Here is a 230,686-nt window from a genome sequence, read left to right on the forward strand (position 1 = left end):
AACGCCGACGACGACTCCACACCACGATCCCGACGCCACCGCACCAACGCCAACCCCAACGCCGCCACCAGACCATCAGCGACACCACCACGGAACAACGACGGCACCGAAGTCAGCAACGCCTCGGTGTCCGAGGCGGGCACGCTGACGTCGAAACGCTCCACGGTGGACGCGGTGTCCACGGACGGATCGAACGGCCGCTCGCCGAGCAGCGGATCGGGTCCCTCGAGAATCTGTTCCCAGAGCCCCAGTTCGTCGCGGTGCAACGGTGCCGCCTCGACGAGACCGTGAGCCCAGCGCCGCAACGACGTCCCGACTGCGGCAAGCTCGACCCTCTCCTGTCCGGAGACGATCTGCCCCCACGCAAGACCGAGATCCGGCAACAGGATTCGCCATGACACACCGTCGACCACGAGGTGATGGGCAACGACGGCGAGCACACCGGCACGCCCGGCCGAACCGAAGTCGAACCACACGAACTGCAGCATCGCCCCGGCGAACGGGTCGAGTCGGCCGAGGGCAGCGTCGATCTCACGTCCGGCGAGGGCGGTCAGGTCCTCGTCGCTGATGTCGGCGGGAGCCTCTACGCGGGTGAGGAGGGATCCTGCCTCCACGTCACCGGCACCGCGCACGCGGAAGGTGATGCCGGCGTCGTCACGGTCGAGGATCGACCGAAGCGCATCGTGGTGATCCACCACGGCACCGATCGTCCGCTCGAGCACGTCCGCGGTGATGTCCTGTGGAAGGGTCACGGAGACGAACTGGGAGAACCGGTCGACGCCGCCGGGCCAGCCCAGCACCTCACGCATGATCGGCGTCAACGGAACATCACCGACACCACCACCGGGCAGTTCCTCGAGCCGCACGAGGTCCTGGGACTCGTCGCTGCGAACAGCAACCTCGGCCAGCCCCGCTACCGAACGCCGCTCGAACACATCCCGCGGCGTGAACACCACACCCCGAGCCTTCGCCCGCGACACCAACTGAATCGACACGATCGAATCACCACCGAGCGCGAAGAACGACTCGTCCACACTCACCTTCTCCAAGTGCAGAACCTCCGCGAACACCTCCGCAATGATCTCCTCGACCTCACTACCGGCACCGCGATACTCACGCTCTTCGAACACCGGCTCCGGCAACGCATCACGATCCAACTTGCCCACCGGCGTCAACGGCACCTCATCGAGTACCACCACCGCAGACGGCACCATATGCGGCGGCAACGACCGAGCCACGAACTCCGTCAACCCCGCCACATCCACAGTCCGACCCGCCGCAGGCAACACATACGACACCAACACTGTCGCACCCGACGCCGTCGAGCGACCGAGCGTTGCGGCAAAATCGACGGTCTCATGTGCCGCCAGGGCTGCGTCGATCTCGCCGAGCTCGATACGGAATCCGCGCACCTTCACCTGGAAGTCGCTGCGCCCCACGAACTCCAGCTCGAGACGATCCTCGGCCGCACGCCACCGCACCACATCACCGGTGCGGTACATGCGTGAGCCGTCCGGGCTGTAAGGATTGGCAACGAACATCTCGGCGGTGAGAGCGCTGCGGCCGTGATAACCGCGGGCAAGAGCAGCGCCGGCCATGTACAGCTCACCGGCGACGCCCTCCGGGACGGGACGCAGCCGCGTGTCGAGCACGAGTGCGGACACCCCGTGAGTGGGATGACCGATGGTGATCGGACGCCCCGGTTCGAGCCGCGCGAACGACGAGATGATCGTCGTCTCGGTGGGTCCGTACCCGTTGAAGTACTTACGTCCCGGTGCCCACTTGGCGAGCAACTCCGGTGTGGTGACGTCGCCACCGACCGACGCGACCTCGAGACTGTCGATACCCGTCGGATCCATCGTCCCGAGCACCGCCGGGGTGATGATCGTGTGCGTGACCCGTTCGGTGCGCAGCAACTCCGCGAGATCGGGGCCACCGATGATCGTCGACGGCACGATGACCAGCGTCGCGCCGCTCGTGAACGCCGCCATCCACTCGAGCACCGACGGATCGAAGCTCGGTGAGCAGATGTGCAGGAACCGATGACCGGCGCGCAGGTGGTACAGCTCGACAGCGGTGTCGACAACCCCGCCCAGACCCTGGTGTGTGACGACGACGCCCTTGGGGCGGCCCGTCGAACCCGAGGTGTAGATGACGTAGGCCGGGTGGAACAGCGACAGCGGACGCACCCGGTCGGAGGCGCCCACCGGCAGCGCCGACTGCCCTTCGAGCTCACTGGTGAACGTCGAATCGTCGAGCACGATCCAGTCGGAGTCCCCGGGTAGTCCGTCGAGGTAGTTCGAGGACGTGATACCGAGGACCGCGCCGGAATCGGCCAGCATGTACCGCACACGGTCGACGGGATACGTGGGGTCGACCGGCAGGTGCGCGGCACCGGCCTTCGCAATCGCCCACACGCTCAGGACCATCCCGTACGACCTCGGGTACGACACCGCGACGATGTCCTCCGGGCCGACGCCTCGTCCGATGAGGATGCGCGCGAGCCGCGACGAGGTCTCGTCGAGTTCGCGGTAACTGATCGAGCGACCCTCGTAACGGACCGCGGTGGCGTTCGGATCCAGCGTGACCGCCGCTGTGAGGATATCGGCGAGGGTCCCACCCGCTCCGACGTGATCCCCGTGGACGTGCGTGAGCCGGCCGAACTCGTCGCCGCCGAGCAGCGGGAGATCCCCGACCGGCGCCTGCGGATCAGCGAGGATACCGGAGAGCAGCAGCTCGAACCGATGCGCGAACTGTTCGACAGTACCGTGATCGAACAACGCACTCGCGTAGGAGAACTCGGCCGATATGCCGGCAGGTGCGCCGTCCTGCCCGATGCCCTCGCGCAGCGTGAGCGACAGGTCGAACTTCGCCGTGTCCACCTCGAAGGGCACCCCGGCCACACTCAGCTCCGGAAGTTCGAGTCCTGCGGACGGCAGGTTCTCGAACGACAGGGCCACCTGGAACAGGGGGTGCCGCGCCGTCGACCGCTCGGGCTCGACGATCTCGACGAGCCGCTCGAACGGGATGTCCGCGTGGGCGAACGCCTCGAGATCGATCTCACGGACCCGCGCCAGCAGGTCGGTGAACGGCTCGCCCGCCTCGACACGGCTCCGCAACACCAGGGTGTTGACGAACATGCCGATCAGGTCGTCGAGTTCGGACTCACCGCGACCCGCGATCGGAGTGCCGATCGCCACGTCGTCGGAGTCGGACATGCGCGCCAGGAAGATCGCCAGCGCAGTGTGGACGACCATGAACATCGTCGTGCCGGTCCGGCGGGCCAACGCAGCCAGTTCACGATGCGTGGACGCGTCGAGCGCGAACTCGACCCGGCCACCGGCGAACGACTGCACCGGTGGACGTGGACGGTCCATCGGCAGATTCAGCTCGTCCGGAATACCGGAGAGCGCACGCTTCCAGTACTGGGCCTGCGTCGACAGCAGGCTCTCCGGATCGTCCTCCGAGCCGAGAACCTCACGCTGCCACAACGCGAAGTCCGCGTACTGGACCGGAAGCGGAGCCCAGGCAGGTTCTTCGCCGTTCGTACGGGACACGTACGCGGCCATGACATCACGCGTGAGCGGCGCCATCGACCAGCCGTCGGCACTGATGTGATGGACGACGAACACCAGCACGTGATCCGAACCGGACCTCCCCAGCCTGTACAGCACCGCACGCAACGGAACCTGTGTCGTCACGTCGAACCCAGCGCCCACGATCTCCAGGATCCGTGCGGGCAGATCCGCTTCGTCGACCTGCACCGCGTCGAGGTTCGGCATCGCCTCATCCACCGACAGGATCTGTTGGTAGGGACGACCGTCGTCCTCCGGGTAGATCGTGCGGAGCACCTCGTGCCGATCTAGCAGATCACGCACGGCCGCCTGCAGCGCATCCACGTCGAGGGCACCGGTCAGACGCACTGCCACAGGCAGATTGTCGGCGCTCGACGTCGCGTCGAAGCGGTTGAGGAACCACATGCGCTGCTGTGCAAGCGACAGCGGCACCCGATCCGGGCGCTGCTGCGGCACCAACGGTGCCCGGCGCGTCGACCCCGCGTGCTGCTCTGCCTGCGCCGCGAGGGCATGCACCGTCGAGGACTCGAACAGCACCCGCACCGGGATCCGAACGTCGAGTGCCGACCCGAGTCGCGCGACGAGTTGCGTCGCGATCAGTGAGTTCCCGCCCAGCGCGAAGAAGTCGTCGTCGAGGCCGACACGTTCGATTCCGAGGACATCGGCGAAGGTCGTCGCAACGATCTCCTCGATCGGTGTCGTCGGAGCCCGGAACTCGCGCGCTTCGAACGTCGGAGCGGGAAGCGCCTTGCGGTCGAGCTTGCCCGACGTGTTGAGCGGGAACTCTCCGAGCACGACCAACGCGGACGGCACCATGTACGCAGGCAGTGTCTCCGACACGAACTCGACGAGTTCGCCGGTGTCGATGTTCCGTCCCGGTACCGGCACGACGTATCCGGCGAGCTGGTCGCCGGTGGGTGTCTGCACCACCAGTACCGCGGCCTGGTTCACCGAATCGTGGGCAAGCAACGCGGTTTCGATCTCGCCGAGCTCGATGCGCTGGCCACGGAACTTCACCTGGAAGTCGGTGCGGCCGATGTATTCGAGTTCACCGTGCTCGTTCCACGTCACGAGGTCGCCCGTGCGGTACATCCGATCACCGGAGTCACCGTACGGGTTCGCGACGAACCGGTCCGAGGTGAGATCCGGGCGACGCACATAACCGCGTGCGAGCTGGACCCCCGCGAGGTAGAGCTCGCCCGGGACACCGACGGGAACCGGTCGGAGCCGGCCGTCGAGGACGTACGCCTGCACGTTCCATTCCGGGACACCGATCGGCACCACGTCGACCGAATCCGCTGCCGGTGCCTGCCAGTAGGTGGCGGACACGGCGGCTTCCGTGGGTCCGTACAGGTTGTCGATGTCCGCAGAGATGATCCTGCGGACGCCGTCGATCGTCTCGGGCGGCAGGGCCTCACCGATCACGAAGATGTCGCGCAGAGTGCGGCATTCTTCGGCGTCGGCGTGGGCCGCGAATACCGTGAGCATCGACGGCACGAAGTCGGTGATCGTGACCTGCTCGCGTGCAATGACCTCGGACAGGTACGCGGGGTCGCGGTGCCCTTCCGGGGTCGCGATCACGAGTCGGGCACCCACGCTCAACGGCATGAAGAAGCCCCACAGCGACACGTCGAAGGTCGTGGCGGTCTTCTGGAAGTACACGTCGCTCGAGGTCATCTCGAACTCGTCCAGCATCCATTCCGTCTGGTTGACGATCGCGCGGTGCGTCACCGCGACGCCCTTCGGACGTCCCGTCGAACCGGACGTGAAGATCGCGTAGGCGGTGTTGTCGGGACGCAGCGGTGCGATCCGGTCCACATCGGTGACCGGTGCACTCGAGGTGTTCGACAGATCGAGCACGTCGATGGCGATCGACCGGATACCGAGATCCGACGGCACCTCGAACTCGTCGCGGGCCGTGGTCAGGATGCACACCGGCTCCGCCGTGTCGAGGATGTGCCGCACGCGGTCGATGGGATGGTCGGGATCGATCGGCACCCAGGCCCCGCCGGCGCGCACGATCGCGTACATGCCCACCATCAGATCGAGAGACCGTCGGATCGCCAAGCCCACCAGCGACTCCGGGCCGACTCCTTCCGCTATCAGGTGTCGTGCGAGGCGTGTGACGCGAGCGTCGAACTCGGCGTAGGTGAGGGAGTCACCTTCGTAGACAAGTGCGACAGCCTCGGGTGTGCGAGCGGCCTGCGCGTCGAAACGGTCGGTGAGCAGCGCCGACGCGTCGAGCTCGTGCGCGGAGTCATTCCAGTCGTGGAGGATCCGGTCGAGTTCCGCGGCATCGAGGAGCTCGATGTCGCCCACATGATTCTCAGGCCGCACGGCAAGCGACTCGAGTGCACGCACGAAGCGGGCAACGAGCGTGGACACCTGATCGCGATCGAAAAGCGCACGCTGATAGCGCAGTTCGACTTCCATGCCCGTCTTGACGTGAACGAACAGGCTCAACGGGTAGTGCGTGGCATCGTGCGTACCGACACCCGTGACGGACATCCCGTCTATCGACGAGGCCTGCTGGGCGAGGCCCTCCTCATCGAGTGGGTAGGACTCGAACACGGTGAGCGTGTCGAAGGCCACCGCGGGACCCGAGGCCCGCTGGATGTCGGTCAGTCCGAGATGGTGGTGTTCGAGCAGCGCGGCCTGTTCGCTCTGCAGACGACCGAGGAACTCGGCGACCGGCTCGTCGGGATCGAAGGACACCCGCACCGGCAGGGTGTTGATGAACAGACCCACCATCGACTCCACGCCGGGCAGGTCTGCGGGACGTCCCGAGACGGTAGCGCCGAACACCACGTCGTCGCGGCCGGTGAGTCGGCCGATCAACACGCCCCATGCGGCCTGCACGAGAGTGTTGACGGTGACGCCCAGGCGCGCCGCGGCGTCGCTGATCGCGGTCAGACGCTGCGCGTCCAGTTCGATCTTGACGCGGTCGTCGCCGTGCGCGCCCGGATGACGGGGCGACTGCGGGGCGAGCAGTGTCGGTTCGTCGAATCCGTCGAATACGTGCGACCAGGCGCCGCGCGAGGCCTCCAGGTCGCGTGTGCCGACCCATTCGAGGAACGAGCGGTACGAACGTGCGCGCGGCAGCATCGACGTATCACCGCGAGTGGCGTACAGGGCCATCAGGTCCTGCATGAGCAACGGCATCGACCAGCCGTCGACCAGCACGTGGTGCGTGGTCACGCCGAGCTGGTAGCGATCACCACCGAGCGAGACGAGCACGAACCGCATCAGCGGTCCGGTGTCCATGACGAACCCGCGGGTCTCCTCGTCGCGCCAGAACGGGACGGTGACGGTCACGCCCGAAGACGCCACCTCCGACGACATGTCGACTGTGCGCCATGGCACCTGCACGTTGTCGAGCACCAGCTGGACCGAGTCGCCGTCGTCGTCGGTGACGAAGACGGTGCGCAGATTCGCATGCCGATCGAGCAGTCCCTGAGCCGCCCGGTGCAGACGGTCCGCGTCGACCGCGCCTTCGAGGTCGAGCACCGCCTGCATCGTGTACACGTCGACGTCATCGTCGGCCGTCATCAGCGCGTGGAACAACAGACCGGACTGCAGCGGCGAGAGCGGCCACACATCGGCCACCGGCCGGTACCGCGATTCCCACCGTTCCAGGTCGGACTGGGTCACATTCACCAGCGGGACGTCGGACGGGGTCAGCCCGCCGGCGTCGGGTGCATCGACGTGGGCGACGAGCGCGTCGAGAGCCGCGCGCCAGTGCTGCGCGAACTCGTCGACATCCTCGCGATCCAACAGTCCGGTGGGGAATGCGATGTTCGCGCCGAGCTGCGGACCCTCCGGCCCGTCGTTCACGATCGCGTTGATGTCGATCGCGGCACTGGCAGGCATATCCGCGTCGAGCGCGGCATCGACCTGGCCGAGTGCGCCGGTGGGCGCCCACCCGATCGCCGCCAACTCCTCCGGCACATCCGCACCGGACACACGCCCCAGATAGTTGAAACTGATCTGCGGCGACTTCGCCACCGCACCCAACCGCACCGACGACTCCCCATCCAGATACCGCAACAGGCCATAACCCATACCCCGGTCCGGAATCGCCAGCAACTGCTCCTTCACAGCCTTGACCGCAGCACCGACCGACACACCACCGGCGAACGCATCATCGACATCGACACCCGACAGATCCACCCGCACCGGATACGCACTCGTGAACCACCCCACCGTCCGCGACAGATCCGCCCCCGGCACCACAGCCTCTTCACGACCATGACCCTCGAACTTCACCAACGCCGACGACGACTCCACACCACGATCCCGACGCCACCGCACCAACGCCAACCCCAACGCCGCCACCAGACCATCGGCGACGCCACCACGGAACAACGACGGCACCGAGGTCAGCAACGCCTCGGTCTGCCGTGAATCCAGTGTCAGCTCGATGCGTTCCACCGTGGAGGTGACATCGACCGCAGGGTCGAAGGGACGATGCGCGAGCAGCGGGTCGGGTTCACCGAGAATCCGCTCCCACAACTCCAGCTCGTCGCGATGCGACGGCGCCGCCTCGACGAGACCGTGCGCCCAGCGGCGCAACGACGTCCCGACCTCGGCGAGCCGTACATCCTGTCCTGCAACGATCTGCCCCCACGCAAGACCGAGATCCGGCAACAGGATTCGCCACGACACACCGTCCATCACCAGGTGATGCGCGACGATCAGCAACACACCCGGCCGGGTGTCGCCGGTGAAGTCGAACCACACGAACTGGAGTACCGAGCCCGATTCCGGGTCGAGGCGCCCGAGCGCGGAATCGAGTTCGCGCGAGGCGATCTCGGTGAGATCGGTATCGGAGATCTCGGCCGCGACCTCGACCCTGGCGATCAGGGACGACGCGTCGACAGTGCCCGTCGCGCGAATGCGCAGTGTTGCCGCGTCGTCGCTCCGGTCGAGGATCGACCGCAGCGCATCGTGGTGATCCACCACGGCACCGATCGTCCGCTCGAGCACGTCCGCGGTGATGTCCTGCGGAAGGTTGACTGCGATGGTCTGCGAGAATCTGTCGAAACCGCCGGGCCAGCCCAGCACCTCACGCATGATCGGCGTCAACGGAACATCACCGACACCACCACCGGGTAGTTCGGCCAACTTCCGCGGCGCATCCGCATCGACACGCGAGGCGACCTCGGCCAGCCCCGCCACCGAACGCCGCTCGAACACATCCCGCGGCGTGAACACCACACCCCGAGCCTTCGCCCGCGACACCAACTGAATCGACACGATCGAATCACCACCGAGCGCGAAGAACGACTCGTCCACACTCACCTTCTCCAAGTGCAGAACCTCCGCGAACACCTCCGCAATGATCTCCTCGACCTCACTACCGGCACCGCGATACTCACGCTCTTCGAACACCGGCTCCGGCAACGCATCACGATCCAACTTGCCCACCGGCGTCAACGGCACCTCATCGAGTACCACCACCGCAGACGGCACCATATGCGGCGGCAACGACCGAGCCACGAACTCCGTCAACCCCGCCACATCCACAGTCCGACCCGCCGCAGGCAACACATACGACACCAACACCGTCGCACCCGACGCGGTCGAACGACCGAGAGTGGTCGCCCAGTTCACGGTCTCGTGCGTGGAGAGCACGGCGTCGATCTCGCCGAGCTCGATACGGAAACCGCGCACCTTCACCTGGAAGTCGCTGCGCCCCACGAACTCGAGTTCGAGACGATCCTCGACAGCACGCCACCGCACCACATCACCGGTGCGGTACATGCGGTCGCCGGCTTCGCCGTACGGGTTCGGGACGAATCGTTCGGCGGTGAGAGCGTTGCGTCGGTGGTAACCACGCGCAAGGGCACGGCCCGCCACGTAGAGTTCACCCGCCATACCGGCCGCGACCGGCCGCAGACGTGAATCGAGCACCAGGGTGGTCATGCCCACGATGGGCTCACCGATCGTGATCGGGCGCTCCGGCACCATCTGCCCGAACGTCGACACGATCGTGGCCTCGGTGGGCCCGTACGCGTTGACGTAGGTCGTGCGCTTCGACCACTCCGACAGCAGTTCCGGCGTGGTGACATCGCCACCGACCGACAGCACCTCGAAGCTGTCGACGCCGTCGGACTCCATCGTCCCCAGCACCACCGGAGTGATGATCGTGTGCGTCACCCGTTCGGTGCGCAGCAACTCCGCGAGATCGGGGCCACCGATGATGGTGGACGGCACGATCACCAACGTGGCACCGAACGAGAAGGCAGCCATCCATTCGAGCACCGACGGATCGAAGCTCGGCGAGCAGATCTGCAGGAACCGCGACTCGGACGTCACGCCGTACAGGTCGGTGACCATGTCCTTCAAACCGGCCAGACCCGAGTGGGTGACGACGACGCCCTTCGGCTGCCCCGTCGAACCCGAGGTGTAGATCAGATAGGCGGGCTGGTGGACGTGAGTGGGGCGCACGCGATCCGTGTCGCTGATCGGTGTGGATGCACGAGCGTCGACCTCAGCGATGAAGTCGGGGTCGTCGACGAGTAGCCATTCCGCGTCGTCGGGCAGACCGGTGGCGTGCTGCGACGACGTGATACCCAGTGCTGCACCGGAATCGGACAGCATGTACCGCACGCGCTCGGCGGGGTACGTGGGATCCACCGGCACATGTGCGGCGCCGGTCTTCGCGACAGCCATGACGGTGACCGCCATGTCGTACGAACGCGGGAACGAGACGGCAACGAAGTCCTCGGCTCCGATTCCCCGATCGATGAGCGTCCGGGCGAGTCTCGACGACGCTTCGTCGATCTCCCGGTAGGTGATCGAACGTCCCTCGTAACGCACTGCGGTGGCGTCGGGATCCATCGTCACACCGAGAGTGAGGAAGTCCGCGAGGGTCTTCGGCTCGGTCAGGACGTCGTGCCCGCGCATGCTGGTGAGCTGCGCGAACTCCTCGTCGCCGAGTAGCGGCAGGTCGCCGACCGGTGTCGCTGTTCCGGCGAGGATGCCGTTCACGAGCCGGGTGAATCGCTCCGCGAACCGCTCGACCGTACCGTGGTCGAACAGTGCGCTCGCATACGAGAACTCAGCGGACAGTCCGCCCGGATCACCGCCGGCGTCGACGTGTTCACGCAGCGTCAGTCCGAGATCGAACTTCGCGATGTCGAGTTCGAACGGCACACCGGACACACTCAGCCCCGGCAGTTCGAGGGCGGTTTCCGGCATGTTCTCGAACGACAGCACCACCTGGAACAGTGGGTGTCGCGCGGTGGACCGCTCGGGTTCGAGTACGTCCACGAGCCGCTCGAACGGAATGTCGGCGTGCGCGAACGCGTCGAGGTCGGCGGTACGCACCCGCGACAGCAGGTCCTCGAAGGTCTCACCGGTATCGACATGGCTGCGCAACACCAGGGTGTTGACGAACATGCCGATCAGGTCGTCGAGCTCACGCTCGCCGCGACCCGCGATCGGCGTGCCGATCGTGATGTCGTCGGAATCGGACATGCGCGCGAGGAACACCGCCAACGCGGTGTGCAGGACCATGAACATGGTCGTTCCGGTCCGGCGGGCCAACGCAGCCAGTTCACGATGCGTGGACGCATCGAGCGCGAACTCGACCTTTCCTCCGGTGAACGACTGCACCGGAGGGCGCGGGCGATCCATCGGCAGGTTGAGCTCGTCCGGGACACCGGCGAGGGTGTCCTTCCAGAATTCTGCCTGAGCCGAGAGCACACTCTCCGGGTCGTCTTCGCTGCCGAGCACCTCGCGCTGCCAAATTGCGAAGTCCGCGTACTGCACGGGCAGCGGCGCCCAGGCCGGGGCCTCGCCCGCCGCGCGGGAAACGTAGGCGGTCATGACGTCGCGCGTGAGCGGTGCCATCGACCAGCCGTCGGAGCTGATGTGGTGCGCGACGAACGCGAGCACATGATCAGTAGCATTCTCCGCGTCGCTTCCGCTGTCGGTCAGTGCGAACAGCGCAACCCTCAACGGAATCTCGGACGTGACGTCGAAACCGGCCGACACGACCTCGCCGACACGCGCGAGGAGGTCGTCCTCGGTGACGACTTCGGCGACGACCTCGGGTGCGGCCTCGGCTGCGGGAACGATCAATTGGTAGGGACGCCCGTCGATCTCCGGGTAGATCGTGCGCAACACCTCGTGCCGCACCAGCACGTCCCGCACCGCATCCTGCAGCGCGGGCACATCGAGTTCACCGGTCAAACGCACAGCGACCGGAATGTTGTTGACCGACGAGTCGGTGTCGAAGCGGTTGAGGAACCACATGCGCTGCTGCGCGAGCGACAGCGGCACCATGTCCGGACGCGACTGCGGTACGAGTGGCGTCCTCGAGTCGGTGTCGGCATGCTGCTCCGCAGCGACAGCGAGCGCACCGACAGTCGGAGAGTCGAACACGATACGGACCGGTACGCGGGCACCCAACGCTGTGCCGATACGCGAGACCACCTGCGTTGCAAGCAACGAGTTGCCACCGAGTTCGAAGAAGTCGTCATCGACCCCCACCCTCGACACACCGAGCACGTCCGCGAACACACCCGCAACGATCTCCTCGACCGGTGTACGCGGCGCCCGGAACTCACGCACCTCGAATACCGGCTCCGGCAACGCCTTACGGTCGAGCTTGCCATTCACATTCAACGGCAACCCGTCGAGCACCATGAACGCAGCGGGCACCATGTACGACGGGAGGCGGGAGCCCAGCGCCGTCTTCAGCTCGGCCGTATCGAGTTCCACGCCCGCCACCGGCACCACATACGCCACCAACTGCGCACCGGTGCGCTCGTCCTCACGCGCGATCACCGCAACCTCGCGGATGTCGTCCTGCTCGCGCAACGCCGACTCGATCTCACCGAGCTCGATCCGGAAACCACGAACCTTCACCTGGAAATCGGTCCGCGACAAGTAATCCAGCTCACCCTGCGCCGTCCACCTCACCAGGTCGCCGGTGCGGTACAACCGCTCCCCCGCCCCGAACGGTGACGCCACGAAACGCTCCGCGGTCAGATCCACCCGACCGTGATAGCCCCGCGCCAACTGCGCACCCGCAAGATACAACTCACCCGGCACACCCACCGGCACCGGGTTCAGCCGCTCGTCGAGGACGAACGCCCGGGTGTTCCACTCGGGTACACCGATCGACACCGACGTACCGGACGGCGCGATCACCTCACCCGCGGTCACCGACACCGCAGCCTCGGTCGGGCCGTACAAGTTCACCAACCGCGCGGTGTTGTGCTCGACGAAACGCTCCGCCGTCGCCACCGGCAACGCCTCACCGATAGCGAGGATGCGGCGCAGCGACCCGGCCAACCGGCCGTCACCGTCGATCATCAGCGCCTCGAGCATCGACGGCACCACGTGCAACGTCGTCACCCCGTGCTCGGCGATCAATGCGTTCAGATACGCCGGATCCCGATGGCCTTCCGGCGAGGCGATCACCACGCGACCGCCCGACACGAGTGCCGACCAGAACTCCCACACCGACAGGTCGAACGTCGCGACCGTCTTGAGCAACACTGCATCGTCTGCACCGAGGCCGAAGTGTTCTCGCTTCCAGAGCATCTGGTTGACGATCGCCGCGTGCGGAACCGCCACCCCCTTCGGGCGACCGGTCGAACCGGACGTGAAGATCACATACGCGGTGTTCGACGAACGCAACGGCATAACGCGGTCCGCATCCGTCACCGGCTCCGTCGAGAACTCCGACAGATCGGCCGTATCTATCAGCACGGTGGAGACAGAGCTCTCCTCGGGCATGACGAATTCGTCGCGCTCGGTCGTCAGTACCACCGCGGGCGCAGCCGCTTCGACGATGAACGCGTTGCGCTCATCCGGTTGATCCGGATCCACCGGCACGTACACACCGCCCGCCTTGGCGACGGCATACATACCCACTAGTAGTTCGACCGAGCGGCGGATGGCCAGCACCACCGTCGACTCGGGCTCGACGCCCATCGAGATCAGTCGCCGGGCAAGCTGGTTGACACACGCGTCGAAGTCACCGTAGGTCAGCGAACCACCGTCGAACACGAGCGCTGTGGCGGCCGGATCCTCGCGTACCTGCCGGTCGAAAAGATCTACGAGGGTGGCGTCGCCGTCGACCCCGTACGCGGTGTCGTTCCACGACTCGAGGATCCGGGTCTTCTCGACCTGATCGAGCAGGGGCACATCACCGACCGGCATAGCCGCGTCGGCAACCACTGCTTCGAGCACCCGGGTGAGCCGATCGGTGAACTCTGCCACCGTCGACTCGTCGAACAGATCGGTCGCATAGGTGAAGAAACCGGTGATTCCTGCGGCTCGTCCGTCGACGTCGTATCGATCGGTGACGATCAGGTGCAGATCGAACTGCGAGATCGCCATATCTGCGTCGATCCCCGTGATCGTGAGCCCGGGCAGTTCGAGCGACGACTGGGCGAGATTCTGGAACGACAGACCCACCTGGAACAGCGGGTGCCTCGCGGTCGAACGCGCGGGGTTGAGCACCTCGACGAGACGCTCGAACGGAACGTCAGCGTTCGCGAACGCCCCGAGATCCGCCTCGCGGGTCTGCTCGAGGAGTTCAGCGAAGCCCGCTCGACCATCCACACGGGTGCGGAAGACCAGAGTATTCGCGAACATACCGATCAGGTCGTCGAGCTCACGTTCGGCCCGGCCCGCGATCGGAGTGCCGATCGCGATGTCGTCGCTCCCCGACATCCGCGCGAGGAACACTGCAAACGCTGTGTGCAGCACCATGAACAACGTCGTGTTGGTCTGACGGCCGAGATCGGTCAACCGCTGATGCAGATCGGCGTCGACAGTGAAATCGGCACGTGCACCGTGGAACGACTGCACTGCGGGACGCGGACGATCGGTCGGAAGATCCAACTGGTCGGGAAGACCGTCGAGAGCCTTTTTCCAGTAGTCCACCTGCTTGGACGCGAGCGAGCCGGGATCGTCCTCTGATCCGAGCACCGTTCGCTGCCACACTGCGTAATCCGCGTACTGCACCGGCAGCGGCTCCCACGTGGGGACATCTCCTTGGGAGCGCGCCACGTACGCCTGCATGAGGTCGCGGGTCAGCGGGCCCATCGACGATCCGTCCGCTGAGATGTGGTGGACGACGAACGCCAACACGTAGTCCGAATCTCCGACCTGGAAGAGCTTCGCAGCGAGCGGCACTTCGTCGGTGACGTCGAATGTGGTGGCTCCCACGGCGGTCACAGCGCCGATGATCTCGCGTTCGGCCACTCGTACCGGGCGCAGATCCGGAGTGACTTCGGTGGCGGGGACGATCTGCTGGACCGGGCCGTCGACGGACTCCGGATAGTAGGTGCGCAGCGATTCGTGACGTGTGACGACATCCGCTACCGCAGCCTGCAGCGCATCTACATCGAGATCGCCGCTCAGCCGAATGGCCATCGGCACGTTGTACGCAGCCGTGTCGGTGTCGAAACGGTTGAGGAACCACATGCGTTGCTGAGCGGGCGAGAGCGGGATCCGGTCGGGCCGGTGACCGGCTTCGAGCGGCACGCGGATCTCCGTGTCCTGCGACTCGACCACCGCGGCGAGCGCTTCGACCGTCGGCGTTTCGAACAGGGCGCGCACCGGAACCTTCGTGCCGAGCGCAAAGCTCAACCGCGACGCCACCTGCGTCGCGAGCAGCGAGTTACCGCCGAGCTCGAAGAAGTCGTCGTCGAGACCCACTCGGTCGATTCCGAGTACCTCGGCGAACACCGCCGCCACCGATTCCTCCACCGGTGACACCGGGGCACGGAACTCACGAGCCTCGAACACCGGCTCCGGCAACGCCTTCCGATCCAACTTGCCGTTCGCATTCAATGGCAACGCCGGGAGAAGCACGAACGCCGACGGCACCATGTAGGACGGCAGCCCCACTGCCAGGGCAGCTTTCACATCGGCCACCGCGAGCACGACACCCGGCTCCGGCACCACGTACGCAACCAATTGCGCGCCGACCCGTCCGTCTTCACGAGCGACCACCGCCACGTCGCGGACACCGGCCACGTTGTGCAACGCCGACTCGATTTCACCGAGCTCGATCCGGAAGCCACGCACCTTCACCTGGAAGTCCGTGCGCCCCAGATAATCCAACGCACCGTCTGCCGTGAATCGGACCAGGTCGCCTGTGCGGTAGAGCCGCTCCCCCGACCCGAACGGCGACGCAACGAAACGGTCCGCGGTCAGATCCACCCGACCGTGGTAACCCCGCGCCAACTGCACACCCGCCAGATACAGCTCACCCGAGACACCCACCGGCACCGGATGCAGTCGATCATCGAGAACATAGACCCGGGTGTTCCACTCCGGTACACCGATTGACACCGACGTACCCGACGGCTCCACCACCTCACCGGCAGTCACCGACACCGCAGCCTCGGTCGGACCGTACAGGTTCACCAACCGCGCGTCATTGGACGCCACGAACCGCTGCGCCGTCGAAGGCGGCAACGCCTCACCGATCGCCAACACCTGACGCAGGGACGACGACAACTTCCCACTCGACTCGATCATCAATGCTTCGAGCATCGATGGCACCACGTGCAGCGTCGTCACACCCTGATCCGCGATCAGGGCATTCAGGTATGCCGGATCACGGTGCCCTTCGGCGGAGGCGATCACCACGCGCCCACCGGAGACCAGTGCCGACCAGAACTCCCACACCGACAGGTCGAACGTCGCAACAGTCTTGAGCAGCACCGCATCGTCTGCTCCGAGACCGAAGTACTCGCGCTTCCACAGCATCTGGTTGACCACTGCGGCGTGCGGCACCGTCACACCCTTGGGCCGACCGGTCGAACCCGACGTGAAGATCACGTATGCGGCGTTCGACGAACGCAGCGGTGCGCGACGCTCCGCGTCGGCCACCGGCTCTGCGGAGAGCCCCGACAGGTCGACAGCATCGATCTCGACAACGGCGACAGGACGACCACCCGAGGCGCCGGTGAACCCGTCCCGGGTCGTCGTCAACAGCGCGACCGGTGCGGCGGTGTCGAGAATGTACGCGTTGCGCTCGGCCGGCTGAGCGGGATCGACGGGCACATAGGCACCGCCGGCCTTCGCTACGGCGTACATGCCCACGAGCAGTTCCACTGATCTGCGCATCGCCAGCACAGCCGTCGAATCAGGTCCGACTCCGAGTTCGATCAGGTGCCGCGCCAAGCGATTGACCCGGGCATCGAACTCGCCGTAGGTCAGCGATTCACCTTCGAACACCACCGCGGTCGCGTTCGGGTCGCGGCGGACCTGCACGTCGAACAGATCCGTCAACGTCGCGGACGAGGTGACCTCGTGCGCGGTATCGTTCCAGGTCTCGAGGGTCCGGATCTTCTCGGCCGGTTCGAGCAACTCGATATCGCCGACCGGGATCGTCGGGTCCTCGACGACCGCTTCCAGGATCCGAACGAATCGGTGCGCGAATCCGTCGACCGTGGGCTCGTCGAACAGATCGGTTGCGTAGGTGAAGGTGGCGTCGATCTGCTCCGGCGCGCCGTCGTCGTCGTAGTGATCGAAGACGGTGAGCTGAAGATCGGTCTTGGCGAGCTGGAGTTCGAAGTCGGTGGAGCTGACGGTCAACCCGGGCAGTTCGAGCTCCGTGCGCGCCAGGTTCTGGAACGACAGACCCACCTGGAACAGCGGGTTGCGTGCAGTGGAACGGACCGGATTGAGTACCTCGACGAGACGCTCGAAGGGTACATCCGCGTTCGCGAACGCACCGAGGTCCGACTCGCGGGTCTGCTCGAGAAGCTCGTCGAAGCTTGTGCTGCCGTCCACTCGGGTGCGGAACACCAGGGTGTTGACGAACATGCCGATCAGGTCGTCGAGCTCACGCTCACCGCGACCGGCAATGGGCGTACCGATCGCGATGTCGTCCGTTCCCGACAGCCGGGCCAGCAACGTCGCGAATGCGGCATTGATCACCATGAACAGGGTGGCGTTCTTCGAACGCGCGAGGCCTTGCAGCCTGCCGTGGAGTTCGGGCGGGAGGCTGAACTGCAGGGATTCACCGCGGAAGCTCTGACTCGGCGGCCGGGGTCGATCCGAGGGCAGATCCAGCTGGTCGGGCAACCCGTCCAGCGCGCGTTTCCAATGGTCGACCTGCCTCGCGGCGAGCGACTCGGGGTCGTCCTCCGAGCCGAGAATCTCACGCTGCCAAAGCGCGTAGTCGGCGTACTGCACAGGGAGCGGATCCCACCCGGGGGCATCGCCCTGCGAACGCGCCGCGTAGGCCCGCATGAGGTCGCGGGTCAGTGGTCCGACCGATGCTCCGTCGGCCGACACGTGATGGACCACGAGCGCGAGAATATGTTCGTCCTCGCGCACCCGGAAAATACGGACGGCAACCGGAACTTGTTGCGTCACATCGAATGTGGTGGACATGAAGGCAACGATCTCGCGTTCGAGCTCGTCGTCGGTCACGTTCTGGATCGCGAGATCCGGCTCCACCCGATCCATCGGGATCACGACCTGGTGCGGTCCGTCCGGTGAGTCCGGGTACACCGTGCGCAACGACTCGTGGCGTGCGATCACGTCGAGAGCTGCGGCGTGCAGGGCTTCGACATCCAGTTCACCTAGCAGACGCACCGCGATCGGGATGTTGTCGACAGCAGACGACGCAGTGTCGAACTGATTGAGGAACCAGTAGCGCTGCTGAGCCAGGGACAACGGAATCTGCGCGGGCCGTTCGCTCGCCACCAGCGGACGCCGCGGCCCGCCCGCGTCTCCGTGCTCGAGACGAGCCGCGAGACACTCGACGGTCGACGCCTCGAACAGCAGACGCAGCGGCACCGTCGAGTCGAGCGCTGCACCGATTCGCGACACTACCTGGGTCGCGATGAGGGAGTTGCCGCCGAGAGCGAAGAAGTCGTCGTCGAGACCGATGCGGTCGACACCCAAAACTTCCGCGAACACACCTGCGACGATCTCTTCGAGCATCGTCGTGGGCGCTCGGAACTTCTTGACCTCGAAAACCGGATTCGGGAGGGCCTTGCGGTCGAGCTTCCCGGACGCACCGAGCGGCAGAGCGTCGAGCACAACGTAGGTGGCGGGCACCATGTATGCCGGTAGCAGCGACGACAGGTCCCTGCTGACCGCGGCATCATCGAAGGTCGACCCCGAAGCAGGCACGACATATGCGACGAGCTGTTCCTGACGGACCAGCACGACTGCCTGAAACACGTCGTCCCGCTCGAGCAGCGCCGATTCGATCTCACCGAGTTCGATGCGCAGACCACGCAGTTTGACCTGGAAGTCGGTGCGGCCGATGTATTCGAGTTCGCCGTCGGCCTGCCACCTGACGAGGTCGCCGGTCCGGTACAGCCGCTCTCCCGATCCGAGCGGCGATGCGATGAAGCGCTCGGCCGTGAGATCCGGTCTGCGGACGTAGCCTCGGGCCAGTTGGACGCCCGACAGATACAGCTCACCTGCAACGCCCAGCGGAACCGGTCGCAATCGATCGTCGAGGACGAACACCTTCGTGTTCCAGACCGGAGCGCCGATCGGCACAGAGACGGTGTCCGCGTCAGTGACCTCGTGATAGGTCACGTCGACGGCCGCCTCGGTCGGGCCGTAGAGGTTGTGGATTCCGACGGTGGGCAGCGTCGATCGCACGCGGGCGGCAAGGGTTGCAGGAAGCGCCTCACCGGATGCAAAGATGTATCGCAGCGCCGACAACTCCGAGACTGCGGGTTCGGCCGCGAATACCGCGAGCATCGATGGCACGAAGTGCGCCACCGACACCGACTTCTCGCGCATCGTCGACACCAAGTACCGCGGGTCCCGGTGACCATCGGGCACAGCGATCAGGAGACGAGCGCCGGTCTGCAAGGGCCAGAAGAACTCCCACACCGATACGTCGAACGTGAACGGGGTCTTCTGGAACACGACGTCAGCGGGGCCGAGTTCGTACTCACCCTGCATCCAGTGCAGGCGGTTGACGATGGCCTCGTGGGTGACTGCCACACCCTTCGGGCGACCCGTCGACCCGGAGGTGAAGATCACGTAGGCCGTATCGGAGGCGCGCAGCCGGGCGGTACGTTCCGCGTCGGAAAGAGGCCCGGCTGCCTCACCGGACAGATCGAGCGAATCGATCAGTACGATCGGGGCAGAGCCTGGGGCCGGCGCTTCGAAGCCGTCATGCTCGGTGGTCAGCACCACCACGGGCGCCGCAGTCTCGAGAATGTAGGCGTTGCGGTCGCCAGGCTGATCGGGGTCGAGTGGCACGTACGCACCACCGGCCGTGGTGATCGCGTACATGCCGACCAGTAGATCGACCGAACGCCGGATTGCCAGACCTACATGGGCTTCCGGACCAACTCCGAGCGCAACCAGGTGACGTGCAAGACGATGGACACGGTCGGCGAATTGCGCATAGGTGAGCGTCTCGCCGTCGAATTCGAGAGCTATGGCATCCGGCGTGCGCAGTGCCTGAGCTTCGAACAGCTCGACCAGCGTCGACGAGGTGCCCGACGGGTGGTCCGTGTCGTTCCACTCCTCGACCATCCGGGTGCGCTCGTCGGCGTCGAGCAGGCAGACGTCACCGACCGCCACGGACGAATCGGTGACCACCGCGTCGAGGACCCGCACGAAGCGGTCGGCGAACCCGGAGATGGTGGACTCGTCGAACAGGTCGGTCGCGTAGGTCAGACCCACCGAGTACGTTGCCGAACCGTCAGAATCCCGAGCCTCGGTGACGACGAACTGAAGGTCGAATTTGGCTGTGGTGGTGTCGATATCGACGCCCGACACCACGAGTTCCGGGAGTTCGACGCGCTCCGCCGCGAGATTCTGGAACGAGAGCATCACCTGGAACAACGGATGCCGCGCCGTCGAACGCTCCGGATTCAGCACCTCCACGAGACGCTCGAACGGCACATCAGCGTGCCCGAACGCATCCAGATCGCTACCCCGAACCCGGGAAAGCACCTCGTCGAACGACTCACCACCGTCGACGCGTGCCCGCAACACCAACGTGTTGACGAACATCCCCACCACGTCGTCGAGTGCGGCCTCACCGCGCCCCGCGACCGGCGTCCCGATCGCGACATCGTCGGTACCGGCCAACCGTGCCAACAGCACCGACAACGCAGCGTGCACGACCATGAACGGCGTCGCAGCGCGTTCACGTGCGAGACGCAGAATTCCGTCATGGGTGTGTGAGGCGATGGTGAACTCGTATTGGGCACCACCGTTGCTGGCGACGACAGGGCGCGGCCGGTCTGCCGGAAGATCCAGCTGCTCGGGGACACCGGCCAGCGTGTCGCGCCAGAACGCCACCTGCGACGAGAGCACCGAGTCCGGATCGTCCTCCGAACCCAGCACCTCGCGCTGCCACAGTGCATAATCCGCGTACTGCACCGGCAACGGCTCCCACGCGGGTTCGCCGCCTGCGGCGCGCACCGAATAGGCCGTGACGACATCGCGCGTCAGCGGCCCCATCGAGAAACCGTCCGTGGCGATGTGGTGCACCACGAATACCAGTACATGCTCGGATGCCGATAGCTCGAACAGCCGGACGCGGATCGGCACGGTCGTCGACACGTCGAAGCCTGCCGAGATGAGCGACCGCAGATGCGACACCAGATCGGACTCCGAGACCGCCATCGGCGACAGGTCAGGAGCGACCTCCGACACCGGCAGCACCCGCTGATACCCGACACCGTCGACATCCGGATACACCGTCCGCAACGACTCGTGCCGACCCAGCACATCCGACACCGCAGCCCGCAATGCCGCCACATCCAACGACCCCGACAACCGGATCGCCACCGGAATGTTGTTCACCGCAGAATCCGGCTCGAACCGATTCAAGAACCACATCCGCTGCTGCGCCAACGACAACGGCACACGCTCCGGACGCACCTGCGCCACCAACGGCACACGTCCGTCACCACCGGCTCGTTCCACGCGGGCAGCGAGATCTTCGACACCGGACGCTTCGAACAAGGCGCGCACCGGAACGGTGGTCCCCAGTGCTGCGCCGAGGCGGGCCACCACCTGAGTGGCGATCAGCGAGTTGCCGCCGAGGGCGAAGAAATCGTCGTCGAGGCCCACCCGGTCGAGGTCCAACACGTCCGCGAAGACGCCTGAGACGATCTCTTCGATCGGTGTCGTGGGAGCACGGAAACGGCGGGTTTCGAAGATGGGCTCGGGAAGTGCCTTACGGTCGATCTTGCCTGAGGTGCCGAGCGGCATGGCATCGAGCACGACGAATGTCGTGGGGACCATATACGCGGGCAACACCGAGGACAGTGCTTCCTGGGCGCCCACGCTGTCGAACGTATCGCCTTGCGCAGGAACGACATACGCGACCAACTGCTCGTGACGTACGTCGGCTGCCGCCTGGGTTGCGGGGGTGCGTTCGAGGAGCGCCGACTCGACCTCGCCCAGTTCGACGCGCAGACCGCGCAGTTTGACCTGGAAGTCGCTGCGGCCCAGGTATTCGAGTTCACCGGCCGATGTCCACCGGACGAGGTCGCCGGTGCGGTAGACGCGTGCGCCCTTCTGGAACGGTGAGGCCACGAAGCGTTCGGCGGTCAGATCCGGCCTACCGAAGTATCCGCGTGCCACCTGGATACCCGACAGATACAGTTCACCCACCACGCCCGCCGGAACGGGCGCGAGGCGCTCGTCGAGGACGTAGGCACCGGTGTTCCACACCGGCGCCCCCATCGGCACGGAGCCCGCGGTGAGATCACCCACCGGCCGCGCAGTGGCGTGCACGGTGGCCTCGGTGGGTCCGTACAGGTTGTGTAGTTCGGCATCGCTGACGCGCGCGAACTGCTCGGCAACCGACACCGGGAAGGCTTCACCGGCGACCAGGACGACGCGGAGGGACTCGCATTCCTCGCGCGACACAGCACCGGCGAACACCGCGAGCATCGACGGCACGAACGATGTCGCCGTCACGTGCCGCTCGCGAATCACCCGTGCGAGATACGCGGGGTCGCGGTGACCGTCGGGAGTGGCGATCACGAGTCGGGCACCGACCGCCGGAGCGCCGAACAGCTCCCACACCGACACGTCGAAGGTGAACGGCGTCTTCTGCAACACAACGTCGTCGGGGCCGAGGTCGTATTCGGAGGTCAGCCACAGCACCTGGTTGACCGCGGCAGCGTGGGAGACAGCGACACCCTTCGGGCGGCCCGTCGAGCCGGACGTGAACAACACATACGCCGCATTCGGCGAGCGCAGCGGCGACAGGCGATCCGCATCCGTCAACGGCGCATCCGACAATCCCGACACATCGAGCGCGTCGAGTTCGACCGAAGCCACACCGTCGTCAGTGAACCCGTCGAGCGAGGTCGTCAGCACGACGATCGGAGCGGCGGCCTCGAGGATGTAGGCGTTGCGCTCGGCAGGCTGATCCGGATCCAACGGCACATACGCGCCACCGGCTGTGGCGATCGCATACATACCGACCAACAGATCCGAGGATCGACGCACCGCAAGGCCCACCGTCGACTCCGGTCGGACCCCCAACGAAACCAGATACCGCGCAAGACGATTCACACGGGAACCGAACTGCGCATACGTCAGCGTCTCGCCCTCGAACTCGAGCGCCACCGCGTCCGGAGACCGGCGCGCCTGCGCCTCGAACAGTTCCACCAACGTCGACGACTCGACTTCGTGTGCAGTGTCGTTCCACCGCTCCAGCACCAGAGACCGCTCATCAGCGTCGAGCAGATCGATGTCGCCCACCACGATCTGCCGATCTGCGACGACCGCCTCGAGTACCCGCACGAGACGATCGGCGAAAGCAGTCATCGTGGACGCGTCGAACAGGTCGGTGGCGTAGGTGAGGTCGACGAGGTAGCCGTCGGCAGCATCGTCCGACACGGTGACCTGCAGATCGAACTTGGCCACTGAGGTGTCGGCGTCGAGCGCAGACACGGTCAGAGCCGGGAGTTCGAGCGACTCGACGTCGAGGTTCTGGAACGCGAGCATCACCTGGAACAACGGATGCCGCGCCGTCGAACGCTCCGGATTCAGCACCTCCACGAGACGCTCGAACGGCACATCCGCGTGCCCGAACGCATCCAGATCACTACCGCGAACCCGGGAAAGCACCTCGTCGAACGACTCACCACCGTCGACGCGGGTCCGCAACACCAATGTGTTGACGAACATCCCCACCACGTCGTCGAGTGCGGCCTCACCGCGCCCCGCGACCGGCGTCCCGATCGTGACATCGTCGGTACCGGCCAACCGCGCCAGCAACACCGACAATGCAGCGTGCACGACCATGAAGTCGGTGGTACCGGTGCGACGCGCAAGGTCCGCAATATTCGCACGAAGGTCGGATCCGATCGTGAACTGCTGTGCCGCACCGCGATACGATTCCACCAGCGGGCGGGGCCGATCGGACGGCAGATCCAGCTGTTCCGGGGCGCCCGCGAGCGTGTCGCGCCAGAACGCCACCTGCGACGAGATCACCGAGTCCGGATCATCCTCCGAACCCAGCACCTCCCGCTGCCACAACGCATAATCCGCGTACTGCACCGGCAACGGCTCCCAGGCCGGCGCGTTGCCGGCCGAACGGGAGGCGTATGCCGTGACGACGTCGCGCGTCAGTGGACCCATCGAGAAGCCGTCGGCCGCAATGTGATGCAGAACGAGAACCAGCACGTGCTGGGTGTCCGACAGTTCGAACAGCCGGACGCGGACCGGCACCGAAGAGGTGACGTCGAAGCCCGCCGAGACGAGTTCGGTGATCTTCTCGACCACGTCCGACGGGTCGACCGCCACCGGCGACAGGTCAGGAGCGACCTCCGACACCGGCAGCACCCGCTGATACCCGACACCGTCGACATCCGGATACACCGTCCGCAACGACTCGTGCCGTCCCAGCACATCCGACACCGCAGCCTGCAATGCCGCCACATCCAACGACCCCGACAACCGGATCGCCACCGGAATGTTGTTCACCGCAGAATCCGGCTCGAACCGATTCAAGAACCACATCCGCTGCTGCGCCAACGACAACGGCACACGCTCCGGACGCACCTGCGCCACCAACGGCGCACGCCCGTCACCACCCGCGGCGATCGCGGTGTCGATGAGGGAGGACAGTTCGGCTGCGGTGGGCGCGTCGAAGAATTCGCGGACGTCGATGCGCACCTTGTGATCGGCGTTGATTCGCGCCACCACGCGGGTCGCGCTCAGGGAGTTACCACCGAGCTCGAAGAAATCGTCGTCCACACCGAATTTCTCGACACCGAGCGCCTGCTCGAAAGCCGCGACCACGGCGCGCTCGGTCGGCGTACTCGGTGCGCGGTATTCGCGTGCGAGAGAGCTGAAGTCGGGCTCGGGAAGAGCCTTGCGGTCGAGCTTTCCGCTTGCACCGAGCGGGAATTCGTCCATCTCGACGAACAGCGACGGCACCATGTAGTCGGGCAGCCGGTGACGTACTGCATCGGCGAGCTCGGTCCGCTCGATGTGGCTGCCGTCGGTGACCAGGTAGGCGACGAGGTGATCTCCGAGGCCGGGGTCGGAATGCACGACCACCACCGACTGCCGCACACCCGGATGATCGAGCAGAGCGGATTCGATCTCGCCGAGTTCGATACGGAGTCCGCGCAGTTTGACCTGGAAGTCTGTCCGGCCGATGTAGACGAGTCGGCCTGCGTCGTCGAGTACGACAAGGTCGCCGGTGCGGTACATCCGGTCGCCGGGTTCGCCGAAGGGATCAGCGACGAACCGGTCGGAGGTGAGGTCAGGGCGACGGAGGTAGCCGCGTGCAAGCTGTACACCCGCGAGATACAACTCTCCCTCGACACCCGCGGGTACAGGCCGCAGGCCTTCGTCGAGTACGTACAGACCGGTGTCGGCCACCGCGTCACCGATCGGCACGACGGTGTTGTCGGCAGCGGTCGCGAAGTAGGTGACGTCGACCGCGGCCTCGGTCGGGCCGTAGAGATTGTGCAGACCCGCGGAGCTGATCTCGTAGAAGCGGGCGACTGTCTGTGGCGGCAGAGCTTCACCGGATGCGAAAACGTAGCGCAGGGTGGTCACCGATGCCGCGGTGGGTTCGGCGAGGTAGACGGAGAGCATCGACGGCACGAAGTGTGCGATGGTCACGCCCCGGTCGATCATCGTCCGGGCGAGGTAGGCGGGGTCGCGATGCCCGTCCGGGATCGCGATGCAGAGCGTGGCGCCCACCTGGAGGGGCCAGAAGAACTCCCACACCGACACGTCGAACGTGAACGGCGTCTTCTGCAGTACGACGTCGTCGGCGCGCATCACGTATTCGGACTGGCGCCACGCGATGTTCGCGGTGATCGCACGATGTTCGACCGCCACGCCCTTCGGCCGGCCGGTCGAACCCGAGGTGAAGATGACGTAGGCGAGGTGGTCGGCGGTCAACGCGCCGGTCCGCTCGTCTTCCCCGATCGGACCGTCGGCGTAGCCGGACACGTCGAGGGTGTCGATCTCGACGACCGGCACGGTTCCGGGTAGGTCGACGGCATCGCGCGCGGTGGTGACCACCGCGACCGGTTCGGCGATCTCGAGCACATAGGCGCTGCGGTCGGCGGGGTGATCCGGGTCGAGGGGGACATACGCACCGCCGGCCTTGACGATGGCGTACATACCGATGAGCAGGTCGAAGGATCGGCGGATCGACAGACCGACCCGGGTGTCCGGACCGACACCGAGCTCGATGAGGTGACGTGCAAGGCGGTTGGCGCGCGCATCGAACTCTCGATAGGTGAGGGTCTCGCCCTCGAACTCGAGCGCTGTGGCATCAGGGGTTGCCGCGACCTGCGCATCGAACCGCGCAACGAGCGTGTGCGGATCGGCTGTCACGGGGGCAGATGCGTCGTCGCCGAGGACCTCGGATGCATCGGCGAGCAAGGTGTCGACGACTCCCGGCAGGCCGGCACCCCCCAGGAGTCCCGGCGCCACGTTGGACAGCACGACGGGAAGAAGCGCATCGAAGCCGAGCACACCGCCCATTGCACCGTCGAGAGTGGTGATCTCCTGCTGCAGCCCGGCATAGGTGAGCTGCGTGTCACCATCGGAGAGCGCGATGCGGTCGGGGTCGACGTCCACAACTGCGGCGAGCAACCGGGGAAGATCCTCGATCGTCAGCGCCGGCTTGCCCGCCATACCACCCGTCATCTACGTCATCCTCCTGAAAATAGCCTGCGACCGGCGTATCACCGCGCGCTCCGCTGTTCGACGCCGTCCGGGGACGGTACGCCCCCGGACGTCCGAACGACAGTCGATCCTCCATTATCCCGAACCGACCGACAGGCGGCTAATCCGTGCCCGTGACCGCCTCCGCAGAAGCAATCACGTCGCGGATCAACCGACCGAAACCGTCCGCGCCGAGTTGCGGCAGCATCCCCGGGACGAGCCCGTTGAGTACTACCGAGACCAGTGCTTCGGCGGTGAGTGCACCGCCCGTCGTCGACGCCATCGTCTCGAGCCGCTGCGCGAACTCTCCGAACGTGACGTCGCGGTCGCCGTGGCCGAACGCGACGGCATCCGGTGCGGCCGCAGCCGCACTGGCCACCAGATCCGGCAGGTCGGCGACCGTCCGGGCCTTCCGCGGGCGGACGGCGCGTGCGCGTTCGTCGTCGCTGCGTAGATCGATGGAGCGCAGCACGACCTGCGGGTCGTCGGTCACGACGTCGAGAACGCGGCGGAACCGTTCGATGAACACCTCGATCGTGCTGCGGTCGAACAGCGCAGTCGCGTAGGTGAACGTCACGTCCATGTCGCCCAGGAGGCCGCCGTCGGTGAACCGTTCGACGACGGTGCACTGCAGATCGAACTTCGCCTGATCTGCACCGGTCTCGAGCGGCTGCACAGCGAGCCCCGGAAGCTCGAGGACACCGGTGTCGATGTTCTGGAAGGTGAGCATCACCTGGAACAGCGGAGTGTGTGCGCTGGTGCGACGCACCCCCAAGGTGTCCACGAGCCGCTCGAATGGGACATCGGCGTTGCCGAATGCCGCCAAGTCCTTTTCCTTCGCCTGCCCGAGCAGGTCGGCGAACGTCGAGCCGCCCGCGACCCGGGTGCGCAACACGAGGGTGTTGACGAACATGCCCACGAGGTCGTCGAGTGCCTCTTCCCCGCGGCCCGCGGTCGGGGTACCGACCATGATGTCCTCGGATCCGGACAGTCGCGACATCAACACCGCGAAGGCCGCATGCATCACCATGAACACGGTGGCGCCCTGATCACGCGCCGTCTTCTCGACACGTTGCGCGAGCGCCTCCCCCACAGCGAACGTGATCGACTCGCCGTCGGTCGACTGACGCGCAGGCCGCGGCCGGTCGGTGGGCAGGGAGAGCACCTCGGGCGCACCGGAGAGTTCGCCGGTCCAGTACGCGAGCTGGCGCGCGAGTTCACTGTCCGGATCCGTTTCGTCGCCGAGTACCGACGACTGCCACAACGTGTAATCGGCGTACTGGACGTCCAGCGGAGCCCAGTCCGGCGTCGTTCCTTCCACCCGCGCGAGGTACGCGACCATGACGTCGCGGATCAGCGGGCGCATCGAATAGCCGTCCGCGCTGATGTGGTGGGCGACGACAGCGAGCACGTGCTCGCCCCCATCGGCGACCCTGAACAGCGCGACCCGCACGGGCGGGGTCTGCGCGGTGACGTCGAAACCGGTGCCGAGCACCTCGGTGAGTCGTCCGACGAGATCACCGGCCGACACCGCAATCGGTTCGAGGTCGGGCATCGCCTCCGCGACGGGGAGCACGACCTGGACCGGGCCGTCCTCGGTGTCGGGGTACACCGTGCGCAACACCTCGTGCCGGGCGACGACGTCTGCGACCGCGGCGCGGAGCACGTCCGTGTCGAGGGCGCCGGTGAGCCGCACCGCGACCGGGATGTTGTAGACACCCGACTCGGGGTCGACCCTGTTGAGGGTCCACATGCGTTGCTGTGCCAGCGACAGCGGGATCCGATCGGGCCTGGGCCCTGCAACGAGCGCGGCCCGTGCACCGCGTCCGACGGACGGCTGGATGTGCGCCGCGAGTGCCACGATCGTCGAGGCCTCGAACACGGTGCGCACCGCGACCCGAGTGTCGAGGGCCGCGCCGAGCCGAGCGCATAGCTGCGTCGCCAGCAGCGAGTTGCCGCCCAGTTCGAAGAAGTCGTCGTCCAGTCCCACTCGTTCGATACCGAGCAGTTCCGCCACGGTCGCTGCGACGATCTCCTCGACCGGTGTAGTCGGCGCCCGGAAGGTGCCTGCTTCGAGCTCCGGTTCGGGCAGTGCCGCACGGTCGAGTTTGCCGTTGGTGTTGAGCGGCAGGGCGTCGAGAACGACGAACGCGGACGGCACCATGTACGACGGCAGGCGCTCCCCGAGCCGCACCCTGAGGTCGTCGACGTCGACATCCTCGTTCGACGGCACGACGTACGCGACGAGACGATCGCCGACGTTGGTGCCGCTGCGCACGAGCACCGCGACGTCGCGCACTGTATCGAGGTCGCGGAGAACTGTTTCGATCTCGCCCAGTTCGATGCGGTAGCCCCGGACCTTGACCTGGAAGTCTGCACGCTCGAGGTATTCGAGGTGGCCTTCGCGGTTCCAGCGCACGATATCGCCGGTGCGGTACATGCGGGCACGGCCGAACGGATCGGCGACGAACCGATCTGCGGTGAGGTCGGCGCGGTCGTGATAGCCGCGTGCGAGCTGGATGCCCGCGAGGTACAGCTCACCGGCGACGCCCGGCGGGACCGGCCGTAGCCGGTCGTCGAGAACGTACACGGCGGTGTTCCACTCGGGCACACCGATGGGCACCGTTACGGTGTCGTCGTCGCACACTTCGTGGACGGTGACGGAGACCGCTGCCTCGGTCGGCCCGTACAGGTTGAACAGGGCCGCCTCGTTCGATGCGCGGAACTGCTGGGCGACGGGTGCCGGAAGCGCCTCACCGATGGCGAGCACCCGTCGCAACGACGGCGATACTTCGTCGTGTGCGACGGTCATGAGCATCGACAGCATCGACGGCACCGTGTGCAGGGTCGTCACGCGCTGCTCGCGCAGCAAGGTCAGCAGGTAGTCGGGGTCGCGGTGACCGTCCGCCGTCGCGACTACGAGACGCGCCCCCGAGGTGAGGGCCGACCAGAACTCCCACACCGACAGGTCGAACGTCGCGATGGTCTTGAGCAGCACCGCGTCGTCCGGCCCGAGATCGAACGCGGAACGCTTCCACTCGAGCTGGTTGACGATCGCAGCGTGCGACACCGCGACACCCTTCGGCCGTCCGGTCGAGCCGGACGTGAAGATCACGTAGGCGGTGTTGTGTGCCCGCAGTGGCGACGTGCGGTCGCGGTCGGTGATCGGCGCGTCGGAGTAGTCCGACAGATCGAGGTCGTCGAGCACCACCTCGGGCACGCCAAGATGCTCGACCCGGTCTGCCGCCGTGGTGACGACCGCTGCGGGAGCCGCGGTACCGAGGATGTACGAGTTGCGTTCGGACGGCTGGTCCGGGTCGACGGGCACGTAGGCGGCGCCGGTCTTGGCGATCGCGTACATGCCGATGAGCAGTTCGGGTGAGCGGCGGACGGCGAGCGCCACGCGGTCTTCCGGCCCGACTCCGAGACCGATCAGGTACCGAGCGAGACGATTGACGGCCGTGTCGAATTCGGTGTACGTCCACTGTGCGCTCTCGTACACGAGTGCCACTGCGCCGCCGTCACGCCGGACCTGCTCGTCGAACATCTCGACAAGCGTGCGCGAACCGTCGAGGTCGTGATCGGTGTCGTTCCATGTGGTGAGCACGTCGTCGCGCTCGCCGGGGAGCAGCACCGCATGATCACCGAGCGGGGCGTCGGGTGCCTGCAGGACGGCACCGAGGAGCTGTTCGAACCTGGCTGCCACACCGCGGGCGGTGACGTCGTCGAACAGATCGGTGGCGTAGGTGAGAATCGCGTCGATACCCGCGGCCGCACCGTCGTCGTCATAGCGGTCGGCGACGATCAGATGCAGGTCGAACTGGGCCGTTCCGCCTTCGAGATCGAGCGGAGCCACCGAGAGTCCGGGCAGCTGCAACTCCGTCCCGGCTTGGTTCTGGAATGAGAATCCCACCTGGAACAACGGGTGCCGGGCCGTCGACCGCGCCGGGTTGAGCACCTCGACGAGCCGCTCGAACGGCACGTCGGCGTGTGCGAACGCCTGCAGGTCCGTCTCGCGTGCCGCTGCGAGCAGATCGGCGAACGATGCTCCCGCGTCGACCTCGAGCCGGAGCACGAGGGTGTTGACGAACATGCCGATGATGTCCTCGACGGCCTGCTCGTTGCGACCCGCGATAGGGGTGCCCACCGCGATGTCCGAGGTTCCGGACAGTCGTGCGAGCAGCGCTGCGAACACCGCGTGCACCGCCATGAACACGGTCGCGTTCTGGCTGCGGGCGAGGTCTCGGAGCGCTGCGTGCGCCTCGGCGCCGACGACGAACTCGATGCGGTCACCTCGGAAGGTCTGCTGCGCAGGCCGAGGGCGGTCGAGCGGCAGATCCAGCTGGTCGGGCAGATCGACGAGGGCGTCGCGCCAATAGTCGAGCTGCTGTGCCGCAATCGATTCCGGGTCATCCTCCGAGCCGAGGACCTGTCGCTGCCACAGCGCGTAGTCGGCGTATTGCACCTGCAGCGGGGCCCACACCGGATCGGTGCCTGCGGTATGCGCCGCGTACGCAGTGACGAGGTCGCGCACGAGCGGGACCATCGACGAGCCGTCGGCACTGATGTGGTGCACCACGACCGCCAGCACGTACTGATCGTCGGCGATGCGCAGCAGCCGCATGAGCACCGGCACTTCGGTGGTCACGTCGAAGGTCGTCGCGGCGATCTCCCGCAAGCGCGTCTCGAGGTCGCCCGCGGTGACGTCCATCGGGGTGAGATCGACGGGCACCTGCGAGGCCGGGAGAATCTTCTGCGCGGGACCGTCGCCGGTCTCGGGATACTCGGTGCGCAGCGACTCGTGCCGCGCCACCAGGTCGGCGACCGCGGACTGCAGTGCTGCAACGTCGAGCTCACCGGTCAACCGCAAAGCAAACGGAATGTTGTACGCCGTCGACTCCGGATCGAACCGGTTCAAGAACCACATCCGCTGCTGCGCCAACGACAACGGCACCCGCACCGGACGCGGCCCCGCCACGAGCGGAACCCGCCCACCACGACCCGACTCCTGCTCCACCCGCGCAGCCAACGCCGACACCGTCGACGCCTCGAACAACGCACGCACCGGAACCTGCGCATCCAACGCCGCACCGAGCCGCGACACCACCTGCGTCGCAATCAGCGAATTACCACCGAGAGCAAAGAAATCATCATCCGCACCCACCCGCTCCACACCGAGCACATCAGCGAACACACCCGCCACGATCTCCTCGATCGGCGTGGACGGCGCACGGAACTCACGCGTCTCGAACACCGGCTCCGGCAACGCACGACGATCCAACTTGCCATTGACCGTCAACGGAATCGAATCGATCACCACGAACGCAGACGGCACCATGTACTCGGGCACCACCGCACCCACACCGTCACGCAACACATCCAGCTCGACCGAAACACCTTCGGCAGGAACCACATACGCAACGATCCGCGCAGCACCGGGCGCATCCTCACGCACGATCACCGCAGCCTGCGCCACCTGAACCTGCGCCAACACCGCCGCCTCGACCTCACCGAGTTCGATACGGAAACCACGGATCTTCACCTGGTCATCAGCACGCCCCAGATACTCGAGATCCCCCGAGACCACCCAACGCGCCACATCACCGGTGCGATACAACAACGCACCGTCCGACGAGAACGGATCGGCCACGAACCGCGTCGACGACAACTCGGACCGGCGCAGATAACCACGCGCGAGCTGACCCCCGCCGACGTACATCTCACCCGCGACACCCACCGGCACCGGCTGAAGCCGCCTGTCCAGCACATACACACGCAAGCCCGCGATCGGCACGCCGACCACACTGGCAGACCCCACCTCGGCGAGCTCAGCACCGATCTCCCGATACGACACATGCACCGTCGTCTCGGTGATCCCGTACATATTGACCAAACGCGGCGACGTGTCGCCGTACCGCTCGAACCACCCCGCCAACCGCCGCGGCTCGAGTGCCTCACCACCGAAAATCACATACCGCAGCGCGAAATCCGCACCATCGGACGCCACACGATCGGCCTCGGCAAGCTGATAGAACGCCGACGGCGTCTGGTTCAACACCGTCACCCGTTCACGAACCAGCAACTCCCGGAACGCTTCCGGCGACCTCGACGTGAAGTAGTCGACCACCACCAAGGTCCCGCCGTACAACAACGGACCCCAGAGTTCCCACACGGAGAAGTCGAACGCATAGCTGTGGAACATCGTCCACACATCCGACGAACCGAACCCGTACACCGACTCGGTGTTGACCATCAACCGCACCGCGTTGCGATGCGGAATCAACACACCCTTCGGCCGGCCCGTCGAACCCGACGTGTAGATCACATAGGCGAGGTTCGTCGAACCCAACGTCGCTCGACGCTCCGCGTCGAGGATCGGCGCATCGTCCACACCGGACAGATCGACCCGGTCGAGTTCGATGATCAGAACACCGCTCGGGAACGAGACATCCTCACCGGAATGCGTCACGACCGCGACAGGCTGCGCATCCGACACCAGGAACTCGATGCGCTCGGCAGGCGAGTTCGGGTCGACCGGCAGATAACCACCACCGGCTTCGAGCACCGCAAGCAGCGCCACCACCAGATCGACCGACCGCGGCAGCGTCACCGCCACCAACGACTCCGGCCCCACCCCGACATCGATCAGATGCCGCGCCAGACGATGCACCCGCGAACCGAGTTCGCGATAGGACACCGACTCGTCACCGAACCGCACCGCCACCGCATCACCACGTGCGGCAACCTGCGCCTCGAACATGTCCACCAGCGTCACATCCGCCGGCGCCACATCATCACCCAACGAATTCCACCGCGACACGACGAGTTCACGCTCGAAATCATCGAGAATCCCGATGTCACCGACTACAACCGCCGAATCCTCCACCACCGCCCGCAGAATCCGCAGCAACTGCTCCGCGAACGCGGCGACGCGCAGGTCGTCGAACAGATCGGTGGCGTAGGTGATCGCGAAATCCATTCCACCTGCGCCGTTGTCGGCAACTGTCGATCCTGCACCGATCGAGTCGGCGAAGGTGAACTGCAAGTCGAATTTCGCTATGGGGGCTTCGTATTCGAACGCGCTCGCAGTGATCCCATCGAGTTCGAAATCCACTGCGCCCGTGTTCTGGAACGTCAGGGCCACCTGGAACAGCGGATGCCTCGCCTGCGACCGTTCGGGGTCGATGATCTCCACGAGCCGTTCGAACGGAACGTCGGCGTGCGCGAAAGCGTCGAGGTCGGTCTCGCGGACCTGGGCGAGCAGTTGCTCGAACGGCACGTCGTTCTCGAACGTGGTGCGCAGCACCAGGGTGTTGACGAACATGCCGACCAGGTCGTCGAGCGCTGCCTCGCCGCGACCGGCGATCGGTGTGCCGATCGCGATGTCGTCGGTGTCCGACAGCCTCGACAACAGCACGCTCAGGGCCGCGTGGATCACCATGAACAACGAGGTGTTGTGCTCGCGCGCGAGCGTGTGGAGGCGTGCATGCAGAGTGGGGTCGATCCGGAAACTGCTGGTCCGGCCCTCACCGGTGGCAGTCTCGGGCCGCAACCGGTCCGAGGGAAGGTCCAACTGATCCGGAATACCGGCGAGCTGCGAGGTCCAGTACTCGATCTGCTTCGAGAGGACCGATTCGGGGTCGTCCTCGGCGCCGAGCACGTCACGCTGCCACAGGGAGTAGTCGGGGTACTGAACCGTGAGCGGCGACCAGGCAGGCGGCTCGCCGTGCGTCCGCGATGCGTAGGCCACCATGATGTCGCGCGCGAGCGGACGCAGCGAGAATCCGTCGGATGCGATGTGGTGCACCACGAGGAACAGCACGTGGTCGCGTGGGCCGAGTTCGAACAACACCACTCGCATCGGGACCTCGACCGTGACGTCGAATCCCGTTGCGGTGAGTTGCTCGGCTCGCACGAGCAGCGACGCGTCGTCGACGCTCTCGGTTGTCAACTCCACAGCATGCGCGGCGAGCACGGACTGATGCCCGACACCGTCGACGTCCGGATAGATCGTGCGGAGCGATTCGTGTCGCTCGACGACGTCGCCGAGCGCGGCGGACAGCGCCTCCGCGTCGAGGGTGCCGGTCAGTCGGACACCGACCGGAATGTTGTTCACCGCAGAAGCGGTGTCGAACCGGTTGAGGAACCACATGCGCTGCTGAGCAGGAGACAGCGGAATCAGCTCCGGGCGGGAACGGCGGACAAGCTCGGGCCGGGTCGCGGTTTCGTCGCCATGCTCGACGCGCAGCGCGAGCGCTTCGACGGTCGGTGCGTCGAAAAGCGCGCGCACGGGTATCCGTGTGCCCAGCGCTTCACCGAGGCGAGCGACCACCTGCGTCGCCACGAGCGAGTTACCGCCGAGCGCGAAGAAATCGTCGTCACGGCCCACTCGGGGAATCCCGAGTACCTGCGCGAAAATTCCCGCGACGATCTCCTCCACAGGAGTGCGCGGTGGCATGAACTCGCGGACCTCGAAAGTCGGGGCGGGCAGCGCATTTCGATCGATCTTGCCGCTGGCGTTGAGCGGGAACGCGTCGAGGACCACAATCGCCGACGGGACCATGTAGGACGGCAGCACCTGCGCGAGTTCGGTCTTCATGTCGAGTGGGTCGACGGTGGTCCCGGACGTAGGCACCACGTACGCCACGAGCTGCGGACCGGCGCCCGGGTCATCGCGGACGATCGTTACGGCCTGCCGCACCCCGCTCACTCCGACGAGGGCCGACTCGACCTCGCCGAGCTCGATCCGGAGGCCGCGCAGCTTGACCTGTCGATCGGTACGGCCGAGATATTCGAGTTCCAGCGTGTCGATCGACGGAGAGCCGGGCTCCCCGGACGTAGCCGGGACCCATTTGACGAGGTCGCCGGTCCGGTACATGCGCGCACCGACCGTCGAACGTGGATCTGCCACGAATCGCTCCGCGGTCAGATCCGCTCGGCCATGGTAGCCGCGGGCGAGCTGAGCACCGGTGAGATAGAGCTCTCCTGCCACGCCGACCGGAACCGGGCGCAGTCGCGAGTCGAGCACGAGCACATCGGTGTTCCACACTGGGCGACCGATCGGCACGACCCGATCCTCACTCGCCCCTGCGGTCCGGAATACGGTTTGCACTGTCGCTTCGGTCGGCCCGTAGACGTTGTGCACGGGCGCATCACCGAGTTCCGCGAACCTCGCGGTGCTGTTGGCCGAAAGCGCCTCGCCGCCGCAGAACACATGGTTCAGCGAGGCCGCCGCTGTCTGCTCGAGGTGTTCGAGGACCGCGTCGAAGACAGTGGGCACGAACTGCACCACGGTGGTGGCGGTATTGGCGATCTCCGCCGCCAGTCGAGCAGGATCACGGTGGAGATCCGGGGATCCCACGACGATGGAGGCACCGGTGTGCAGCGGAAGGAATACTTCCCAGACCGACGCGTCGAAGGTCACGGGAGTCTTGAGCAGGACTGCGTCGGACTCCGTGAACGCAAACCGGTCCTGCATCCACAGCATCTGGTTGACCACCGCAGCGTGGGTCACGCCGACCCCCTTGGGCCTGCCGGTGGATCCTGACGTGTACAGCACGTACGCGAGGTTCTCGGCACGCAGCGGTGCGATGCGGTCGGCGTCGGTCAGCGGCGTGTCGTCGAATCCGGAGAGGTCGAGTGCATCGACGTCGCACGTGGCAGCCGACGTCTCGGCGCCTGCAGATGCCGCAGCCCCAGCGGTGAGGAGCAGCGACGGTGCCGAGGACTCGAGAATGTATTCGATGCGTTCGGAAGGCTGGTCGGGATCGACCGGTACATACGCACCGCCTGCGGCGATCACCGCGTGTATGGCGATGACCAGGTCGACCGAACGGCTCAGCGCGACCCCCACACGGACATCGGGACCGACGCCGCAGTCGACGAGGTAGCGAGCGAGTCGGTTGACGTCGCGCCCGAACTCCCGATATGTCCGCGGTGCGCCGAGCGCGTCGGTGCCCGGGATCAGCGCCTGAGCATCCGGAGTTCGTGCCACCTGCCGGTCGACCAGGACGGGCAGCGTGACCGCGGAGTCGATGCGGTGTTCGGGTCCGTGGGATGCGGACTCGACCGCCGCGAGTTCGTTGCCGGTGAGCAGCGGAAGGTCGCCTACCGGCAATGCCGGTGTGCGCGTGACCGCCTCGAGCAACGCGAGGAAACGCTCGCCCATGCCAGCGACGGTCGGGGAATCGAACAAATCTGTGGCATAGGAGAATTCGACCGAGTATCCGCCGTTCGAGCTGTCGAGTGGGACGTCGAGAACGGTCACGACGAGATCGAACTTCGACATGCCGCTGTCGAGCGGAATGTTGGACACGGTCATGCCCGGTAGTTCGAGCGACACCTGGCCGACATTCTGGAATGCGAGCATCACCTGGAACAACGGATTGTGGGCCTGGCTGCGGACGGGCGCGAGCACATCGACGAGCCGCTCGAACGGGATCTCGGCGTGCGCGAAAGCGCCCAGATCCGACTCACGCACGTGCGCGAGGAGTTCGCCGAAGGTTTCCGCCGGGTCGACATGTGTGCGCAGTACGAGGGTGTTGACGAACATACCGATCAGGCCGTCGAGGGCCTGTTCACCGCGACCGGCCACCGGGGTACCGATCGTGATGTCGTCGGAAGCTCCGAGTCGTGCAAGAAGGACCGCGAGCACGGCGTGGACCACCATGAATTCTGTGGTGCGCTGCTCGTGTGCCAACCTGTCGATCGCGGCTCGCAGATCGGCACCGATCTCGAATCGGTGCACCGCCCCCGCGTTGGTGGCCACCGCCGGGCGAGGCCGGTCGGTGGGCAGTTCGAGGCTCGCGGGTACTCCGTCGAGCGCGTCGATCCAATACCGGATCTGCTGGGAGATCAGCGAGTCCGGATCGTCTTCGGACCCGAGGATTTCGCGTTGCCACAGCGTGTAGTCGGCGTACTGCACCTCCAGCGGTTCCCAAGCCGGATCGTCCCCGGTCGAGCGTGCCGCGTAGGCGATCATGATGTCTCGCGTGAGCGGAACCATCGAGAACCCGTCCGCTGCGATGTGGTGCAGGACCGCCACCAGCAGATGCTCATCCGGTCCGAGCTCGAGGAGGCAGACAGCGAAAGGAACTTCGTGCGCCACGTCGAACGCGATACCGGCAAGCCCACGCAGCGCGTCGGGGACGTCGGCTTCGGTCGTGGGAACGCTCTCCAGCGCGATGGCGACGTCGCCCGGTGCGAGGATCTTCTGGTAGCCGTAACCGTCGACATCCGGGTAGATGGTGCGCAGCGATTCGTGTCGCGCGACGACGTCCCGCAGTGCCTCCTCGAGCGCTGGCACATCGAGTTTGCCCGACAACCGCACCGCAACCGGGATGTTGTTCACCGAGGAGTCGGGGTCGAACCGGTTGAGGAACCACATTCGTTGCTGCGCCAGCGACAGGGGTACCCGGGCCGGGCGATCCTGTGCGATCAACGGGATCCGGTCCGCCTCGGCGGAGCCGGACTCGGCAGCAACGGCGAGTGACTCGACGGTCGACGCCTCGAAGATCGTGCGCAGCGGCAGGCGATGACCGACAGCTTCACCGATCCGCGAGACCACCTGCGTCGCAATCAACGAGTTACCTCCGAGAGCGAAGAAGTCGTCGTCGAGTCCGACTCGATCGAGCCCAAGCACCTCAGCGATGACCGTGGCCACGATCTGCTCGACGGGTGTGCTCGGGGCCCGGAACTCCTTGACCTCGAAAACGGGCTCCGGCAGGGCTTTACGATCGAGCTTGCCCGCCGGGCTCAGCGGGAGCCGGTCGAGTACGACATACGCGGTAGGCACCATGTACGCGGGCAACCGAGTCGTCAGAGACCGCGAGATCGCCGCAGTATCGAGCGCAGCCTCGGGCCGGCCGACGAGATATGCGACGAGTTGCTCACCCGAACGCGGATCCGATCGCACCAGGACCACAGCGTGGGTGACGTCCCCGGTTTCTACCAGGGCGGCTTCGATCTCACCCAGCTCGATCCGCAGTCCCCGCAGCTTCACCTGGAAATCGGTACGGCCGATGTATTCGAGTTCCCCGGAACGCCGGCCCCACTTGACGAGGTCACCGGTTCGGTACAGCCGCTCCCCCGCCGCATACGGAGAGGCGACGAACCGTTCGGCAGTCAGATCCGGGCGCGTCACGTATCCCCGCGCCAATTGCACGCCCGACAGGTACAGCTCGCCCGCGACACCCACAGGAACCGGCTGGAGCCGGCCGTCGAGAACGTAGACGCCGGTGTTCCACACCGGGACACCGATCGGAACGGACACCGCGTCGGCCCGAGTGACCTCGTGGTAGGTCACATCGACCGCAGCCTCGGTGGGTCCGTACAGATTATGCAGGCGCACCTGGGGCAATGCCGTGCGCAGGCGATCCGCAACCGCCGCCGAGAGCGCCTCGCCGGAGGCGAACACGGCCCGCAGTGCCGAGACCTCCTCGACTCCGGAGGCCGCCACGAACACGGCGAGCATCGACGGCACGAAATGCGCCACCGACACCGAAGTCTCGATCATCGTCCGCACCAGGTAATCCGGGTCGCGATGACCGTCGGGGGCGGCGATCACGAGGCGGGCGCCCACCTGGAGCGGCCAGAAGAATTCCCACACCGACACGTCGAATGTGAACGGCGTCTTCTGCAGAACGACGTCGTCGACGCCGAGCCCATACTGGTCCTGCATCCACAGAAGGCGGTTCACGATCGAGGCGTGCGAGATTGCGACGCCCTTCGGTCGGCCCGTCGACCCCGACGTGAACAACACGTACGCCGCATTCGACGAACGCAACGGCGCCGAACGGTCTGCGTCCGTCACCGCCGCATCGGAGAACTCCGACGCATCGAGTACGTCGAGTTCGACCGAAAGCACACGATCGTCGCCGAACGCGTCGCGAGAGGTCGTCAACACGACGATCGGAGCAGCGGTGTCGAGAATGTACCCGTTGCGATCGGCAGGCTGATCCGGATCCAATGGCACATACGCGCCACCGGCCTTGACGATCGCATACATCCCGACGAGCAGATCCAACGATCTGCGCATCGCCAGACCCACCGTCGACTCGGGCCCCACACCCACCGAAATCAAATAACGCGCAACACGATTCACGCGAGAATCGAACTCTGCGAACGTCAACGACCGACCCTCGAACTCGAGCGCCACCGCACCCGGAGTCCGGCGCACCTGCGCCTCGAACAGATCCACCAACGTAGACGACGACTCGACCTCGCGCGCGGTGTCGTTCCACCGTTCCAGCACCAGAGACCGCTCATCACCATCGAGCAGATCGATGTCACCGACCCGCACGGCCGGATCCGCGACGACCGCTTCGAGCACCCGCACGAAACGATCGGCGAAGCCCTGAGCGGTTGCGGCATCGAACAGATCGGTCGCGTACGTGAACGCGGCTCCGAGTCCGTTGGGCGTACCGTCGCCGTCGAACGCCTCGGTCAGGGTGAGTTGCAGATCGAACTTCGCGACGGCCGAGTCGATGTCGACAACGTCGAGGGTCAGTCCCCGCAGGTCGATACGCGACGCACGAAGGTTCTCGAACGAGAGCATCACCTGGAACAACGGGTGCCGCGCAGTCGAGCGCTCCGGATTCAGTACCTCGACGAGACGCTCGAAGGGCACATCCGCGTGCCCGAACGCACCGAGCGCACTGTCGCGGGCCCGAGCGAGATGGTGGATGAACTCGTCGGCCGGGTCGACCTCGGTGCGCAGCACGAGGGTGTTGACGAACATGCCGATCAGGTCGTCGAGTGCCTGCTCACCACGGCCGGCCACGGGGGTACCGATTGCAATGTCGTCCTGTCCGGACAGACGCGACAACATCACCGACAGGGCAGCGTGCACCACCATGAACAGCGACGCATTACGCGTGCGCGCGAGATCGACCAGGTCTCGGTGCAATTCGGGATCGATCCGGAACTCCACCGTCGCCCCGGCGTACGACTGCTGACTCGGCCGCGGCCGGTCCGCAGGAAGGTCGAGCTGGTCGGGGATTCCTGCCAGGGTACGACGCCAGTAGTCGAGCTGACGCGAGATCAGCGACTGCTCGTCATTCTCGGAGCCGAGGATCTCCCGCTGCCACAGCGTGTAGTCGGTGTACTGAACGGGCAACGGCGCCCACGAGGGCTCTTCCCACTCGGTCCGCGCCGTGTACGCAACCATGATGTCGCGCGCCATCGGACCGATCGACCAGCCGTCGGCAGAGATGTGGTGCACCACAACGACGAGGACATGCTCCAAGTCGCCGAGTTCGAAGAGCTCGGCCCGGATCGGGACATCGGAGGTCACATCGAGGCCCGTGGAGGCCAGGCGACGAACGGCCTCGGGCAGTTCGTCGGCCGCGATCACGGTCGGAGTCAGGTCGGGAACAACTTCAGCGGCGGCCCGAACGACCTGGTTCGGCCCCTCGGGCGAGTCCGGGAAGACGGTACGCAGCGACTCGTGACGGTCGATGACATCCATGATCGACACCTGCAGGGCAGCGACGTCGAGTTCGCCGCGCAACCGCAGCGCCATCGGCAGGTTGTAGGTCGCCGATTGCGTGTCGAAGCGATTGAGGAACCACATGCGCTGCTGCGCGAGCGAGAGCGGAACCCGTTCGGGCCGAGGCATCTTCGCCAGCGCGATACGCGCACCGCGGCCGGCTTCTTGCTCGACCCGCACGGCCAGTGCAGCGACGGTGGTGGACTCGAACAGAGCCCGCACCGGAACCTGAGCGTCGAGCGCGACTCCGAGTCGCGAGACCACCTGCGTCGCGAGCAAGGAGTTACCGCCGAGTTCGAAGAAGTCGTCGTCGAGCCCGACGACCTGCAGGCCGAGGACGTCGGCGAACACCGTTGCGACGGTCTCTTCGATCGGGGTGGTCGGCGCCCGGAACTCGCGGTAGGTGATGACGAGTTCCGGTTCCGGCAGTGCCCGCCGGTCGAGCTTCCCGATCGGAGTGAGGGGAACCTCGTCCAGAACGATGATCTGGGCCGGAACCATGTAGGAGGGCAGCGAGAGACCCACGTGGCGTGCGAGGTCCACAGTGTCGACACCGGTGGCGTCGACACCGGGAGCGGCATGCACGTACGACACCAGAGCCGTTTGACCCGAGGGCATTTCGTGGCCGACGGTGGCCGCGAAGTCCACCAGGTCGTGGGTCAGCAATGCCGCATCGATCTCACCGAGTTCGATGCGGTAGCCGCGGACCTTGACCTGGAAATCGGATCGGCCGGTGAAGACCAGCCGATCGTCATCGTTCCAGCGCACGACGTCGCCGGTGCGGTACATACGATCGCCGAGATCGCCGAACGGGTTCGCGACGAAACGATCTGCCGTGAGCGACCCGCGACGATGATAACCGCGAGCAAGCGCGTGCCCCGCCAGATACAGCTCGCCCGACACGCCGGCAGGCACCGGCCGCAGACGTCGATCGAGTACATAGGCGACCACTCCCGCGACAGGAGTGCCAACGGTGATCGGGCCGTCGACCGTCAGCTCAGCGCGGGTGGACACGATTGTCGTCTCGGTCGGTCCGTAGGCATTGAAGAAACGGCGACCCGGCGCCCAGCGGGCGACGAGATCCGCGGTGGAAGCGTCACCACCGACATTGAGGGTGCGGAGCGACTCCAGACCGGCCGGGTCGACCGATCCGAGTACCGCCGGGGTGATGACGGCGTGGGTGACCTTCGTGGCCTCGATGAGCGCGCGAAGCTCACTGCCGCCGTAGATCGTGGGCGGAGTGACGACGAGTTCGGCGCCCGTGGCTCCCGTGAGCGTCCAGTCGAGCACCGACGGGTCGAAGCTCGGCGAACAGATATGGAGGATCCGCGAATCCGCGGTGACCTCGTAGAGTTCGACGGACTCACGGACGAGTCCGGACAGCCCGGTGTGGGTGACCGCGACGCCCTTCGGTCTACCCGTTGAACCCGAGGTGTAGATGACGTACGCGGTGTGGTCCGGACGGAGCGTGCGGATCCGGTCAGCGTCCTCGACGGGAGCACTGGAGAGGGCAGCGCATTCTGCGACGAACGCATCGCTGCCGAGATCGATCCAGTCGACGACAGCGGGGAGCATGCTCATTCGCTCGGCCGTCGTCAGACCCGCCAGGGCTCCCGAGTCGTCGAGCATGTGGGCGATACGCTCGGCCGGATGTTCGGGATCGACGGGTAGATACGCTGCACCGGTCTTGGCCACCGACCAGACACCGAGAAGCATTTCCCAGGAGCGTGGAAATGCCAGCGCCACAATTTCTTCCGGTCCGGCACCTCTGGCGATCAGGTAGCGTGCGATCCGACTCGACATGTCGTCGAGCTCGCGGTAGGTGATCGCCGTACCGCCGTCGCGCACCGCGATGCGGTCCGGATGCAGGCGGCCCCCTTCGACCAGGAGGTCGACAAGGGTGACGTGATCGGTGACGGCGGCGCCGTGGGTCGCGACCAGTCGGTCGACCTCACCGGGAGACAAGATCTCGAGGTCACCCACGGGGGTTGTGGGGTCGGTGACGACACCGTCGAGAATGCGAACGAATCGCTCACCGAACGTGGCGACGGTGGCCTCGTCGAACAGGTCGGTGGCGAACTCGAAGACCGCTCCGAGCCCCGCCGGTCGCCCCGCATCGTCGAGCCGCTCGGTGACCCAGAGCTGGATGTCGAATTTCGAGATGGGCATGTCGAGTTCGGTGCCCACAGCATGGACGCCGGCAAACGACACGTCACGCGCGTGCGCCGGTTCGAGCGACAGCGCTGCTTGGAAGAGCGGGTGCCGCGCGGTGGATCGGGTGGGGTTGAGTACCTCGACGAGCCGCTCGAACGGAACATCGGCGTTCGAGAACGCGGTGAGGTCCGTGCCGCGGACGTCACCGAGGAACTCTTCGAACGAGGAGCCGGGATCGATCCGGCTGCGCAACACGAGGGTGTTGACGAACATGCCGATCAGGTCGTCGAGTTCCTTCTCGCCACGACCCGCGACAGCGGTTCCGATCGCGATATCACCGGATCCGCTCAGCCGGGAAAGCAACACCGCGTAGGCGGCGTGCACGACCATGAACAGTGATGCGTGGTGAGTACGTGCGAGATCAACGAGGCGCCTGTGGGTTTCGGCGTCGATGTCGAACCTGTGCTTGGATCCGCCGTAGCTTGCGACCGCGGGCCGCGGACGATCGGACGGAAGGTCGAGTTGATCGGGGAGCCCGTCGAGCTCCTCGACCCAGTAGGCGATCTGCTTTGCAGCAGCCGATTCCGAGTCGGATTCGACGCCGAGTGCGTCACGTTGCCATATCGCGTAGTCGGCGTACTGGATCGGCAGTGGCGCCCACTGCGGCGCGTGCCCCTCCGCGCGCGCCGAGTAGGCAGTGACGACATCACGAGCGAACGGACCGAACGACGATCCGTCGGACGCGATGTGGTGCAACACCATCGCGAGGACGTAGGTCCCCGACGGGACACTGCTGTCGGGCGCGATCCGGTACAGGGCCACCCGGAAAGGAACATCGGTCGTGACGTCGAAACCACGGCCTGCCATCTCCAGGACGGCAACCTCGAGCCCGGCTTCGTCGACCTCCAGCGGTTCGAGGACCGAGGTGATCTGATCGGCGGGCAGGATCACCTGCCGGGGTTCACCGTCGACCTCGGGGTAGACGGTCCGCAGCGTCTCGTGTCGATGCACTACGTCGGCGAAACCGTCGGACAGCGCGCGCGGGTCCACATCACCGGTGAGGCGGACAGTGAACGGCAGGTTGTATGCCGCGGTCGTGGTGTCGAACCGGTTGATGAACCAGATGCGCTGCTGCGCGGTCGACAGAGGCAGGACCTCGGGCCGTGGGCGCGCCACCAACGCGCTCCGCGCACCCGATCCGATCTGCTTCGCGACCCGGGTGGCGAGACCCACCACGGTGGAGGCTTCGAACAGCGCGCGCACCGGAATCCGGGTATCGAGGGCGGCACCGATTCGGGAGACGACCTGGGTGGCAACGAGAGAGTTTCCGCCCAGTTCGAAGAAGTCGTCGTCGAGACCCACCCGTTCGACACCGAGGACCTCGCCGAACGCAGCGGACACCGCCCGTTCCGCAGGGGTCCGGGGTTCACGGAAGGTGCGGCTACTACTGAAGACCGGCTGCGGCAACGCTTTACGATCGAGCTTGCCGCTGGTGTTGAGCGGCAGTTCCTCGAGCACCATCAGCGACGCCGGAACCATGTACGACGGCAATGCGCGCTCTGCGTGATCTGCGAGGTCGGCGACCTCGATCGTCGCTGCCGGGATGGGCACCACATACCCGACGAGTTGATCCCCGGTGGGCGTCTGCACCACGAGCACGACGGCTTGCGAGACGGCGTCGTGGGAGAGCAGAACCGCTTCGATCTCACCGAGTTCGATGCGCTGACCGCGGAACTTCACCTGGAAGTCGGTGCGCCCGATGTAGTCGAGGAGACCGTGGTCTCCCTCGGGCGACACCCAACGCACCAGGTCGCCGGTTCGGTACATCCGGTCGCCCGGCGCCCCGAAGGGATCGGCAAGGAACCGATCGGAGGTCAGGTCCGGCCGGTCGAGGTACCCGCGGGCGAGCTGCACGCCGGTGAGATAAAGCTCTCCCGGGCGCCCCACCGGGACGGGACGGAGACGGCGGTCGAGGACGTAGGCACGGCTGTTCCACTGCGGAATACCGATCGGCACACTGTGCACGTCGCCCGGTCCGGCGCGATGATAGGTGATCGAGACCGCGGCTTCCGTCGGCCCGTAGAGGTTGTGCAGGTCTGCAGAGCACAACCGGGCGAAGTCGGCAGCCGTCTCCGAGGGCAACGCCTCGCCGATGACGAAGACATGGCGCAGCGTGTCGCAACTGCCTTCGGGGGCATTGGCCACGAACACGGTGAGCATCGAGGGTACGAAGTCGGTGAGCGTCACCCGGTGCTCGGCGATCTTGTTCGCGACATAGACGGGGTCGCGGTGCCCCTCGGGGGTGGCGATCACGAGAGTCGCGCCCACACGCAACGGCATGAAGAAGCCCCACAATGACACGTCGAACGTGGTTGCGGTCTTCTGCAGGTAGACGTCGGTGGAGACCACGTCGTACTGGTCGTTCATCCACTGGATCTGGTTGTCGATCGCAGCCTGTCCGACTGCGACGCCCTTGGGGCGGCCCGTGGATCCGGACGTGAAGATCACGTACGCGGTGGTGTCGGGTCGCACGGGTCCGAGACGTTCCGAGTCGGTGAGCGGACCACCGTCGCGCGAACGATGGTCGAACGTGTCGATCTCGACTATCGGCGCTGCGTCGGGGAGCCCGGCGCGGTCGCGCGAGGTGGTGAGTACTGCCACCGGTTTCGCGGTGTCGAGAATGTACTCGGTGCGGTCGGCGGGGTGGTCGGGGTCGAGCGGTACCCACGCGCCGCCCGCTTCGAGGATGGCGTACATGCCGACCAGGAGCTCGAGGGACCGGCGAACGGACAGACCGACGAGCGATTCCGGGCCGACGCCACGGTCGATGAGCTCGCGCGCAAGCGAGTTGGCCCGCTGCGCGAACTCGCCGTAGGTCAGTGACTCGCCCTCGTAGACCAGCGCCGTCGCATCGGGAGTCGCGGCAACTCGGTCCCGGAACTCGGCGAGCAGTGTGCGCTGCTGGGTCGGGTGAGCGGTGCGGTTCCAATCGACCACGACACGGTCGAGTTCGGTGTTTCCGGCGAGCGGGATGTCCCAGACGAGCCGATCGGCGTCGGACGCGACGAATCGGTCGAAGAACTCGACGAATCGCGCATGGTTGGCACGTGCCTGTTCGGGCGCGTAGAGGTTGGGATTGGACTCGAAGTCGATGTGAACGCGGTTGCCGCCGCTCTTGTAGACGTTGACTCCGAGGTCTTCGATGAGACCGGTCGACAGGATGTTGATGTGTCCGACCATGTCGCCGAGGCGAATTTCGTTCTCGAACAGCATGATGTTGACCCACGGACCGAAGAACGTCGACTGCGCCCCGGCCGAATTGTCACGATCGCGGACGATGTCCTCGTGCCGGTATCGCTGGTGCCTCAAGGCTCCGGACACTGCGGCACCCGAGGCGGCGATCAGATCGTGGACGGTGGTGTCGTCGGTGACATCCAGCCGCAGCGGAACAACGTTCGAGACCATGCTGCCGGACCGGCGCAACACCGCGGTCGTCCTCGCGGCGACAGGCAGGCTCAGCACGACATCGGTACGACCCGTCATCTGCGCGACGTACGCCGCGAACGCGGCCACGACGGCCGTCGCGAGACTTGCCCCCTCACGCTCGGCGAGTACGTCGACGTGACGTTCGGTGTCGTCGGTCAGCGCGGCGCTGTCGATGCGGCTGACGGGGGCCGGCGCTGCCGTGCGGTCGGCCAGACTCGACGGTTCGTCGATACCCTCGATCTGCCCCGCCCAGTACTCGCGATCGTCGGCGAACCGTTTCGAGTCGCGGTAGTCCATCTCGACGTCGTAGACCTTGCGCAGGTCCGACGCCCGGTTCGGGCTGGCCTCGATCCCTTCCACGGCCGCGGTGTACAACTCCGCGATCCGGGTCATGAAGGTCGCGGCAGCGAACCCGTCGAGTGCGAGATGGTGGACGCGGTTGTACCAGAAGTAACGGGTCTCGTCGATGCGGAGCACCGTTGCGGATATGAGCCGATCACGGAGTACGTCGACAGGCCGACTGCGGTCCTCGCGCATCCACGTGAGCGCAGCCTGACGAGGATCTTCTTCGCCACGCAGATCCACGTATCCGAGCGGGGCGTCCAATGCGGGATCGACGAGCTGATAGGGATGCGCGTCCACCTCGATGAAGCGGAGGAACCCGGACCCGGTTTCGAGGGCAGCACGGGCACTGGAATCGCGAAGTACGTCGAGATCGAGATCCCCATCGAGTTCGACATACTGGGCAATATTGGCTGGCACCGTCGGGTCGACGTGCTGGGCGAACCACATACCCAGCTGTGCCGGCGAGAGGGGAAACGCACCGGGCGGCACCGCTGCCGCACTCGTCCTCTTCGTTTCCGAGCCGCCGATACCCAGCGAGTCCAAACCCCAACCTTCCTCTCACCGTCGGACGACGACCGACCTGCGCACCGACCTGCGGAGCACATCACCGTACCCCGCGTATATCTGCAGATCAGGTGAGGATCGTTACGGCGAGCCCGGCAGCGGGATGCCCCACTGGCCCGACGACACAGCCCACAAACCCTACCGACCGGCAACAACCGTTCGAGACAGGTTACTCGCCGGTCATCTCAGGCGCCCTTCGCATACACACCGGCCCAATCTACAGGGTTCGGACCAGCACACGAGCGGTCGCGCGCCGGACACGAGGTCGCCGCCGAAACGATGAGAGAAGGATCACCACACGACTGCGATGATCACGTTGAGGATGCCGAGTCCACCCGCGGTATGCGCGAGCACAGCGGTCGAGCCGGGGGTCTGCTTCTCCTTCTTCACACCGATGATCGCGACGGCGAGGATGACCAGTGCGATCACCAGCTTGATGCCGATCTTCATGTGGTTGACGTCTGCATCGTTCGCCTCGTTGAGACCCACGAGAGCGAGACCCGTCACCACCTGAAGGATCGCACCGTGCAGCATGCCCATCACGACACGCGGCTCCTTGATGACCGCGAGCCACGAGCCGATGATTCCGGCGAGGCCGATGAAGTGCAGGATCAGAAAAATATCGATGGCGACGTCCATGGCCGCAATCCGAACATTTCAGGCGCTACCTGTCCAGTAAGGCAGCACTCACGACGTGGTGTACTTCACCCCTGATCGCGGTACCACTCGAGGAGTTCCGGAACGTCGATCGCGGTTCGCTCGACGGTCGCCGCGGTGTCGGCTCCCTGCAGGATCCGTTTGATCGGAACCTCGAGTTTCTTACCGGTTCGGGTATGCGGCACGCCTGGTGCGGCGAGGATCTCGTCCGGTACATGTCGGGGCGAGACCCGAGCCCGGAGTTCACCCCGGATCCGCTCGCGAAGAGCCTCGTCGAGGGTCACCCCGTCGGCGAGGACAACGAACAGGGGCATCCAGTATTCGCCGTCGGGCCGCTCGACTCCCAGCGCGAGCGCCTCGACTATCTCCGGTAAGGCTTCGACCACCTGATAGATGTCGGCCGTACCGATCCGGACCCCGTGCCGATTCAGCGTCGCATCGGAACGCCCGTGCATCAGGGCAGAGCCGCGCTCGGTGATGGAGATCCAATCTCCGTGCCGCCACACACCCGGGTAGACGGAGAAGTACGCCTCGCGGAGCCTGGTGCCATCAGAATCGTTCCAGAACCGAACCGGCATCGACGGCATCGGCGCGGTGACCACGAGCTCGCCCACCTCGCCGCGCACGGGACGGCCCGCGGCGTCGAAGGCATCGACGGCGACGCCGAGGCACGGCACCGACAGCTCCCCCGGCCACACCGGCACGGTCCGGACCGATCCGATGAACGCCGACACCACGTCGGTGCCGCCGGTGATGGACATGACCTGGACCCGCTCACCCGCGTTCTCGCCCAGCCACAGCGAGGATGTCGGCGGCAATGTCGAGCCGGTGACACCGACCCCGCGGAGAGCGGAGAGGTCGTGTTCTCGACGCGGGACGATGCCCGCTTTCATGCACGCAAGGACGTAGCCGGGGCTCGTCCCGAAGACGGTGACGTGTTCGTCGGCCGCGATCCGCCACAGCCGGTCGACGTCCGGGTAGGACGGTGCTCCGTCGTAACAGACGATCGTGGCGCCGACCTGTAGTCCCGCCGCGAGGAAGTTCCACATCATCCAGCTCGGGCTCGTGTACCAGAAGAATGTGTCGCGGTGACCGATGTCGAGATGCAGCGACAGTGCCTTGAGATGCTCGAGCAGCACTCCCCCGTGCCCGTGCACGATGCCCTTGGGCAGGCCTGTGGTGCCGGACGAGAACACCGTCCACAGCGGGTGGTCGAACGGCACCGGGACGGGCTCGAGTTCATGTTCGCCTGCGGTTGCCTCTTCCCAGGTGAGAATGCCCGGGTCGAGCAAGGTGTCGCCGGAGGTCTCGCTGCGGGCGACGAGCACCGTCATCTCGAGGCCGGACATGTGTTCACGCAACCACGCGACCTCGGCGACCCGATCATGTCGACGGCCGTTGTACCGGTAGCCGTCCGCGGTGACGAGGACCTTCGGTTCGAGCTGGCCGAGCCGATCGAGCGCGCCGGGGGCGGCGTAGTCCTGCCCGCAGGCGGACCACACGGCACCGATTGCTGCGGTGGCAAGCAGTGCAACGATCGCCTCGGGAATGTTGGGTAGATAGCCGACGACCCGGTCGCCTGCTGTGACCCCGCACTCACGGAGTGTGGTTGCGAGGGCGGCGGTCTCCCGGTGCAATTGTGCCCAGCTCGTCTCTCGACGCTGTCCGTCCTCGTCGATGTGGACGATCGCCGGGCGATCCTCGCGAGCATTGCGGAAGACGTGCGCAGCGTAGTTCAGTCGGGCCCCGGGAAACCACACTGCTCCGGGCATCGTGGCATCGGCGAGTGCACGTCCGGGGTCGGTGCCCCCGCGGATGTCGAACCAGTCCCACACGGCCTGCCAGAACTCGCAGGAATGGTCGATCGACCACTGCCAGAGTGTGTCGTAGTCCGGCAGCTGCACGGCGTGTCGTCGTTCGACGAAGCGGCCGAATGCCGTCACCCTGGCTTCCGCGGAGTCCACCTCGGTGGGCACCCACTGTGGCCGGATCATCACCGTCACCTCCGTTCCGGCTCGACCTCGGTACGATCCGATCGGTAATCGTTGGCGCGGGCCTCCACCGATCGATGAAGGATCTGTTCGGCGTGACGTAGCACGGGCGCGTCCACCATCTGCCCCTCGAACCGGAATGCGCCTCGCGACTCGGGTACGGCCGCGAGGACTCTGCGAGCCCACTCGACAGACTCACTGCTCGGCGCATATGCGGCGCGGATGACGCCCACCTGATCGGGGTGGATCGCGACCTTCGCATCGAAACCGACGGCGGCCGCATCGAGAGTCTCGCTGCGGAGTCCGGAATGGTCCCCGATGTCGGGATGGGCAGCGTCCAGTGCCCAGCGGCCGTACGCCTTGGCCGCGAGCAACACCGAGGACCTGACATGCTTTGCGACGTCGCGGTAGGTGCCGTCCGCGTGCCGGATGCTCTGTCCGCCGAGCGCGACGGCAAGCCCCTCTGCACCCCACATGACACCGATGGTGCCCATCGCCAGAGCGATCTCGGCGACCGCGAGTACGCCGCGTGGCGAATCGACGAGCGCGACCACCTCGAGCGGGGCAAGCGCCGTTACCTGCTCTGGTGATTCGCATCGTGCGAGCATCACCCGGGTGTACGGGGTGTCGGCGAGGGCGCGAAGGTCGCGGTGATGCTCATCGGTGCCGGACGGACCGACTCGGATGACCGTGCGCGCCGGATCGAGCGACCGGTCGAGAAGGGACCGGCGAGCGTAGTCCTTGTCGGCGGGTGCAACCGAGTCGTCGAGATCCAGGACGACGACATCTGCGGTCGCGGCGGCCTTGCCGTAGCGCTCGGGCCGATCTGCCGGGCAGAACAACCACGCCGGTCCCGGAATCACGCTCATGTGGTCGACCTCCTCGTGCACGGTTCGTCCACTTCCGATCATCCCGCGCCCGGCCTGTCCGGTCACCGTTTCGTCGCGAGTGATGGAACGACCGATGGCCCCGCCCGAAAGGGCGAGGCCATCGGCTCGATGTTGTCAGGAGTAGTGGCTCAACTCTTCGCCCTGGTCATCGATGTGTAGAGCAGAGTCAGGACGACTGCGGCCGCGATACTGATGATCCACCGGATCCAGTCGATTCCGCCGGTGTCCGTGTTGCCTTCGGATGCGATCATGCCCCAGACCCAGTAACCGATCAAGGCACCGACGATGCCGATGATGATGGTGATGATCCAACCCATGGCCTGCTTGCCCGGGATCACGAGTCGGGCCAGCACACCGATGACCGCACCGAAGATGATGGTGCCGATGATTTCTCCCATCGGGAGCTCCTCTCGTAAACGATCTTGCCGCGACGAACTGTATGCCAGTTTGTTCTCCCCGGGTGGTTCTACGAGTGAAATTCCGGAAATCGTCCACCGAACGTTGCGCGGCCGGAGTCCGTTCACGATGCGTGGACGATCACTCCACGCAGGTTCTTGCCGTCGCGCAGGTCCTGGTAGCCCTGATTGACTTCTTCGAGGGTGTATCGGGTGGTGATCAACTCGTCGAGTTTCAGTTGTCCCGCGTCGTAGAGGCGCAGCAGCCGCACGATGTCGTACTGCGGGTTGGCGGATCCGAACAGCGAGCCCTTGATGGTTTTCTGGAACAGTGTCAGATCGGTGCCCGACACGTGGACGGTCAGCTTCTCGGGGTTCGCCAAGCCGGTGATCACGACGGTGCCGCCCTTGCCGATGACCGCCGTCGCCGCTGACACGACTTCCTCGTCGACCGTGCCCACCAGGATCAGCGCAGCGTCGGCACCCTGTCCCCAACTCAACTCGTTGACCTTTTCCGCAGCTTCCGCCGCGGTCGCGAACGCGTGGGTGGCTCCGAATTTCAGCGCCGCGTCGCGCTTCATCTCGACGGGGTCGACCACCACGACGTACTTCGCTCCTGCATGGACCGCGCCTTGGACGGCATTGATCCCCAGACCGCCGATGCCGTAGATGACGACGATGTCGCCGGCACGCACGTCACCCGAATACACCGCAGTGCCCCACCCGGACGGCACACCGCAACCGACGAGCACTGCCGTCTCGAGTGGGAGCCAATCGTCGACCTTGACCACCGAGTGCTGCGAGATCGTAGCCCGCTCGGCGAACGTACCCAGCATGCACATGGCACCGAAATCGGTTCCGCCCGAATGGAAGCGAAAGGATCCGTCCGGCATGCATCCCTCGAGGATGGTGGCACCCATATCGCACAGGTTCTGACGACCCGTGGAACAGTATCGGCACGTTCCGCAGTTGGGAATGAAGCTGCACACCACGTGGTCTCCGGGCTTGACCTTGGTGACGCCGGGTCCGACCTCCTCGATGATGCCGGATCCTTCGTGACCGCCGACGATCGGATAGCGCGGTGGGAGGTCTCCATCGGTCAGATGCAGATCGGAGTGGCACAGGCCCGCAGCGGTGTACTTGATCAGGACCTCGCCTGGGCCGGGCCCGTCGAGTTCGAGCTCCATCAGTTCGAACGGCTTGCCCGCTTCGAGCAGTACTGCGGCTTTGGTCTTCATCTCGTCCTCCGTTGTCTCGCTGTTGTCTCAACACGTGTGGGATTCGAGGCGCGTGCGGGGTTCAGAGCGCAATATTCACAGCGTTGGTCTGCGTGTAGAGGTCGATCGCGCTCGCGCCGAGTTCGCTACCCCAGCCCGACTGCTTGAACCCACCGAAGGGCATGGCGGTGTCGAAGCCGTTGCACTGAGCGAACACACGACCCGACGCAGCATCGACGAACTCGCCGCCGATATAGAGACGTCGGGTTGCGGAAAGAAACTCTCGGAGCCGCGGAGCGACGGTGTATCCGGCCACGGTAGTCATACGAACCTCCAGAAGTAGTGTGACACGAGTCACGCTCCTCTGGATCGGCGTCTCCGAACTGCCGAATGCATACTTACCCAGCCCATCGCGCGCGCAACGGGGTTCACGTCCGATCGACCTCCCCGAGAAGCGCGACCGACACCTCACGCATTTCGACCTTGCGGATCTTGCCGGTGACCGTCATGGGGAACTCGTCGACGATGTGGACATAACGCGGGATCTTGTAGTGCGCGAGTTTGCCGGTGCAGAATTCGCGCAGCGCGTCGGCGTCGAGTTCGTCAGCCCCCTCGCGTAGGCGTACCCACACCATCAGTTCCTCGCCGTACTTCGCGTCCGGAACGCCCACGACCTGGGCGTCGAGGATGTCGGGGTGTGTGTAGAGGAATTCTTCGATCTCGCGCGGATAGATGTTCTCGCCGCCGCGGATCACCATGTCCTTGATCCGCCCGGTCACCGAGACGTACCCGTCGGAGTCCATCACACCGATATCACCCGTGTGCATCCAGCGCGCCGCATCGATGGCTTCGGCAGTTTTCTCCGCCTGCTCCCAATACCCCAGCATCACCGAATACCCGCGTGTGCACAGCTCACCTGGCTCACCGCGCGGCACGGTGAGTCCGGTCGCGGGATCGACGATCTTGACCTCGATGTGCGGTCCGACCCTCCCGACAGTGGACACGCGCTGCTCGATGGTGTCGTCGCTGCGGGTCTGCAGCGACACCGGCGACGTCTCGGTCATCCCGTAACAGATGGACACCTCGCTCATGCCCATTCGCTCCATGACCTGCTTCATCACCTCGGTCGGACACGGCGAGCCTGCCATGATGCCGGTGCGCAGGGAGGACAGATCGACGGCGCCGAAGGACGGGTCGGCGAGTTCTGCGATGAACATCGTCGGCACGCCATACAGCGACGTGCAGCGTTCTTCGGCGACGGCCGCGAGGGTGGCGGCCGGATCGAACGCCGGTGCGGGAATCACCATCGTCGCACCGTGACTCGTGCACGCGAGATTGCCCATGACCATGCCGAAGCAATGGTAGAACGGCACGGGGATGCACACTTTGTCCTGCTCGGTGTAGTGGCACAGCTCCCCGACGAAGAACCCGTTGTTGAGAATGTTGTGGTGGCTGAGAGTTGCACCCTTGGGAAATCCGGTGGTTCCGGACGTGTACTGAATGTTGATCGCGTCGTCGGGTGACAGTTCCGTCCGGGCTGCATCGAGCGGCGACCGATCGCTTTCCAGCGCTGCCCGACCCGCGGCCACGAGCTCGTCCCACTCCGGACGGCCGATCAGTACGACCTGCTCGAGGTCGGGGCACTCACCGCGCACCTGATCGATCATCGCGGCGTAGTCGGAGGTCTTGAACTCCGGTGCGGAGATCAGCATCCGGATACCTGCCTGCGCGAGCACGTACTGCAGTTCGTGCGAGCGATACGCGGGATTGATGTTGACGAGCACGGCGCCGATCTTGGCGGTGGCATACTGCACGAACGTCCATTCGGCACAGTTGGGCGCCCAGATTCCCACACGGTCACCTTTGCCGATTCCCGCACGCAGCAGTCCGAGCGCCAGGGCGTCGATCTCGACAGCCAACTCGGAGTACGTCCAGCGCCGGCCTGTGGCTCGTTCTACGAGTGCGTCACGGTCGCCGTGCCGTGCAACCGTCCGGTCGAAATTGTCGCCGATGGTGTCGCCCAGCAGCGGGACATCCCATGCCCCGGAGTCGTAGCTGGGCAGTGCGGGGGTAGCGATACCGGTCATGATCAATCTCCTGCGGTGGGCGCGGCCGGACAGACGAGTTCTTTTCACCATCCTCGTCTTCTCGTGGCCGCAGATGTGCGGATTCTGGACAGCTGCCGACGACGGAAGGCGCCTTCCGTAGGTATTGGAAGGCGCCTTCTTCTAGAGCGCTCGGTCGCGGGTCTCGACGAGAGCCGCGGTGCAGACGAAGCTCACGAGACCGATCACCATGAGCATGACGCCGATCGCGATGCCGCCGTACGCAGCCGCGAGCGGGGCGGCGATCATCGGCGGGATGGCGCCGCCGAGCACACCGGCGAGGTTGTACCCGAGACCCGCGCCGGTGTAGCGGTACCGGGTGTGAAACATCTCGGGCAGCAGCGCACCGCATGGGCCGTAGGCGATACCGAAGATCGCGAGGGTGACCATCATGCCTACGACGAACGCGACCGGAGAGCCCGTGTCGAGCAGTGGGAACAACGCGAGTGCCCAGACAACGGAGAAGCCGCACGACACCATGATCACGCGCCTCCGGCCGAATCGGTCGGAGTAGAGCGCGGACAGTACGATCGCCGCACCGAAGACCAGCGATGATGCGATTCCCACCGTGAGAACGAACGGCCGGTCGAAGCCGAGCGTCGACGTCGCGTAACTGGTGAGGTAGGCGGTGCCCATGTAGAAGAACGCAAACATGATCGCGAGAGCACCGGCCGAGAGAAGGATTTCCTTCGTCTGGTGGCGCAGTGCGTCCAGGAAGGGCAGGGAGCGCTTCTGCTCGGGCGCGGCGGCGCGTGCTTCTGTCTCGGCGCGGAACACCGGTGTCTCCTCGATCGCGAGGCGCATGTACAGGCCGATCGCAACGAGAACGATGCTGAACAGGAACGGGATCCGCCACCCGTAGGTGAGGAACGCCTCGTTGGTGTCGCCCAACGCGAGACCTGTGAAAAGGAAGGTTCCGCTCGAGAGCGCGAACGCGATAGCCGGACCGAGCTGCGGGAACATCGCGTAGAGACCGCGTTTGCCGGGCGGGGCATATTCGGCGGTCAGCAGTGTGGCACCTGCCCATTCACCACCGACCGCGAAACCCTGAGCGAATCGGAGAAGCACCAGGATGATCGGAGCCGCGACACCGATGGTGTCGGCGCCGGGCAGAAGGCCGATGAGCAGCGTCGCGATGCCCATGAGGAGAAGGGTCGAGACGAGCGTCTTCTTGCGGCCGATGCGGTCGCCGAAGTGACCGAAGAGCATCGCTCCGACAGGGCGGGCGACGAACGCGACCGCGAAGGTCGCGAACGACGCGACCGTTCCCGCGGTGGCACCGAGCGCGGGGAAGAAAACCGTGGGGAATACGAGCGCTGCGGCGGTGCCGTAGATGAAGAAGTCGTAGAACTCGATCGTCGTGCCGATGCAGCTCGCAATCGCGACACGACGTATACCCGGCCCTCCCCCGTTACCGGTTGGTGCGGTGGCAGTGGGACCGGGATGACCGGCCTCCACCGCCTGTTCCGCTGAGGGCTCGCCCGCCCCGGGTGTCGACACAGTGGTCACGTGGATCCTCCGTTGTCCGTCCTGACCGCGGTCGGCTACGTCGCCGCGGATTGGGAGGAAAACTAGTGATCCGCCTCACCCCCACACCACCCCCGAAAAGGGGTGACTGTGAAAAGCGTCACATAGTGAGTCGAACGAACGATCTCCGGTCAGTTCCCGGATGCCCCTTCGAGCTCGGCGCGCATCTCCCGCCACACCGTCGCGTACGAGTCGATGCTGCCTGCGGTCGCCCACGCCAGTGAGCCGCCCTTGATCTTCTCGAGCGCCTCCGCGAAGAGATCCTGATACCGCGACAGACGAGGAACGAATGCCGACACATCGTCGAACAGGTTCTGTGCCTTCCGATCGACGTCGAGCAACGCGTCGACGAAGCCCTCGGAGTCCGGGTCCTCGAGCAGCTTCGACAGCGTTTCGTCGAGCGGACCGAACTGCTCGAACAGCTCCGCGATCGAATCCTCGTCGATCGACACCCGCTCCGCATCGAGCTGGTCGGACAGCTCCGCGAAGCCTTTGTCGGTCAGCGAGACACCACCGTCCGATGATGCAGCCTTACCTTGCTCGACGAGCGCCGCGAGCGCCGCCTGCCCCGACGAGACCGACACACCCAGATGCGCGGCCAGCACCTCCGCAGAAACCTGCTTCTTCAACCGCACCGTCTGCAGCAGTGCCAACTCGTCCACGTTGCCCGCGAAGGCCATCTCTCACTCCTCGTCACCCCCGCCGGGGGCACTGAAACCGGGCGGGCCGAGCCCGCATCACATTCGAACCGGGACCGGTTCGACCTCGATTCTCACCCACCGGGCCCGAGGCCGGGGCTGCCACCCTCCAGCTCGTCCCGAGCACTGGTGTCCTTGAGCTCGACGCCCGAGCGCCCCAACCGTCGCACGCCGTAGACGAGGTTCGCCACCACCCGCGCCGCCTGCACGTATCCGAGACCGTCCGGTGGGTGCACGTTCGACACACAATTCCGCTCGGAGTCGGAGCGGCCGGGTCGCGGATGATGCGTCAGGTAGACACCGAGACTGTCTGCGAATGACAGTCCGGGTCGCTCGCCGATGAGCACCACCACGGTCTGCACGTCGAGCGCCGCACCGATGTGGTCGCCGAGCGCGACCCGCGCTGACGTCGCGATGACCGGGGGTGCCACCGACAGGTGAGGCGGCAGCGCCTCCACGATCGCCCGGGCGGTCGGTACGCCGTGCTGTTCGAGCGCGTGGGACGAAAGGCCGTCGGCAAGAACGATTCCGATGTCGGCGCCGAGCACTGGCAGATGTGCGAGGTCGGTGGGGAGCCGTCCGAGATCGGGGCGACGCAGATACTCGCTGCGGTCGTTGGCCCGACTCGCCACGAACAACGGGGAACCGAGATTCGCGTCCTCCACCTGCTGCACCAACGCGTCGACCTCGAGTTCACGGTGCACCGCGTCGCGGGCCGCAGCGTGCGAGGCTCGGAATTCCAGGAGTCCGGCTGTGGGGAGCGCATCTCCGGCGCGGCCGAGTCCGATGCGTGCCCGGGTCGTGGTGCGCAGGGCCGTCCACGGGTCGTCAGGGCCCCTCACGTCATCCGGGCTCCTGCCCGGTTCGATCGCGCTCACAGCACATTTCCGGTGAGTGCACGCAGCGGCGAGGACGCGACATCGACCGGCAGGATACAACCGGTTTCGTCGGCCATGCCGAGACCCTGCAACCACGATTCGAACTCCGGCGCAGCTCGGAGTCCGAGGACGCGCCGCGCATACAACGCGTCGTGGAACGACAGGGATTGGTATCCGAGCATCACGTCGTCGGCGCCGGGCACCGTGATCACGAACGACACCCCGGCTACGCCGAGCAGGGTGAGCAACGTGTCCATGTCGTCCTGGTCGGCCTCGGCGTGGTTTGTGTAGCAGACGTCGACCCCCATGGGCAGACCCAGCAGCTTGCCGCAGAAGTGGTCTTCGAGGCCCGCCCGGATGATCTGCTTGCCGTCGTAGAGGTATTCGGGACCGATGAAGCCCACGACAGAGTTGACGAGCAGTGGGTCGAACTCGCGTGCCACCGCGTACGCCCGCGCCTCGAGGGTCTGCTGATCGACGGGGTGGCCGTCGGTGCCGAGGTGCGCACCCGCCGACAGCGCCGAGCCCTGCCCGGTTTCGAAATACATGACGTTGTCGCCGACTGTTCCGCGTGCCAGCGACCGGCCTGCCTCGTCTGCTTCTCCGAGCAGGCCGAGATTCACCCCGAAGCCCTCGTTTGCACCCTGGGTGCCGGCGATCGACTGGAACACCAGGTCGACGGGAGCACCCGTCTCGATCAAGCCGAGGGTGGTAGTGACATGCGAGAGCACACACGACTGCACCGGGATGTCGAACCGCGTGCGGATGTCGTCGAGCAGGTGGAGCAGCTCCGACGTCGCGTGGGGCGAGTCGGTGGCGGGGTTGATTCCGATGACCGCGTCCCCACACCCGAGCAGCAACCCGTCGAGAACTGCCGCGGCGATTCCCCGGGGGTCGTCGGTGGGGTGATTGGGTTGCAGGCGGGTGGCGAGCCGCCCGGGTAGTCCGACGGTGGTGCGGAACGCGGACGTCACTTCGACTGCACGGGCGACCGCAACGAGATTCTGGTTCGACATGAGTTTGCTGACAGCCGCGACCATTTCGGGCGTCAGCCCCCGCGAGATGGAAGCAAGGACAGCAGCGGCACCGGGCCTGGAGGCAGAATCGAGCAGCCAGTCGCGCAGGGCACCGACGGACAGGTGCGCGACGGGGCGGTACGAGTCGGTGTCGTGCCGGTCGAGGATCAGCCGGGTGACCTCGTCGCTCTCGTACGGCACGACGGTCTCGGTGAGGAACGTACCGAGCGAAACCTCGGCGAGGGCCCACTGCGCGGCGACGCGTTCGGCTTCCGTCCCGGCAGCGCACCCGGCAAGTTCGTCTCCGGATCTGCGCGGCGTCGCTTTCGCGAGGAGGTCGACCAGTCCGTCGAACTCGTAGGTAGTCCCCGCCAATTGCTGACGATAGGTCGTCATCAGCACCACCTCCGCGTTCGTCGACGGTTCGGACCTACATCGTCGCGCATTCCGACTCGTCAGGCGCGGCGATGCGGTGTCCCTTTCGTACGACGTTATGCCGGTGGCGTCGCTCCCGGTACGGGACAGACGTCGGCGGCCATAGCGACCACGAGCGGTTCGGTAGCAGGCACCGGCCGAACGCCCGCGTCCCAATTCTTGCCGAGCAGGGGTTGCTCGTCGTCGAACAACGCGTGTTCCTCGGCTGTGAAAGCGCGGCCCCGGCTGAGGAATCGGAGGCCTTCGGGAGTTTCGAGGCTGAACCCGGACCCTCGTCCGGGCACTACGTCGAGGACGAGTTGCGTGTGTTTCCACGCCTCGAATTGGGAACCCGAGATCCACACGGGAACCGCGTCCTTCCCGGACGGCAGATCGGGCGCGGTCTCCCCCACCGCGAGTCGCAGATCGAGAAGCCCGAGCAGCACGTCGCGGTCGCCGACGATGAAGTCGCCGTCGGGGTAACACATCGGCGCAGATCCGTCGCAGCAGCCACCGGACTGGTGCATCATGAGCGACCCGTACCGGCTCGACAATCGCCGGAGCAGATCGGCGGCGCTCGCGGTCGCGACCACACGAAGTGGAGCGGGCATAGGAACCTCCCTTTGTTTGAAGACGGGTCTGTCTGCGAATGGAACCGGCGCCTGCCACGTCGGTACGTGACAGGCGCCGGGGTCGTCGATCAGAAGAAGCCCTGGGCCTTCGGCGCGTAGGACACCAAGAGGTTCTTCGTCTGCTGGTAGTGGTCGAGCATCATGTGGTGGTTCTCGCGACCGATGCCCGACTGCTTGTAACCGCCGAACGCGGCGTGCGCCGGGTACTGGTGGTAGGTATTCGTCCACACCCGGCCCGCCTGGATCTCGCGACCGGCACGGTAGGCGACGCCGCCGTCGCGCGACCACACGCCGGCGCCGAGGCCGTAGAGCGTGTCGTTGGCGATCTTGATCGCGTCGTCGAAATCGTCGAACGACGTGACGGACACGACCGGACCGAAAATCTCCTCCTGGAAGATCCGCATCGAGTTGTCGCCCTGGAAGATCGTGGGCTGCACATAGTAGCCACCCGAGAGATCACCGCCGAGATCGGCGCGCTCACCACCGGTGATGACCTTGGCCCCCTCACTCTTGCCGATCTCGATGTACGACAGGATCTTCTCGAGCTGATCGTTGGACGCCTGCGCACCGATCATCGTGTCGGTGTCGAGCGGGTCGCCCTGCTTCACCGCCTTGGTGCGGACCGCCGCGAGCGACAGGAAATCGTCGAAGATGTCGCGCTGGATGAGCGCACGCGAAGGGCACGTGCACACCTCGCCCTGGTTGAGAGCGAACATCGTGAATCCCTCGAGTGCCTTGTCCTGGTAGTCGTCGTTCGCCGAGAGGACATCGGAGAAGAAGATGTTGGGGCTCTTCCCGCCGAGTTCGAGCGTCACGGGGATGAGGTTCTGCGACGCGTACTGCATGATCAGGCGTCCAGTCGTGGTTTCGCCGGTGAACGCGATCTTGCGGATGCGCGGACTCGACGCGAGCGGCTTGCCGGCCTCGACACCGAACCCGTTGACGATGTTCAGCACGCCCGGAGGCAGCAGATCGCCGATGATCGAAACCAGGTGAAGAATCGACGCGGGAGTCTGCTCAGCAGGCTTGAGGACGATCGCGTTGCCCGCGGCCAGAGCCGGCGCAAGCTTCCACACAGCCATGAGAATCGGGAAGTTCCACGGAATGATCTGGCCGACCACACCGAGCGGCTCGTGGAAGTGGTAGGCGACGGTGTCGGAGTTGATCTCCGAGATCGAACCTTCCTGCGCACGAATCGCACCCGCGAAATAGCGGAAGTGATCGATCGCGAGCGGAATGTCCGCGTTGAGGGTCTCACGAATCGGTTTGCCGTTGTCCCACGACTCGGCGAGCGCGATCGATTCGAGGTTCTGCTCGATGCGGTCCGCGATCTTGTTGAGGATCACGGCACGCTCGGCGGGCGAGGTCTTGCCCCACGCCGGTGCGGCAGCGTGGGCGGCATCGAGTGCGAGTTCGATGTCCTCCTCGGTGCCGCGGGCGACCTCGGTGAACACCTGCCCGGTCACGGGAGTGACGTTCTCGAAATACTCCCCCTTCACCGGTGCCACCCACTGACCGCCGATCCAGTTGTCGTACCGGGACTGGAAGGACATGAGGGCGTCAGGCGAACCGGGGCGGGCGTACACGGTCATGGTGCATCTCCTGTTGCGTCGAGGTTCGAAGCTTGTGTGATTCGGAACACTACGAACGCAAAGGTTGCAACTACGTTGCGAGCTCCTTGTCCAGGCGATCGATCTTCGCCTTCACCTGCGCATACAGCGGGGAAGTCGGGGCGAGGGTCGTCAGATAGGCCGACCACGCCGCCAGATCGTCGCGTCCGTGGATCGAGGCCGTCCACCGGGCGAGCAGATCCGCGTCACCGCCACGCAGCAGTGCCGCCTGCACCCGGGTGCGCAGGTCGTCCCTGATCTCCTCGACACCGGGCGCATCCGAGCCGGGCAGCACCGGACCGGAGTAATTGCGGATGGCCGACGCGGCGTCACCACGATCGAGCGCCCGGCGCACCTCCGCGACATCCGTGTCCAGCTCGGTGAGCAGCCGATACGGGCGCGACCCGAGGTGCTCCGATCCGAGCACTTTCCGCAGACGGGACATTTCGGCTCGAATCGTGACGGAGTCCAGCTCGTTCTCGTCGAGCAGTACTGCGAGCCGGTCCGAGCTCAGCCCTTCGGGATGGTCCGCGAGGATCAGCAGGATCTCGGCGTGCCGTTGTGACAGGTATGTCCGGTCACCGCCCGTGCGGAGCGTCGGCCTACCCGAGCCGAACGTGTCGAGTCGCGGCGCCGAGGAGGCGAACAGGTGCGGAGAGGTCATCATGTGCAGGCGAAGCTCGGCTTCGGCTGCGGCCACCGTCGCGCGGACCAGCTGCAGGACTTCCGGGACCGCCACCCGCGAGCCGCCGGTGATGTCGATTGCCCCGAGAATCCTGCCGCTGGCCGGGTCGTGCACGGGCGCAGCCGAACAACTCCACTCGTGGACCGCGCGGTTGAAATGCTCGGCCGCGAAGATCTGCACCGAATGATCCAGCGCCAAGGCGGTTCCCGGGGCGTTGGTGCCCACGCGGTCCTCACTCCAGTCCGCGCCCTCGACGAAACTCATGGACTGCGCGCGGTCGCGGGCACCGTGGTCGCCTTCCACCCACAGCAGCCGGCCCTGCTCGTCGCTGATAGCGACGAGCAGACCGCTGTCGGCGGCATCCTCGACGAGGAGCTTGCGCACGACCGGGCGGATCAGTGCCATAGGATGGCCGGCTCGATACTGATCGAGATCTCCTCCGGTGAGGAGCGCAGGCTGCGCGACCAGATCGGGGTCGATTCCCCGCTGCAGACTCCGGAGCCACGAGTCGTGCACGATCGATCGCACTCCGTCGGGCCGGCCTTCACCGGCCGCACCGACAATCGTGCCGTGCGCGCGGAGCACCGCTCGCGCATGCGCCGCTGCATCCTCCCCCGGGCGCAGCGCCACCCAGGGGTTCATCGTCGCGGGGCCGGTCGTCGCGGTCTCACGAACGGTCATCCGACATCGTCCTCCATGCGGCCACTGTAGTCCGTATCACAGCAGAAGTGTGCGGCCGGATCCTCGGTTCGTTTCGGCTGTGACTCGGTGGGCCAACATCACCGCGGTCGCGTGCGGGCCACGACTGGGCACTTCGGGGAACACCGAGGTGTCGACGACGCTCAGCCCGTCGATGCCGTGGACTCGGCATCTCTCGTCGACCACAGAGAGCTCGTCGTCTCCCATGCGGCACGTGCCGGACAGATGCAGCGACGTTCCGAGGTGAGAGGCGAGCCACGCGTCGCTGGGCCCTCGCTCCCCTGCTTCGACAGCGACACTGCCCGGTGCAACGACATCCCTCATGTCTGCCAGTAGGTCGACGGCAGTGCAGACACCGTCGCGCAGCGTGGCGCGGTCGTCGGGGTGCGCGAGATAGCGGTAGTCGAGTACGGGCGGCGCAGACGGATCCTGTGGATTCAGCATCACGCTTCCGCGACTACGGGGCCGTGTGAGCACCACACCGAGCACCGGGTCGGCGATACCGCTGCCGGGTATCGCCACACCGAACGGCACCGTGTATGCGCGGAACTCGACCGTCTCGGTGTGCAACACGGTTTCCAACAGCGGTGCCCGCGCAGGGATTCCGCCGCGATATCGGTACGGTACGGCGATTTCGGGGTGATCGCTGAATCCTTCACCCACTCCGGCAAGATCGTGGACGACGTCGATTCCCAGGCGCCGCAGGTGCCGCTCAGGCCCGATCCCTGACAGCATCAAAAGCTGCGGCGAGCACACTGCGCCCGCACACACGACGACGTGCCCGGCGTCGATCCGCCGGACACTCGCACCGTCCACGACCTCGACCCCGGTCGCGCACCCCGCCGACAGCACGATCCGGACGACCTTCGCTCCCGTTCGCACCGAAAGGTTGGGCCGGTCCATCACGGGCGCGAGATAGGCGAGCCCCGGGCCGTGGCGTACGCCGTCGCGCACATTCATCGGCACACGGCCGACGCCCACGGGCCCTGGCGCATTGAGATCGTCGACCGGCCGGTGCCCGGCAGCCACGGCTGCGTCGTGAAATGCCGCGGAAGTCGGGTGGAGCCGGGCCTGCCGCGTGCGCATGACCGGGATGGGGCCATCACTGCCGTGTATCCCACCGGGGAAGTCGATATCCGATTCGATCGCCCGAAAATGCGGGAGTACCTCGTCGTACGACCAGGATCGTGGCCATGACTCGAAATCCCCCGGACGTGCCCGGACGAAATACGCGCCGTTGACCGCACCGGAACCTCCGAGGCCTCGGCCACGCACGACGGTCGCAGCGACCCCCTGCGTGAGGCGAGCAGAATACGCTGCGGCCCACTGACTCTCGGGCCCGATCGGGAGTTCTGCAGCAGAACGCAGCTCCGGCGGAAGCGTGTGCCCCGCACCGTATCCCCGTCCGGCTTCGAGCAGCAACACCGAACGATCTGGATCGTCGCTCAGCCTTGCGGCGACCACGCAGCCGCAGCTGCCACCGCCGATCACCACGACGTCGGCTCGCTGCCGGGCCATGTCAGCTCCGGATGTCGGGGATCAGCGCGGATGGGTCGCGGGCGTCGATCGCGCCCTTCCACAACCCGGCGCCATAGGCCAGGTCGTCCAGTCGCTTGTAGAGAACGTACCGGATCGGGTCGATCCCGCCCTCTTCACGATGCCCCATCCAGTCCCAGATGCCCTCTGCCACAGCAAAAGCCAAGACAGCACGCCGAACCTTCGATGAAAAGAGCGACGCGACCACCGTCACCGGCCAATAGTGCCGGCATACCGCCGAGGCGACCTGCCACAGACCACCTGCGAACCCCTGAGCAGTCAGCACCGCGGCAATCCGTGTCGGCTGATCGAGCTCGGCGAACATGCGACGCAACCGCACGAGCGTCGCCACCTGGGTCAGTAGTGCACCGACCACTCCGACCCGGGTGAAGGTCGCCAGTGCGAGACACGCGAGCAGCGTCCAGATCGACATCACCATCGGCGGGACCGAGCCGGGGTGCCGGGCAGCCAGCGGAGCCGCACCTGTTCCGTAGAACGCCTTGCGAGTGATCCAACTCCGGAACTTGGTCCGATGGTCGTGCGCGACACGCGCGATGGGTTCGTATCGCAGCCGCCACCCGTCGGCCTGCAGCCGCCAGCACAGATCAACGTCTTCCGCAACCTGCATCGACTCGTCGAATCCACCACACGCCTCCAGGGCGTGGCGGCGCACGAGCAGAGCCGCACTCGGGACGTAGGAGACGGGACTTCCCGCCACGACCGCGGCCTCACGTCGACCCAGATCCAGGGACGAGCGTGCGTGCTCGTACCGTGCGAGCGCGCCGTTGTCCGGGTCGAGCGCGACGATGCGCGGGGCAACCAACGCGACCGCCGGGTCGCTGAAGTGCCCGAGTCCGGCTTCGAGCCATCCGAGCCGGGGTACGACATCGGAATCGAGGAACGCAACGAACTCCGTTGATGCGTCCCGTAATCCGGTGTTTCGTGCGGCGGCAGGCCCCCGCGACACATCGTGCCGGAGCACGCGAACCTTGCCACGCTCGGGCGTCTTGATCGGAGTATCGGACCCGTCGTCGACGACGATGACCTCGAGGCCGTGCAAGGCCTGCAGCAATCGACGAAGGCCCGCTTCGTTGTCCTTGGTGGGGATCACCACCGTCACGTCGGACATCGACGGAAGTACGACGGGCCGGGGGTTTCCCACACCGGAGTCCAGCAGGCGCCTGGCCACCACCGCCGTCTGCGAATCGACGACTTTCAGAAAGTCTCCGTCGATCATCGACGCGGCAGCGGGTGCGAGCTTGAGCATCCGAGTGGGCGAGCCGCCGATCAGAACACGGCCCGCGGCGAACCTGCGTACGCGGGGGTCAAGACGCACCCCGAAGCCGTCGGGAAGCCTGGCCAGTCGGGTCTGCGCAACCCGAGGTGATGTCGCCTGACTCACCGAAGTCTCCCCTCCGTCCCCGGTTGCCACCGGGCGACCTGCGCGGCCGCCCGCTCCACCAGATTCACGAACAACTCGGCCCCGAGTTCGGCGGTTGATCCGGCCGGATCGCCCAGCACACCGTTCGCAGACACCGAAACGATACCGGCTTCGCGCAGCCGCGGCATCAAAGTGCGGATCGATTCGGTCGCGCCCGCTGCGGCACGGTTCATGTCGACCGTTTCGGGCGCAAGATGCAGCATCAGGCTCGTTTCGGTGATGCCCGCGTGCGCGTCGGAGCCGGGAACAGCGCACGGCAGCCAGGCGACGTCCCTGCCCTCGTATCGCAGCAGCGCGACAGCCTCGGCCAGCGGATACGCATTGCCGCCGTGCCCGTTGACGAACAGCACCCGTTGCGCCCACCGGCATGCCGAGCGGCCGTATTCGACGAGCATCGCTTTGGTGACGTCGGCGCCGATAGACACGGTGCCCGCGAACCCTTCGTGCTCGCCACTCGCGCCGTAGGCAAGGGGCGGGGCGAGCGCAACATCGGGCAGAGCCTCCGCCACGGCCACGGCGATGCGGGTGTCGGTATCGAGGGGCAGGTGGGGACCGTGCTGCTCGAATGCACCCACTGGAACGGCGACCGTGACCGCGCCGGATCCGACGTCCGGCCAGTAGGCATTGGCAAGGTCCCGTGTCACCGCTCCGATGCTAGGCGGTAGCGCGATCGTCGCCACACCCGGCCGATGACCAGGCCCGATCGAATACGGTCACCGCGACATGCACACCGGGCCACTCGGTCGGTGAGTACGATTCCCCGAGTGCAGATCGAACCTCGACCACTCGACGACCCGGAAGTCCAGACACTGATCGCCGAGGTCCAGCTCGAATACACCCGCCGCTACGGCGGCCCGGACGACACTGTCCTCGAACCGGACGAGTTCACCGAGCCGAACGGACTCTTCCTACTGGCACGACTCGGCGACGAACCCGTGGGGATCGGCGGCTGGCGCGCCCACAGTTCCGCGTCACGAGGGCTGCGCGACGGCGACGCCGAGATCAAGCGCATGTACGTGCGGGCCGATGCGCGGCGTCGGGGCATCGCACGGCGGCTACTCGATGCGCTGGAACGCACGGCGGCCGACGCCGGCCGCAGACGCATGGTGCTCGAGACCGGCATCGAGCAGCCCGAAGCAATCGCGATGTACGCGACCGCCGGATACGATCCGATGCCCGAACGCTACGGCCACTATGCCGACACCGAGGTGGCGTTGTACTTCAGCAAGGACCTGCCGCCCATCCGCCGTGCAACCGAGCACGAGCTGCCCGCCCTGCAGGACATCGAACGTGCCGCCGGGCAACCGTTCGCCGACATCGGCATGTCGTCGGTGGCCGACGACGTACCACCCACGATCCCCGAGCTCCGCAGCTACCTCGACGCCGGAAGATGCTGGGTATGGGTCGACGAAAAGAACTGCCCCGTGGGTTATCTCGTCGCCATGGACGTCGCCGATGCACTCCACATCGAGCAGGTGTCAGTACACCCGCGCGTCGCGCGGCGCGGGGTGGGGCGAGCCCTCATCGAGCACGTCGCTTCAGGAGCACGTGATCGCGGGTGCTCCGCGTTGACGCTCACCACATTCCGCGACGTCCCGTGGAACGCACCGTACTACGAACGACTGGGCTTCGATGCCCTCGACGACTCGCGTCTCACACCCGAATTGGGGACGATTCTCGCCGACGAGCGGGCACGCGGCATCGGGCAATGGCCACGCATCGCGATGGTGCGCAAGCTCAACTGATCGGCGCTACCTGCCCGCCAGGAACCGAACTTCCTGGGTCTCCTGGGAGGTCGGTGCACAGAGTAATCCCTCCCACGCATCGACGAGGGCAGGAAGCTCGGCCGGGGCCAGTTCGGTTCCCGTGCGGGCATACTGCGCGAGTGTTCTGAGCACACTCGCATACACCATGATGATCCGTTGCCTCCGTGCGTGTTCCGGAAGGCCGGTCAATTCGCTGCGTAGGACGTGGTCGATCTCGAGTCCACTCGCGGTGCCACGGGGGTCCGCTGTCGTGAAGATCTCGCCGATGACGTCCGCCTCCAGAAGCCTGTCGAGCAGGGCCACGTAGTGTTCGCCCCGACGGATGCTGTCCACCAACGGCGCGACGAGGCACCACAGTGCATCCCGGGCAGTGAATTTCGCGCCGACCGCAACCCATTCACGGATCAACTCACCGCGATATGCACTGATCCGAGGGAGGCGATGGTCCAAGATCGCGGTGAGCAGACCCTCCTTCGACCCGAAGTAGTATCTGACGACCGACGCGTTGTTCTGCCCCGCGGCGGCCCTGACGTCTGCCAGTGTCACCGCGTGATATCCCCGCATCGCGAAAAGGCGTTCGGCGGCTTCCACCAGCAGCAGCCGCGTCTCTTCTCCCGAGCGGTACCGGCCTCTTCGGCTCGTCACGCACTCTCACCCCGAGTCTGAAGTCGTGCGGCGATACGGCCGCGGCACCTGTCGGATCCGAAGCTCTACCGGATGGCCCGGAGAATGTAAACCCTTCGACGCGCATTGATCGTATACGTATCCGACTTAACTTTTCGCAATTACTTTGACGCTCGTTGAACCACCCACCATGCGTCGAGAGGCCCGATCGATGACCACGCTCGAACAGCCCACAGTGACCGTTGTGCCCCTCGCCGGGGCCATCGGCGCCGAAATTCACGGACTGCGTCTGGACTCACTGACGGACGCAGATGTCCGCATGATCCAGGACGCTCTCACTCGGCACTGTGTGCTGTTCTTCCCCGGTCAGGGTGTCGACCCGGCAGTCCACCGGGCCTTCTCGCAGCATTTCGGCGAGATCGTGTATCCGCACCAGCATCTGGCGAGTCTCGAGTCCGAGGGCTTTCGCGAGATCAGCGTCATCGGCACCGACAACGGCAGTGCCTATCAGGCGAACCGCTGGCATTGCGATGTCGCGTGGCGAGCAGCTCCGTCGCGGTTCTCCATCCTGCACATGCAGGTTCTGCCCTCGGCCGGTGGTGACACACTGTGGTCGAACCAGTACGCCGCGCTCGACGCGCTGTCCGCCCCGATCCGCGAGGCCCTGTACGGCCTGACCGCGACACATCGAATCTCCCCTCGACCGGATGCCACCGAAGCAACGCATCCCCTCGTGATCCGTCACCCGGAGACCGGCCGCGAAGCACTGTTCGTCAACGATCTGTTCACCTCGCACATCAACGAGTTGTCCGCAGACGAGAGCGAGGCACTGCTTCGACTCCTCGTATCGGTCTCGATCCGACCGGAATTCACGGTGCGCCGCCGCTGGCAGGTAGGCGACATCGCGATCTGGGACAACCATTTCGTCCAACACAACGCGATCTACGACTACGGCGACGAGCCGCGCCGCATCCATCGCATCGAGGTGGCCCCGGAGGCACCCGTCCCCGCCCGCTGACCACCGATACCCACTACGTCGCACCCCCAGAGGAGAAGCACATGACCACCGTCGAAGCTCGTCCCGCCACCTCCACCGACACTTACACCGCCGGCGGAATCACCGTCACCAAGCTCGGCGAGAACATCGGCGCGCTCATCGAGGGCGTTCATGTCTCCGGCGACATCTCGCCCGACACCGCTTACGCCATCCGCTACGCGCTCGCCGCCAACAAGGTGGTCGTCTTCCGCGGCCAGCATCACCTCACGGACGAGGTCCAGTACGAGTTCGCCGGGACGCTCGGTACGCCGACCACCACTCACCCGACGCTGACCTCGGAGGACAACCGGACCCTGATCCTCGAAGGCGCTGCCAACAGCTGGCACACCGACGTCACCTTCATCGACCGGATTCCGAAGGCCTCGATCCTCCGCGCCGTCGAGATCCCGCCCTACGGCGGTGCCACCACCTGGGCGTCGACGACCGCCGCGTACGCGCAGCTTCCCGCTCCATTGAAGGCACTCGTGGACAACCTGTGGGCACTCCACAGCAACGAGTACGACTACGCCGGGGTCCACGCCGACAAGCAAGGCATCGCCGCAAGGACGAAGGACACGATGCAGAACTTCACCCGCACGGTGTTCGAGACAGAACATCCCGTGGTCCGTGTCCACCCCGAGACCGGTGAAAAGTCACTCGTGCTCGGCCATTTCGTGAAGAAGTTCGTCGGACTCAAGAGCTCCGAATCGACGGCGCTCTACCAGCTCCTGCAGGAGCGGATCATCAAGCTCGAGAACACTCTGCGTTGGGCATGGACCCCCGGCGACCTCGTCATCTGGGACAACCGCGCCACCCAGCACTACGGCATCGCCGACTACGGCGACCACAAGCGTTCCGTGCACAGGGTGACGCTGGCCGGCGACGTCCCGACCTCCGTCGACGGCGAATCCAGCCGGATCATCACAGGCGATGCATCTCACTTCTCCGTAGTCGACACCCCCGACCGTTTCCCCGGCTTCGAAGAAGCCTGACCCACCTCTCCCCCAACGGATCCGGTCACTTCGCACAGCGAGTGGCCGGATCTGCTCCCGAAAGGAACCATCCGTGTTCAGCCGCCCTGCACGCCTTCGACACCGCTCCACGTTCGGAGCGCTCGCCCTGTCCCTTGCCGGTCTTCTCGCCGTTGCAGGGTGTACCTCGGCGGTCGACCAGGCTGCGGCAGAGGCCGGAAGCGCGGAGGTCACCGAAGGTGGTGTGCTCCGGATCGGAGACGGCGGCGACCTTGTGCCTGCCTCGTTCTACTCCGGTGCCCTGGCGGGAGCCACCATCACCGGACTGGTCTACGACACCCTCGTCAGCTACCCACCGGACGGTTTGGAAGCGGAACCCGTCCTGGCCGAATCCTGGGAGGTCTCTCCCGACGGTAAGTCGGTGACCCTCACGTTGCGACCCGACGTGACCTTCCACAACGGTAAGCCGTTCACCTCCGAGGACGTCGAGTTCAGCTTGCGGACCTACGCGGACCCCATGCGGGCCGGTCAGCTCGCGAGCACCGCTGCGCTGATCACGGAGTACGACACCTCGAACCCGCACGCCATCACCCTGACACTCTCGCAGCCGGCGAGCAACATCCTCGACCTACTCGACATCGTGCCGATCATCGACAAGAACACCATCGCCAACTTCGATGCCGGTTCCGGTTACAACGGCACCGGAGCGTTCCGCTTCGTGGAGTGGAAGCCGAGCTCATCGATCACGTTCGAGGCCAACGAGAGTTACTGGGACGGAGCTCCTCACCTCGACGGTGTCGAATACCTCGTCATTCCCGACGCCCAGACGCGAGTCTCCCAGCTGCGCTCCGGGCAGCTCGACCTGCTGCTCTCGATCGCTCCACGCGACGCCGAACAGCTCGAGAGTGACAACCGCTACCAGCTGGTCGACCAGACAGGAGTGGAACGCAACTGGTACATCGGCGCGAATGTCCAGGCACCCGGGATCAGCGACGTCCGGGTTCGTCAGGCCATCGCCTACGCGGTCGACAACGATCGCATCCTCGCCGACGTCTACCAGGGATACGGAACCGTGGGCAGCCTGCCCTGGCCGGACTACTCTCCCGCGTACGACGCGGACCTCAACGACACCTACGCCCAGGACGTCGACAAAGCCAAGGCACTGGTCGCGGCAGTCGGCGCCATCCCGGTCATTCCGATCACCTACACGACGGGCTCGAGCGAGTCCGAGGCCGTTGCGCAGATCATCCACGCGGATCTCGCCGCAGCCGGCATCGAGACCAGGCTCGAACCGGTGGACCAGGCAACCAATCTCAAACACCTGATCGGCGGGACCTACGGCGGGCTCTGGATCACCGCCCACACCTACACGCAGTACACGCCGGCGACACTTCCGACCAGCGCCTACCCGTTCAACTCGAAGAAGAACACCTCGAACTTCATCGATCCGGACTATCAGGCAGCCGTCGCGAACGCGTGGAAGATCGTCGATCCGACCAGCGCCGAGGCTCGAGCCGCATACGAGGTCCTCAACACCGAGTTGCTCGACAACGCGTTCCTCATCGAGTTGTTCGCCTCCGAGAACTGGCTCGCCATGTCAGCAAACGTCCACGGCGTCGACTGGTCGAAGAAGGCCGAGCTCGACCTCAGCGACACCTATCTGAGTGAGTGACCGAATATGCTGAACTACGCTCTGCGACGGATTCCCTCCGCGCTCGTCGTCCTCGCCGTCGGATCCGTACTGATCTTCGCGCTGCTCCGCTTGGTTCCCGGCGATCCCGCCATGGTCCTCGCGGGACCGGATGCACCCCCGGAAGCGATCGACGCCCTGCGCGCCGAACTCGGACTCACCGGATCTCCCATTGCACAGTATTTCTCGTGGCTCTCCGGGATCATCACGTTCGATCCGGGCAGGTCGCTGATCCTCGGCGGTGAGATCAGTTCGCTCCTGCTCGACGCACTCGGGAACACCCTCGTGCTTGCGCTGTCGGCCCTGGTCCTCGCTGTTGCCGTAGCACTGATTCTGAGCACCGGGTCGGTAATCGTGGACCGGAAGTGGCTGGGCAGCATCGTGACCACTTTCGGTACTGTCGCCGTGGCCATTCCGAACTTCGTCACCGGTGCGGCCTTGGTGGTTTTCTTCGGTGTCGTGTGGGCCGTCCTACCGGCCGGCGGCACACCCCGCAGGGGATTTCTCGACGATATCGGCATCTCGACGCAGTACCTGATCCTGCCCGCGGTGTGCCTGGCGTTGCCGATCGCGGCCTCACTGACGCGGTTCCTCACCGAATCGCTGCGCACCCAACTCGAGGAGCCCTACGTCACGACCGCACGGGCTCTGGGTATCTCCCGGCGGCGGATCGTGCTCACGCAGGCCCTCCCGAATGCTCTTCCTGCATCGATCACCGTCCTCGGCATCCAGATCGGCCACCTGCTCGGAGGCGCCGTGTTGGTGGAAGCGATCTTCGCGTGGCCCGGGCTCGGCCATCTCATCGAGCGCGCCATCTCGAGCCGGGACTACCCGGTGGTGCAGGTGATGCTGCTGTTCTCGGTGGCACTGTTCGTGATCATCCAGTTGATCACCGACCTGGTCAATGCGTCGCTCGATCCTCGAATCCGGCTGGGAGACAGAGCATGAGTACTACGACTGTCACTGCTGACTCGATTTCCCCGGTGGGTGCGGATCGCGACAGCGCCTGGAGCGCACTTCGCCGCGGCCGCGGTCTGGCTGGTCTGATCCTGGTCGGGATCGTGGTCCTGGCCGGAGTGTTCGCGCCGTGGCTCGCCCCGTTTGCACCCGACCAGCAGATCCCCGGTGCCACTCTCCAACCGCCGGGCGGCGAACATCTCCTCGGTACGGACTCCGTCGGCCGCGACGTCCTCTCCCGCACCCTGTACGGCATCCGCATCGACCTGCTCGTCGTGTTCCTGGCGGTTCCGGTAGGCGCGGCGCTCGGTTCGCTGCTCGGTCTGGCCGCGACCCGGTATGACTGGCTCGACACACTCGTCCAGCGCGCATTCGATCTGATCATCGCGTTCCCGACCATCGTGCTGGCCATCGCTCTGGCGATGGTGATCGGCCCGGGTGTATGGACGATCGCCACGGTGATCGTGCTCGCCGAGATCCCGGTGTTCGGACGGCTGATGCGGACATCGGTCCTCACGGTGCGCCAGGCACCGTACATCGAGGCAGCACGATCCGTCGGCGCCGATGAGGGATGGATCATGCGCCGGCACATCCTCCCGAATTGCCTCGAACCACTCACGGTGCAACTCGCGCTCGCGATGTCTGTCGGAGTGTTCATCGAAGGTGCAATGAGCTTCCTCGGCCTCGGGATCACACCGCCCACACCGTCCCTGGGCTCGCTCATCAAGGAGGGCACCCAGAATGCCTATCACTCACCGTTGTTCGTCGTAGGTCCCCTGGTCGTGGTCGTCGTTCTCGTCCTCGGCCTCCTCCTGATCTCACAAGCACTGGCCGCCCGTTCGCGTCGCCGCTGACACCGGCCGCACTCACCAGCAAGGACCTTCCTGTGACCACACCACTGCTCGCCGTCTCCGGTCTCACCATCGACTTCGGGACCGGGCATCCCGCCGTCGACAACGTCTCGCTCCAGATCGAACGCGGCGAGGTCGTCGCGCTGGTCGGCGAATCCGGATCAGGCAAGTCCATGACCGCGCGGGCGATCCTCGGCCTCCTCCCTGCGACCGCGTCCGTAGCGGGCTCGATCCTCCTGGGCGGAGCCGAGATGATCGGTGCCGAGGAGAGCGACCTCGCGCGCTATCGCGGCTCCGACGTCGCATTGATCTTCCAGGAACCGCAAAGCGCGTTGAATCCGGTGCGCCGCATCGGTTGGCAACTGCGCGAGGCCATCCGCGCACACAGGAAGGTCTCGAAAGCCGAGGCGAGGGCACTCGCGATCTCTCTTCTCGAACAGGTCGAAATCCCCGAACCCGCGAAGCGGGTGGACCACTTTCCCCATCAACTCTCCGGCGGGCAGAAACAGCGTGTCGCGATTGCGCTCGCACTCGCGAACGATCCCGATCTGCTCGTCGCCGACGAACCCACGACCGCACTCGATGTCACTGTCCAGGCGGAGATCCTCGCACTGCTCGGTCGTATTCGTGAGCGCACCGGCATGGGCATCCTGCTCATCACCCACAACATGGGCGTCGTCGCCCAGCACGCCGACCGCGTGGTGGTCATGCGCAACGGAGTGGTCGTCGAGACCGACACGGCGCACTCGCTCTTCGATGCGCCCGAGCACCCGTACACTCGGGCGCTGCTCGCCGCTGTACCCCGTTTGCCCGAGCACGCGAGCACCACGGTTGCCGAGAAGCCCGCCGGGGACGTCGTCCTCGAACTCGACAAGGTGGGCGTCACCTATCCCGCGCGGCGCGGCACCGCGGCGTTCCGCGCTGTCGACTCCGTCGACCTGACCGTGCACGCCGGCGAAGTGGTCGGCCTCGTCGGTGAATCCGGTTCCGGCAAGTCCACTCTCGGTCGCGTCGCCCTCGGCCTCGTCCAGGCGACATCCGGGCGGGTGTCCGTCGAGGGCCAGGACCTATCCTCTATCTCCGCCACTCGGCTCCGCACCCTACGTCGCGATGTGGCGTTCGTGCAGCAGGATCCCGCTACCTCACTCGATCCGCGGCTTTCTGTCGGAGCCAGTGTCCGTGAGCCCCTGGACGTGCATTCCGTGGGTACCCCGGCAGAACGACGGAAGCGGGTTCTCGATCTGTTCGATGCCGTGCGCCTGCCTGCGGCCCTCACCGACCGTTTCCCGCATCAGCTCTCCGGCGGACAGCGGCAGCGTATCGCGCTGGCCCGAGCGCTGGCTCTGGCGCCCCGGCTGCTCATCGCGGACGAGCCCACCAGTGCGCTCGACGTGTCGGTGCAAGCCGAGGTGCTCGACCTGTTCGCCGAGATCCAGCGCGAACTCGGGTTCGCGTGCTTGTTCATCAGTCACGATCTGGCTGTGGTGCACCAGGTTGCCGACCGCGTCGTGGTGCTGCAGTCGGGGGCGGTCGTCGAGACCGGTCCGGTTGATGCTGTCTTCACTTCACCGCGCGAGCCGTACTCCCGGGCACTCATCGACGCGGTGCCGGTCCCCGATCCGGCGCGACGTCGGACCCACGCTGCACTGTCTGGTCTGACAGCGCTGTCTGTCTGAGACCTTCTCAGCACCGCACGACCTGGATAGGTAGGAGATGACAGTAGGTGTCGCATATTTCGATACACCAACCACCATTCGCGGCACCTACGTCAGACTCCCAACTCCAGTGCCGCGCGGTCGCCTTCGAGGAACGCGGCGTGGGCGCGGCGCGGCGTCACGGCATCGCCTATTCGCGACACGTGGATCCCGCTCTCCGACAGAGCTGTCCACAGTTCGCCGACCGGCGCTTGGTGCGTCGCGACGACCACTCCGTCGACCGTGAGTACCCGAGTTTTCCCGGTGGGGTGATGGACCAGCGACACATGGAGCCTGTTGTCGCGGACCACCAGCCCTGCGACCGCCACGTCGGGCACCATCCCGATGCCCTTCTCGTGTGCGCGACGCAGCCAGCCGTCCATGTCGAGGGTGAGGCCGAGGTCCTGGCCGACGATCATTCCGGGGGTACATACCGTCACATCGCAGCCGCGGTCGGCGAGTAGCTCGGCGACCGACGTCGCCTCGTGGAATCCGAGATCGTCGACGACGAGTATCCGGCCGGACAGCGTTGCGCGACCTTCCAATACGTCGCGCACATCGACGACCTGCTCGATCGCAGCGGCCCATGCAGGACGGAGTGGACGTGCACCCGTCGCCACGATTACCGCGTCGGGCCGCAGCTCGCGGATGACGTCGACATCGACGTCGACGCCTGTACGGATCTCGACACCGGCCCGCAGGCATTCCGCTTCGAGTCTCGTCACGATGCCGAGGAGCTCACCGCGGTGAGGTGCAGCCGCGGCACCGCGAATCTGACCTCCTGTCAGCGTCTTCCGCTCACACAGCGTGACGACGTGGCCACGATCAGCAGCGGTCGCCGCAGCCTGCAATCCGGCAGGCCCGCCGCCCACTACCAGTACTCTGCGGCCCGGTGCGCGCACCTCGGGTAGCAATACCGATTCCCGGCCCGCGCGCGGGTTCACGGTGCAGCCGATCCACCGGCCGAGACCGACGCGGCCGATGCATTCCTGATTGCAGCCGATACACGGGCGCACCTCGTCGTCGAGGCCCGAGAGAACCTTTCCGGCGAAGTCCGGATCGGCGATCTGTGCTCGCACCGCACCCACGAGATCGCACACACCGTCGGACAAGGCTGCCCGAACCTGGTCTGGCCTCGTGAACCGTCCGACACCGACGACCGGCAGGGACACCGCGGCGCGGATCGCACTGGGCACGAACAGGGAATAGCCGTGCGGGGTCGCCATGGGTGCTTCGATGAGATGCAGTGTCTCGGTGGCAACGCCGACGGACGTGTTCAGGTAGTCGACGTGACCGGTGGTCTCGAGCATCCGGGCAACGTGCACCGAGTCGTCGACGTCGATACCCCCGTCGGTGCCGTCGTACCCGCTCAGTCGCACCCCGACCACATGGCCCGACCCGATCGCGGCCCGAACACCCGCCAACACCTCGAGCAGCAGCCGTGCACGTCCGTGCAGATCGCCGCCGTATCGGTCGGTGCGAGGATTGGTGCCGGACGCCAGGAAGGCACGCAGGATCGAGGCCTGCGAGCATTGGATCTCGACGCCGTCGAAGCCGCCGTCGATGCATCGACGCGCCACGTCGGCGTATCCCTCGATGAGTTCGGCGATCTCGCGTTCGCCCACTTCCATCGGTACTTCCCGGAACAACGGGTCGGGATCGGTTCCCGGCGACCACAGCGGGCGCCCGGTGTACATCGAGCTGCCTTGCGCTCCGTTGTGGTTGAGCTGCGCGAGGAGCCGTGTGCCGTGTCGATGCACCGCGTCGGCAAGCCGCCGGTAGCCGGGCAGTACCGCCGGATCCCACCCACGAATCAGTTTTTCGTACGGCCGATCCGAGGGGTGCACGGTGTGTTCCTCGGTGATGATCATGGCTGCACCGCCGCGTGCACGCGCCTCGTAGTAGGCGATGTGCTGATCGGTGATCACGCCGTCGATCGCGAAGTTGGTGAGGTGGGCGGGGAAGATCATGCGGTTGCGCAGCGTGAACGGGCCGATCCGCAGGGTGTCCCGGGGATCGGCTCCGTCCGCGTTGCGCGACATCGGTTCAGACCTTCGAGTTGCCCTGGTCGAGCGCCATCTGACTTCCGGTGATGGTCTTCGCACGGTCGCTCGCGAGGAACAGCACCGCGTCGGAGATATCGTCGGGGTCGGCGATGGGCTTCTCGGTGAGAATCGGGACGAAGTTCGGACCCCACGACGGGTGCTTCTCGAACAGCTTCAGGACGGCGACGTCGGTACCCATCGGGGTGTTCACGCCGTACGGGTGGATGGAGTTGACGCGGATGTTGAACTCGCCGAGTTCCTTCGCGGCGGCCTGAGTGATGCCCACGAGTCCGAATTTCGCTGCCGCGTAATTGATCTGGCCCGGCATCGCTTTGAGGCCCGCGACCGAGCTGACGACGATGATGGATCCGCCGTTGCCCGCCTCGATCATCGCGGGTGCCGCAGCCTTGAGGGTCTTGAACACACCCGTGAGGTTGATATCGATGAGCTCTTCGAACTGGTCGTCGGGCATTTCCCAGAATCTGTTCCATGTGCAGATACCCGCATTGGCCACCACGACGTCGAGCCGGCCGAATTGCGCCACACCCTCGTCGACGACGGATTTCAAGGCGGCGCTGTCGCGGACGTCTCCGATGCGGGCCACGATCTTGCCGCCCACCTCCTCGACCAACCGGACGGTCTCGTGGAAGTCGTCCTCGGTTGCCTGCTCGTAGGTGGCGTAGTCCGTGACCGATTTCGCGACGTCGATCCCGATGATCGACGCGCCTTCGCGCGCGAACCGCAGAGCGTGGCTGCGGCCCTGTCCCCGCGCGATACCGGTGATGAAGACGACCTTGCCGTCGAATTCGCCCATTGCAGCCGTTCCCTTCGATCGTCGAGTAGAACCTGTTTCAGTTTGCTCAGATTACAGCGTCCGCCCCAGTTCGTATCCTTCCTCGACCGCTGAGCGGACGGTTCTCGGTGCGACGCAGTCGCCGATACGCAGCGCCTTCGGCCGCCCGGGCGAACCCGGACGCAGCGGTGCGCAGTCGACGAGGGTCGCCCCCTCCACCACCACCGATTCGTTCGAATGGCGGCACCCGAGGTGAACACCGTTGCCATCGACCGCACTCACCCTGACGTCGAGGTGCCGGGTGATATCGGCCCGCACCATCCTCGTGTTCGCCGCGACCAGGTCGCCGGTGGGCGCCAGCCGTGAACCGGCGATCGAGTCGGCTGTCGCATAGTGCACCTCCGCGCCGCGCTCGGCGAGATGTTCGGCCACCGAGACGGCGATCGGGCCGCCCGCCGGGTCCCAGACAACTACTGGGCCCGACGGCAGGTCGGGGTGCGCCAGCACCTCGGTCGCCGTGACATACCGGCTCTCGTCTACAACCGGAAACCCTGGAGACCGGGGCTCTCCACCGGTCGCCAGTACCACCGCGATACCGGCCGCAACTGCCGACTCGATGTCGGTAGCGCCGGCCTCGGTGCCGGTCCGGATGTCGACTCCGAGTGCACGACAACGACTCTCGATCCACGTAGTGAGTGCGGCAAAATCGGCGCGCCCTCGTCCGACCGAGATCAGCGACATCAGTCCTCCGACACGTTCGTCCCGCTCGGTCAATACGACGCGGTGCCCGCGTTCGGCGAGCACACGCGCAGCTTCGAGACCGGCCGGTCCCCCGCCGACGATCATCACGTCGCGGGGGTCGTCTGCGTGCCGAACCAGCGGCCGGGTCTCTCGCCCGGCCTCGGCGTTTCCGATGCATCCGACGATCGGGTTGCGGAAATCCCGGACGAGACACGCTTGATTGCATCGCACGCACGGTCTCGGCCGTCGACCGCCCCGGATCGATCGCACGAGATCGGGATCAGCGATCTGGGCGCGCGTCATCTCGACCATGTCGCAGATCCCGCCGAGAGCCTGTGCCGCGCGAACGGGGTCGACGACACTGCCCTGCAGGACCACCGGCACGGCGCCTTCGACGGCGTGGCGTATCCCGCGACACAACTCGTCGTTGAACGTTTCGGGGGTGTGTGCGTCGGGCCGGTAGGTCTCGGGTGTGTACAGACCACCGCGCACGACGGTGAGCAGGTCGAGGTGCGGGGCGAGCTCGCGGGCCCACACGGCCGCAGCATCCGGGGTGATACCCGCCCAGGGGGCGTTCTCGTCGCACGAGAGGCGCAGTGCCACGATTCGTTGTGTTCCGAGCTCGTCGCGAACGGCGGTCAGCACCTCGCGCAACAGGAGCAGCCGATCGGCACCGTAGGCATCCGCGCGGTGGTTGGTCAGCCCGGACAGGAACTGGCGCAGCAACGCGGTGGGTCCGGCGTCGAGTTCGACACCGTCGGTATCCGCCGCGACGGAGATCGCCGCGGCACGCCGGAATCCCTCGATGACGGCATCGATGTCGGCGGCGGTCATCTCGGCGGGCAGTTCACGGGTCGCCGGGTCAGGTACACGCGACGGAGCCCACAGAGCCGACTGAGACCAGGCGCTGGACCCCTGCAGGCCGCTGTGCCCGAGGCCGGCGAGGACGAGAGAACCGAGGGGACGGCACGCGTCGACGATCCCTGCCCACCCGGTCCCGCTGACTTCTGCGAGGGGCGCGCGCTCGTAGGGATGATCGAGACGGTGGACCGAGGCGACCTCGGTGACAACGATGCCGGCGCCGCCGCGCGCACGCCGCTCGTAGTAGGCGACGTGCTCAGCCGAGAACGCCCTTCTCTCTGCGAGATTCGTCTCATGTGGACCGAAGATCACCCTCGCCGGAGCGGTGCGTCCGGCGAGGGTGATCGGATCGGTGAGCCTGATCGGGCAGGCACGCCCTGAGCTCATCTGTGTCGGAACGAGGTTCGTCTCAGATACCGAGGTCGCGGCGGAACCCGGCCGGCACGAACACGTCGTCCGGGGTCAGCTCGTGGATCGAGTTCTTACCGAGACCCATGAGAGCGGAGCCGATCCCACCACTGAGGATGTCGAGGACGTTCTCGACACCGGCCTGACCATTCGCGGCGAGGCCCCACAGGTAAGCACGTCCGATGAGAACGCCCTTGGCCCCGAGCGCCAGTGCCTTGACGACATCGCTGCCGCGGCGGATACCGCCGTCGAGCAGCACTTCGACGTCCTTGCCGACCGCCTCGGCGATAGCAGGCAGCGCGCGAATCGGCGCGGGAGTGCCGTCGAGGTTGTTACCGCCGTGGTTCGACACCGAGATCGCGGTGACTCCGGCATCGACTGCACGCTTGGCGTCGTCGACGCGCATGACGCCCTTGAGTACGAACGGTCCGTCGCCCCACTGCTCACGCAACCACGCGACGTCCTCCCACGTGGGCAGCGGGGTGGTCATCCACTCGCCGTACGCACCGAAGAACGTGGGCGCTTCTCCGCCCGGGGGCGTGAGGTTCGGTGTGGTCAGATCGGGGACTCCGCCCGTCTTGGCCCACTCGAGCAGCCACTTGGGACGTGTGATGCCCTCGGGCCCGAACTTGATCATCGCGTCGAGATTCATCTTCTCGGGGATGGCCGGGCTGCCCCAGTCGCGACCGTTGGAGAACGACCAGTCGAGGGTCATGATCAGACCCTTCGCCCCGGCTGCGCGAGCACGTTCCATGCGCTGGACGAGCACCTCACGGCTGCCCACCCAGTACATCTGGAAGAACGTCTTGTCGTTGACCGCGGCGACATCTTCGATGGACTTGCTCGCGAACGAGCTCAATCCCATCGCCACACCTCGGGCAGCCGCGGCGCGCGCCACCGCGACCTCACCGTCGGGATGCACGGCCTGCACGCCGGTCGGGGAGATCATCACCGGCAGTGACACGTCCTGCCCCAGGATCCGGGTACCCATCTCACGTTTGTCGGACAGCCCGGCAACATGCGGAGCGAAACCGAGTTCGCGGAACGCGGCCGTGTTGTCGTCCACCGTGAGACCGGCTTCCGACCCGGCAACCAGTGCGCCGTAGACGGACTTGGGCAGTCGTTTGCGGGCGCGCTCCTGCGCGATCGCGACCGTTTCGAACCAGGGGTCCTGGGCCCACGGGTTCTTCAGCCAGGAAGGCTTGGCCATCTGAAGTGGTCTCCTCGGGATCTACAGACCTGCGAGCGGATTCTCGTCGCAGAACTTGGCGGGGGGTTTGGTGAGCAGCGTCAGGGGCACCGGCGCCGCAGGGGTGCGACGCTCAGCGCGCTTGCCGGTGCGTGAGTGGTCGACGCTGGACTGCGGCACGGTGCGTTCGCCTTCGAGTGCCGACTGCCCGTATCCCTGAACACATTCGGGATCCGGTCCGTCCATCGGAAGACCCGTGAAGAATTTCGCGGCCATACAGCCGCCGCGGCAGGAGTCGTAGAAGTTGCACGACGCACACGCACCGGCAGACTGCGGTTCACGCAGCGAACGGAACAGTTCCGAGGTCTTCCAGACCTGTGAGAATCCGCCGTCGGTGAGGATGTTGCCTGCAAGGAAGTTGTCGTGGATCGCGAACGGGCAGGCGTATACGTCCCCGATCGGGTCGATCAAGCACACGACACGGCCGGCGCCGCACAGGTTCAGGCCGGGCAGCCCACCCCCGCCGTCGGAGCCTCCGAAGGCGGACAGGTGAAAGAACGAATCGCCGGTCAGCACCCCTTCACCGTGCGCGACGAGCCAATCGTAGAGCTGTCGCTGCTGCTCGTGGGTGGGGTGCAGATCGTCCCAGACGTCCACGGCACGACCGGAGGGGCGTAAGCGCGTGATGCGCAGGGTCGCTCCGTACTGATCGGCGAGAGCCTTGAACTCGTCGAGCTGATCGACATTCTGGCGGGTGACGACGACAGAGATCTTCGCGTCGCGGAAGCCGGCCTCGGAGAGATTCTCGAGCGCACGCACGGCCATCGCGAAGGAACCCGGACCGCGCACCGCGTCGTTGACCTCGGCGGTCGCGCCGTCGAGGGAGATCTGCACGTCGACGTAGTCGGAGGCGGCGAGGCGCGCGGCGACCTTCTTGTCGATGCGCACGCCATTGGTGGAGAACTTCACGCCCACCTGATGTTCCGTGGCGTAGTCGACGAGCTCCCAGAAGTCGGAGCGCACGGTGGGTTCGCCGCCGCCGATGTTGACGTAGAACACCTGCATGCGCTGGAGCTCGTCGATGATCGACTTGCACTGCTGCGTGCTGAGTTCGCGGGGGTCGCGCTTACCGGAAGACGACAGGCAGTGCACGCACGACAGGTTGCAGGCGTAGGTCAGTTCCCAGGTCAGGCAGATCGGGGCGTCGAGGCCTTTTTCGAACTGGTCGACGAGGCGCCCCACCTTCGGTGGCGCAGCGGTTACGGGTGGTTCGAGCAGAGACGTCATGGCGAATCCTTGCTGGGTCGGAACGTCAGGCGGGAACGATCATGTTCGAAGCGGCCAGCGTGCCGAGGGCACGCACGTATGGCAGCTCGGCGCTCTCGTCGATCCCGTGGGCGCGCAACGCCTCTTGCACCGATGCATGATCATCGAGCGACTTGACGATCTCGACGATGACGGTGTTCTTCAGGAACGACAGCTTGCGGGTGCCGAAATGGTAGAGCAACGCCCCGAAAGGTTCGGGGCGAAGCGCTACCTGCGGATGGAGCCGCCAGGTGGCACCCGGGTCGAACGTTTCGGTATCCATAGCTTCGGGGGACACGTCGGTGGCTCCGGGCGCGGTCATGTCAGTACACGCCGCACATACCGTCGATGGACACCTCTTCGACGAGAGACTCCTCGATCAGATCGGACTCGATCACGGCGTTGTCACGATCGGACATGCTTCCTCCTCGGTTCTTTCGCACTTCATTTCTTCACACTCCAGAACTGGAGCCCGGTGTCACACCGCGCTTGCACTGTGACCCGGTTAACCACTCTAATGGCATCGAGTGCAGAATGTCACGTGAGGGAGGGCACAACGATGCGAAGCCGACGAAAACCGTCCGCTCGGGTAGGACGACGCCCGTCCACCACGAAGGAGAGCCTGTCCGCGATCGGCATCGAGTTGTTCCAGAAGGCCGGCTTCGACGAAACCAGCGTCGACGACATCGCCGAGGAAGCAGGCATTGCGCGGCGTACGTTCTTCCGATACTTCCCTTCCAAGAACGCTCTGGCCTGGGGCGATTTCGATGCACACCTCGATCACATGCGGGACCGCCTCGCCGCGATCCCCGACGACGTCCCGCTGACCGAAGCACTCACCACCGCGATACTCGACTTCAACACCTTCCCGGACTCGGAAGCCGATCGCCATCGCGCACGGATGAGCCTGATCCTTCGCACGCCGGCGCTCCAGGGGTACTCGTCGGTGATGTACGAAGGGTGGCGACGCGTCGTCGCCGAGTTCACCGCGCGTCGCACCGGCGCGTCCCCGGACGACCACATGCCGCGTACATGCGGGTACCTGCTCCTCGGCGTCGCACTCGCCGCGTACGAGGAATGGCTCGACAATCCCGCGGCGAATCTCCGAGAGCTGCTCGCCACCGGAATGCTGCCCCTCACAGCAGGACTCGACTACAGTGGTATCACCGTCGCTCCACACTCCACCGAGGTTGGCCTGCCATGACCGTGCTCGATTCCCTCGCCCCGTGTTTTCCCGGACGCTGGACACATGACCATGTGACGGTCGAGCACGTTCCGTCCGGCGATCTCACCCTGCGTCGCGGCGACGACCGTTTGCACGTGACGCACTCCCTCACCGCCGACCAGCTCAGCGAACGGCTCGTTGCCGCTGTCACCGCGTCGGTGCAGGATGCCGCATTCGGACAGGAGGAGTTCGAACTGACCATGGTCGGGCTCGTCCGCTCCACGGTCCCCGGCGCACTCGACGCGTGGGTCACCTACTACCGCAATTCTCTGGGCGAACTCCTCGACGGCACTGCAGATTTCGCGCCGATCCACGAAAGAGCCGAAGAGCTCGTCCGCGGCCACGTCCTCGACCTCGGGTCGTGCTTCGGTTTCCTCCCGCTCCGCCTTGCCCGCGCCGGTACTCGCGTCACGGCCACCGACATCCTGCCCGGCACCATGCGGCTGCTCGACGCCGTCGCGCCCGAGCTCGGCATCGAACTCGACACGATCGTGTGCGACGCCGCGCACGTGCCCGTCCCCGACAACAGCTCCGACACCGTCACCGCCATCCACCTGCTCGAACACGTCGACGACGAGATAGGCGACGCCGTACTGCGCGAGGCCGTGCGGGTCGCACGTGAGCGCGTCGTGGTTGCCGTGCCGTTCGAGGACGAGGCCACCGCGTGCCATGGGCACATCCGGACGTTCGATCTCACCGCGCTCGAGGCGCTGGGTCGCGGCACGGGACTGCCCTACGAGGCGTTCGAGCACCACGGCGGCTGGCTGGTGCTCGACGCCCGCTGACGCACATGGCTGTCCGGGCCGCCTGCACCGGCAGAGATGTGCGGCAACAACACGTGATCGGCGTCGTAGTCACCGGAGCGTAGCGACCGGAAATCGATTGCCGGTTCGGTCTCGAGCTTGCCGAGCCGGGCGTGCAACCGCTTCTCCTCCGCGTCGAAGCTCTGTGCGTCGATGCAGTTCGCGCTCGCGATCAGATGCGGTCGCAGCACCCGCATCCCGGTGTAGAAGCCGGTGCCGTGGAGCAGCGGCCACAGGACGTGATCGATCGATCCGCTGATTCCTCTCGGACCCAGCGCCGAGTCCCGGTCACCCGCGGTCACCACGACGAGCATCGTCTTGCCCGCGAGGCCGCCGTCCCCGTACTTGACGACATGTCCGTGTTCGTCGTGCACTCCGAACGCGAACCCGTTGGTGAACACGCGGTCGAACCAGCCTTTGAGTATCGCGGGCATGCCGTACCACCACAGCGGGAACTGCACGACGATGTACCGTGCCGCCCGCACGGCGTCCTGTTCACGACGAATGTCTGCAGCGAGCCCTCCCGTCGCGGTGGCATGCTTCTGCTGCGCCGACAAGGTGTCGCCTACCGGACCGACGAAATCTGCGCCGGAGAGCACCGGATTCCAGTTCTGCGCATAGAGATCCGAAATCGACACATCATGGCCGACGCACCGCAGTCGATCCGTACCGGACCGGAACAGCGCATGATTCAACGAGGTTCGATCGGGATGCGCGTGCACCCACAGCACGCTTTCGTTCGACGTCATACTCCCATACTCTGATGCTGCAACTCGATTGGGAAGTACGCACATTCATGTCCGATAGTGACAGAAATGTAAGCATTGGAGGTCCGATGCACAGGAAAGCGGTGGAAACGGCGCTGCGGGTGTGTCCGGTCGAAGTGGCGGTCGCGGTCCTCGGCGGGGCGTGGAAGCTGACGATCGTCAAGTACCTGCTCGACGGACCGCGTCGATTCGGGGAACTCGGACGACTCGTCGGACCTGTCAGTCCGCGAGTCCTCACCCGGCAACTCCGCGACCTCGAAACCGACGGCATCGTCTCGCGTACCGTCTTCGCCGAGGTACCGCCGCGGGTGGAGTACGAATTGACCGACCTCGGGCGGACACTCGACATCGCAGTCGCCTGGCTCGACGAGTGGGGCAAGAACTTCGAGCAGCAGCTGCCCTCATCCTGACAAGTCAGATCAGGCCCTGCTTGCTCGCCGCATACACCGCCTCCGCGCGACGGGTCACTCCGAGCTTGCGCATGATGTTGCTGACATGGAATTTCACGGTGGTCGCCGAGATATACAGCTGCTCACCGATCTTCGCGTTCGACAGGCCACCCGCGAGCAGTTTCAGCACCTCGAGTTCCCGCCCGGTCAGTTGTTCGGCCGAGACGCCCTGACCGTTGAGGGACCGCACCACCGCCGCCGCGCTGCGCGAATCGAATGCGCTCTCCCCACGCGACACCGCGCGAATAGCGCGAACGAGTTCGGTGGTGTCGACATCCTTGACGACGTAGCCGCGGGCACCTGCATGCACCGCACGGACGACGATCTGCTCGTCGAGGAAGGTAGTGAGGACGAGCAATCCGGTGCCGGGGTGGGATGCGGACAACTGCCCGCACAAAGCCAGGCCTTCGAAGTCGGACCCGGCCGACAGCTTCAGGTCGAGCAGGACGATGTCCGGGCGCATCCGGTCGACCAGCGCGACCGCCTCCACATCTGTGGACGCCTCCCCCACCACTTCGAGGTCGGGTTCCCGATCGAGGATCGAACGTAATCCCTGGCGGAGGATCGCGTGATCATCGACCAGCGCGATCCTGATGGTGCCGGAATGGGCACGCTGTGGGTGCTGTTGCGGCGTGTGTTGTTGCGGCAGGGTCATTGCAGTTCTCCCGTCGTGGCCGGTGCAGCCGGGCGGCGAACCGGGATCCGGACGGCGATGCGAACCCCGCCGATCCTGGCTCGGCGCACCTCGAGGGTGCCGCCGAGTTCGTGTGCGCGAGCCTTCATGTTGGCCAGCCCACGATGACGGCCGTCGAGGTCGTTGCCGTCGGCCAGCTTCAGCATCAGCCGCATGCGCGCAGGGTCTCCGTCACCGTCGTCTGCGACGGACAACAGCACCGAGTCGGGGCTGTAGGTCAGGCGCAGGATCGCCCGGGTCGCGTTCGCGTGCACGGCGGCATTGAACAGTGCCTCACCCGCGATCCGGAGGAGGGAGTGTTCCGCGTCGCCGGACAGTTCGAGGGGTGTTCCGCCCACCCTTACTGCGATGTCGAGTTCGGCGGGCGTGTGCGCGACCCGGAGTTGCTCGAGCATCTCGGGGAGCGACGAGCGATCGGCGTCGGAGGTGCGGTTGAGGGCGTAGATGGCGGACCGGAGTTGTTCGACGGCGCGGCGGGTCAACTCCTTGGCCAGATCGAGCCGCTCACTGCGCTCCTCGGTGGGAATCTCACTGCGACACACTTCTATCTGCATGCCGGCGGACAGCACGGCCTGGGTGACGCTGTCGTGGAGTTCACGTGCGATACGGTGCCGTTCCTCGTCGAGCGCCTGATGTCGATGCGCCGCGCCGAGCCTGCGTTGGGTCAGTGCCAACTCACGCAGCGTCGCCTCGAGTTCTTCGTTGCGCGCTTGCAGGTCCGCCGCCGAACGATTCGCTTCCTGGTACGCCTGCTCGGCGCGGTGGAGCAGCAACTGCCCCCGCTGGTACAGCGCCGAGTTCTGGAGCGCGACCGCGGTCTGGCTCGCCAGGATCGACAGCACCGCCCGATCCGTGCTGTCGAGGACGCGGTGCTCGGGTGTCCACGCCGCGATCGCCCCGGCCACGCCCCCGTCGAGGACGATCGGCACGAGTGCACGGTGCGGCGCGACCGCGGTGTCCTGTTCGATCGATCCGCGGCTTATGTCCTCGAGGACCGAGACCACCTCGTCGGGCAGCGGTGGCCCTTCGACGTTGTCGACCAGGAACGGGGTGGCGTCCGGCCCGAGCACGAGGCGGCGAGGGCCTGCATCCGGCAGGGTGCCGTCGGTGAGCGCAAACGCTACCCAGCGGGCGCTCAGATGTGCGCGAGCAGCCTCCGCAACGGCGCAGATCAGTGTCTCGGGGCCTTCGACGGTGCGGACGAGCGCTCGGGAGATCAATTCGAGCGCATACACGACCCGTTCGAGACGTTCTGCCGCACCGCGGTATTGAGGATAGAACGTCGGTTTTCCCGACCTGAGGCCAGTGAGCGCCGAGAGGTCCGGCGCGCTCACAGCGCCGTCCGGAACAGTTCGATCATCTGCGCGTGGGTTGCAGTGCGCGGATTGGTGGACATACAGGCGTCGCGGAGTGCCCCCTCGGCGAGCCGCGGGAGGTCGCTCTCGGTGACTCCGAGCTGCTTCAGCCCTCGTGGCACACCCACCCGGCGGGAGAGGTCGTCGATCCGCGCGGCGACCGCTTCGACCGCGTCGGCTGCGGGCCCACGTGCTTCATCGAGTCCGAGTGTCGCGGCGATCGTGACGTATGGGTCGGGATCGGACGCGCCGTTGAATCGGATGACATGCGGGAGCAATACCCCGTTGATGACGCCGTGGGGCTGATCGAGGAGACCACCTACCTGATGGCTCATCGCATGCGTGGCGCCCAGAATCGCGTTGGTGAAGGCCAGCCCGGCTTCCAGGCTCGCCTGTGCCATCGCCGCGCGCGCCGCCATGTGGAGTGGGTCGTCGATCGTGCGGACCAGCGTGCCGGTGACCATGTCGATCGCCCGCAGCGCGTGATGGTCGGTGAGGGGATTGTGTGCGAGGGAGACGAATGCCTCGACGCCGTGCGTCAGCGCGTCGAGGCCGGTTGCGGCGTTGAGGTCGTCGGGCATGGTGGTGAGCAATCGCGGGTCGATCACCGTGAGATCGGGCACCAGGGACCGCCCGATGATGGTGACCTTGCTGCCGCGTGCGGTGTCGGTGACCACACAGAACTGGGACACGTCGGCACCGGTACCGGACGTCGACGGCACCATCACCATCGGCGGGATCGGCAGGCTCGCGCGGTCGACGCCCTCGTAGTCGAGGATGCTGCCGCCGTTTGCGGCGAGGATCGCGATGCCCTTCGCGGCGTCGATCACGGAGCCTCCGCCGAGCGCGACGAGCACATCGCAGCCGGCCGCGCGGTACACCTCGTGACCGGCCGCGACCTCGTAGTCCTTGGGATTGGGTGTTAGGTCCGACCAGACGGTGGGACTCAAACCGCGGTCGAGGAGGTGGCGTCGCATTTCGTCGGCCCACCCGGCCGCCTCCAGTCCAGGATCGGTGACGAGCATGGGCCGGACCCCGCCGAGTCGCGCGGTCGCATGGGCCGCCTCGACCAGCGACCCTTCCCCGAAGACGATCTCCGGGGCATGGAACTTCACGACCCCGGGACGGCTCCCCGCATCGTGGTGGTGGCGCGACCCCGCATACCCGGGCTCCGGAATGACGACGGCCACTGCTCACTCCTGACGGTCGGCGCATGTGTGTGATCCAGCTTACGTGCGCCTCCCCACCCTAGGCCGCCGCGGGCAGGCGCACACCGGACCGGCGGAGGGGTCATGACCTACCCGATCGGGTAGGTGGTTCTCAGTGCGAGTGCGGCACCGCGAGGACGGATGGGGCGTCCTCGAGTGCGCGGAGACTCCGGGCGGCTGCTGGGTGCACTTCAGCGAGGTCGAGGTCCCGGCCTTCCACATACTCGATCAGGGACAGCAGGTCGACTTCGCGTGGCAGCGGTCGAGTGGCCTCGTGGACGGGTTGGCCTTCGTAGCTTCCCGGGTACGACCGGTTTCCACCGAATGACTGGGCGAACGCGGGGCCGACCCCGAGGCGTTGCGATCCGGCGATGAGAACCTCCAGCGAGCAGCCCAGGAGAGTCACGGGTGCGCGCGCTCCGAAGAGGACACCGACGGGCGGGATCCAGACACCGGAGTCAAGGTGCGTCCAAGGCGAGGTTGAGGATGCCGGCGGGGTTGATGCGCGTTCGTTGGAAGACTGTGGCGGCGTGCAGCAGCGGCCGGGCCGGTGGTGGGATCACCCAGAGACGCAGGTCGCTGGGGCGGGACACAGCGGAGGCGCCGACGCGATCAAGGTGTCCCCGGTCAGTGCGAGCTGGGGAGCGATCGGAGTTCGTCGAAGGTGGCTCCGGTGAGCAGCAGGGTGGCCAGCGCGGCGGCATACGCGGGGTTGGCTGCGTGGGCCCGGGTACGAGTGACGACTCGGTCGGTGATCTCGATGGTGGTCAGTCCCGGTCCGACCATGTGCGCCAGGTTCGGTGGCAGCGTCAGCGGCAGACCGTGCTGTTCGAATGCGGCCTGGGCGCCGCGGGGTCGTTGCGGCCGATCGACTCGCCGCCGGACATCAGCCGGTCGGGAGAGTCGGGTGGTGCCGCTATCGACTATCCATTCGGGGGGCGATCGGGCTGCGGCTTCGATCGTGGGACCGAGGTCGGCGTGGAATGGGCCCGGGTGAGGGCCGGAGCGACCCAGGTGGTGAGGTATTCGCGGAGTTCGGTGCCGTGGCGGGGTGGGCGGCCGGGGTCGATGATGAAGGACTGGACGATTCGCAGCATGTGTTCGACGAGTTCGTCGAGGCGGCTGTCATCGATACCCGCGTGTTCCCAATCGACGGCGAAGCGTTGGAGAACGGCGCGACCGAATGTGAGTGCGGTGTCGGAGGTGACCGAAGCGGAGAAGGTTCCGGCGTGGCTGGGAGTCAGCAGCAGGCTGAGATACCGGTCTTCGGGGAGAGCCTCGAGGGTGTAGGCGATTGCCTCGACCACTGCGTCGGCAGGATCGGTGATCCGGTCCAGGTGAGCGGCGAGGACGTCGAGGAACCGGCCGGTCTCGGCGAGTGCGGTGGCGGTGAGCAACGCGTCGGTGTTGGCGAAGTACCGGTAGACCGTCTGACGGGTGACGCCGAGGTCGCGGGCGATCTCAGCCATGGTGAACTCCCCGCCGGTGCGCGCGATGGCAGTGCGGGCGGCGGTCAGGATGCGCTCGACGGCTTCGGTGTCGTCGGCCGGCGCCGTGCCCGACCATCCGTGGGTGCGCATCGATTGCCTCCGAGTGAACAGTGGTGACCACTGACCTTATCGGGTCCCGAGGGGTGGTGTTTCCGCACATTCCAGACCATACACATCAACCAATGTGTATGGTCTCTGTCATGACGATTCTGCCCGAGCCCGGCCTTGCCGGACTGACCGAGGACCTGACCCACCGCGCGTTGCGACTGGTGCTCGAGCGCACCACCGAGATGGCCGAGACGCCACTGCGGGTGCCGCTGCACTACTACAGGGACCCGAAGATCACGGAGGTGGAGGAGTCGCAGATCCTGCGCCGCACACCGCTGGCGATCGTGCCGACGGCCCGCATCCCGGAGCCGAACGACTATGTCGTGCGCACCGTGCTCGGTGACTCGCTGCTGGTCACCCGTGATCGCGCCGGAACCGCGCACGTGTTCTTGAACTACTGCCGCCACCGCGGTGCACAGCCGGCCTGCGGATCGGGTAAGGCCACCCGCTTCACCTGCCCGTACCACGCCTGGACCTACAAGAACACCGGTGAGCTGGCCGGTATGCCGGGCAAGGAAGGCTTCACCGGGATGAACCGCAGTGACTACGGGCTGGTGGAGTTGCCCAGCCAAGAACGACACGGCTTCATCTGGGCGGTCCTTTCGGCCGACGGTTCGATCGACATCGACGCCCATCTCGGGCCCATGGGCCCGGAACTGGCACAACTGGACTACGCCGGCTACGGCTACCACGACGACCGCGAGTTCGTTTCCGAAGTCAGCTGGAAGGGTGCACTGGAAGCGTTCTCCGAGAGTTACCACTTCCCGTTCGTCCACGGCGAGAGCGTAATCGGGCAGAACACCGTCGCCGATACCTCCACTCACGATGCTTTCGGCCGTCACCACCGCATGGGGTTCCCGTTCAACTGGATCACCGCGCTCGATGCCGATCCCAGCGGCTCGTGGGAACCATTGATGAACATGGGTGTGATCTACTGGATATATCCGAACCTGGTGCTGGCCAACAGCCCTGTCGGAGTGGAGATCCTGGAGATGTTGCCGGCCGGATCGCCGACGAGGTGCAGTGTGCGCCACAGTTGGATGGCCAAGATTCCCGCAAGCACCGATGAGCAGCGTGCCGTGTACGACGACATCTACAACCAAGTCCACTCCGCGGTCCGCGACGAAGATTTCGCCATGTTGCCCCAGTGTGGGGAAGGGGTGCGGCACGGGCAGCACGATCATATGATCATCGGCCGCAACGAGATCGGGGTTCAGCACATGATCAAGACCTTTGTCGCGGAACTCGGTGTCGACTTGGGCTGAACCACGCGGCCCGCGGCGAAAGCGCGCACGCCGGGATCCGGAACGGATCGCTTCGCCGGCAGCGTCGACGGCGTCCACTGCCGGCTCCGAGCACCACAGCCACCGGGTCCGGATGCCGGTTCGCGGGCAAATGCTCGACCTCGAGCCGGATGACGGTACCCTCCACGATCGGCCGCGGGCTGGGATGATCGGCCCATACTCCACGGTGGGTGAGGCTGGGATGCAACCGATTCCATACTTCCGAGGTGGCTGTGCCGTAGCGGTCGGTGACGGTGCTCGTGGCGATCGGTGGCTCCGGCCAGGTGGTCAGGTCGGCGAGTAGAAACGCCAACCGGGTGAGCATCATTGCCGGTCGCTCTTACTGCCCGGTGTCGCCCATGACGGCTCCTTCACGGCGCGGATCGGCGCCACCGATCCAGCTGTCGCCGTCGCGCTGGAGCGCACTGAGCCCGCTGGATTGAGGGGCGACGGACACCTCGTGCCCCATGTCGCGGAGCTGTTGCACGAGGGGGTCCTGTGCGCCGTCGTCGGACGCATCGATCGCGGGGTGTTCTCCACCGACTCCGGTGACCGGCGTGTTCGCAGACCCGAACGACACCGCCGAGACTGCCTGCTGCGGGTCGAGTCCCCAATCGAGCGAGTTGACGAGGGTCTTGACCACGAACTGGATGATCACCGAGCCACCGGGCGATCCGACGACCATCTGCAGATCGCCGCGTCCACCGTCGGGGGTGCGTTCGAACACGAGGGTCGGGGCCATCGAGCTACGCGGTCGCTTGCCCGGTTCCACGCGGTTGGCGACGGGCAGGCCGTCCTCGTCGACCGGCTCGGCAGCGAAGTCGGTCAACTGATTGTTGAGCAGAAAACCATCGATCATGTGGAACGACCCGAACGCCGACTCGATCGTCGTCGTCATGGATGCGACGTTGCCGTAGCTGTCGGCAACCGAGATGTGGCTGGTGCCGTGTTCCGGGGTCTGTTCGGGAACACCGAGAGGCACGGGCCCGAAATCACCCGGCTGCGCTTCGCCCATGCTCTTGCCCGGATCGATCAGGCCGGCACGTTCGGCGAGGTACTCCGGGTTCACGAGGGTGTCGAGCGAACCGCCGGGCAGCGGAACGAAATCGGAATCGGCGACGTACTTGTCGCGATCCGCGTAGGCGAGTCGTTCGGCCTCCGAGACCAGATGGACGGCATCTGCGTCCGGCACACCACCGTCGGAATCGACGTCGCCGGGCGGCAACCCGGCGAGGTCGAAGTTCTCGAGGATGCCCAGTGTTGCGGCCACTGTCACACCACCGGACGACGGATTCGGCATGCCACAGATCTCGTAGTCGCGGTACGGGGTGCACAGGGGTGTGCGCGCTTTCGCCTCGTATCCGGCGAGATCGGCGAGGGTCATCGTGCCGGGCGTGCGTCCACCCGAGTCGGTTGCCGTCGCGTCGACGACGGCCTGCGCGATGTCGCCTGTGTAGAACGCGTCGGGTCCGTCGGTGGCGATCGCCCCGAGGGTTTTGGCCATCGCGGGATTGGTCAACGTCTCCCCGGCGGGTTTCGGGCTGCCGTCCGGCTGCAGGAAGTACGCACGGGAGTTGTCGTCGACGGCGAGTTGCGCCGCGGCATCGGCGATCGAGTCGGCCATTCGGTCGCTGATCACGACGCCCTGATCGGCGAGTTCGATTGCGGGGTCGAACAGCCCGGCCCACTCTGCCGAGCCGTGTTCGCCGTGCACCATCTCGAGCATGCGCAGTACGCCCGGAACCCCGATCGACCGGCCGCTTGCGCGCGCGTCGGGTGTCGGTTCGGTGCGGTCGGTGTCGCTGATCCAGCGCAGGTAGTTCTCGGTCGCGGACATCGGAGCCGTCTCACGACCGTCGTATGCCTGGACCTCGCCGGATTCGGCGTCGTAGTACATCAGGAATGCGCCGCCGCCGATGCCGGACGATTGGGGTTCGACGAGCCCGAGCACCATCTGTGCGGCCACCAGTGCGTCGGCCGCGGTGCCGCCGTCCCGGAGAACCTCGCACGCTGCTTCGGTCGAGATCGGATTTGCCGTCGACACCGCGAACGAACCGGTGGTCACCGCGGTCATACCCGTGCGATAGCCGGTGGCGATCTCGGGATTGGTCGAGATATCGCGTTCACCCGTCTCCGGCGACGGTGGCGCGCCCGTGAGCGGGGTGCCGTTGGGCCCCGCGGTACAGGTCTCGGCGGCGCCCTGCGTGTCCTCGCTGCCCTCGGTTCCCGACGCGCACGCGCCGACGAGCGCGAGCGACAGCGCCGCTGCAGCAGCGACCCTGATTCCCGATCGTATTCTCGCCCCCGAGATCATCCTCCGACGGTAACCGCGTGATCGCAGCTGCGCGGGCATTCGAACTACACGGCCGTTCGAACTTCTCCGAACGGCCCTTGACAGGAGGCACGTGCGAGCGCATCCTTTATTCAACCAGATGGTTGATAAACCAGAAGGTTGCCAAAATGGAGGCCCGACCATGCACGACGACGCGAACGACGACCAACTCGACCGGGCATTCACTGCCCTGGCCGACCCGGTCCGACGCCGCATCGTCGCCCGGCTCAGCCGCGGGCCCGCCACCGTGAACGAACTCGCGGAACCCTTCGCGATCACCAAACAGGCGATCTCGAAGCACATTCAGGTTCTGGAACACGCCGGACTCGTCACTCGCACACGCGACGCCCAGCGCCGTCCCGTCCATCTGAATCCCGCGCGGCTGGAGATGCTGACCGCCTGGATCGACCGCTACCGGTTGGTCAAGGAACAGCAGTTCCGCGATCTCGATGCCGTGCTGGCCGGGGAATCGGCCGTCCCGAAACCATAGGGTTCCCCCGAGGACCCCCAGAAAGGTTCGCGAGGTTCGCCATGAGCAACGCCCTGAACGTCACCGTCCCCGACGGTGTCCCCTTCATCGACTACGCGCGCGAATTCGACTTTCCTGTCGCTGACGTGTTCCGCGCCCACAAAGACCCTGATCTCATCGCGCAGTGGCTCGGCCCACGCGGCATGGAGATGACGATCGACCACTACGATTTCCGCACCGGTGGCAGTTACCGGTACACCCACACCGACAACGAGGGTTCGTACACGTTCACGGGAGTGTTCCACACCGTGCGGGAGAACGAATTCGCCGTTCAGACATTCGAATTCGACGGCTTTCCCGATGTGGTGAGCATCGAGTTCCTCACCTTCACCGATCTCGGCGGCGGGCGCTGCAGGCTCAGCGGCCACGCTGCGTACCCGAGCATGGAGGCTCGCGACGGAATGGCATCGTCCGGGATGGAGACCGGCATGAGTCAGGGCTACGACCGGCTCGACGAAATTCTGGCACGCGTGTCGGCGCCGTGAACAGCCGAGCTCGGCCACGCACCGATCACCGAAGTGCGTGGCCGAGTTCCGCTGCGTGCGAGAGCAATTGTTCGCCGTCCCGCGCAACGACCACGTGATCACACACGTCCGCGTAGTCGGACATCGCGCATGTCGCCTGGGCCCAGTACCGCTCCGGCTCGGGCGTGATCCACGCCAGGCGGTGAACCCGTCGCCGCAACTCTTCGAGGTGATCGACCCGCGCCGGCAACCCGTTGCACCGCCCGTCCCCCACGACCAGAACCGAGGTTCGACTGTCCATCGAGCCCGCGTGTTCGGCGAGCAGTTCGTCGAACATCCTGCCGTAATCGCTGCTGGCCTCGAGATCCACGCCGGGGTGCGCAAGCACCGCCGCGAGCGCACCGTCTCCGTCGGCAGCGAGCAGCTGCTGTGTCACGTCCACCGGGCGATCCACGAACGCGACCACCCTGCAGCGATGTGCGCGACCATGCATCGCCTGCGCAAGACGCAGCGTGAACGCGGTGATCGGGCGGACCGACAGCGACACGTCGGCGAGCACGAGTAATCGCACGCGATCGGGACGCGGGGCACGGACGACGAGGTGGAACGGCACTCCGTCGGTGCGCATCCCGGCGCGCGCGGTGCGGCGCATGTCGAGCCGGCCGCGGGTCAGTTCACGGGGGCGCGGTCGCGCGGGACCGCGCATCCGCCGCAGCACCTCGTGGCACGCGAGCTCGATCTCGGCACGATCGACACCTGCCGCGTCACGGGACTCCGGAGCTTCGACCTCCTCGGTGCCGGACGGACTCACCCCGGCCAGCGATGCCACGAACGCCTCGACTGCGTCGACGAGACGGCTCAATTGCGCCTCGCTGAGTGGCCCGTCGACGACGTCGCCGCCGTACATTCGGTGCGGATCGTATGCATCGAGCCACGCGAGGATCGACGTCGGGTCGTCCCACGACAACGACCCGACGACCGCGGCACCAGGATCCGCGGACAGTTCGCCGACCGTCGTCGAACCGGCCCGATCGACGTCGACCGTGTAGGTCACACCGCGCCGGCCCGAGTCCGCACCGGTGTCGACAGACAACTCGGCATCGGACGACGTCATCGACACATCGTCGTCGTCCTTGTGCGGATTGAAGCCCTTCTCGGCCTCGGGAGTGTCGAAGTGGTCGCCGACCTCTGCAGCACGCTCGTTGTATTCGGCGTAGCGGGCGATGCTCGGATCGTCGTCGATCTCGAGAGCGGTGGGAAGAGAGTCGGCGAACTGGGCACGCAGCGGGTCGTGCGCATCGGCCTTCGCCGCGTCCACCGCACCGAACAGCTCGTCGAAAGCGCGCTCGAAACCGGCACGTTCGTGCGGGTATTTCGCGCATACCGCGCGCAGGCACGACCGCAACGCCCCGCGATCACGGGCCCCCACAAGGCCGAACACCCTACGCACTTCGATGGTTTCGGCGGGTGAAGCCGCGACACCGTGCTTGCGCAGCAGCAGACCGAACACTGCGGACACCACGTCCAACGGGTGCCCGGCGCGCCGGTGCTCAGGAGCACTCACATGCATGGCGCGGTCACCGCCGCGCACCGCTGCCGGCCGCGTCGCGACCGCCTCCACCACGACCCCGGAAGACCGCCGTGGTGGTGTTGGCAGGATTCGACGCCACGGTCACACGTTCCGCCGGCATCGACGCGGCAGCGGGTGCCGGTACCGGCGCCGCACCGTCGAGGCGATTCTTGACGAGGTCCACGTCACCGGTGTATTTGAGCAACGTAGACAGCAGTACGTCACGCATATCGACCACCGGATTCGACTCGGGTGCACCGTTTTCCATCACCGACGCGGCACGAGCCGCATCGATCACCTCGGAGATGGACGGGCTTTTCCGCAATGGCAGATCGCGCAGTGTGCGCGCCAGTTCGACGACCTGCCCCGCGGTACCCGAGGACACCTCGGGTGCGCGGGCGGTCACGATCTCCCGTTCGCGTTCGAGGGTCGGGTATCCCACGTGATAGTGCAGACAGCGGCGTTTGAGAGCCGGAGACAGTTCCCGGGTGTCGTTGGAGGTGAGGATCACCCACGGCATCGAACGGGCGGTGAACGTGCCGACTTCGGGAATCGTGACCTGACGTTCGGCGAGAACCTCGAGCAACAGTGCCTCCATGGACTCTTCGGTCCGGTCCACTTCGTCGACGAGGAGCACCACCGGTTCCGGCGACAGCACCGCATCGAGCAGCGGGCGGACCGAGAGGAACGCCTCCGAATAGAGACCGAAGTCCTGTTCGGCGAGGAATCGGGACGCGTCGGCAATGTCGGGGTACTGTCCGAGGAGTTCACCGATCCGGTCGCGCAGCATCTGTACATGCAACAACTGTTTGGCGTAGTCCCACTCGTACAGCGCGCGGCTGTCGTCGAGACCCTCGTAGCACTGGAGCCGGATCAGCCTGCGACCGCCGACTGTGGCGAGCGCCTTGGCGAGCTCCGTCTTTCCCACACCGGCCGGACCTTCGAGCAGCAGCGGTCGCTCGAGTGCGGTGGCGAGGTGAACGACGGTCGCGAATTCGTCGTCGGCGATGTAGTCGTGCCGGCGCAGCGCGGACTGCAATTCGGCGCCGTTGGAGAAGGCGGTCATGGATCCTCCGGTGCGTGCGGGCTCAGGCCCGGGAGCGGGCAGTGCGTGGGGTCGCACCCGGGAGCGGGCAGGGGCAAGCCGCCCCCGGGCGCGGGGTCCTGTCGGGTCAGTACGACCGATTGATGCAGTGATCGACGACGGGGATCATCGACTCGACTGTGACCTCACGGGGGTTGCCCGGGGTGCACCAGTCGCCCTGGATGTGCTCCGAGATCGCCCGCACGGTCTTCTCGTCGCCCGGGATCGTTTCGCCGCGGCCGGCGTACTTGCCGGTGTTCATCCGGTTCTTCTCGTACGAGTCGGTGCGCACCTGGCCGAAGTTGTCGGGAATCCCGACGTCCTGCGCCAGCCGGATAGCGGCCTCGACCGCAGCGTCGGCAGCCTGCACGGTCGTCATGTTGCGGGTGTCGACACCCATCGCCGTCGCAATGCGCGCGTAGTTCTCGTAACGCGACGGCAGGTTGTACTCCCACACTCGGGGAAGCGCGATCGCGTTGTTGAGGCCGTGGTGGCTGTCGAAGAACGCCGACGTCGCGTGCGAGATGGAGTGCACGATTCCGAGACCGCCCGAGTTGAACGCCTGCGCAGCGATGTACTGGGCATTCATCATGCCCTCACGCGCCTTGAGATTGCGGGGCTCGTACACCGCCTCCCGCAGGTTCTTCGCGACGAGTTCGATCGAGTACAGAGCGTTACCGAGCGACGGCGCGAAGTCCAGGCGCGAGACGTACGGCTCGGAACCGTGAGCGAGGACATCGAACCCGCAGTACGCCGTGAAGTGTTGTGGGCAGGTGTAGTAGAGCAGCGGATCATCGATAGCCAGAGTGACGATCGTCGCCTCGTCGAAGCCGACCCACTTGTGCGGGTGATCCATGTCGGAGGTGTCGGTGATGACGTAGGCCCAGGAGGTCTCCGAGCCGGTGCCTGCCGTGGTGGACACCGCGATGTGGGGCGGGTTCTCCTTGATGGTGGACTTCGCGAAGCCTTCGAATTCGTTGATGTTTCGGCCGTCGTGAGCGATGACGACGCGCGCGCCCTTCGCAGCGTCGTGGCTCGAGCCGCCGCCGACGGAGATGATCGAGTCGCACTTCTCCTTCTGGTACAGCGCCGCCGCTTCCATGACGTTGTAGTCCTTGGGGTTGGACTCGACCTTGTCGTAGAGGACGACCTCGACACCCTGGTACTCGATCTTGCCTACGAGTTCTTCGATGATCCCGGAACCGCGCAGGCCGGTGGTCATCAGAAGGGTGCGCTTGAACCCGAGATTCTTGGCTTCGACACCGATGATGTCGTGCGCCCCGACTCCCATGAGAGCGCGCGGGAAGGGGTGGAACTCCTTGATGGGAAAATCCCAGATCTGGTTGAGCTCGATTGCCATCGTGATTCTCCTCGATTATCGGCGGGTGTGATGTACGCCTCATGCACGACCCACAATCGACCAGGGAGTTCGCCTGGAGAAGGGCTCCGCACGGAAACCGTCCGGCTGCGGCGACGGGACCGTCCGATCGGGCAGGCGGGCCGGGACCGAACGGGTGGGCAGCACATCCGGGGCCCGCTCCCGGTAGCGTGTCGGTGCCGCACTACGGCTGGTATTCTTCAAACTAGAACACGTTCTAGAAATTGTGGTGAGCAGCACACTGCCGCCCCACGTTTGCACGAGAGGACAACCCCATGACGACAGTCGAGGTGCCGCACGGGTCACGATCGGTGATTCTCACCGTGTCTGCCGTCATCGAAGAGACGTCGGACAGCCGCTCGATCGTCTTCGCCGTACCCGAAGAACTGCGCGAGAAGTTCGCCTACAAGCCCGGCCAGTTCCTCACGCTGCGCATCCCCAGCGACCGAACGGGCTCGGTCGCTCGGTGCTATTCCCTGGCGAGCTCACCGTTCACGGACGATGCCCCCAAGGTGACCGTCAAGCGCACCGTCGACGGCTACGGCTCCAACTGGCTGTGCGACAGCATCTCGGCGGGCGACGAGGTCGAGGTCCTTCCTCCGTCCGGGGTTTTCACGCCGAAGTCCTTCGACCACGACTTCCTGCTCTTCGCAGCAGGCAGTGGCATCACCCCGGTCATCTCGATCCTCAAGTCCGCGCTGACGCAGGGCTCGGGCAAGGTCACACTGGTGTACGCCAACCGCGACGAGAAATCCGTCATCTTCGCCGAAGAACTGCGCGCACTCGGTGAGAAGCACGCCGACCGGCTCACCGTCCTGCACTGGCTCGAGTCGGTGCAGGGCCTGCCCACAGCGACACAGCTCGCCACCGTCGCAGCGCCGTTCGCCGACCGCGAAGCATTCATGTGCGGACCCGGCCCGTTCATGGACGCGGTGCACCAGGCGCTACACGATGCCGGAATGCCGCGCACCAGCGTGCACGCCGAGGTGTTCAACTCGCTCGCCGGAGATCCGTTCGCCGACCACGAGCCCGTCGAGATCAGCGACGAGGAGGCCGCCGACGCAGCGACCGTCGAGGTCGAACTCGACGGCGAGGTCCACACCCTGTCGTGGCCTCGCAAGCAGACGCTCGTCGACATCATGCTGGCCAAGGGCATCGACGTGCCGTACTCGTGCCAGGAGGGAGAGTGCGGCTCGTGCGCGTGCACTGTCCTCGAAGGCAAGGTCGAGATGGAACACTGCGATGTTCTCGATCCCGAGGACATCGAGGCAGGCTACATCCTGGGCTGCCAGGCGCGTCCCGTCACCGACACCCTCAAGATCGAATTCTGATCACCCTCAGGGTGTCTGCGGCTCCTACGCCGGTGTGACCTCCTCGAGGCGCACCGGCGCACGCTTCGGCTGCCGCAGCACCAGCGCGATCCCGGACGTGAGTGCGAGCGTCGCGACAATCGCGCTGTAACCGACCGCGGTGGCGGTGAGCCCGAACGTGCCCGTGGCCACGCCGGCAGCGATGGCCGGAACCGAGAACGCGAGATAGCAGACCACGAACATGGTCGCGAAGATCTGCGCCCGCTGGTTGGGGCGACCCAGGCCGCTCACGATTCCCATGGCACCCAGGAACGTGGACCCCCAGCCGAACCCGGCGACCGCGGTGCCCACGAAGTACAGCACCACCATGCCCGACAGCAGGGCAGCCGCAACCACGACGACACCGGCCGCAAGCAGGACCACGCCCGTCACGACGACACGGAGTTCGGCGAATCGTCGCATGACCACTGCCGCGACCGAGCCCGCTGTGAATAGGGTCGCGACGGCGAGCCCGGCAACGAGCCGGTCCTCGATACCGAACACCGCATCGACGATCGATGTCCCCAAGGACATGTACAGGCCGCCGAGCGCCCATGCCGACATCAAGCACGGCAGGACCAAGAAGAACTGCGCACGCACTCCCTGCGGGAGCGCGACACTCGGCTTCAGGGCACGCAGCGCTTCCCTCCGAGAGGAGAACCCTTCGGGCTGCGAATGCTCCGGCACGAACGGGAGCGCGATCACGATCGCGATCGCGAGGGCCGCGACGAGCGCATAGCTCAGCACCGTCGGGAACGGCGCGAACTGAACCAGAAGACCGGCGCCGGCCGCACCCAGCCCTAGCCCGAGCGACGGTGCGATGCTGTTGATCAGCGGGCCGATCCGAGGGTTGGGTTGCAGGTCGATCATCCCCGCGGCGACTGCGCCCGTAGCGGTACCGACCGCCAATCCCTGGATGATGCGCGCCACGATCAACCATCCCGCACTGTCAGCGAGAATGAACACGACCATCGAGATCGCGAGAATCAGCATCGCGGCACCGACGAGCGGACGGCGGCCGATGCGGTCCGACAACGAACCTACGGTGAGCAGGGTCGCGAGCAGAGAGACGACGTAGATCGCGAAGACCACGGTGAGCACGGCCGCCGAGAATCCCCACATTTCCTGGTAAACGGGGTACAGAGGTGACGGCGCCGCAGACGATCCGGTGAGGGTGAACGCCCCCACCCCCATGACCGCAAATCCGAAAACACGCGATCCGGCATCGGATGGGGCGGACGGAGCCATCGAACCTCCAGCAGACGAACCGGCGACAAGGAAACAAGGAAACAAGACACGAGCAGCAGCGCCGCACATCACGGCGCTGCTGCCTGTGCAACATCGTCGTCCGGGAAAATATTTCGCTTACGTCACGATCAACCCCGACAACCGTGCTGGGCTGCAGAAAGGTTTATCACTTGGCAACTCGCCCGGTCATTGACCGACCGGTCGATCAGGCATATACCGAAAGTGAGGGACACATCCTCACAGACACATTTCTCAAGGAGGCCACCATGTTCTCCGACAGCCGGCTGCAGGACTACGTAGCCGTCGTTCTGGGCGTCTTCGCCGCCCTCTCACCACTGTGGTTGGACACCAATTCCAACGCCATGTGGTCGCTCATCGTCCTCGGTGTGCTCGTCGCCCTGTGCGGCATTGCACAGATCATGAGCCCGGCAACAGCTACGATCGACTACGCCATGGGCATCTTCGGCGCACTGTTGTTCATCTCGCCGTGGGTGATGTCGTACACCGCATTCAGCGGAGCGTCGTGGACCGCATGGGTCGTCGGTGTGCTGACCGTGGTCGTCGCGGTCGCTGCGCTGCCCGCCATGAATACCCGCATGCACGGAGGCGGCCTGGCAACACATCACTGATCCGATCACCGTCACGCCGGTGGGGCCGAGCCGTCCCGGCCGACTTCACCGGCATTCTCCTACGCGGAGGTGATCAGTGAGCAGGCACCTCGATCGCGGTACTGCGCAGGCTGCGCGCACCCGCATCCTCGATGCAGCCGAGGCACTGTTCGCGGAGCACGGATTCGACTCGACCGCCACCACTGCCATCGCGACGGCAGCGCACGTGCCGAAGGGCCTGATCTTCTACTACTTCCCCACCAAGGAGGCGATCCTCGACGCGTTGATCGCTGAACGACTCCCCACCGAACCGATCTCCGACGTCGTCGCGCTCGTCGCACCGGGCGATCCGGCAACGAGCTTGGTCAATCTGGACACCGCGTTGAACCTCGGGCAGAACGCTTCCTCGGTACTCCGCGTGATCATCTGGCGGGAGGCAGAAACACACACCGACGTGCGCACCCATGTGCGGACGCTCCGCGCGTACCTCCACGACACGACGATGCGCGTGCTCCAGGCGAGTTCACCGGCGCCCGTGTCCGCAAGCGCCGTGCGCACTGCGGCAACGACATGGGTGTCGGCGATGCTCTCCGCAGCCACCAACGACCGACTGTTCGGTCGTGACGGACTGCCGCGTGCCCACGAAGAACTACAGAACATCGCACGCTTGATCGCGGCAGGAATGTCCAGGATGACGCCACTGCCGGGGATGTCGGCCCGGCTATGGGCGTGACGACCACGCTGCCGCCACGCGGGGCCCCGAACTCAGCCGATCGGGTTCGGAGCCGTCCCGAACAACTCGCGTCCGGCTGCGAATGCGCGGGCACCTTCCGGGAGGGTGCCACGCTCGCCGCTGAGAAACACCTCGATGCGCCCCGATCCCGGCGAATCACGGCCGAGCGCGTCCATTCTGCGCAGTGTCTGCTGCGCGACGGCCTCGGCGCTGTCGAACAAGCGCACCCCCGCGGGCAACTGCGCAACGATCGTGTCCGCAACAAGCGGATAGTGCGTGCACCCGAGAACGACGCCCTGGACATCGTCGGGCGTACGCTCGACGGCCGAAGCGATCGCGGCGGACGCGCCGTCGCGGTCACCACGATCGATCGCATCGGCGAGACCGTGGCACGCGACCCCGACGACGTCGCTGCCGTTCGCGAATTGTGCGATCAGATCGGCCTGGTACCGACTCGCAGTGGTCGCCGCGGTCGCCCAGATCGCAACCGACCCGCAGACGGCGGCCGCCGGCTTGATCGCGGGAACAGTGCCCACGACGGGCACATCCGCGCCGAGGTCGGCGCGCACGTGGTCGAGGGCGGTGACGGACGCGGTGTTGCACGGCAGAACCACGACCTCGGCTCCCCGCTCCACTGCCCGCCGGGCCGTCGTGACTACACGCTCGATGACCCAATCGGACGGCTTCGGACCCCACGGTGCGCCTGCGGGGTCCATCGACAACATCAGGTCGATGTCGGGGCGCAGGCGCCGCAACCACGCGGACGTCGGAAGCAGCCCGAAACCCGAGTCGACAAGAGCAACGATCACCCTACGAATCTAACGGGTCCGGGCGCTCGGACTCACGCCATGGTGGCGAGCAACTCCTCGATGGGTGCGCCCGCCGCGATCTTCATCCGGTTCTTCATGACCTGAGCCGGCATGCCACCGCCGACGACACCGACGAGCCGGCCATCACGTTCGTAGAAGGCCAGGAACTTGCGGCCATCGTCGCGCACAACGTGCACGGTGTCGTCGCCGCGTACCGCACCGAGCCCCTGGATCTTGATCTCGTACTGGTCGCTCCAGAAGTAGGGCACCGCCGACGCAACCCCCACATCGCCCGAGACCAGAGCCTTCACGAGCACGGTGGCCTGCTCACCCGCGTTGGTCCAGTGTTCGATGCGCTTACGACCCCCGTCGGGAAGCTGCCAGGAGGCGACGTCGCCGACCGCCCAGACGTGGGGAGCCGACGCGCGACCCACCTCGTCGCACACGACACCGTTGTCGAGCTCGATGCCCGATCCGTCGAGCCACTCGGTGACAGGGATCGACCCGATACCGAGCACAACCAGATCGACAGCGACTTCGGAGCCGTCGCCGAGCACGGCGGCGGTGACTCGGTCGTCGCCGCGGAGTTCGGCCAGGCCGACCCCGGCCCGGACATCGACCCCTTCTTCGGTATGGAGTCGCGAGACCAACGAACCGACCTCGGTACCGAGAACGGACGCCAGCGGAGTCTCCTGAGGCTCGACGAGCACGACCTCGACACCTTTCGCACGCAGGCTGGCTGCAACCTCGCACCCGATGAACCCGGCGCCGACCACAAGAGCGCGTGCTCCCGGCACCACGTCTTCACGCAGCGCGCGACTGTCGTCCATCGATCGCAGTACGTGTACGCCCGCGAGTTCCTTCAGACCCGGGATCCGCCGCGGACGAAGGCCCGTCGCGATCACCAGTTCGTCGTAGTTCAGCTCGGTCCGGTCGGCGAGGGTGACAGTCTTCGCTGCCGTGTCCACCGACGCGGCCGGGCTGGCGAGCCGCAGATCGATCCTCTGCTCCTCGAAGAACTCCTGGGGGCGCAGCGTGGTGTCGTCGCGGTCACCGCGGAGGACGTCCTTCGACAGGGGCGGGCGGTCGTAGGGCAGGTGCGTCTCGTCGCCCACGAGCACCAGTTCGCCCTCGAACCCTGCGCGGCGCAATTCCTCCGCGGTTCGCACACCGGCGAGTCCCGCTCCGACAACGACGATCCGATCAACTGCCACCTGAGTCCATCCTCCTGAAGTCGTGACATCTGCCACGTGATTGCTTCGGGTCTTCATACCAAATACAAGTGGCGGTGAACAGAGCGCCGATCGGCTCTGCGCGGCACATCTCCTCCCGCCCTGGCGGATACTTAGGGTCGAAAGTACAAACGAAGATCTCCATACGCGACCGGCACAGCCCCACGCGACACAGCCACGAGGGAGTTTTCATGACGAGCGACAGCGGCGCAGGACTCAGCCGCGTGCAATTCGGAGCCGGTTCGTCTCCCGGCCCCGTCGACACCCAGGGACGGACGATCATCGCGGACGCCGTCGTCGCAAAGATTGCCGGAATCGCCACGCGCGAGATCAGCGGGGTGTTCGACGTCGGCGCGGGCACCGCGCGCGTCGTCGGCGCCCTCCGCGACCGGATTCCGGGGGCTCGGATCAATCACGGTCAGGGCGTGGCCGTCGAAGTCGGCGAGAAGCAGGCCGCGATCGACATCGGCATCGTCGCCGAATACGGCGTTGCGCTCCACGAACTGGCCGTCGCCATCCGCCACAACGTGATCGTGGCAGTCGAGCGCATGACCGGGCTCGAAGTCACCGAAGTCAATATCACGGTGTTCGACGTCGTCCTCCCGGACGAGGCGGTGGAGGCCGGGGCGGAGCAGAAGCCTCGCGTGCAGTGACCGTGGACGCCCGGACCCCGAACGGTGACGCCGCCACGCGCGCCGACCGCAACGACGCCGATCTCGTCGACGACGTCGCGAGCACGGTGCTGAGCATCGCCGGAATCGCCGCTCTGCACGGTGGTGAGTTCGGTGAAGTCGCCACGTACCTTCCCTGCAGGCGTGTCTCCGGCATCCGGCTGGGTCCCGGAGTGTGCGAGATCCACGTGACCGCCCTCTACCCCGCCGACCTTCCCGCACTGGGCGAAGCAGTGCGGCGGTATGTCGAACCCCTCGTCGACGGGCCGGTCCGCGTGGTGTTCCAGGACATCCGACGGCCCCTCGCCGACCAGATCTCCGCAGAGAATCAGGTGACATCTTGACTACTCCCCGCCCTGAACGACGGGGATTCTCGGACTCACATCCGAGAGTTCCTGTTTCACCGGCGACTGCGGACGGGAAAACCCGTGCCGTCTGACATCGCCTCCGCAGGCGTTTGGTGTCTCCGCCAGCCCGGCGGCGACAAGGATGTTCTTCGCGGCATTGACGTCCCGGTCATGCCGGGTACCGCAGTCGAGGCACGACCAGTGCCGTGTCCCAAGGGACAGCACGGCGAGCAGATGCCCGCACACGCTGCACGTCTTCGAGCTCGGATACCAGCGGTCGATCACCACGAACCGGCGTCCGGCCCGCTCGGACTTGTACTCGAGTATCGACCGGAACTCACCCCACCCGCATTCGCTGATCGACTTCGCCAACCGGCGGTTGCGGACCATGTTGCGCGGGGCGAGGTCTTCGACGGCAATGGTGTCGAACCGCGCCACGAGATCGGTGCTGGTCTTGTGGAGGAAGTCGCGTCGGGCATCGCGGACACGGGAGTGTGTGCGTGCCACCCTCGAGCGTTGCTTGGCGCGGTTGTTCGATCCCTTCTGCATCCGGGCCAGGCGCCTCTGATGGCGGCGCAGGCCGCGTTCGTGCCGGGCCATGTGCTTCGGGTTCCCGATCTTCTCCCCGGTCGAGAAGACCGCGAAGTCCTTGATCCCGAGGTCCACACCGACCGACTCGCCCGTATCCGGCAACGGCGCGGGATCGGCCTGGTCGACGGTGAACGTCACGAACCACCGCCCGTCCGCCTCGCGGGAGACGATCACCATTGTCGGGTCGAGCGTGGCGAGGTCGATGCCGGGCCAGGACCACGCCACCTGCATCGGTGCGGTGGTTTTCGCCAGCCACAACCCGTCCGGTTTGATGCGGAACGCCGAGCGTGTGTAGTGCGCGGACTGGCGAGACTGCCGGTTCTTGAACCGCGGGTACTTGGCGGTGCCCTTGAAGAACGACTGGAACGCGGTGTGCTGGTGGCGCAGCGTCTGCTGCAGCGGCACCGAGGACACCTCCGACAGGAACGCAAGCTCCTCGGTTTTCTTCCACTCGGACAGTGCGGCGTCGGTGTCCTTGTACGCGGTCGATTTCTGCTCGGTGGTGTACCGGCGTTGCCGGTCGGCGAGGGTCTTGGTCCACACGACGCGCACGCAGCCGAACGTGCGGCGCAGCAGCGCCGACTGTTCGGGATCCGGGTAGGCCCGGACCTTGTATGCGGTCCTCATCTGCCCATGACAACAGAAGGGTCCGACATGTCGAACACCATTCCTGCCCGCCGTGAACGGCGGGGCATCCTGGCGAGGTCCCGATGAACCACAACCCAACGACCAACACCGTTGTCGGACTCATCGCAGGCCTACTGCTCGCCCTGGCCGGAATTCTGGGCGGATTCAGCGGGCTGCTTTTCGCAGTACTGCTGGGCGCACTCGGAGCCGCCATCGGCGCGCACCGCGACGGCATCCTCGACCTGGGCGCGCTGTTGCGAAGCCGTGGCCGTGGCTGACCCTGCACCTCCGGCCGCCCCCTCCGAACCAGAATCGTCCGATCTCGCAGGGGCACGCGGAAGCCTCACCATCAAGGACCGTGCCATCGAGCGGATCGCTGCTGCCGCCGCGCTGCAAGTACCCCACGTCGTCCGGCAGAGCAGCAGCATGAGCCTGCTCACCGGTCGCGAACTACCCCGCGCCGAGGTGATCACCGCGGGTAGTGCCGTGGCGGTCAATCTCTACATAGCGGCGGAATGGCCCTACGACGCGGCTGCGCTCACGCGGCGTGTGCACGACGCCGTCGCATGGCATCTGCACGAGTACACCGGACTTGTGGTGCACGAACTCAACGTGTTGATCGTGTCGACCGTGCGCGCAGTCGAAGACGAGCCGGTCGAGCAGTCCGTGCCCGTCGAGTATCTGGAATCCGACATCGTCGCCGGGAATACCGGGCCCCGCTCCGACATTCCCGTGACACCACCGCTGCCGCCGCTCGCCACACCGGCGGCGGCCCCTGCTGCGGCGCTCATCGCACTCGGCGCGCTCGGTCTCGCGTTCGTCGCCGCACGGGAGTTGTTCATCGTTCGCGGCACCTACGACGGCGCGCCGTGGATCCGCAACTCGTTCGAATGGTTCGGACGGCTGCACTGGCATCCGTGGATCGCACCCGTTGCAGTAGTACTCGTTCTCCTCGGAGTCTCCGCGATCGCGGTGGCACTGAAGCCGCGCAGGCGCACCCACCTGCCGTTGACGCAGTCCGGCACAGTTCCGACCGTCTGGATGCGACGTACCGACATCGCCCGAATGTGCAGCGCGCGCGCAGCAGCATTGCCCGGTGTACTTCACGCGCGGACCGTCGTCGACCGCAGACGCGCACTGATCCGTGTCGTCGCGGCGTCGGACAGCGCGATCGACGATCTCCACGACACCATCCGCGCGGAAGTGGAACCGCGGCTGGCACTGCTGGCAGACCCGATTCCGCTGGTTCTGAAGGTTTCGCGCCACGAAGCGCCTGCCCCCACCAACGAAACGGGAACACTGCCGTGAAACTCCGCACCGTGCTCGTCAACCGGTTCTTCGCCTTCGTGGTCGGATGTGCCTTCCTCGGCGCAGGCGCATTTGCACTGGCCTGGGTGTGGCGGGTGCCGTTCGCACGTGAGCGACTCGCCGATCTCGACCGGCCGCTCATCATGGACCTTCCCGATCAACCGTGGTGGACACCGGCATTGTGGACCGTCCTGGCCGCGGGCTGCGCGATCGGGATCGTGCTGCTCGTCGTGAACCTGTCGAGGCGCCGGACCTCGACCGTGGAGTTGTACGACGAGGTGACCGATGCGACGCTCGGCGTCGACCTCGGTCCGGTCGCAACAGGGGTGGCGCGAGAGCTCGAAACGTTTCCCGGTGTCCGGTCGGTGCGTAGCCGCGCGGTCGTGGAACGGCACCTACCGACACTGTCGGTGACCGTCCAGGCCGAGTCCGGCATCGATGTCTCCGAATTCACGGCCTGCGCGGAGGATGCTGCGCGTCGGGCCGCCGCCGCAGTCGGCGGTGCCCGTGTCGCGACCCAGATACTCCTGCATCTGGACCCCGCGAGCGAGGTCCGCTGAACGACCCTTCACCCTGACCTGCTCACTGCACGACGACACTTCTTCACAGAAACGCCGAACGGCGCCCACCCCGGAGGGTGGACGCCGTTCGAGCGTCAGTGAGTACTAACTCACGCGATGATCTTCGTGACGCGACCGGCGCCGACGGTACGGCCACCCTCGCGGATCGCGAAGCGGAGGCCCTCGTCCATGGCGACCGGCTGGATCAGCTTGACGGACATCTCGGTGTTGTCACCGGGCATGACCATCTCGGTGCCCTCGGGAAGGGTCACAACGCCCGTCACGTCCGTGGTACGGAAGTAGAACTGCGGACGGTAGTTGTTGAAGAACGGCGTGTGACGGCCGCCCTCTTCCTTGTTGAGGATGTAGGCCTGGCCCTCGAACTCCGTGTGCGGAGTGGTGGTGCCGGGCTTGATGACGACCTGGCCACGCTCGACGTCTTCGCGCTTGATGCCGCGGACGAGGAGACCGACGTTGTCGCCGGCCTGACCCTGGTCGAGCAGCTTGCGGAACATCTCGATGCCGGTGACCGTGGTCTTGGTCGAATCGGGGCGGATGCCGACGATCTCGACCTCTTCGTTGACGTTGATCACACCGCGCTCGATACGGCCGGTGACGACCGTGCCGCGACCCGTGATGGTGAAGACGTCCTCGACGGGCATGAGGAACGGCTTCTCGGTCTCACGAACCGGATCCGGGATGGACTCGTCGACGGCCTGCATGAGGTCCTCGACCGACTTGACCCACTTCTCGTCACCCTCGAGAGCCTTGAGAGCCGAGATCGGGATAACCGGAGCGTCCTCGTCGAACTCCTGCGAAGCGAGGAGCTCGCGCACCTCCATCTCGACGAGCTCGAGGATTTCCTCGTCGTCGACCATGTCGGCCTTGTTCAGGGCGACGAGGATGTAGGGCACGCCGACCTGGCGAGCGAGCAGCACGTGCTCGCGCGTCTGCGGCATCGGGCCGTCAGTGGCGGCGACAACGAGAATCGCGCCGTCCATCTGAGCAGCACCGGTGATCATGTTCTTGATGTAGTCCGCGTGACCCGGAGCATCGACGTGCGCGTAGTGGCGCTTGTCGGTCTGGTACTCGACGTGGGAGATGTTGATCGTGATACCACGAGCCTTCTCCTCGGGAGCCTTGTCGATCTGGTCGAACGCGAAGCTCTCGTTGAGATCCGGGTACTTATCGGCCAGCACCTTGGTGATCGCAGCCGTGGTCGTCGTCTTGCCATGGTCGACGTGACCGATGGTGCCGATGTTCACGTGCGGCTTGGTCCGCTCGAACTTCGCCTTCGCCACTGGAATGTCCTCCTGGACTGTTGTTGCGTGCAGTATGCAGCAGTGCGGTTTGTATTACTTGGTCGTGCAGACGACCGGTTCCAACCCGAAGGTTACTCGCCGGTGGCCTTGGCGATGATTTCCTTCGAGACGTTCGACGGAACCTCTGCGTAGGAATCGAACACCATGGAGAAGTTCGCGCGGCCCTGAGTCTTCGACCGCAGGTCCCCGATGTAACCGAACATCTCCGAGAGCGGAACCAGCGCCTTCACGACACGGGCACCACTGCGTTCCTCCATGGCCTGGATCTGGCCACGGCGGGAGTTGAGGTCGCCGATCACGTCACCCATGTACTCCTCGGGTGTCGTGACCTCGACGGCCATGAGCGGCTCGAGGATCACCGGGGCAGCCTTGCGGGCCGCTTCCTTCAGTGCCTGAGAGCCGGCGATCTTGAACGCCATTTCGGACGAGTCGACGTCGTGGTACGCACCGTCGAGCAGCGTGACCTTGACGTTGACCAGCGGATAGCCCGCGAGCACGCCGTACTGCAGAGCATCCTGGGCACCGGCGTCGACCGACGGGATGTACTCGCGCGGAACGCGTCCACCGGTGACCTTGTTCTCGAACTCGTAGGTCGCGCCGTCCTCGCCCGTGAAGGGATGGAGGGCGATGATGACCTTTGCGAACTGGCCCGAGCCACCGGTCTGCTTCTTGTGGGTGAACTCGTGCTTCTCGACGGCCTTGGTGATGGTCTCGCGGTACGCAACCTGCGGCTTACCGACGTTGGCCTCGACCTTGAACTCGCGACGCATGCGGTCGACGAGGATGTCGAGGTGGAGCTCACCCATACCGCCGATGACGGTCTGGCCGGTCTCTTCGTCGAGCTCGACGGAGAACGTCGGATCCTCTTCGGCGAGCTTCTGGATCGCGGTGCCCAGCTTCTCCTGGTCGGACTTGGTCTTCGGCTCGATGGAGACCTGGATGACCGGGTCCGGGAACGTCATCGACTCGAGCACGACCGGGTTCGCCTGGTCGCACAGGGTGTCGCCGGTCGTGGTGTCCTTCAGGCCGATCATCGCGTAGATGTGGCCTGCCACGGCCTCTTCGACCGGGTTCTCCTTGTTGGCGTGCATCTGGAAGAGCTTGCCGATGCGCTCTTTCTTGCCCTTGGTGGCGTTGAGCACCTGAGCGCCCGGCTCGACCCGGCCCGAGTACACGCGGACGAAGGTCAGCTTGCCGAAGAACGGGTGCGCAGCGATCTTGAAGGCCAGAGCCGAGAACGGCTCGTCCTTGCTCGGCTTGCGCGTGAGGGTGGTTTCCTCGTCGTTCAGCTTGTGGCCGATGACCTCGCCGATGTCCAGCGGAGTGGGCAGGTAGTCGATGACCGCATCGAGCATGGGCTGGACACCCTTGTTCTTGAACGCGGTGCCACACAGAACCGGGTAGAGCTCGGAGTTGACGGTCAGCTTACGGATGGCGCCCTTGATCTCGGCGACCGTGAGCTCCTCACCACCGAAGTACTTCTCCATGAGAGCTTCGTCGGACTCGGCGACGGTCTCGAGCAGCTTCTCGCGGTACTCGGCGACCTTGTCGGCGAGATCGGCGGGGATCTCCTCGACGGTGGCCTCGGTGCCGATCGGAGTGGTGCCGCGCCAGGTGAGCGCCTTCATCTCGACGAGGTCGACGACACCGTCGAAGTCGTCCTCCGCACCGATCGGAATCTGCAGGACCAGCGGCTTCGCACCGAGACGATCGATGATCGTCTGCACGGTGAAGAAGAAGTCCGCGCCCATCTTGTCCATCTTGTTGACGAAGCAGATGCGGGGAACGTCGTACTTGGCAGCCTGGCGCCAGACCTGCTCGGACTGGGGCTCGACGCCCTCCTTGCCGTCGAACACGGCGACTGCGCCGTCGAGGACGCGCAGCGACCGCTCGACCTCGACCGTGAAGTCGACGTGGCCGGGGGTGTCGATGATGTTGATCTGGTTGTTGTTCCAGAAACAGGTGACCGCAGCGGAGGTGATGGTGATACCACGCTCCTTCTCCTGCTCCATCCAGTCGGTGGTGGAAGCACCGTCGTGGGTCTCACCGATCTTGTAGTTCACACCGGTGTAGTAGAGGATGCGCTCGGTCGTCGTGGTCTTACCGGCATCGATGTGCGCCATGATGCCGATGTTGCGGACCTTGTTCAGGTCGGTCAGCACTTCCTGTGCCACAGGTAAACCCCGCTCGTAGCTCGTGTCGGTCCTTGGGTGCGGACCACATGTTCTTAGGTTGTCAGCCGGCCTTTACGGGACCGACACAGATGTGCGAGCAGCCGATCGGGGGATCATGAAGATCCACCCGACCGGCGTCGACTCACCAGCGGTAGTGCGCGAACGCCTTGTTGGCTTCGGCCATCTTGTGCGTGTCCTCGCGACGCTTCACAGCGGCACCGAGGCCGTTGCTGGCATCGAGAAGCTCGTTGGCGAGACGCTCGACCATCGTCTTCTCACGACGCTGACGCGAGAAGGTGACCAGCCAGCGCAGGGCCAGCGTGGTGGAACGGCCGGGGCGAACCTCGACCGGCACCTGGTAGGTGGCGCCACCGACACGACGGCTACGCACCTCGAGGGCGGGCTTGACGTTGTCGAGCGCGCGCTTGAGGGTGACGACCGGATCGGTGCCGGTCTTCTCCCGAGCCTGCTCGAGCGCCTGGTAGACGATGCGCTCGGCAGTGGACTTCTTGCCGTCGAGGAGGATCTTGTTCACGAGCTGGGTGACCAGCGGCGAACCGTAGACCGGGTCGGCGATGAGGGGGCGCTTCGGAGCGGGTCCTTTACGTGGCATCAGCCCTTCTCCTTCTTCGCTCCGTAGCGGCTACGTGCCTGCTTGCGGCCCTTGACACCCTGGGTGTCGAGCGAGCCGCGGATGATCTTGTAACGCACACCGGGGAGGTCCTTCACACGACCGCCACGCACGAGCACCATCGAGTGCTCCTGGAGGTTGTGGCCCTCACCCGGGATGTATGCGGTGACCTCGACCGAAGTGGTCAGGCGCACGCGAGCGACCTTACGAAGCGCCGAGTTCGGCTTCTTCGGGGTGGTGGTGTACACGCGGGTGCACACACCACGACGCTGCGGGCTGCCCTTCAGGGCCGCGCTCTTGACCTTGGCGGCCTTGTCGCGGCGACCCTTGCGGACCAGCTGATTGATAGTGGGCATCTATCGGCTTTCTCGTTGTCTGGAGCTGCTCAGGCGAGCAACACTGGCTGTTCTGAAATTAGGGATCCATCGGTTGGAGCAAGGAAGCAACTGCTCCGCACTCGCACCCCGTGCGCACACGAGGTCGGGTGTGTCGCGTACCCCCACACAGGCAGCCGGGGACTCGCACCTGCAGATATCTACAGACCGCGCGTACGGCATCGCCTCGCATAGGCACACAGATCGGCCCGGGCATGCCGGACACGACCCACAACGATACCCGGCAGCGGCGCATGCGGTCAAAGCGAGACGCGACGAATGACCGCGCACGTCGGCGCGGCAGGAGCGAGAAGTCAACTGCTGAGGTTGAGGGTGAGCCGTGCCAACGTAGCAGCAGCCTCACACGGGTCCGTACCACCGGTCGTGTACTGCACCCACCATCCGAAGATCCCCGTGGTTGCCGCACCGGCGGAGATGCCACAGGACAACGGGTCGTTCGGTCGACGCATCTGTAGCGCCCGCCTGCCTTCGACGGTGGTGTCCTCGACCGTGTAGCCGAGCTCGTCACCCGCCTGACGCTCGTGGTCGAGCGAGCCGGTCTCGAACCAGTTGAACGTGACCTTCACTACTCCCGACGGACCGTCCCCCTCCCACCGGCAGATGGCCCCGAAAAACCCTCGGTACACCGCCGCGGCACCCACCGTCTCTGCGATCTTCTCGTCGGTGACGGCGTCGCATTCGGTGAGCAATTTCGTGAACTCCGCCGACAGTCCCGGCCCGCCGCCCGCGCCCTGCGGCACGGCACGGCCTTCGATGCTGCGCGCACATCCGGTGATCACCAGAAGGGCGGCGCAGAGCGCGACGATACTCACGACGATCCGACGAGGCCTGGCGTGCAGGCTCGCTGTACGCCGGCCGGGCCGAGACATGTCCGCACTCATGACCGCGCCCTCTCCACGCTCAGTTCGGCGAGGTTCCTCGCGACGGCGCACGAGTCGGCCGTTGGCGTGAAGTTCGCGTACGTGACCGACCAGTGGATGAAATCGCCGCCGAAATCCACCCCGATTTCGCACAGGACGGTCTGACCCAGCTCGTTCTGAGCCGACCCCATGAATCCTGGCCGACCGTCGATCTCGACGTCCACGGCAGGTCGGCCGATCAGATCCGAACCCGCGCGCTCCCGGCCGATCGGACTGCCCCGGTACCACGAGAAGCTCACGCTCGGGCCACCGACGTAGGTCTCCCACTCGCATCCCACCGAGTTCCGGGTCACGGTGGAGAATTCTCCGAGAGCGAAGGCCTCTCGGACCTCGTCGTCCGAGACCGCACCGCATTCGCCGAAGAAAGGTCCGGGCTCGGTGGCCTGCAGCGCGGTCGTCTCCGGGCCGCCGTCACCCACATCGTCCTCGGTTGACCCGCACCCCGCCACGAACACTGCGGCGAGCGCGGCCATTGCCACGGTCGCCGTGATCCTCCCGGTTCGCCCGGTCCCCTCGACAGGCATGTGCACAGACACTACCCAGCCGTACGTCCGCCCGCTTGTCGACTGCGCGCATCGACAAGTACGGCATCGAGCTGAGCGGCCCAGTGCCGCACGATCTCGGCACGCCTGCGCGAATCATCGGTCAGGACATCGGCAAGACCCAGGCCCCGCGCGAGGTCGAGGGTCGCTTGAACCATGCGGTGTACGACCGGGTCGGTATCGTCGGCTCCGAGTTCTACGATCGCGGCGCGGTGCGCGACCCGTCCGAAACGTTCTTCGAGAGGGACGATGCGTTCACGCAGAACGGGATCGGCTGCGGCCGCTGTCCACACCTGCAGCGCCGCCTTGAACAGGGTTCCGGAGTACTGCTCGATGATGCCCGCGACGACTCGCTCGGTATGGGCAACGCCCGAGACGGGAGCGACGTTGTCGTCGCGGACCTGATCCATACGGCTGTCGAACATGAACTCCAGCGCCGCAGTGATGAGGTCCTCCCGCGTCGGGAAGTGATGCTGGGTCGCGCCGCGTGACACACCCGCACGCTGCGCGACGACCCCGACCGTCGTAGCAGCCCACCCCGATTCGGCCAATGTGTCGATCGTGGCCTCCAGCAGACGCTGCCGTGTCGCTCTGCTGCGGTCCTGCTTGGGTTCGCGCGTCATAACTGCCTTCTCCTGATCCCGAGACCGTCCGGTCATATCGCGGCTCCGTACACTCGTACCCCAGGACGAGACGGAAAGGCAGTTTCACTGTGGCAACGTTGGTGAGACGCGAGGACTATTTCGACGCTGCGATCGAGCTTCTCTCGTCGGACGATTACGGGGCGCTCAAGCAGGCGCAATTGTGCGCACACCTCGACGTCACCACGGGGTCCTTCTACAACTATTTCGCCAGCTGGGCGCAGTTCCGCAAGGAGTTCCTCGCGAACTGGCTCGAACAGCAGACGATCCGGCTCGTCGCGACTGCACGCCTCGAGGCCTCCCCGGTCCGGCGCCTCGAGCTGCTGATCGACTTCGCGTGCGGTCTCCCCCACCACGCCGAGTCGTCCATCCGTGGCTGGGCACACACCGACGCGGAGGTGCGTTCGGTGCAGGCCACCGTCGACTACCAGCGGTACCTGGTGGTGGCGGAAGCGACGTCGGCGATCCTGGACGATGCCGCGGCCGCCGAGGGTTTCGCCCGCACGGCGCTCTACTGCCTCGTCGGTTACCAGCAGACGGTCCCGCTGCCCGAACTGGACACGCTGAGGTGGGGGCTCGGGCGAATTCTGCACGAGCTCCTCACCACCACGGATCGCTGAGCCACCACGGATCGCTGATACGAACGATCCGGGACTGTCCGGGCGGTTGGTCACCGGTGGGCCCACGACGGGGGTCGCCGCTGAAGGAAGGCCGTCATCCCCTCGACTGCCTCGTCCGAACCGAACAGCTCGGCCGATTGCGCTGCGAGTTCAGCACCGTGCCGATCGAAATCGTCCAGCATCTGTCGCGTGAGCAGTTGCTTCGACGCCGCGAGGCCCCGCGGTGAGCACTCGCGGAACTCGGCGAGCAGTTCCGCTACGGTATCGGCCGGGTCATCGGCGGTGATCGTCACCAGGCCGTGCGCACGGGCCTCCTCGGGACCGAAACGCTCCCCGGTGAGGAAATACCGTGAGGCAGCCCGCGACGACAGTCGCGGTAACACAGTCAGGGAAACGATCGAGGCAGCCAGTCCCAGACGTGCCTCGGTGAGGGCGAAGGTGGTGCGCGGACCCGCTACGACGACGTCGCAGGCACCGACGATCCCCATCCCACCGGCCCGGACATGGCCGTCGATCTGCCCGACAACAGGTTTGGGTGTTTCGAGGATCTGCCGCAACAGACCGGTCATCTCGCGGGTCCGGTCCGCGGCCGCTTCCGCCGGCGTCCCCCTCGAATCAGCGCTGCCGGCCTCGCGCAGATCCGCTCCGGCACAGAATGTTCCGCTGGTGTGCGTGAGGACGATAGCGCGCACCTGAGGATCCGCGGCCGCGTTGCCGAGCCGTTTCTGCAGCTGATGCAGCAGGGTCGACGACAGGGCGTTGCGGTTGTGCGGCGAGTCCAATGTCAGTGTCGCGGCACCGTGGGCGACGTCGTAGCGTACGAGCGGATCTTCGGATTCGGTGTGCGTCATGACATCCCCTGCCCTAGTAGGAACGCGGCAGTCCCAGCGAGTGCTGCGCCACGAAATTCAGGATCATCTCGCGGCTGACCGGGGCCACCCTGGCTATCCTGGCGGCCCCCAGCATCGCGGCGAGACCGTACTCCTGAGTAAGTCCTCCTCCTCCGTGCGTCTGTATGGCCTGGTCCAGGCTGGCGATAGCAGCTTCACCCGCTGCATACTTGGCCATGTTCGCGGCCTCGGCTGCGCCGAAATCGTCCCCGCTGTCGTAGAGGGACGCGGCCTTCTGCATCATCAGCTTCGCGAGCTCGACTTCGATCTTGCGCTGCGCCAACGGGTGTGCAAGACCTTGATGCGCACCGATCGGTTCCTTCCATACGGTACGTTCGCCTGCGTATTTCACTGCGGCATCGAGCGCGTAGCGACCCATACCGACGGCCATGGCTGCGCCGAGGATGCGTTCGGGGTTGAGTCCGGCGAACAACTGCGCGAGTGCCGCGTCGGGCTCGCCGACGAGTGCGGCCGCCGGAAGGCGGACGGCGTCGAGGAAGAGGGTGAACTGACGGTCGGGTTCGATGATGTCCATTTCCATCGGAGTCTTGGTGAACCCGTCGGCATCGGTAGGCACGATGAACAGCGCGGGACGCAGCTTCCCGGTGCGGGCATCCGTGGTGCGAGCGACGATGAGGACAGCATCTGCCTGATCGACGCCCGAGATGAACACCTTGCTGCCCGACAGAATCCACTCGTCGCCGTCACGCTCGGCGACGGTGCCGATCTTGTGGGAGTTCGAACCGGCGTCCGCTTCGGTGATTCCGAAGGCCATGATCTTCGATCCGTCGGCAAGCCCGGGCAACCACTGCTGCTTTTGCTCCGATGTTCCGTACTTGGAGATGATGGTTCCGCAGATGGCGGGTGAGACGACAACGAGCAGCAGGCCACATCCGTGTGCCGCGAGTTCTTCCTGCACCAGCGCCAATTCGTAGATTCCGGCACCGCCGCCGCCGTACTCCTCGGGAAGGTTCACACCGAGAAATCCGAGTTTCGCTGCATCCGACCATAATTCGGTCAGCGGCTCGTTCCTACGTGATTTCGGAAGTACGTAATCGACGTAGTTGTAACGTTGGGCCAGAGACGCTACGGCTGCTCGGAGCGCTTTCTGTTCTTCCGTTTCGACGATGTTCATTCACGTTCTCCTGAGGTAGCGGATCGATCCTCACCCGGGACCTGATCCTCGCCCGATACTTGATCCTCGGCGGATACGACGGCAAGCACTGTGCCGACGTCGACCTGGGAGCCGACGACGACCGCGAGCTCGGTGAGCACTCCAGCACTGGGCGCAGTAACCGTGTGCTCCATCTTCATCGCCTCGAGCCACAGAATGGGCTGGCCTGCGGTGACAGTGTCACCGACAGCCGCACCGAGTCCGATCACCGAGCCCGGCATGGGGGCAAGGAGTGATCCCCCGTCGCGGTGCGATGCGGGATCCGCGAAACGCGGTACCACCTGTAACCGGACCGGTCCGAGCGACGAGTCGACGTGAACGGTGTCGTCGTACCGCGCGACGGCGAACTCACGGCGCACGCCGTCGTGGTCGAGGACGACGCGTTCGGGCATGCACTCGACAAGGACGACGCCGGGGAATTCGTCTGCCACCAGTCCGGTCCTGGTACGGCGATACCGGATTTCATGCTCACCATGGTTGCCGAGAAACTTCTTGGTCTGAGGCGCCGAGGGCAAGTTGCGCCATCCCGCCGGAATACCTGCTCCGACGGTCGCTGTGGCGCGATTGTTCGCCGAGTCCGCCAGGGCGGCCACAAGCGCGGACATCGCTTCCGCTTCCGGGGACGCGACCGCGGCCGACAGCGTGCCGAGACCGTGTGTGCCGAAGAACGCGGTATCGGTGTCGCCTGCCAGGAATGCCGGATGACGGAGCACGTTCACCAGAAGGTCGCGATTGGTGTGGATTCCATGGATCTCGGCTCCGATGAGCGCGCGTGCAAGTATCCGTGCGGCGGCCGTCCGTGTCTGTGCGAAAGAGATCACCTTTGCGAGCATCGCGTCGTAGTGAATTCCTACCTGCGATCCGTCGACGACACCCGAATCCAGTCGGATACCGTTGCTGCGGAGTGCTCCGAACTCGATGACTGTGCCCGGCACCGTAATCCGGTGCACCACCCCGGCCTGCGGTCGCCAGTCATGCGCCGGGTCCTCGGCATAGAGCCTGACCTCGATCGAATGCCCACGGACCGGGGGTGGTTCGGGGTCGAGTTTGGCGCCGTCGGCGATGCGCAGTTGCAGATCGACCAGATCGAGCCCGGTCACACATTCGGTGACGGGGTGTTCGACCTGAAGACGAGTGTTCATCTCGAGGAAGTAGAAGTCGCCCGCATCTCCGGATGTCAGGAATTCGACGGTGCCAGCCCCCTCGTAGCCGATGGCTTCGGCGGCACGACGAGCGGCATCGAACAGCTTGTCGCGCATACCTGGAACTGCCTCGACAAGCGGTGAGGGCGCCTCTTCGACGACCTTCTGATGCCGGCGCTGAATAGAACATTCCCGCTCGCCGACCGCCCACACGGTGCCGTGCCGATCCGCGAGCACCTGCACCTCGATGTGTCGTCCGGTGTCGAGATAGCGCTCGCAGAAGACCGTCGGATCACCGAACGCCGACTCCGCTTCCCGGCGGGCCGCCTCGAGTTGCGCGGGCAGCTCTCCCGCCGACCGCACGATCCGCATCCCGCGTCCACCACCGCCTGCGGACGCCTTGATCATGACGGGCAGGTCGGCGTCGGTGACCCGGTCCGGGTCGAGTTCCGTGAGGACCGGTACGCCTGCGTCCGCCATGATCTTCTTCGCCTCGACCTTCGATCCCATGCGGGAGATCGAGTCGGGACGCGGTCCGATCCAAGTGAGTCCGGCGTCGAGAACTGATTGTGCGAACTCGTGGTTCTCGGAAAGGAATCCGTATCCGGGATGGATCGCATCGGCACCGGCGGCGTGCGCCGCCGCGATGAGCGCGTCCGCGTTGAGGTACGTGTCTGCGGGCGAGGTTCCCGGGAGCCGCACCGCGACGTCCGCGTCGGCCACGTGCGGACTGCCTGAATCGGCGTCGGAGAACACCGCAACGGTGCCGAGTCCTGCTCGGTGGCACGACGCGAACACTCTCCGGGCGATCTCTCCACGATTGGCGACGAGAACGGTCTCGATCCCCGCCTGGAACACCGCGTTGCTTGCTGTGTCGGTCACTGTCTACCTCACATCCGGAAGACGCCGAAGCTGTCGGCGCCCTCGATCGGCGCGGTGGCGATCGCCGAAAGGCACATGCCCACCACTGTGCGGGTGTCGCGGGGGTCGATGATGCCGTCGTCGTAGAGCCGTCCGGACAGGAACATCGGCAGTGATTCGGCCTCGATCTGATTCTCGATTGCGGCCCGCATCGCCTCGTCCGCAGCTTCGTCGAACGCCTGACCCCGAGACTCTGCTGCGGCGCGCCCGACGATCGAGATGACGCCGGCAAGTTGCGCACCACCCATCACCGCCGATCGCGCACTCGGCCACGCGAAGAGAAAGCGCGGGTCGAAGGCACGCCCGCACATGCCGTAGTGCCCTGCTCCATAGGATGCGCCGAGCAGGATCGAGATGTGCGGCACGGTCGAGTTGGCGACCGCGTTGATCATCATGGCACCGTGTTTGATCATGCCGCGTTCCTCGTACTCACGGCCGACCATGTACCCGGTGGTGTTGTGCAAGAACAGCAGTGGCGTGTCCGCACGATTCGCCAGCTGGATGAACTGGGCGGCCTTCTGCGATTCCTCGTTGAACAGCACACCCCGGGCGTTGGCGAGTATGCCGACCGGGAATCCGTGCAGCTGCGCCCATCCGGTGACGAGCGACGACCCGTACAGGGGTTTGAACTCGTCGAAATCGGAGTCGTCGACGATGCGGGCTATCACCTCGTGCGGGTCGAAGGGCCGCTTGAGGTCGCCGGGCACGATCCCGATCAGCTCTTCCGCGTCGTACCGGGGTTCGGGCGCGTTCGGAACGGCCGAGGGTCCGCGCTTGCGGTGGTTGAGCCTCCGCACGATGTTGCGCCCGAGGCGCACTGCATCGTGTTCGTCGACCGCGAAGTAGTCGGCCGAACCGGATGTGCGGGCGTGCATTTCGGCACCGCCGAGGGCTTCGTCGTCGGATTCTTCACCCGTGGCCATCTTCACGAGCGGGGGCCCGGCCAGAAAGACCTTGGACCGCTCCTTGATCATGACGACGTGATCGGACATGCCGGGTATGTAGGCGCCGCCGGCAGTGGAGTTGCCGAACACCAAGGCGATGGTTGGGATACCGGCGGCAGACAAGCGCGTGAGGTCGCGGAAGAGGCGCCCGCCGGGAATGAACACCTCTTTCTGGGTAGGTAGATCGGCCCCTCCCGATTCCACAAGTGAGATCAGCGGCATCCGGTTCTGGAGAGCGATATCGTTGGCGCGCAGACTCTTGCGCAGGGTCCACGGGTTGCTGGTGCCACCGCGTACCGTCGGGTCGTTTGCGACGATCACGCACTCGACGCCTTCGACGACGCCGATACCCGTGACCACACTGGCTCCGACGGGGAACTCGGTGCCCCAGGCCGCGAGAGACGAGAGTTCGAGGAAGGGCGAGTCGGGATCGACCAGCAGTTCGATCCGCTCCCGGGGCAGAAGTTTGCCGCGGTCGTGGTGCCTGCGGACGTACTTCTCGCCGCCGCCCGCGAGCGCCTTGAAATTCTCGGCGTCCAGGTCCGCGAGGCGCTCGCGCATCGCGTCGGCGGCAGCACAGAATTCGACGGAGTCGGGATCGAGGGACGACGGCAATATGCTCACCCGTGATACCCCAATCGCTTCGCGGCAAGTTCGATGAGGATCTCGCTGGTGCCTCCGCCGATACCGAGAATGCGCATGTCGCGGTACTGGCGTTCCACTTCGGACTCCGCCATGTAGCCGAGCCCACCGAAGAGTTGGACCGCCTGGTGCGCGACCCATTCGCCGGCCTCGACCGCGGTGTTCTTCGCGAAACACACCTCGGCGATGAGGTCCAGGTCGCCTCCGACTGCCCGTTCGACGAGGGCTCGCGAGTAGACGCGGGCGACGTCGATCCTGCGCGTCATGTCGGACAGGGTGCGCTGCACGGCCTGGCGAGTGATCAACGGGCGGCCGAACGTCTCCCGGTCGCGGCACCAGGCGATCGTCAGGTCGAGGCACCGCTGGGCACCCGAATAAGCCTGGGCGGCAAGGGCGATGCGCTCGGAAACGAAGCCTTGGGCGATCTGGAAGAAGCCGGAGTTCTCGGCGCCGACGAGGTTGGTGACCGGAACCCGGACGTCGACGAACGACAGTTCGGCCGTATCGGAGGCTCGCCAGCCCATTTTGTCGAGCTTGCGGGATACCGTGAACCCCGGTGTGCCCTTTTCGATCACGAGCAGTGACACGCCTCCCGCGCCCGCCCCGCCGGTCCGGACGGCGGTGACGACGAAATCGGCGCGGCAGCCGGACGTGATGTACGTCTTGGCGCCGTTGACGATGTAGTGGTCGCCGTCGCGCACCGCGGTGGTGGTCAGGTTCCCGACGTCGGATCCGCCGCCGGGTTCGGTGATCGCGAGCGACCCGATGAGCTCGCCCGCGAGTGTGGGCTTCACCCATCGGTCGATCTGGTCGGGATCACCTGCGGCAATCAGGTGGGGCAGAGCGATCCCGCAGGTGAACAAGGATGCGAATGCGCCGCCGGAGGCTCCGGCCTCGTGGAATGCCTCGCACACGGTGAGTGTGTCGGCACTGTCTCCGCCGGAGCCACCGACCTCTTCGGGAAAGCCCACGCCGAGCAACCCGAGCGCAGCCGCCTTCTTGTGGAGTTCACGGGGAAGTTCGCCATCGCGCTCCCATTCGTCGAGATACGGCAGGACGTCGCGTTCGACGAAGCCGGTGACGGTCTCGCGCAATGCACGGCGCTCGGGGCTGTTCCAGATGCTCATGTGTGATCCTCCAGGAAGTCGATCGGGATGTCGAGGTGGCGGGACCGCAGCCATTCGCCGAGCCCCTTGGCCTGCGGGTCGAATCTCGCGCGGGATGCCACACCCCTGCCGAGGATGCCTTCGATCACGAAGTTGACGGCCCGCAGATTCGGCAGCAGGTGGCGCGTGACGTTCAGTGGCGCGGTTTCGGGAAGGAGAGTCTTGATGAGGTCGATGGTGAGAGTGTGTGCCAGCCAGCACCATTCGTCGTCTCCGCGTACCCACACGCCGATGTTGGCGTCACCGCCCTTATCTCCGCTGCGTGCGCCGGCCACCGCGCCGAGCGGTGCGCGACGGGTGGGACCGCCGGGGAACGGCGCGGGCAATTCAGGTGCATCGAGTGGGTCGAGGGTCCGGGTCTGTTCCGCAACCGGCACCTCGACGCGCGACCCGTCGGGAAGAACGGCCACGTGGGGAACCTGTGCGGCGTCGACGTAGCCCGCCGTGTACACGCCGTAGACACTTCCGGAGCCGGGCGGCGCGGTCAGCGACAATCCGGGATATCCGGCGAGCGCGAACTCCACCGCAGCCGCAGTGAATCCGCGTCCGACGACCTTCGGGTCGGGGTCACGCACCGTGCAGCGCAGCAGCGCACTCGCAGCTTCCTCGGTGTCCGCGTCGGGGTGGTCGGTGCGGGCGAGGGTCCATTCCAATTCGGCGGGACGGGTCGGCAGGTTCGCCTCCATCTGGCGCCGCATGAGTTGCGCCTTGGCCTCGATGTCGAGTCCGGTGAGGATGAATTCGACCTGGTTGTGGAATCCCGCGAGGGCGTTGAGGCACACCTTGAGTGTGGGCGGTGGCGCCTCACCCCGCACGCCGGTGAGCCTGACGCGGTCGGGGCCGACCTGTTCGAGCCGGACTGTATCGATTCGTGTGGTGACGTCGGGGCCCGCGTAGCGCCCGCCTGTGACTTCGTACAACAGTTGCGCCGTCACGGTTCCCACGGTGACCGCGCCACCTGTCCCGGGGTGTTTGGTGATCGTCGACGATCCGTCGGCCTCGATCTCGGCGATCGGGAATCCGGGACGCTCGAGGGTGTCGAGTTCGGTGAAGAACGCGTAGTTGCCGCCGGTTGCCTGGGTACCACATTCGATCACGTGCCCTGCGGCGACCGCGCCCGCGAGGGCATCGAAATCGTCTCGTGCCCAGTCGAAGTGGGCGGCGGCTGGACCGACGATGACAGATGCGTCGGTGACGCGTCCGGTGACGACGATGTCGGCGCCCGCGTTCAGACAATCCACGATCCCCCACGCGCCGAGATAGGCGTTGGCGGTGAGCGGCGGAGGGTCGCCGGTCAGGCCGATTTCCTCGACGCGGGCGATGAGATCGTCACCTTCGACGTGAGCGATGTTCGGAGCGAGTCCGAGTGTGTCCGCGAGATCGCGCAGTGCTGCAGCGAGACCCGCGGGGTTGAGTCCGCCCGCGTTCGCAACCAGGCGTACGCCCTTGTCCAATGCAAGACCCATGCACTCTTCGGCTTGGCGCAAGAATGTCTTGGCGTAGCCGGTGGCGGGATCCTTCATGCGGTCGCGGCCGAGAATCAGCATGGTCAGTTCCGCGAGATAGTCGCCGGTGAGATAGTCGAGTTCGCCGCCTTCGAGCATCTCGCGCATCGCTGACAGGCGATCTCCGTAGAAACCGGAGCAGTTGCCGATTCGCACTACGGCGGAGCGCTCCCGATTCACTGTGCTTTCCCACTTTGTTCGCGACCGGATCCGGGCGGGCCCGCGAATGCCTGCGCGATGTCGAGCCAGGCGTCGGCATCCGGCCCGCGTGCGACGAGCGCGGTGTCGCTGCGGTGCACACGCTGTGTGACGAGCAGGCAGAAGTCGAGTGCCGGACCGGTCACCGATTGCGCAGCGTCGTCCGGCCCCCAGGTCCAGGTGCTGCCGTCCGGTGCGGCGAGCTCGACGCGGAACGGCTCCGCCGGGACCGCGCGATCGCGGAGGACGAACGCGAAGTCGCGAGTGCGGACTCCGATGTGCGCGACGTGTCGCAGGCGTGTCGTCGGCCTGGGTGCCGTCCCGAGCGCCGCCGCGACGTCACGTCCGTGCGCCCAGGTCTCCATGAGCCGCGCCGTCGCCATCGATGCCGCCGACATGGGCGGCCCGTACCACGGGATCTTCTCCCCCGCGGGGACGTCGGCAAGGGCACGGCCGAGGGATTCGCGGCAGTGCCGCCATTCGGCGAGTAGATCCCGAGGCGGTAGGGCTGCATACTCACCGGCGCCTTCGTCGACGAATGTCGTTGCGTCGGTGATTTTTGCGGTCTCGGCGACGAACGTGGTGGCGTCGGTGACCGCGGTGAGTGCCGCACGGTCGGTCCACAGCAGGTGGCCTATCTGATGTGCCACAGTCCATCCCGCCGCCGGGGTGTCGCGACGCCAGTCGTCGTCGGACAGATCGGTCACGAGCGCATCGAGGGCGTCGCCTTCGGCGCGTAGATCACCGAAGAGCCCGGGCAAGTCCGCCATGCGACCAGCGTCACACGACCCCGCACATAAATCAAGCGCTCTTGATTGTTTTTTGTGGAAGCTTCCGGCCCGAGCCGAAATCAGACCCCGTATCCACCGTCGACATCGAGCTTCTGCCCACTGATGAATCCGGCGCGATCCGACGCGAGGAACAACACCGCCTCAGCGATGTCGCGAGCGTTCCCGAAGCGGCGCAACGGAATGTTCCGCTTGGTCACCTCGAGAGCGTGTTCGTCGAGATCACCGGACGAGATGAGCCGGTCCGCCATACCGTCGACGAGCATTCCGGGCCCCACGCTGTTGAATCGCACCCCGAATCGGCCCTCCTCGGCCGCAAACGCCCGCACGAGTGATTCGACCGCGGCCTTCGGCCCCGCAGAGAGCCCGTCCCGGACCGGATAACGTGTCGTCGCCGCGGTGGTGACGGCCACGACCGATCCCGTCGTGCGACGCAGTTCCGGAAGGACCGCGGACACGAGATTGAAGAACGCTTTGGTCTCACCATCCACTGCCGCACCGAACTGCGCCGGCGATACTCCCGACAGGTGAATCATCGGTATGTGCGGGCCCGCTGCATGCACGACGATGCGGACTTCGTCGAACTGTTCGCAGACGCTACTCACCCAGCGGGCGGTTGCCTCGTGATCGGACAAGTCGAGGGCGTCCCCTCTACTGACGACGCCGAGACCACGGAGTTCCACGGCCAACTGTTCGGCCGCCTCCACCCTGCTTCGATATGTGAAGGCCACGTCGTGGCCGGCTGCGGCGAAACTCCGGCAGATCTCGGCACCGATTCCGCCGGTGCCGCCGGTCACCAGGACCGCCCCCTGCCCCACATCCGCACTGTCCTCAGTGCGCATATTCTGCTCGGTCGACACTGATCCCCCGGTGTGTGAGCTGCCAACCACGGCGATGCTTCCTCCTGTGTCGTTCGGTGCTGCCTGCATGAGCCGCTGCGACCGTACAAGGAGTACAGCGGGGCTTCGGGAGCAAATCCCACACACAGGTATTCCCGGCCGGATTTCCCGAAAGGCCGATCCGTCACGGTGCGGCGGTGCTCCCCCGGGTCGCTCCGGTCCGCCTGGACCGGACGATCATGCGTAGGAGTTCACCCGCGGGACCCTGCAGAACGCGCGGAGGTCGCCACACCGCGCGCAACACCCGCGAGAGGTCCAACCCATCTACAGCGACCACTTTCAGCTGCCCGGACGCGACATGGTCGGCGACGGCGAAGGTGCTCAGCACGGCCGGCCCGACCCCACCGAGTGCGCTGGTGCGCACCGCCGCTCCGCTGCCCAGTTCGAGCAGTGGAGCCGGCCGTCGGTACTCCTGCAATGCGAGGTCGAGGGTGCGTCGTGTGCCGGATCCTTCCTCTCGCACCACCAAGGGCGTCGCAGCGAGTTCGGCCACCGTGAGTGGCCGACGACGGTGTGCCCACGGATGGCCCGGTTCCACCACGACGACCAGCTCGTCACGCGCCACTTCCACACTGTGCAGGCCGGTGGGGACACTGGGACCCTCCACGAATCCGACGTCGCATCCGCCCGCCGCAGCGATGTCGCACACCTGCATGGAATTGTGTACCTGCAACTGGATCTGGACGTCGTCGTGGACGGCGCGGAAGGCACCGAGCCATCGCGGGATCAGGTGTTCCGCGACGGTCATCGAGGATGCGACCACGAGTTCGGGATGATCTTCGGCGCTGAGCGCCGCTGCCGCGTCGAGCAGTCGGTGCGTGTCTGCGAGAACTTCCCTGGCCCAGTGCGCAACCACCGTGCCCTCCGGGGTGAGAACCGATCCGGACCGGCCGCGCTTCACGAGCACGGCACCGAGCTGCTTCTCGAGGCGCCGGACCGACCGCGTCGCGTTCGGTTGCGCCATCCCCACCATCCGGGCCGCGGCCCCGAGACCCCCGTGGTCGTCGATGCCGACGAGCAACTCCAGCGCTGCGAGATCCGGCCACTCGGTCATGCAGAAACGATATGCCAACGCTGTCGCTGAGGCAGAATGCGGCCATGTCGTCATTCGGTATCGACCAAGCCCGAGATGTCCTCGCCGCGCAACCGTTCAGCGTCCTGATCGGCGCGCAACTGTCGGCCTACGGCCGGGAGGGCGTGACGCTCGAAATCCCGCTGCGACCCGAACTGCTCCAGCAGTTCGGATTCGCACACGGCGGAGTTCTGTCGTACGCAGCGGACAATGCGATCACATTCGCCGCAGGCACCGCGCTCGGACCGTCGATAGTCACGACCGGATTCTCCATCGACTACCTACGTCCGGCGCAGGGAACACTGCTGCGCGCCCATGCTCGCGTCGTCGAATCCTCGAAGCGCCAGGCGCTGTGCCGGAGCGAGATCGTCGTGGTCGACGAAGTCGGTTCGGAGAAGGTGTGCGCGGCGGCCCAGGGCGGCGCCCGCCTGATCGAACTCTCACGTTGAGAGCAGGATCAGGACGAACGCGCAGACCCCGAGCGCTGCAACCGTGCCTGCAAGCAGCAGGTTGCGCCACAGGAAGTAGGTGTCGCCACCCACGTCGAGCCCGCGCACTCGCGCGCGGTGACTCCTCCTCGAGCTGAACAGCAGTACCAGCACAGGTACGAGGCACAGAAGTCCGATCGACGCGACGACCGGGCCGGGCCCAGGAACGAATCGCATGAAGCCCAGCACGATCGCGCCGAGCACAGCTTCGGTGCGCAACCACGCGAGTGAAGTGCGCTCGGGTTGCAGGCCGGGATCGTCGTGCCGCATAGGCGCTCACACCACGAGGGCCACGGCAAGAACGATCCCCGCCACCGCCAGCAGTCCCGCGAGCAGGTACGCGGCCCACGGGAACGGCAACGGCAGGCCCGAGCGCATGGCCTTCTCGACAGTGATCCATCGCAGCACCGCAATGACCACGAACACGACGGCGAACCCGAGCAGGACGCACGACAGCGCCGTGCGCACCACCGGTTCGATGACGTCACCGGCGAACGTCTCGAGTGCTACCGCTGCGGCGATGAGACCGAGGGCGGTGCGAATCCATGCGAGGAATGTGCGTTCGTTGGCGAGGGTGAACCGTGGGTCGGGTTCGGTGCCCTCGCGCAGCACCCGCGGACGTCGGTCTCGTCGCGTTGGACTCACATGGCGGACTCTAGTCCGGTCGGCTTCCGTTCACCGGTTACCGCGCGGTGCTTCAGCCGACGACCACGTCCGTGCCTCGCGCCTCCGCAGGTCGCGACTTCAGCGGTTTCTTCGCGGGCCCCTCGACGGGTGCCCCGTCGAGCGCGAACTTGCTGCCGTGGCATCGGCACACGATCAGGTCGTCCTCCACATCGGTGATGTTGCATCCCTGATGGGTGCAGATCGCAACGAACGCGTGGAAGTCCCCGGCGGTCGGCTGGGTGACGATGAGTCGCTTTCCTCCCAGGAACACGCCACTGCCGACGGGCACGTCGGCAACTGCGGCAACAACCTCGGCGTCCGGTCCTGGAGGTGCGGTGGTGGTCGCGGCAGGCGTGGGCTGCGGCGCCGGTGAGGTCGGTGCGCCGCATGCCGTCAGCGCGCCCGCCGCCACCGCGGTACCCGCGCTCGACAACACGACTCGCCGGGACATCGAGGAGGGGTCGCTACTCATTCACACTGTCCGTTCCGGTCGCTGACACATCCCGCTCAGCGTAGCCGCGCACCAGCGGCGGGGCCGCGACCTACGTCACCGCCCCGCCCTCGTCGCACGACTCAGTGCAGGGCGACGGCAGTCGGATCGCTCGGCTGCGCCGACTTCCTGCGCGGCAGGAAGGCCGCCGGGATCAGCGCGACCGCCATGACGAGCGTCGCCACCAGGAATGTGTCGCCGAAGGCATCGGCAAGAGAGCCGAGGACGGTCTGCTGCACCTCGGGTGGAAGCTGCGCGAGCATCTCTGCGTCGGGTTGACCGGTCGTCCCTTCCGGTGCCCCGTCGGGGGCGATGATCCGGCTCGTGAGGATCACGGACATCGTGGCCGTGCCGATCGAGCCCGCCGCCTGCTGGACGATGTTCATCAACGTCGAGCCGCGCGCGATGCTGTGATCGGTGAGCGTCTGCAAGGCCGCGGTCATCGTGGGCATCATGGTGCAGCCCATGCCCATGCCCATGACGAACAGCGCCCCGAGCAGGAGCGGGTAGCCGGTGTCGACACCGACCTGCGTGAACACGGACATGCCCGCGATGATGAGCACAAGACCGACCAGCACGATCTTGCCGGGCCCGATGCGGTCGACCAGCTGTCCGGCGACGGGCATCGTGAGCATCGCGCCGAGTCCCTGCGGGGCGAGGAGCAACCCGGCCATGAGTGTCGTTTCGCCGTGCACCTGGAGGAAATAGCTCGGGAACAGCAGGCCGGCACCGAAGAAGCCGATCGCGAAGACCGTCATGGTGAGGACCGCAAAGGTGAGCTGCCGGTTCTTGAACAACCTCAGGTCGATGAGCGGATGGTCGGTGCGTACCGCATGGAACACGAACGCGGCGATGAGCGCGACCCCGACGATGCCGGGAACGAGAACCCGAGCCGAAGCGACCGTGCCGGTCTCCGGCAGCGACGACACACCGAACAGGAACAGCGCCAGGCCGGGCGACAGCAGCAGCATTCCGACGAAGTCGAACGATTCGGACTTCTTCGGCGAATCCTTCGGGAGCACGACGAAGGCCGTGAGCAGCGCAACGGCACCGATCGGGAGGTTGATGAGGAAGATCCAGTGCCAGCTCGCCACGTCGATCAGCCAGCCACCGAGGATGGGGCCGCCGATGGGACCGAGGAGCATGGGGATACCGAGAACCGCCATGACGCGACCGACGCGCTGTGGTCCCGCGGCCCGCGTCATGATCGTCATGCCCAGGGGCATGAGCATGCCGCCGCCGAAGCCCTGGAGGACGCGGAATCCGATCAGCGAGGTGACATCCCACGCGAGGCTGCACAGAACCGAGCCGGCCACGAACAGAACGAGTGCGGTGAGGTAGAGGCGCTTGGTACCGAACCGATCGGCCGCCCATCCGGTGAGCGGAATCACACTGGCGAGAGCGAGGGTGTAGCCGGTCATCGTCCATGCGACCGTCGCGTAGCTCGCCTGGAATTCCGACATGAAGGTCGGAAGCGCGACGGAGACGACGGTGACGTCGAGGATCGACATGATGGCACCGAGCACCACCACCGACGCAATTTTCAGGACTGCAGCGTCGAGTTTCGTGTCCGAGGCCGAAGAATCTGCAGGTGGCGCTGTCATGGGCTACTCCGATGAATGCAAATGGCTTTCCGCCTGATTGGAATCGAGGTGGCAGGCCCGCGCGAGAGAGCGCCGGTGGTCGTGGTAAATACCGGAACGCGTGCGCACCGTTTGCCGATCCTAACGGCGATGGCCGACGCGCCCAAGGGATTTATCGCCGCACGGCCCCGATCAGGGGAAGTCGACGGCGGCGGCGACCGAGTTCGACGAGCGCGGCTCGCTCGGTGATCTTGATTCGTGGCCGGCCGCTCGCGCGACCCGCGGCACGTTCCGCAGCGTCGATGGTCCGCCATCCGTCGAGGTCGACGCGGTCCGGACGCCGCTCGGCCAGAAGCTTCCCGAGACTCCTGCGGTTGCCCCGCGGCGCTGCCAGCCGACCCGAGTCGAAGTCGGCGAGCAACGCGGCGACGGTTTCCTTGGCGCAGGCCTTGTTGGTGCCGATGACACCGCTCGGACCGCGCTTGATCCAACCGGTGACATAGACACCGACGTCGACGCGGCCACCGGTACTGGGGACGACGGCACGCCGGTCGTCGAACGGCAGATCGGGAACCGGCACACCTCGATAGCCGATCGACCGCAGGACGAGTCCCGCGTCGATGTCATCGACGTCATCGGTCGCCCGCGCAACGAGCGCGCCCTCGGGATCTTCCACCATCTCGGTGCGCGCGACCCGGACGCCGTCGACACGGTCCGCGCCGAGCACCTCCGAGGGGACGGCGTGGTAGCGGAAGACTATGCGCCGATTGCCCTCCCGCACCTCGCGCGCGGCGTATTCACGCGCGAGCTGCACGCGCATCGCCACGGCGGGGTCCGTCGCCACAGCGTGCTCACCGGCCTCGTCGAGTTCCAGGTCGGCTTCGTCGATGACGATGTCCACTCCCTCGAGCTCGCCGAGCGCGAGGAATTCGGGGTTGCTGTATGCGGCCTGTGCAGGCCCTCTGCGGCCGAGGAGAACGATCTCACGGATATTGCTGTGCCGCAGCGCCTCGAGGGCGTGATCGGCGATGTCGGTGCGCGCGAGGTCCTCGACGTCCATTGCGAGGATACGGGCGACATCGAGTGCGACGTTGCCGTTGCCGACGATGACGGCGCGTTCACCGGACAGATCGAAGGTGCGCTTCGCATAGTCGGGGTGGCCGTTGTACCAGGCCACGAATTCTGTGGCTGCGTGGCTGCCCTCGAGATCTTCGCCCGGAATGCCGAGGCGACGGTCGGCGGAGGCGCCCACCGCGTACACCACCGCGTGGTGGTGGTCGAGCAGTTCCGCGTGGGTGAGGTCGCGGCCGATCTCCGTGTCGAGGTGCAACGCGAAAGCGTCGCGACGGAAGGACCACTCGAACGACTCGGTGACCGCCTTCGTACCGGGATGATCGGGCGCGACGCCGGCGCGAACCAGTCCGAACGGGGTCGGCAGCCGATCGAACATCTCGACCTCGACATCGGATCGCTCGAGCAGTTCCTGCGTCGCATAGCAGGCGGCGGGACCGGCGCCGACAACCGCGACGCGCAGCGTTCCGCGATCCCGCGGCGCAGCCGGTGTCGGCACGAGAGGATTCCAGCCTTCCGGCATGGGGTGCGCCCGGTAGTAGTCGGCGTTGATCTCGGCGAAGCGGGCCTGGGACGGTTCGAGCTTGTCGTCGGGAAGGATTGCTTCGACCGGGCATGCGTCGGCACATGCACCACAGTCGATACAGGTCTGCGGGTCGATATGCAGCATCTCCGCCGACCCGAATTCACGCTCGTCGGGGGTGGGGTGAATGCAGTTGACCGGGCAGACGGCGACGCAGCTTGCGTCGTTGCAGCACGTCTGGGTGATGACGTAGGCCATGGCGAGATCCTCGAAGGGTGGGCGGCACAGCCGCGTTTGCATGTAACACGCTGTAACAGTTACCTGAACTGTAGTCTCGCATCCGCACCCGCCGCAAGGCCGATCCGCCGGATCGACGTCGAAAGCCCGACGTCGCCGTTCCGGTTCGGGCACGCAGCCCCTACGGTGGAGCGATGATGCCCCGCACTCTGATCTTGCTTCGCCACGGGAAGTCCGCGTACCCGGACGACGTGGACGATCACGAACGCCCCCTCTCTCCACGCGGCCGCCGAGAAGCAGGTCTCGCCGGTCGATGGATTCGAGCCAACCTGCCTGAGATCGACGCGGTGCTGTGCTCCGACGCGACACGCACGCGTAAAACCCTCGCCGAAGCGACGATCGACGCACCCGTCGACTATCGCGCGGCGCTCTACGGGGCCACTCCCGAGGCCGTTGTCGCGGAGATCCGCTCGATGGACCCGGAAATTCACACCTTGCTCGTGGTCGGGCACGAGCCGTCATTGTCCGAGACGGCTCTGAGCCTGGCCACAGACCACAGCAGCGACATCGCCCAGCAGCTCTCCGAGAAGTTTCCGACCTCAGCGCTCGCGGTACTCACCGTTCGAGGCAGCTGGGACGACCTCGAGCCGGGCCGCGCCGAGCTGACGGACTTTCACATCGCACGCTGAGCGGCACATCGGCACTGCACGCTGAGCGGCACATCGATACTGCACGCTGAGCGGCACATCGATACCGCACGCTGAGCGACGCTCCCTACGGACATATCCCGGAAACCACAAAGGTCCCGCCCTGAAGAGAGAGGGCGGGACCTTTGTGACTACGGCAGCGAACTACCGGTAGTCGTTGGAGTAACCGTAGTCATCCAGAGGCACTGCAGCACCGGTGTTCTGGCCGAAACCGTCCGGTGAGTAGTACTGGTCGTCGTACGCCGGGATGGCGTATGCGGCGGCACGAGCCTCCTCGGTCGGCTGAACCTGGATGTTCCGGTACTTGTTGATGCCGGTACCGGCGGGGATCAGCTTGCCGATGATCACGTTCTCCTTGAGACCGATCAGCTTGTCCGAGCGGCAGTTGATCGCCGCGTCGGTCAGCACGCGAGTGGTCTCCTGGAAGGACGCCGCCGACAGCCACGAGTCGGTGGCGAGCGACGCCTTCGTGATGCCCATGAGAACGGGGCGACCGGCAGCCGGCTCGCCACCTTCCTGGACCACACGACGGTTCGCGGCCTCGAACTCGCTGCGCTCGACGAGCGAGCCGGGCAGGAACTCCGTCGCGCCCGAATCGATGATCGTCACGCGACGCAGCATCTGACGCACGATGGTCTCGATGTGCTTGTCGTGGATCGACACACCCTGGCTCCGGTAGACCTCCTGGACCTCGTGGACCAAGTGGATCTGAACCTGGCGGGGACCCATCACGCGCAGCACCTCGTGCGGATCGGCAGCACCTTCGAGGAGCTGCTGACCGACGTCCACATGGTCGCCGTCACCGAGGACGCCCTCGGTGCCGTCGGCCTTGCGGATGACGTGCAGACGCTGACGCTTCGACAGCTTGTCGTAGACGACCTCTTCGCCACCGTCGTCGGGGACGATCGTGATCTTGTAGAAACGATCGTCGTCCTCGAGGCGGATACGCCCGGAGACGTCGGCGATCGGAGCCTTGCCCTTGGGGATACGGGCTTCGAACAGCTCCTGGACACGGGGCAGACCACCCGTGATGTCCTCACCGACACCACCCTGGTGGAACGTACGCATCGTCAGCTGCGTACCGGGCTCACCGATCGACTGGGCAGCGACGATACCGACGGCCTCGCCGATGTCGACGAGCTTGCCCGTCGCCATCGAACGGCCGTAGCAGGTCGCGCAGACGCCGGTGCCGGTGTCGCAGGTCAGGACCGAGCGGACCTTGACCTTCTGGATACCGGCCTCGAGGAGGGCCTCGATTGCGGGATCGCCGAGGTCGGAGCCACGCTCGACCACGACATTGCCTGCCGCATCGATCGCGTCCGTCGCCAGCGTGCGGGCATACGTGCTCGTCTCGATGTGAGCATCGCGGACCAGCTTGCCGGTCTCGTTGCCCTGTGCGTCACGCTCGGGCTCGGCGATGGTCATCTCGATACCACGCGGCGTGCCACAGTCGACCTCGCGGACGATGACGTCCTGCGAGACGTCCACCAGACGACGGGTCAGGTAACCCGAGTCGGCGGTACGCAGAGCGGTATCGGCCAGACCCTTACGCGCACCGTGCGTGTTGATGAAGTACTCGGCGACGGTGAGGCCCTCTCGGAACGAGGACTTGATCGGACGAGGAATGAACTCGCCCTTCGGGTTCGTCACCAGGCCCTTCATACCCGCCAGCGAGCGGATCTGGGTCATGTTGCCCGCGGCTCCGGACTTCACGATCGTCGGGATCGGGTTGTCGTCCGGGTAATGCGCCTCCATGACCTGGCCGACCTCTTCGGTCGCTTCCTGCCACAGCTTCACGAGTGAATCGCGGCGCTCGTCCTCGGACAGCTTGCCTCGGTCGTACTGCCGCTGGATCGAATCGGCCTGACCCTCGTAGCGCTCGAGGATCTCCTTCTTCTCCGGCGGAACCAGCACGTCCGACATCGCGATCGTCACGCCCGAACGCGTGGCCCAGTAGAAGCCCGCGTCCTTGAGCTTGTCGACGGTCTGTGCGACAACGATCATCGGGTAGCGCTCGGCGAGATCGTTGATGATCCCGGCCTGACGCTTCTTCGGCATGATGTCGTTGACGAAGCCGTAGTTCACCGGCAGCAGCTCGTTGAACATCACGCGACCGAGAGTGGTCTCGGCGAGCCAGTCCTGGCCGTAGCGCCATCCCTCGGGGAACAGTTCGTTCTCGATCTCGCGCGGCGGACGCTGCTGCGACAGACGCACCCGGATGGGGGCCTGCACCGAGAGCACGCCCCGGTCCACAGCCATGATGGCCTCGGCCGGCGACGAGTACACACCCTGCTCCGGCTCGTCACCGGATGCAGGCTTGTACGCGCCGACGCCGTCCTCGACAAGGCGTGTCAGGTGGTACAGGCCCGTCACCATGTCCAGACGGGGCATAGCGAGCGGACGGCCCGATGCCGGCGACAGGATGTTGTTCGACGACAGCATCAGGATGCGCGCCTCGGCCTGAGCCTCTGCCGACAGCGGCAGGTGCACGGCCATCTGGTCACCGTCGAAGTCGGCGTTGAAGGCCTCACACACGAGGGGGTGCAGCTGAATGGCCTTACCCTCGACGAGCTGCGGCTCGAACGCCTGGATGCCGAGACGGTGCAGCGTAGGTGCACGGTTGAGCAGGACCGGGTGCTCATTGATGACCTCTTCGAGGACATCCCACACCTGGGGACGCTGACGCTCGACCATGCGCTTGGCCGACTTGATGTTCTGCGCGTGGTTCAGGTCCACGAGGCGCTTCATCACGAACGGCTTGAACAGCTCGAGAGCCATGAGCTTCGGCAGACCGCACTGGTGCAGCTTGAGCTGCGGACCGACGACGATGACCGAACGGCCCGAGTAATCGACGCGCTTACCGAGCAGGTTCTGACGGAAACGACCCTGCTTGCCCTTGAGCAGATCGGACAGCGACTTGAGCGGGCGGTTGCCCGGACCCGTCACCGGGCGGCCACGACGACCGTTGTCGAACAGCGCGTCGACGGACTCCTGGAGCATCCGCTTCTCGTTGTTGACGATGATCTCGGGAGCGCCGAGGTCGATCAGTCGCTTGAGGCGGTTGTTCCGGTTGATGACGCGGCGGTACAGGTCGTTGAGGTCGGAGGTCGCGAAGCGACCACCGTCGAGCTGCACCATCGGGCGCAGCTCCGGCGGGATCACCGGAACAGCGTCGAGGACCATGCCCATCGGCGAGTTGCCGGACTGCTGGAACGCTGCCACGACCTTGAGACGCTTGAGCGCACGCAGCTTCTTCTGCCCCTTGCCGCTGCGGATGATCTCGCGCAGCAGCTCGGCTTCGGCGTCGATGTCGAAGGTCTCGATGAGCTTCTGGATGGCCTCTGCACCCATCGCGCCCGTGAAGTACTCGCCGTAGCGGTCCTGCAGCTCGCGGTAGATCAGCTCGTCGACGATGAGCTGCTTGGGAGCGAGCTTCGTGAAGGTCGTCCAGATCTCGTCGAGACGATCGAGCTCACGCTGGGCACGGTCGCGCAGCTGACGCATCTCGCGCTCGCCGCCGTCCTTGACCTTGCGACGGACATCCGACTTGGCGCCCTCGGCCTCGAGCTCGGCCAGATCGGCTTCGAGCTTCTGCGCGCGGGCCTCGAGGTCGGCGTCGCGCTGATCGGCGACGCCCTTCTTCTCGACCTCCATCTCGGCCTCGAGCGTCGAGAGCTCGTTGTGACGGAGCTCGTCGTCGACCGACGTGATGACGTACGCAGCGAAGTAGATGATCTTCTCGAGATCCTTCGGAGCGAGGTCGAGGAGGTAGCCGAGACGGCTCGGCACGCCCTTGAAGTACCAGATGTGAGTCACGGGTGCGGCCAGTTCGATGTGGCCCATCCGCTCACGGCGCACCTTGGCGCGGGTCACCTCGACGCCACAGCGTTCGCAGATGATGCCCTTGAAGCGGACGCGCTTGTACTTACCGCAGTAGCACTCCCAGTCCCGGGTGGGGCCGAAGATCTTCTCGCAGAAGAGGCCGTCCTTCTCGGGCTTGAGCGTGCGGTAGTTGATGGTCTCCGGCTTCTTGACTTCGCCGTACGACCAATTACGGATGTCGGCCGCGGTGGCCAGACCGATCCGGAGTTCATCGAAGAAGTTGACGTCGAGCACGTAACTTCCTTTCCCCTGTGCGGGCCTTGTTGCTGCTAGTTGTCGCTATCGCTGCCGGGGCCCGATGCGGTACGCGGCCGGTGTGGCTCGGTGGCGTACCGCATCGGTTCGGCTCCTAGTTCGCGAGGTCGTCGACCGTGGCCGACTCGTTGCGGGAAAGGTTGATGCCCAGGTTGGCTGCTGCCCGCTCCAGGTCCTCGTCGTCGCTGTCGGCCATGGCGATGGCAGCGCCGTCGCTGGACAGCACCTCCACGTTGAGGCAGAGCGACTGAAGTTCCTTGAGGAGCACCTTGAACGACTCGGGGATGCCGGGCTCGGGGATGTTCTCGCCCTTGACGATCGCCTCGTACACCTTCACGCGACCCACCACGTCGTCGGACTTGATGGTGAGCAGCTCCTGCAGCGTGTATGCGGCGCCGTACGCCTGCATGGCCCAGCACTCCATCTCACCGAAGCGCTGACCACCGAACTGCGCCTTACCGCCGAGCGGCTGCTGCGTGATCATCGAGTACGGACCGGTCGAACGCGCGTGGATCTTGTCGTCGACCAAGTGGTGCAGCTTGATGATGTACATGTAGCCGACCGCCACCGGGTACGGGAACGGCTCACCCGAACGACCGTCGAACAGCGTCGCCTTGCCGTCGGGACCGACCATGACCTCACCGTCGCGGTTCGGCAGCGTCGACGACAGCAGACCCGTGAGCTCCTCTTCACGAGCACCGTCGAACACCGGCGTTGCGATGTTCGAGTCGGACTCGGCGGCGAGCATCTCCTCGGGCAGGTTCTGTGCCCAGTCGGGGCGCGATCCGTCGTCGGCGATCTGCACGTTCCAACCGGCCTTGCCGATCCAGCCGAGGTGGGTCTCGAGGATCTGGCCGATGTTCATACGACGCGGAACACCGTGGGTGTTCAGGATGATGTCGATGGGCGTGCCGTCGGGCAGGAACGGCATGTCCTCCTGCGGGAGGATCTTGCCGATGACGCCCTTGTTGCCGTGGCGGCCTGCGAGCTTGTCGCCGTCCTGGATCTTGCGCTTCTGCGCGACGTACACGCGGACGAGCTCGTTGACACCCGGAGGCAGGTCGTCGTCGTCCTCGCGCGAGAACACACGCACGCCGATGACCTTGCCGGTCTCGCCGTGAGGAACCTTGAGCGACGTGTCGCGGACCTCGCGCGCCTTCTCACCGAAGATCGCGCGGAGCAGACGCTCTTCGGGGGTGAGCTCGGTCTCGCCCTTCGGGGTGACCTTGCCGACCAGGATGTCGCCGTCGCGAACCTCGGCACCGATACGGACGATGCCGCGCTCGTCGAGGTCGGCGAGGACCTCGTCCGAGACGTTCGGGATGTCGCGGGTGATCTCCTCGGCACCGAGCTTGGTGTCGCGGGCATCGATCTCGTGCTCCTCGATGTGGATCGAGGTCAGGACGTCCTCTTCCACGAGGCGCTGCGACAGAATGATCGCGTCCTCGTAGTTGTGGCCTTCCCACGGCATGATCGCGAGGAGCAGGTTCTTGCCCAGCGCCATCTCACCGTTCTCGGTGCAGGGCCCGTCGGCCAGGACCTGGCCGGCCTCGACACGCTGGCCTTCGTCGATGATCGGACGCTGGTTCGAGCAGGTGCCCTGGTTGGACCGGTCGAACTTGCGCAGACGATAGGTGCGGCGGGTGCCGTCGTCGGCCATCACCGTGATGAAGTCGGCCGACACCTCCTCGACCACGCCGGGTTTCTCGGTGACGATGACGTCGCCGGCGTCCACTGCGGCACGCAGCTCCATGCCGGTACCGACGACCGGGGCCTCGCTGCGGATCAGGGGAACGGCCTGACGCTGCATGTTCGCGCCCATGAGGGCACGGTTGGCGTCGTCGTGCTCGAGGAACGGGATCATGGCCGTCGCGACGGACACCATCTGCCGCGGTGAGACGTCCATGTACTCGACGGAGTCGGCACCGACGTACTCGATCTCCGCGCCCTTCTTACGGACGAGCACGCGATCCTCGGCGAACGTATTGTCCGCGCTGATCGGCGAGTTCGCCTGCGCGATGAGGAAGCGGTCCTCTTCGTCTGCCGTGAGGTAGTCGACCTGATCGGTGACGACACCGTCGACGACCCTGCGGTACGGGGTCTCGATGAAACCGAACGGGTTGACCCGCGCGTACACCGACAGCGAACCGATCAGGCCGATGTTCGGGCCTTCAGGGGTCTCGATCGGGCACATGCGGCCGTAATGCGACGGGTGGACGTCGCGGACCTCGAGGCCGGCGCGCTCACGCGACAGACCGCCGGGGCCGAGCGCCGAGAGGCGACGCTTGTGCGTCAGGCCCGACAGCGGGTTGTTCTGGTCCATGAACTGCGACAGCTGCGAAGTTCCGAAGAACTCCTTGATCGCGGCCACGACAGGACGGATGTTGATCAGGGTCTGCGGCGTGATCGCCTCGACGTCCTGGGTCGTCATGCGCTCACGAACGACGCGCTCCATGCGGGACAGGCCCACGCGGATCTGGTTCTGGATCAGTTCGCCGACGGTACGCAGGCGACGGTTACCGAAGTGATCGATATCGTCGACCTCGACCGGAACCTCGACACCGCCCGGAGCGGTCATCCAGTTCTCACCCGCGTGCAGGCGCACGAGGTACTCGATGGTCGCGACGATGTCTTCCTCGGTGAGGGTCGACGCCTCGATCGGCTGGCCGGTGTTCAGACCCAGCTTCTTGTTGATCTTGTAACGGCCCACACGCGCCAGGTCGTAGCGCTTGTCCTTGAAGAACAGATTCTCGAGGAGCGTCTGTGCGCTCTCCTTCGTCGGCGGCTCGCCCGGACGAAGCTTGCGGTAGATGTCGAGGAGCGCCTCGTCGGTGCCTGCGGTGTTGTCCTTCTCGAGCGTGGACATCATGATCTCGGAGAAGCCGAAGCGCTCCACGATCTGCTCGGTGGACCAGCCGAGTGCCTTGAGCAGCACGGTGACGGGCTGACGGCGCTTGCGATCGATGCGCACACCCACGGTGTCGCGCTTGTCGACGTCGAACTCGAGCCATGCACCGCGACCGGGGATGACCTTGACGCTGTGCAGGTCCTTCTCGGTGCTCTTGTCGACGGACTTGTCGAAGTACACACCGGGCGAACGCACGAGCTGCGACACGACGACACGCTCGGTGCCGTTGATGATGAACGTGCCCTTGTCGGTCATCATCGGGAAGTCACCCATGAAGACCGTCTGGCTCTTGATCTCACCGGTGTTGTTGTTGATGAACTCGGCCGTGACGAACAGCGGAGCCGCGTACGTCATGTCCTTGTCCTTGCACTCCTCGACGGAGGCCTTGACCTCGTCGAAGCGTGGATCGGAGAAGGAAAGGGACATCGAGCCCGAGAAGTCCTCGATCGGCGAGAGCTCGGCGAGGATCTCTTCGAGACCACCGGCGACGCTGCCGTCACCACGATCAGCAGCCTTCGCGCGCCAGCGCTCCGACCCGATCAACCATTCGAAGGAATCTGTCTGTAGATCGAGGAGCCCGGGAACTTCGAGGGGTTCGCGAATTTTCGCGAACGAAACCCTCTTCGGGGCTCCGGGGATTCCGGCAACTGCCTTGGTCTGGCTAGAGACTGCCAAGATGCGTCCTTCCAGCACCTCACGCGGGTCGCTCCAACCGGTGCGACCGCCGCTGTACCTGCTTCTTCATGTGGGGCGTTTCGGCTGGTCGCAACCCGAACTGAAACCCAGCCGAAGAATCCGATGAAGTCGCTCTCGGCGAACGATTCACGGGCTCACAGGTCAAGGGGTGGACAGGAGGCAGCCAGCGCAAAGAACCAACTTACACCGAACACACGGAAATGTCCACGGGGGTGCCTCAAAGAAACCTGGAGGCGACATTGCGGGGTCGGTATCGCACAGGCGTACCGATAGAGTGACGTCTCACGTCGTTCTCGTCAAGAGTCATCGGCCTCCGGCGTCACACCCGCAACGCGATCGCCCCGAACTCGACGCCTCTACTGATCGCGGATCTCCGAGACCAGCCAACGGCCATCCGCCTTCTCCATCCGCACCAACAACGGCGCTGCCGCACTCCCCTGTGCCACTCCGTCGCCGGTCGCGCTGACGTTGATGTACGCAGCGACCTCGGCGTGGGCCTCGTCGATCATCCGTGCGCCGATGTGCGCGACATTCACCTCCGTCACGGTGCGGGTCTGTACCGCGGCGTCCTTGGTGACCTGGGCGGTCGAGTCGAACTCCGCGCGGCGCTCGTCTGTGAGCAGTTCGCGTATCTCGGCGAAATCCTCGTCGATGGTCTCGAAGTTGTACCCGTGCATCGCCTCGATCGCGTGCGCGGCAGCCTCGGTCACCGCAGCCGTCTCCGCCTGGTCGACCCACGCGATATTGCTGTCGGACGCTCCGGGACGGAAAGCTGCGACCACGGCGAGCGCGCCCAACACGACCGCGACCAGAGCCACGACGAGCACCGGCATCCAACTCGACTTCGGCCGTTGCACGTCGCCGGCCGGGAGCTCGGGTTCGGAATCGAGCGCAGGGGTGGGATGCGGCCGGTCGTCGGCCGGCGACCGTGTCTCATCCGTTCCCGGGGTCTCGACTGTTGCCGGCGTCTCGTCTGTTGCCGGGGCAGGGGTCCCTTCGGAATCGACCGCATCGATCGCGGTTCTCTCGTCGACTCTCTCGTCGACGCCGTTCGACTGGCCGGAGCCTGCCGCACTGTCGGACCTGTCGGTGACCGCACCGGTCGAGCCGACCGGCTCGACCCGATCGGATTCGCTACTCGAAGAAACTGGGCCGGGGATGACCGGACCTGCGCTCGACTCGGTCCTCGGACGGGACGCACCGGCGATCTTGGGTCGACGGCGCGGCGGCCCGGGGTTGCGTCGCTGCGGTGGCACTAGGCGTTCTCCTTCGTCGGCTCGCTACTACTGTCGTTCGAGCCGTCACTGCTGGTCGAAACGTTCTTGCAGATCACGGTGTCGCGGCACCATCCGGCGCGGGAGCCTGCTCCGCGGGTGCGGATTCCGGAGGTGCAGATTCTGCGGGTGCAGCCCCCTCCGGTTCCGGCTGTGCACCCGGAGCAGGGCCCTCTTCCATGCCGACCGAACCGAGAGGCTCGATCGTCACCGCTTTCCAGACGTCGCCGTCCTTCACCATCGAGGCGTTCACCGAGACCTTGTTGACCGTGAAGTACTCCGGGGTGGTCGTGCGCACCGCGAGCACGACGAGCGCTTTCGCCTGATCGTCGTCGGTGTTCAGTTCGGTCAGCGACCCGAAGAGCACCTCCGCCGACATGCTGGTTCCCGTCGCGGCCACCTGGTCGCGGATCTGCTGCTCCGTCGCGGCGAGATCGTTCAGCAACGCGTCTCCGGTGATCGACGAACGCATGTTGTCGAGCGACGCGTCGACATTCTGTGCATCGACACTGTTGAGGTTGATGGCCGCTTGGAAGGCACCCGTCAGCGCGGCGTCGCGCGTGTCGGCCACCGAACGATCGACGATCAGTGCCTTCGCCCAGCCGAATCCGAACCACGCGGCGGCCACGAGGGCGACCACCGCCAGCGCGCTCACTATCGAAAGGGCGACGGTTCTTGCTCTCACTCCACTAACCTACTCACTGCTCACTTCGGGGTGACTCCGAGAAGCGGCGCCAGCTGCGTCGCCACCGGATTCAGATTGAGCTTGTCGGGATCCTTCTTCGGCGTGAAATCCCACGGCTGGATGGTCGCGGGGTCGGCGAACACGATCCGGTCCGCGCTGCGTACACCAGTCACGCTGCCCTGTGGTGCAGCGCAGGAAGCTTCCGTGTTGAACGGGAAGTCCTGTGCGTGATCGTCGAAGTTCGGGTTCTCCGCACGCATCTGCTCGATGATCTCGTACGTCCCCTCGTAGCCGAGGGTGCACGATGGCGGATTGTTCGTCTCCAGCACGATCCCCTGCCTCACCGTACCGTCGCCCGGGGCCACGGTACCGGCGCTGGCCGCCACAGCAGGAAGGAATGCGAGCAGTGGCTGCAGTGCAATGGCCTGAGGTGCGAGAGTCTCGCCGAGCGCAGCGAGGTTGGTCAAGTCCGCGGTCAGGCCAGGTCCCGAATCCGCGATCAAGCGGTTCAGCTCATCGCTCGCGGTGGTTCCGGTCTCGATGAGCCGCCGGATGTCGGGGTCGCTGTCGCGCAGCTGGGCAGTGATCAGGTCGAGATCGGAGCTGAACTGCTCGATTGCAGACGACTGCTCGGACTGGGTGTCGAGCACGGTCCTGCTGTCGCGGATCAACGTGACCGTCTGCGGCAGGTATTCGACGCCCGAGTCACTGAGCCGTGCGAGCGAATCGACGAGCACCTGCAGTTCGTCGCCGCGGCCGTCGAACGCGTCGCCGAGTTCGGTGACCACCGTGTGCAGTGCATCCGTCGGCACCGACCGGGTCAGTTCGTTGGTGCTCACAAGCAGGTCCTCGACGGGCACCGGGAGGTCGTCGGCAGTCGACTCGATGATCGAACCGTCGACGAGATAAGGACCTTCGTCCGTGGGTGGGCGCAGATCGACGTACTGCTCGCCGATCGCCGATCGGTTCGCGACCACGGCCTGAGCCGATGCGGGGATGTCCGGTCCTCCGTCGTCGAGTTTCAGTTCGACGTCGATGCCGTCGCTGGTCAGCGAGAGGTTGCCCACCCGGCCCACCGGCACCCCTCGGTAGGTGACTTCCGCGTTCTTGAATACACCGCCCGAACTGGGGAATCGGGCGTTGACGGTGTACTGGCCGAAGCCCATGAGATTGTCCAGCCGGACGTAACGGGCCCCCACGAACACCACGCCGAGCAGCGCGATGACGACGAATGCCACGAGCTGAATCCTCACCAGTCGTGATCTCATCGGCCACCCCCGATTCCGAGCTGATCCATCAAGCCTTCGAGCGGGTTGGGCGGCGGGGCCGGTGCGGGCGCGCGGTTTCCGCCGGCCTCACCGACACCGGGAATTTCGACGCCCTCCGGCAGCGCGACACCTTCGGGAAGGGTCAGGAGGTCGGGCAACGTCGGGGCCGGCAGTACCGGCAGCAAGGACACTGTCGGCCATCCCACGTGCGGCCCGTTTCCGTTGTAGTAGGGATTGGACGGGTCGACGACCGGCTTCGGGTTTCCGAATTTCGGCTGCCGGTAGACCGGCTCGCCCTGCCCCACACCGAGCGAGGCGAGTGCGTCGCCGATCTGCAGGTCGACGATGAGGAACAGGTTCATCGAACCACCGACGATGATGTCCTCGACACTGTCCGGGAACGGCACCGTCGGGACGAACGACAGGGACTGTACGAGGTCGTCGCCCGACGCAGCGAGAGCCTGAAGCGTCGGACGCAGAGCGAGCAGGTCGGCGATGAGATCGTCCTTGGACTGATCGAGGATGTCCGTCCCGACCGTTCCGAGCCGATCGAGCTGGACCAGGAGTTGCGTGAGTTCCGGCCGCTGCTGTTCGAGCACCTCGGTCGCCACCGGCAGGTCGTCGAGAATCGCCGCGACCTGATCGTTCTGCACTGCGACCCGCTCGGACAACGCATCGAGACCATCGATCGCACGGGTGATGTCGTTTCGCTGCTGTTCGAGTCCGGTGATCAGGGTTTCGGCTTCCTCGATGAGGCTGCGCGTGGTGCCTTCCCGACCGTCGAATGCCGTCGACAGCTCTTCGATGACCGGGGCGAGCTGCCCGACACCACCACCGTTGAGCAACAGCGACAGTGCTCCGAGTACCGGTTCGATCTCGGTTGCATGCCGTGTCCGTTCGAGGGGGATGGTGGCGCCGTCGACGAGTTCGCCCGTCGCCGGCTCGTTCGACGGCGGCGCGAGCTGCACGAACTTCTCGCCCAGCAGACTGCTCTGTTCGACGACGGCGAACGTGTTCGCGGGCAGGTCGGCTGCCGAGTTGAGAACGATCTCGACCTCGGCGGTCCATCCCTCCCCTGCCACGTCGATCGACTCGACGCGACCCATCGGCACACCGTCGACCTTGACGGTCGACTGGGGCACCAGGTCGAGGACATCGTCGAATTCGATGCTGACCCGGATCGGCTCGTCGCCGAGATCGGCCCCGCCCGGCAGCGGAACATCGTAGATACCACCGCAACCGGAGACCGTCACCGCGACGACACATGCCCCCACCCCGACGACCGTCGCACGCGGCAGGCTCGTCCATCCATGGGCCACCGTGCGCCTCACAGGCCGCCTCCCTCTCCGCTGACGTCCAGCCGAGGCGACACGACTCCCGGCACCGTGCCCGGGACGACCTGCCGCTGGATGTTCTCACCGCTCATGATTCCGAACGGAAGAATCAGATCCGGTGACCTCGTGTCCTCGGTGATCTGTCCCATGATGTCGCCGCAGCGGTCGATGACGGGCTGCATCTGCCGTCCGAGCGCTTCGAATTCGGGATCGCCGGGCATCAACTGGCCCACGTCGATGAGCTTGCAGAGGACTGCTGCCGGATCCTCCAGGTCGGGTAGGACGAGGCGCGAGGACAACGACCCCGATTCCGCGTCGTACGAATTGACGAGGTTGCTCACCGCGAGCGGCAGCAGCGTCAGGGAGTTCACCAGTGACTGACGATTGTTCGCCAGGTTCTCGGTCACAGGAACCAGCGCGTCGACATTGTCTTTGACCGCCTCCTGGTTGTCGCGCACGAACGTCGTGACGTCCCCGAGCGTCATGGAAAGCTGCTCGAGCGCTTCTCCGAGGTTCTGGCGTTCCCCGGCGAGGAAGCCGGAGAGGTCGGCGAGCTGGGTGTTGAACTGCCGTACCTGCTGGTCGTTGGCTGCGAGCGCACTGACGAAGACCTGGAGGTTCTCGATGGTCCCGAAGAGGTCACCGCGCGACTCGTCGAGTGTGCGAGCGGCAGCGGACAATTCGTCGATGCTCTGACCTAGAGCCGCACCGTTTCCTTCGAGGTTCTCGGCACCGACCTCGACGAATTCGGTCAGCGCACCGTCGGCGTTCGCGCCCTCCGGCCCGAGTGCCCGCGCCAGTTCGTCGATGCTCGCGTACAACTCATCGACCTCGACGGGGGTAGCCGTTCGTTCCCGGTCGATGACGGCGCCGTCGCTCATCGTCTCACCGCCGGAGTAGGCGGGGGTGAGCTGAACGTAGCGATCGGCGACGACGGACGGGGTGATCTGCACTGCCCTGGCGTCCGCCGGGATATCCACCCCACGATTGACGCGCATGTCGACCTTGACGACCTCGCCCTGAGGTTCGACCGAGGTGACACTGCCGACCTCGACACCGAGGACCCGGACGTCGGATCCCTCGTAGATGCCGACGGCCTTGTCGAAATAGGCAGTGACCGTCGTCGTTCCAGCGCGGGTGAACACCCACCACAGGGCGCCCGCGAGCACGAGTACCACAACCACTGCGAGCGCGCCGAACGCAATGCGTCGACGACCTGCCCGGTTCGGGGAGTCGGCGCCTTCTGCGTGTGCCATCAGTTCCCCCCTCCCAGAGTGCGACCCGGCTCGCGGTATCCCGGAATCTCGGGCAGACCGGGCGGCGTCAGATTCACGACCACCTGGTCGAACCAGCGCCCGTTGCCGACAACGTTGGAATACAGGCGCACGAACGGCTCATACAGCTTCATGGCCCTGTCGAGGTTGTCGTTGTTGTCCTGCAGGATCTGAACGACGCCACGCAGGTTTTCCAGGGCGGGACCGATCTGTTCCTGGTTTTCGACCACGAGGGCCGAGAGTTCCGTCGAGAGCCGCTTGGTCCCGGCGAGCAGTTGCGAGATCGCCTGCTGACGGTTGTTGAGTTCGGTGATCAGCAGGGCCCCGTCGCTGAGCAGACGATTGAACTCGGTGTTCCGGTCGGCGAGAATCTGCGACACGTTGCCCGTGGCTTCGAGCAGCCGCTTGAGTTCCTTGTCGCGGCTCGCGATCGTCTCCGACAGCCTGCTCACACCGTCGAGTGACGCGCGGATGTCGTCGGGGGTCTCGGAGAACGCGCCAGCCAGCGTCTCGAAACTCGTTGCAAGCTGGTCGGAGTCGATGTCGCCGAGCGTCGTGGCTGCAGACGAGAACGCCTCGATCACGTCGTACGGCGAGACTGTGCGGTCGAGCGGAATCCGATCGTCCGGGTCGAGGACCTCGGCGCCGCTCGGATTCAACGCGAGATACTTCTGCCCCAGGATCGTCTTGATCTGGATCGAGGCCGACGTGTTGTCTCCCACCCACGCGTCCTGGACCCGGAAGGACACGACGACGCGATCCCCTTCGAGTTCGACGGCACTGACCGTGCCCACCTTGACGCCCGCGATGCGCACCTCGTTGGTGGGCTTGAGTCCTGCTGCCTCGCTGAACTCGGCCTTGTAGGTCGCTCCGGCGCCGATGATCGGCAACGAATCGAGGAAGAATGCGGACAGTGTCGCCAGCAGAATCACGACGATGCCCAGGGCACCGGCGGCTGCCGGACTGCGGCGTTTGCTCATCGTCCCTGCAACTCCTGCATCCCCTCCTGCGTGCATCGCTGCGCCGCATTCGTATAGATGGGCTGGTTCACGGTGGGTAGCCCCGTGGGGAGATTCAGGTACGGCACCGAACCGGGCCCGGCGATGATGTCGATACCGCACAGGTAGAACTGGAACCACGACCCGTAGCTGGCGACACGGCCGAGTTTCTCGAGCTTGACGGGCAGGTTGGCGAGCACATCGTTCACCTCACCGCTGTTCGCGTTGAGGTTGCCGGTCAGCTCGTTCAGAGCGGTGATCGACTGGGTGACCGACGAGCGCGTCGGCTCCAGCACGTCCGCCACCGCATCGGTCAGGCCCGCGAGGGACTGCACCGACGAACCCACCGTGTCGCGGTCCGCGGCCAGCCCGCTGACGAGCGCCTGGGTGTTCACCAGGAGCGAGTCGAGTTGTTCGTCCCGCTCGTCGATCGTGGTGAGGACGGTGTTCAGGTTGTCGATGACGGCACCGATCACCGCGTCCTTGTCGGCGATCGTGTTCGTCAGACTTGCAGTGCTGCGCACGAGATCGTCGATGGTTCCTGTTTCGCCTTGGAACACCTGGATGATCTGGAACGACAGTTTGTTGACGTCGTCGGCGCTCAGCGTCTGGAACAGTGGACGGAATCCGTCGAACAGCGTGGTGAGGTTGACGGCAGGCCGCGTCCGTTCGATGGGAATGGTCTCCCCTTCGGTCATGCGCTGCCCCTGGTCACCCTCGCCTTGTCCCAGCGCGATGTATCGCTGGCCGACCAGATTGCGGAAACGCAGGGCTGCGGTCGATGTCGAGGGAAGCCAGTCGCGTTGATCGAGGGAGAACGTCACGCGGGCCTCACGCTCGTTCACGATCGAGATCTCGTTCACCTGCCCGACCTTCACACCGGCGATGCGCACATCGTCGCCCTCGTTGAGTGAGGTGACGTCGGAGAACACGGCGTGGAACTTCGTTCCTCCGGTCCCTCCGACGCTCGCGATGGTGGCCGCGAGGACACCGGTCGCGAAGATGGTGACCACGGCGAACACGATCAGTTTGGTCAGCGGTGCAGCAAGACCCCTCACTGGAAGCTCACCTCCGCGCCGCGGAGCGCAGGAGCGCCCAGCCGCGTCGTCCACGCCGGGACATCCTGCGGTGCGATACCGGTGGCCTGGCCGTAGATCACGTCGAGGGTGTCCTGCTCGGCACGTGAACCTTCGTACGAGACCGGGGTCGCGGAGTCCGAACCCGAAAGTCCGATGATGGTGCCCACGTCGTCGGGCACCCCCGAGCCTTCGGGGGCCGGGAACATCGGGATCGAGGCGGGGCCCGGATTGCGCGAGGGAACCTGATAGGAACCGTCGTTGATCGAGCCGCCGGGATACTGCGGGAAATGTCTACCCGGCTCCGTCACCTGGTCGTAGCAGGCCGGACCACGGGTGTCGAGCATGCGCGGTTCGTCCTGATTCGGCAGGTAGCGTCCCTTGGGATTGGTGAACTGGATATTCGCGCGCGCGGCAGGGAACGGGTCGTCGGCGGCAAGCAGTTCCACCGCGGCGGGCTTGGCTTCGGCGAAGCCCCGGAACGTGCACTGGAACGACGGCGAGTACCGAGCGAGCAACTGCAATGCTTCCTTCGAATCCGCGGAGATACTGATCAGGGAGTTCGCATTGGTCTGGAGGAAATCTGCGGTCGATGCGGACGCGCCGGTCGCGGTGGCCAGCAGGGTCTGGATCTGGTTCTGCTCCTCGACGATCGTCGCACCGGTGGTCCGGAGGTTGTCGAGCGCGTTGATGAGATCCGGGGCTGCTTCGGAGTAGGTCTGTGTGAAATCGGCGAGGCCGCGCAGGTCTTCCTGCAGCGTAGGTAGTTCCACGTTGACCTCTCGGAATATCCGCTCGAGGTTGTCGACCGTCCGGCCGAGGGTCTCGCCGCGTCCGCTCAAGCCCTGCGCGAGTGCACCCAGTGTGTTCGCCAGATCCTGCGGGGGTATCGCCTGCAGGAGGGGCAGCAGGCCGTCGAGTACCTCCCCCAGCTCGGCGGTCTTCTCGCTGGTGTCCTGTACCAGGACGTCACCTGCCTGCAGCGCACGTCCGGGATCGGCCGGGATCATCAGAGAGATGTAGCGCTCCCCGAAAAGCGTCTTGGGTAGCAGCTGCCCGGTCGCGTTGGCCGGAATGAGCTCGGCTTTCTCGGGCTCGATCGCGAGGTGCGCAGTGACCTGATCACCCTCGGCGCTCGTCGAGCGCACCTCTCCCACGATCACACCGCGCACCTTGACGTCGGCGTTCTTGGGCAGGGCGTTGCCGACGCTGTCCGTGATGAGTTCGACCTCGACGACCTTCTTGAACGTCTTGTTGTACAGCGCGATCGTGCCTGCGATGAACAGCGCCAGGACGAGGAAGAACACCAATCCGAGCGTGCGCCGCCGCAAGACCGAAGTGTCGCTCATCCGGCCACCCTCACCGTCGTGCTCGTGCCCCAGATCGCGAGACTGAGGAAGAAGTCGAGAACCGCGATCGTGACGATTGCGGTCCGTACCGCCCGCCCCACGGCCACGCCGACGCCCGCCGGGCCTCCACTCGCGTGGAATCCGTAGTAGCAGTGGATGAGGATCAGTACGAACGCGAACACCAGGACCTTGGCGAACGAATAGAGCACGTCCTCCGGCGGCAGGAACAAATTGAAGTAGTGGTCATAGGACCCCGGAGACTGCCCGTTGAACAGGGTGCTGATCACTCTCGTCATCAGATACGCGGCGAGCAGACCGACGATGTACAGCGGGATGACAGCAATGAATCCGGCGATCATCCTGGTGGTCACGAGAAACGGCACCGACGGAACCGCCATCACTTCGAGGGCGTCGATTTCCTCACTGATCCGCATCGCGCCGAGCTGGGCGGTGAAGCCACAACCCACGGTGGCGGACAACGCGAGGGCCGCCACGATCGGCGCAAGCTCACGGGTGTTGACGTAGGCGGACAAGAAGCCGGTGAGTACCGACGACCCCAGCTGTTCGAGTGCCGCGTAGCCCTGCAGACCCACGACGACGCCGGTGAACCCGGACATCATCGCGATCACGCCGATGGTCCCGCCGATCACAGCAAGCGCACCGCTGCCGAAGGTGACCTCGGCGAGAAGCCGGAGCACTTCCTTGCGGTAGTGCGTGACGGTGCGGGGAATCCATCCCACCGCCCGTGCGTAGAACGACATCTGCTCGCCCGCGCGGTCGAGCATGTTCAGTGGTGCGCGCAGCACTTTCCGGCCACGGATCAGAACGAGATCTCCGCGCCCCTTGGCGATTGTCATCGCTTCACGACCCCTTCGCCGGAACGACCTGCAGATACACCATCGTCAGGATCAGATTTGCAAAGAACAGCAACAGGAACGTGATGACGACGGTCTGGTTCACCGCCTCGCCCACGCCCTTCGGGCCGGGACCCGGATTCAGCCCCTTGTACGACGCGACGACACCGGCGATGATGCCGAAGATCGCAGCTTTGAGTTCCGCCACGTAGAGATCGGGAAGCTGCGCCAGAGCGGAGAACGACGCGAGGTACGCCCCCGGAGTTCCGTCCTGGAGGATGACGTTGAAGAAGTACCCGCCCGCGATACCGACGACCGAAACCAGTCCGTTGAGGAGCAGCGCCACCAGCACCATCGCGAGCACGCGCGGAACCACCAGTCGCTGGATCGGGTCGATGCCCAGCACCTTCATCGCGTCGATCTCTTCACGGATGGTTCGTGATCCGAGGTCTGCGGTGACCGCGGAACCTGCCGCACCCGCGATCAGCAATGCCGTCACGATCGGGCTGCCCTGCTGGATCACCGCGAGGACACTGGCGGCGCCGGTGAACGACTCCGCGCCGAGTTGCTTGATCAGCGATCCGGTCTGCAGCGACACGACAGCACCGAACGGGATCGCCACCAACGCGGTGGGGAGGATCGTGACGCTGGCGATGAACCAGGCCTGTTCGATGAATTCCCGGAACTGGAACGGTCGCCGGAAGGTGTTGCGAACGACGTCGACGAAGAGCTCGAAGATGTTTCCGGCTTGGGTGAGCGCGCCGTGCACAGGGCGCACGAGCGAGGTACTTCCCCCCATCTATTCTCCTACTTAAGGCCGTGAGGCTGGTCGTACCCCTTGGGATGAGTAAGCGGGGATCACCTGAGTGTCGTCATCTCTGTAGTCATGCTCGGGGTAGGCCGCCCCTGCGCTCTCTTCCTCGAGCGATTCCACGATCGCGGCCTGGGCCGCCGGCGGGAGCGTGTGCAGGATCTGACGCACTCGATCCTGGCGTCGGTGCACCGCCTGACGCACCGGCATACCGGGCGTCGCCTGCATCTGCGGAATGATGCCTTCCACGTCGTCGACACCGCCTGCGTGGTGCCCGGCGTCCACGAGCGCCTGCTCGTGCGCCATCTGTGCTTCGTCCTTCTCTTCGGACATACCGATCGGACCGATCATCGTGCCGTTGAGGAACTGCTTGACCACCGGTTCATCGGATGTGAGCAGCACCTCGCGCGGACCGAACATCACCAGCTGCCTGCGGAACAACATTCCGATGTTGTCCGGCACCGTACGAGCCAGGTTGATGTTGTGCGACACGATCAGAATCGTGGCATCGATCTCCGCATTGATATCGATCAATGTCTGCGAGATGTAGGTCGTGCGCACCGGATCGAGACCCGAGTCCGGCTCGTCCACCAGGATGATCTCCGGATCGAGCACCAGCGCGCGGGCCAGGCCTGCGCGCTTGCGCATACCGCCGGAGATCTCACCGGGAAGCTTGTCTTCCGCACCGAGCAGACCCACGAGTTCGAGCTTGCTCATCACGATCTTGCGGATGTCCGACTCGGACTTCTTGGTGTGCTCACGCAGCGGGAAGGCCACGTTGTCGTACAGGTTCATCGACCCGAACAGAGCACCGTCCTGGAACAGCACCCCGAACAGCTTCCGGATCTCGTACAGATCCTTGCTCGAGCACTGCAGGATGTCGGTGCCGTCGATGACGATCGAACCCTGCTCCGGTCGCAACAGACCGATCAGTGACTTGAGGAACACCGATTTACCCGTACCGGACGGACCGAGCAGGGCACTGACTTCACCGGCAGGAAGTGTCAGCGATACATCCTGCCAAATCCGCTGAGAGCCGAAGGACTTGGTCAACCCCTCGACAGAAACCTCTACACCCACGGTTACCTCCACACTGTTTCGACGCCATCCACCCCTGTGGGTTGGGCCACTCTATCGCATCGAAGTGATAACTGTGACAGTGAATACTACTAGCGAGTAAGTTGGCAAATCAATACCACTTACATAGGCAGACTTATCCCATGACCTGCACAGATACACAGTGGGTACGGTATTCGGAAATCACGCGCAATGTGCCGCAACACGCGCGATTCCGAAACACGAGAAAATTCGGCACGCACGAAAAAAGCCGCCCCCACGGATTCGAGATCCATGGGGGCGGCTTCGATGTGCACGCCACTACGCGCAGGAAATCCCGCGCGTGTGTGGTGAACCGTCTTACTTGACGGAAACCTTGGCGCCGGCCTCTTCGAGCTTGGCCTTGGCAGCGTCGGCAGCGTCCTTGGCGACCTTCTCGAGGATCGGCTTCGGAGCACCCTCGACGAGGTCCTTGGCTTCCTTGAGGCCCAGGCCGGAGACGAGCTCGCGCACGACCTTGATGACCTGGATCTTCTTCTCGCCGGCACCTTCGAGGATGACGTCGAACTCGTCCTGCTCGGACTCGGCCTCAGCAGCAGCGGCCGGGGCACCGGCGGCAGCGACGGCAACCGGAGCAGCAGCGGTGACCTCGAAGGTCTCCTCGAACGCCTTCACGAACTCCGAGAGCTCGAGCAGGGTCAGTTCCTTGAACGCGTCGAGCAGCTCTTCGGTGGTGAGCTTCGCCATGGTGGCGGTCCTTCCTGATAAGTCCCATGTCGCTGATCCGCGACCGATTGGGAGGGTGCATGCCGAGGCATGCCTGGATGTATCTGTTATCGCGGTGATGCAGATTCGCGGTGATGCGGATCAGCGTCAGGCGGCTTCTTCTGCCGCCTTCTTCTCCTGCAGGGCGGCCGCAAGGCGAGCCACCTGGGAAGCGGGAGCATTGAACAGGCCTGCAGCCTTTGCCAAGTTGCCCTTCATCGCGCCGGCGAGCTTGGCCAACAGCACCTCGCGAGACTCGAGGTCCGCGATCTTGTTGACCTGGTCCACGGACAGCACGTCGCCGTCCATGTACCCGCCCTTGATGACGAGTGCCTTGTTGTCCTTCGCGAACGCCTTGATGGCCTTCGCAGCGTCCACCGGCTCGCCCTTGACGAACGCGATGGCGGTCGGACCGACGAACAGGTCGTCGAGACCCTCGACGCCCGCCTCAGCGGCGGCACGCTTGACCAGGGTGTTCTTGGCGACGGAGTAGGTCGCACCCTCTCCGAGCGCGCGACGCAGCTCGGTCAGACTTCCCACCGACAGACCACGGTATTCCGTGACCACAGCGGCCGTCGAGGTCTTGAACTGCTCGGTGATCTCCTCAACTGCGGAGACCTTCTCGGGCTTTGCCATACTTCGCCTCCTCTCAGTTTCAGTCGTTTTCCCGGCGTCCCGAACGGGACGTCCCACCTGCGACAGGCGTTGGGCCGAGAAACGACGAACGCCCCGGCGCAGGGCACACGGGGCGTAAAGGAGAAGGCGGTGGAATTCGGCTCCGGCCCGAAGGCTCGACGCAAATACTCTCGCACTTCCCTAACCTCGTCCTCCTGCGTGGGCCGCCGGACAAATCCGGACCTTCAACCGATTCCGCACGCGGAAAAGGTGACCAACGGTCTTGGGTAGAACATGATCGGGGTGAAGATCGGCACAATGCCGAACTACGTCGTAAAGACTAGCGGATGACAGGGCCGGAATGCAAACGGTCGGCACGGAGAAACTCCGTGCCGACCGCTCGTTGCGTTCGCAGAACGTACGAAGGTGCTACCGCAGCCTATTCGGTAGCTTCGAGGAGGTTACGGGTACGCGCCGGATCCACCGGGATGCCCGGTCCGGTGGACGTCGCGACAGTGACCTTCTTGATGTAGCGGCCCTTCGCGCTCGACGGCTTCGCGCGAAGCACCTCGTCGAGAGCAGCAGCGTAGTTCTCGACCAGCTTGGTCTCGCCGAACGACGCCTTGCCGATCACGAAATGCAGATTCGAGTTCTTGTCGACCCGGAAGTTGATCTTGCCGCCCTTGATGTCCGTGACGGCCTTCGCGACGTCGGGGGTGACCGTACCGGTCTTCGGGTTCGGCATCAGACCACGCGGGCCGAGCACACGAGCGATGCGGCCGACCTTGGCCATCTGGTCCGGGGTCGCGATGGCGGCGTCGAAGTCCGTCCACCCGCCCTGGATCCGCTCGATCAGATCTTCGGCACCGACAACATCCGCGCCGGCGGCCTCGGCCTCTGCGGCCTTCTCACCGACAGCGAAGACGACGACGCGAGCGGTCTTGCCCGTGCCGTGCGGCAGGTTCACCGTGCCGCGGACCATCTGGTCCGCCTTGCGCGGATCCACACCGAGGCGCATCGCGACCTCGACCGTGGCGTCGTAGTTCTTGGACGACGTCTCCTGCACCAGCTTCGCCGCATCGAGCGGGCTGTAGAGCGTGTCCGGGTTGATCTTCTCGGCGGCGGCGAGGTAAGCCTTGCTGCGCTTTGCCATGTTGGTTCCTAACTTCTCACCGGTGGGTGAATGTTTCGGGAGTGGTGCGGGCCTGGCCGGCCCTCCCACGCTTGCTTGCTGAGTCGACTCGGCGGTCGACGCCGCCAGGGTCAGCCCTCGACGGTGATACCCATCGAGCGTGCAGTACCCGCGATGATCTTCGCGGCGGCCTCGACGTCGTTCGCGTTGAGGTCTTCCTGCTTGGTCTTCGCGATCTCGCGCACCTGGTCCATGGTCACCTTGGCGACCTTGGTCTTGTGCGGCTCGCCGGAGCCCTTCTGCACACCGGCAGCCTTGAGCAGCAGCTTGGCGGCAGGAGGAGTCTTCAGCTTGAAGTCGAACGTGCGGTCTTCGTAGACCGTGATCTCGACGGGCACCACATTGCCGCGCTGCGACTCGGTCGCTGCGTTGTAGGCCTTGCAGAACTCCATGATGTTGACGCCGTGCTGACCCAGCGCGGGACCGACCGGCGGAGCCGGGTTGGCCTGGCCGGCCTGGATCTGGAGCTTGATGAGCCCGGCGATCTTCTTCTTCTTGGGGGGCATCTCTATTCCTAGTTTCTTGCTCGGTGTGGTTCTTGCGTATTCCTACTGCAAGTTTTCGTGTGTCGAGACGATCAGCTGATCAGAGCTTCGAGACCTGCGTGAAAGACAACTCCACGGGAGTCTCGCGACCGAAGATCGACACCAGGACCTTGAGCTTCTGCTGCTCGGCGTTGACCTCGCTGATCGACGCGGGCAATGTCGCGAACGGACCGTCCATGACGGTGACCGACTCACCGACCTCGAAGTCGACCTCGATCGCGGGCTTGCCTGCTGCTGCGGGCGCCTGCTCGCCTGCAGCAGGTGCGCCTGCGGCGGGCTTCTTCTTCTCCTGCTGCGGAAGGAGGAACTTCACGACCTCCTTGATCGTCAGCGGCGACGGCCGAGACGTCGCACCGACGAAGCCGGTGACGCCGGGCGTGTTGCGCACGGCGCCCCACGATTCGTCGTTCAGCTCCATACGCACCAGGATGTAGCCGGGCAGCACCTTGCGGTTGACCTGCTTCTTCTGACCGTTCTTGATCTCGGTGACCTCTTCGGTGGGCACCTCGACCTGGAAGATGTACTCGCTCAGGTCGAGGTTCAGCACTCGGGTCTCGAGGTTCGTCTTCACCTTGTTCTCGTAGCCGGCGTACGAGTGGATGACATACCAGTCGCCCGGCTCGAGGCGCAGCTGCTTCTCGAGCGCTGCCGCGGGATCGACATCGTCGGCGGTCTCGGCGGCGACCGGAGCGTCCGCCTCCACCGACTCATCGGTCTCGGGGTCGTCGACGACCGCCTGGTCGACAGCGATCTCGTCCGAAACGCGCTCGTCGACAACGACCTCGTCCGAAACGCGCTCGTCGGCCGAGGGCTCGTAGGAGTCGTTCTCGGGGGTGCTCACCGGGGCACTTTCCTCTCGTCGATCACAATTTGCCGGCGCGCGTACGCGCTAGCCGAACAACCAGTTGACGCCCTGGGCGAACGCCAGGTCCAATCCGAAGATGAACGCAGTCATGACGGTCACGAACGCAATGACGACGAGCGTGTAGGTCGTCAGCTGTTTGCGATTCGGCCAGATCACCTTGCGAAGTTCCGCGATGACCTCGCGGAAGAATCGACGCAGGCGCTTGAAGATGTTCTCGGACTTCTGCGCAGCGGGCCGGTCGGCCGATTCGGCAACGGACCGGCGGGCGCGTGAGCCCTCTACGTCGGTAGAAACCGATGTCTGCGCGGCGCCGGAACGGCGAACTGCGCGCTTACCACTCGGACGCGGGACCGAGGAGGAAGCGTCGGGGGTTGCGCCGGTTTCCGTTCCAGCGTCACCGGGTGCAAACCCTCCGGTGCCGCCGTCGCGCCTACCGCGCTCCTCGCTCACATCGTTCCTCTCGATCGCTGGGCAGTCCGGGTGCAGGGGCGACAGGACTTGAACCTGCAACCTGCGGTTTTGGAGACCGCTGCTCTGCCAATTGAGCTACGCCCCTTTGGCCGACCATCAGCGTCGAAACCTCGACACCTCACAGATCGGCCGATCTGCGACCACATGACACGCGCGCCACCCCACCGGTACATCCAAGTACCGAAGAGCAGCGCGCTGCGCTATGCGATCCCAGAAGCCCTAGTGTACTGCATTGCCCCGGGACTACCCAATCCGCAAGGCCGTCAGGCCAGGCGGACCGTTGCAGTGGCTCGCCCGAAGATCTTACGCCCTTCGGACTTCGCCACGATCGCGACCACTGCTGTCTTGCTGACCGGGTCCACCGACTTGACCTTGCCGGAGAACTCGATTGCGGCGGCCTGATCGGCCTCCACGAACACCGGGCTCGTGAAACGAACGTTGTATTCGTTCACGGCACCCGGATCGCCGAGCCAGTCGGTTACGAAGCCGGCGGCGATGCCCATGGAGAGCATGCCGTGTCCGACGACGTTGCGCAAACCGGCAAGTTCGGCAACCTTGTCGCTCCAGTGGATCGGGTTGGGATCACCCGAGACACCGGCGTAATTGACCAGGTTTCCACGCGTGAGCGTCACGACACGCGAAGGAAGTTCCTCGCCCGCCGTCACGTCATCGAAGCTACGGAGCGTCATGCATCATCACATCCTTGACAGCCTCCGCGATGTTCGCGTCGACCTCACCGCCCGTGCGGCCGACAAGCGTGGTCCACGTGGTGAGCACGAGATTGTCGTACTGGTCGGTGATGACGTTCTTCGTGGTGATGATGTCGCTGCCTGCCACCTGACGGAAGTCGTCGAGGTACACGTCGCAGAACAGTCGATCGCCGACCTGGATCGGGCGGTGGAAGACCAACCGCTGATCGGTCTGCATGATCTGGCTGAGGTCGTATCCGGTGACGATCTCCTCGAACAGCTTGCGCTGGGCGATGATCCCGATGATCGACACGAAGGTCAGCGGCGCGATCAGACCGTCGTATCCGAGGCCTTTCGCAGCTTCTTCGTCGTGATGCGCGGGGTGAGTATCGAGCACGGCGCGGGCGTATTCACGAACCTTCTCGCGGCCGACTTCGTAGAAGTCGTCGACACGGTAATGGTGCCCGACCATGGACGCGGCATGAGCCGCAGCATCGAACGGGATCCCGGCCCGTTCGGTCACGTCCACGGGTTGCTCATTCATGATGGTGCCAGTCATACGCAAAACCTCCGCAATTCCGCTCAACGCCTAACGGCGTGGGCGGCACTGCGGAGAGCTCACGCGTCGACGTCGATCCCGAACAGACTACTTCGACTCGCGATGCGCCTGATGGGTGCCGCAGTTCGGGCAGAACTTCTTCAGCTCGAGGCGGTCGGGATCGTTACGACGGTTCTTCTTCGTGATGTAATTGCGGTGCTTGCACACCTCGCAGGCCAGGGTGATCTTCGGCCGAACGTCGGTGGAGGAGGCCACGGGATGCCTTCTTTCGCGTAAATCTGATCGCTTCGGATCAGGGTGGTTCGTTCTACTTCGGTAGCGGTGACCGGACTTGAACCGGCGACGCAACGATTATGAGTCGTTTGCTCTACCAACTGAGCTACACCGCCTCGGTGTCGAGTGTCGCATATATTGGCGCCACTCCAATCCAGCGAGCCCCCTGACGGAATCGAACCGTCGACCTTTTCCTTACCATGGAAACGCTCTGCCGACTGAGCTAAGGGGGCGCGGCCACCGTGAGCATCTCTGCTCCCTGCGGCCTCCAAAAGATTACACACACTCGCCGTGAGTACAAAATCGGCAGGTCGGTGCACATAAACGTCCTCCGGGCCACGAACGCGCTACCGGTGTCCGCAGGGCGAACGACCCGGACGAACACGTCCGTCGACGACCACCTGCCGATAGCCCTGAGCCCATCACCCGCAGCAGTGCCGTGAACGCAGCACCTGCAGATGCAGAACAACCCCGGTTCGAGGAACCGGGGTTGTTCTGTGTGGCAGATGTAGGATTCGAACCTACGTAGGCATACGCCGACGGATTTACAGTCCGCTCCCATTGGCCGCTCGGGCAATCTGCCGGGTGCGATCGGGGATTGCTCCTCGATGCGTTTGGAAGAATACAACGCAGACCCCCCTCGATTGCAAACCGGGTGGTTACGGGGTTGGGCGAAGCGATAACGTCGGCTGTACAAGACCCCTACCGACCGATCCGAAGTGGAGATTCTCAACGTGGCTGATTCGTCGTTCGATGTGGTGAGCAAGGTCGATCGCCAGGAGGTGGACAACGCCCTCAACCAGGCAGCGAAGGAGATCGCGAACCGCTTCGACTTCCGCAACACCGGTGCCTCCATCGCATGGGCAGGCGAGGAGTCCATCACGATCACCGCCGACACGGAAGACCGCGTCCTCGCAGCACTCGATGTGTTCAAGGAGAAACTGATCCGGCGCGATCTCTCTCTCAAGGCCTTCGACGCAGGTGAACCGGCCCAGTCCGGAAAGACCTACAAACTCACCGGTTCGCTCGTGGAGGGCATCTCCCAGGAGAACGCGAAGAAGATCTCCAAACTGATCCGTGACGAAGGCCCGAAAGGCGTCAAGGCCCAGATCCAAGGCGACGAGCTGCGAGTGAGCAGCAAGAAGCGCGACGACCTCCAGTCGGTGATCTCACTGCTGAAGAACGCAGATCTCGATATCGCACTGCAGTTCGTCAACTACCGCTGAGAACGTCCGCGGACCGATCACATTCCGTCCCCACACCGGACGCGCGGGTGCCTTCTGTGAGCTCGATGAGGGCACCCGCCCTGTGTCCGCAGACTCAGAGCGGGCCCGCCATGCGTTCGAGCCGCGCGATCCGGTCGGCCATGGGCGGGTGAGTCGAGAACAGCCGACCCATCTTCTCGCCGGCCCTGAACGGGTTCGCAATCATCATGTGCGACTGGGCCGCCAGTTTGGGTTCCGGTGGCAGCGGTGCGGCCTGGGTGCCGCGTTCGAGCTTGCGCAGGGCCGAGGCCAGTGCCAGCGGGTCGCCGGTGAGCTCGGCCCCCGATTGGTCGGCCTGATACTCGCGTGAACGCGAGACGGCGAGTTTGACGACGGTGGCCGCGATCGGGCCCAGCAGCGACACCAGCAGCAGCGCGAGGGGGTTCGCACCGCCCCCACGGTTGCCGCCGAACGCACTCGCGAAGAACGCGAAGTTGGCCAGCCCCGAGATCACCGCGGCCATCGCACCCGCGACCGACGAGATCAAGATGTCGCGGTTGTACACATGCGACAGCTCGTGACCGAGTACCGCGCGGAGTTCGCGTTCGTCGAGAATCTGCAAGATGCCCGATGTACAGCACACCGCGGCATTTCGGGGGTTCCGTCCGGTCGCGAACGCGTTCGGTGCGTTGGTCGGACTGATGTACAGCCGCGGCATGGGCTGGTGCGCGGTCGTCGCGAGTTCGCGCACGATGCGGTAGATCTGCGGTGCCTGTACCTCGGTGATCGGCTGAGCGTGCATCGCCCGCAGCGCGAGCTTGTCGCTGTTGAAGTACGCGTAGGCGTTCATACCGACGGCCATCACAACCGAGATCACCAGGATGGTCGTGTTCTGGAACAGCGCACCGATGAACACGATCAGCGCGGACATCCCGATCAGCAGCCCCGCCGTCTTCAGGCGGTTGGCATTTCCGTGCACGTCACGCCTCTCCCCGAAGATCGCTCCTGTCGGACAGCGTTTGCGCTGCCCGACCCGGCGACATCTGTCCATCTACCTGCCCGTGCAACGGACGAGCGAACCGAGAGGTTCCCAGTGACTACCCGACGCGAGCGACCGTGAAATCGACCAGGCGACGAAGTGCCTCGTTGGCAGGTCCCTGCGGTAGCGCATCGAGCTCCGCGTGCGCCTGATCGACGTAGGTCTGCAAGGTCTTCTTGGCGGCATCCATCCCCGGCGACCGCCCGAGCAGTTCGAGCGCTTCCGCAATCAACGCCTCGTCCTCGAGGGGACCGACGAGAAGTTCTCGGAGACGATCGGCATCAGGTCCCTCGTCCTTCAACGCATACAGCACAGGCAGGGTGTGGACACCCTCGCGTAGGTCGGTGCCGGGCGTCTTGCCCGAGTCCGTGGTATCCGACGCGATGTCGATGATGTCGTCGACGATCTGGAATGCGACGCCCACCGCGTCACCGAGGCGCTCGAGGCGCTCGATCTGCTCGTCGTCGGCACCCGAGAACGTGCCTCCGAACCGGCCGGCAGCGGCGATCAACGATCCGGTCTTCTCCCACACCACCCGCAGATAGTGCTCGACCGGGTCCTTCTGCTCGCTCGCACCGATGGTTTCGCGCATCTGACCGGTGACCAACTCGGCGAACGTCTTCGCGATGACCTCCACCGCGGACGGTCCGAGTGTGGAGGTGAGCCGGGACGCATGGGCGAACAGATAGTCGCCGGCCAGGATTGCCACGCTGTTGCCCCATCGCATGTTCGCACTGGGCGCTCCGCGCCGGACAGTCGCTTCGTCCATCACGTCGTCGTGATAGAGCGTGGCGAGATGGACAAGCTCCACCACGGTCGCGGCCGTCACGATCGACGGGTCGTTCGGCTTGGGTCCCAACTGCCCCGTGAGCACCGCGAACAGCGGCCGGAACCGCTTCCCTCCGGCTTTCGCGAGATGCAGCGCAGCTTCGGTCAGGAAGTCTTCACCGTCGGACAGTTCTTCGACCATCAACGTCTCGACCGCGGCCAACCCGCCCCGCACGTTCTCGGCCAGGACCGGGTCGCCGAGTTCCACACCTGCGACCATGGTGTTCGACACCGTGCCGGCGGCCGGCGCCGTCCCCTCAGTGCTCACAGAAGTACCCATCCTGTCTGTCGGCTCGGCTCCACGGTAGTGAACCTAGCCGCTCGTTTCGTCGGCCACCTCGTCGAGGCGCAGATCCGCGCCTGAGAAGATGGACGCGTGGTGGCCGAGAATTCCGCGGGAGAACCGCGCCGATCCGTGTTCTACATGCCCGACAGTACCGACGTACTCGTCATCGGCGCTGGTCCAGCAGGGTCATCCGCCGCAGCCTGGGCTGCGCGATCCGGACGCGAGGTGCTTCTGGTCGACTCGGCCATGTTCCCCCGCGACAAGACCTGCGGCGACGGACTGACTCCGCGGGCGGTCGCAGAGCTCGATCGGCTCGGACTGGGCGAGTGGGTGCGCACACGCACCGTCAACCGCGGACTGCGGCTGGAGGGATTCGGAGGCAGCTTCGAACTTCCGTGGCCGTCTGGGGCGTTCCCGTCATCGGGCAGTGCCGTCCCTCGCACCGAACTCGACGATCGACTCCGCCGCACCGCGGTGCAGGCAGGTGCACAGATGGCCGAGGGCGCGAAAGCGGTCGACGTGGTGCGCGACGGTGATCGGGTGACCGCTGTGGTCTTCCGCACGGCCGACGGCCCTCGCACGGTCGCGTGCCGACGTCTCGTCGTCGCCGATGGTGTCCGCTCCCCGCTCGGCAAAGTACTCGGCAGGCAGTGGCATCGCGACACGGTCTACGGCGTCGCGGCCCGTGCCTACGCGACCTCGCCTCGCAGCGACGATCCGTGGATCACGTCACATCTCGAACTTCGGGACGACTCGGGGACGCTGCAGGCCGGATACGGATGGGTGTTCCCGCTGGGAACCGGTGAGGTGAACCTCGGAGTAGGAACTCTGGCGACCGCCGCGCGCCCCGCGAACGGGTCGCTTCGTCCGTTGATCGAGCTGTACGCGTCGAAGCGTCGTTCCGAATGGAAACTCGGCGAGGTGAATCGCGTCGCATCGGCCCTGCTCCCGATGGGTGGGGCGGTCTCCGGTGTCGCCGGGCGCAACTGGGCTCTGATCGGGGATGCCGCGGCCTGCGTGAATCCGCTCAACGGCGAAGGTATCGATTACGGACTCGAAGGCGGACGGCTGATAGCTGATCTTCTCGACAGCGACGACCTCACCGAGACGTGGCCGGCATTATTACGGGAGCACTACGGCAGGGCGTTTTCCACAGCTCGGCGACTCGCCGGACTGCTCACACGGCCTAAGTTCCTGCCCTCGACCGGGCCCGTGGGAATGCGCTCACGCACCTTGATGACGGTGGCCGTGCGGGTGATGGGAAATCTCGTCACCGACGAGGACCACGACCTGGTCGCCCGTGTGTGGCGGACCAGCGGGCGGGTCTCGATGAGATGGGATCGACAGCCCCTTTTCTCCTGAGCGATCGGCTCGTCCGAGACGCGGGGCTCATCTGAGACGCGGCGTTACCGCACGGCGTGATGCAGCACGGTGATGCCGCCGGTGAGGTTGCGCCACCGCACGTTGCTCCAGCCGGCGGCCTCGATGCGCTCGGCGAGCTCTTTCTGCGCGGGCCACGCACGAATCGATTCCGCAAGATAGACGTACGCGTCGGGATTGCTGCTCACCAGCCGGGCCACTCCTGGAAGCGCCTGCATGACCACTTCCATGTACACCGAGCGCAACGGCTCGTGCACGGGCGTGGAGAACTCGCACACGACGAGTCGACCGCCCGGCTTGGTCACCCGCGCGATCTCCCGCAGTGCCGCGTCGATGTCGGCGACGTTGCGCAGACCGAACGAGATCGTGGCGGCGTCGAACACGGCATCGGCGAACGGGAGGCGCATCGCGTCGCCGGCGACCATGGGCACCTTCCGGAACTCACCGGCGTGGAGCATCCCCTTGGAAAAATCCGTCGCGACAACCCACGCGCCGGAGCGGCCGAGTTCGACCGTCGAGACACCTGTTCCGGCGGCGAGATCGAGCACTCGCTCCCCCGGTTCCAGATCCAGCGCTGCTCGGGTGGCACGACGCCACTGCCTGTCCAGCCCGAACGTCAGCACCGTATTGGTCAGGTCGTAACGCTCGGCGACCCCGTCGAACATGGACGCGACCTCGCGCGGCTCCTTGTCGAGAAATGCGCGCGATCCGTGAGTTTTTGCCACGGCCGAAACGTTACCTTCCCGTGGGGCGGGCCCTGCCGCGACACCACCCCGTATAGAGGTGCTGTGAGACCACGGTTACGCGGTGCGCGGAAGCATGCGGGATGTGTCCCCCTGCACCTCCCGGTAATGCCCGAGGAGTTGGTCACAGATCACCGGCCAGGTGCGGCCGAGCACACTGCGACGGGCCGCACGACCGAACTCCGACCGCAGCTGCGCGTCGGCAAGCGCACTGAGCGCCCCCGGCAGGAGCTCGGCGAACCGGTCAGCGGGCAGCCGGTACCCGTTGCGACAGTGTGCGACGAGATCCCTGGGGCCACCCGCGTCGGGTACAACGGTCGGCAGACCGCTGGCCTGCGCCTCCTGCACCGCCTGGCAGAACGTCTCGTGCTCGCCCGGATGGACGAAGACATCGAGGCTCGCGTACGCCCGTGCCAGATCGTCGCCATCGAGTTGCCCGGTGAACACGGCCTCCGGCATCAGAGCTTCGAGCCGAGCGCGCTCGGAACCGTCCCCCACCACCACGAGCCGGAACGCACCTCCCTGCGCGACGTCGACGAGTCGCTCGACGTGCTTCTCCGGCGCAAGACGACCGACGAACCCGAGGATCGGACGCCCGTCCGGTGACCACTGCGCGCGAAGTGTGTCGTCTCTCTTCGACGGCGCGAACCTGTCGATGTCGACGCCTCGCCCCCACCGATGGACGCGAGGAACGCCGTGAGCGACGAGCGCGTCGACCGCAGACGACGACGGAGCGAGAGTCCGGTCACATCCACTGTGGAGTCGACGCGTCCACCGCCATGAGACCCGCGCCGCGACTCCGAGTCCGTAGCTTTCCGCGAATCCTGCGACATCGGTTTGATAGATCGCAACGGTCGGCACGAGCAGCCTCTTCGCCACTGCGAGTCCGCCTGCTCCGAGGACGAACGGCGACGCGAGGTGAATCACCTGGGGATCGAACGCGCGCAACGTGGCAACCATGTCGAGCTGAGGCACCCCGACCGGCAGCGAACTGATCTTCGGCACGCGTACCGCGGGGACTCGGCGCACGGGGACACCGAGATGCTCGGTCGGCGCGGGATCAAGACCCGCAACGGTGTCCGGCGCCACGATGATCGCGTCGTGACCCCCGCGATCGAGATGCTCGAGTACCCGCAGTACCGAGTTGGTCACGCCGTTGACGTTCGGGAGGAAGGATTCCGCGACGATGGCTACTCGCACCACGCCACCATGAACGATGCGCCGGTCGACGAGGTGCGCGGGAGTTGACCGGCCGACGAAGACGAAGCGAACGTTTCGTACCGGGCGTCGCCTCACGCGAGGGGCGACGGCTCCGGCTCGGTCCGGGAGAACCTTCGCAGGTACACGAGAAGCCCACCGGCGATCACCCAGGTGACGACCATCACCGACCCTGCCGGCACGATCGCGATCCGCGCATCCCGGCCGGTGACCCGGACGAGATCGGGATCACTGCGCGCATATTCGACTGCGATGCGCTGCCCGGTGGTGAGCCCTGTGGGATAGAGCACACCCAGCTCCGGGTTGTGCGTCACCCCATCGGGAGTGACGAAGCTCACCGCAGACCGGAGTGATCCCGCCGACAACACCTCGGCCGATGCGGTGCCCATGTCGGATCGGATCGTGTGATCGTTGCGCCACGCCCCGAGTACCAGGATCACCGACAGTGCGGAAATGCCGATGGCGATGGCGAGAACAACTCGCCGGGCGCGCGCCACCGCTGGCACCGTGCTGGTTGCACCCGCTGTGCGCCCGCTTCGAACGCCTGACTCCGTCATCACAGTTGCGACCGCACCGCGGCGTGAAGATCGCGCAATCCGGCGCGGTCGGTCGTGACTTCGATGACCCGGATGCCACCGGCGGGCGGGCTGACGTGGGTGAGCGCAATCGCGAGTCCGTGAAGATCGACCCGGCTGTGCGGAACGCGATACGCCGCGCAGAGCGCTGCCAGATCCATTCCGTGAGGAGTCCCGAATACACGCTCGAAGACACCCGCGTACTGGGGATCCCCCTGCTCGAGGAGTTCGAAGATGCCACCGCCGTCGTCGTTGGCCACGACGATCGTCAGGTCGCGAGGTCGAGGTTCCGGTGTACCGACCAGCAGACCTGAAGCGTCGTGCAGGAAGGTGAGGTCGCCCATCAACGCGATGGTTCGTCCCTCGTCGTAGGCGAGGGCTGCGCCTACCGCTGTCGACACCGTCCCGTCGATGCCTGCGACTCCGCGGTTGGACAGCACCTTCACGCCCGGTTTCGGATAGCTCACGAGTGCCGCATCGCGCACCGGGTTGGAGGCCCCGAACAACAACTGGTCACCCTCCCGCAGCGAATCGGTCACCACCGCCGCGACATGCAGACCGGTGGCCTCCGGGTGGGCGTCGAGTTGGGTCCGCACCGCCTTGTCGGTGTCTGCGGACAATTGACGGCATCGCTCCAGCCACGCGTCGTCCGGCGAACCCGAGATCACTGCGCGGGTTCCCGTCGCGAGGACGTTCCCGGAGACGTCGGGCCAGCGTGGGCCTGTCGTCAGGGCGTAGACGGCCACGTTCGGGTCGGCGAGCAGACGCGACACCGGCCGATGCAGGGTGGGCCTACCCGTGATGATGGCCTGCTTCGGCGCGATCTGGGTGAGGGCAAGGGGATGAAGGGGAAGCCCGTGCAACGGTGCGGTGGGCTCGGCGACAGTCGGGAGCCCTGCAAGTTCGGGCCGGAACGCCGAGCCGTGCCCCGACACCACGACGGTGTCGGCCGTGATGTCGATCTCCACCGGCACATCGAGGGTTGCGTGCACCGTCGTGGTCCAGGCCTGGCCGTCGGGCCGTCCCTCGGGCACGGCACCTTGTGGGCCCGCATCCGGTACCAGCGGTTCGCGCAGCGGGATATCGAAGTGCACGGGACCTGCGTTGCCGGACCTGGTTCCGCGAGCGGCGGCAAGGACACGGCTCACCGCCGAACGCCATTGGCTGTTCTGGCCGATTCCCTCTGCGAGTCCGAGGCTGATGGTGGCGCGGACCTGGCTACCGAACAATCCGAGCTGCTCGACGGTCTGATTCGCACCCGACCCGAGCATCTCGTAAGGCCGGTTGGCCGAGAGCACCACCAGCGGGATGCGCGCGTAGTTCGCCTCGAGGACCGCGGGCCCCAGGTTCGCGACGGCGGTGCCGGAAGTCATGACGACGGGCACCGGCCGTCCGGACGCGAGCGACAGACCGAGCGCAAGAAAACCCGCGGTCCGCTCGTCGATGCGCATGTGCAATCGCAGGCGGCCCGCGTTGTCGGCGGCCTGGAGAGCGAACGCGAGCGGCGCGTTGCGAGAACCGGGGCACAACACGACGTCCCGGACACCGCCCCGAGCAAGTTCGTCGACGACAGCGGTGGCCTGGGCGGTGGACGGGTTCACGACGACCAGGGTAGTGCGGGCCCGCCGAGCACCCGGTCGCAACCCGAGCCGGGCCCCGCAGGGGCATCCCGAGTCATCCGGCCGACAATGGTGTGATGCGCACCGTCTTCGACCCCTCCGACCTCAGTGCCGGACGGTTCTACCGCCTGCTCACCGCCACAATCGTGCCCCGCCCGATCGCATGGGTGTCGACGGCGTCCGCGGACGGCGTCGCGAACGTGGCCCCGTACAGCTTCTTCACCGTGACGAGTACCTCCCCTCCTGTCGTTCAGTTCACGTCGGTGGGAAGGAAGGACAGTTTGCGGAACATCGAGGAGACGGGCGAGTTCGTCATCAACGTCGCGTCGGTGCCGCTGATGGACCAGGTGAACGCATCGTCTGCACCGTTTGCGCATGACGTCGACGAGTTCGCGGCGGTCGGTCTCGACGCGGAGCCGAGCGAACGGGTACGCCCGCCACGGGTCGCGCAGTCGCCCGCCTCGATCGAATGCACGCTGCATCGGGTGATCGAGGTCGGCGACTCGTTCGTCGTCATGGGCGACGTTGTCGCGATGACCGTGCGCCAGGACGTGCTCGCCGATGACGATGCGCCGGACTTCGCGCTGCTGGCGCCTGCGAGTCGGCTCGGACGGATCGAGTGGGGGCTCACGCCGGCCGTTCGGAGCATCGACCGACCGACGAGTTGACTCGCCGAGCCCTCAGGAATTTCCGCGGGTGCTGACCTACTGACGGCACACTCTCGATATGGATGAACAGCTGAGGCTCGGCGCCAGCGCGATATTCCTCGGCTTCGTAGCGGGCACAGTCATGCTCGTGCCTTTCGTTGCAGCGAGTTACCGTCGGCACGGCTCCTTCCCGATCGGCCGGGCCCTCACCTGGGCCGCCGCCCTGACCTACGGCTGGGGAATCTGGACCTACACTCTGCTGCCGCTGCCCGACCCCGCGACGCTTCAGTGCGCGGACGTCAACACAGATCTGTTCGCGTTCACCCGTGATATCGACAATGCATGGTCGGACGCCGCAGGAGGGCCCGTCGCACTACTGGCAGACACCGCGTTCATGCAGCTGGCTCTCAACGTCCTGTTGTTCGTCCCCCTCGGCTTCTTCTTGCGCACGCTCGGCGGACGTGGAGTGGTCACCGCGGGTGCTGTAGGGCTCGGCCTGTCGGCGTTCATCGAATTCACCCAACTGACCGGCGTGTGGGGCCTTTATCCGTGCGCCTACCGTGTCTTCGACGTCGACGACCTGCTCACCAACACCGTCGGCGCAATCGCGGGCTCGATGGTGGCACTGCTGGTACCTCGCAGGCTCCGCGGTGCGCCCGAAAACGATGCACCCGGACTACCGCGGCCGGTGACCAAACCGCGGCGTCTGCTCGCAATGGTGTGCGACCTGGTCGGTTACTGGGTGGTGACTGCCGTCCTGGGGACTGCAGTCCAGGCCTACATCCTCTACGTGGCCCAAGACCGCGCGACGGTCGTCGAGGGGCGGGTCGCCGAGGTGCTTTCGACCGCGGTGTCGATCACCATGTGGTTTGTCCTGACGATGCTCACCGGTCGGACACTCGGCGATCATGCGGTACGGCTCCGCTACACGGGTGGTTCGCTTCCGACTGCGCTGACACGCCTCGCTCGTTTCGCAGGCGGAATCGGCGGATACGGGATACTCGCGATACTCCCCGGTTCCTACAGTGGCCTCGCTCCGGTCTTCGCGTTCGTGGCTCTGGTGACCGCGCTGAGCACACGGAACGGACGTGGTCTTCCGGGTGTCCTTGCGCGCCAGGACTTGTCCGACAGCCGAACCCGAAGCCCCGATGTGCGCGTGGCCGACAGATGACGATCTTGACGTCCTCCCGGGCGTGAACGACCGGGATTCCTACCGCAGCGCCACACGCCACCTCGGAAAGCCACACCCGCTGCGGAGTCTTCGTCGCCTCGGTGACCACCCGTTTCTGCACGGCGGTGTCCGAGACCCTCACTCCCGCTGCGTACGCGTCCTGCCGGGCGCGCAGTGCATCGTTGAACACCACCCGCGGTATCTGAGTTGCACGCCCGCACCGTACAAGCGACCACCGACACACACTGTTCGAGGGATCGGCTATCCCGGCCGTGAACGACCGGGCTTGCGCCGAAGATAGTGCGGTCAGGTTGCACTGGCATCGTCAGGTTGCACTGAAACAGCCGGACGAAGCCCGGAAGACGACGGTGCCGCCGCAGCCGAAGCCGCAGCGGCACCGTCGACGAAAGTCCAGGCCTACGCAGCGTGCTTCTGGATGAGGTCACCCAGACGCGGCAGAGCCTCGACGACGTGCTTCTGCGCCGAACCGCGGAGCGAGTCGTAGACCTTCTTGACGGCGGCCTTGTCGCTACCCGCGATCTTGTCGTCGGTCACGCCCAGCAGCGCGTTTGCGACCTCGTCACCGCGCGCGGTGAGGTAGTCGGCAAACGAACCGTTGCCTGCGAAGTCCGCCCAGAACGGCTGGAGCCGCTCGACGAAGTCGGGCAGGAGACCTTCGACGGCACCCGGCACGATCGACGGACCGACCTTCTTCACCGCGGCGTATCCACCCTTGAGTGCGAGGCCCGACGCGCCCTTCTTGTCCGACACCTCAGCGTCGATGAGTGCGAGGACGTCGCTCTGGACCGCCGGGAGTTTATCGGCGCCGAGCAGGGCATCACCGAGAGCTGCAACCACTTCCATGCCTCCGTTTTGTGAAGAATGTGACTGTTGGGACGCCCGAACGATATACGACGACGCACACCGCGCATATTCCGCAGTCACTCGAGCAGGGCGTGGCATCTGCGCACTCGATCGAGCCACCATCGCTCCCGCTCCGCATCGACGCGCACGGCGTCGAGTCCGGACCGGCTCGGCGCAACCCTACCGACCGGCAGTGTGCCGTTCGACATGGCGCGGGGAGTCGCCACGTCCGCCGTGAAGAAGCCGCCGGTACCGAGGCCGCACGCGAACGGGAGGTCCGGCAGTGCCGCGGCTGCCGCGAGTCCGGCTCCCATTCCTACGGCCGAGTCGAGGGCGCTCGATACGACGATCGGCACTCCGCAGTCGGCGAGCTCACCGGCCAGTTCCAGCACCCGGCGGATGCCGCCGAGCGGAGCAACCTTGACGATCGCGACGTCCGCACCACCTGCCCGAACCACACGCATGGGGTCGTCGGCCCGCCGAATGCTCTCGTCGGCCGCGATCCGGATCCCCCCCGGAATGCTGCGCTCCAACCTGAGACGGAGTTCGACGAGTTCAGGCACCGTCGCGCAGGGTTGTTCTGCGTATTCGAGAGGGACCTGGGCAGCCATCTGGGTCAAGGCCGTCACTGCGTCGTCGACACTCCACCCGCCGTTCGCGTCGACCCGCACGTGGGGAACCAATTCGCGCACAGCACGGACCCGGGCGAGATCCTGTGCGAGATCCTGGCCGCGTTCGGCAACCTTCACCTTCGCCGTACGCGCACCGGGAAACCTCGCCAATATGCCGGGGACCTGCTCGGGATCGACGGCAGGCACCGTGGCGTTGACGGGAACGTGTGCTCGCAGGGGCGCGGGGTCGTCGAGCCATGCCGATTCGAGCGCGGAACGGAGCCATTCGGCGGACTCGACATCGTCGTACTCGGGGAACGGTCCGAATTCTCCCCACCCTGCCGGGCCCTCGAGGAGGACGACCTCCCGCGCGGTGATGCCCCGGAACCGAACCCGCATCGGGAGCGACACGACCACCGCGGCGGCCAGCACCTCATCCAGTGGTGGGATCGCCTCGGTCCCGGACGGTGTCACGGCTGTCCCGGAAGCAATTCGATCATCAGCGCCTCGGAGTCGGCGAGCACAGTGCCGTCCAGGTTGCGGAGCTCGGCGCTGCAGAACGCCTTTCGTCCGTCGACGCTGTCCACGCGACCCTCGACCACGAGTTCGTCCCACAACGGCGTGATCTTTCGGTAGTTGACATGGAGATAACCGGTGCGGGCGATGGGTCGCCCGGATGCGTGGATCACCATCCCGAACAGGTCGTCGAAGAGCAACGGGATGGTGCCGCCGTGCACAGCGCCGTTACCCCCGAGGTGGTAGCGGCGGAAGTGGCCTCGTTCGCGTACACCGCCGGCATCGAACTGCTCGATCGTCCACGGCGGGAGCAGCAGACTGCCGCGTCCCGGGAGATCGACGTTGAATCCGGCCGGAGACCTTCCTTCCCGGACCTGGTAGGACTCGAGCAGATCCCCGAGAGCCTCCGCTTGCGCGATGGCCTGGTCCACGACGTCATCGGGTGCGTGTGTGGAAACCGCGAGGTCCTGCAACCGGCGGAACGCGTCGACGAAGCGACCGAAGTTCGGTCCCGCTTTCACCGGTTCGTAGACGGGGAAGCCGCCGTGATGCTCGTATGCGTCGTCGCCGCCTCGAGTGTTCTGCTCGCTCATGATCCTGCACGTTATCCGCCCGACGCGCGCACATCGGCACTACCCGGCCTTAAAGTGACGACGTGACCTTCAATCCTGAACTGTGGCGCCCCGTTGCGGGGTTCGAGAACCTCACCGACATCACCTATCACCGTCATGTCACGCAGGGCACCGTCCGTGTCGCGTTCGATCGGCCCGAGGTGCGCAACGCATTCCGCCCGCACACCGTCGACGAGCTGTATACCGTGCTCGACCACGCACGGACGACCTCCGATGTGGGGGTGGTACTCCTGACCGGCAACGGCCCGAGCAGCAAGGACGGCGGCTGGGCGTTCTGCTCGGGCGGCGACCAGCGCATTCGCGGACGCAGCGGCTACCAGTACGCCAGCGGGGAGACCGCCGAGACAGTCGACAAGGCTCGCGCGGGTCGCCTGCACATCCTGGAGGTGCAACGGCTGATCCGGTTCATGCCGAAGGTCGTGATCGCGCTCGTCAACGGCTGGGCCGCGGGCGGCGGGCACAGCCTGCACGTGACATGCGACCTGACTCTCGCGTCGCGGGAGCACGCCCGGTTCAAGCAGACCGACGCCGACGTGGGCAGCTTCGACGGTGGCTACGGCAGCGCGTACCTCGCGAAGATGGTCGGACAGAAGTTCGCCCGGGAGATCTTCTTCCTCGGCGACACCTACACCGCCGACGATATGCACCACATGGGCGCGGTGAACCGTGTCGTCGCCCACGACGAACTCGAAGATGTCGCGCTCGAGTGGGCCGACAAGATCAACGGCAAGTCGCCGCAGGCACAGCGGATGCTCAAGTACGCGTTCAATCTGCAGGACGACGGCCTGGTCGGTCAGCAATTGTTCGCCGGTGAAGCAACCCGCCTTGCGTACATGACCGACGAGGCAGTCGAGGGCCGCGACGCCTTCCTCGAAAAGCGTGACCCCGACTGGTCCCCCTACCCGCGGTATTACTGACACGCCGATCGGGCCGAGGATCACTCGGCCCGGCCGCGGCGTTCAGGGTCCGCGGCATTCAGCGATGCGGGCAGGTCAGGCGCAGTCGAGACAGTAGGGATCCTCTGTCGGCGACGACGCCTTCCGGCTGTGGTGATGAACGAGGAAGCATCGATAGCAGGTGAACTCGTCCTCCTGGATCGGCACGACATTCACGCTGAGTTCCTCGCCCGACAGATCCGCTCCGGGCAGATCCGGCGATTCGATGACCTCGGCTTCGTCGGCGTCGGCGAGTCCCGTCTGCTTCAGGTCGAGTTCGTCGATCGCAGTACCGGTGCCTGCAAGATCGTTGGTGCGTCGGACGTCGTAGTCGGTGCTCATCGTGGTCTCCTGGTCCGTGCGGGGCATCATGTCCCGTCCCGAGGCCGGGGCGTCGGTGCGTCGGGGCACCTCGGCGGTAGTTATGTCCAGGAGTATGCGGCTTCAAACATCCCGATATCAGACGTCGACCACATTTCGGCGTGATACTCATCACGGCCATCGCGTTGACGCTCCCCGGATCCTCCGATGTGATGACCCGACGGTCGTCCCTTCTCCCGACGCCCTGACTGCCGGCGGTGCAGCAGAGTCGAGGGCATGACCACCGTCGGCTCCACCATGCCCCGCACCCGGATCGCCGCGCTCGATGTCGCCCGGGGGGTCGCGATCCTGGGCACGCTGGGGACCAATATCTGGATCTTCACCGACCCTGCCGGGATCGTCGGCTATATCGAGACCGCAGGATCGGATCCGTGGCCGCAGCGCATCCTGATGCAGCTCGCACAGGGCAAATTTCTCGGCCTTCTCACCTTGATGTTCGGGATAGGGCTCGCGATCCAAGCGGCGTCGGCCCGCCGTGGGGGACGCGCGTGGCCGGGGAACTACCGGACACGTGCGTTCCTGCTGTTCATCGACGGGCTCGTGCACTACTTCCTGGTCGCAGAGTTCGATGTTCTGATGGGCTATGCGGCGGTATCCATGCTCCTGTGCGGCGTGGTCGTGTCCTCGCGCCGCACACGTATGTGGATTGTCGGCACCGCCGCCATCGTGCACATGCTGTTCGTGACCGCCCTCGTGATCGCGCTCGCCGCGACCCCCGCTTCGGGGGACTCCTCGAGCGAGCCGACGGATGTATTCGCGACGGGCAACTGGTGGGACCTGGTGGTGTTCCGCGCCGAAAACTTCCTCGCCTTCCGCTCCGAAGTGATCTTCCTGGTGCCATTAACGATCGCGATGTTCCTCGTCGGCGCCGCGCTGTTCGACGCAGGCATCTTCGACGAGCGAGGTGTTCGACTGCGCCGTCGGCTGTTGTTGATCGGCGCTGTCGCGGCACCCGTCGATATCGCAGTGGGCCTGTTCGGTGGCCCCGCGGGTACGTTCGCGGCGCGGTACGCGATCGCGCCGTTCGTGGCGGCGGGACTTCTGGCGCTGATCGCGCAGTGGTACTCGACTCGCGAGCAGGTCGGCACCGTCGGCGGGTGGATGCAAGGCATCGGTCGCACTGCGCTGAGCTGCTACATCCTGCAGAACATCATCGCATCTGCGATCTGCTACGGATGGGGGCTCGGCCTCGCCGCCAAGATCGACCCCACGTACCGAACGCAGTTCACCGTCGCCGTATACATCGCCGTGTGTGCGATCCTCGTCGTCGCGTCCCGGCTGTGGCTACGTCACTTCCGGCAGGGTCCGGTGGAGTGGCTGTGGAAAGCATCGTTCGAACTGCTCACCCGCGGCAGTTCCGACCGGGCGAAGACGGATCTGCAGAGCGTCGGGTCGGGCACACTCGAAACATGACCGATCGCGAGCGTCCCGATCCCTCGCATACTCGGCCGGAGGGCGTCACCGATGCGACGGTCGCGGCCGTCGGGAAACTGTCCGAGGCACTCGAAACCGTCGAGCGGGCACGCGGACACCTGTACGGCTTCCATCAGTTGATGGGCCACGCCGATTTTCAGGTCGAGCAGGCCGCAGAGATGCTTCGCGCCGCGGGCAACCCCGAGCTTGCCAACCGGATCGAACGCCAACTCGTGGGCCGTAATGTTGCCGAAGGGCGGTGGACGTTCCAGCTCGTCGAGGAGTTCGACGACGGCTATTGGACCGAACTACGCACCCTCGAGGCGGAGGTACGCGACACATTGGTCGCAGGACGCAGGCATCTGTTCGAGGCAGAGTCGAAAGAGGCGCGTCGTACCCACGGCTTGCGGGGGCACGAGGCACGTCCAGTGCCCGAAGGTTAGGCGCGGCGGGCAATGGTGCAGACATGGAAGATGCAGACATGGAGATACTGAGCAGCCGGACGATCCTGCGTCCACACGACTACGACGCCACCCTGGAGTTCTACGGCGGGACCCTCGGCCTCGCCATTGCCCGCGAGTATCCGGGCGGCACCGTATTCTTCGCGGGCCAGGGCTTGATCGAGATCGCCGCGCACGGCGAACGCGACGGCACTCAACGCTTCCACGGAGCGCTGTGGCTTCAGGTCCGGGACGTGTACGCCGCACAAACGGAACTCACGCTCGCGGGCGTTGTGATCACCCGAGCCGCGCAACAGGAGCCGTGGGGGCTGCACGAGATGTGGATCGAGGATCCGGACGGAATCCGTGTGGTTCTGGTGCAGATTCCGCCGGATCACCCGATTCGCAGGGATCTCCGCTGACCCCATCGGCGTGACCTTGCACACGGTGGGAACCGCCGACCTCCCGCTCGAGTGCGAATCGCCCTCGGAACACCCGTGGGAAACCTCCCATTAGCTGTACATTCACCGCCTATTTACCCCACAATCGGAAGACGTGACCGCAGAGTTCGTTGTCCTACTGGTAGTGGTCGTCACTGCCCTCGCATTCGATTTCACGAACGGCTTCCACGACACGGGCAACGCGATGGCCACCTCCATCGCTACCGGGGCGCTGAGGCCGAAAGTAGCTGTCGGCCTGTCGGCCGTGCTCAACCTCGTCGGGGCATTCCTGTCGGTCGAGGTCGCCGCGACTGTCGCCAAAGGTGTGGTCAATCTCGACAACACCGGCGGCCCGGCACTGTTGCTCATCGTGTTCGCCGGACTCGTCGGCGGCATTCTCTGGAACCTTGCGACCTGGCTGTTCGGCCTCCCGTCGAGTTCCTCCCACGCTTTGTTCGGCGGTCTGATCGGCGCCGCCATCGCCGCTCTCGGTATGAGCGGCGTGGTGTGGGACGGTGTTCTGGGCAAGGTGATCATCCCGGCCCTGCTCGCACCCGTCGTCGCTGCACTGGTCGCAACGGTGGGCACCTGGTCGGTTCATCGCCTCACCCACGACATTCCCGAAGAGTCCCGCGGTAAGGGCTTCAAGATCGGCCAGATCGGCACCGCCTCGCTCGTCTCACTCGCGCACGGCACCAACGACGCGCAGAAGACGATGGGCGTGATCTTCCTGGCGCTTGTGGCATACGGGACGATCACCCCCGAAACCGAGATGCCGTTCTGGGTCAAGTTCACATGCGCTGTCGCGATTGCGCTCGGCACCTATCTCGGGGGTTGGCGGATCATTCGCACCCTCGGCAAGGGCCTGGTCGAGATCACGCCTCCGCAGGGCATGGCGGCGGAGTCCTCGTCGGCTGCGATCATCCTCACGTCGAGCCATTTCGGGCTCCCGTTGTCGACAACTCACGTGGCCACCGGCTCGATCCTCGGCACAGGCCTCGGCACGAAAGGTGCTGAGGTTCGCTGGGGCATCGCGGGCCGAATGGCCGTGGCATGGCTGATCACATTGCCGTGCGCGGGTGTGGTCGGTGCCGTATGCTGGCTGATCGCCCACCTGATCGGCGGCCTTCCCGGTGTCCTCGTGGTATTCGCGATCCTGTGTGCGCTCGCCGGCCTGATGTATCTGCGGTCCCGCTTGCAGCCGATCGATGCGTCCAACGTCAACGCGTCATGGGAAAGTGACGGCGGCACCGAACTCGATCCCGTCGCCCAGGAGGGACGCCTGTGAATCTGCTGGTCTCCACACTCGATTCCCTGTGGCAGGTCGTGTTGGTCGGCCTCGTGCTGGGGGCCGGCCTGCCCGCCGTCTTCGCACTCGGAATGCGATCGGCAGCACTCGGGGACGACGGCACCGGAACGGTCGACGCCGGCCGGCGAGCATTGGGCCGCATCGGAGCGGTCATCTGCTTCATGATTGTCGTCGTCGCGATCATTGCGGGGATACTCCTGTTGACTGCTGACTTCCTGTCCAGCAGCTTCGGTATCCAACTGTTCTGATCGTCACCGAAGAGAAGGATCAACGATAATCTTGCCTCGGTATTCTCTTCGCTCGGTGTTGGACTGGCTACGGGCCGGTTATCCCGAAGGAATCCCTCCCAAGGACCACTTCGCCCTGCTGTCCGTCCTCCGACGCAGGCTGACGGACGAAGACATCGCCGAGATCCTCGAGCTGTCGGTCGCAACGGCACACGAGCACCCGCAGCGGAAGGTGGACTACGACACGCTCCGGAAGATCATCGCGGGGGTGCTGAACGAGCAGCCGACCGACGACGACATCGCACGGGTCACCGAACAGCTGGTCGCGGGAGGATGGCCCGTCGTCGGGACCGACGAACAGGACGACGACATCGAACAGTCCGTTACCGACGGCGCTCGAAACGGTGACCGCGCCACCGGTGACGACCGGCCCACCGGATCGTACTGAGGAGCGTCCGCGATGCTTCCCCCGTTCCTCGCTTCGATCATCGAGTGGCTGCGCGCCGGTTATCCGGAGGGTGTACCCGAACAGGACTACGTGCCGCTGTTCGCCCTCCTCAAGCGGCGACTGTCCGACGACGAGGTCGATCAGGTCGCCGATGCTCTCGTCGACGAAGGCGATCTGCCGATCAGCAAAACCGACATAGCCGTACTCATCACCAAGATCACCAACGAGATGCCGCTCGGGCACGACATCGATCGGGTCCGGGTGCACCTCGAAGCCGGAGGCTGGCCACTGACCGGACATGACTTGTGAGGGCCGAGCTCACCGTCCTCGAAGTTCCGGCCGGAGGCAGGGCCCACGACGTCGTGCCGGCGCTGCAGCACATGCTCGACGGCCAAGGCCCTCCCCTGCTGCCTGTTCCCGCCGGCGACCACCGGGAGATCCGGCGCCTCACCGATGCGCTGCATCCCGGTGAACCGATCGACGACACGGTAGGTCTCGTTGTCGCGACCTCGGGTACCACCGGAACTCCCAAGGGCGCTCAGCTCACTGCGGCAGCCCTGCGCGCCAGCGGAAACGCCACACACGAACGAATCGGCGGCACCGGCTCGTGGCTGCTCGCGCTCCCTGGGCATCACATCGCCGGGATGCAGGTGCTCCTGCGAAGCATTCTGTCGGGCACCGAGCCGGTGATCATGGATGTGTCGCACGGTTTCGACCCCACCGCGCTACCTGCCGCGGTCGCGGCGATGCGCGGGCCGCGACGCTACACATCGATGGTGCCGACCCAGCTCATCAAGGCCCTCGACCATCCGGACGCGGCCGCAGCACTCGCGGAACTCGACGCGATCCTGCTCGGCGGTGCAGCCACCCCCGAACCCGTTCTGCGTCGCGCCCGTGCGGCCGGCATGAATGTGGTGCGCACCTACGGGATGAGTGAGACGTGCGGCGGTTGCGTGTACGACGGTGTACCGCTCACCGGCGTCGATGTCCGTGTCGACGCAGAGAGCCGAGTGTGGCTCGGCGGCACGGTGCTCGCGTCCGGGTACCGCGGCCTGCCTGACCACGGCGCGTTCGCCCGATCGGGGTGGTTCCGCACCGACGACGCCGGACTGTTCGACGACGGGGCCCTCCGCATTCTCGGCCGGCTCGACGAGGCCATCTCGTCCGGTGGGCTCACCGTGGTGCCGCAAGTCGTCGAAGCCGTTCTCATCGAGCACCCCTCAGTGCGGGAGGTTGCGGTGATCGGGCTGCCCGACGACCGACTCGGGCACAGGGTGGCAGCGGTGGTCGTCCCCGAGCACGGCAGCACCCCCACACTCGGGGAACTACGGGAGTGGACGTGCGCAACCCTGGACACGACCGCCGCTCCCCGCGAGTTGCATCTCGTCGACGTGTTGCCGCTGCGTGGGCCGGGAAAGATCGATCGTCGCGCCCTGGTCACCAAGTTCTCTTGAGCGACAGGCCGGGTCCCACCCCCGACGTGCGCGCGCCCAAGTGCGAAGATCGACGAATGGCAACCGCTGGTCAATGGCTCGAAGGAGCCCGCCCCCGTACCCTTCCGAACGCGATCTCTCCCGTCATCGTGGGTACAGGCGCCGCGGCGGCACTCGATGAGGCCGTATGGTGGAAAGCGCTGCTCGCCCTTGTCGTGTCGCTCGCACTGAACATCGGGGTGAACCTCGCCAACGACTACTCCGACGGGATCCGCGGTACCGACGACGAGCGCGTCGGACCGATGCGTCTGGTCGGTTCGGGTGCTGCGTCCCCCGGTGCAGTCAAACGCGCCGCCTTCGCATGTTTCGGAGTCGCCGCGGTTGCCGGTCTCGCGCTTGCCCTGACAAGCGCGTGGTGGCTGATCCTGGTGGGCCTCGTATGCATCGTGGGCGCGTGGTACTACACCGGCGGCCGTAACCCCTACGGCTACAGCGGCCTCGGCGAAGTGGCAGTGTTCGTGTTCTTCGGCCTGGTCGCAGTGCTCGGCACACTCTTCGTGCAGGCCGAGCAACTCACCCTCACCGGACTGGCGGGTGCAGTGGCGATGGGCTGCTTCTCCAGCGCGGTGATGGTGACGAACAACTTGCGTGACATCCCGACCGACACCGAGAGCGGGAAGCGCACGCTGGCCGTCCGGTTGGGTGACCCACGTACCCGCACACTGCACCTGGGGTTGCTCACGACGCCGTTCGTCATGTCGCTCGCGCTGGTGGCGGCGACACCGTGGGCGTTGGTCGGGCTGCTCGCCGCCCCGCTCGCGGTGCGCGCACACGCGCCGGTGCGCTCAGGAGGACTCGGCCTCGATCTCCTGCCCGCATTGCGCGACACCGCCCTCGCGATGCTGGTGTGGGCTGTGACGACGGGTATCGCGCTCGCCTTCGGCTGAGCGCTCGGGACGACGGGTATCGCGCTCGCCTTCGGCTGAGCGCTCGGGACGACGGGTATCGCGCTCGCCTTCGGCTGAACGCTCGGGACGACGGGTATCGCGCTCGCCTTCGCCTGAGATTCTCAGTCCCGGTCGGGAACGATCAGCCCCAGGACGAAGTTGACGATGGCGATGATCAGACCGCCCCAGAAGGCCGCCCAGAATCCCGAGATCGTGAGTCCGCCGTCGAAGAATTCGGCCACCCACGAGGTCAGCCACAGCATCAGGGCATTGATGACGAGCAGGAACAGCCCCAGACTCAGGATGACCAACGGCAGTGACAGCAGCTTCACGAGCGGCTTCACCAGGGCATTGACCACGGTGAAGATCGCGGCGAGGATCAGCAGTTTGATCGCCGTATCGACCGTGAACTCTCCCCCGTCGACGCCGACGATGTCGACACCGGTGACGAGCCTGGCCGCGAGCCACAGCCCGACCGCGTTGATGATCAACCGCAGGATCAGTGAAATCATGCAGACACTGTGACATACGAGCCCCCGAGAGGCGGGCGTGGCTCAAGCGGCAGAATCGAGTTGCTCGATCAGCACCTGCCGGAGGCGGTCGCGAGTCACGTAGGCCTCGATCAGCGAAGTGGTCTCCGAGTCATCGCTCCGGATCACTCCCAGCATGATGTGTTCGGATCCGATCAAGCGGTCGTGATGTGCGATCGCCTCGCGCAGCGACAGTTCGAGAGTTTTCTTGGCATTACGGTCGAACGGGATGTGCCCACCGAACAGATCCGAGAATCGGCCGCCCCGCCCCTTGCCCGTATTCTCCGCCGGCCTGTCGAGCACGCCCTCACCGAAGGTGTCCTCGAGTCGAGCCCGTACAGCATCGAGGTCGATGCCGATCGCCTCTAGGGCCGCGGCGTCGTCCGGCCCCAGCGGCTGACCCTGGTTCATCGCGACCAGATGCGCGCGGACCCCGTCGACCGTCAGACCGACATCCGCGAGCGACGCACGCAGATGCTCCTCGGCGGTGACGAGTACACCGAGCAAGACGTGCCCGGGCGTGATCCGGTCGGCGTTCAGGCGTAGGGCTTCGGCCTGGGCAGCTACGACGGCGGCGCGAGCACTGCCGGAGAATCGTTCGAACATGGATCTACCTGCGCTTCCGGTTGTACTTCTGATGGACGGCCTGTCGGCTCACGTCGAGCGCATCTGCGATCGCCTGCCAAGACCAGCCCTGCCGACGCGCACTCTCGACCTGAATGGATTCGAGTCGTTCGAGTAGGCGCCTCAAGGCAACGACAGCGCGCAACCCTTCGGCAGGGTCGGGACTCGCAGCAGATGCGGCAAGCGTGGTTGCTTCGTCGTTCATGACGTCAATTTAAGTTGACATCATGACAATGTCAACAGAAATTGACGGCGCTGTTCATCAGAAGATCGAAGGGGTGAGCGGTCAGCCGTTCTCGCGCGACTCCCAGCGACCGGTCGCGGCGAACTCCTCCAGTACCGCACCCCACTTCGACGCCTCGAGCCCTTCCGCCGAGAGCCACTCGTCGGAGTAGTACGTACCGGTGTAGCGCTCACCGCCGTCGCACAGCAGGGTCACCACACTGCCTTCCCGACCGCTGGCCAACATCTCGCCGATGAGGCCGAAGGCACCCCAGAGGTTGGTTCCGGTAGATCCGCCGACTCGCCTACCGAGGGCAGTACTGCCGTGACGCATGGCTGCGATGGACGCAGCGTCGGGCACCCGGACCATCCGGTCCACCACCTGCGGCACGAACGAGGGCTCGACGCGCGGGCGGCCTATTCCCTCGATCCGCGATGGCATCCCCGTGGCGTAGTCGACGGAACCGGTCTCGTACGCGCCGAAGAACGCCGAGTTCTCCGGATCCACCACCGCGAGCCTCGTGCGGTGCCGGCGGTATCGGATGTAGCGGCCGATCGTTGCACTGGTTCCGCCGGTACCGGCGCCCACGACGATCCAGTCGGGCACCGGGTGCCGCTCGAGGCGCATCTGCTCGAAGATCGATTCGGCGATGTTGTTGTTTCCCCGCCAGTCGGTGACCCGCTCGGCGTTCGTGAACTGATCGAGGTAGCAACCGCCGAGTTCGTCGGCCAGCCGCTGCGCCTCGGTGTAGATCTCAGGAGGACGGTCGACGTAATGACACCGCCCACCCTGCGCCTCGATCAACGCGACCTTCGCGGGCGAGGTTCGCCGCGGTACCACGGCAACGAAATCGAGGCCGAGGAGTTGCGCGAAGTACGCCTCGCTCACGGCAGTCGAACCGGACGATGCCTCGATGACCGGAGTGTTCTCGCCGATCCATCCGTTGCACAGGCCGTACAGGAACAGAGACCGGGCAAGTCGATGCTTGAGACTGCCGGTAACGTGCGTCGATTCGTCCTTCAGATAAAGGTCGATGCCCCACGCCGCAGGCAGCGGATACCTCAGCAGGTGCGTGTCGGCACTGCGCTGCGCGTCGGCCTCGATCAACCGGACGGCATTGTCGACCCAATCGCGGGACGCGCTGCGATCGACCACGCCCGGACCTGCGTCGGTCACCTCTCGTTCTCGCCGCGGAGGCGACTTTCGAGGTCAGCGCGAGTGGTGCGACGCCGTTCGTCGACCGAGGCAATACCCTCGTTGACCCGTCGGCGCAGCGGAGCGAACAGGACGAGAGAGAGCGGCAATGCGATGAGAACCGCGAACAGTGCCGCGACGAGCAGCGGGATCTCCACACCGAATGCCTGCGGGACGTACAGGATGACAACCGCAAGGACGACGACGAGCGCAAGCCTCGCCAGTGAATACAACGCAACATCACGCACCAGCGTGCCGGTGCCCGAATTGCTCGGATTCGGGATGTTTCGGCCGGAGTCGGACGGGGTATTCGCTGGATCGGAGCGGTGTTCGTCGGTCACTCCACCAGGGTAGCCGTCGATGCCGATTCCGCGGCTTCCGGAAGGCACGCCGATAGCTGGACATCCGTCCGTTTTGTCCATTACTTCCGCTTTACCAACCACTGACCGTTCGAGCAACCAGGGGTTCCGGTGTCAACATGGCGTGGGACAACCCGATCGAACAACCCGATCAAGACAAAACAACCGGGAGGACATTCACAATGAGCGCACCCACCTTCAACGGCGCCAAAGAATCCCTGCTCACCCCCGGCCAGGTCGCCGCCCTCTTCCACGTCGATCCGAAGACCGTGACCCGCTGGGCACATGCAGGCCGCCTCGGTTCACTGCGCACACCGGGCGGACACCGTCGATTCCGCGAGTCCGAGGTCCTCACGCTGCTCCGCTCCCTCACCACCGAAGCCACCCGCTGAGGCGACCCGCCCGGCCTCGGAAACGAAGCCGGGCGGGCCCCTGCCTACCCCACCGCACCTGCCCCACTGCACCCTGCCCCACCGAACTCCGGGCGATCGCGAGAGAACTTCGATGCACCCGCGTCGATGTCACACTCGGACAGGCCGCATAGACTGGGGGAAATCGGACAGTACGACGTCGGAGTCGAAGCGGCGCCGAACGCGGCCAGGAGGTGCATCGTGCTCTATCTGTTGGCACTCATCGGTGCGGTGACGCTCGTCTTCCTGCTGTGGAAAGCATTCGGCCCCGACCTGAACAAGACCCCGACGCGTGGTCTCGGCCCCGACGACGACCCCGAGTTCCTCTGGAAGGTCGATCGCGAGGTGCGCCGTCGGCACACCGACGAATCCGGCCGGACCGACGGTCCGGGCCAGGACAACACCGACTGACCCGAGGTGCCTGCCTACCGTGCGAAACCCGCCGCCACCTCGGCGGCGAGTTGCAGCAGCGCACGTCTGGTTGGAGCCTGCAGTCGCTCCAGGTCGACTTCGGCGCCTTCCTCCAGGTGAGGATCGAACGGCAATAGATGCACCGCTCGGCACCGCTGTTCGAAGTGCCCCACGAGCCGATCGAGGTCGACCTTGCCCGACTTCGGGCGAACAGCGTTGACCACCGCCACCGACCCGGTCACAAGGTCGCGGTAGCCGTGCGCGTCGAGCCAGTCGAGCGTGGCCGACGCACTCCTTGCGCCGTCCACCGAACCCGAACTGATCACCACCAGCGCATCCGTGTTCTCCAGGATTGCGCGCATCGCGGAGTGCATCAGTCCCGTGCCGCAATCGGTCAGCACGATGCTGTAGTAACGCTCGAGCAGCGCGAGGGTCCGTTCGTAGTCCTGCGCACTGAACGCTTCGGAGACAGCGGGATCGCTGTCGGAGGCAAGCACTTCGAGCCGGTGCGCATTCTGCGAGGTGTAGGCACGCGCATCGCTGTACCGCTCGATGCGCTCCTCGTCGCGCAAGAGCGTCCGCACCGTGGCGGACGTTTCCGTCGGCACCTTCTGGCTCAGCGTGCCGCGATCGGGATTCGCATCCACAGCGACCACGCGGTCGCCTCTGAGCGACGCGAACGTCGAACCCAGGGTCGCCGTCGTGGTCGTCTTGCCCACACCACCTTTGAGACTGAGCAGCGCGATCCGATAGCACCCGCGCAGTGGTTGTGAGACCTGCTCGACGAGCTCCCTGCGCCGCTGATCACGTGCGCTGTCGCCCACATCTATCCGTCCCCCGGTCGCGTGGAAGAGCGCACGACGCCATCCTCGTTCGGGCGCAGGGGTGGCCCTGCGGACGAGAAGCGACGAGTCGAGATCCTGAGCCGACAGGTTCCCGGGGCCTGCGCCCGACAGACTTGCCCCTGGTAGCCGTCCGGATCCTTCCGACATCCGCGTTCCCCCCGATCGCAGTTCCTCACGCCGCCGAGGACGATAGCAGGATCAGTTCAGGCCGGCGTACGAGTGCAGGCCGGACACGACCATATTGATGATGAACAAGTTGAACAGCATGGCCACGAAACCCACGACGTTGATCCACGCCGCACGCGTATTGCGCCAGCCCGAGGTCGCGCGGGCGTGGAGATAGGCGGCGTAGATCACCCACGTGATGAACGAGACGGTTTCCTTCGGGTCCCATCCCCAGAACCGGCCCCATGCGGCCTCTGCCCAGATGGCGCCGAGAATGATGCCGATGCCGAAAAGAGGGAAGCCGACGATCGTGGTCCGGTAGGCTAGACGGTCGAGCACCTGAGCGTCGGGCAGTCGCGCTGCAACAGCCCCGAGGATGCCCTTCTCGGAGCCCTTGGGCTGGCGGATCCGCACCAGGAACAGGACGCTCGCAGCGCCGGCGAGAAGGAAGATTCCGCTGCCCACGCTGATGATCGTCACGTGGATCGGCAGCCAGAACGAACGCAGGGCCGGCACCACCGGTGCAGCGTCGGCGTAGAGCACTGTGGCCGCCACGAACATCAACACCGCGATAGGGGCCAGCACGTACACCCACAGGATGCGATAGGCAGGCTTACGCAGCATCACCAGACTGAACACGACCGCCGCAGTGCAGGCCATCGCAACGAACTCGTACATGTTCCCCAGCGGGAAACGTTCGGTCGCCAGGCCGCGCAGCACGATCGATGCAATCATCAACGCCGCGGCCACCACGACGAGGGCGCGGCCCATATTGCCGAATCGCTCCGACAGGGTCCTTCCCGTGGCATTCTCCACGCGTCCCGGGGTCGCCTCGTCGGATCCGACGCCACCGGCAGCGACGAGCTCACGTCGGGCGACCACATTCGAGCGATAGGTCGAGTACTCGACCACGAGCAGCAGCATGGCCAGCACTACTACGGCGAATGCCGCTTCGAAGCTCCAGTCGCTGTACTTCGCGAGGGTGTCGTTCAACGTCATGCTTTCTCCTCCTGTGCCTCGCCGTCGGGCACACGACCGCCTGCTGCGTTCTCACCGAGAAGTCGGGAGACCAGCCGATCGAATTCGTCGCCCCACCCGGCCTGGTCGGTGCGAGCGAGGCCACCGAGCTCTACTACAGTTCGTCGTTCACCGTCAGCAACTGTACCCGCCCGATAGACGCGCACCCACACCCTTCGCCGTTTGACCAGGAGGGACAGCAGCAGACCCGCCATCATCGCGACTGCCGACACCAGCACCCATGATTGGAATGGGTCGTGGGAGACCTGCAGGTTGACGAAGTCGACGGCCCCGTCGAACTTCACCTCGGTGCCGTCGGCCAGTGTGACGCTCTCTCCCGGCTTCAGGTTGACGCGCTCCTGCTTGACCAGTCGACCTTGATTGATCAACTCGGTATTGAGCGAGAAGAGCGACTGCGGGCTGCCGGTGTCGAGACCGGAATCGCCCTTGTAGATGTCGATGGCAACGGCGGGGTCCATCATCGCCGGGAACGCGGACGACAGCAGCGTCCCGTGGAACGCAGCGGTCGGCGCGAAGAGCCCTTCGAGCGCGATCTGATTCTTGCGTCGTTCGTCGGCGTCCGGGAACATCCCGCCGGGCGGATCGAATCGCATCGCACCGCTGCTCAGAAACGTCGTGGCGTCCTCAGGTGCCCACTGCAGCGTTTCGGTGCGTGTCTCACCGTTCGGCCAGGTCACCGTGAAGGTCGGCGCGTAGCCGTGGCCTTGGAGATAGACGCGGTCGCCCCCCACTCTGAGCGGATGGTTGACCTTCAGTTGCGCGTCGCTCCAGACGTTCGCCGCGACATCGTCCCCGTACTGGTACTCGATGTTGGAGGTGAACATCTCGGCCTGACCGTTGTCGAGATAATCCGCAACGAAGTCGTGCACCCGCACGCAGATCGGTGTCAGTCCGGTGCCGTCGAGTTCGATACCGGCGATGAACGAGTCGAACGAGGCGGGCGACGTGGTGCAGAACTCCTCGCCGTTCGCGACCAGGATGCGCTGGCCCTCGTAACCGAAGAGCTTGCCGAGGGCAACCGTGGCGAGCAGCGCGACCAGCGAGATGTGGAAGACGAGGTTCCCCGCTTCTCGCAGATATCCCTTCTCCGCCGAGAGTGTCAGCTCGCCGTCCCGGCCTTTCGCGGTTCCCTCGCGCCGCTCGACGCGCCACCCGCGTAGTTCGCCGCTGATCCGGTCGAGTACCGCACCGGGCTCGTCCTCGAACGTGGTCTCGACGTGATGCGGCAGACGCGAGAGGTTGCGCGGTGCATTGACCGGTCGGGCACGCAGAGCGCGGTAGTACTCGGCGCAGCGCGGCAGGATGCAGCCGATGAGCGAGATGAACAGCAGGGCGTAGATCGCGGTGAACCAGAAGCTGCCGAACACATCGAACAGTTCGAGCCGGTCCATGAAGGGCCCGAGCGTCGGGCGGGCGGCGATGTACTCGTCGACCTTTCCGACATTGAGGTTGCGCTGGGGCAGCAGGGCACCGGGAATGGCGGCGAGCGCCAGGAGGAACAACAGGACCAACGCCGTGCGCATCGATGTCAGTCCGCGCCACGTGTTGCGGACGAACGCCACGGCGCGCCCCATCGGGCTCTGTTTCGGGGCGCCCGGCCGAGGCGCCGAGGTCTGCGTGTCGGTGGCCGTCATCTGATGTTCGACGCGGATCCCCCCTCGTTCACCAGGGAGTACAAGCGCCGACCTCCTTCCAAAGGGTGGGGGCTACGTGGAGCGACCGGATCGGGCCGAGAAGGACATGTGGGGCGGCGTCACACAGGCAAGGTCACGTCCGAAATGAAGGAGTCCCGCACCCAGGACACGAACAGGTCCCACGCGCCGGTGACGAGGGCGATGCCGACGGCAATCAGCATGATGCCGCCGAACAATTGGATGGTCCGGGCATGACTTCTCAGCCATCCGACTCCGCGCAGCGCCCGGGCCGAGCCGAACGCAAGGACGACGAAGGGCAGCCCGAGTCCGATGCAGTACGCCACGATGAGCGTGACCCCGCGGGCAGCCGTCGCGCCTTCGGTGCCTGCGGCGAGCGAGATCACCCCCGCGAGGGTGGGTCCCAGACACGGGGTCCATCCGAGCGCGAAGACCGCGCCGAGCAGTGGCGCACCCGCAAGACTCGAAATCTGCTTCGGCGCGGTACGGGTGTCCCGCTGCAATGCGGGGATCAGGCCGATGAACACCATGCCCATGACGATGGTGACGACACCACCGATCCGCATCAACAGCTCACGGTTGACCGAGAGCAGGGAAATCGCGCCGAACACCGATGCTGTTGCCAGGACGAACACGACGGTGAATCCCGCGACGAACAGTCCTGCTGCTCCCGCCACCCGCAATCGCCCGTCGTCGCGAACCGTGGTGGTGCGTGAGCCGGCCTGCGCTGGGGTGACCGCGGGTGCCTCGGCGCCGACCACGCCCGCAAGATACGACAGGTAGCCGGGCACGAGCGGGACCACGCACGGCGAAGCGAACGACACCAGCCCTGCCAGGAGACAGGCGCCGACAGCCAGGAGAAGCGGTCCGGACGCCGCGGCATTCTGGAAGGCATCGCCTATCCCGGACGCGAGAACTGTCATCACTACTGGTCCTCGGTGGGTTCTGCGGCGATGCGCTCGACGACCGGTTGCAGGTCGCTCGCGAGAAGTTCGGTCAGATAGACCGCCGCGACTCGGTGGTCACGGTCGAGAACGACCGTGGTCGGCACCACGGAGGTCGGATAGTTGCGGCCGAGTGCGAGCAACGAACGCATCGCCGGGTCGTAGATCGACGGGTAGCCGATCTGCTGATCGGTCACGAAGTCCTGTGCCTTGTCCCGCTGGTTGTCGCGCACGTTGATGCCGAGGAAGGCAACTCCGAGGTCCTTGGTCGCCTCGTAGACCTGCTCGAGATCGTCCGCTTCGCTGCGACACGGCGCGCACCACTGGCCCCACACATTGAGGACCACGACCTCGCCGGCGAAGTCGTCGAGGGAGATCGTCTGCCCCTCGTTCATGAGATCCTCCCCCGTCAGCGTGCCGAGGGTGCCGCGGTCCGCGGGCGGATCGTAGAAGATGCGGGTCTCGCCGCCGGGCGAGACGAAGTCGAATGTACCGCCGGTCGCGACCGCGTCGGTGCCCGTCGCGCAGGAGGACAGGAGCAGTGCGCCGCACAACAACCCGCCGATCGCGTGAAGTGCCCTTCTCATGCGCCGTGGACGTTCGGGTCGGAGGCGCCGGCCGGCTCCGAATAGACCAGGTCCACCAGAGTCTCGCCCTCGTACACCAGAGATGTGAGAGAGGCGAGGCTGCACTGCCGGTGGCGCGGGTCGTGCCATAGGCGTTCGCCTTCGAGGAACCGGCGCAGCGTCCACACCGGCAGTTGATGGCTCACACACACGGCCTCGCGACCTGCCGCAGCGGCGCGCGCAGTATTGACCGCGGCCAGCATGCGATGCGCGATCTGCAGGTACGGCTCACCCCAGGACGGTGTGAACGGGTCGCGCAGCTTCCACCAGTGCCGCGGGCGGCTGAGGGCTCCGTCGCCGACAGCGACCTTGAGACCCTCGAAATCGTTGCCCGCCTCGATGAGGTTCTCATCGGTGCGGATCTCGAGACCGTGCTTCTGCGCGATCGGCGACGCGGTCTGCTGGGCACGCTCGAGCGGGGAGGCGACCACGTGCGCGATGTCGTGGTCCGCGAGGGAAGCCGCCACGGCCCGAGCCTGCGCCTCGCCGGTAACCGACAACCGGAAGCCGGGAAGGCGGCCGTAGAGGATGCCGGACGGATTGTGCACCTCACCGTGCCGCAGCACGTGCACGATGGTGCGGGTCTCGGACGGGGCAGCTTCGGTCACGTGCGTGTTCCTCAGGTCGTTGAAGCGGGTGGGTGTCGGGGCGCTCGCGGTCAGGGCGCTCGCGGTCAGGAGGCGGTGGCGGCTGCAGCTGCCTTCGCCGCGTGTGGAAGTGCATCGGCGATCCGGGAGAACGCGTCGTCGTCCAGAACCGAGGAGACGAACCAGGTCTCGAACGCGCTCGGAGGTGCGTAGACGCCGTGCTCGAGCAGGGCATGGAAGAACGCGGGGAATCGCCAGGTCTGCGCGGCCTTTGCCTCGTCGTAGTTGGTGACGGGGTCCGCGGTGAAGAACACGCTGAGCATCGTCCCGGCGTTCTGGATCCGGTTCGGAACACCCTCGGCGGTCAGCGCGTCGCCGAGAAGGCGGCCGAGGGTTGCGGCGTTGCGCTCGAGGGCGGCGTACACGTCCGCGTCGGCCGCGCGCAGGCTCGCGAGGCCTGCGGCCACCGCGACCGGGTTACCGGACAACGTTCCCGCTTGGTAGACCGCGCCCGCCGGCGCCAGGTGCGCCATGACGTCGGCCCGACCGCCGAACGCGGCAGCGGGCAGGCCGCCGCTCATCACCTTGCCGAAGGTCATGAGGTCGCCTGCGACACCGTCGATGCCGTGCCAGCCCGTTGCGCTCGCGCGGAACCCCGTCATGACCTCGTCCATGATCAGCAAGGCGCCGTGGTCGCGGGTCAACGCGCGCAACCCCTCGTTGAACCCGGGTGCGGGCGGGACGGTCCCCATGTTTCCGGCGGCGGCTTCGGTGATCACCGCGGCGATCGCCCCGGGATGCGCGTCGAATGCCGCGCGCACGGCTTCGAGGTCGTTGTACGGGACGACGAGGGTGTCCTCGGCCTGCGCCCCGGTCACACCCGGCGACGTGGGCAGGCCGAATGTCGCGAGCCCGGAGCCCGCATCTGCAAGCAAGGCGTCGACGTGACCGTGATAACAACCCGAGAACTTGATGATCTTCGTGCGGCCGGTGAATCCGCGCGCGAGACGCACCGCGCTCATGGTGGCTTCGGTGCCGGAGTTGACCAGCCGGACCTGCTCGACCGGCGCGATCCGGGCGACGATTTCCTCGGCGAGTTCGACCTCACCGGCAGTAGGGGCACCGAAGGACAGACCCGATGCTGCGGTGGTGCGTACGGCCTCGACGACAGCGGGGTGCGCGTGCCCGAGGATCAACGGTCCCCAGGAACACACCAGGTCGACGTAGGAATTGCCGTCGACATCGGTGAGTGTGTATCCGGATCCCGAGGCAATGAACCGCGGTGTGCCGCCGACCGAACCGAATGCGCGGACCGGGGAATTGACCCCGCCGGGAGTCACCTTCGACGCCCGGGTGAACAGTGCCGTCGAATCGGCGTCGTGGACGGAGGAAGCAGCGGGAGTCGCAGTCACGACGTCCAGTGTCCCAGTTTCCCCCGATTTGCCAAAAAGCCGATCGGTGTGCGATAGGCGCTGTGATTCGGATCTCACTACAGTCTTCATGCGTGTCGGAGCGCCGTGAAGCCCCCATGGGACGGTGTTGCGGCCATAGGGTCGGAACCATGGCGACTACAGGTGAACATCTGAGCAGGGCCCTCGACGGCGCATGGCACAGCGCACGTGAGCGCGCCCGGACGAACATGGCCGACCCGGCATTCGCGCCGCACTACACCCCCGACCTCGAACAGGCCCGCGGCATCACTCTGAAACAGATGCGGTTGCTCGCCGAGCACGGGTACGCCGCGTCGGGATTCTCCGTCGAATCGGGTGGTACCGGAGATGCCGGAGGCGCCGTCGCGTCGATCGAGATGCTCGCGATGTCCGATCTGTCCCTGATGGTGAAAGCCGGCGTGCAGTGGGGCCTGTTCGGCGGGGCGATCGAGAATCTCGGCACGAAGCGTCACCACGACAAATACATCACCCCGCTGATCGACCTGGATCTGCTCGGCTGCTTCGCCATGACGGAGACGGGCCACGGCAGCGACGTACAGGCCCTCGAAACCACCGCCACCTTCGATCCTGCCACCGATGAGTTCGTGATCCACTCCCCTACCCCGTCGGCCCGCAAGGACTACATCGGCGGTGCCGCGCAACACGCGAAGATCGCTGCAGTGTTCGCCCAGCTCGTGACGAACGGCGAGTCGTACGGGGTGCATTGTTTCGTCGTTCCTCTCCGCGACGACGAAGGTAACGATCTTCCCGGTGTGACCACCTCCGATTGCGGATACAAGGGCGGACTTCCGGGGGTCGACAACGGCCGGATCGTGTTCGACAACGTGCGGATACCGCGCGAGAACCTGCTCAACCGGTACGCGGACGTCGAGGCGGACGGCACGTACACCTCCGAGATCGAGAGCGCGAGCCGCCGCTTCTTCACGATGGTCGGCACGCTCGTCCGCGGGCGGGTCACCGTTGGCGGGTCGGCGGGCTCCGCGGCCCGGGTCGCGCTGTCGATCGCGACGCGGTACGCGCTGCTACGGCGTCAGTTCGATGCTCCGGGCCAAGACGACGAGGTGCTCCTGATGGACTACCTGGTCCACCAGCGGCGACTGCTGCCGCACATCGCGAAGTCGTACGCACTGGGCTTCGCTCAGAACGAGCTGATCTCGGCGATGCACCGCATACAGTCGATGCCGCCGACCGACGTGGACCCCCAAGAACAGCGCGAACTCGAAGGCCGCGCCGCCGGCCTCAAGGTGGCCAACACCTGGCACGCGGCCCGCGCCATCCAGGAAGCACGCGAGGCGTGCGGCGGCGCAGGCTACATGGCCGAGAACCGGCTCACCGCACTGCGCGCCGACGTCGACGTGTTCACCACATTCGAGGGCGACAACCACGTGCTCACGCAGCTCGTCGCGAAGGAATTGCTCACGGCGTACGCCGACGAGGTCCGCGGGATGAGTCCAGTGGAGTGGATGAGGTTCGCTGCCGACACGATCTCGGATGTCGTGAAGAAGCGCACCGCGGCGCAGCAGATCATCCAGACGATCCTCGACACACGTCAGGACAACGAGGAGGACGGCAGTCTTTTCAATCGGGGTACCCAGCTGACGATGTTCGAGGACCGCGAGCAGTATCTGCTCTCCACCGCAGCGCGGCGACTGCAGGCCGCCACCAAGCGCGAGGACAACCCGTTCGACGCATTCAACTTCGTGCAGGACCACGTGCTGCACGCCGCGCGGGCCCACATCGACCGGGTCGTCCTGGAGGCCTTCGTCGCGGCCATCGACGACTGCAAGGACGAAACCGCATGCGACCTCCTCTCCGATCTGTGCGATCTGTTCGCGCTGACGGTCATCGACGAGGACAAGGCGTGGTTCATGGAACACCGGCACCTGTCGGTCGAGCGCTCCAAAGCGGTGCTGCGTGGGATCAACGAGAGGTGCCGCACATTGCGGCCGCACGTGATGACGCTCGTCGAGGGCCTCGGCGTACCCGAGTATCTGCTCGGGTCCGCCATGCTCGAACGTGAGGGAGCAACCCACTCCTGAATATCGAGAGGGCCTCAGGCGCCGACCAGCTCACCGAGACGCACGCGGAGCCGGTCGGCGTCCTTGGCCCATGCTCGTACGAACGTCCCGCCCCGCAGCCGCAAGCCGATGGCGGTCCGCCCGCGGGGAACGTTGGCGAGTTCTCCGAGTACACGGGCGCTCTCCCAACGCTGCGGTTCGTCCCACGAATCCATCGCGGGAGGCAGCACCGCCTCGATCTCGCCGACCTCGAGTTCCTCGGTACCCTGCCGCAACCCAGTGCGAGTGAGTTCGACACTGACGTGACGCCGCGCCGCGGTGACCATGAGGTAGGCGAATCCGGCGAGCACGATCGCGAGCACCGGCAGCGCCACCCAGTGCACGACGGGACCTGTCGCGAGTTCGACGATCAACGCCACCGTGCAGAACACAGGACCGAACGCGACCGTGCGCCATCTCGCGCCCGGCTCGTAGAACAGCGACTCGGATACGCCACGAGGTTCGGCCTGGCCGGTCAAGCGGTGAGCGCCCCGGGAATCACGACCAGTAGCGTTGTCACAACACCGAGTACGGCGATCAGACCGATCAGCACGAGTTCGCGACGACGACCGTAGGGCCGGGGTTCCACCTGCATGACGTCCTTACGCTCGACGGAGTGCGGCCACGTGGGCCGACGATGGTGAGCCCACCGTACTCCGCACTGCGCGGTGCGCAAATCCGGTACTGCGCGGTGCGCAAATCCGGGCGCTGTGAGGTCAGTTCTCCGGTAACCGGAGAAAATACGCGTTGGACTCGCGCCGATGCATCAGCACGATCGCACCCACCGTGAGCACGGCCTGGACGATGGAGATGACACCGAGGGCGAGTCCGGATCCACCGCCGACTCCCACACCGAACACCGTCGGTAGCGTCGAGAGGGTCATGAACACACCGATCAGGGTCAGCGCCATGCGTGCCCAGTTCTTGCCCTTGGACATCTGCCGGACCACGAGATAGAGCAGGCCGACGATGGCCAGCCCGAAGACCACGGTGAGGACGACGACCATCGGGATCGCGGCATCGAGGTCGGAGCGGGAGAGTTCCTCCGTCCCGGTGTCGGCTGTCATCTCGACCATCATGTCGACGAGTTCGGTCCGCCCGTTCCAGAGGTCGAATGCCCCGAACAGCAGGGTGACCACGGTGAGAAGCAGAACTCCGCACCACAATTGGTAGGCGGTGACGACGTCCTGCGGGGCCGGCCGGGCGGCGTGTGCGGAAGACCCGGGTGTCGGGGGCAGTGGAAAGCTCACGATAACCTGCCCGCAACTTCGGCAGCCCAGTACGTCAACACGATGTCCGCCCCTGCGCGACGAATCCCGAGCAGCGATTCGTGGATCGCAGCGTCACGGTCGATCCAGCCGTTCGCCGCCGCCGCGGTGATCATCGAGTACTCCCCTGAAATCTGGTATGCGGCAACGGGGACCGGCGACCGGTCGGCCACTTCGCGCAGGACGTCGAGGTACGACATGGCAGGTTTGACCATTATCATGTCGGCTCCCTCGGCCAGGTCGAGGTCGAGTTCGTACAGCGCCTCGCGCCGATTCGCCGGATCCTGCTGGTAGGTACGGCGATCACCTTCGAGCGACGAGCCGACCGCTTCGCGGAACGGCCCGTAGAACGCGGACGAGTACTTCGCGGTGTAGGCGAGCTGGGAGACGTCGGCGTGACCGGCAGCGTCCAGCGCCGCCCGGATCGAAGCCACCTGGCCGTCCATCATGCCGCTGGGCCCGAGCACATGAGCGCCGGATTCCGCCTGTGCCACCGCCATTTCCGCGTACCGCTCAAGCGTTGCGTCATTGTCGACGACACCCGACGCCGCGAGTACCCCGCAGTGCCCGTGGTCGGTGAACTCGTCGAGGCACGTATCGGCCATGATCACCGTGGAGTCGCCGAGTTCACTCCGCAATGCAGCGAGGGAACGGTTGAGCACCCCGTCGGGATCCGTTGCCCCCGACCCGCGCGCATCCTTGTCTTCGGGTCGTGGCACGCCGAACAACATGAGGCCACCGACGCCGGCCTCGACGGCAGCGGTCGCGGCGGTGAGCAGCGAATCGTCGGTGTGCTGGTAGACGCCCGGCATCGACGGGATCTCCCATGGTTCACTGCGGCCGTCGGCGACGAACATCGGAAGCACCAGGTGCCTGGGTTCGAGCGAGGTCTCCCCGACCAGGCGACGCATCGCCGCGGTTGTACGCAATCGGCGGGGACGAATATCGGGGAACATGGCGTCAGGACCCTCATCAGTTCGGGGAGTCGAGCGCGGTTCCGGTAGCGGTCACCACCGGAACCGCGCACGAGTGGGTCAGCGGCGGGCGCGGGACTTCTTCCTCGGCGGAGGCAGGGCGCCCTCGGCACGCAGTCGTGCTGCGTGCTCGGCGAGCGCCTCGACCAATGGACCGACCTGCGCGGTCTCGGGTCGCACGTCCACCCGCAGCCCGAATTCGATCGCGGTCTCTGCGGTCTTCGGGCCGATGCACGCGACGATGGTGCGCGCGTGCGGCTTCCCGGCAATACCGACGAGATTCCGGACCGTGGACGACGAGGTGAAGCACACCGCATCGAAACCGCCGGTCTTGATCATCTCGCGGGTCTCCGCCGGCGGCGGAGCAGCCCGGACGGTGCGGTACGCAGTGACGTCGTCGATCTCCCAGCCGCGCTCACGCAGGCCCTCTGCAAGCGTCTCTGTGGCAATGTCCGCACGGGGCAAGAGCACCCGGTTGACCGGATCGAACACGTCATCGTACGGCGCGAACTCGGCAAGCAGACCCTCGGACGACTGTTCGCCCGTGGGGACGAGTTCCGGGGTGATACCGAACGAACGCACCTTCTCTGCGGTGGCCTGACCGACGCACGCGATCTTCACACCGGAGAATGCGCGGGCATCGAGTCCGAACTCCTCGAACTTCTCCCACACGGCGCGTACAGCGTTCGTCGAGGTGAACACCACCCACTGGTAGCGACCGTCGACCAAGCCCTTGACGGCCCGTTCCATCTGGGCGGGGCTGCGGGGAGGCTCTACGGAGATCGTCGGTACCTCCATCGGAATGGCACCGTGTGAGACGAGCCGATCACTCATCTCACCGGCCTGCTCCTTCGTCCGGGGAACCAGTACGGTCCAGCCGTACAGAGCGCGCGATTCCCACCACGACATCTTGTTGCGCTGCGACACGACCTTGCCGACCGTCACGATCAGCGGTCCGACGAACTCGGAGCCTGCGTCGTTGAGGGTCGCCAGCGTGGCCTCGACGGTACGCTGCTGACGCGTCGTGCCGCGCACCGTGATGGCGGCGGGGGTCTGCGGAGCAATTCCGTGTTCGACGAGCGCGCTCGCGGTCTCGGCGAGATGTCCGGACGTCGCGTGCAGCACCAACGGGCCGGGAGCAGCGGCCAAGGCCGCCCAGTCGACCTCGCCGCGGACGTCGGCCTCGGTGTGGGACGACCCGAGGGCCATACCCGCGTAGCTCGGAACTGCGGAACCGGCGGGCAGTCCGGGAAGCACCTCGAACACCACCTGTGTGCGTGCCACAGCGTTGACCTCGGCGATCACAGAGTCGGTGGTCAACGGATCGCCCGCGACGAGACGCACCACGTCGTGGCCGTTCTTCGCTTCGGCGACCAGCGTCTTGGCGACCTCGGTGGGCTCCCCCAGTGCGGGACGCACGTCGGCGATCGGCTCGCCTGTCTCCGGGTCGGTGCCGAGGTCGGTGCCGACCAGAGCGACGACATCCCTGTCGACGTCCGGGTCGGTGAAGGCGATCGTGGCGCCCGTGAGGGCGTCGCGCGCTCGGACGGTGAGCAACGCCGGGTCGCCGGGACCCGATCCCACGAACAGGATCCGTCCGGGAGTGTTCTTACGGACTCGGCTCATCGGTTGTTCTCCAGTGCAATCAAATCTGCGGTAAGGGAAATTCGGGGCTGAACGGAAGCGTCAATCATCGGCGGCCCACTGCTCGTCGTCGACGATCAGTTCTTTCGCGCCGAGGTCGAGCAATTCTCGGGCGAGTGCCCTTCCGAGTTCCTCTGCGCGGTCGGGTGAACCGACGATGCTCGCGCGGAGCACGTCCGAGCCGTCGTGTGCGGCCGCGCACCCGCGTACGGACAGTTCCTCGAAGACACGGCCGTCGTCGTCGAGCGACTCGACGACCTCTGCGATCGCGCCGACCGGCGCGGTGCACCCTGCTTCGAGCTCGGCGAGCAGTGCACGCTCGGCGACAACCGCCGCGCGACTCGCCGGATCATCGAGCCGGGAGAGGATTCCGATCAGGGCGTCGTCCTCGGCGCGGCACTCGACGGCGAGCGCTCCCTGAGACGGCGCGGGCAGCATCTGGACGGGCTCGAGCGCTTCGGTGACCCGGTCGAGCCGCCCGATCCGTGACAGTCCCGCGCGGGCGATGACGATCGCGTCGAGCTCGCCCGAATCGACCTTGCCGATGCGGGTGTCGATGTTGCCGCGCAACGGCTCCAGCTGCAAACCGAGGCCCATCGCCGCCAGCTGGGCGCGGCGACGCGGAGCGGACGTGCCTACCTTCGACCCGGCGGGCAGTTCTCCGAGTACCAGCCCGTCGCGAGCAACCAGGGCATCGCGCGGGTCCTCACGAGGAGGGACCGCCGCGACGACCATGCGCGGATCCTGCTTCGTGGGCAGGTCCTTGTACGAATGCACCGCCACGTCCACTTCGCCGGCCAGCAGGGCCTCGCGGAGTTCTGCGGTGAACACACCCACACCGATGCGCTGCACAGGCCCGGGTGTGATATCGCCCTTCGTCGTGATGACCACGAGCTCTGCCGGATGCCCGGCTGCGATCAGGGCGTCGCGGACAGTGCCTGCCTGCGTGGTGGCGAGCACGCTGCCCCGAGTACCGATGCGCAATGTGCGCTGCTCGCGCGATGCGTCGATCCGGGTGGCTTCGGCGCTCATACCTTGCCGTCCTTTCGTGGAGCACGCAGCTCCGTCGTGATGACCGGATCAAGTGCGGCGGACAGATCCGCCGACGTGGTCGGGTCGGTCAGAGACCCCAGTTCCTTCGTGGGAGTCGCAACTGCTTCGACTGCCCCTGGTCGCAGCTCGAACAACTCCCGCAGTGCCTCGGCATACTGGTCGCCCCCCGGCGTCGAAGCAAGCTGCTTGACCCGCACGGTCGGTGCGTGCAGCAACTTGTCGACGACACGGCGCACGGTGCGCGCGACCTCGTCGCGTTGACCGTCCCCGAGATCGGGGAGCCGGGAATCGAGGCGCATGAGTTCGCCCTCGACAACTTCCGCCGCACGCTGGCGCAGTGCGGTGACAGTGGGCGTCACCTCCGCGAGCCGCTGTGTGGTCAGGTATCCGGCGAGCTCGGACGCCACGATGGCGCGCGCTGCCTCGGCATCGGCGGAGGCAGCACCCGCAGCGGGGTCGCGCTGTAGTGCCTCCATGTCGAAGACCGTCACGCCGGGGAGCCCCGACACCGTGGGTTCGACGTCGCGGGGAAGCCCGAGATCGCAGATGGCCAGCGGGCGTTCACCGCGTTCGGACTGCGCGAGTGCGCGGTGGGCGTCAGCGAGGGTGACGACCGTGCCGACCGCTCCGGTGCAGGTGACAGCGACATCGGCCTGGGCAAGGGCAGCGGCAAGATCACCGAAATCGACGACCTGAGCGTCGACGCCGTTGCCGCGGGCCGTGGCGGCGAGGCGTTCGGCGCGGTCGCGGGTACGGTTCGTGAGAATGATCTCGGCAACGCCCGAACGGGTCAGGTGCGCTACCGCGAGACCGCCCATTGCGCCTGCACCGATCACTGCGGCGGTGCGCCCCTGCAGACCGCCGTTGCCGAACAGCGCACCGGCCTTGTCGAGTGCGACCGACACGACCGACGCGCCTGCTGCGTCGATCCCGGTTTCCGAATGCACACGCTTACCGACTCGCAACGCCTGCTGAGCGAGTTCGTGCAATGCACGCCCTGCAGCCTGCTGCGCATCGGCGGTCGCGTAGGCGGTGCGGATCTGTCCGAGAATCTGCTGCTCACCGACGACCATGGAGTCGAGGCCGCTGGCCACCGCGAAGAGATGCTCCGCGGCAGCCTCGCTGTAGCGCACGTATGCGTGCTTGTGCAGGTCTGCGAGAGTGAGTCCGGCGTGCTCCGACAGCAATTCGCTGACGTCGGCGAGCGCACCGTGGAACGCATCGACGACTGCATAGATCTCGACCCTGTTGCAAGTCGAGACGATCATCGCCTCGGAGATGTGATCCGACGCCATCATCTTGTCGGTCAGCTTGGGTCGATCGGTGTCCGCGACGGCCACCTTCTCGAGAACCGATACCGGGGCGCTCCGGTGCGAAATGCCAACGAGGAGGACACTCACGGTGCAATCACCGATCCGTTTCTGGTCACGGCCGAACCCAAGGGGCCCGCCTTGCCTGTTCTGGATCGCCGAGCCGGACTCGGCGTGGACACAGCAGACCCGTGCGGGCCGCGGGCGGGCTGAACACTCGCAGTGTGCGCTTCCCCGGCAACCCGGAGAAGTTGTTCGTTTCGTGCGCTGTTGAACGAGAGCACCTGCAGTTCGACCGCGAGGTCGACGCGGCGCACCTCGACATGATCGGGCACCTCGAGCTCGATCGGCGCGAAGCTCAGGACACTGCGGACGCCGGAACGCACGAGCACATCGCAGACGTCCTGCGCTGCATCCTCGGGTGTGGCCACGACACCGATGGTGGCGCCCAGCTCGTGAGCGTCGGATTCGAGCCGGTCGACGCCCCGGACCACAAGGCCACCGACGGTCGTCCCCACCAGAGCCGGGTCGGCATCGAACAGCCCCGCGAGGGTGAAGCCGCGACGATCGAATCCGGGATAGCAGGCGAGAGCGCGCCCGAGACTGCCCACTCCTACGAGAACGACGTGGTGGCCGCGATCGAGCCCGAGCGCATTCTCGATGCGTGCCTGCAGGCGAACGACGTCGTAGCCGACGCCGCGCACGCCGTTGGGGCCGAGGAACGAGAGGTCCTTGCGGAGCTTCGCCGAACCGACCCCGGCGGCGCTCGCCAATTCTTCACTCGAGACGATGAGTGTGCCCGCTTCGGAGAGGCTTCCGAGGACCCGCAGATAGTTGGCGAGACGCGTCACAGTAGCCTGGGGGATGTCCCGGTGCTGAAAGCCAGGCGCGACACGATCGGAATTCGGAGTGGCACCCTCGCCGGTCCCGGCGTTGCCGCGGGCGTCGTCGCCCTGCGGTGGGTGCGGTTGCGTCACGTTCGTGGCTCCTCGTCCGGCCGGTGGACACGTCCGGCCTCACGGTGATCCGGGATTTCGTCCTCACCACGGTAACCGCTTGTGAAGCCATGCACAAAGTTGCTCGAAGGCCCCCGAATGTGCTTCCCACCTGCGTCACGACCGGGAGCGACAGCGTCACCGGGCGAGATCTGCGCGCAATCGCTGCTCGTCGACCTCCCAGTAGCTGTGCTCCTTGCCGTCGAGGAGCACAACAGGGAGACGGTCCCCGAACTCGGCCCGCAATTCGGGGTCGTCAGCGGCGGCTTCGTCGACATCGATGCAGGTGACCTGCACCCCGAAGTCCGCACACAGTGCTTCGAGAACGGTGCGCGCAGGTCCGCAACTACCGCACCCCGCGCGAATCAGGAGCGTCACCTCGTGTGCAGATACAGGGGTTCCGGCCGGGCCGGAGTGTCGATCGCTCATGACCTCCACTGTGCGGCATGGGCCCCGGAGACGAACGTCACACCCGGGCAGCACCTGAACGCCGAACCCTGATAGCGCGTCCACCACGGGCTACGCTTGCGGCGGGTCGTGCGTTGGGGTGTGACGACAGGTCGGCACGACCGTCACGACGCTGGAGGTGCGAGTGCCTGAACGTTTGTTGCCATACGGGCGGGGTATGGGTGAAGCGTGGGCACGGTTCATCCGTCCCGGCCGGCGCCGGTTGTCGCGCAAATTCGGCCCGAGCGAAGAAGAGGTCCGCGCGAACCTCGCCGGCGAAGCGAGTGCCGATGCGGCACTCGCCTTGCACGGTGCCCGGACAGAACCGGAAGCAGCGCCCGAGCCGGGAGCCGAGCCCGGCGCACGCGGCGCGATCGATCTGACCGCAGCCGCCTTCTTCGACGTCGACAACACGATGGTGCAGGGCGCGTCGATCATCCACTTCGCCCGCGGCCTCGTTGCGCGCAACTACTTCCGTAAGACCGACCTCTTCGAGTTCGCGTGGCAACAGGTGAAGTTCCGGATCACGGGTAAGGAGAACAGCGCCGACGTCGCAAGCGGCCGCGACAAGGCACTGTCCTTCGTGCAGGGCAGGTCCACAGCCGAACTCCGCCGACTCGGCGAAGAGGTCTACGACGACATAATCGCCGACAAGATCTGGCCGGGCACCCGCATGCTCGCGCAGATGCATCTCGACGCGGGCCAACAAGTGTGGCTCGTCACGGCCACCCCGGTCGAACTCGCCGACGTCATCGCCAAACGCCTCGGCCTGACCGGCGCCCTGGGAACCGTTGCAGAGTCCGAGAACGGGGTGTTCACGGGCCGTCTGGTCGGCGACATCCTGCACGGACTCGGCAAGGCGCACGCGGTGCGTGCCCTCGCGATCCGGGAGGGCCTGAATCTCAAACGGTGCACTGCGTACTCCGACAGCCACAACGACGTGCCGATGTTGTCGCTCGTGGGTACGGCGGTCGCGATCAATCCCGATCCCGATCTGCGGCAGGTTGCACGCACCCGGGGGTGGGAAGTACGCGACTTCCGCACGGCACGTAAGGCAGCGAAGGTCGGAGTGCCGACGGCTCTCGGCCTCGGCGCGGCCGGCGGCGCGGTCGCCATTGCGCTCGGACGGCGCCGCGACCGAGCCGCCTGACCCGGCCTGACCTCAGCCGAGAAATACGTTCCTGCGGCGAGTGAGCAATTTGTAGAGCGTCTGCTGAATCACTTCACGAACGTGGTCGGTGACCTCGAACAACACCATCGGATCATCGGCCGCCACTTCGTCGTGGACGTCGGTCGCAATGGGCGTACCGAATTCGATGTACCACTTGGACGGCAACGGCACCGCACCGAGCGGGCCGAGGGCGGGAAAGAGCGGCGTGATCGGGAAGTAGGGCAACCCGGCCAACCGTGCAAGCGAGGTGAGATTGCCGATGTTCGGGTAGATCTCCTCGGATCCCACGATCGAGCACGGAATGATCGGTGCTTGTGTCTTCAGCGCTGCCGAGACGAAACCGCCGCGTCCGAAGCGCTGCAGCTTGTATCGCTCCTTGAACGGCTTGCCGAGCCCCTTGTACCCTTCCGGGAACACAGCGACGACCTGGTCTTGTTCGAGAAGCCGTTCGGCATCGGGATGGCACGCGAGGGTGTGCCCCGCTTTACGCGCCACGGTGCCGACGACCGGCATGTCGAAGGCGAGATCGGCCGCAAGCATCCGCAGCGGCCGGTGTGCGCGGTCGTGCACGGCGACGGAGGTCATCAGGGCGTCGACGGGCAGAGTGCCCGCGTGATTCGCGACGATGAGTGCACGCCCGTCGGTGGGAATGTTCTCCACCCCCCGTACTTCGACGCGGAACCACTTGTCGAACAGTGGACGCAGCGTGGGCATGAGGATGTTGTCGTTGAAATGCGGGTCGAAACCGAAGTCGTCGACCTCGTAGTCACCTGTGATCCGCCGCCTGAGGAACTCCGCGCCCCCTGTCACGTGCCCGATCAGAGCGGTGCGCAGATCATCGAGGAATCCGTCGACGACGGTGTGCTGCGGTGGGGCATCCCCGGCCGGGGCGCCTTGCGACGGATGCACGTCGAAGGACTCCGCGGGCCGGCCCGAAGCGGTGCGCCGACTTCCTCCGTGCAACGGTATGACCTTGGCAACCTGAGTCATCGCACCTCCGTCCGCTCCCCAAGAGTGGAAAGCAGCATCGATTCGGCCTTGTCGACCCATTCGGACTTCACGATGCGGGACATCCCGATTCCTCGCGCGAAGTCGTCGAGGGCTTCCTTGGTGGTCCAGCGTGGTTCGAATCCGAGTTCTTCGCGCATGCGTGTCGTGTCGAGTCCGCATCCGAAGTGGAAGTAGTCGAGTTCTTCCTTCGTGAACGACTTCATGACCGATCCCACAAGAGCGTGACCCACGTTGCGGAACAGGCCGTAGGGCATCGGCACGGTCAGGCCACCTGCGCGTCGGACGGCCTGTGTCATCATCACGATGCCGTCGCCTGCCACGTTGTAGGTACCGGACGGACCGCCCAGTGTTGCGCACTCGAGAGCGCCGAGCGCATCCTCCTCGTGCAGCAACTGCAATCGTGCGTCGCGACCGAGGACATTGGGAACCAGCGGTGAGGTGAGGTAGTTCGAGACCGAACCGGGCAGGCGGTTCCCGACGGTGGGCGCGAGCCGCAGGATCGTGGTGGCGATGTCGCTGCGTCGCCGGGCCAGACCTCGCAGGTAACCCTCGATCTCGATCATGTCGCGGGCGAACGCGCCGGTGGGGCGGCGCCGCGCGCTCATCTCCTCCGTGAATTTCACGGGGTCCTTGGCGCTCGAGCCGTAGACGACCGACGACGACCGCAACACGACCTTGCGTACCGACGGCGCCTTCTGGCACACCGCGAACAGTTGCATCGCGCCGATGACGTTCATGTCTTTCATCGCGGCGCGTGCTCCCGATTTGGGCGCCTTGGTGACCGCTGAGGCGTGCACGACGGTGTCGACGTTCATGTTTCTGATGACCTTGCCGATCAGTGGATTCCTGATGTCGGCGAGGACGAATTCGGCGCGCCCCATGCGTCGGTGCATGTCTTTGGTGGGCGACTGGGTATCGACCGCGATGACACGTTCGATGTCGGGGTTCTGAGCCAGCCGGGTGACGAGGAAGCCACCGAGGAATCGGCTCGCACCCGTCACCAATACGACACCTGGCGGCTCGGCCTGTCGCCCGTGTGAAGTCACAGCACCCCCTGCTTGCAGAACATCTCCGTCGGCGATCCCACCTCGACCGCAGGACGGTATGCGCTACAACAATACGGTGACATCGGCAACATCGCATGACACCCGGGTAAACGTCCGGTTGCTCACCGTGCAGAAACGTCGAATGCCCGCCACCATGGGTGACGGGCATTCGTCAGGCAGTACTGCTACCGGCGGCAGCTCGCATGCCGATGATCGACAGCGGCCTACTTGCCGAGTTTCCTACGCTGCACGCGAGTGCGGCGGAGCAGCTTGCGGTGCTTCTTCTTCGACATGCGCTTGCGGCGCTTCTTGATCACAGACCCCATGTGGGTTCCCTCGCGTTCTTATAGCGTTCCTGCGCACGCCGGTGACGTACGCCTTCTTCTGTCGGACGCTGGGCCTCGTGGTGACGAGCTCAGCGCCTCACGACACCGGCTGACCGGTACGACGAATTGCAATCGTACCGGTGCAGGAACGACCGGATGAAATCGAGGTCCGCTCCGTGCTCCCACAGCCTTCCGAGCCGGGGTTACCCGACGTCGAAATACGATGTCTCGAGATAGTCGTGAACCGCCTTTGCGTGCACCCGGAACGAGCGTCCAACGCGCACAGCAGGCAGTTCACCGCTGTGTACAAGCCTGTACACGGTCATCTTCGACACCCTCATCAACGACGCCACTTCGGCGACCGTCAGGAATTGGGTACCTGCGAGGACCGACTGTCCGTCTTGGGGTTGACCCTTCGACGGTGTATTTCCTGAAACCATTACACACCTCCGGCACGTCCGCGCCGCCGGCTTCCCCTCCGGCGGAACAGACACGCACGTGCTCATTCGAGCTTAGCGTGACGAATGGTTCCTGTGCGACGATGACGGCCACCAATTCCACTTCTGTCACACCAGTACGGCGTGTCGCGCGGCCCGTCCACCCGATGTTCGGCTAGTCGGAACGGGTGCCTAGCTGCACCGATCGTTGCCGCGCGGCCTCGAGCGCGTCGTAGAACGCGGTACGGATCCCGCCCCGCTCGAATTCTCTGATCGCTGCGGCCGTCGTACCTCCGGGCGACGTCACGGCTGCACGCAGATCCGCCGCGTTCTCTCCGGATCGGGCGAGCATTGCCGCGGAGCCGGTCATGGTCTGCACCACGAGATCCGTGGCGACGGCGCGACTGAGCCCGAGCGCGACGCCCGCGTCGATCATCGCCTCGGCGACGAGGAAGAAGTACGCGGGGCCGGAACCCGAGACCGCGGTGACGGCATCCATCTGCGATTCGGGTACGACCGAAACGGTGCCCACCGATCCGAGCAACTCGCGCACGAGGTCGAGATGTTCGCCCTTCACGTGGCGCCCTGCGGCAAGCACGCTCGCGCCCTGACCGACGAGCATCGGGGTGTTGGGCATCACTCGGACGACGGGAGCACCTGCGGGGAGTTTGTTCTCGTACTGGGCGGTGGTGACGCCCGCGACGAGCGAAACGACGATCTGCTCGGTGTCGTTGTCGAGATCCGCCGAGGCCACGTCGGCGATCACCGGATCGACGTCGCCGGGTTTGACCGCCACGACGATCACGTCGGCGCCCTCGACCGCGTCGGCCGTGCCGTCGGTGACGCGGATCGCATACGCACGCGCCAGTTCATCTGCACGCTCGGGCAGTTTCTCGACCACCACGAGGTCCTTGGTGGCGTAGCCGTTCTGCAGCAGCCCCGAGATCAGGGCCTCACCGATTCTGCCGCCACCGATCACCGCAATTCTCGTCATGGGTGACAGCGTGCCACGGGTCCCCTGTGTGGCACGCATCGCAGTCCCGCGGTCGATGGACCGCCGCTTTTTCGAAGGCGGATCGGGTCAGCGCGGAATCATCGCGAGCTGGCGGGACTGCACCACCACTGCCCCCGACGAATCGACCACGGTGTGATCCGATTCGAACCATGTCTGCCCGAGCACGATGCTTTCATTGGTCACGCGCAGCCAGCCCGGCGCGGGAAGCGCGCGCAGATATACGGTCAGCTGCACGGTGGGTGCCCACCCGAACATGCCGCGATTCATCGTCACGGGCGCCGAGATGTCTCCTGCCATGAGTGCGAACAGGGCCAGCGTGTCGAGGTCCGCCTCATCGACGGGGCGGAGCTTGGTCCACATCGCGATCCGTGGATCGCCGTCCTGGTCACCGCGGAGGAATCCGGCGGTCGACTCGTCGACACGGATGTCGACGGACCCGCACAGGTTCACGATCTGCCCCATCGGATGGTCAGGAGTGACCACCACAACATCCTCGGGCGGCGAAGCGGGCATCTCGGTCGCGGGATGCGGTACGGCGTGCCGCGGCTCGCCGCCGTCGGGCACGCCGAGCGTGATGCTCGCGCGCACCGCGACACGGCCACCCTGTCCGATTGTGGCGTCCACGACGGAGACCTGCTTACCCAGCTTCCGGACCACGGTGGTGATCTCGACCTCGCCCGGGTCGGGCGCGGATACGAAGGACGCGCTCACGGCGAGAGGTTGGACGGCGGGGTCGGCTCCGGCCTCGATTCCGGCGCGGCGGGCTGCGGCTGCGCTCACTGCGAGCAGGCAGCCGCCGTGCACCTTGGGTCCGATGGTCCAGGTGGGTGCGATGTGCGCCGACCAGGCGCCCTCGCCGGCGGCCGTAAGTGTGGTCAGGTCACGGAACGGATGGTCGGTGGTCACTGGATCTCCTGCGGGTTTCGAGCGGGTTCTGTGGAGCCTGGCTGGTCGGTGTCTGCCGCCGCGGCGAAGATCCGGGCGGCACGGTGCTGGTGCGCGAGACGCCGCATCGCGGCGAGTACCGGTTCGTACAACGCGGTGCCCAGCACGGCAGCTTCGACGGTTTCCTGCCGAGTCCTCGTCGGAAGAAGGTCGACGTCGAGGTCGGCAATCTCGCGGATGTGCTCGCCGTAGACGTCGATGCGTCGATCGGACATGGTCAGACCGGCCGAGTCGAGTGCTGCGAGCGCAGCTTCGAGTTGGGCGACCGCAGTGAACTTCGGGTCGTACAACTGCCCGAGCCGTTCGAGCAGTGCACGAGTGCGGGGATAGTCGGCGTCGGGTGGGTTGTCGACATACGGGGGGAGCGCCATCACCGCCTTGCCGAGAGTGACGAACAGATCCTCGTCCGGATTCTCAGCGAGCGCCACCACTGCCTTGATCTTGTCGAGCGGCAGCCCCTGACCTGCGAGCGCGCGAATCAAACCGAGTCGGCGTACGTGCTCGTCGTCGTATCGGGCCTGCGTGGCGCTCGTTGCGTGGCCCGGCATCAGCAGCCCCTCGCGCAGGTAGTACTTCACGGTGGCCAGCGGCACACCGCTACGCGCCGCCAATTCCGAGATTCGCATGTCACCTCCGATTTGCTGTTGACATCAGATACTACAGCTATCCAATATTGGATAGCTGTAGTATCCAATATGGAGAGAGGGGCATCCCATGCACCCCGTGCTCGTCATCGCCGTCGGGGTCACACTGCTGACCGTTGCAGGTATCGCCTTCGGGGGAACCTTCCTACTGCGCATCGCACACGGCGGCGTACCCGTCAACGACCTTCAGAAGTCCTTCTTCCGCGCGGGCCACGCGCACGCCGGAGTCCTCGTGACGCTCGGCATCCTGGTCGCCGTTACCACCGGAGTCACGGGTGCATCACCGGGATGGGGAGCGGCAGGGTCCATCGCCGTGCTGATCTCCGCGATCCTCATTCCGGCCGGCTTCTTCCTCTCGGTTCTCGGCACGGATCCCACACGCCCGGGCCGGATGATGGCCTCGGTGTGGCTCGGCGCCGCGTCGCTGACCGTCGGTGTCGTGATCTCAGGTGTCGCGGTTCTCTGCGCCGGGATCGGCGCCCTCTGACACCTCGGAGCCACCCGGAACCCGCGCTGCCTCCGCATGCGGGACCCGAACGACATCTGCCGCACGCGGGCGCTCGGGACCAGGGGCGATCGCGCTCTGCGCGGGGCGGTCGAGATGCTCTCGCGCGAACGAGAGCGCCCGACCGAGCATCACCGACCGCTCGGACCGGGTCCGCGCGCTCTGCGTACTCACTTCGAGCACGACCTGGCCCGCGTAGTCGCTGCCGGCGAGTTGCCTACACACGTCCGCGCAGGGCTGTTCGCCGTCCCCCGGGATCATGTGTTCGTCCATCGACGACCCTCGACCGTCTGCGAGGTGCAGGTGATTGAGCCCCGCCCCCATCCGGGCTGCGAGCGCGAGCGCATCCATCCCCGCAGTGGCAGTGTGCGACAGGTCGAGCGTGTAGTGGTCGAAGCCGGTGTCGGTCGGATCGAGCGACGGACTGTAGGCCGACACTGCCGGGCCGGGACCGCCACGGCGCCGCAGACGATCGGTACCCCGGTCGCGGAACAGCACGTCCGCACGCATCGGGTACATGTTCTCGACAGACACAGATACGTGGCTGCCCTGCTCGAGAGTCTTCACCTGATCGACGAATCCTTCGGCATATCGACGTTGCCAGCGGAAAGGCGGATGTACCACCACGGTCGATGCACCGAGGATCTCGGCCGCTTCGACCGACCGTCCGAGCTTCGCCACCGGATCCGCACCCCAGACCCGCTGAGAGATGAGCAGGCACGGCGCATGCACTGCGAGGACGGGAACTCCGTATTTGCGCACGAGCCGCAGGACCGACCCCGGGTCCTGACTCACCGGGTCCACCCAGACCATGAGTTCGACCCCGTCGTAATCGAGGTCGGCGGCGAACCGGAACGCCGCCTCGGTGTTCTCCGGATACACCGAAGCCGTCGACAACCCCACCGGGATTCGCCGCGCTGTCACCACGACCGCAGCCTCATCCGTTGGGCAGTAGGAACAACAGCGGACCGAACGCCACGAACGCTCCGACCCCGACAGCGATCAACTGGCTGGTGATGTCGTCCGTACGGCGCAGAACCCGCACCAGTGCCACGAGGCCGACGATCACGAGCAACGCCAGACCGAACGCCACCCACGGCATCATGTCCCACAGCTTCTCGAAGCCCTTGAACAACAGACCGCCGACGACGATCGCGGCGATACTCTCGCCGACGAGCAACAGCCACTGTTTGGCACTGCTCCCAGACCCGTCGACGACGTCGTCCGAATCGGTGTCGGGCTTGCTTTTGCCGGAGGTGCCCTTCGCTGCTGCCCCGCTACCCGAAGCGGCCTTGCCGGAGGGCTTGCTCGGCGCAGCCTTGTTCTTCGACGGGAACTTGCTCTTGGAAGGCGACTTGCCGCCGCCCTCGTCCTCCGCAACACCGATGGTCGTGGTCTCGTCGTCCTCGTTGTCCGCGGCGGTGCCCTGGAGATCGCTTGCCGGGCCGGAAAGCAGTCGAGGCTCGGGGGTCTCGGATACACGCGGCGACGGCGATGCCTGCTTGACCACAGGGACGGACCCGGTCACATTGTCCAGGTGCGCCCTGGCTCGACGGGGTAGAGCCTCCGGACGGATGACCTCGGTCGGCGATTCGACCTTGGCGCCATCCGCGTTCGTGCCCGGACGATCCGGCGCGGCGGTCTGCCCGAACTCGGTCTTGCCGGCGGCGGGTTTGCGGACCGTCGGCGTGCGGACCACGGGGTCGGCAGCGACCGGCTCGACAACAGCGGGTGTCACAGTCGTCGCCTCCGCGTCGGCCACAGTCGAGGTGATCGTCGTCAGCTCGTTGGCAGACGGTGGCACCGGGGTCGACAACTCCGGTGCCACTACCTTCGGGGTAGCGGGCACGACCGGCTCGACCTTCGGTGTCTCGGGAACGACAGGCTCCACCTTCGGCGTCCTGGGGGTCGCCACCGCAGGTGCCTGTGGACTGCGATCGTCCCCGGCCGAACCGCGCCCGGACTCCGGCGTCGCGGTCGGCTGCGCTTCGGCGGCCGGCCGGGTGATCGGTATTTCGCCGGTCAGTTCCGCAACCGAGATACCACCGGAGGTGCCGCGGCGGCGACGGCCACCGCCGCTGCTGCGCGTACCGACCTTCTTGCCGTTACGCGCGAGCAGTTCCGCTACCGATATCTGTCCGGTATCCGTGCCCTTGCTGTCGGTCACTTGGATGCCACCACCAGTTCCCCGCCCATCTCAGTGTCGAGCTTCCGAAGAATCAAACCCTCACGCAACGCCCACGGGCAGATCTCCAAGGTCTCCACCCCGAGCGCCCGCATACTTGCTTCGGCCACCAGTGCACCTGCGACGAGTTGCTGGGACCGGTCCGAGCTCACGCCTTCGAGCTCCGCGCGGTCCGAGGTGGTCATCCGCGAGATGAACGCGATCAGTTGCCGCAGACCGCTCGCCGTCAACGTTCGTCGGACACGAATACCCGCCGACGAGGGTGCTGCACCCGTCAACCGTGCCAGTGTACGGAAAGTCTTGGAAGTCGCGACGCAAAGATCGGGGTCGCCTGCACTACGCAGATGCTTCGTCGGCCCCGCGAGTTCGGCATCGAGCCAGTCGCGTAACGCCGCAATGCGACGCTTGCCGGGAGGATCGTCCCGGAACCAGTCCCGGGTCAGGCGTCCGGCACCCAATTGCAGCGAGTACGCCACGTCGGGATCCTCGTCACCACCGAAGGTCAGCTCGAGCGAGCCGCCACCGATATCCAGATTGAGAATGCGACCGGCACTCCATCCGTACCAGCGGCGCACCGCAAGGAACGTCAATCGGGCCTCGTCGACACCGGACAGCACATCGAGGTTCACCCCGGCCTCGTTCCGAACCCGGGCCAGAACCTCCTCCGAATTTCCGGCGTCGCGGACCGCCGAGGTGGCGAACGCCATGAGTTCGCCGCAGCCGGAGGTTGCGGCGATGCCTGCGAACTCCTCTGCCGTCTCCACGAGCCGATCGGCACCGGAGACCGTCAGGTTCCCGTCGTCGTCGATGTTCTCGGACAACCGCAGCGTTGCCTTGGTCGAGCTCATGGGTGTGGGATGGCCGCCACGATGGGCGTCCACCACCAGCAGATGAACGGTGTTGCTTCCGACGTCGAGTACCCCTAGGCGCACATTGATACGGTACTGGGTCTACCGTCAGGAGTTGTGACAGCAGGTACGTCCGGAACTCGGCCCAAGCTCGTTCCGGCCCCAGAAGTTCCCCTCGACTTTCCACGCGAATGGGTCGAGTTCACCGACCCCGACAATGACGAACACATAATCGCTGCAGACATGACTTGGCTGCTCTCCCGGTGGAGTTGCGTGTTCGGGACGCCCGCATGCCAAGGCATCATCGCCGAGCGACCCGACGACGGATGCTGCTCGCACGGCGCGTTCCTGACCGACAGCGACGACCGGAAGAAGCTGGCCGGAGCCGTGAAGCATCTCACTCCCGACGACTGGCAATTCATGGAGAAGGGCCTCGGGAAGAAGGGCTATCTCGAGGAGGACGAACTCGAGGACGAGCCCGCGCTTCGCACCCGCCGCCACAAGGGCGCGTGCATCTTCCTCAACCGTCCGGGCTTCGCAGGCGGCGTGGGCTGCGCGCTGCACAAGATGGCGTTGCGCCGCGGAATCGAACCGCTCGAGATGAAGCCGGACGTGTGCTGGCAACTTCCCATCCGCCGGACCCAGGACTGGGTCGAACGACCGGACGGCACCGAGATTCTGCGCACCGCGATCACCGAATTCGACCGGCGAGGCTGGGGTGAGGGCGGCCACGATCTGGACTGGTACTGCTCCGGCTCGCCCGATGCACATGTCGGTGCGAAGCCGGTGTGGCAGTCGTACGCACCCGAACTCCGGGAACTGATCGGGAAACCGGCCTACGACGAACTCGCCCGGCTGTGCAAGCGCCGCGAGGGTCTCGGACTGATCGCGATCCATCCGGCCACCGCGGCCGCCGAGCACCGCTGAACCCGCGCGTGGTTTCGATGGCTCCGGTTACCGAAACCACGCGCCGGGCGCCTCGGGCGTCCATCCTCCGGCTTGTATCAGCCCTCCAGCTTGTAACCCAGCCCCCGCACGGTCACCAGATGCTGCGGCTTCGCGGGATCGGTCTCGATCTTCGAACGTAACCGCTTGACGTGGACATCGAGGGTTTTCGTATCGCCGACGTAATCGGCCCCCCAGACTCGGTCGATGAGCTGCCCACGAGTCAGAACGCGCCCCGAGTTGCGCAGCAGGTACTCGAGCAGATCGAATTCCTTCAGAGGCAGGGCCACGTCCTCGCCGTTGACCTGCACGACGTGCCGGTCGACGTCCATGCGCACCGGACCGGCGGCAAGCACCGCGTCATCCTGCCCGATCTCGACGTCCGGGTCGGCGCCTCGCCGCAATACCGCACGGATCCGGGCGATGAGCTCCCGCGCCGAGTACGGCTTGGTCACGTAATCGTCGGCGCCGAGTTCGAGTCCCACGACCTTGTCGATTTCGCTGTCACGCGCGGTCACCATGATGACCGGCACGCCTGAACGGCTCCTCAGCTGCTTGCACACATCGGTACCGCTCATGCCCGGGAGCATCAGGTCGAGCAGGACGATGTCCGCCCCACCCCGGTCGAACTCTGCCAGCGCTGTGGGCCCGTCCCCCGCAATCGTCGTCTCGAACCCCTCCTTGCGCAGCAGGAATGCGAGCGGATCCGCCAGCGACTCCTCGTCTTCCACGATCAGCACACGCGTCACCGTTGCGTCCTCCGTTGATTCTCTGTCGTATGCCACCCGATTCCGGGTGCGGATCCGATCGGACTCATTGCCCGACCGTCGTATCGTGCCGCGTTGCGGCGGGCTCGTCGTCGCCCTTCTCGAAATGGGCGGGGATGAGCAGTGTGAATGTCGAGCCTGTTCCCGGCTTGCTCCACAGCACGATGTCGCCGTGGTGATTCGCCGCGACGTGCTTGACGATCGCCAGACCGAGGCCGGTACCACCCGTTGCCCGCGACCGCGCTTTGTCGACGCGGAAGAAGCGCTCGAAGACGCGCTCCTGGTCCTGACGCTCGATCCCGATCCCCCGATCGGTTACCGCGATCGCGACACAGCCGTCGCGCAGCGATCTGCTCACCGTCACCGGACTGCCCGGCGGGGAATAGGCGATCGCGTTCTCTATCAGGTTGGTCAGCGCCGTCACCAACAGGAGATGATCGCCGAGCATCTGATATCCGTTCGGACGGTCGGTGTTGATCTCGATGTTCGCGTTCTCGGCGGTGAGCCGGGTGCGGTCGAGGGCGTCGTCGATCACCGTGTCGACATCGACCTCCTCGAGGTCCGGGAGCTTCTCGGCGCCCTGCAACCGCGACAACGCGATCAACTCGGTGACCATGTTGCCGAGCCGGGTCGCTTCGCTCTGGACCCGCTGCCCGAAGTGGCGCACGCTCTCCGGGTCGTCGACGGACTCGAGCAGGGCCTCGGCCAGCAACGCCATCGCGCCCACCGGAGTCTTGAGTTCGTGGCTGACGTTGGCAACGAAATCCCGGCGGGTGGCTTCCATCCGGACCTGCTCGGAGTCGTCGTATGCGTAGAGCACCACGAAACGCGGATCGTCGTCGAGCAGCTTTCTGGCGACGCAACGCACCGCGACACGGTCGCGTCCGTGCGGGCTCTTCCGGCTGAGGTCGATTTCGACAGTCGTCCCGTCATCGAGGACCCGGCCTGCGGCGATCCATGCGCGTTCATCGAGGAGCCGTCGGCTCACCAGGCCGAGTTCCTCGGCGCGCGGGTTGTAGAGAATGACGTCGTGGAACTTGTCGACGACTGCGATACCGGTGGAGGCGCCGTATACGACGCGGTCCAGCACGGTCGCCATCGTGAGTTCGTCGTCGCTGCCTCGGTCGCTACGTCGGCGCGACCACATCACTGAGGCGGCGAGCAGTGCGCCCAGGATTGCGGCGACAACGGCCACCAGGACGATCTGCAGAACATTCACGATTCGAATCGTAATGACACCTGTCCGTGCAGCCACAGGGGGTCGTCAACACTCACTGCACGTCACAAGCCATTTTTCAACGGTTGGTCCGGTGTTCACCCGAAGTTTGCCGGACCCCGCGCGACGGAGAGTCACGCGGGGTCCGGTTTGCCTGTTCACACCTATTTCGCACCCTGGTTCGCGACCGCAGCAGCGCCCGCCGCGGCAGCCTCGGGGTCGAGGTAGGTTCCGCCGGGATTGAGCGGACGCAGATTCTCGTCGAGGTCGTAACGCAGCGGGATACCGGTCGGGATGTTCAGCCCGGCGATGTCGTCGTCGGAGATTCCGTCGAGATGCTTGACCAGGGCCCGCAGCGAGTTTCCGTGCGCGGTGACCAGCACCGTCCTACCCGCCAGCAGGTCCTTCGAGATGGTCTCTTCCCAATACGGGATCAGCCGGGTGACGACGTCCTGCAGGCACTCGGTCAGCGGCACCTCGTCGACGCCTGCGTAGCGCGGATCCTGGTCCTGGCTGTACTTCGAACCGGGCTCGATCGCAGGCGGAGGAGTGTCGTAGCTGCGGCGCCAGAGCATGAACTGCTCCTCACCGAACTCACTCTTGATCTCGGCCTTGTTCTTGCCCTGCAGGGCGCCGTAGTGACGTTCGTTGAGTCGCCAGTCGCGCACCACCGGGATCCAGTGGCGGTCCGCAGCATCGAGAGCGAAGTTCGCGGTGCTGATCGCACGACGCAGCAGCGAGGTGTAGAGAACGTCGGGGAGGACGTTCTGCTCTGCGAGCAGGGCGCCTGCACGCTTGCCCTCGGCCACGCCCTTGTCGGTGAGGTGCACGTCCACCCAGCCGGTGAACAGGTTCATCGCGTTCCATTCGCTCTCGCCGTGGCGGAGCAGAACAAGTGTTCCGATACTCATGGCTCCAATCCTGACACGATCGCGTGGGCGATTCCTCCACGGGCGCGTCGAATGTCCGCTATATCTGACAACGCGCGTTGCCATACCTGTCGGGCGCCGCCCGACAGGCGCCACCGCGAACCGGGGGTATCCAGTTGACCGAATTCCGCATGACCCGCCGCACCGTCCTGACCGCATTCGGCGCACTCGGCGCTGCGGCCGCCTTGCCCGGGATCGCCGACAGCCGGCCACACGCCGGGATCGCACCGCGCTCCCCCGCCCTCCGTTCGACCGGACGCCGTGTCGCCGTCCTCGGCGGCGGGATGGCCGGGCTCGCAGCAGCCCACGAACTCATCGAGCGCGGATTCGAGGTGACGGTGTTCGAACCGACCGCTCTCGGCGGCAAGGCCCGCAGCATGCCGTCTCCGGGCACCGCAGCAGGCGGGCGTCTCGATCTTCCCGGCGAACACGGATTCCGCTTCTTTCCCGGTTTCTACCAGCACATTCCCGACACGATGCGCCGAATCCCCTTTCCGCACAACCCGAACGGAGTCTTCGACAATCTGGTTGCGGGCCCGGCGTTCCGCATGTCGATCCCAGGAGGACCGGATCTGACGGCACCGAGCGCCATCGACCGGCTCGATGTGTACGACGCCGAGTCGCTGCAGCGTTCACTTGCCGCCGCATTCTCACTCGGCGGCGCCATCCCACCGCACGAACTGTCCGTCTTCCTCCGGAAGCTCACGATGTTCTTGACCAGCAGTATCGAGCGCCGCGATCACGAATGGGAACATCAGACGTGGTCGCAGACACTCGAAGCCGAGGGGAAGTCGAAGGGCTATCACGACATTCTGGTATCTGCATTGACCCGGCAGCTCGTGGCCGCGCGTCCGGACAGGGTCTCCACCCGCACCATCGGCATCATGGGGCAGGCCTTCGTCTGGAATGCGATGGGTGTCGTGCCGACCTACGGACACCTCGATCGCCTCCTGTCGGCACCGACGAACGAAGCGTGGATCGACCCGTGGGCCCAGCTGTTGCGAGACCTCGGTGTCAGGTTCGAAATGGGCTGGGCAGCAGAAGGGTTCGACATGTCGGGCGGGAAGATCACCGGCGCCCGCGTCGTCGACACCGCGGGAAGTCGCGCACAGGTCGACGCCGACTGGTTCGTCGCCGCGATGCCCGTCGAACGCGCCGTTCCGCTGTGGTCACACGAGATGCTCGATGCCGAACCACGTTTGGAACTCATGCAGCACCTGACCACCGATTGGATGGTCGGAATCCAGTACTTCATGCGAAGGCCCACTCCGATCGCCGCCGGACACGTCGCCTACCTCGGGACGCCGTGGGCGCTCACGTCGATCAGCCAAGCACAGTTCTGGCGTGGATCGTTCGCCGACCGGTACGGCGACGGCAGCGCGGTCGACTGCCTCTCGGTCGACATCTCCGATTGGGACACCCCCGGAATTCTCTACGGCAAGACCGCGAAAGAATGCACGGGCGAGGAGATCGCTCGCGAGACCTGGGCGCAGATGAAGATGTGTCTCGACGACACCGGCGAACAGAATCTTCGCGACGAGGATCTCGTGTCGTGGTTCATCGATCCCGGCGTGCGCTGGAATGCGGCGGAAGGCCGCAATACCAACGACACCCCGCTGCTGATCAATACGGTGGGATCACACGCGAATCGGCCCGATGCCCGTACTGCGATCCCGAATCTGTTCCTGGCGGGCGACTACGTGCGGACCGACATCGACCTGGCAACCATGGAGTCTGCGAACGAATCCGCCCGTGCCGCAGTCGGCGCTCTGCTCGATGCCGCCGACTCCCCTGCGCCGCCGCCTGCGATGTTCACGCTGCACGAGCCGCCCGAACTGCAGCCGCTGAGACAGATCGACGCCGATCGCTATCGCTCCGGACTGCCACATCTGCTTGCGTGAGCATGCCGCGCGGCCCCTCGACAGCCTCCAGCACCCCTCGACAGCACTGTCCCGCGCGTACGGGGTACGCGCGGGACAGGCCACAAATCTGCTGGAGCGACCAGCTCAGAGGCGATCGGATCAGAGGTACTGACCACAGACCGGCCACGCACCGGCGCCCTGGCCTGCGAGAACGTTCTCGGCAACGCGGATCTGCTCGGCCTTCGACGCGTTGCTGGCAACACCGCTGCCGCCGTATGCCTCCCAGGTGCTCTGGCTGAACTGGAGACCACCGTAGTAGCCGTTACCGGTGTTGATGGCCCAGTTTCCGCCGCTCTCGCACTGAGCGACGGCATCCCAATTGCCGGACGCTGCGCTCGCGGTGCCGGTTCCCAGGGCGAAGGGGGTGACGACGAGGGCAGCCGCGGTTGCGACGGTGCCCAGGGTGCGCTTGATGTTGAACTGTGCCATGTCTGGTGAATCCTCTCGGCTGCTTTTTGCGGGACCCGGGACCGAATGTCGGTCGGATATCGATCGCCGGATTGTCGGCGGCCCGATTTGTCTCGCACTGCCCCTCGGGTATGTATTGATCCGGTTTTCCCGCGGGGCAGATTCAGCGGCTGCGGGTCCGGTGTAACGACCGGTTCGTTGTCGGTCGATAACAACGTTAAACGCCAATCACGAAAAGGTCACGGACCGGTTTATTGGCACATTCGTGCAGAAAAATCCTTGATCAACAAGGGTTTCACCAGGTGAGCAAATGGAACCAACTGACATCCGACACGGAATTACACGATCATTATGTGGGGACCGTCACAAAATAATCCTGTACAGACCTCTCGAATCGGACAATACAAATGCGTCCGAATCGCGTCGAATCCGAAGTGTGACGTTATTTGCCGGTACTACTCGGCGGTTCGAAATCCGTCCCGGTCTCCTGCTCGATGAGGTGCCGGAACGGTTCGAGATTGCGCAGAGATTCACCGCGGGAGACGCGCCACTCCCATTCTCGCTTGATCGACGTGAGGAAGCCGATCCCGAGAATGATGTTGAAATCGTAGTCGGCGGCCTCGAGGACCTGACCGAGCACTGCGTCGAGTTCCTCCGCAGTGACGGATCCCTCCGAGAACCTGCCGACGAGATAGATGTCGCCGATCTTGTCGAGGGTGTACGCCACCCCGTACAACCGGCGATTGCGCCGCAGCAGATATTTGTAGACACCCTCGAAGTTCTCGTCGGGCTTGCGGCACACGAACGCCTCGACGCGGAGACCGTGCGTTCCGACGGTCAGCAGTGTGGTGGTCTTCAGCTTGTTCTCACCGGGCAGTTCGACCACGAAATGGCCGCCCTCCTTCGTCGAGAACTCCAGCTCCCGATCGCGCAGTGTCGCCTCGATCAGTTCGCTCAGCCGTTCACTCACGCCTTCACTCCGCTCGTACGACGCAACTTCCACAATCCCCGCTGCCTGCGCAACGAATACTCGGTCGAACCGGGCACCCGGTTCCGACGCATACCTGCGCGCCGGTAGCTCTCGAGCAGGCCCTCCGCAGTGTGTTCCCACGAGAAGTTCTCGGCGTGCTTCGGCGCGGCCGCCGCATATGCGGCGAGCCTGCCCGGGTCGGAAACGAGCGACCCCAGCGCGGCCGCCCAGTCGTCGATGCGATGTCCGCCCACGAGCACACCGGTCTCACCACCTCGCACCGCGACACCGAGTCCGCCTACATCGGCCGCGATGACCGGGGTCCCGCAGGCCTGCGCTTCGATCGCCACGAGCCCGAACGATTCCGAATAGCTCGGCACAGCAACGAGATCCGAGGCCCGGTATACCTGGGCGAGACGTTCGGACGGCTGGGGAGGCATGAATGTCACCTGCGCGGCGATCCCGAGATCACGGGCGAGCTCGATCAGTGAATCCGGTCGTTCGAGCCCGCTTCCCGACGGTCCGCCGACAACGAGCACTCGCAACGGAATGTCGGGCGCATCCGCGATCGCCTGCGCCGCAGCGCGCAGCAGCACATCGGGAGCCTTGAGCGGCTGGATCCGGCCGACGAACGTCACGATCGTCTCTCGAGGATCGAGCCCGAGTTCGGCCCGCGCAACATCCCGGTCGCCCGGACGGTAACGCGACAAGTCCGCTCCCGGCGCGACGACGTCGATCCGCGACCGATCAGCACCGTAGATGCGTTCGAGCGCGGCGGCCTCATCGGTGGTGTTCGCGACCATCCGGTCCGATTCGGCGACGACCTGCTGTTCCCCGATCTGGCGCGCTGCGGATTCCGGCTTGTCGCCTGCGGCCAGGGAGGCGTTCTTCACCGCCGCCAACGTGTGTGCGGTGTGGACCAGCGGCACTCCCCAGCGATCGCGGGCAAGCCACCCGACCTGGCCCGACAGCCAGTAATGCGAGTGCACCAGGTCGTAATAACCCTGGGGGTGCCGGGCTTCCTCCCGCAGGACGCCTGCCGCGAAAGCACACAACTGCGTGGGCAGATCGTGCTTGTCCAGGCCTTCGAACGGTCCTGCCTCGATATTGCGTACCAGAACGCCAGGAGCGGCATGCTGCACGGCCGGATCGGCCGACGACGTCGCGCGGGTGAATATCTCCACTTCCACGCCGCGACGCGCCAGTTGGATTGCGGTCTGCAGGACGTACACGTTCATGCCACCGGCGTCGCCTGTGCCGGGCTGGGCCAGCGGCGAGGTGTGGACCGATATCACGGCCACGCGGTGCGGGCGGCTGGGCTGGGACGTCACCCCTCCATACTGCCTTGCCGGTCGGTCCCGCCAGGAATCGACCTCCATGCCGGCTATGCGTCGACCGACTCGACGAACTCGGTCACCTCGGCCACGAACCGCGCGGGATCCTCGACGAACGGACCGTGATCGACCCCCTCCCAATAGGACGTCGACGCGTTGGGGAGCAACGACTCGGCATGGCGTGCTGCGGATACATCCACCACCGAATCCGCGGTGCCGTGCAGGAGGAGAACCGGGATCTCGAGGCTGCGGAGCAGGTCGTCATTGCTCACGGACCGGTCGAACAGCGCGGCACGCACGTGGGGAGCGGTGCTGAGCGAGGCACCGAACAACGCCTGCGACACCACGCCCTTCCCTTGGGGCGGTCCTGTCAGCGCGTTCCCGAACGAGCCGAGCGCCGCGATCGCCTCGCGCGGCTTCTCCGACATCGCTGCGGGGATCGCGGCGCGCATTGCCGCGCCGACCTTTCCACCTCTTTCTCCGCGTCCGATGCTCGTGATCGCGCCGACGAGCACCACACCGGACACCTTCGCGGAGCCGTACTTCGTGAGGTAATCGCAGATCACCAGGCCCCCGTAGGACCACCCGAGCAGCACCGCATCGTCCGCGTTCTCGGCCTCGAGCACTGCATGCACGTCCGCCGCCCAGTTCTCGGAGTTGTCGTAGCCCTCGCGCGGAGCCCCGCTGTACCCGTGGCCGCGCAGATCCAGGGCGATGACCCGGAAGTTGCGTGCGAGATCGCCGAGGACTTCCTCGCCCCAGCATCGCGACGACTGCGCCCAGCCGTGCAGGAGTACGAGCGGACGGGCGGATTCCGGCCCGAACGTGCGGTAGACGATCGGGGTGCCATCGCTGCTGGAGACTTCACGCACTGTCATGGCGGTCACTGTAGCCGCGCGCGCAGGTGGATCCCGGCCGCGCATGCCACCGCGATCAGGCCTGCCACGACACCGACCCCGTATCCCGCACCTGCGTCGACCCGGTCGATGACCTGGCCGACGAGGGCCGACCCCGCAGCCACGCCCACACCGAGACCCGCCACGGTCCAGGTGATGGCCTCCGTGAGCCGATCGGACGGCACGATCTGTTGGGTGAGCGACGTCGCGACGATCATCGTCGGCGAAATCGCCGAGCCGGCGAGCAGGTACAGCATCGCGAGCACGGGTACGGATCCGGCGAGCAGCAGCGGCCACAGCAGCAGTGCGACCAGGGCGGTCGCGATCAGCAGTTGCCGGGTCAGCGACGATGTCGTCGCTCGTGCACCGAAGATGATGCCGCTGAGCGCCGAGGCGAAGGCGAACAACGCGACCACGACGGTCGCTGCTCCGGGCACACCGTGTTCCGCGGTGAACGCGACCCCGACGACATCGATGACCCCGAAGATCACACCCATCGCGAACATGACGGCGATGAGCGCGACGAGCACCGGCATCCGTAACAGGTTGACGCTCGGCATCTCGGCCGTGCGGGACTGTACCGGCGGCTCGGTTCCGCGCAGCCCTGCGAGAACGAACGTGCCCACCAGAAGCAGGATGGCGCCCAGCAATGGGCCTGCCTCGGGAAACAATGCGATGCTGAGTCCGACGGACAGGACCGGGCCGACGATGAAACACAACTCGTCGATCACCGCTTCGAGTGCGAACGCCGTGCGCAACTGCGATGTCCCTCCGTAGAGCTGGGTCCAGCGGGAGCGCACCATCGCCCCGATCGTCGGCATCAGACCTGCCGGGATCGCGCACAGGAACAGCAGCGGCACAGGCCACTCGAACCGCACACCCAGGAGCATCGTGAGAGTGGCGGCCGCACTGATCGTCGCGGCCGCGGGCAGGACGCGGTACTGACCGAGCCGGTCGACCGACCGCGACACCAGAGGTGTCAGGAGTGCGTACGACAACGCGAATACCGCCGACAGCGCGCCGCCGAGCGCGTAGTCGCCGCGCAATTGCGAGAACATCGTGACGATGCCGATCCCGATCATCGCGATCGGCAGGCGCGCTACGAAACCTGCCGCACAGAATGCGACGGAACCCGGCGCAGTGAACAGATCGCGGTAGGAACCGCCCGATTTCTGTGACACCTCTGTGGGATTTCCTCTCTCGGTACCGCGCACGGCCGCACCGTGCCAGCATGCAGAATATGAGCGTTCTGGTCTGTTTTCACGCGCACCCCGACGACGAGGTCTTCACCACGGGCGGAGTGATGCGGCTGGCCGCCGACGCGGGCCACCGCGTGGTCCTCGTCGTCGCGACGGACGGGGCGGCCGGTGAGCACCCTCCGGGGCTGCTGTCTGCGGGTGAATCGCTTGCGGATCGTCGGATGCGGGAGCTCGAACGATCCGCGGAGGCGCTCGGAGTGGCGCGGCTCGTGCAGCTCGGATATCCGGATTCGGGGATGGCGGGGACCCCGGAGAACGGCAATGCGGCGGCCTTCGCGAACGTCGACGTGGGCGAGGCGGCCGCGCGATTGGCATCGATAATCGAAGCCGAACGCGCCGACTCGGTCACCATCTACGACCCCGACGGCGGCTACGGGCATCCCGATCACATCCAGGTCCACCGTGTCGGGGTTCGGGCAGCGGAATCGACCGGTCACGACGCGGTGTACGAGTCGGCCATGAATCGCGATCACCTGCGACGGCTGTTGGCGGCGAACCCCGAGGTGACGAGCGAGGCACAACCGCCCGACCTCGACACGTTCGGTCTACCCGAATCCGAACTCACCACCGCCGTCGATGTCACCGGCACCATCGCCGCGAAGGTCGCCGCCATGCGTGCCCACGAGTCTCAGATCGGCGATTTCGGCCCGATGCTCGCCATGTCCGAAGACCAGTTGAACGCCGCGTTCGGAATCGAGTGGTTCCGGCGACGCGGCAACGCCCCGGGCCTGCAGGAGACGTCGCTGCGGCTGTGAACGGGAATCCCCCACGAAAGGCGAATCTGTGGAACAACGAATCACTCTCACGCGATCGATCGCTGCGCCGCCGAGCGCGGTGTGGGCTGTTCTGACCGACCTCGACGCCGCTCCGGAGACGCTCCGTGGCGTCACTTCCGTCGAACGCCTCGACGACGGCGAGTACCGGGTCGGAACCCGGTGGCGCGAGACACGGGTGATGTTCGGCAAGGCCGCGACCGAGGAGATGCAGGTCGTGGAGGCGGTGCCCGCGCAACGCACCGTCGTCACCGCAGAATCCGGTCGCGCGCGCTACCGGACGATCTTCGAGCTGACGCCCACAGCGGCCGGAACGGATCTGACGATGGAGTTCTCGGGCGTCTCCGGCCCACTCGGCGCCGCGGCGCAACTGCTGATGACGGTTGCCGGTCCACTCGCGAAGCGCGCGACCACGAAAGCGATGCGTCAGGATCTCGACGACATCGCCGCCGCGACGGAACGATTGGGATAAAGGGGTGTCGCTGCTCAGGCGGTACCGCGAAGGCGGCGCGACCCTGCCGTTCGGCGATCTGCTCACCGCGCACGACGTGGCCATGGAGGGCTATTTCTGGCGGTTCACCCAGCCCGACACCGGGAGGGTGGTCATCGCGCTGTGCGGGATCAATCGGGCGCCCGACGGGAACTGGGCGACGCTCGGGCTGGCAGCGCATCCGGGCGGATTCCTCCGCACCGAAGCGCATCCGGAGGGCACCGCGCATCCGAGCAGGTTGGGTGCCCTGGCCGGTACCGCATTCAGCGGCGGCGCGGACCGCGTGCAGATGGATCTCGGGCCCGACGCACAGCTCGACGTCCGCATCACCCCGAGCCTGCCGTGGCCACGGCGCCGATTCGGTGGTTCGAGCGTGTTCCAGTCGGTGCCCGCATTGAATCAGTATTGGCATCCGTGGCTGCTCGGCGGGTATGCGGAGGGTCGTGCGGTGCTGGGCGATGAGGTGTGGGAACTCGACGGCGCCCAGGTGTACGGCGAGAAGAATTGGGGACGAGGTGGTTTCCCGGACTCCTGGTGGTGGGGGCAGGCACAGGGCTTCCGGGATTCCTCGGCGTGCGTGGCCTTCGCCGGCGGGGAGATCCGCACCGGGCCCCTACGCACGACCGTGACTGCCGTCGTAGTGGCGCTGCCGGGTGGCCGCGTCATCCGGCTCGGCAATCCGGTGGTGTCCCCGATCCGCGCCCACGTGACCGACGAATCGTGGTCACTGCGCGGCGGAAACCTTCTGTGGAGCGTCGAGATCGAAGGGAACGCCCCACTCGGACGTGCGCACGTGCTGCCGGTACCGCTTCCCGCGGAGCGCCGTAATGTGGCCGGCTCGATCGAGCATCTGACCGGAACGCTGCGCGTGACAGTCCGGGCGCGCGGCACCGTGGTCTGGGAGGACGAATCCCCGCTCGCCGCACTCGAACACGGAGGCCTCGAACGGGCTGAGGCCGAACTCCGTCGCCGCGGGTCCAGACCGGACGCAACAGACGCATCTCCCTCCCCACCGTAACGAATCCGTAACTGTCGCTAACGGATACATGCTCGTCGACGACGATCTCCATGAACCCAGGCACCGTGTCGCGAAGAAAGGTGCGATGTTGACGAACCGCCGAATCGGAGCATCGATCGCTCTCATTGCCGCCGCAGCCCTGCTCACCGCATGCGGTGGCAGCGACACCACGACCCTCACAACGACGACTACAACACCGATCACGACTCCGGCCGACGCCGATGGCCTGCAGAAACCCGAGCCGGCCGAGCAAACGACGACCCCCGGAGCGACGGAATTCATCCCGGCGCCCGCACCTGCCGAGGGCACCGCCCGGCCTCAGGCCACACCCACACCCGACGACACCCCCGTCGCTTCACCGGTTCCGGAAGACCACACCGGCCCGTGCCTGGATCCCTCCTCGTCGGTGGCCTCCGACGCTCTCGCCTCACTCGGAAACACCACGCCGAACGGCGACCCTTGGGTCGCGGGAGCCTCCACCGATGCGGCCGGAGAATGCCCGCAGCTGCTGTGGATGATGGCCGAAACACCCGGTGGAACAGCCAGTTCCCCTTCGCAGGTGCTGTTCTTCCACGACGGCGCCTACCTCGGTACCGCTACCTCGGACTTCTACGCCTACACCCGCGTGGTGGGCGCGAACGATTCGACGGTGTCGGTACAGTACCGGTGGCTCGCTCCGCAAGACGCGAATTGCTGTCCATCGGGTGGCCCGGCGGTGATCGACTTCACCTGGGACGGGATGCAAGTGGTGATGGAGCAGCCCTTGCCACAGGAGATGCTCGACTCCTACGGTCCGCGGTGACCGACCCGGTTCCGATCCTCATGCCGCGACCGCTCGCATGACACCGAGCGGGTCGGAGTACAGCGAACTGAGCGACACCGCACCAGCGGCGTAGGCCTGCACCCTGTTGCCGAACCCGGTGATGTGAACATTTTTGCGCGGAAACGATGATGCACGCTCGAGCGCTCTCACCACATACGTGATTCCCTCGGGATACTCCGTGAAGGCCTGCCCGCCGAGAACAACGCGATCGGGGTTGAACAGGTCGCGCAGGAGCGCCACGGTCCGTCCGAGTGTGGATGCACGGTCGGCGAGGATGACGCGTGCCGCCTCCGACCCTGCTCGCGCCACTTCGTACAGTGCCCGGATCGACCGGTCGCCGGGTGTGAGCACTCCGTCGCTGTGGGCGCGCTCCAGCACTGCCCGATCACTGATCGTTGCTTCGAGGCATCCGGTGGCACCGCAGGTGCACCGCGCCGACGAACCGGTAGGCAAGTGCGAGATCGACCCTGGCCCGGTCGCCGGCGTATGAACCTTGCCGTCGAATGTGATGGCGACACCCGCTGTTTCGCGTGCATAGATGTACAGGTGGGCACCTGCCGTGCCGCCGGAAGCCTTGTTCGGGGTCAGCAGCAGTTCCGCGGCGGCCATCGCTTCGACGTGGGCCGCCACCGACACCGGCAGGTGCAGACCACTGCTCACCGCCTCGCCGACGCGGGCCTGTGACCAGCCGAGGCGCGGATGATCGACGAGGCCGGTTGCGGAGTCGACGCGACCGCCGATCGCGACACCCGCCCACAGTGCGGTGCGGCGGTGCCATCGGGAGACGAAGGCCTTGGCGCTTGCCGTGATCGAGGCGAGTGCGAGGCTCTGCTCTCCGCTCGGCGTGGGGATCTCGACAGCACTGATGATCCGGCCACGCAGGTCGGTGGCGACGATCCCGGTGACGACTGCGCCGATGTGGATTCCGACGGTGAGGAATCGGTCGTGCTCGACCTCCACCGGAACCCTCGGACGACCGACCGCACCGGATTCGGTGAGGTCGGCGCGTTCACGCAGCAGACCGGCCGCGAGTAGAGCGCTCACCTGCCGGTTCACTGTGGCAATGCTCAGGCCGGTGGCCTTGGCGATCACGTCGCGGGATACGGGACCGCGATCGGCCGCGACACGGAACACCGACCCTGCGGCGCCGTCGGCGATGCGCAGATCCGGGACGACGATCCGTGCGCGCGTGGCGGCCGGGGCGAGCGAGAGTCGGGAGAAATCCGGACGAGACAGGGTGGGAGCTGACACGTGTGTTCCTTGGAAAGTCGGTCCCGGGCACCTCGACGCGAGCGTGGCGCTCGAACGTGAATGATCTGACCCGGATGTGGCACGATTCGGACATCGACGCGCCTGACCTCGACGTGCACAGCGCACGCAACCGAAGGATCCCGGCTCGGAGCCCGGAATCGGCGCGGATCTACCTACCGCAGGGGCGACAACAGAGTTCGCGCGCCAGGGGAAGCCGGGAGCCCAGAGCGGCGGTCACGTACGTGACACGCAGGACGGAAACTCGACCGGACGACATGCAGGGAAGGTTATGTCACGGTTCGGATTGTCCACAAGCCGAAGGGAAATAGGTCTGTGGCGGGCACCGCCGATGCCGGGAAGGACTATGCTTTGCTGGTGTCTCGTGCACCGTCTGCGGTGAAATCGCTGCTGCTCGGCAAACCGTTCCGCAGCGACGCGCTGGACCATATGTTGCTCACGAAACGCATCGCACTTCCCGTGTTCGCGTCCGACGCGTTGTCGTCGGTTGCGTATGCACCCGAAGAAATTTTTCTCGTACTGTCCGTTGCCGGCCTGTCCGCCTACGCGTTCGCCCCGTGGATCGGAGTCCTCGTCGCCGTCGTTCTCGCGGTGGTGGTCGCGAGCTACCGGCAGAACGTCCACGCGTATCCGTCCGGGGGCGGGGACTACGAAGTGGCGACGAAGAACCTCGGTGCCACTGCGGGCTTGACCGTCGGCAGTGCCCTGCTCGTCGACTATGTGCTCACCGTGGCCGTGTCGATCTCCGCTGCAGCATCGAACGTCGGATCGGCGGTGCCGTTCGTGGCACACCACAAGGTGTTGTTCGCCGTCGGCGCCGTCGTGATCCTCACCGCCGTCAATCTCCGCGGGCTGCGGGAGGCGGGGATCGCGTTCGCCGCACCGACATACGCATTCATGATCTCGATCATCGTGATGCTCGGCTGGGGGCTGACACAGATCTACGTCCTCGGCCACGATCTTCGTGCCGAATCGTCGTCTTTCGAACTCGTCGCCGAACACTCCCCCGCGACGGCGCTCGCCTTCACGTTCTTGATCGCACGGGCGTTCTCGTCGGGATGTGCGGCACTGACCGGCGTCGAGGCGATCAGCAACGGGGTGCCTGCCTTCCGGAAACCGAAATCCCGCAACGCCGCGACAACGCTTCTCATGCTGGGCGGGCTCGCGATCACCCTGCTCCTGGGGATCATCGTGCTCGCCGAGAGGATCGGAGCGGTGATCGCCGAGGATCCTGCCACCCAGTTGCTGGGCGCTCCGGAGAACTACCATCAGAAGACGCTGATCGTGCAGATGGCGGAGACCGTCTTCTCCGGCTTCCCGCCCGCTTACTATCTGGTCACCGCGTTGACCGCCTTGATCCTGGTGCTTGCGGCAAACACCGCGTTCAACGGCTTCCCGGTGCTCGGCGCGATTCTGGCGCAGGACCGCTACATGCCGCACCAGCTCCACACCCGCGGCGATCGGCTCGCGCTGAGCAACGGCATCCTCTTCCTCGCAGCCTCGGCGTGCGTGTTCATCGTGGTCTTCCACGCCGAGGTCACCCACCTGATCCAGCTCTACATCGTCGGGGTGTTCGTCTCGTTCACATTGAGCCAGACCGGAATGGTCAAGCACTGGACACGGCAGCTTTCGACAGAAACCGACTCCCGTGTGAGCGCGCGAATACGACGATCACGCGTGGTGAACCGGGTGGGTGCGGCACTGACCGCCTCCGTCCTCGTGATCGTGCTGATCACGAAGTTCCTCGCAGGCGCCTGGATCGCTATCGTGGCGATGGCGGTAGTTTTCGCCACGATGAAGGCGATCCGTCGCCACTATGACAGCGTCGCAAAGGAACTCGGTCCGGTCGAGTGGGACGACGTCCTGCCGAGCCGGACGTATTCGATCGTCCTCGTCTCGAGCCTCCACGCACCCACCCTCCGCGCTCTGGCCTATGCGCGCGCGACCCGGCCGGACACCCTCGAAGCCGTCACGGTCGACGTCGACACCGACGACACCAGGGCACTGGTGCGCGCATGGGATCGCAGTGATGTCACCGTCCCGCTGAAAGTGATCGACTCCCCCTATCGGGAGATCACCCGCCCCGTTCTCGACTACGTGCGGCGCATCAGGCGGTCGTCACCGCGTGATGTCGTGACAGTGTTCATCCCCGAGTACGTCGTCGGGCATTGGTGGGAGCAGATCCTGCACAACCAGAGCGCGCTGCGCCTGAAGAGCAGGCTGTTGTTTCAGCGCGGTGTGATGGTGACGAGCGTGCCGTGGCAATTGCGCTCCTCCGCACACATGAGAGAGCACGACGCGCGACCCGTTCCCGGCGCGATGCGCCGCGGAACAGGCACCGGCGACCGTCTCGGATGAGCGCTCAGCGCACCTCGCGGGCCGCCTGTGTTTCCTCGGACAAAGGCGCCACGAGCACGGCCTCCCATGCGTCGACCAAGGCCGACAGCTCGGCGTACGTGGGAGGCCTGCCCACGGCGTCGCACCGCGACAGGGCTCGAACGATGCTTTCGTAGACGAGATCGAGACGCTGCTCGACCACATCGGCCGGCAGGTGCCCGGCCGATGCTCTCAACGTGTTGTCGGCGAGGTAGCCGTTCGATGTCGCCATCGCCGCGGCCACGTGCTCCGCGAGCCGCCCTTCGTCGAGCAGCCGGTAGAGCATCGCAACATAGTGATTGTTGCGACCGAGCGTGTTCGCGAGCGGTTCTGCAACCGCCCACAGGGCGTCACGGGTGGACAGTGTGTGCCTGCTCTGAAGGAATCGGCGAACGAGCGCGCCACGTTCAGCGTCGACCGCGGGGAACCGGTGGTCGGCCACCGCGTCGAGCAATCCGTCCTTCGTACCGAAGTAGTAACCGATGACCGACGAATTGTGCTGGCCCGCAGCCCTCCGTATGTCGGCGAGAGTGACCCCGTCGTATCCGCGCCGCGCAAACAGCTTCTCCGCGGTTTCGATCAGACGGATGCGAGTCCGCTCTCCCGAGCTGTAGCGCCCGCGACTCGTCGTCATAACAGACGACGTTAGTGCCGGTGACGACGATCCGCAGGGCAACCACGCTGCTCGGAGCTATCGGAGAATCGGCCGGGCACGCCTGCACCGCCCGCACTACGATTCGACCTATGACCATTAGTGCCGAGTCCCGCATTGCCGTCGTCACCGGAGCTTCCTCCGGCATCGGAGAAGCCGCCGCGCGCACTCTCGCGGCGCAGGGTTATCACGTGGTGGTCGGCGCGCGACGCCTCGATCGTCTGCAGAAGCTGGCCGACGAGATCGGAGGCACGGCCCTCGAGCTGGACGTCACGGACGAGGACTCCGTCGAAGCATTCACGACGGTACTGCCGCGTGTGGACGTGCTGGTCAACAACGCCGGTGGCGCGAAGGGCCTCGCCACGGTCCTCGACGCCGTCGAGGACGACTGGCGATGGATGTGGGAAACCAATGTCATCGGCACCCTGCGCATCACCAAGGCTCTGCTTCCCAAG

Annotated in this window: 185 protein-coding genes, 4 tRNA genes and 1 pseudogene (1 of these 190 cut by a window edge); 51 read left to right on the forward strand and 139 right to left on the reverse strand. The window is 65.8% G+C overall.

Annotated features, from left to right (window positions below; translation table 11 throughout):
• From HCA61_RS19745 to mftE, 19 genes and pseudogenes are all read right to left on the reverse strand, one after another.
• Positions 1–26,693, reverse strand: a 26,693-nt coding sequence (locus HCA61_RS19745) for a non-ribosomal peptide synthase/polyketide synthase (RefSeq protein WP_169689913.1), incomplete at its 3' end; no start/stop codon positions are given.
• A 139-nt stretch (positions 26,694–26,832) separates the two neighbouring features.
• Positions 26,833–47,727: a non-ribosomal peptide synthase/polyketide synthase gene (locus tag HCA61_RS19750; protein ID WP_169689914.1), complete on the reverse strand. Its 20,895-nt coding sequence runs from the start codon at positions 47,725–47,727 to the stop codon at positions 26,833–26,835.
• A gap of 312 nt (positions 47,728–48,039) precedes the next feature.
• Positions 48,040–48,387: a hypothetical protein gene (locus HCA61_RS19755; RefSeq protein ID WP_169689915.1), complete on the reverse strand. Its 348-nt coding sequence runs from the start codon at positions 48,385–48,387 to the stop codon at positions 48,040–48,042.
• 65 nt (positions 48,388–48,452) lie between these two features.
• Positions 48,453–50,399, reverse strand: coding sequence for an acetoacetate--CoA ligase (locus HCA61_RS19760; RefSeq protein ID WP_169689916.1), 1,947 nt, complete (start codon positions 50,397–50,399; stop codon positions 48,453–48,455).
• A 5-nt stretch (positions 50,400–50,404) separates the two neighbouring features.
• The gene (locus HCA61_RS19765) at positions 50,405–51,265 is read right to left on the reverse strand and encodes a CoA ester lyase (protein ID WP_169689917.1); all 861 of its coding nucleotides are present in this window, start codon (positions 51,263–51,265) and stop codon (positions 50,405–50,407) included.
• Positions 51,266–51,414: 149 nt separating this feature from the next.
• Positions 51,415–51,684, reverse strand: coding sequence for a GlsB/YeaQ/YmgE family stress response membrane protein (locus HCA61_RS19770; protein ID WP_169689918.1), 270 nt, complete (start codon positions 51,682–51,684; stop codon positions 51,415–51,417).
• Positions 51,685–51,806: 122 nt separating this feature from the next.
• On the reverse strand, positions 51,807–52,919 hold the full coding sequence (locus HCA61_RS19775) for an NDMA-dependent alcohol dehydrogenase (protein WP_169689919.1): 1,113 nt from the start codon (positions 52,917–52,919) through the stop codon (positions 51,807–51,809).
• Positions 52,920–52,980: 61 nt separating this feature from the next.
• Positions 52,981–53,106 (reverse strand): annotated as a pseudogene (locus HCA61_RS19780) (aldehyde dehydrogenase family protein); the annotation flags it as partial.
• A gap of 220 nt (positions 53,107–53,326) precedes the next feature.
• Positions 53,327–54,985: an AMP-binding protein gene (locus HCA61_RS19785; protein WP_169689920.1), complete on the reverse strand. Its 1,659-nt coding sequence runs from the start codon at positions 54,983–54,985 to the stop codon at positions 53,327–53,329.
• A gap of 141 nt (positions 54,986–55,126) precedes the next feature.
• Positions 55,127–56,461 carry an MFS transporter gene (locus HCA61_RS19790; RefSeq protein ID WP_169690114.1) on the reverse strand — a complete coding sequence of 445 codons (1,335 nt, stop codon included), beginning with the start codon at positions 56,459–56,461 and terminating at the stop codon, positions 55,127–55,129.
• Between the two features lie 200 nt (positions 56,462–56,661).
• Positions 56,662–57,210 (reverse strand): hypothetical protein, encoded by a 549-nt coding sequence (locus HCA61_RS19795; protein ID WP_169689921.1) that lies wholly within the window; start codon positions 57,208–57,210, stop codon positions 56,662–56,664.
• 92 nt (positions 57,211–57,302) lie between these two features.
• Positions 57,303–58,070: an ethanolamine ammonia-lyase subunit EutC gene (gene eutC / locus HCA61_RS19800; RefSeq protein ID WP_169689922.1), complete on the reverse strand. Its 768-nt coding sequence runs from the start codon at positions 58,068–58,070 to the stop codon at positions 57,303–57,305.
• A 32-nt stretch (positions 58,071–58,102) separates the two neighbouring features.
• Entirely contained in the window at positions 58,103–59,518 is a 1,416-nt protein-coding gene (locus HCA61_RS19805) for an ethanolamine ammonia-lyase subunit EutB (protein ID WP_169689923.1), read from the reverse strand.
• Between the two features lie 95 nt (positions 59,519–59,613).
• Positions 59,614–60,147, reverse strand: a complete 534-nt coding sequence (locus HCA61_RS19810; RefSeq protein ID WP_169689924.1) for a DUF779 domain-containing protein — start codon at positions 60,145–60,147, stop codon at positions 59,614–59,616.
• Positions 60,148–60,236: 89 nt separating this feature from the next.
• Positions 60,237–61,760, reverse strand: coding sequence for an aldehyde dehydrogenase (gene adh, locus HCA61_RS19815; protein WP_169689925.1), 1,524 nt, complete (start codon positions 61,758–61,760; stop codon positions 60,237–60,239).
• Between the two features lie 70 nt (positions 61,761–61,830).
• Positions 61,831–63,144, reverse strand: a complete 1,314-nt coding sequence (locus tag HCA61_RS19820) for a helix-turn-helix domain-containing protein (RefSeq protein ID WP_169689926.1) — start codon at positions 63,142–63,144, stop codon at positions 61,831–61,833.
• Positions 63,145–63,180: 36 nt separating this feature from the next.
• Complete coding sequence (gene mftG / locus HCA61_RS19825) at positions 63,181–64,680, reverse strand: mycofactocin system GMC family oxidoreductase MftG (RefSeq protein ID WP_169689927.1); 1,500 nt, start codon at positions 64,678–64,680, stop codon at positions 63,181–63,183.
• A gap of 1 nt (position 64,681) precedes the next feature.
• A complete protein-coding gene (mftF, locus tag HCA61_RS19830; protein WP_346777610.1) occupies positions 64,682–66,100 on the reverse strand; it encodes a mycofactocin biosynthesis glycosyltransferase MftF in 1,419 nt (472 codons plus the stop codon).
• On the reverse strand, positions 66,097–66,783 hold the full coding sequence (gene mftE / locus HCA61_RS19835) for a mycofactocin biosynthesis peptidyl-dipeptidase MftE (protein WP_169689928.1): 687 nt from the start codon (positions 66,781–66,783) through the stop codon (positions 66,097–66,099). The genes mftF and mftE overlap by 4 nt, the downstream gene beginning before the upstream one ends.
• A 120-nt stretch (positions 66,784–66,903) precedes the next feature.
• Here mftE and HCA61_RS19840 point away from each other — a divergent pair, with 120 nt between their 5' ends.
• Positions 66,904–67,884 (forward strand): GNAT family N-acetyltransferase, encoded by a 981-nt coding sequence (locus tag HCA61_RS19840; protein WP_169689929.1) that lies wholly within the window; start codon positions 66,904–66,906, stop codon positions 67,882–67,884.
• A gap of 6 nt (positions 67,885–67,890) precedes the next feature.
• Here the strand turns inward: HCA61_RS19840 and HCA61_RS19845 are convergent, their stop codons facing one another.
• Positions 67,891–68,550, reverse strand: a complete 660-nt coding sequence (locus HCA61_RS19845) for a TetR/AcrR family transcriptional regulator (RefSeq protein ID WP_169689930.1) — start codon at positions 68,548–68,550, stop codon at positions 67,891–67,893.
• 190 nt (positions 68,551–68,740) lie between these two features.
• On the opposite strand from HCA61_RS19845, the gene HCA61_RS19850 reads away from it, so the two are divergent.
• The 6 genes from HCA61_RS19850 (at position 68,741) to HCA61_RS19875 (ending at position 75,710) form a co-directional block, all read left to right on the forward strand.
• On the forward strand, positions 68,741–69,547 hold the full coding sequence (locus HCA61_RS19850) for a TauD/TfdA family dioxygenase (protein ID WP_169689931.1): 807 nt from the start codon (positions 68,741–68,743) through the stop codon (positions 69,545–69,547).
• A gap of 41 nt (positions 69,548–69,588) precedes the next feature.
• The gene (locus HCA61_RS19855; protein ID WP_169689932.1) at positions 69,589–70,557 is read left to right on the forward strand and encodes a TauD/TfdA family dioxygenase; all 969 of its coding nucleotides are present in this window, start codon (positions 69,589–69,591) and stop codon (positions 70,555–70,557) included.
• Positions 70,558–70,630: 73 nt separating this feature from the next.
• A complete protein-coding gene (locus HCA61_RS19860) occupies positions 70,631–72,208 on the forward strand; it encodes an ABC transporter substrate-binding protein (RefSeq protein ID WP_169689933.1) in 1,578 nt (525 codons plus the stop codon).
• 6 nt (positions 72,209–72,214) lie between these two features.
• A complete protein-coding gene (locus HCA61_RS19865) occupies positions 72,215–73,174 on the forward strand; it encodes an ABC transporter permease (RefSeq protein WP_169689934.1) in 960 nt (319 codons plus the stop codon).
• Positions 73,171–74,037, forward strand: a complete 867-nt coding sequence (locus HCA61_RS19870) for an ABC transporter permease (RefSeq protein WP_169689935.1) — start codon at positions 73,171–73,173, stop codon at positions 74,035–74,037. The genes HCA61_RS19865 and HCA61_RS19870 overlap by 4 nt, the downstream gene beginning before the upstream one ends.
• Positions 74,038–74,069: 32 nt before the next feature.
• Positions 74,070–75,710 carry an ABC transporter ATP-binding protein gene (locus HCA61_RS19875; RefSeq protein ID WP_169689936.1) on the forward strand — a complete coding sequence of 547 codons (1,641 nt, stop codon included), beginning with the start codon at positions 74,070–74,072 and terminating at the stop codon, positions 75,708–75,710.
• A gap of 92 nt (positions 75,711–75,802) precedes the next feature.
• On the opposite strand, the gene HCA61_RS19880 is transcribed toward HCA61_RS19875, so the two are convergent.
• From HCA61_RS19880 to mftA, 7 genes are read right to left on the reverse strand one after another with little or no spacing between them, the layout of a single operon-like run.
• A complete protein-coding gene (locus HCA61_RS19880; protein WP_169689937.1) occupies positions 75,803–77,770 on the reverse strand; it encodes a mycofactocin system FadH/OYE family oxidoreductase 2 in 1,968 nt (655 codons plus the stop codon).
• A gap of 4 nt (positions 77,771–77,774) precedes the next feature.
• Positions 77,775–78,587: a mycofactocin-coupled SDR family oxidoreductase gene (locus tag HCA61_RS19885; protein ID WP_169689938.1), complete on the reverse strand. Its 813-nt coding sequence runs from the start codon at positions 78,585–78,587 to the stop codon at positions 77,775–77,777.
• Positions 78,588–78,638: 51 nt separating this feature from the next.
• Positions 78,639–80,555 (reverse strand): mycofactocin system FadH/OYE family oxidoreductase 1, encoded by a 1,917-nt coding sequence (locus HCA61_RS19890; RefSeq protein WP_169689939.1) that lies wholly within the window; start codon positions 80,553–80,555, stop codon positions 78,639–78,641.
• Between the two features lie 22 nt (positions 80,556–80,577).
• On the reverse strand, positions 80,578–81,786 hold the full coding sequence (gene mftD / locus HCA61_RS19895; RefSeq protein WP_169689940.1) for a pre-mycofactocin synthase MftD: 1,209 nt from the start codon (positions 81,784–81,786) through the stop codon (positions 80,578–80,580).
• Positions 81,787–81,807: 21 nt separating this feature from the next.
• Complete coding sequence (gene mftC, locus HCA61_RS19900; protein WP_169689941.1) at positions 81,808–83,052, reverse strand: mycofactocin radical SAM maturase; 1,245 nt, start codon at positions 83,050–83,052, stop codon at positions 81,808–81,810.
• Positions 83,053–83,077: 25 nt separating this feature from the next.
• A complete protein-coding gene (gene mftB / locus HCA61_RS19905) occupies positions 83,078–83,392 on the reverse strand; it encodes a mycofactocin biosynthesis chaperone MftB (RefSeq protein ID WP_206040350.1) in 315 nt (104 codons plus the stop codon).
• Position 83,393: 1 nt separating this feature from the next.
• Positions 83,394–83,489 carry a mycofactocin precursor MftA gene (gene mftA, locus HCA61_RS19910; RefSeq protein ID WP_006553546.1) on the reverse strand — a complete coding sequence of 32 codons (96 nt, stop codon included), beginning with the start codon at positions 83,487–83,489 and terminating at the stop codon, positions 83,394–83,396.
• Between the two features lie 140 nt (positions 83,490–83,629).
• On the opposite strand from mftA, the gene mftR reads away from it, so the two are divergent.
• Together mftR and mftM are read left to right on the forward strand one after the other, a co-directional pair.
• Positions 83,630–84,274: a mycofactocin system transcriptional regulator gene (mftR, locus tag HCA61_RS19915; RefSeq protein ID WP_169689942.1), complete on the forward strand. Its 645-nt coding sequence runs from the start codon at positions 83,630–83,632 to the stop codon at positions 84,272–84,274.
• The gene (gene mftM, locus HCA61_RS19920) at positions 84,271–85,080 is read left to right on the forward strand and encodes a mycofactocin oligosaccharide methyltransferase MftM (RefSeq protein WP_169689943.1); all 810 of its coding nucleotides are present in this window, start codon (positions 84,271–84,273) and stop codon (positions 85,078–85,080) included. The genes mftR and mftM overlap by 4 nt, the downstream gene beginning before the upstream one ends.
• Here mftM and HCA61_RS19925 read toward each other — a convergent pair.
• Positions 85,029–85,847, reverse strand: coding sequence for an NAD(P)H-dependent oxidoreductase (locus HCA61_RS19925; protein WP_169689944.1), 819 nt, complete (start codon positions 85,845–85,847; stop codon positions 85,029–85,031). The two genes, mftM and HCA61_RS19925, sit on opposite strands and share 52 nt — an antisense overlap.
• A gap of 86 nt (positions 85,848–85,933) precedes the next feature.
• Between HCA61_RS19925 and HCA61_RS19930 the strand changes: the two genes are divergently transcribed.
• A complete protein-coding gene (locus HCA61_RS19930; RefSeq protein WP_169689945.1) occupies positions 85,934–86,275 on the forward strand; it encodes a helix-turn-helix domain-containing protein in 342 nt (113 codons plus the stop codon).
• A gap of 4 nt (positions 86,276–86,279) precedes the next feature.
• Here the strand turns inward: HCA61_RS19930 and HCA61_RS19935 are convergent, their stop codons facing one another.
• The 6 genes from HCA61_RS19935 to HCA61_RS19960 form a co-directional block, all read right to left on the reverse strand.
• Positions 86,280–86,969, reverse strand: coding sequence for a response regulator transcription factor (locus HCA61_RS19935; RefSeq protein WP_169689946.1), 690 nt, complete (start codon positions 86,967–86,969; stop codon positions 86,280–86,282).
• Positions 86,966–88,342 (reverse strand): histidine kinase, encoded by a 1,377-nt coding sequence (locus HCA61_RS19940; protein ID WP_169689947.1) that lies wholly within the window; start codon positions 88,340–88,342, stop codon positions 86,966–86,968. Before HCA61_RS19940 ends, HCA61_RS19935 begins: the two co-directional genes overlap by 4 nt.
• The gene (locus tag HCA61_RS19945; RefSeq protein ID WP_169690117.1) at positions 88,339–89,541 is read right to left on the reverse strand and encodes an iron-containing alcohol dehydrogenase; all 1,203 of its coding nucleotides are present in this window, start codon (positions 89,539–89,541) and stop codon (positions 88,339–88,341) included. Before HCA61_RS19945 ends, HCA61_RS19940 begins: the two co-directional genes overlap by 4 nt.
• Positions 89,542–89,683: 142 nt before the next feature.
• Positions 89,684–89,977, reverse strand: a complete 294-nt coding sequence (locus HCA61_RS19950) for a hypothetical protein (protein ID WP_169689948.1) — start codon at positions 89,975–89,977, stop codon at positions 89,684–89,686.
• Between the two features lie 221 nt (positions 89,978–90,198).
• Positions 90,199–90,357, reverse strand: coding sequence for a hypothetical protein (locus HCA61_RS19955; protein WP_169689949.1), 159 nt, complete (start codon positions 90,355–90,357; stop codon positions 90,199–90,201).
• A gap of 137 nt (positions 90,358–90,494) precedes the next feature.
• The gene (locus HCA61_RS19960; protein ID WP_169689950.1) at positions 90,495–91,151 is read right to left on the reverse strand and encodes a TetR/AcrR family transcriptional regulator; all 657 of its coding nucleotides are present in this window, start codon (positions 91,149–91,151) and stop codon (positions 90,495–90,497) included.
• Positions 91,152–91,261: 110 nt separating this feature from the next.
• Between HCA61_RS19960 and HCA61_RS19965 the strand changes: the two genes are divergently transcribed.
• Complete coding sequence (locus HCA61_RS19965) at positions 91,262–92,434, forward strand: aromatic ring-hydroxylating dioxygenase subunit alpha (protein WP_169689951.1); 1,173 nt, start codon at positions 91,262–91,264, stop codon at positions 92,432–92,434.
• A gap of 358 nt (positions 92,435–92,792) precedes the next feature.
• Here HCA61_RS19965 and ggt read toward each other — a convergent pair whose 3' ends face one another.
• The gene (gene ggt, locus HCA61_RS19970) at positions 92,793–94,766 is read right to left on the reverse strand and encodes a gamma-glutamyltransferase (RefSeq protein WP_169689952.1); all 1,974 of its coding nucleotides are present in this window, start codon (positions 94,764–94,766) and stop codon (positions 92,793–92,795) included.
• A 160-nt stretch (positions 94,767–94,926) separates the two neighbouring features.
• Between ggt and HCA61_RS19975 the strand changes: the two genes are divergently transcribed.
• Positions 94,927–95,274 (forward strand): metalloregulator ArsR/SmtB family transcription factor, encoded by a 348-nt coding sequence (locus HCA61_RS19975; RefSeq protein ID WP_169689953.1) that lies wholly within the window; start codon positions 94,927–94,929, stop codon positions 95,272–95,274.
• A gap of 41 nt (positions 95,275–95,315) precedes the next feature.
• On the forward strand, positions 95,316–95,798 hold the full coding sequence (locus HCA61_RS19980) for an SRPBCC family protein (protein WP_169689954.1): 483 nt from the start codon (positions 95,316–95,318) through the stop codon (positions 95,796–95,798).
• Positions 95,799–95,823: 25 nt separating this feature from the next.
• Here HCA61_RS19980 and HCA61_RS19985 read toward each other — a convergent pair whose 3' ends face one another.
• The 3 genes from HCA61_RS19985 to mdo form a co-directional block, all read right to left on the reverse strand.
• Positions 95,824–97,347 carry a VWA domain-containing protein gene (locus HCA61_RS19985; RefSeq protein WP_169689955.1) on the reverse strand — a complete coding sequence of 508 codons (1,524 nt, stop codon included), beginning with the start codon at positions 97,345–97,347 and terminating at the stop codon, positions 95,824–95,826.
• A 7-nt stretch (positions 97,348–97,354) separates the two neighbouring features.
• Positions 97,355–98,413: a MoxR family ATPase gene (locus tag HCA61_RS19990; protein WP_169689956.1), complete on the reverse strand. Its 1,059-nt coding sequence runs from the start codon at positions 98,411–98,413 to the stop codon at positions 97,355–97,357.
• 106 nt (positions 98,414–98,519) lie between these two features.
• Entirely contained in the window at positions 98,520–99,791 is a 1,272-nt protein-coding gene (mdo, locus tag HCA61_RS19995; protein ID WP_169689957.1) for an NDMA-dependent methanol dehydrogenase, read from the reverse strand.
• Between the two features lie 293 nt (positions 99,792–100,084).
• Between mdo and HCA61_RS20000 the strand changes: the two genes are divergently transcribed.
• The gene (locus tag HCA61_RS20000; RefSeq protein ID WP_169689958.1) at positions 100,085–101,140 is read left to right on the forward strand and encodes a ferredoxin--NADP reductase; all 1,056 of its coding nucleotides are present in this window, start codon (positions 100,085–100,087) and stop codon (positions 101,138–101,140) included.
• A 24-nt stretch (positions 101,141–101,164) separates the two neighbouring features.
• Here the strand turns inward: HCA61_RS20000 and HCA61_RS20005 are convergent, their stop codons facing one another.
• Complete coding sequence (locus tag HCA61_RS20005) at positions 101,165–102,406, reverse strand: MFS transporter (protein ID WP_169689959.1); 1,242 nt, start codon at positions 102,404–102,406, stop codon at positions 101,165–101,167.
• Between the two features lie 266 nt (positions 102,407–102,672).
• Here HCA61_RS20005 and HCA61_RS20010 point away from each other — a divergent pair, with 266 nt between their 5' ends.
• Together HCA61_RS20010 and HCA61_RS20015 are read left to right on the forward strand one after the other, a co-directional pair.
• Positions 102,673–103,035 (forward strand): SPW repeat protein, encoded by a 363-nt coding sequence (locus tag HCA61_RS20010; protein WP_169689960.1) that lies wholly within the window; start codon positions 102,673–102,675, stop codon positions 103,033–103,035.
• Between the two features lie 76 nt (positions 103,036–103,111).
• Positions 103,112–103,747, forward strand: a complete 636-nt coding sequence (locus HCA61_RS20015; protein ID WP_169689961.1) for a TetR/AcrR family transcriptional regulator — start codon at positions 103,112–103,114, stop codon at positions 103,745–103,747.
• Between the two features lie 32 nt (positions 103,748–103,779).
• Here the strand turns inward: HCA61_RS20015 and HCA61_RS20020 are convergent, their stop codons facing one another.
• The gene (locus HCA61_RS20020; protein WP_169689962.1) at positions 103,780–104,556 is read right to left on the reverse strand and encodes an aspartate/glutamate racemase family protein; all 777 of its coding nucleotides are present in this window, start codon (positions 104,554–104,556) and stop codon (positions 103,780–103,782) included.
• A gap of 32 nt (positions 104,557–104,588) precedes the next feature.
• Positions 104,589–105,770: an FAD-dependent oxidoreductase gene (locus HCA61_RS20025; RefSeq protein ID WP_346777611.1), complete on the reverse strand. Its 1,182-nt coding sequence runs from the start codon at positions 105,768–105,770 to the stop codon at positions 104,589–104,591.
• Positions 105,771–105,979: 209 nt separating this feature from the next.
• Between HCA61_RS20025 and HCA61_RS20030 the strand changes: the two genes are divergently transcribed.
• Together HCA61_RS20030 and HCA61_RS20035 are read left to right on the forward strand one after the other, a co-directional pair.
• Entirely contained in the window at positions 105,980–106,441 is a 462-nt protein-coding gene (locus HCA61_RS20030; protein WP_169689964.1) for an Asp23/Gls24 family envelope stress response protein, read from the forward strand.
• Positions 106,438–106,803, forward strand: a complete 366-nt coding sequence (locus tag HCA61_RS20035) for a hypothetical protein (RefSeq protein WP_346777612.1) — start codon at positions 106,438–106,440, stop codon at positions 106,801–106,803. Before HCA61_RS20030 ends, HCA61_RS20035 begins: the two co-directional genes overlap by 4 nt.
• On the opposite strand, the gene HCA61_RS20040 is transcribed toward HCA61_RS20035, so the two are convergent.
• Positions 106,804–108,024, reverse strand: coding sequence for an RNA-guided endonuclease TnpB family protein (locus HCA61_RS20040; protein ID WP_169689965.1), 1,221 nt, complete (start codon positions 108,022–108,024; stop codon positions 106,804–106,806).
• Between the two features lie 83 nt (positions 108,025–108,107).
• On the opposite strand from HCA61_RS20040, the gene HCA61_RS26430 reads away from it, so the two are divergent.
• Genes HCA61_RS26430 through HCA61_RS20055 form a run of 3 tightly spaced genes read left to right on the forward strand, consistent with a single transcriptional unit; the run spans position 108,108 to position 109,892 of the window.
• Entirely contained in the window at positions 108,108–108,302 is a 195-nt protein-coding gene (locus tag HCA61_RS26430) for a hypothetical protein (RefSeq protein ID WP_054714775.1), read from the forward strand.
• Positions 108,295–109,332: a DUF6286 domain-containing protein gene (locus HCA61_RS26885; RefSeq protein ID WP_169689966.1), complete on the forward strand. Its 1,038-nt coding sequence runs from the start codon at positions 108,295–108,297 to the stop codon at positions 109,330–109,332. The genes HCA61_RS26430 and HCA61_RS26885 overlap by 8 nt, the downstream gene beginning before the upstream one ends.
• Positions 109,329–109,892: a hypothetical protein gene (locus HCA61_RS20055; RefSeq protein ID WP_169689967.1), complete on the forward strand. Its 564-nt coding sequence runs from the start codon at positions 109,329–109,331 to the stop codon at positions 109,890–109,892. The genes HCA61_RS26885 and HCA61_RS20055 overlap by 4 nt, the downstream gene beginning before the upstream one ends.
• Positions 109,893–110,002: 110 nt before the next feature.
• Here the strand turns inward: HCA61_RS20055 and tuf are convergent, their stop codons facing one another.
• From tuf to HCA61_RS20090, 7 genes are all read right to left on the reverse strand, one after another.
• Entirely contained in the window at positions 110,003–111,193 is a 1,191-nt protein-coding gene (gene tuf, locus HCA61_RS20060; protein WP_169689968.1) for an elongation factor Tu, read from the reverse strand.
• A 92-nt stretch (positions 111,194–111,285) separates the two neighbouring features.
• Entirely contained in the window at positions 111,286–113,388 is a 2,103-nt protein-coding gene (fusA, locus tag HCA61_RS20065; RefSeq protein WP_169689969.1) for an elongation factor G, read from the reverse strand.
• Positions 113,389–113,530: 142 nt separating this feature from the next.
• A complete protein-coding gene (gene rpsG / locus HCA61_RS20070) occupies positions 113,531–114,001 on the reverse strand; it encodes a 30S ribosomal protein S7 (RefSeq protein WP_054714779.1) in 471 nt (156 codons plus the stop codon).
• Positions 114,001–114,375, reverse strand: a complete 375-nt coding sequence (gene rpsL / locus HCA61_RS20075) for a 30S ribosomal protein S12 (protein WP_169689970.1) — start codon at positions 114,373–114,375, stop codon at positions 114,001–114,003. The genes rpsG and rpsL overlap by 1 nt, the downstream gene beginning before the upstream one ends.
• A 332-nt stretch (positions 114,376–114,707) precedes the next feature.
• Complete coding sequence (locus tag HCA61_RS20080; protein WP_169690119.1) at positions 114,708–115,283, reverse strand: DUF3558 domain-containing protein; 576 nt, start codon at positions 115,281–115,283, stop codon at positions 114,708–114,710.
• An 8-nt stretch (positions 115,284–115,291) separates the two neighbouring features.
• Entirely contained in the window at positions 115,292–115,858 is a 567-nt protein-coding gene (locus HCA61_RS20085; protein WP_206040353.1) for a DUF3558 domain-containing protein, read from the reverse strand.
• Between the two features lie 11 nt (positions 115,859–115,869).
• Positions 115,870–116,499, reverse strand: a complete 630-nt coding sequence (locus HCA61_RS20090) for a TetR/AcrR family transcriptional regulator (RefSeq protein WP_169689971.1) — start codon at positions 116,497–116,499, stop codon at positions 115,870–115,872.
• 89 nt (positions 116,500–116,588) lie between these two features.
• Here HCA61_RS20090 and HCA61_RS20095 point away from each other — a divergent pair, with 89 nt between their 5' ends.
• Entirely contained in the window at positions 116,589–117,137 is a 549-nt protein-coding gene (locus tag HCA61_RS20095) for a TetR/AcrR family transcriptional regulator (protein ID WP_169689972.1), read from the forward strand.
• 50 nt (positions 117,138–117,187) lie between these two features.
• Here the strand turns inward: HCA61_RS20095 and HCA61_RS20100 are convergent, their stop codons facing one another.
• The 9 genes from HCA61_RS20100 to HCA61_RS20140 all read right to left on the reverse strand — a co-directional run bounded on the left by HCA61_RS20100 (position 117,188) and on the right by HCA61_RS20140 (position 128,460).
• On the reverse strand, positions 117,188–117,988 hold the full coding sequence (locus HCA61_RS20100) for an enoyl-CoA hydratase family protein (protein ID WP_169689973.1): 801 nt from the start codon (positions 117,986–117,988) through the stop codon (positions 117,188–117,190).
• A gap of 13 nt (positions 117,989–118,001) precedes the next feature.
• The gene (locus tag HCA61_RS20105; RefSeq protein ID WP_169689974.1) at positions 118,002–119,162 is read right to left on the reverse strand and encodes an acyl-CoA dehydrogenase family protein; all 1,161 of its coding nucleotides are present in this window, start codon (positions 119,160–119,162) and stop codon (positions 118,002–118,004) included.
• A complete protein-coding gene (locus tag HCA61_RS20110) occupies positions 119,159–121,201 on the reverse strand; it encodes a biotin carboxylase N-terminal domain-containing protein (RefSeq protein WP_169690121.1) in 2,043 nt (680 codons plus the stop codon). Before HCA61_RS20110 ends, HCA61_RS20105 begins: the two co-directional genes overlap by 4 nt.
• Positions 121,202–121,233: 32 nt before the next feature.
• Positions 121,234–122,832 (reverse strand): carboxyl transferase domain-containing protein, encoded by a 1,599-nt coding sequence (locus HCA61_RS20115; RefSeq protein ID WP_169689975.1) that lies wholly within the window; start codon positions 122,830–122,832, stop codon positions 121,234–121,236.
• Complete coding sequence (locus HCA61_RS20120; protein WP_169689976.1) at positions 122,829–123,977, reverse strand: acyl-CoA dehydrogenase family protein; 1,149 nt, start codon at positions 123,975–123,977, stop codon at positions 122,829–122,831. The genes HCA61_RS20115 and HCA61_RS20120 overlap by 4 nt, the downstream gene beginning before the upstream one ends.
• On the reverse strand, positions 123,974–125,701 hold the full coding sequence (locus HCA61_RS20125; RefSeq protein ID WP_346777613.1) for an acyclic terpene utilization AtuA family protein: 1,728 nt from the start codon (positions 125,699–125,701) through the stop codon (positions 123,974–123,976). The genes HCA61_RS20120 and HCA61_RS20125 overlap by 4 nt, the downstream gene beginning before the upstream one ends.
• The gene (locus tag HCA61_RS20130; protein WP_169689977.1) at positions 125,698–126,489 is read right to left on the reverse strand and encodes a TIGR03084 family metal-binding protein; all 792 of its coding nucleotides are present in this window, start codon (positions 126,487–126,489) and stop codon (positions 125,698–125,700) included. The genes HCA61_RS20125 and HCA61_RS20130 overlap by 4 nt, the downstream gene beginning before the upstream one ends.
• A gap of 80 nt (positions 126,490–126,569) precedes the next feature.
• Entirely contained in the window at positions 126,570–127,349 is a 780-nt protein-coding gene (locus HCA61_RS20135) for an SDR family oxidoreductase (protein WP_169689978.1), read from the reverse strand.
• Between the two features lie 181 nt (positions 127,350–127,530).
• On the reverse strand, positions 127,531–128,460 hold the full coding sequence (locus tag HCA61_RS20140; protein WP_169689979.1) for a LysR family transcriptional regulator: 930 nt from the start codon (positions 128,458–128,460) through the stop codon (positions 127,531–127,533).
• A 44-nt stretch (positions 128,461–128,504) separates the two neighbouring features.
• Here HCA61_RS20140 and HCA61_RS20145 point away from each other — a divergent pair, with 44 nt between their 5' ends.
• Positions 128,505–128,927, forward strand: coding sequence for a PaaI family thioesterase (locus HCA61_RS20145; protein WP_240959891.1), 423 nt, complete (start codon positions 128,505–128,507; stop codon positions 128,925–128,927).
• Here the strand turns inward: HCA61_RS20145 and HCA61_RS20150 are convergent.
• From HCA61_RS20150 to HCA61_RS20170, 5 genes are all read right to left on the reverse strand, one after another.
• Positions 128,919–129,236, reverse strand: coding sequence for a DUF202 domain-containing protein (locus HCA61_RS20150; RefSeq protein ID WP_169689981.1), 318 nt, complete (start codon positions 129,234–129,236; stop codon positions 128,919–128,921). The two genes, HCA61_RS20145 and HCA61_RS20150, sit on opposite strands and share 9 nt — an antisense overlap.
• A gap of 6 nt (positions 129,237–129,242) precedes the next feature.
• Positions 129,243–129,611, reverse strand: coding sequence for a DUF202 domain-containing protein (locus HCA61_RS20155; protein WP_169689982.1), 369 nt, complete (start codon positions 129,609–129,611; stop codon positions 129,243–129,245).
• A 52-nt stretch (positions 129,612–129,663) separates the two neighbouring features.
• Positions 129,664–130,104, reverse strand: coding sequence for a Rieske (2Fe-2S) protein (locus tag HCA61_RS20160; RefSeq protein WP_169689983.1), 441 nt, complete (start codon positions 130,102–130,104; stop codon positions 129,664–129,666).
• 101 nt (positions 130,105–130,205) lie between these two features.
• Positions 130,206–131,726, reverse strand: a complete 1,521-nt coding sequence (locus HCA61_RS20165) for a DHA2 family efflux MFS transporter permease subunit (RefSeq protein WP_169689984.1) — start codon at positions 131,724–131,726, stop codon at positions 130,206–130,208.
• A gap of 151 nt (positions 131,727–131,877) precedes the next feature.
• Positions 131,878–133,557 carry an FAD-dependent oxidoreductase gene (locus HCA61_RS20170; protein ID WP_169690123.1) on the reverse strand — a complete coding sequence of 560 codons (1,680 nt, stop codon included), beginning with the start codon at positions 133,555–133,557 and terminating at the stop codon, positions 131,878–131,880.
• Positions 133,558–133,733: 176 nt separating this feature from the next.
• On the opposite strand from HCA61_RS20170, the gene HCA61_RS20175 reads away from it, so the two are divergent.
• Complete coding sequence (locus tag HCA61_RS20175) at positions 133,734–134,225, forward strand: histidine phosphatase family protein (protein WP_169690124.1); 492 nt, start codon at positions 133,734–133,736, stop codon at positions 134,223–134,225.
• A 162-nt stretch (positions 134,226–134,387) separates the two neighbouring features.
• Here the strand turns inward: HCA61_RS20175 and HCA61_RS20180 are convergent, their stop codons facing one another.
• From HCA61_RS20180 to HCA61_RS20305, 26 genes are all read right to left on the reverse strand, one after another.
• Positions 134,388–138,359, reverse strand: a complete 3,972-nt coding sequence (locus HCA61_RS20180; protein WP_169689985.1) for a DNA-directed RNA polymerase subunit beta' — start codon at positions 138,357–138,359, stop codon at positions 134,388–134,390.
• Positions 138,360–138,474: 115 nt separating this feature from the next.
• Complete coding sequence (gene rpoB, locus HCA61_RS20185; protein ID WP_169689986.1) at positions 138,475–141,981, reverse strand: DNA-directed RNA polymerase subunit beta; 3,507 nt, start codon at positions 141,979–141,981, stop codon at positions 138,475–138,477.
• 359 nt (positions 141,982–142,340) lie between these two features.
• Positions 142,341–143,240: a hypothetical protein gene (locus HCA61_RS20190; RefSeq protein WP_169689987.1), complete on the reverse strand. Its 900-nt coding sequence runs from the start codon at positions 143,238–143,240 to the stop codon at positions 142,341–142,343.
• 73 nt (positions 143,241–143,313) lie between these two features.
• A complete protein-coding gene (locus tag HCA61_RS20195; protein ID WP_169690125.1) occupies positions 143,314–143,916 on the reverse strand; it encodes a hypothetical protein in 603 nt (200 codons plus the stop codon).
• Between the two features lie 47 nt (positions 143,917–143,963).
• Positions 143,964–145,211 carry an MlaD family protein gene (locus HCA61_RS20200; protein WP_169689988.1) on the reverse strand — a complete coding sequence of 416 codons (1,248 nt, stop codon included), beginning with the start codon at positions 145,209–145,211 and terminating at the stop codon, positions 143,964–143,966.
• Positions 145,208–146,509 (reverse strand): MCE family protein, encoded by a 1,302-nt coding sequence (locus tag HCA61_RS20205; RefSeq protein ID WP_169690126.1) that lies wholly within the window; start codon positions 146,507–146,509, stop codon positions 145,208–145,210. The genes HCA61_RS20200 and HCA61_RS20205 overlap by 4 nt, the downstream gene beginning before the upstream one ends.
• A 29-nt stretch (positions 146,510–146,538) precedes the next feature.
• Positions 146,539–147,801 (reverse strand): MCE family protein, encoded by a 1,263-nt coding sequence (locus HCA61_RS20210; RefSeq protein ID WP_169689989.1) that lies wholly within the window; start codon positions 147,799–147,801, stop codon positions 146,539–146,541.
• A complete protein-coding gene (locus tag HCA61_RS20215) occupies positions 147,801–148,799 on the reverse strand; it encodes an MCE family protein (protein ID WP_169689990.1) in 999 nt (332 codons plus the stop codon). Before HCA61_RS20215 ends, HCA61_RS20210 begins: the two co-directional genes overlap by 1 nt.
• Positions 148,796–149,875: an MCE family protein gene (locus HCA61_RS20220; RefSeq protein WP_169689991.1), complete on the reverse strand. Its 1,080-nt coding sequence runs from the start codon at positions 149,873–149,875 to the stop codon at positions 148,796–148,798. The genes HCA61_RS20215 and HCA61_RS20220 overlap by 4 nt, the downstream gene beginning before the upstream one ends.
• Positions 149,872–151,242, reverse strand: a complete 1,371-nt coding sequence (locus tag HCA61_RS20225) for an MCE family protein (RefSeq protein ID WP_169689992.1) — start codon at positions 151,240–151,242, stop codon at positions 149,872–149,874. The genes HCA61_RS20220 and HCA61_RS20225 overlap by 4 nt, the downstream gene beginning before the upstream one ends.
• Positions 151,239–152,099 (reverse strand): ABC transporter permease, encoded by an 861-nt coding sequence (locus tag HCA61_RS20230; protein ID WP_169689993.1) that lies wholly within the window; start codon positions 152,097–152,099, stop codon positions 151,239–151,241. The genes HCA61_RS20225 and HCA61_RS20230 overlap by 4 nt, the downstream gene beginning before the upstream one ends.
• A gap of 4 nt (positions 152,100–152,103) precedes the next feature.
• Positions 152,104–152,895, reverse strand: coding sequence for an ABC transporter permease (locus tag HCA61_RS20235; RefSeq protein WP_169689994.1), 792 nt, complete (start codon positions 152,893–152,895; stop codon positions 152,104–152,106).
• Positions 152,896–152,907: 12 nt separating this feature from the next.
• Positions 152,908–153,987 (reverse strand): ABC transporter ATP-binding protein, encoded by a 1,080-nt coding sequence (locus HCA61_RS20240; RefSeq protein ID WP_247273073.1) that lies wholly within the window; start codon positions 153,985–153,987, stop codon positions 152,908–152,910.
• 336 nt (positions 153,988–154,323) lie between these two features.
• Positions 154,324–154,710, reverse strand: coding sequence for a 50S ribosomal protein L7/L12 (gene rplL / locus HCA61_RS20245; protein ID WP_169689996.1), 387 nt, complete (start codon positions 154,708–154,710; stop codon positions 154,324–154,326).
• A gap of 126 nt (positions 154,711–154,836) precedes the next feature.
• Positions 154,837–155,364, reverse strand: coding sequence for a 50S ribosomal protein L10 (gene rplJ / locus HCA61_RS20250; protein WP_169689997.1), 528 nt, complete (start codon positions 155,362–155,364; stop codon positions 154,837–154,839).
• Positions 155,365–155,782: 418 nt separating this feature from the next.
• Complete coding sequence (rplA, locus tag HCA61_RS20255; protein ID WP_169689998.1) at positions 155,783–156,496, reverse strand: 50S ribosomal protein L1; 714 nt, start codon at positions 156,494–156,496, stop codon at positions 155,783–155,785.
• Positions 156,497–156,606: 110 nt separating this feature from the next.
• Positions 156,607–157,041: a 50S ribosomal protein L11 gene (rplK, locus tag HCA61_RS20260; RefSeq protein ID WP_068156194.1), complete on the reverse strand. Its 435-nt coding sequence runs from the start codon at positions 157,039–157,041 to the stop codon at positions 156,607–156,609.
• Positions 157,042–157,120: 79 nt separating this feature from the next.
• Complete coding sequence (nusG, locus tag HCA61_RS20265; RefSeq protein WP_169689999.1) at positions 157,121–157,921, reverse strand: transcription termination/antitermination protein NusG; 801 nt, start codon at positions 157,919–157,921, stop codon at positions 157,121–157,123.
• Between the two features lie 48 nt (positions 157,922–157,969).
• Positions 157,970–158,395, reverse strand: a complete 426-nt coding sequence (gene secE / locus HCA61_RS20270; RefSeq protein ID WP_169690000.1) for a preprotein translocase subunit SecE — start codon at positions 158,393–158,395, stop codon at positions 157,970–157,972.
• Positions 158,396–158,428: 33 nt separating this feature from the next.
• Positions 158,429–158,501, reverse strand: a tRNA-Trp gene (locus tag HCA61_RS20275).
• Between the two features lie 178 nt (positions 158,502–158,679).
• Positions 158,680–159,105, reverse strand: a complete 426-nt coding sequence (hadB, locus tag HCA61_RS20280) for a (3R)-hydroxyacyl-ACP dehydratase subunit HadB (protein WP_169690001.1) — start codon at positions 159,103–159,105, stop codon at positions 158,680–158,682.
• Positions 159,092–159,664, reverse strand: coding sequence for a (3R)-hydroxyacyl-ACP dehydratase subunit HadA (gene hadA, locus HCA61_RS20285; protein WP_169690002.1), 573 nt, complete (start codon positions 159,662–159,664; stop codon positions 159,092–159,094). Before hadA ends, hadB begins: the two co-directional genes overlap by 14 nt.
• Positions 159,665–159,751: 87 nt before the next feature.
• The gene (gene rpmG, locus HCA61_RS20290; RefSeq protein WP_031937658.1) at positions 159,752–159,919 is read right to left on the reverse strand and encodes a 50S ribosomal protein L33; all 168 of its coding nucleotides are present in this window, start codon (positions 159,917–159,919) and stop codon (positions 159,752–159,754) included.
• 61 nt (positions 159,920–159,980) lie between these two features.
• Positions 159,981–160,053: transfer RNA gene (locus tag HCA61_RS20295), tRNA-Met, on the reverse strand.
• 44 nt (positions 160,054–160,097) lie between these two features.
• Positions 160,098–160,170: transfer RNA gene (locus HCA61_RS20300), tRNA-Thr, on the reverse strand.
• A 267-nt stretch (positions 160,171–160,437) separates the two neighbouring features.
• Positions 160,438–160,520: transfer RNA gene (locus HCA61_RS20305), tRNA-Tyr, on the reverse strand.
• A 151-nt stretch (positions 160,521–160,671) separates the two neighbouring features.
• On the opposite strand from HCA61_RS20305, the gene HCA61_RS20310 reads away from it, so the two are divergent.
• A complete protein-coding gene (locus HCA61_RS20310) occupies positions 160,672–161,163 on the forward strand; it encodes a YajQ family cyclic di-GMP-binding protein (RefSeq protein ID WP_169690003.1) in 492 nt (163 codons plus the stop codon).
• 94 nt (positions 161,164–161,257) lie between these two features.
• On the opposite strand, the gene htpX is transcribed toward HCA61_RS20310, so the two are convergent.
• Entirely contained in the window at positions 161,258–162,121 is an 864-nt protein-coding gene (gene htpX, locus HCA61_RS20315; RefSeq protein WP_169690004.1) for a zinc metalloprotease HtpX, read from the reverse strand.
• Positions 162,122–162,239: 118 nt separating this feature from the next.
• On the reverse strand, positions 162,240–163,289 hold the full coding sequence (locus tag HCA61_RS20320) for a polyprenyl synthetase family protein (RefSeq protein WP_169690005.1): 1,050 nt from the start codon (positions 163,287–163,289) through the stop codon (positions 162,240–162,242).
• Positions 163,290–163,433: 144 nt separating this feature from the next.
• Here HCA61_RS20320 and HCA61_RS20325 point away from each other — a divergent pair, with 144 nt between their 5' ends.
• Positions 163,434–164,657, forward strand: a complete 1,224-nt coding sequence (locus tag HCA61_RS20325; protein WP_169690006.1) for a geranylgeranyl reductase family protein — start codon at positions 163,434–163,436, stop codon at positions 164,655–164,657.
• 44 nt (positions 164,658–164,701) lie between these two features.
• Here the strand turns inward: HCA61_RS20325 and HCA61_RS20330 are convergent, their stop codons facing one another.
• The 4 genes from HCA61_RS20330 to menD all read right to left on the reverse strand — a co-directional run bounded on the left by HCA61_RS20330 (position 164,702) and on the right by menD (position 168,812).
• Complete coding sequence (locus HCA61_RS20330) at positions 164,702–165,400, reverse strand: demethylmenaquinone methyltransferase (protein WP_169690007.1); 699 nt, start codon at positions 165,398–165,400, stop codon at positions 164,702–164,704.
• 75 nt (positions 165,401–165,475) lie between these two features.
• Positions 165,476–166,618, reverse strand: a complete 1,143-nt coding sequence (locus HCA61_RS20335) for a glycosyltransferase family 1 protein (protein WP_169690008.1) — start codon at positions 166,616–166,618, stop codon at positions 165,476–165,478.
• A gap of 92 nt (positions 166,619–166,710) precedes the next feature.
• Positions 166,711–167,142, reverse strand: a complete 432-nt coding sequence (locus tag HCA61_RS20340) for a DUF3592 domain-containing protein (RefSeq protein WP_169690009.1) — start codon at positions 167,140–167,142, stop codon at positions 166,711–166,713.
• 50 nt (positions 167,143–167,192) lie between these two features.
• Positions 167,193–168,812, reverse strand: a complete 1,620-nt coding sequence (gene menD / locus HCA61_RS20345; RefSeq protein ID WP_169690010.1) for a 2-succinyl-5-enolpyruvyl-6-hydroxy-3-cyclohexene-1-carboxylic-acid synthase — start codon at positions 168,810–168,812, stop codon at positions 167,193–167,195.
• Between the two features lie 95 nt (positions 168,813–168,907).
• Between menD and HCA61_RS20350 the strand changes: the two genes are divergently transcribed.
• A complete protein-coding gene (locus HCA61_RS20350; RefSeq protein WP_169690011.1) occupies positions 168,908–169,498 on the forward strand; it encodes a flavin reductase family protein in 591 nt (196 codons plus the stop codon).
• A gap of 58 nt (positions 169,499–169,556) precedes the next feature.
• A complete protein-coding gene (locus HCA61_RS20355; RefSeq protein ID WP_169690012.1) occupies positions 169,557–170,648 on the forward strand; it encodes a VanZ family protein in 1,092 nt (363 codons plus the stop codon).
• Between the two features lie 417 nt (positions 170,649–171,065).
• Here the strand turns inward: HCA61_RS20355 and HCA61_RS20360 are convergent, their stop codons facing one another.
• The 3 genes from HCA61_RS20360 to HCA61_RS20370 all read right to left on the reverse strand — a co-directional run bounded on the left by HCA61_RS20360 (position 171,066) and on the right by HCA61_RS20370 (position 173,232).
• Positions 171,066–171,506, reverse strand: coding sequence for a hypothetical protein (locus HCA61_RS20360; protein ID WP_169690127.1), 441 nt, complete (start codon positions 171,504–171,506; stop codon positions 171,066–171,068).
• An 83-nt stretch (positions 171,507–171,589) separates the two neighbouring features.
• Positions 171,590–172,597, reverse strand: a complete 1,008-nt coding sequence (locus HCA61_RS20365) for an o-succinylbenzoate synthase (protein WP_346777614.1) — start codon at positions 172,595–172,597, stop codon at positions 171,590–171,592.
• Entirely contained in the window at positions 172,594–173,232 is a 639-nt protein-coding gene (locus HCA61_RS20370; protein ID WP_169690013.1) for a PaaI family thioesterase, read from the reverse strand. Before HCA61_RS20370 ends, HCA61_RS20365 begins: the two co-directional genes overlap by 4 nt.
• 62 nt (positions 173,233–173,294) lie before the next feature.
• On the opposite strand from HCA61_RS20370, the gene HCA61_RS20375 reads away from it, so the two are divergent.
• Positions 173,295–174,188, forward strand: a complete 894-nt coding sequence (locus HCA61_RS20375; RefSeq protein ID WP_169690014.1) for a 1,4-dihydroxy-2-naphthoyl-CoA synthase — start codon at positions 173,295–173,297, stop codon at positions 174,186–174,188.
• A 75-nt stretch (positions 174,189–174,263) separates the two neighbouring features.
• On the opposite strand, the gene HCA61_RS20380 is transcribed toward HCA61_RS20375, so the two are convergent.
• A complete protein-coding gene (locus HCA61_RS20380; protein WP_169690015.1) occupies positions 174,264–174,548 on the reverse strand; it encodes a DUF4193 domain-containing protein in 285 nt (94 codons plus the stop codon).
• Positions 174,549–174,803: 255 nt separating this feature from the next.
• Here HCA61_RS20380 and HCA61_RS20385 point away from each other — a divergent pair, with 255 nt between their 5' ends.
• From HCA61_RS20385 to HCA61_RS20425, 9 genes are all read left to right on the forward strand, one after another.
• The gene (locus tag HCA61_RS20385) at positions 174,804–176,000 is read left to right on the forward strand and encodes a DUF418 domain-containing protein (protein WP_169690016.1); all 1,197 of its coding nucleotides are present in this window, start codon (positions 174,804–174,806) and stop codon (positions 175,998–176,000) included.
• Positions 175,997–176,443, forward strand: coding sequence for a hypothetical protein (locus HCA61_RS20390; protein WP_169690017.1), 447 nt, complete (start codon positions 175,997–175,999; stop codon positions 176,441–176,443). Before HCA61_RS20385 ends, HCA61_RS20390 begins: the two co-directional genes overlap by 4 nt.
• Positions 176,444–176,481: 38 nt before the next feature.
• Positions 176,482–176,862, forward strand: coding sequence for a VOC family protein (locus HCA61_RS20395; RefSeq protein ID WP_169690129.1), 381 nt, complete (start codon positions 176,482–176,484; stop codon positions 176,860–176,862).
• Positions 176,863–176,995: 133 nt separating this feature from the next.
• On the forward strand, positions 176,996–178,168 hold the full coding sequence (locus tag HCA61_RS20400; protein WP_169690018.1) for an inorganic phosphate transporter: 1,173 nt from the start codon (positions 176,996–176,998) through the stop codon (positions 178,166–178,168).
• Positions 178,165–178,437 (forward strand): hypothetical protein, encoded by a 273-nt coding sequence (locus tag HCA61_RS20405; protein WP_169690019.1) that lies wholly within the window; start codon positions 178,165–178,167, stop codon positions 178,435–178,437. The genes HCA61_RS20400 and HCA61_RS20405 overlap by 4 nt, the downstream gene beginning before the upstream one ends.
• A 31-nt stretch (positions 178,438–178,468) precedes the next feature.
• A complete protein-coding gene (locus HCA61_RS20410) occupies positions 178,469–178,864 on the forward strand; it encodes a DUF3349 domain-containing protein (RefSeq protein ID WP_169690020.1) in 396 nt (131 codons plus the stop codon).
• A gap of 12 nt (positions 178,865–178,876) precedes the next feature.
• Positions 178,877–179,173 (forward strand): DUF3349 domain-containing protein, encoded by a 297-nt coding sequence (locus tag HCA61_RS20415; protein WP_054718026.1) that lies wholly within the window; start codon positions 178,877–178,879, stop codon positions 179,171–179,173.
• Complete coding sequence (gene menE, locus HCA61_RS20420) at positions 179,170–180,318, forward strand: o-succinylbenzoate--CoA ligase (protein WP_169690021.1); 1,149 nt, start codon at positions 179,170–179,172, stop codon at positions 180,316–180,318. Before HCA61_RS20415 ends, menE begins: the two co-directional genes overlap by 4 nt.
• A 56-nt stretch (positions 180,319–180,374) precedes the next feature.
• Entirely contained in the window at positions 180,375–181,244 is an 870-nt protein-coding gene (locus tag HCA61_RS20425; protein ID WP_169690022.1) for a 1,4-dihydroxy-2-naphthoate polyprenyltransferase, read from the forward strand.
• 122 nt (positions 181,245–181,366) lie between these two features.
• Here HCA61_RS20425 and HCA61_RS20430 read toward each other — a convergent pair whose 3' ends face one another.
• The 5 genes from HCA61_RS20430 to HCA61_RS26435 all read right to left on the reverse strand — a co-directional run bounded on the left by HCA61_RS20430 (position 181,367) and on the right by HCA61_RS26435 (position 184,099).
• On the reverse strand, positions 181,367–181,756 hold the full coding sequence (locus HCA61_RS20430; RefSeq protein ID WP_169690023.1) for a phage holin family protein: 390 nt from the start codon (positions 181,754–181,756) through the stop codon (positions 181,367–181,369).
• A 42-nt stretch (positions 181,757–181,798) separates the two neighbouring features.
• Positions 181,799–182,380, reverse strand: a complete 582-nt coding sequence (locus HCA61_RS20435; RefSeq protein WP_169690024.1) for a Clp protease N-terminal domain-containing protein — start codon at positions 182,378–182,380, stop codon at positions 181,799–181,801.
• 4 nt (positions 182,381–182,384) lie between these two features.
• On the reverse strand, positions 182,385–182,603 hold the full coding sequence (locus HCA61_RS20440) for a helix-turn-helix domain-containing protein (protein WP_169690025.1): 219 nt from the start codon (positions 182,601–182,603) through the stop codon (positions 182,385–182,387).
• Positions 182,604–182,684: 81 nt separating this feature from the next.
• Positions 182,685–183,797, reverse strand: a complete 1,113-nt coding sequence (locus HCA61_RS20445) for a PLP-dependent cysteine synthase family protein (protein WP_169690026.1) — start codon at positions 183,795–183,797, stop codon at positions 182,685–182,687.
• Positions 183,794–184,099 (reverse strand): DUF4229 domain-containing protein, encoded by a 306-nt coding sequence (locus HCA61_RS26435; RefSeq protein WP_247273420.1) that lies wholly within the window; start codon positions 184,097–184,099, stop codon positions 183,794–183,796. The genes HCA61_RS20445 and HCA61_RS26435 overlap by 4 nt, the downstream gene beginning before the upstream one ends.
• 257 nt (positions 184,100–184,356) lie before the next feature.
• Here HCA61_RS26435 and HCA61_RS20455 point away from each other — a divergent pair, with 257 nt between their 5' ends.
• A complete protein-coding gene (locus HCA61_RS20455; protein WP_072704338.1) occupies positions 184,357–184,566 on the forward strand; it encodes a BldC family transcriptional regulator in 210 nt (69 codons plus the stop codon).
• 219 nt (positions 184,567–184,785) lie between these two features.
• Positions 184,786–184,995: a hypothetical protein gene (locus HCA61_RS20460; RefSeq protein WP_169690028.1), complete on the forward strand. Its 210-nt coding sequence runs from the start codon at positions 184,786–184,788 to the stop codon at positions 184,993–184,995.
• Positions 184,996–185,009: 14 nt separating this feature from the next.
• On the opposite strand, the gene HCA61_RS20465 is transcribed toward HCA61_RS20460, so the two are convergent.
• The 7 genes from HCA61_RS20465 to hemL all read right to left on the reverse strand — a co-directional run bounded on the left by HCA61_RS20465 (position 185,010) and on the right by hemL (position 192,264).
• Positions 185,010–185,987, reverse strand: coding sequence for a MinD/ParA family protein (locus HCA61_RS20465; RefSeq protein ID WP_169690029.1), 978 nt, complete (start codon positions 185,985–185,987; stop codon positions 185,010–185,012).
• A gap of 51 nt (positions 185,988–186,038) precedes the next feature.
• The gene (ccsB, locus tag HCA61_RS20470; RefSeq protein WP_169690030.1) at positions 186,039–187,004 is read right to left on the reverse strand and encodes a c-type cytochrome biogenesis protein CcsB; all 966 of its coding nucleotides are present in this window, start codon (positions 187,002–187,004) and stop codon (positions 186,039–186,041) included.
• Positions 187,001–188,677 (reverse strand): cytochrome c biogenesis protein ResB, encoded by a 1,677-nt coding sequence (locus tag HCA61_RS20475; RefSeq protein WP_169690031.1) that lies wholly within the window; start codon positions 188,675–188,677, stop codon positions 187,001–187,003. The genes ccsB and HCA61_RS20475 overlap by 4 nt, the downstream gene beginning before the upstream one ends.
• Before the next feature lie 119 nt (positions 188,678–188,796).
• A complete protein-coding gene (locus HCA61_RS20480; protein WP_169690032.1) occupies positions 188,797–189,618 on the reverse strand; it encodes a cytochrome c biogenesis CcdA family protein in 822 nt (273 codons plus the stop codon).
• 2 nt (positions 189,619–189,620) lie between these two features.
• A complete protein-coding gene (locus tag HCA61_RS20485) occupies positions 189,621–190,226 on the reverse strand; it encodes a TlpA disulfide reductase family protein (RefSeq protein WP_169690033.1) in 606 nt (201 codons plus the stop codon).
• Positions 190,223–190,873 (reverse strand): histidine phosphatase family protein, encoded by a 651-nt coding sequence (locus tag HCA61_RS20490; protein WP_169690034.1) that lies wholly within the window; start codon positions 190,871–190,873, stop codon positions 190,223–190,225. Before HCA61_RS20490 ends, HCA61_RS20485 begins: the two co-directional genes overlap by 4 nt.
• Positions 190,874–190,938: 65 nt before the next feature.
• Positions 190,939–192,264 carry a glutamate-1-semialdehyde 2,1-aminomutase gene (gene hemL / locus HCA61_RS20495; RefSeq protein WP_247273083.1) on the reverse strand — a complete coding sequence of 442 codons (1,326 nt, stop codon included), beginning with the start codon at positions 192,262–192,264 and terminating at the stop codon, positions 190,939–190,941.
• A 149-nt stretch (positions 192,265–192,413) separates the two neighbouring features.
• Here hemL and HCA61_RS20500 point away from each other — a divergent pair, with 149 nt between their 5' ends.
• On the forward strand, positions 192,414–194,342 hold the full coding sequence (locus tag HCA61_RS20500; RefSeq protein WP_169690036.1) for an acyl-CoA dehydrogenase: 1,929 nt from the start codon (positions 192,414–192,416) through the stop codon (positions 194,340–194,342).
• A gap of 14 nt (positions 194,343–194,356) precedes the next feature.
• On the opposite strand, the gene HCA61_RS20505 is transcribed toward HCA61_RS20500, so the two are convergent.
• From HCA61_RS20505 to HCA61_RS20540, 8 genes are all read right to left on the reverse strand, one after another.
• Positions 194,357–194,839, reverse strand: a complete 483-nt coding sequence (locus tag HCA61_RS20505) for a hypothetical protein (protein ID WP_169690037.1) — start codon at positions 194,837–194,839, stop codon at positions 194,357–194,359.
• 237 nt (positions 194,840–195,076) lie between these two features.
• The gene (locus HCA61_RS20510; RefSeq protein WP_247273086.1) at positions 195,077–195,610 is read right to left on the reverse strand and encodes a hypothetical protein; all 534 of its coding nucleotides are present in this window, start codon (positions 195,608–195,610) and stop codon (positions 195,077–195,079) included.
• Positions 195,607–196,584, reverse strand: a complete 978-nt coding sequence (gene hemB, locus HCA61_RS20515; RefSeq protein ID WP_169690038.1) for a porphobilinogen synthase — start codon at positions 196,582–196,584, stop codon at positions 195,607–195,609. Before hemB ends, HCA61_RS20510 begins: the two co-directional genes overlap by 4 nt.
• A gap of 78 nt (positions 196,585–196,662) precedes the next feature.
• Positions 196,663–198,228 (reverse strand): bifunctional uroporphyrinogen-III C-methyltransferase/uroporphyrinogen-III synthase, encoded by a 1,566-nt coding sequence (locus tag HCA61_RS20520; RefSeq protein WP_169690039.1) that lies wholly within the window; start codon positions 198,226–198,228, stop codon positions 196,663–196,665.
• 60 nt (positions 198,229–198,288) lie between these two features.
• Complete coding sequence (hemC, locus tag HCA61_RS20525; protein ID WP_169690040.1) at positions 198,289–199,278, reverse strand: hydroxymethylbilane synthase; 990 nt, start codon at positions 199,276–199,278, stop codon at positions 198,289–198,291.
• Complete coding sequence (locus HCA61_RS20530; protein ID WP_169690041.1) at positions 199,275–200,699, reverse strand: glutamyl-tRNA reductase; 1,425 nt, start codon at positions 200,697–200,699, stop codon at positions 199,275–199,277. Before HCA61_RS20530 ends, hemC begins: the two co-directional genes overlap by 4 nt.
• Positions 200,696–201,586, reverse strand: a complete 891-nt coding sequence (locus HCA61_RS20535) for a redox-sensing transcriptional repressor Rex (protein ID WP_169690042.1) — start codon at positions 201,584–201,586, stop codon at positions 200,696–200,698. Before HCA61_RS20535 ends, HCA61_RS20530 begins: the two co-directional genes overlap by 4 nt.
• Positions 201,587–201,742: 156 nt before the next feature.
• Positions 201,743–202,033, reverse strand: a complete 291-nt coding sequence (locus tag HCA61_RS20540) for a glutaredoxin family protein (protein ID WP_169690043.1) — start codon at positions 202,031–202,033, stop codon at positions 201,743–201,745.
• A 196-nt stretch (positions 202,034–202,229) separates the two neighbouring features.
• On the opposite strand from HCA61_RS20540, the gene HCA61_RS20545 reads away from it, so the two are divergent.
• Positions 202,230–203,201 (forward strand): HAD-IB family hydrolase, encoded by a 972-nt coding sequence (locus HCA61_RS20545; protein WP_169690044.1) that lies wholly within the window; start codon positions 202,230–202,232, stop codon positions 203,199–203,201.
• A 12-nt stretch (positions 203,202–203,213) separates the two neighbouring features.
• On the opposite strand, the gene HCA61_RS20550 is transcribed toward HCA61_RS20545, so the two are convergent.
• The 7 genes from HCA61_RS20550 to HCA61_RS20580 form a co-directional block, all read right to left on the reverse strand.
• Positions 203,214–204,212 (reverse strand): lysophospholipid acyltransferase family protein, encoded by a 999-nt coding sequence (locus tag HCA61_RS20550; RefSeq protein WP_169690045.1) that lies wholly within the window; start codon positions 204,210–204,212, stop codon positions 203,214–203,216.
• Entirely contained in the window at positions 204,209–205,279 is a 1,071-nt protein-coding gene (locus HCA61_RS20555) for an NAD-dependent epimerase/dehydratase family protein (protein WP_169690046.1), read from the reverse strand. Before HCA61_RS20555 ends, HCA61_RS20550 begins: the two co-directional genes overlap by 4 nt.
• Positions 205,280–205,503: 224 nt before the next feature.
• Positions 205,504–205,605 (reverse strand): AURKAIP1/COX24 domain-containing protein, encoded by a 102-nt coding sequence (locus tag HCA61_RS20560; RefSeq protein WP_003402602.1) that lies wholly within the window; start codon positions 205,603–205,605, stop codon positions 205,504–205,506.
• 203 nt (positions 205,606–205,808) lie between these two features.
• Positions 205,809–206,045, reverse strand: a complete 237-nt coding sequence (locus HCA61_RS20565) for a helix-turn-helix domain-containing protein (RefSeq protein ID WP_054719598.1) — start codon at positions 206,043–206,045, stop codon at positions 205,809–205,811.
• 172 nt (positions 206,046–206,217) lie between these two features.
• Positions 206,218–207,036: a pyrroline-5-carboxylate reductase gene (gene proC, locus HCA61_RS20570; RefSeq protein ID WP_169690047.1), complete on the reverse strand. Its 819-nt coding sequence runs from the start codon at positions 207,034–207,036 to the stop codon at positions 206,218–206,220.
• Between the two features lie 87 nt (positions 207,037–207,123).
• The gene (locus tag HCA61_RS20575) at positions 207,124–207,963 is read right to left on the reverse strand and encodes a thioesterase family protein (RefSeq protein ID WP_169690048.1); all 840 of its coding nucleotides are present in this window, start codon (positions 207,961–207,963) and stop codon (positions 207,124–207,126) included.
• A complete protein-coding gene (locus HCA61_RS20580) occupies positions 207,960–208,628 on the reverse strand; it encodes a MerR family transcriptional regulator (protein WP_169690049.1) in 669 nt (222 codons plus the stop codon). Before HCA61_RS20580 ends, HCA61_RS20575 begins: the two co-directional genes overlap by 4 nt.
• 88 nt (positions 208,629–208,716) lie before the next feature.
• Here HCA61_RS20580 and HCA61_RS20585 point away from each other — a divergent pair, with 88 nt between their 5' ends.
• Positions 208,717–209,133: a hypothetical protein gene (locus HCA61_RS20585; protein WP_169690050.1), complete on the forward strand. Its 417-nt coding sequence runs from the start codon at positions 208,717–208,719 to the stop codon at positions 209,131–209,133.
• On the opposite strand, the gene HCA61_RS20590 is transcribed toward HCA61_RS20585, so the two are convergent.
• From HCA61_RS20590 to HCA61_RS20600, 3 genes are read right to left on the reverse strand one after another with little or no spacing between them, the layout of a single operon-like run.
• The gene (locus tag HCA61_RS20590; protein WP_346777615.1) at positions 209,092–210,078 is read right to left on the reverse strand and encodes a sugar phosphate isomerase/epimerase; all 987 of its coding nucleotides are present in this window, start codon (positions 210,076–210,078) and stop codon (positions 209,092–209,094) included. The two genes, HCA61_RS20585 and HCA61_RS20590, sit on opposite strands and share 42 nt — an antisense overlap.
• Before the next feature lie 10 nt (positions 210,079–210,088).
• Positions 210,089–211,318 (reverse strand): hypothetical protein, encoded by a 1,230-nt coding sequence (locus HCA61_RS20595; protein WP_169690051.1) that lies wholly within the window; start codon positions 211,316–211,318, stop codon positions 210,089–210,091.
• Positions 211,315–212,268, reverse strand: coding sequence for a Ppx/GppA phosphatase family protein (locus HCA61_RS20600; RefSeq protein WP_169690052.1), 954 nt, complete (start codon positions 212,266–212,268; stop codon positions 211,315–211,317). Before HCA61_RS20600 ends, HCA61_RS20595 begins: the two co-directional genes overlap by 4 nt.
• A 33-nt stretch (positions 212,269–212,301) precedes the next feature.
• On the opposite strand from HCA61_RS20600, the gene HCA61_RS20605 reads away from it, so the two are divergent.
• Positions 212,302–213,111 (forward strand): hypothetical protein, encoded by an 810-nt coding sequence (locus tag HCA61_RS20605; RefSeq protein ID WP_169690053.1) that lies wholly within the window; start codon positions 212,302–212,304, stop codon positions 213,109–213,111.
• A gap of 77 nt (positions 213,112–213,188) precedes the next feature.
• On the opposite strand, the gene HCA61_RS20610 is transcribed toward HCA61_RS20605, so the two are convergent.
• The 3 genes from HCA61_RS20610 to HCA61_RS20620 all read right to left on the reverse strand — a co-directional run bounded on the left by HCA61_RS20610 (position 213,189) and on the right by HCA61_RS20620 (position 216,032).
• Positions 213,189–213,878, reverse strand: coding sequence for a response regulator transcription factor (locus HCA61_RS20610; RefSeq protein ID WP_169690054.1), 690 nt, complete (start codon positions 213,876–213,878; stop codon positions 213,189–213,191).
• Positions 213,879–213,942: 64 nt separating this feature from the next.
• Entirely contained in the window at positions 213,943–215,115 is a 1,173-nt protein-coding gene (locus tag HCA61_RS20615) for an ATP-binding protein (RefSeq protein WP_169690055.1), read from the reverse strand.
• Between the two features lie 161 nt (positions 215,116–215,276).
• A complete protein-coding gene (locus HCA61_RS20620) occupies positions 215,277–216,032 on the reverse strand; it encodes a phosphoglyceromutase (protein WP_247273423.1) in 756 nt (251 codons plus the stop codon).
• Positions 216,033–216,172: 140 nt separating this feature from the next.
• On the opposite strand from HCA61_RS20620, the gene HCA61_RS20625 reads away from it, so the two are divergent.
• Positions 216,173–217,942: an FAD-dependent oxidoreductase gene (locus HCA61_RS20625; RefSeq protein WP_169690057.1), complete on the forward strand. Its 1,770-nt coding sequence runs from the start codon at positions 216,173–216,175 to the stop codon at positions 217,940–217,942.
• A gap of 120 nt (positions 217,943–218,062) precedes the next feature.
• On the opposite strand, the gene HCA61_RS20630 is transcribed toward HCA61_RS20625, so the two are convergent.
• The 5 genes from HCA61_RS20630 to HCA61_RS20650 all read right to left on the reverse strand — a co-directional run bounded on the left by HCA61_RS20630 (position 218,063) and on the right by HCA61_RS20650 (position 222,752).
• On the reverse strand, positions 218,063–218,392 hold the full coding sequence (locus tag HCA61_RS20630) for a transglycosylase family protein (RefSeq protein WP_169690058.1): 330 nt from the start codon (positions 218,390–218,392) through the stop codon (positions 218,063–218,065).
• Positions 218,393–218,813: 421 nt separating this feature from the next.
• The gene (locus HCA61_RS20635) at positions 218,814–219,341 is read right to left on the reverse strand and encodes a YbjN domain-containing protein (protein WP_169690059.1); all 528 of its coding nucleotides are present in this window, start codon (positions 219,339–219,341) and stop codon (positions 218,814–218,816) included.
• On the reverse strand, positions 219,338–220,672 hold the full coding sequence (mshA, locus tag HCA61_RS20640) for a D-inositol-3-phosphate glycosyltransferase (protein WP_169690060.1): 1,335 nt from the start codon (positions 220,670–220,672) through the stop codon (positions 219,338–219,340). The genes HCA61_RS20635 and mshA overlap by 4 nt, the downstream gene beginning before the upstream one ends.
• A 53-nt stretch (positions 220,673–220,725) precedes the next feature.
• On the reverse strand, positions 220,726–221,553 hold the full coding sequence (locus tag HCA61_RS20645) for an alpha/beta hydrolase (RefSeq protein ID WP_169690061.1): 828 nt from the start codon (positions 221,551–221,553) through the stop codon (positions 220,726–220,728).
• 5 nt (positions 221,554–221,558) lie between these two features.
• Positions 221,559–222,752, reverse strand: a complete 1,194-nt coding sequence (locus HCA61_RS20650) for an MFS transporter (RefSeq protein ID WP_169690062.1) — start codon at positions 222,750–222,752, stop codon at positions 221,559–221,561.
• Positions 222,753–222,811: 59 nt separating this feature from the next.
• Here HCA61_RS20650 and HCA61_RS20655 point away from each other — a divergent pair, with 59 nt between their 5' ends.
• From HCA61_RS20655 to HCA61_RS20670, 4 genes are all read left to right on the forward strand, one after another.
• The gene (locus tag HCA61_RS20655; protein ID WP_169690063.1) at positions 222,812–223,585 is read left to right on the forward strand and encodes a PIG-L family deacetylase; all 774 of its coding nucleotides are present in this window, start codon (positions 222,812–222,814) and stop codon (positions 223,583–223,585) included.
• A gap of 28 nt (positions 223,586–223,613) precedes the next feature.
• Positions 223,614–224,075, forward strand: coding sequence for an SRPBCC family protein (locus HCA61_RS20660; protein WP_169690064.1), 462 nt, complete (start codon positions 223,614–223,616; stop codon positions 224,073–224,075).
• A gap of 4 nt (positions 224,076–224,079) precedes the next feature.
• Positions 224,080–225,111, forward strand: a complete 1,032-nt coding sequence (locus tag HCA61_RS20665) for a tocopherol cyclase family protein (RefSeq protein WP_346777616.1) — start codon at positions 224,080–224,082, stop codon at positions 225,109–225,111.
• An 88-nt stretch (positions 225,112–225,199) separates the two neighbouring features.
• Positions 225,200–225,913, forward strand: a complete 714-nt coding sequence (locus HCA61_RS20670; RefSeq protein WP_240959895.1) for an LppP/LprE family lipoprotein — start codon at positions 225,200–225,202, stop codon at positions 225,911–225,913.
• 18 nt (positions 225,914–225,931) lie between these two features.
• Here HCA61_RS20670 and HCA61_RS20675 read toward each other — a convergent pair whose 3' ends face one another.
• Positions 225,932–227,170, reverse strand: coding sequence for an ROK family transcriptional regulator (locus HCA61_RS20675; RefSeq protein ID WP_206040403.1), 1,239 nt, complete (start codon positions 227,168–227,170; stop codon positions 225,932–225,934).
• Between the two features lie 390 nt (positions 227,171–227,560).
• Here HCA61_RS20675 and HCA61_RS20680 point away from each other — a divergent pair, with 390 nt between their 5' ends.
• A complete protein-coding gene (locus HCA61_RS20680) occupies positions 227,561–229,561 on the forward strand; it encodes an APC family permease (RefSeq protein WP_169690066.1) in 2,001 nt (666 codons plus the stop codon).
• 4 nt (positions 229,562–229,565) lie between these two features.
• Here the strand turns inward: HCA61_RS20680 and HCA61_RS20685 are convergent, their stop codons facing one another.
• Complete coding sequence (locus tag HCA61_RS20685) at positions 229,566–230,213, reverse strand: TetR/AcrR family transcriptional regulator (RefSeq protein WP_169690067.1); 648 nt, start codon at positions 230,211–230,213, stop codon at positions 229,566–229,568.
• Between the two features lie 110 nt (positions 230,214–230,323).
• Here HCA61_RS20685 and HCA61_RS20690 point away from each other — a divergent pair, with 110 nt between their 5' ends.
• Positions 230,324–230,686: the beginning of an SDR family oxidoreductase gene (locus tag HCA61_RS20690; RefSeq protein WP_169690068.1), read on the forward strand. It continues 387 nt past the right edge of the window; 363 of the gene's 750 nt are visible here — the first part of the coding sequence; it begins with the start codon at positions 230,324–230,326; its stop codon lies beyond the right edge, outside the window.

Origin of the sequence: Rhodococcus sp. HNM0563, from assembly GCF_012726195.1 — a bacterium.
In the GTDB taxonomy this organism is placed as follows: domain Bacteria; phylum Actinomycetota; class Actinomycetes; order Mycobacteriales; family Mycobacteriaceae; genus Rhodococcus.

Excerpts from the sequence above, each read along its gene's own strand:
- HCA61_RS19755 (WP_169689915.1), bottom strand. The coding sequence starts at position 48,387 with ATGGACGTCGCCATCGATATTTTTCTGATCCTGCACTTCATCGGCCTC.
- HCA61_RS19760 (WP_169689916.1), bottom strand. The coding sequence starts at position 50,399 with ATGATCCGGCCACAGTGGGTGCCCACCGAGGTGGACTCCGCGGAAGCC.
- HCA61_RS19765 (WP_169689917.1), bottom strand. The coding sequence starts at position 51,265 with ATGAGCGTGATTCCGGGACCGGCGTGGTTGTTCTGCCCGGCAGATCGG.
- HCA61_RS19770 (WP_169689918.1), bottom strand. The coding sequence starts at position 51,684 with ATGGGAGAAATCATCGGCACCATCATCTTCGGTGCGGTCATCGGTGTG.
- HCA61_RS19775 (WP_169689919.1), bottom strand. The coding sequence starts at position 52,919 with ATGAAGACCAAAGCCGCAGTACTGCTCGAAGCGGGCAAGCCGTTCGAA.
- HCA61_RS19785 (WP_169689920.1), bottom strand. The coding sequence starts at position 54,985 with ATGACCGGTATCGCTACCCCCGCACTGCCCAGCTACGACTCCGGGGCA.
- HCA61_RS19795 (WP_169689921.1), bottom strand. The coding sequence starts at position 57,210 with ATGGCCTTCGCGGGCAACGTGGACGAGTTGGCACTGCTGCAGACGGTG.
- HCA61_RS19805 (WP_169689923.1), bottom strand. The coding sequence starts at position 59,518 with ATGACGACCTATCGTCAGCAATTGGCGGGGACTACCTACGAGTTCGAC.
- HCA61_RS19810 (WP_169689924.1), bottom strand. The coding sequence starts at position 60,147 with ATGCCCGCTCCACTTCGTGTGGTCGCGACCGCGAGCGCCGCCGATCTG.
- adh (WP_169689925.1), bottom strand. The coding sequence starts at position 61,760 with ATGACCGTGTACGCCCGCCCCGGTTCGCCTGACGCCCTCATGTCCTTC.
- HCA61_RS19820 (WP_169689926.1), bottom strand. The coding sequence starts at position 63,144 with ATGACCGTTCGTGAGACCGCGACGACCGGCCCCGCGACGATGAACCCC.
- mftG (WP_169689927.1), bottom strand. The coding sequence starts at position 64,680 with ATGGCCCGGCAGCGAGCCGACGTCGTGGTGATCGGCGGTGGCAGCTGC.
- HCA61_RS19850 (WP_169689931.1), top strand. The coding sequence starts at position 68,741 with ATGACCACGCTCGAACAGCCCACAGTGACCGTTGTGCCCCTCGCCGGG.
- HCA61_RS19855 (WP_169689932.1), top strand. The coding sequence starts at position 69,589 with ATGACCACCGTCGAAGCTCGTCCCGCCACCTCCACCGACACTTACACC.
- HCA61_RS19865 (WP_169689934.1), top strand. The coding sequence starts at position 72,215 with ATGCTGAACTACGCTCTGCGACGGATTCCCTCCGCGCTCGTCGTCCTC.
- HCA61_RS19870 (WP_169689935.1), top strand. The coding sequence starts at position 73,171 with ATGAGTACTACGACTGTCACTGCTGACTCGATTTCCCCGGTGGGTGCG.
- HCA61_RS19880 (WP_169689937.1), bottom strand. The coding sequence starts at position 77,770 with ATGTCGCGCAACGCGGACGGAGCCGATCCCCGGGACACCCTGCGGATC.
- HCA61_RS19885 (WP_169689938.1), bottom strand. The coding sequence starts at position 78,587 with ATGGGCGAATTCGACGGCAAGGTCGTCTTCATCACCGGTATCGCGCGG.
- HCA61_RS19890 (WP_169689939.1), bottom strand. The coding sequence starts at position 80,555 with ATGAGCTCAGGGCGTGCCTGCCCGATCAGGCTCACCGATCCGATCACC.
- mftD (WP_169689940.1), bottom strand. The coding sequence starts at position 81,786 with ATGGCCAAGCCTTCCTGGCTGAAGAACCCGTGGGCCCAGGACCCCTGG.
- mftC (WP_169689941.1), bottom strand. The coding sequence starts at position 83,052 with ATGACGTCTCTGCTCGAACCACCCGTAACCGCTGCGCCACCGAAGGTG.
- mftB (WP_206040350.1), bottom strand. The coding sequence starts at position 83,392 with ATGACCGCGCCCGGAGCCACCGACGTGTCCCCCGAAGCTATGGATACC.
- mftA (WP_006553546.1), bottom strand. The coding sequence starts at position 83,489 with ATGTCCGATCGTGACAACGCCGTGATCGAGTCCGATCTGATCGAGGAG.
- mftR (WP_169689942.1), top strand. The coding sequence starts at position 83,630 with ATGCGAAGCCGACGAAAACCGTCCGCTCGGGTAGGACGACGCCCGTCC.
- mftM (WP_169689943.1), top strand. The coding sequence starts at position 84,271 with ATGACCGTGCTCGATTCCCTCGCCCCGTGTTTTCCCGGACGCTGGACA.
- HCA61_RS19925 (WP_169689944.1), bottom strand. The coding sequence starts at position 85,847 with ATGACGTCGAACGAAAGCGTGCTGTGGGTGCACGCGCATCCCGATCGA.
- HCA61_RS19930 (WP_169689945.1), top strand. The coding sequence starts at position 85,934 with ATGCACAGGAAAGCGGTGGAAACGGCGCTGCGGGTGTGTCCGGTCGAA.
- HCA61_RS19935 (WP_169689946.1), bottom strand. The coding sequence starts at position 86,969 with ATGACCCTGCCGCAACAACACACGCCGCAACAGCACCCACAGCGTGCC.
- HCA61_RS19955 (WP_169689949.1), bottom strand. The coding sequence starts at position 90,357 with ATGGTCGGACCGGGACTGACCACCATCGAGATCACCGACCGAGTCGTC.
- HCA61_RS19960 (WP_169689950.1), bottom strand. The coding sequence starts at position 91,151 with ATGCGCACCCACGGATGGTCGGGCACGGCGCCGGCCGACGACACCGAA.
- HCA61_RS19965 (WP_169689951.1), top strand. The coding sequence starts at position 91,262 with ATGACGATTCTGCCCGAGCCCGGCCTTGCCGGACTGACCGAGGACCTG.
- ggt (WP_169689952.1), bottom strand. The coding sequence starts at position 94,766 with ATGATCTCGGGGGCGAGAATACGATCGGGAATCAGGGTCGCTGCTGCA.
- HCA61_RS19975 (WP_169689953.1), top strand. The coding sequence starts at position 94,927 with ATGCACGACGACGCGAACGACGACCAACTCGACCGGGCATTCACTGCC.
- HCA61_RS19980 (WP_169689954.1), top strand. The coding sequence starts at position 95,316 with ATGAGCAACGCCCTGAACGTCACCGTCCCCGACGGTGTCCCCTTCATC.
- HCA61_RS19985 (WP_169689955.1), bottom strand. The coding sequence starts at position 97,347 with ATGCATGTGAGTGCTCCTGAGCACCGGCGCGCCGGGCACCCGTTGGAC.
- HCA61_RS19990 (WP_169689956.1), bottom strand. The coding sequence starts at position 98,413 with ATGACCGCCTTCTCCAACGGCGCCGAATTGCAGTCCGCGCTGCGCCGG.
- mdo (WP_169689957.1), bottom strand. The coding sequence starts at position 99,791 with ATGGCAATCGAGCTCAACCAGATCTGGGATTTTCCCATCAAGGAGTTC.
- HCA61_RS20000 (WP_169689958.1), top strand. The coding sequence starts at position 100,085 with ATGACGACAGTCGAGGTGCCGCACGGGTCACGATCGGTGATTCTCACC.
- HCA61_RS20005 (WP_169689959.1), bottom strand. The coding sequence starts at position 102,406 with ATGGCTCCGTCCGCCCCATCCGATGCCGGATCGCGTGTTTTCGGATTT.
- HCA61_RS20010 (WP_169689960.1), top strand. The coding sequence starts at position 102,673 with ATGTTCTCCGACAGCCGGCTGCAGGACTACGTAGCCGTCGTTCTGGGC.
- HCA61_RS20030 (WP_169689964.1), top strand. The coding sequence starts at position 105,980 with ATGACGAGCGACAGCGGCGCAGGACTCAGCCGCGTGCAATTCGGAGCC.
- HCA61_RS20040 (WP_169689965.1), bottom strand. The coding sequence starts at position 108,024 with ATGAGGACCGCATACAAGGTCCGGGCCTACCCGGATCCCGAACAGTCG.
- HCA61_RS26430 (WP_054714775.1), top strand. The coding sequence starts at position 108,108 with ATGAACCACAACCCAACGACCAACACCGTTGTCGGACTCATCGCAGGC.
- rpsG (WP_054714779.1), bottom strand. The coding sequence starts at position 114,001 with ATGCCACGTAAAGGACCCGCTCCGAAGCGCCCCCTCATCGCCGACCCG.
- rpsL (WP_169689970.1), bottom strand. The coding sequence starts at position 114,375 with ATGCCCACTATCAATCAGCTGGTCCGCAAGGGTCGCCGCGACAAGGCC.
- HCA61_RS20080 (WP_169690119.1), bottom strand. The coding sequence starts at position 115,283 with ATGTCTCGGCCCGGCCGGCGTACAGCGAGCCTGCACGCCAGGCCTCGT.
- HCA61_RS20085 (WP_206040353.1), bottom strand. The coding sequence starts at position 115,858 with ATGCCTGTCGAGGGGACCGGGCGAACCGGGAGGATCACGGCGACCGTG.
- HCA61_RS20090 (WP_169689971.1), bottom strand. The coding sequence starts at position 116,499 with ATGACGCGCGAACCCAAGCAGGACCGCAGCAGAGCGACACGGCAGCGT.
- HCA61_RS20100 (WP_169689973.1), bottom strand. The coding sequence starts at position 117,988 with ATGACGCACACCGAATCCGAAGATCCGCTCGTACGCTACGACGTCGCC.
- HCA61_RS20105 (WP_169689974.1), bottom strand. The coding sequence starts at position 119,162 with ATGAACATCGTCGAAACGGAAGAACAGAAAGCGCTCCGAGCAGCCGTA.
- HCA61_RS20120 (WP_169689976.1), bottom strand. The coding sequence starts at position 123,977 with ATGAGCATCTGGAACAGCCCCGAGCGCCGTGCATTGCGCGAGACCGTC.
- HCA61_RS20130 (WP_169689977.1), bottom strand. The coding sequence starts at position 126,489 with ATGGCGGACTTGCCCGGGCTCTTCGGTGATCTACGCGCCGAAGGCGAC.
- HCA61_RS20135 (WP_169689978.1), bottom strand. The coding sequence starts at position 127,349 with ATGCGCACTGAGGACAGTGCGGATGTGGGGCAGGGGGCGGTCCTGGTG.
- HCA61_RS20140 (WP_169689979.1), bottom strand. The coding sequence starts at position 128,460 with ATGACCGAGTGGCCGGATCTCGCAGCGCTGGAGTTGCTCGTCGGCATC.
- HCA61_RS20145 (WP_240959891.1), top strand. The coding sequence starts at position 128,505 with ATGTCGTCATTCGGTATCGACCAAGCCCGAGATGTCCTCGCCGCGCAA.
- HCA61_RS20150 (WP_169689981.1), bottom strand. The coding sequence starts at position 129,236 with ATGCGGCACGACGATCCCGGCCTGCAACCCGAGCGCACTTCACTCGCG.
- HCA61_RS20160 (WP_169689983.1), bottom strand. The coding sequence starts at position 130,104 with ATGAGTAGCGACCCCTCCTCGATGTCCCGGCGAGTCGTGTTGTCGAGC.
- HCA61_RS20165 (WP_169689984.1), bottom strand. The coding sequence starts at position 131,726 with ATGACAGCGCCACCTGCAGATTCTTCGGCCTCGGACACGAAACTCGAC.
- HCA61_RS20170 (WP_169690123.1), bottom strand. The coding sequence starts at position 133,557 with ATGGCCTACGTCATCACCCAGACGTGCTGCAACGACGCAAGCTGCGTC.
- HCA61_RS20175 (WP_169690124.1), top strand. The coding sequence starts at position 133,734 with ATGCCCCGCACTCTGATCTTGCTTCGCCACGGGAAGTCCGCGTACCCG.
- HCA61_RS20200 (WP_169689988.1), bottom strand. The coding sequence starts at position 145,211 with ATGAGATCACGACTGGTGAGGATTCAGCTCGTGGCATTCGTCGTCATC.
- HCA61_RS20210 (WP_169689989.1), bottom strand. The coding sequence starts at position 147,801 with ATGGCACACGCAGAAGGCGCCGACTCCCCGAACCGGGCAGGTCGTCGA.
- HCA61_RS20215 (WP_169689990.1), bottom strand. The coding sequence starts at position 148,799 with ATGAGCAAACGCCGCAGTCCGGCAGCCGCCGGTGCCCTGGGCATCGTC.
- HCA61_RS20225 (WP_169689992.1), bottom strand. The coding sequence starts at position 151,242 with ATGAGCGACACTTCGGTCTTGCGGCGGCGCACGCTCGGATTGGTGTTC.
- HCA61_RS20230 (WP_169689993.1), bottom strand. The coding sequence starts at position 152,099 with ATGACAATCGCCAAGGGGCGCGGAGATCTCGTTCTGATCCGTGGCCGG.
- HCA61_RS20235 (WP_169689994.1), bottom strand. The coding sequence starts at position 152,895 with ATGGGGGGAAGTACCTCGCTCGTGCGCCCTGTGCACGGCGCGCTCACC.
- rplL (WP_169689996.1), bottom strand. The coding sequence starts at position 154,710 with ATGGCGAAGCTCACCACCGAAGAGCTGCTCGACGCGTTCAAGGAACTG.
- rplJ (WP_169689997.1), bottom strand. The coding sequence starts at position 155,364 with ATGGCAAAGCCCGAGAAGGTCTCCGCAGTTGAGGAGATCACCGAGCAG.
- rplA (WP_169689998.1), bottom strand. The coding sequence starts at position 156,496 with ATGGCAAAGCGCAGCAAGGCTTACCTCGCCGCCGCCGAGAAGATCAAC.
- rplK (WP_068156194.1), bottom strand. The coding sequence starts at position 157,041 with ATGCCCCCCAAGAAGAAGAAGATCGCCGGGCTCATCAAGCTCCAGATC.
- hadB (WP_169690001.1), bottom strand. The coding sequence starts at position 159,105 with ATGACGCTCCGTAGCTTCGATGACGTGACGGCGGGCGAGGAACTTCCT.
- hadA (WP_169690002.1), bottom strand. The coding sequence starts at position 159,664 with ATGACTGGCACCATCATGAATGAGCAACCCGTGGACGTGACCGAACGG.
- HCA61_RS20320 (WP_169690005.1), bottom strand. The coding sequence starts at position 163,289 with ATGGGTACTTCTGTGAGCACTGAGGGGACGGCGCCGGCCGCCGGCACG.
- HCA61_RS20325 (WP_169690006.1), top strand. The coding sequence starts at position 163,434 with ATGCCCGACAGTACCGACGTACTCGTCATCGGCGCTGGTCCAGCAGGG.
- HCA61_RS20350 (WP_169690011.1), top strand. The coding sequence starts at position 168,908 with ATGCGCACCGTCTTCGACCCCTCCGACCTCAGTGCCGGACGGTTCTAC.
- HCA61_RS20355 (WP_169690012.1), top strand. The coding sequence starts at position 169,557 with ATGGATGAACAGCTGAGGCTCGGCGCCAGCGCGATATTCCTCGGCTTC.
- HCA61_RS20370 (WP_169690013.1), bottom strand. The coding sequence starts at position 173,232 with ATGAGCGAGCAGAACACTCGAGGCGGCGACGACGCATACGAGCATCAC.
- HCA61_RS20380 (WP_169690015.1), bottom strand. The coding sequence starts at position 174,548 with ATGAGCACCGACTACGACGTCCGACGCACCAACGATCTTGCAGGCACC.
- HCA61_RS20385 (WP_169690016.1), top strand. The coding sequence starts at position 174,804 with ATGACCACCGTCGGCTCCACCATGCCCCGCACCCGGATCGCCGCGCTC.
- HCA61_RS20390 (WP_169690017.1), top strand. The coding sequence starts at position 175,997 with ATGACCGATCGCGAGCGTCCCGATCCCTCGCATACTCGGCCGGAGGGC.
- HCA61_RS20395 (WP_169690129.1), top strand. The coding sequence starts at position 176,482 with ATGGAGATACTGAGCAGCCGGACGATCCTGCGTCCACACGACTACGAC.
- HCA61_RS20415 (WP_054718026.1), top strand. The coding sequence starts at position 178,877 with ATGCTTCCCCCGTTCCTCGCTTCGATCATCGAGTGGCTGCGCGCCGGT.
- HCA61_RS20425 (WP_169690022.1), top strand. The coding sequence starts at position 180,375 with ATGGCAACCGCTGGTCAATGGCTCGAAGGAGCCCGCCCCCGTACCCTT.
- HCA61_RS20430 (WP_169690023.1), bottom strand. The coding sequence starts at position 181,756 with ATGATTTCACTGATCCTGCGGTTGATCATCAACGCGGTCGGGCTGTGG.
- HCA61_RS20435 (WP_169690024.1), bottom strand. The coding sequence starts at position 182,380 with ATGTTCGAACGATTCTCCGGCAGTGCTCGCGCCGCCGTCGTAGCTGCC.
- HCA61_RS20440 (WP_169690025.1), bottom strand. The coding sequence starts at position 182,603 with ATGAACGACGAAGCAACCACGCTTGCCGCATCTGCTGCGAGTCCCGAC.
- HCA61_RS20455 (WP_072704338.1), top strand. The coding sequence starts at position 184,357 with ATGAGCGCACCCACCTTCAACGGCGCCAAAGAATCCCTGCTCACCCCC.
- HCA61_RS20465 (WP_169690029.1), bottom strand. The coding sequence starts at position 185,987 with ATGTCGGAAGGATCCGGACGGCTACCAGGGGCAAGTCTGTCGGGCGCA.
- ccsB (WP_169690030.1), bottom strand. The coding sequence starts at position 187,004 with ATGACGTTGAACGACACCCTCGCGAAGTACAGCGACTGGAGCTTCGAA.
- HCA61_RS20475 (WP_169690031.1), bottom strand. The coding sequence starts at position 188,677 with ATGACGGCCACCGACACGCAGACCTCGGCGCCTCGGCCGGGCGCCCCG.
- HCA61_RS20480 (WP_169690032.1), bottom strand. The coding sequence starts at position 189,618 with ATGACAGTTCTCGCGTCCGGGATAGGCGATGCCTTCCAGAATGCCGCG.
- HCA61_RS20485 (WP_169690033.1), bottom strand. The coding sequence starts at position 190,226 with ATGAGAAGGGCACTTCACGCGATCGGCGGGTTGTTGTGCGGCGCACTG.
- HCA61_RS20500 (WP_169690036.1), top strand. The coding sequence starts at position 192,414 with ATGGCGACTACAGGTGAACATCTGAGCAGGGCCCTCGACGGCGCATGG.
- hemB (WP_169690038.1), bottom strand. The coding sequence starts at position 196,584 with ATGTTCCCCGATATTCGTCCCCGCCGATTGCGTACAACCGCGGCGATG.
- HCA61_RS20520 (WP_169690039.1), bottom strand. The coding sequence starts at position 198,228 with ATGAGCCGAGTCCGTAAGAACACTCCCGGACGGATCCTGTTCGTGGGA.
- hemC (WP_169690040.1), bottom strand. The coding sequence starts at position 199,278 with ATGAGCGCCGAAGCCACCCGGATCGACGCATCGCGCGAGCAGCGCACA.
- HCA61_RS20540 (WP_169690043.1), bottom strand. The coding sequence starts at position 202,033 with ATGAGCGATCGACACTCCGGCCCGGCCGGAACCCCTGTATCTGCACAC.
- HCA61_RS20545 (WP_169690044.1), top strand. The coding sequence starts at position 202,230 with ATGGGTGAAGCGTGGGCACGGTTCATCCGTCCCGGCCGGCGCCGGTTG.
- HCA61_RS20550 (WP_169690045.1), bottom strand. The coding sequence starts at position 204,212 with ATGACTCAGGTTGCCAAGGTCATACCGTTGCACGGAGGAAGTCGGCGC.
- HCA61_RS20560 (WP_003402602.1), bottom strand. The coding sequence starts at position 205,605 with ATGGGGTCTGTGATCAAGAAGCGCCGCAAGCGCATGTCGAAGAAGAAG.
- HCA61_RS20565 (WP_054719598.1), bottom strand. The coding sequence starts at position 206,045 with ATGGTTTCAGGAAATACACCGTCGAAGGGTCAACCCCAAGACGGACAG.
- proC (WP_169690047.1), bottom strand. The coding sequence starts at position 207,036 with ATGACGAGAATTGCGGTGATCGGTGGCGGCAGAATCGGTGAGGCCCTG.
- HCA61_RS20580 (WP_169690049.1), bottom strand. The coding sequence starts at position 208,628 with ATGCGAATCTCGGAATTGGCGGCGCGTAGCGGTGTGCCGCTGGCCACC.
- HCA61_RS20585 (WP_169690050.1), top strand. The coding sequence starts at position 208,717 with ATGCACCCCGTGCTCGTCATCGCCGTCGGGGTCACACTGCTGACCGTT.
- HCA61_RS20625 (WP_169690057.1), top strand. The coding sequence starts at position 216,173 with ATGACCCGCCGCACCGTCCTGACCGCATTCGGCGCACTCGGCGCTGCG.
- HCA61_RS20630 (WP_169690058.1), bottom strand. The coding sequence starts at position 218,392 with ATGGCACAGTTCAACATCAAGCGCACCCTGGGCACCGTCGCAACCGCG.
- HCA61_RS20645 (WP_169690061.1), bottom strand. The coding sequence starts at position 221,553 with ATGACAGTGCGTGAAGTCTCCAGCAGCGATGGCACCCCGATCGTCTAC.
- HCA61_RS20655 (WP_169690063.1), top strand. The coding sequence starts at position 222,812 with ATGAGCGTTCTGGTCTGTTTTCACGCGCACCCCGACGACGAGGTCTTC.
- HCA61_RS20685 (WP_169690067.1), bottom strand. The coding sequence starts at position 230,213 with ATGACGACGAGTCGCGGGCGCTACAGCTCGGGAGAGCGGACTCGCATC.